The following is a 230,686-nucleotide window of genomic DNA, read 5'->3' as shown; positions in this document are numbered from 1 at the left end:
CGTATCCTGCAGATATTGGAACAGTTTCCCGAAGAGCTCCTGGACGGCCGGCTGATCCAGGCTGTCTGCCTTTCCGAGTCCGAGAGCGATCACTTTCCGGTATTCTGTCTGGATCATCATCCCCGTCGTCGTGATCTTACCGGCCTCTGGCGACAGGACTTTCTGCTCGACGATCTTCTCCGTCATGCCGTTCAGCAGTGTATCCACTTCCTCGAAGTTATCCATCTGCCTGAAATTATCCGGCAGGCCGATGATGAGCGGTGCCCTGGTGGCCCCGTAGCTTTCACGGTAGTCGAATTTCATGGTTATTCCCCCTTAGAACATCTGATATCCGGCCTTGCGGAGATAGCGTATCGTCATCCCTGCAAGTATCGTGCCGACAAGCCCGCCGGAGAGCATGAGTATGTCTGCAGTGTAAAGGTTTGCAAATTTTGAGAGCAGTGTATTGAATGCCTCTTTTGTATCCGTAAAATATTCCGCGGTCGAAATCCCGTCTACAATCAGAAGTACGATGAATGGATAGACCCCGACCATGAGCCATGTCACTTTCAGAATCATGTTCAATAAAAAGCTGATGCCGTAGAACAGGACAAAGAACAGAAGCATGGATATTACCAGTTGAACTATTGACATAAATATGTTGCCTCCATATTAAAAAGGCATGGGCATTGAATCAATACCCATGCCGCTCTTATCATTTGAATTACAGGAATTTACCTTTGGAGTAAGCAAGCATCGGTCCGCCGATCTTGAAGACCGCCCGCGTATCGATGACGCGTTTCATGAAGGCAGCCTTCTTGCCTTTGATCTCACGGCCCATGACGATGCCGATACCGTCTTTGGAACCAAGGGAGCATACAGTACCTTTATCATCGTACCTGAATGGTTCCTTCTTGTCTCCTTTGAGTGTAAGCTCGATGTTCTTCGCCACATGTTCGCCGGCCTGCATCGCAATCTGTGCAGTTGTCGGGTAAGGACGTGCATCATCACCTTCGCCGTTCATCACTGCTGAAACATCCCCGATTGCGTAGATGTCTTCATAGCCTTCGATCGTAAGGTCCGGTTTCACGATGATGCGTCCGCGTTTTACACCGTCGAATGACTCTTCCATCAGACTGCTGCCGCGCACGCCGGCAGTCCAGATTACACTGCTCGCCTCAAGCTGCTGTTCCTTATCATCGATCTTGACGACGAAGCCATCTTCGTTTGCAGCCACAATCGGTGTGCCGATCATGAATTTGGCGCCGCGGTCCTCAAGATACTTGACCGCATAGTCCGTCAGGTCTTCAGGGAACATCGGCAGCATGGACGGAGCTGCTTCCACACATGTAATCTTCACTTTGCTGTAATCGATGCCGTATTTCTCGCACAGCCCAGGAACACTCTCCACAAGTTCTCCGAGGAATTCGACACCGGTGAAGCCGGCGCCGCCTACAAGAATGGCAATATCCTTGTCAGCTCCCGAAGTTTTGTAGTTGGCAAAGTTCTTTTCGATTTCATGGCGCGCAGCAAGTGCAGTCTGCGGGCTGACGATGGAGTGTGCATGTTCAGCCATGCCGTCGATGCCGAACGTCTCACTTTCAAAGCCGAGCGCAGTGATGAGGATGTCATACTCAAAATCGCCCTGGTTCGTTTCCACACGTTTTTCATCTTTGTGGATCGCAGTCACTTCTGCGGGGATGAACTTGACTTTTGACGCATCCACGACTTTGCTGATCGGATATACGCCGTCTTCCCAATCGATTGTTCCGGCTGCTGTTTCATGGAGCCATGTCGCTTCGTAGTGGTATTCATTCTTGTTGATGAGTGTGATGTCCGCATCCTGATGGCCCAGTGATTTCTGCAGTTTGGAAACTGCCTGAAGACCTGCATATCCTGCACCAAGCACGAGGATTTTCTTTCGCTCAAAACTCATTATATGTCACCTTTTCTCTCCGATTAATAGTGGTTTAGTGATTTTTACGCCATACTTAAAAATCGCTAATATTAGTCACTACTAATATTAGCGATTTTCTTCACATATTTCAAGCCATTTAAGATGAATAATTAACAATCCCCAGGCTGTCCGGCAACCTCTTTCGTACGGAATGATGAACCACATCCGCATGAGAGCGATGCCTTCGGATTATCAATTGTAAAACCGCCGCCCATGAGGGACTGCTTGAAATCGATCACAGTACCGTCAATCACCGGCAGATCATATTTATCAACAAGGACCCTGACGCCGTGGAATTCGTATTCATCATCGCGTTCCTGTTTTTCTGTCTCAGCCGCCATGCCGTAAGTCAGGCCTGTGCATCCGCCGCCCTGGACTTTGAACCTGAGGAATCCATCCGGCATATCATTCTGTTTGAGCATGTCCTTGACTTCGTGTGCTGCACTTTCAGTCAATTCAATTGCCATAATATCAATCCTCCATTTAGTTCATTATATATCAACCCGGCCCCCTAACTCAAATCTTCGAACCAGGATTCCTGTTCAATCTTCAATTTATCTATTCTTTTGTATATCTTCTCAAGCAGTTTTTCAGGTGTCGTGGCACTGACGATCTTACCCTCCACCAGGACGAAGAATGCCTTGCTGCAAAGACCGCAGTGGCCCAGGCATCCGTAATCCAGAACATCGATTCCCGGATCCTCCTCGAGTGTCCGGTACACCTCTTCGGTCCCCTTCAGCATATTCGAAGAACAGAATTCTACAAGTGTAAGCATTGCGGTCACCTCCCGTACGCATTATTACAACTTCCATTGTAGTTTAAGGCTTTAACTATTATACTGTATATAAGAGAATTTCTAAACAAGGCGGTACTGATATGAAGAAAATAGTTTGCCTCGGCGGCGGCTACGGTAACATGCGCTTCATCCAGCGCATGCTTCCAAAATTGCCACCCAACTATAGCATCACCCTCGTCGATATGAATCCATATCACGGACTTAAAACCGAGTACTATGCGCTCGCTGCAGGTACTAAAAGCGAAAAGAAAGTCCGTGTTGACTTTCCTGATGATGACAGGGTCGAAGTCCTTTTCGATACGATCAGGGAGATTGACATCGAGGACGGCAGGGTCACTCTCGAACACGGTTCCCTGGATTACGACAAACTCATCATCGGCCTCGGCTGTGAAGACAAATACCACGGCGTACCCGGCGCAGCCGAGTATACTTTCAGCATCCAGACACTCAGGAAATCACGCGCCACATATGAACAGATCGGCCAGCTCAAGCCGAATGCCGCAGTCGGCATCGTCGGTGCCGGATTGAGCGGCATAGAAATCGCAAGTGAACTCCGCGAATCGCGGAGTGACCTCAGGATCAAACTCTTCGACCGCGGGGAACGCATACTGCCGATGTACCCCGCCCGCCTCAGCGCCTATGTCAAAAGATGGTTCGATGAGAATGACGTCGAAGTCATACCGAACTCGAACATCGTCAAGGTCGAAGCGGATAAAGTCTACAACAACAATGATTCCCATGATGTCGACATGTGCATCTGGACTGCAGGTGTGCAGCCCGTAGAAGTCGTGCGCAGCCTGCCGGCCGACTTCGGACCCGGCGGCCGGGTGGAGCTCAACCAGTATCATCAGATCCCCGGCCACCGTAATGTCTACGTCGTCGGTGACTGTGCGGCACTTGAGCATGCACCTTCCGCCCAGGTGGCGGAAGGCCAGGCCGAGCAGATTGCCGAAGTGATCGATGACATCTTAAAAGGCAGGGAGCTGCCGGGAGAGATGCCCGAGATCAAAATGCAGGGGATACTCGGCTCTCTCGGTTCAAAGGAAGGCTTCGCCTACCTCAAGGAACGCACGGTCACAGGGCGCATTGCCCGCATGCTGAAAAGCGGTGTACTCTGGATGTACAAACTCGGAAATAATTGAAGACACGTAAAGAAAAGAGCCCGGGCAGTTTCTGCCGAGGGCTCTTGTTATGTCAAAAATGATATTCTAGAAAACCTGTTCGACTTCGACGAAGCCCGGAACTTCTTCAAGCAGGGCACGCTCGATGCCTGCTTTGAGTGTGATTGTGGAACTCGGGCATGTACCGCATGCACCGAGAAGGCGGAGTTTCACGATGCCGTCCTCCACATCCACGAGTTCGCAGTCTCCACCGTCCCTAAGCAGAAACGGGCGCAATTTATCTAAAACGTCATCAACCTGTTCAAACATTGTATCCTGTCCAGTTGTCATTACAGTTCACTCCCTATCAATTCTTACGCAAAATCTTGTATCTATATTATAATGGATACAGAAGAAAAAATCCATCATCTGAAAGGAGTAGTTTCAAATGAAATATGTTGTCAATGTCTATGGCCGCGATGTCATCTGTGCAAGCTGCGTCAATGCGCCGGGTTCAAAAGATACGTATGACTGGCTCGAGGCAGTGCTCGGACGGAAGTATCCGGACCATGACCTGCACTTCAACTATATCGATATGGACCGTGATGAAAACCTGTCTGACTACGATGAGGAAATCATCGGGCGCATCAACGATGACGAGCTTTTCTACCCCCTCGTCGCCATCAATGATGAAATCGTGCAGGACGGCTACGTCCAGCTGAAACCGATACAGAAGTGGATGGACAGCAACACGGCATAGAAAGATCCTCCGGTGCAGTGCCCGGAGGATCTTTTTTCATATTGCCGGCCTGAGCCCCCGCCTGTGGAGCGTTTTGCCGAACATGGCCGTAAGCACGGTGATGATCGTATCCTTGATGACAAAAGGCACCACGGTCAGCATGAGTGCTTCCCGAAGGCCGACAGGCGTGCCGATCACCTGGTTCATGATGAATACGAAGTAAAGGAATCCGGATACATAGATGACGAAAAGCGACAGCATTCCGAAGGCTGCCGTCTTCCCGAGCCCCTTGTCATCCCCCGCACCGAAACCGGCGATGAATGCTGCCGGGATATACCCGATGACAAAGCCGAATGACGGCGACACGAGTGAACCGATGCCTCCGGATCCTGCAAATACCGGGACCCCGGCGAGCCCCACAAGCATGTATACGGTTGTGCTCAGCGCCGCGAGCTTCGGACCGAGCAGGAAACCCGCAAGCAGCACCATCGGCACCTGGAATGTGACAGGCACCGGGCCGATCGGAATCCTGATCTGCGCCCCTACTGCTATCAGTGCTGCAAACAACGCAGCATAAATCAGATGTTTCGTCTTCATATGATGAACCCCTTTTTATGTATGATATCCATATCATATCACGTCCACGGCCTATTGTTAACTATTTTATATTAAAGGTTGACAATTAATCTTTGAATAAAGCCCCCGCCACCGGGGGCCTCTTCATCCTACCGGTGTGATCGGCCTGCCGCCGTTCAGCACCTCCATGATATTGTTTACGCACAGGTTCATCATGTTGTTGCGGGTTGCAACCGACGCACTGCCGATATGGGGCAGCAGCGTCATGTTGTCCAGCCCGACGAACTGATGATCCGCGCCGATCGGTTCATTTTCAAACACATCAAGCGCTGCGCCGGCAATCACTCCGGAGCTGACGGCTTCCGCCAGATCGTCCTCGACCACATGGGCACCGCGGCCGATGTTGATGAAGTGCGCCGTATCCTTCATCTTGCCGAAGGCCTCCGCATCGAATTTGTGTTTCGTCTCTTCAGTCAGCGGTGCTGCACACAGTACGAAGTCCGACTGGCTGAGCAGCTCATCGAAGCTGACCAGTTTCGCGCCGAGGTCATTCGCCGCCTCTGATTCTGATCTGTTGTGGTACAGGATGTTCGACCTGAATCCGGCGAGACGTCTTGCAAAGGCGGCGCCGATGGAGCCCATGCCGAAGATTCCGACTGTCTTGCCGAAGACATCGGTACCGGCCATGTGGTACGGACTCCAGCCGGACCAGTTGCCTTCCATGAGCTCGTTGTTGGCCGCGAGCACTTTGCGTGCTGAAACAAGCATCAGCGTGAATGCGAGCTCGGCTGTCGTTTCGGTGAGCACGTCCGGTGTGTTGGTGATCACTACCTCATGCCGCCGGGCTGCGTCAAGGTCTATGTTGTCAAAGCCCACCGCAAGATTGGCAACAACCTTCAGCTCCGGCGCATTCGACAGGAATTCTTCGTCGACTTTATCGCTCAGCATCGTGAGCACCGCATGGGCATCTCTCGTCTCTTCAAGGAATTTTTCACGCGGCATCGGTTTCTGGTCCTCTTCCCAGACCGACACCTCGAAATCTTTACGCAGCTTGTCTACAATATCAGGGTTGATGTTTCTTGTTATGACTATCTTTTTCAACTATCCGACACTCCATTCCTTTAAGTTATCAATCATATATGTCGGCGGATGCGTCTTCCCTTCCACATCCTCTCTCGGGGTGACACCCGTATTGACATGTAAAGTATCCACTCCGCCGTTGATCCCTGTCAATATATCCGTATCGTAATTGTCGCCGATCATGAGGACGTCCTCTTTAGGCAGGCCCAGCTCAGAGACTGCGGATTCCAGTATGATGCCCTCCGGCTTGCCGATGATGACAGGCTCGATGCCTGTTGCAACAGTCAGTACGGACACAAGCGAACCGTTGCCCGGCACGAACCCTTTTTCAGTCGGGAACTTTTTGTCCGGGTTCGTGGCAATGAACCGGGCGCCGGCATTGATCATGAGCGTCCCTTTCGAAAGCTTTTCGTAGTTGATCTCAGGATCGAGACCCATCACTACATAGTCCGCATCACTGTCAGTGACCGTGAGACCTGATGCTTCAAGCGTCCCTTTCAGACCCTTTGTGCCGATGACATAGACCGACGCACCCGGGGCCGTCTCTCTGAGATAGGCTGCTGTCGCCATCGAGGACGTATAGAGCGTCTCGGGCTGGATGTCAAACCCCATATCCAGCAGTTTCTGCGCCGCTTCCACCTGCGTCTTGGTCGCATTGTTCGTCAGGAACACGTAGGGGATGCTCTCTTTATTAAGCCGGTCAATAAAATCCACAGCACCGTCAATGACGGCCGTTCCGTTGTACATCGTACCGTCAAGGTCGATGAGATAGCCCTTATACATCGTGCTGATCCCCCTTGAAGGCAGTGATCGCCTGGCCTTCATTCTCGAAGAAAGCATAGACATTCTTCCTGAAGTTGCGGTACGCCGAGAGATTTTCTTTGAAATCCCCCTTCATCCCGGCATGGTCAATGGAAGTATAATTGCGCGTCAGCTCCACGCGCCATCTGAACGTCGCCTTGAACCTTTCATTATCTTCTGCGGGGATGACACCTTCAGTCTCCATGATATCCATCACATCCTGGTAACTTCCCGGATCGCGGAGTATGAACCCGTCGATGATCATGTTCCCCACATCAACCACCGCTTCGATCAGCATCTGGGAGGCGCGCTCCAGCGCAAGGCCTTCGGTCCGGCCGTATTCTTCAGTCAGACCGTCGATATATCCGAGGCGCCCGAGGAGCACCTCTTTATCTACGAAATACATTGCTGCCACTCCTATTCCAGTGTTCTTTAGTATAGTATAATTATATGATAGCATAATTTAAACATACTTGAACTGGAGGCGAACTCTTTGATCGACTTTTATCTATATGATGATACAGAAGACACGCAGACACGATTCGTCGGATTCGTCGGCGAACACGGCCGCTACGACCTCGCAATAATAAAATCAGACCGCTACTTCGGCAAAAGCCTGGTGCTCAATACACAGAGCAGCAGATTCGGCATCATCGGCCCCGATGACCTGGAAGAGGAAGGCTACATCGCCCACATCCTCGGGCTCGGTGACGATGAAGCGGCGGAAGTCGAAGGTTTCCTGAACGAGATAATCGTCTAGGCCGGTCTGGAGTGTTCCTGACGCACACCCCGGCTTCCGCCATGCCCGGAAAGCACGACTATAAGAGAAGCGGCGCCATGCGAAATTGCATGGCGCCGCTTCTCTTAATCCGGTTTTTTGGGTGACTGATGTTCTGCCAGTGTTTTCCCCGAAGGCATCTGGCTGCTGTTTTGCTTTCCTTTCTGCTGTCCAGGCTTCTTTTTGCCGCGGGATGTTTTTTTGCGTCTGGGCTGCCTGTTCCCTCTGTCCTGGTCTTGCGGGACCTCCTTCCGCCCCCTGGATGCAGCACCTTCACCGCCGGCACCTTCGGGCCTGTCGGCATCCGTCACTTCCCCCCCGGATGCCTCACGGTCTGAAACAGGGGCCTCCCCCGCCACCGGTTCTGCACCTGTTTCCGGCTCTTCGAATCTGCCCTGTTCCTTCATCTCTTTGATTTCGGACTTCGGCACTTTTCTCAGCACGAAATAGGCGCATCCGAAGTTACAGTATTCATACAGGTAATCCTGGATGGCACTGAATTTCTTGTCACGGTCGGCTTTCGCCTTGTCATCCCTGAAAAAGCCGGCCAGCCTCAGCTTTTCGTAGCCGATGTCCCCGACGATATAATCATATTTGTTAAGAACTTCGCTGTATTTATCCCGGAACTGCTCCGGGTCGAATGCGTCCCTGTAGTTCTCAATGACCTCAAAATGCATATGATCTATCGTAATCATAGTGTTACTCACCTTTCAACAGTTCATCACCTTTAGCCTGCTTGGCCCGTGCTGCCGCATTGACTTGTTCGTCTGCATGGTAGCTTGAACGGACCATAGGACCTGCCTCACAGTGTTTGAAGCCTTTTTCCATGGCTGCTTTCCTCAATTTGCCGAACTCAAGCGGCGTGTAGTACTTCTGTACGTTCAGATGTTTCCTGGACGGCTGCAGATACTGTCCGATTGTCAGTATATCCACATTGTGCGCTCTCAGGTCATCCATCGTCTGATGGAGTTCCTCGACAGTTTCACCGAGGCCGACCATGATGCTTGATTTCGTCGGGATGTCGGGGTTGATCTCTTTGGCCCGTTTCAGGAACTCCATCGTTCTCCAGTATTTCGCCTTTGCCCTCACTTTCGGTGTCAGGCGTTCGACTGTTTCGATATTATGGTTCATGATATCCGGTTTTGCATCCATCAGGGTCTTCAGGTTATCGAATTCACCACCCATATCGGACGGCAGCACTTCAATGGTCGTATATGGATTCTCTTCTCTTACACGTTTGACAGTTTCAGCATACACTCTTGACCCTGCGTCTTTCAGGTCATCCCTTGCAACAGCTGTGATGACAACGTGCTTAAGGTTCATCAGTTTGACTGATTCAGCCACCCGGTTCGGTTCATCCCAATCCAGTTCGTTCGGCAGACCCGTCTTGACTGCACAAAATCTGCAGGCACGGGTGCAGACTGCACCCAGGATCATGAATGTCGCAGTACGCCTTTCAGCCCAGCATTCGTGGATGTTCGGACACTTCGCTTCTTCGCATACAGTATGTAAGCCCTTCTCTCTCATCATTTTCTTCAGGCCGGTGTAGTTCTTGTTCGTATTCAGTCTTATTTTAAGCCAATCCGGTTTTCTCAGAATTTCTTCATTTTTAGTAGCCATGCAGTTAAGCCCCCCATAAGAAAAGTTATCCCCATATTAGCATACTTGGCACTTTCATGAGACAAAGAATTTCAATATATGGCTATATCCCTCATTTTCAAGATGGATTTTAATTTTAAACCCCGCATGGCAGCTGCCATGCGGGGAATCATGAAATTATTAAACTTTTTTGACAATCGGTGAATAGACAAATTTTGATATGACCGTCACAACTGCGAGCAGTACGATAATCGTGCCAAGCGCAAGCCATACGCTTGTCGTGATTCCGAGTACGATGTACCCGGCCAGTGCAATCGTCGCTGACAGCAATGCATAGGGCAGCTGGGTCATGACATGTACAATATGGTTACAGCCCGCCCCCGTCGATGACAGGATAGTGGAATCCGAGATCGGTGAACAGTGGTCACCGAACACCGACCCCGCGAGAATCGCTGCAATCGCAGGCAGCAGAAGGTCAGTCTGACCGATTGAAATCATGATCTCTCCGGCAATCGGGATCAGTATGCCGAAGGATCCCCAGCTTGTCCCCGTCGCTACCGCCATAAGGCAGGCCACTGCAAATACGACAGCAGGCAGCAGACTCACCGGCAGGCTGGACTGCTGGACCATGTCGCCGAGCAGTTCACCGGTTCCGATGGCTGAAATCAGTTCACCAATCATCCATGCCAGTGTCAACACAAGCATTGCCGGAAACATTGCCAGGAATCCCGTTTTGACGCCGAGCCAAACTTCCGTTTTGCCGAATTCGTTGTTTCTGCGCGTATAGCTGAAGAAATAGAACAGACTGAGGACAAAACCGACCACGCCGCCGAGCAGGAGCGAATGGGTGACCAGTGTATTCTCAAACATGCTGAGAAGTGTCCACTCCCCGCCCTCGATACCACCGGTGATAAGCATTGCGATGACGACCGTTACTGCAAGTCCGAGTATCGGCACGATCAGCGCTTTGGGAGAACTCTCTTCATGTACGGGCAGTTCCTCATCCGTCGCCCCCGGCGCCTCCATCGCATTCTCAACGAGCACACCGTCTTCGATGGCCCGCCTTTCCTGCTTGCGCATCGGCCCGATGTCGAACCGTGTGGCGATGACGATGAACATCATCGCGAGCGCAGTCAGGACGTAGAGGTTCATCGGAATCATGTAGATGAAGGCCTGGAACGGTGTCACTGCGACCAGGCCGCCGGCTGCGAGAAGCGGTGCAACCAGGCCCATGATTCCCGCACCCCAGCTTGAAACCGGTGCGATCACCGACACAGGGGAAGCGGTCGTATCGATGAAATAGGCAAGTTTCGCCCGCGACACCTGATACTTGTCAGTCAGCGGCTTTGCGACCTGGCCGACGATCAGCGCACTGAAATAGTCATCGATGAAGACGACGATGCCGAGCAGGGCCGTCGCGAAGTTCGCCTGCCCCCTTTTCTTCACTTTAGTGAGCGCCCAGGCAGTAAATGCCTTTGCGCCGCCTGACATATTCATGAATGCAGTCATCATGCCGAGGAAAGTCAGAAAGATGAGGATGAATGCATTCCAGGTATTGATCGCACCGTCCACAACGAAAATCATCGCGAACGATTCCCACACAGTCCGGATCATCCCCCCGATGCCGCCCTCTGCAACAAGAAAAGCCGAAGTGATGATCCCGATGCCGAGACTGATTCCGACTTTACGGGTCGCCAGCACCAGCAGCAGTGTGAGCAGCGGTGGAACAAGCGATATGTATTCCCAGTTCAATATAGTATCCATCTATTTACCTCCGTTGAATATTTTCAATAATAAAAGACGCCACAGCAGCATTACAGAATCAGCCACTGTGACGTCCAGGATCACATTAATGTAGCGCATCACCGTAATGACAGTACCGGATCTGTTAAACCCGGTCCCAGATCAGCGTCCCGCCGGACGGTGATCTTCGGCAGCTTCCCCTTTTCCGCGGCTTCAGAGCATGCCTGCTCCACCGGGTACTCCTGAAAGGTGCAACCTCTACTTTCATTCTTCAATTGACATGGATATTATAGCAGTATTCCTCAAACTTCGCAACTAGATTTTGCCGTTGTACTTCTTATAGTGTGAAACACAAGTGATAATGTCCTAAGTAATCACAAATGAAAATGTCCCGCTGGTATACACTAAGATAGAAAGTACATACCAGGAGGCGACATCATGAAGGAGTATCTAACCATGAGAGAACAGGACAAGTATCGCATCATTAAAGCGGTCGTGAATGGACAGAAAACAAAGACGAGAGCGGAGATTGAATTGAATCTCACCCGGAGACAGATCAACCGATTGGTCCAGACCTATCATGAGAAAGGCAGGAAGGGATTCCGGCACGGGAACACCGGCCGAAAACCGGCCACAACCCTTGACCCGGATCTGAGACGGACCATCATCCGGCTGTACCGGACAAAATATGATGGGTATAACTTTAAGCATTTTCATGAAAAACTGAGAGAGACCGACGGCATCTCCATTTCCTATACCGCCCTGCGGACCCTCATGGACCGGACCAATACATTGTCTCCCAAATCAACGCGGCAGACAAAGCGGATGATGAAAGACCGGCTGAAACAGAAGGCCCGGTCCGCCAACCATATGACCCGGCGGGAAGAAGCATTACTGGTGGAAGTAAGCCTGGTCGATCCGGTCAAAGCCCATCCGACACGCCCCCGGGCCAAAGCATTTGGAGAGCTCCTCCAGATGGATGCCTCCATGCACAAGTGGTTTGGTGAACGGCATGACTATGCCCATCTGCACATCGCCATCGATGATTGTACCCGTCAGATCGTCGGCGCCTGGTTTGATCATCAGGAGACATTGAACGGCTACTATGCGATTACCGAACAGTGCTTAACCCAATACGGTCTCCCGTACCGCCTGTTGACGGATAACCGTACCGTTTTTAACTATGAAACGAAAAGAGGCTCCCGGGACAACACCCCGAGAGCCAACACCCAATATGGATATGCCTGTCAAACGCTGGGGATCGAGCTTTCGACGACTTCCATCCCCCAGGCCAAAGGCCGCGTAGAGCGGGCCTTCGGTACGTTACAAGACCGGCTAGTGAAAGCACTAGCTGAACATCATATTACCTCTATTCCGGCGGCAAATCAATTTTTGGAAACCTATGTCCCCCGGTTTAACAGACAGTTTGCCTTTAAGCCGGAATCCTATCCATCCGTGTTTGAAGCACTCCCCGCTGGCATTGATCTGGACCGGATTCTCGCCCGGTTCGAGTTCCGGACGATCGACAACGGCCATGCGATCCAGTATAAGAACAAGAAATACCGATTGATCACAGAGACCGGAAAGGTCATCTATTTAAACAGAAAGACCAAAGTTATGGTGATTGAAACCCGCACAGGTCAACTGTTTGTATCGCATCAGGAGCAGGTTTACGCTCTGGAGGAGATTCCGGCCGTCGATGCACACTCCGCTGCATTCGAGCCGGTGCCCCAGAAAACGCTCCGCAGTGTTTGGATTCCACCCCTGTCGCATCCATGGAAGCAACGCTCCTATGAACAGTACCTGCAGCGCCTGGAACGCAGACAAAACAAACGCCGGCATCCCCAGTGAGAGACACAGGGGATGCCGGCCAAATAGTAAACGCTAAATTTTAAATTCCCGGGACATTTTCATTTGTGGTTGACACTAGATTTTGCCGTTGTACTTCTTATAGATGTCCCGCAGGAATTCCGGCATCATGTATGTCTTCCTGGAGTACCTGAACTGCGGGAATATGCGGCCGAATGTATACATGTCGAGCGTCCCGAGAGTGTATGTTCCGCGGTCCTCGACAAGACGGCCGCCGACATAGTATTCACGTTCGGACTGGATATAGCTGATGCCATGGGGCACGAAGCATCCGAAGATATCCCCCCTGAATCCGAGCCCGCGGATGATCTCATCTTTGAATTCGTGTTTGGCCGCCTGGTTGAACACTTCCTTCAGCTCGCGCCCGGTCAGCTCTATCTGCACCGCATTTATGGCGTGCGGCAGTACTTTGTGGAGATCATAGTCCGTGAGATCCCCGCCCCGGAATGGTTTCACGACGAGCCCCGTGTGCACCAGCCCTGCATCGCTCTTTGTAAATTCCTGCACCATGGCGGCGAGACGTGTGACAAACTCACTTGCCGAATAAAGCCTGCGCGGAATCGGTTTTGCCTCCTCTTCGACCACTCCCCGGAGCTTCTCCCTGCCGATATCATAATAGTTGTCATCAACGCTTGAGAGCAGGTCGGTCTCGTACAGTTTTGCAGATTTCCGGGTCAGCACCGAGCCCTCGAAATTGAGTGTGACCTCCCCGGTGAAATCGCCGAAACGCCCGGCAGCCGCAAGCAGCGTATCGCCCACCCACTCGCCTTCAGGCAGATAGTGATGGGTATGTGAACTCAGGATGACGTCTATCTCAGGGAACATCATCGCAAGAGACTCGTCATCATATCGGCCGAGATGGCTCATCATCACAATGCAGTCGACTTCCGTATTGATTTCCCGGATGGCATCAAGAACCCAGTCGAAAGCTTCGGATACTTCCCAGCCGAGCGCCTTGTAGAAGGGTGTGAATTCCACTGTCGCAGCGATGAAGCCGAATTTGATGCCCCGGATCTTCTTTATGACATATGGTCTGAAGAACGGATCGGTGCTCCCCACTTCACGCAGGTTGGCACAGATGACGTCGAAATCCGCATCATCGTAGAGTGTCTGCAGGTCTTCCTTCTGCAGCGTGATGCCTTCGTTGTTGCCGATCGTAGCCACCTCGCATCCCGCCTCATTGAGGAGCTCTATATTCCCTTTGCCGAGTGTCGCTTCGGTATAGGGGTGGGAGCGGTCGACATGGTCGCCGAGGTCGACATAGACCATGTTATCTCCGTGCTGGCGCTTTTTATTCTTCAAAAAAGACATTATTTTTAAATAGTTGTACAGATGGCTGTGCACATCGTTGGTATGGAAAAGTTTTATCTCCATCTGATCACCTCTATAGGATTGTCTGTAAAATCATATATATTCCGAGCAGCATGAGCACTGTCCGCAGCACAACGACAAGGGAATCGGATTTGAACTTCTGGTTGATCCACACTCCGATTTTCGCACCCAGGAAAGCCGCCGGCAATATAAATGCTGCATACCAGTAGTCGACGTTGCCCTGCAGCACATGCCCGGAGGCTGCCGAGAGTCCCGAGAAGAACACCATCATCATGCTCGTGCCGATGGCAATCGAGGCCGGCATCCGGAATGCGATCAGCATGAGCGGTGTCATCAATGCCCCGCCGCCGATGCCGAAAAGGCCTGTGAAGAAACCGACGATGAATGTGGAGGTGACCGCAATCCACGGTGCAAAACCGTAATGGTGCACTTCCCCCATATGGTCCACGTGCGGTTTCACATAGCGTTCATCCTGGAATATTGTAATCGGCCGGATCCTGTTCCTCAGGATGAGGATCATGCTCAGGAATATCAGGAACAGTCCGAAATACAGATTGAAGCTGTCTGTTGTGAACAGCCGGCTTGCATAGGATCCCGCGAATGCACCGGGCATGATTCCTATAAGGAAGAGCATGCCGTTCTTCCTGTCCAGCTGATTACTGCGGCCATATGACATCATTGCCGACAGGCCGATGACAATCAGTACAAGGCTCGATGTCCCGACAGCCGTCTGCGGAGTGATGCGGTCCAGCACTCCCATATCAATGCCGAAGAAGATGAGGAGCGGGACGATGATCACTCCGCCGCCGATGCCGATCAGTGCACCCAGTGCCGCCGCCATCAGCCCGATTAAAATCAATATGAGATATTCCATAGGCTTTTCTCCTTTAAAGTCCTGCCTGGAGACAGGGCTCCGCTTGTACATCAGGAGGATGTCCCGATATCAAAACAATCTCAATTGCTTGGGCGAAAGTCCTTCATATCTGATATTCATCATCTTCAGAAAATCCTGTGCGTTTCCGGCGGCGTGGCCGCCGGAATTGTTGTTGAAGACGATGTATATGTCCTTTGTCTTGTGGGCCAGGATTTCAACCTGACGCTTCAGCCATTCCAGTTCAGTTCTGTTATAATCATAGAGATACCTCACATTGCGCCATTCCTCGCTCGTTCTGTCCTTTTGGGTCCAACCGTGGGTGTTGCGGCCGTGGAGCCTGATGAAGGCCGTCCTGTCGGTCACCCGTGCAACGAAGGGGATGCTGCCCACGCCGGCCTGCGGTTCATCACAGATACTGTGTATGGCACCGTTTGCGTGGAGGAAAGCGAGGGTCTCCTCACGATAATTTTCGGAAAACCATGTTTGGTTCCTGAACTCGACGGCTACCTTGTATGGTACGAGCTGCGTAATGGCATATTTTACATAGCGGATATTTTTGTTTGTACAATCGAACCACGGCGGAAACTGCAACAGTACAAAAGCGAGCTTCCCCGCCTTCTCCATCGGCAGAAGCATGTCGCGGTAGGCGGCAAATACTTCCTTTATGGAGTCGTAATGGTCACGGTAGTCACTGTGGCCCGTCATGTACTGATGGGCCTTGACTACGAACCTGAATTTCTCCGGCGTCTCACTGCACCATTTTTCGATGGTTGAAGTACGCTGGATGGCATAATAGGTCGCATCCAGCTCCACAATCGGAAAATTGGATGAATATGTAGCAAGTTTATCTTTTTTATTGGTAATATCTGTGTAGAGATCATGGTGATCTCCCCACCCAGTCAGTCCTGCATAAATCATTAAAATCACCTTACTTTATTGTAACACAATTTTAAAGGGGGGCATGTACTCATGAGCATCATAAAATTCAACAATGTCAGCCACGGCGGCATTCTCCATAATATTACGGGCGATTTCCGGGAAAGCCGCATCACCACATTCGTGGGGCCCAGCGGCGCCGGGAAGACGACCTGCCTGAAACACATAAACGGACTGCTCTCACCGGACGGGGGCGCCGTATACTACCGGGGTGAAAACCTTGCGGATATCGATATCATAGAACTCCGCAAAGAGGTCGGCATGGCATTCCAGAGCTCACCGATGATTGCAGGTACCGTGTTCGACAACCTCAATCTTCCCCGTGAAATATTCGGGGATACATTAAGCGGGGAACGTGCAAAATCCCTGCTTGAGATGGTGGATCTTGAAGAGATCCCGCTCACCCAGAATGTAAAATCCCTGTCCGGCGGTGAGCGGAGCCGTGTCTCGATTGCCCGGACTTTCGTCAACCGGCCGCGCGTCCTGCTGCTGGACGAGGTGACATCAAGCCTTGATTATACACTGGTAAAGGAGATGGAACGTCTTGTCGTCAGGCTCCAGCGCGAAGAGAATGTCACGGTGGTCTGGATCACCCACGACCTCGACCAGGCAAGGCGTGTGAGTGATGACATGTGGTTCTTACGCGCCGGCGAACTCCTCGAGTTCGGCGATGCCTCATTCATAGACGAAACTGGTAATGAAGAAATAAGACAGTTCGTAAGGGGTGAAGCCCTATGACATTTTCACAGCTCGCCCTGTCACTCATATTCGTCGCCATCCCTCTTTCACTCACACTGTGGCTGAAACTCAAGCTTGAAAAGGATATCATCATCGCAACGGCCCGGTCGATCATACAGCTCCTGATCATCGGTTACATACTGACATTCGTCTTCGAAGCCGACCATCCCGTGTATATCATCCTGATGATCATGCTCATGATCGGGGCCGCCACCCAGAACGTCATCAAAAAAGGGGAGGGGATTCCCGGGATCACCTGGATGGTATTCTTTACCCTTATTGCTGTAGAATCACTCTCAATGCTGATATTATTGGGCTTTGGAATCATCCCCCGTGAACCGGAGCAGATCATTCCGATCAGCGGCATGGTCATCGGCAACTGCATGGTGCTCTCCCTTCTTTTCCTGAATAAATTCAAGGACGAAGTCGAACGCAGTGATGAAACCATCGAGCTCATCCTGTCCATGGGCGGCAGGCCCGAGATGGCTATAAAGAGAACGCTCCGCTCCGCCATCCAGACGAGTATGATTCCAACAATCGAAGGGCAGAAGACCATGGGACTCGTGCAGCTTCCCGGCATGATGAGCGGCCTGATCATCGGTGGCGCAGATCCGCTCGAAGCCGTGATGTACCAGCTCCTGATACTCTTCCTTATACTGAACAACGCAGCGATGGCATCCGTCATGGTCGGCTACATGGCGTATCCGAAACTGTTCAATAAAAAATTGCAGTTCGTGGGGTTGAAATATGATTAATATAAGACATTTTATTTTATGCTCATTGCTTTTGTGCAGCGCGGCAGTCCTGTCAGCCTGCGATGATACCGGCAGCAGCATCGATTACGAAGTGATAGGCAAGACAGAGTCCGGAGATTCCGGCGCTTTCGCGAGTTCCATCCAGCAGATCACCGATAAGGAGATGCTTGGCATGGCCATAGAACAAACGGGGGCGGATATCGATCCGGATGCGGTCGATTTCGATTCAGAGCATCTCTTCCAGGTGTCCATGATCGAAAACGGCTGCGGGTACCTGCTGGAAGACCTCGTGAATGAAGACGGCACCCTGCGATTCATGTTCGAACTCACCCCTGTAGTAGAGAGCGGTGAAGATCCGGAGGACGTCACATGCGCTGAAGTTGCCGTACCGACGACATCCTTCATCAAGACAGAAGCCGTGGATTTCAATTCCCTTGAAGTCTACGGTTCCAAAGAGAAGATAGAAACCGAGTAGCTCTCCTAATGCCCGGGTAGTCCGTTTGCCGGCCATTGTGGAGCCACAACTTCCGATAACATCCATATAAGCGCTCAAACGCCCTGATGGGAGCAGTCTCCTCGCTCCCATCAGGGCGTTTCCTCAAATATTCGCTTCCAGTTTTTGTTTCATGCTCCGGTAGGCGGACTGCCACAGCTCCGCTTCGGTGGAGAACCTTGCGGTCAATGTCGAGACCTTTTTGATGAAGCTGTCTTTGTAGTCAGGATTTTCTTTATCCGGCAGACCTGACATGACAGCATCGACCTCCTTCTGCACGAATTCTGAGCGCGGCCCCCAGTGTGTGACTTCCTCCCCATTTTCATCGATGAAGATGACAATCGGGATGGAGCGGGATTTGCCATCGGTCAAATACTGGTCCATGAGCTCCAGGTTGTCATCCCTCATCAGCATGCGGACTTCCATATCACTCTTCTCCGCCAGATGCAGAAGCACCGGTGTATTCATCATCGCATCGCCGCACCAGTCTTCTGTGATCACGATGGCGCGCAGGTTTTTATCCTCAATCCTTCTGAAGAAATCCCCGTCATCGGGTATCGCAAAATTATTGAAGACGTTCTCCAGATTCTCCTTATGCTTTTCCATGCTGCTGATATAGGTCTCTGCGCTCATCGCCTTGTCAAACCAGTCATCCAGTTCTGTCATCACAATACCTCCAACTGTATATTCTTTCATCAGTTCAACCCTATCATATCAGCGGCTTCTTACGGCCGGTTTTGCTTTTGGCATAATTTCATGTTGTGTTTTTCACATTTATATCCTAACCTTGAATAAACACAGAAAAGGAGGGAGTCGCTTGCACGATAATTCCAGACATATACAGGGCCTGATCTTCGTCATCATAGGCGCGGCGCTGTGGGGTATCGGCGGCACTGCAGCGGATTACATATTCAGGCATACACCTGTAGCTGTCGACTGGTATGTCACTTTCCGTCTGACAGCGAGCGGCATCATACTGCTTTTTGCCTATGCCCTCTTCTCGAGGAAACAGCAGCCCGTCCGGATGGACCGGAAGACATTCGGCATGCTGTTCGTCTACAGCCTGCTCGGGATGACGATGGTCCAATATTCCTTCATGGCCGCAATCGGCCACGGCAACGCCGCCATCGCGACGGTACTGCAGTATACCGGGCCGATATACATCATCCTGTGGCTTATCATCCGCAAATACTCAAAATGGTCCCGTGCCGACGGATTGATCATCATCGGCATGATCACGGGCGTCGTACTGCTCGCAACAGGCGGCGATCTCAGCAGGATGGCCGTCTCCCCGGCCGCCCTCATCTGGGGCCTGATTTCAGGTATTGCGCTCGCCTACTACACACTGCATGCACAAAAACTCCTGTACCGCCTCCACCCGCTCCAGCTGGTCGGCGGTTCGATGCTGATCGGCGGCATCACCATGAACTTCATCCATCCGCTGTGGGATTTCGACCTGGATTTCGACTGGACATTCAGCCTCGCAGCCATACTGATACTCTCCGTCCTTCTTGGAACGACACTCGCCTTCCTGCTCTACATCAGCAGCCTGAAGCATCTGTCCTCCAGGGAAGCCGGAATACTCGGCATCATCGAGCCGGCCTCCGCCGTCCTAAGCTCTGTCATATGGCTTGATGTCAGTATGGGCATTTACCAGGTCACCGGGATCATCATCATACTCGGCATTGCCATATACATCTCAACCGGCCGCAAAGGTTAGAATCCATCCGGGAACCAGGCGGGTGGATTCGTGTCGGATCATATGAAGATCCCAAGTCCAACTGCCGTTGTCATCGCCAGGAGCAGCAGCTTCTTCTCGACAGCAGTCACCGCCTCCGGATCTGAAAGGTCCATCTTCACAATCATGTAGATGCCGGATGCAGCAAGGACGATCACCATGATACCTGCAACCGGTCGCGTCAACATCATCGGGAGTGCGAACAAGCCGATGAACGCGAGATACAATATCGCCGGATAGCGTGCCCCACGCAAGCCGAACATATCCGACGACCATACAACACTCGTCCTTTTGACCGGGGTGGCCTTTTGATCCGCTTCCATGTCCGGAATGTGATGCACCATCACCCAGCTCAAACACCACAGGGCGTTGATGAATGCGTTCTGCCATCCCCATGCCGGAATCGCCTCCAGCATCAGCCACGGAGCGGCAACGCCGAGCAGCAGCATCGAAGGGAACAGGCTCAGCCACTCTCCGGCCAGCGGTATGTAGGCAAATCTGAACGGCCGGAGTGAATACGATGCCGCGCCCCATATGCCGACCGTGATGAGTATCGCCAGTTCCGCCTGTCCCAGGATTGCGAGCAGAAGTGCAAGGCCCGCGAGGGAAACTGTAAGGGTCAGGGCGATCTTCCTGAGCTGTCCCACACTCATGACACCCGACTGGATCACCCTGCTGCCGCCGGACAAAAGCGCCGGGCTGTGCTGATCTGTGCCGGATTCAAAATCGGTGATGTCATTGAATACATGCGTCAGTGCCCCGTGTATCAAAAAGGCCCCGAGCATGAGCAGCGCGAGAAGAAACAGCAGCCTCCACATGGAAAACTCATAATGGATAAGAAGAGGCAGCCATGTTGAAATGACCGTCACCACACTCGATGCAGCCACCGCCACCACCCGCAGGAGCATCCCCACCCCTTTGAAACCTGAAGCATTCTCTCCGGTCATACCATGCAGCCCCTTCTAAACTGACTTATCATGCAGCACCACTTTTGTTAAGCCCGCCGCTTCATCAATCGCCTTCTTCCACTTTTTCCTGCCGTTGACTATATATTTCAGCACTTCCCCATCATTCAGTGTCACTCTGACCTCATTCGGCAACGGAATGAAGCCGTACGCCATCGTAGTACTGATTTCGACATTATCAATATCTTCAAGTTCCACTGTGCGCTCCGTCCTGTGGAATGCTGAAAAATTGGGTACATGATGCAGCGCCGTCCCGGTCAGATACAGTTTTCCCGGAATCGGCCGCAGTCCTTTCCACAGATTTCCGTTGCCGGCTTTCAAAGTTTTAGATTCCATATGATAAGTTCCTCCGAGTCAAAATTAACTTAAGCCAATTATACGCACAAAAAAGTCTCCGGCACAACTGCGGACGGAGCACTTCCGCCCTGCTCCGGTCATTCTGACTTGATACCTGCCCCGCAAAGCGGGATGACCAGTGTCTCATCTTCCGTTTTCCCGTATTTCAAATATCCGGCATAATTTGCCGCGCTGGTCACTTCGACATAGAATCCCTTTTCGCTCATTTCCCGGCGGGCCCCGGCAATCTCACTTTCCTCCACTGATATGAATTCACCGCCGGTTTCCCGCACTGCTTCAAGTATCTGCGGCGCGCGGGCAGGGGCAGCAATCGCGATACCTTCTGCAAGCGTACCGGAATTCTGCACAGGTGCCGCCACACTCTCACCGCATTCGAAAGCCTGTGCAAGCGGCGCACAATTTGCAGCCTGGACAGCCACTATTTTCGGCAGCCTTTCTATCACACCGCTGTCCATGAGCTCTTTGAACCCGTAATATGCACCGAGCAGCAAAGTGCCGTTGCCTACGGGGACAATCAGTGTGTCAGGTGCTCCCCTGAGCTCTTCGAAAATTTCAAATGCATATGTTTTCGTCCCTTCATAGAAGTATGGGTTGTATACATGGCTCGCATAGAAAACACCCTCGCCGGCCACCGCCTGCTGTGCAGCTGCAGCAATGTCCTCACGGGTGCCGTTTATCTGTCTGATCCCGGCTCCGTGTGCCTTCATCTGGGCCACTTTCTTCGGTGACGTGGCATCACTCAAATATATATCACAGGCGATGTTGCAGCGGGCGGCATATGCAGCTATGGCGGTACCGGCATTTCCGCTGCTGTCTGCAATGACCTTACATGCCCCGAGCGCATTCGCCTTTGCCATCAGTACCGCCGCACCACGATCCTTGAACGACAATGTCGGCATCATATAATCCACTTTTACATATGTGACCCCTGGCGTGTCATCCAGCACAATAAGCGGCGTCTGTCCCTCGCCCAATGTAACAGGGCTCCATTCCCCATGCTCAAGCGGCATGGTTTCTGCATACCTGAAGATGGAAGCCGGATATTCCGGCCATGCAGCCGGGTCTATATTCCCCCTGTCAAAGTCGAGGTCAAGCATGCCGCCGCAGCCGCACTTCCACCTGGATAACTTGATCTCATGCACAGTACCGCAGCTGGCGCAAATATATCGTGTCCTCATTTAACCTTCCCCCTGCAGTCGATTTCCAGTTCACGCACCACTTCTCCATCTTCTATAAGGAAGGCGCTCTCGTGCAGATTGGAGACCGGGCATATATGGTTTGGAATGATCCTTACCTTATCCCCGATTTCAACCTGCCTGCTGAACGATTCATCATAAATGATCGCATGTTCATCGAACACACTGTCGATGTACACTCCCTCGAACTCTCTGATCACCCCGAGCCCCTCCGTCGCCGTAATCCCCTTCGTACGCGTCTGCATCGTAATACCTTTCGCACCGACATCAGTGATTACACGCGCGTGAGTCGGTTTGCTGATGATGGTCGTAAGCACAGTCGCCGCACTGGAATCGAAATTACCGATGACATTCGACTGGCCCGCGTCCATGAGAATGTATGTCCCGGGCCGGATTTCAGTCACGCCGTCCGGAATATCGAACCCGAGTATAAAGGGTGGCGTAGAGCCGATACTGACTGTATCCACTTCAAATCCCGCCTCGGATGCCATGCTCGCAAAGCGGATTGTTCTCTGTGCGGCTTCTTCATAGAGATATCTCACTTCATCAGCTGTTTTTGCCTTGTATGTATGCCCGTCATGGGAGAATACTCCTCTGAATTCCACATTCCTGCTCTGTCTTACCGCCTCGAGCAACGCGCTGTAATACTTTTCCTCTATGACGCCGGAACGCTTCTCACCCACTTCGATCTCAATCAGCACCTGTGCCTTTTTGGGTGCCCCTTCAAAGACACGCTCAATTTCATCCACCTGAAAAATCGAATCGATGCCGAAAGATATATTAATGGATCCAGCAAGTGCGCGTATTTTTGACAGCTTCTGTTCACCGACGATTTCATTGGCGATGAATATGTCGGACAGACCAGCCGATGCCATCACTTCCGCTTCCCCCACTTTCGCGACAGTGATGCCTGCTGCACCGGCCGCCTCCTGCATTTTGGCGAGTGAAGACATCTTGTGCGTCTTCGTATGCGGCCGGATCCTGACTGCGTTCCTGTCCGCAAAACTCTGCATGCTGTCAATATTCTCCTCCATGATACTCTTGTCGATCAGGAGTGCCGGCGTATCCAGTTCAGTGTAATGCATGAAACCCCTCCAATTGTTAGAATATTCCCTCTTAATTATAATCGATTCAGGATGTTTTTGTTAAATGAGACTCAGCCACCGGCATAAAACACTTGACTCACTAATTAACATAATAAGTAAATCGAGTTTCATAAATATTCCCAATAATATTACATTTATTTTTCAGTCTGATTAACAGCATGTTAAGAATTGATCTGAAGGCTAAATTGAACTGAAAATATTTGTACAAAGTGTTAACGTTGGGCCGTACCATTTTTTATCAAAAACTATAAAGGAGAGACATTACGACCTATGAGGAACACAATCAAATCATTGTCTGCAGCACTTTTTACACTCGCAGTCGTGCCCTCAGTACTATTTTTGAGTGCCAATGCGAATACTGCCTCAGCGAACGGCTCACATAAAGATTCTCTGCCGGAAGATCTGCACCCGACCATCGAAGCAAACGCTGAAGCGCTGAAGCAGAAAGCTGCCAGGCAAGGAATCGTCATCCGCTTCACCGAAGGCTTCCGCTCTTTTGAGCAGCAGGATGCACTCTATGAACAGGGCAGAAGCGAGCCGGGAAATATCATTACTTATGCCAAAGGCGGAGAATCATACCATAACTACGGGCTTGCTGTGGATTATGCAGTAGAGAACGGCAACGGTGATGTCACATGGAACCTCGAATACGATGGAAATGGTAACAGTAAACCGGATTGGTTTGAAGTTGGAGATATGGCCAAGGAGTTCGGCTTTACATGGGGGGGAGACTGGGAAAACTTTAAAGACTACCCTCATCTTCAGATGGAATTCGGTCTGTCCCTCTCAGATCTCCAAAATGGATATCTGCCGGGATACAACCACTACTTCAATTCTTAAAAGCAACATTCAGGCTCCCTCAGTCAATTTGAGGGAGCCTTTTGATTACAGCATGGCTTGTCCTGTTTCATAATATTCCCGCCAGACCGATTCGGGCATCATCTCTCCTCCGGTGCTCCATGCAATATGAACGGTATGTCTGCTGCCGTTCCGGACGACAGCCGGGCCCATGAAGCCGGCAAGCGCAGACGGCTCCAGTTTGAACCCTTCTGTAATACGGGCCAGGGCAAGCATCCTGAACAGTTGGTCGTCACTTACTGTATATACTCCTGCGACCAGCCCTTCAAGCAGTCTGCCGACGAAACCGGAGGGCCTGCCGACCGCAAGGCCGTCTGCTGCCGTCTTGTTGTCGAGCCCGAAGTCAGCCACCGACAGACGGTCATGGTAACCGGTCATCATGCCGATCAGCATGCACGGGGAATGCGCCGGTTCGGCAAAATAGCAATGGACATCATCCCCGAAAATGACTTTCAGTCCGAAGGCGATGCCTCCGGGACCGCCGCCCACACCGCATGGCAGATAGACGTTGAGGGGATGGTTTACATCCACCGTAATATTCTGTTCAGCGAGCTGCTCTTCCAGTCTCGCCGCCGCAACAGCGTAGCCGAAGAACAATGTCTTCGAATTCTCATCATCCACGAAATAACTTTTTGGATCCCGTTCACTTTCAATCCTGCCCTGTTCCACAGCTTTGCTGTAGTCATCGCTGTGCTCGACTACATTGACACCTTTTGAACGGAGCATATCCTTTTTCCAGGCTCTGGCATCATCGGACATGTGGATTGTCACATTGAATCCGAGTTCCGCACTCATGATGCCGATGCTGAGGCCGAGATTCCCCGTGGAGCCGCAGACGATCGAGTACTGTGAAAAATACTCTTTGAACCTGTCTTCGGCGAATACGCTGTAGTCATCGTCCTCACTGATCATGCCGGCAGAAAGCGCCAGGTCTTCAGCCCTCTTCAGCACTTCATAAATACCGCCCCGTGCCTTGATTGAGCCTGATACCGCCAGCTTGTCATCCTCTTTTACAAAGAGCGCTCCTTCCAACGGTACCCTGGACATTTCTTCAAGTGCCTTCTGCATGTCCGGCGCCGCCGTCAGAGGAGATTCGATGATGCCGCCCCCACTTTCTGTTTCCGGGAAGACCCGGGCAATGTAAGGAGCAAAACGCCTGAGGCGCGCTTCTGCTGCCAGTATATCTTCCTTGCCGAATGGCAATGCCCTGATGACTTCATCTGCTCCGTAAGCCTTGCCGCTTTCCCATAGTACAGGTTCATACCCCCTTATCAGTTCAAGGTGGGGATACTCGGCCTGCCACTGTTCCAGCGTCTTTCCGTCGATCATGTATCATATCCCCTTTCAGTGATGTTACAGGCCAACTATATCAAAAAAACGCACCGGTTTATAAATAAAGACCGGTGCGGACCATTGTTCGATATATTTTAGATCAGGGTATCATATACCTCTTTGAGGATTTCATGATTCGGCTTTGAACCCAGGTTTTTGGCGATGGTACCCCTGACATATGATTCGCTCATATGGTTTTCGAGCTCGGCGACGGACTCCTTGCTGCCGACCAGGTAGGCACCTTTCAGTTTACGTCCTTTCAGCTCCTTGGAGAGCTCCTGTGCGAGATCCCTGTACCAGCGGTGCTGATTCTCATCAAAGCGCCTCTGGAATTCATCCTTGCCGTGGCCCCTCTCGCCCGGCTGCACAGCTTCCTGGTAATCCACCCAGCTCTGCCGTTCCAGATTCCAACTGAAATACTTTTCGTCCTGGATCGTGCCAAGTTCCGTCTCGAGGAAAGTGACATCAGCCTGCTGGACGACGATGATCGCCGTTTCAGGGAATTTCTGCTCCAGTTCCTCCACCTGCTGTGTATCCGCAGTGTGGTCCCACCTGATGGAAGTCATCACCGGCACCTGGAGTATGCGCTCACGCCAGAGTTCACCGTCCGCAGAAGCTATGAGAATGAGCCCCCGCTGCATCTCCTTCTGCTTCGCATAGATCTCCGTTTCAGCTTTATCCAGGAGATTCTTCAGCGCTTTCAGCTCTTCTTGGTCACCCTTGTTCTTCACCTGTTCCTTCAGTTCCTTCATCCCGTTCTTCAGGTGGATTTTCCACTCTCCATTGGCCTGGTTACGATCCGTGACGTCGGTATTCAGGTATAGCGACAGAATCCCCGTATCATCATTTTTTGCTTTGATCTTCTTAATGTTTTCGACTACAGACATATGCATGGTTCCTCCTCTTCGTATTCACGTGGGGCAGGAGCGGGGCAGTTTACATGAAAAAATCAAGTTTCATATAATCTACCCTCTGTGGGCCGGACAAAACATATACTCGAGTCCCTCAATCTTCATCCATCCGTTATTCCCTGGTTGTCCACGCGGCATCATTCACAAATTATCCATTCCAGCCCTATGCCCCAACTGTTATAATGAAAAACAGAGCTTTTTATAAAGAATCGAATGAGGGAATATTCTTGAAGAATGGACAGAAGATATCCGGACAGAGAACAAAAACGATTTCCGGATTTTTAATCAATATCAAATATCTGCTGAAAGGCAAGGTGCTGGTGGCGAATGTGCTGCCGGTCTTCACCGCCTACTGGCTTGCCCTTTACTTCAGCGGCGAAAGTTTCACAGAACATATCACACTGTTCCTGCTGACCATCATGGGGAGTACGATCGTCATATCCGGTGCGCTGATGCTCAACAATTGGTATGAGGCAGACCTCGATCTAAAGATGGACCGCACCAGGAACCGCCCGACTGTCACCGGTGCGTTTTCACTGAAATCAGTACTTTGGGCAGGAAGCATAACATCCGCCATCGGGATGGGCATGATGCTGCTCACGACTTTCGAAGCTTTCATCTACTCTTTTCTCGGCTGGTTTTTCTACGTCGTCCTCTACACATTCTGGTCAAAGCGCAAATACACCATAAATACGATCATCGGCAGCATCTCCGGTGCATTCACCCCGCTTATCGGCTGGGCGGTGATTGCACCCGCAACCCATATCATCCCGATTGCCCTTGCCTATCTGCTGTTCATCTGGCAGGTGCCGCATACACTGGCAATTGCTATAAAAAGGCTTGAAGATTACACGCGCGCCGGCGTGCCGATGCTCCCGGTGGTTTCCGGTACGAAGACGACCATCCGGCAGATGCTGATCTATACGGTCGCGCTGCTGCCCTTCCCTTTCCTGCTGCTCAACAGCATGGGCGGCATCTTCTTCACCGTTGTGCTCTTCATGACCATCGTCTGGATCATACTTGTCGCCGCAGGCCTGAGAACGACAAGGCTCGGGAACTGGGCACAGGTGAACCTGCGTTTTTCCATCATCTACCTCGTAACCATCTCTCTTACGATGATCATGCTGACCGCTCCGATTGTATACTGATATCGCCTGAGGACTTCTCCTGGAGAAGTCCTTTTTCAATGCCATAAAAAACTCCTGTCCCGGAACCGGGACAGGAGCTGAGAAATATATTAGCCGATGGAACCTTCCATTTCGAAGGAGATCAGACGGTTCATTTCGACCGCATATTCCATTGGCAGTTCTTTTGTGAATGGCTCGATGAAGCCCATGACAATCATTTCTGTCGCTTCTTCCTCACCAAGACCGCGGCTCATCAGATAGAAGAGCTGCTCTTCGGATACTTTGGAGACTTTCGCTTCGTGTTCTAGCGAGATGTTGTCGTTCAGAATCTCGTTGTACGGAATCGTGTCCGAAGTGGATTCATTATCCATGATCAGAGTGTCACACTCGATGTTTGACCGTGCGCCTTCAGCTTTTCGGCCGAAGTGGACAATGCCGCGGTAGGATACTTTACCACCATTTTTAGAGATGGATTTCGACACGATCGTAGATGAGGTATTCGGTGCAAGGTGCATCATTTTCGCACCTGCATCCTGGTGCTGACCTTTGCCTGCAAGCGCAATGGAAAGCGTCATTCCACGTGCACCTTCGCCTTTTAGGAATACGGACGGATACTTCATCGTCAGTTTCGAACCGATGTTGCCGTCAACCCATTCCATCGTACCGTTCTCTTCGACAAACGTACGTTTCGTAACAAGGTTATAAACGTTGTTTGCCCAGTTCTGGATTGTAGTATAGCGGCAGTATGCGTCTTTCTTGACAATGATCTCAACGATTGCAGAGTGCAGTGAATTCGTTGTATAGACCGGTGCTGTACAACCCTCTACATAGTGGACGCTTGACCCTTCATCACAGATGATGAGTGTACGTTCAAACTGTCCCATGTTTTCAGAGTTGATGCGGAAATACGCCTGCAGCGGTGTATCCAGTTTTACGCCCGGAGGGCAGTAGATGAATGATCCGCCGGACCATACTGCCGAGTTGAGTGCAGCGAATTTGTTGTCTGTAGGCGGAATCACTGTTGCCCAGTGCTCTTTGAACAGATCTTCATTTTCACGGAGCGCGGAATCCGTATCCTTGAAGATTACACCTTTCTCTTCGAGGTCCTGTTCCATGTTGTGGTATACAACCTCGGATTCATACTGTGCAGAAACACCTGCAAGGTATTTTTGCTCGGCTTCCGGGATACCCAGTTTATCAAATGTGCGTTTGATTTCGTCAGGCACCTCATCCCATGAACGTTCTGCCATTTCTGATGGTTTTACGTAGTACGTAATTTCATCAAAATCAAGCTCTGAAAGGTCGCCGCCCCACATTGGCATTGGCATTTTATAGAAATGCTTCAGGGATTTGAGACGGAAGTCAAGCATCCACTGCGGCTCTTCTTTCATATTGGAAATTTCGCGGACAATATCTTCTGTCAGACCGCGGTCAGAACGGAAAATCGATACGTCTTCATCATGGAAACCGTATTTGTAATCGCCGACTTCTGGTGCTTTCTTAGCCATATCAATCACTCCTTTTTTTATTCGCTGGCGGATTCCCTGACGCCTTTTTCAAGTGCTTTCCACGTCAGTGTTGCACACTTGATGCGCGCAGGGAACTGGTTCACGCCGGCCAGCGCCTCGATATCACCCATATCGTCGGTGATATCATAATCTTCGCCCAGCATCATATTGCTGAATTCATCGCCCATTGACAGGGCCTTTTCAAGCTTCTGACCAGTGATCGCTTCAGTCATCATCGAAGCGCTGGCCATAGAAATGGAGCAACCTTCCCCTTCGAATTTAACATCTTCGACAACATCATCCACTACATTCAAAGTAAGCCTGATCCTGTCTCCGCAAGTCGGGTTGTTCATATCTACAGTCAGAGTACCATCTTCAATGACCCCCTTGTTCCTCGGGTTCTTGTAGTGGTCCATGATTACTGAGCGGTAGAGCTGATCCAGATTGTTAAAATTCATAAGAGAAAAACTCCTTCGTACGTTTAAGGCTTTCTATGAAACCATCTATTTCCTCTTTGGTGTTATATACATAAAAGCTGGCTCTTGCTGTTGATGAAACATCAAGCCATTTCATCAGTGGCTGTGCGCAGTGATGGCCGGCACGGACGGCAATGCCCTCCGTATCGAGTGCTGTCGCAAGGTCGTGCGGGTGGACGTCCTCCATGTTGAAGGTGATGAGTCCGGCACGTTCTTTCGGACCGTAGATTTCGATGCCTTCAACTTCACTCATGCGCGCGTAAGCATAGTTCACCAGTTCCTGTTCATGGTCCAAAATCGCATCCGGACCAATCTCCGTGATGTAATCAATCGCTGCTGAGAGGCCGATCGCTTCTGCAATCATCGGCGTACCCGCTTCGAATTTCACAGGCAGGTCCGTCCATGTGGACTCCCTCAGATCAACGAAATCTATCATATCTCCACCGTATTCGATAGGCTCCATTTTATCAAGCAGGCCGCTTTTTCCATAGAGTACACCGATGCCCGTCGGACCCAGCATCTTATGTCCGCTGAATGCGTAGAAATCGACATCCAGATCCTGGACATCCACCGACATGTGCGGCACAGCCTGAGCCCCGTCGACAGAGATATATGCACCATTCCGGTGGGCTGTTTCAGCGATTGCCCTGATATCATTGATTGTGCCCAAAACATTGGACACGTGTGTAATCGCAACAATCTTAGTACGCTCCGAAATGACCGCTTCAACACTTTCAGGCTTGAGGGTGCCATCCGCCTCCATCGGGATGAAGACAAGCTCTGCACCGGTGCGCCTGGCAAGCTGCTGCCATGGGACGATGTTTGCATGGTGTTCCATTTCAGTCACCACAATCTCATCGCCCTCGCCGACAATCATGTCACCGAAGCTTCGTGCCACCAGGTTGATTGCTGCAGTGGTTCCCCGCGTGAATACTATTTCCTCATACCTCTTAGCATTGATGAAGTTCTTAACCTTCATACGCGCCTGTTCATAACCATCTGTCGCTTTAGTTCCAAGTGTGTGTACCCCGCGGTGTACATTTGAATTGTACTCACGGTAGTAATCATTCATCGCATCGATGACTTTTGCCGGAGTCTGGCTGGTTGCAGAAGTGTCAAAGTATATGAGGTCTTTCCCGTTTACCTTCTGGTCCAGGATTGGGAAATCCTTTCTGATATCGATTGCATTCATTCGGGAAAACCCCTTTAAAACTTATTTTGAAAGAACTTTCATCTCAATGACTTCCCTGAGCTGATTCTTGACGGATTCAATCGGAAGTGCGCTTACTACCGGATCGAGGAATCCGTGGATGACAAGCCTTTCCGCTTCTTTTTGTGAAATACCGCGGCTCATCAGGTAGAACAGCTGGATCGGATCCACACGTCCGACTGAAGCTGCGTGTCCTGCTGTCACATCATCCTCGTCGATGAGGAGAATCGGGTTCGCATCGCCGCGCGCCTTTTCGCTGAGCATCAGCACACGGGATTCCTGCTGAGCATCTGAGCGCGTCGCACCATGCTTGATCAGTCCGACACCGTTGAATATGCTTGAAGCCGCATCTTTCATGACGCCGTGCTTCAGGATATGTCCATTAGTGTCTTTACCGTAGTGGATGATCTGGGAAGTGAAGTTCATCTTCTGCTCCCCGCGTCCGACTACGACGATCTTAAGATCTGACTGGGAGTTGTCACCGATCAGGTAAGTCGTATTGTCGTAGATGACGTGGGAGTCGTTCATGAGACCAAGTGCCCAGTCGATGTCAGCATCCCTGCCGGTTACGCCGCGTCGGTTGATGTAGCCTGTGAAACCTTCCGCAAGGAAGTCCACTGCACCGTATTTCACTTTTGCGTTATCTTTCGCAATGACTTCGGATACGATGTTCACCTGTTCTTCTGATTTATCCACGCCGGACAGATAGTTCTCAACATAAGTCAGTTCGGAACCTTCATCTGCAACAATCAGCACGTGGTTGAACAGGGAAGCCTTCTCATCATCGTGGAGCACGACCATCTGCACAGGGTCTTCAATCTGAACGTTTTTAGGTACATAGACGAACAATCCGCCGTTCAGCATGGCAGTATGGAATGCAGCCAGTTTATGCTCATCCACTTTGACGCCATCTGTCATGAAGTATTTTTCAACGAGTTCAGGGTGATTCGCACTCGCTTCGATGATATTCTCTATGATTACGCCTTTATCCAGAAGGTCTTCGGATACCTGGAGATATGCAGGCGTATTGTTGTGCTGTACATAAATATTTTTCGTATGTTCGATATCAAGCAGGTTCCTGACCGCTTCCGGAAGTTCCTCGAGGCTGCCATAGACAGAGCTGTCCGTAACTGGCTGCGCTGCAGTGAAGAAGTCCCACCTGTTGAGCTTGGTCTTGTCAGGCTTGGGCATTTCAAGACTTTCAATCTTATCAAGTGCTTCCTGTTTTTTGCTGATCAGAAGTTCTGACTCACCGCGCTCTTTTGCCCTTGCGATAACTTCGTCAGCATTGATCACAAATTCATTTACATCAGTAGCCATTGTCATCCTCCTGTCTTATTAAGCGTCCGCGCCAATAGTTTCGTCTTCGATGCCGAGCTCTTCCTTGATCCAGTCGTAACCTTCGTTCTCAAGGCGTTCAGCAAGCTCTTTGCCGCCGGATTTAACAACGCGGCCCTGCATCATAACGTGAACATTATCAGGTGTGATGTAGTTCAAAAGACGCTGGTAGTGAGTGATGATAAGCGCGCCGAAGTCATCGCCGCGAAGTCCATTGATGCCTTTGGAGACAACTTTCAGCGCATCGATGTCAAGACCGGAGTCGATTTCGTCAAGAATACCGAATTTAGGCTCGAGCATCATGAGCTGCAAAATTTCGTTACGTTTCTTCTCGCCGCCGGAGAAGCCTTCGTTGAGGTAACGTGTGGACATGTCGAGGTCCATTTCAAGATAGTTCATGTTCTTATCCAATTTCTTGATGAACTGCATCAGGTTGATCTCATCGCCCTCTTCGCGCTGTGCATTGATTGCAGAACGAAGGAAGTCGGAGTTCGTCACTCCGGAAATCTCTGACGGATACTGCATGCCGAGGAACAGTCCGGCCTGCGCACGCTCGTCAACTTCCATATCAAGTACGCTTTCTCCATCAAGAAGTACTTCCCCGCCTGTCACTTCATATCTTGGATGACCCATGATTGCCTGTGCAAGCGTGGATTTACCTGTACCATTCGGCCCCATGACCGCATGGATTTCACCTTGTTTAAGAGTGAGGTCGACACCCTTTAAAATTTCTTTGCCGTCTATTTCGACATGTAGATCCTTGATTTCTAGAACAGAAGCCATTTATAACCCTCCAACAGAATTTTTTGGATAATATTTTACTATACCAGTTTATAATAATTCTAAATAATAGTCAAAGGCTGGCACAGCATTCCAATTACCACTATATTATACATTAAACGCAGAACACTTTAAACCTTTCGGACCGCTTTGTCAAAGTCTCTCCATAAAAAACAGCCCTGCGACTGATAACAGCGGCAGGGTAAATGAAAATCCCTTATTTGATGATGTCCAGCGTAAACGGCGGCTTGTACATCTCGCCGTTGTTCGCTTTGATTGCACCCAGGATCAGGAATACATAGAATGCAACCGTGATGATCGGACCGATTACCAGGCCGATCAGGATGAAAGAAGTCAGCCATGCAACGAACAGGTAGATCGTGTATGAAAGACCGAAGTTGACAACGTGCCTGAGCGCTTCCGCAGTTGCAGGATGCTCATCTTTCTTCAATACCCACAGAATCAGCGGACCGACAACTGCAGTGAATGCAGATACGATGTATGATACCATGACCATTGATTTATCGAAGCCCTGTGTACTTTGTTCATTCATTTGAAACACCTCCAATTATTAAATATTCTTCTATTATAATTCTACCCTATACCGGGCAGTGAATAACAGCAATAACTTGTAATAATCAATTTACTTCTGTATCAGAAATACGGTAGACCCCATTGTCATCATTGAAGGTGACCCTGTGGGTCTGTTTATTGGCGGAACCGTCTTCTTTGATGTTTACGTCCACTTCATAGGTGAGCTCCGAATTGTCTTCTTTGTGCTCGATAAGCTCAAGATTGCCGGCTTCGATTTCATACTCTGTTTCAGTCTCAAGTGCAGGTCTTACAAGTTCCAGTACATTATCCGGAACGGTTGTATCAGAAAAGCTGAACCTTAACGAACTTGTCTGCGTCATTTCAGAATCAGCATTGAAGGATTTCTCCAGTTCCTCATAGAATTTGGAGATTTCCTCTTCGGTTTTCTCTTTCGCATGCTCGCTGTCTTTTGCGGCCTGCTCTTCTTCTCTTGCTTCATCCTGTATTGCTTCTATTTCTTCGTGATCAAATTCAAGGTCCGCCCGCAACGTTCTTTCACTTTCCCCGCGCGGCCCGACTTCAACTGTATCAGTCTGTATAACCTGTCCCTCGATTTCTCCTTCAGCATGCACTTCAACAGGGTCTTTCGCACTGACCGGCCCGTATCCGCCACGCTCGAATTCGAGCCCGGTTACATCTGTGCCGTTTGCGTAAACCTTCAGATTATCCAGGCCCTGATCACTTGCTATGTTGGTGTAAAGAATTCCCATGTCATCTTTGACCGTCACAGTCTTTTGGGAAGACCCGTTGAAGTTAACGAGCAAAGTCATGTCGAACGTTTCACCATTCATCTCACCTTCACCCCTGATTTCATAAATGCCGGGGATGAAATTATCGAGCAGCGTCGTTTCTTCCTCCGGGGAACCGATTGTATATTCCTCACCATCGAAACTATATGTAAATGCTGCACGCTGCAGATCGGCGAAAACCTCATGCCTTTCAACTTCCATTGAAATTTCACCATCTTCCTTTTCAAGTGTTGAGATGGCACCTCCCTCTCCCAGGAGATCCGACTCCATGTCACCATCAGATTCTCCTGCTGATTCGGCCATATTTTCGAGTGCCCTTCTGAAAGATTCCTCTGAATACTCATCCTTGATGAGCCTGACATGCCCAGCCGCCTCATCTTCTGTGACCTGTATGTCCTCATCGCTGAGAATCTCCCGGAGCGCTCCGTAATCCTCATTTATCACTGCCTCTTCATACTCAGAGACAACACTCTCCGCTTCGTTTCCACATGCTGCTAAAACCACAAGGAGGATTCCCGGCGGAATCACCTTCAACCAATTCTTCATAATAACTGCCGTCCTAACTTTTACTATTAAAATAGCGCTTGATTTTTTCCCACGGTGTTTCGTTGATATTTTCCAATGCTGAAATCACTTCATCTATTGTTTGATAACGCTGACCCATAGTAGATTTAGTACATTTACAGATGAATTCTTTGAATCTGCCCGGTGTATATCCCCCGTCAAACAATGTACTCTCCGTATAGATATTGCCCCCATTCGACAGGAGATAATAAAGTGTTGCCCCAAGTGCAAAAATATCGGACCTTTTGTCCACTACCCCATTTTCAAATTGCTCAGGAGCTGCAAAACCGACGGTACCAAAAGCTTTGTTATGTATGATGCTGGTATCATCTGAAGATGTTCCAAAGTCAACGAGCTTGACTGTGAGCTTCTTATCTATGACCACATTCGACGGTTTGATGTCACGGATGACAATTTCAGGTTCCTGCCGATGGAAGTATTTGATGATACCGGCGAGCTGTTTGCCTATATACAATGTTTCCTGCCAATTATATCGATAATCTTTCACATCGATTACATGCTTAAGATTTCTCCCCTCCATGAGCGTCATAACTATTGCTTTATATTCATCCACACTCAGATAATCTATTAAGGTGGGGATGGCAGGATGATTCAATTTTTGCAGGAGAGATGCCTCATTATCCAGCTGTTTATTATTTATGAATACAGGGTCTTTGGCAACTTTGAGGATCGCCCTCGTGCTGTCCTTAAGCTCGATCAGAAAAATCTTGGAGGTTCCGCCGTTAGTAACATGCTTGATAATACTGTAATTCTCATGCTGCCAATTATCCAAGAGCATTCCTTCACCACCCAGATCATTTCATCAATAATATGCAAATATCATCACTGAAGTCCGATTTTTTAACTTCTTCATATACTAGATCTACAATGTCCTGTGCATTTTTCTTCGATGACCCCCGAATGATACTGCGGAGCTTTTCATCCTTGACGGCTTTATAGACACCGTCCGTACACAGGAAAATAATGTCTTCATCTCTGATGGTCCCGAAAGTGACAAAGGGCTGCACCTCCCCTTTCACCCCAAGACACTGCGTCAGTACACCCGCTATCCGGCGGGAGGAGCTAACCTCCTTTGAAATCGTGCCCTGACTGACTTTCCGGTTGACCAATGTATGGTCTTCCGTCAGTTGGACAAGACCCCTCAGTCCATCCAGTTCGGATGTTTCCTCCCTGCCATTATTGCTGAAACTGTATCTATACACCCTGGCATCCCCGACATGATGGATCATGTACATATTATCTATCACCAGCACCGTAGATAATGTTGTTCCCATCTTCACGTCATCCTTACTGCCCATATCAATCAATTCCTGATTCAGGCGACGGAACTCATCCATCTGCTCATTCTCGAACGCCTCGATGACCTCCTGGATACCCGAGGAAGCAGCGATGGTGTCATTCCACCATTTTTCCTGGCTTTCAACCGCATGATGACTTGCCGATTCAGCATTGCTGTGGCCGCCCATGCCATCAGCTATGACGAGGAAGTGGACATCATGGCCTCCGAACAACTGCCCGCCTGTACCAAAATGATAATCTTCATTTGCCTCTTTCCCACGGCCTTTGGCATTTATCACACCGATATCTTTCCTGGACATGCTCATACTTCTTTCACTCTGTATCTGAATGACAATCCGCCTAATGTGATTACATCGTCCGGCTTAAGTTCGTAAAGTTTATAGGGCACCAGGTCAGCCTCATTGATTTTAGAGCCGTTTACGGAACCAATATCCTTGAATGAGTAACAGTCATCGTTCTTGATGAGCATCGCATGCTTCCTTGAAACATTGGAGTCATCTACATGGTGATCAGATTCTTCCCTGCTTCTTCCTATCAGGAAATTTTCTCCAAGTATGGAGACTGCCTCACCAATATCATTCTTCCCGTCAAATGGAACCAGAAAATCCTTTGCTTTCCCCTGTTCCAGTCTGACATTCCTTTTCAGTTCTTCATCATCTTCATCTTCCAGGAGCGTCGTTTTATCAGTGAGCTCGAAAGATTCAACTTCGTCAGCAGTTTCCCGCCCTTCACCGTCGGTGCTTTCCTGTTTGGAGGACGTTTCTCCAGGGACAGCATACACATCCCCTTCAGTGAAGTCACTATCATCTTTTGTCTGGACGATTTGGTTTGCAGAAATGAACGCATCATAATCCATGGCTCTCAATGCATCGGACATTTTGGTTCTGTGGTCATTTTCAAGCTCTTCTGCTTCAACTGCACTTTTTTTGACCTTCTTCCTCACTTTCTTTTCCACAACAACCGGCTCCACACCCGGACGCCACTTTTTCCAGTAAACATACAGGGTACCCGCCACTCCGACGGTCAGCAGGAAGGCAGTCCCGAGCAATATGTTGCTGCCAAGCGGCATCTGACTCCAGATGACTGCAAGCAGCACAATGGCAATCAGTGAAGAATACAATTTCTCTTTCCTGTTTAAAGGAGGCATTGTGCGGATTCTTTCAACCTTGAATTTATCTGAGCTGCCATGTGGCACATCGCCCTGGAGAGAAATGCCTGAATCCTTTATATCAAGAAGATGGTTCTTGATGTTTTCAATGCTGAAATTGGGGTGTTTCAAATACTGGCACAAATTTATGTAGTCTTCCCTGTCCATATCTGAAATTCGTTTTGATACATTGAATATCAGACGTTTCAATTCATCCTCTGTCGATTCATCCTTTTCAAACCTTCGGAGCGGCATATACATCAATTTGATATCATAATAGCCTTCTCCAACAAATATTGATTCTTCACTGATGCAGTATTTCTCAATGTTCAGCAGGTTATTACCGGATCTTCTGAGCGTATTGCATATTTCAACGATCAGATGGTAAAAATCCTCGAACCTGAATTCATCATATTCCAGTCTCTCCCACAGGGAGGCATAATTTTCCGTATTGAAATGCAGTGTCTGATCATTGTCCTCTTTAACGAAATTCATGGGCAGTGTCCTGTCTATTTCGTTATGGAGGAACATCTTATATTCAGTTTCGTTCAAATCATCAATGGTCAGCCTTTTTCCATTTTCATCATATTTCAATGATCTTTGCTTTTTATTATCTTTCACTTCGATATCATATCCTGAAATATTCAAATATTTACCCTCCCAATACAACCATATAGTAGAAAGTGATCAAAACACCTGGTATTACTGCATAAATGAAAGGAAATCTGGTTGCCCGGTTTCTTTTAAACTCTTCCATAGGGGTCAAAGATTTTTTCTGTATGCTTTCCTTCATATGTATAATGCTTAAAGTGAGCTGGATTAAAAATGTCCGTGTAAACAATAAATATAGAAGGCCAATGATTCCTGCACATATAATCGCGTACATTATTGAATACAGGCCAAAAAGTATCCCTGTCATCGTACCAATTGCAAAAAACAGCTTCACATCACCGGCACCAATGGCTTTGAAAACATAAAGCACCAACAGTATTATGCCGCATACCAGACCCCCGCCAAAAGATTGGATGAAACCGTCCACACCTGCACTCAGGGAATGATAACCCACACCAACAACAGCTCCTGAGACATTCAGCCAATTTGGAATGATTTGTCTGATTGCATCATAATAGAAAACAATGCACAGGAATATCCCCAAAATGATAAAGTGTATTTCCATAATTAAGCTCCATTCCAAATATATTCAACAGATTTTTTCTTGATTGTTATCGTCCTGCTGAAAAAGGGCAGGTTGATCTCAAGAGGCACTTCGGCAACTACTTCAATAGTCTCCCGGTTCACAGCAGGTTCCACTTTAACGCCTTCTGCATTGAAAAATTTACCATCACCCACCCGGTCTGTATAAAGCTCCTTCACCAGACCTTCGGTTATGCTCGTTTGAGCAGAAACGCTCATATTGGAGATGAACTCCCCGATCTTGCCTTCAGCATGACTCCCTACTTTCTCAACAAGAAAATCGACAACATTGTTTTCAGTAACACTGCCGCCCTTTTCCTTGATGACATCCATCATGGCACCCGACTCATTCTCAAGAAGCCCCTCAGCCTCCTGAGCCAGGTAGCCATAATGTGCCATGGTCTGGGTACTCTCAGATACAGACTCCTGCAATGCCATTTCAGCAATGGCTATCTGAACAATGCACATGAGCATGAGTATAAAAGTAACCATGATAGGAATGACCAGCGCGGCTTCAATCGTAATCACTCCATCTTCATTTTCCCGTAAACGTTTGAACACGCCAGTCACTCCTTGATACTATTCTAAAGGCAATCTGTATGATTGTTCTGTTGGGGCATTATTTTCAAACTTCAATTCATAATAGTCACTATCTATTGCATCAGTCATGATATAAACCAGATCAAAAGTCGCTTCTTCATCAGCTTGAAGTTCTTGAGATAAATCCTCTTCTGACACATCAAAAATAAATTGTTCTCCTCCCATTTCTCCACCTTGGACAATATCAGGATGAACATATTCACCAATTACAATCGCTTCTTCACCTGTATTTTTAACTGTCAAATTAACAATACCTAAAAAATGAGATTCACCTGCATTCATAACAAATGTATCAATAGGCTCTCCATTGTACTCCTGTGATTGCTCAAAAGAATTAACTGTAACTTCATAAGGAAGTTCCCATTCGAAACTCTCCACTTCAACCGTATCGCCTATTTCATGGATTTCTCCATCTTCGGATTCTGAATCCTCAGATGCCTCCTCGTTAGTATCTTCTGCAGTTTCCTCGTCTGTGTTTTCTTCTGTAGTTTCTCCTTCGGACTCATTACTGTCCGAGCAGGCGCCCAATATCAGAATCAGGCTCAAAGTGCTTAATATTTCCAAGTATTTTTTCATTGCAAATCCTCTATCTTAGTATGAATATTTTATCTTTACCAAAAATATAAGTATTATCTTTTAATACTATTCCAAAGGTAATCTGAATGCTGTTTCATTAGGAGACATTTGTTCAAATGTCAGTTCAAAATGTTCATTGTCCCCATACTCGCTCAATATATACACTAGATCAATCGTAGCTTCTTCATCTGGCTGAAGTTCCTGTGAGACATCTTCTTCGGATAAATCATAAACGTACTGCTCTCCACCAGAACTGCCACCTTTAACCATATTTGGATAGACATATTCTCCTATCACTATAGGTTCATCAGCAATGTTTTTCACAGTCATATTCACAATACCTAAGAAATGTGAATCACCTGCATTAGATACCAGTGAATCCAAACTATTACCATCATATTCCTGGGCCTGATCAAAAGAGTTTACTGTCACTTGATACGGGACTTCCCATTCAAAACTTTCAATTTCAGCTGTGTCGCCTATTTCATACATACTTCCGTCTGATTCTTCTTCGGTGCTTTCTTCCTGATTATCCGTTGTCTCTTCTGTACTTTCCTCGGTCGTTTCACCTTCTGATTCATTGCTGCCAGAGCAGGCACCCAATATCAGAAACAGACTCAAAATGCTTAGTATTCCCAAGTATTTTTTCATTACAAATCCTCTATCTTAGTATGATTATTTTATCTTTACCGAAAATATAAATGTTACCCTTTGGTATTATTCTAAAGGTAATCTGTATGATTGTTCTGTTGGAAACATATTTTGAAACTTTAATTCGTAGTAACCACTATCTATATCAGTACTCATTGTATAAACCAAATCAAATGTTGCTTCTTCATCCGGCTGTAACTCTTGTGATAGATCTTCTTCAGACACATCAAAAATAAATTGCTCGCCACCGTCTGTTCCACCTTGCACAATGTCAGGGGCAACATATTCCCCAATTACAATTGGTTCATCAGCTAAATTTTTCACCGTCATATTTACCACACCTAAGAAATTCGTTTCATGTGCGTTCATTAAATATGACTCTAATGGTTCACCGTCGTATTCTTGTACTTGCTCAAAAGAATTCACAGTTACTTCGTAAGGGATTTCCCATTCAAAACTCTCTACTTCTACAGTATCGCCAATCTCATGTATTTCTCCATCTTCAGACTCTGAATCTTCCGTGGATTCTTCATCTGTGTCTTCCGATGTTTCTTCTTCTGTGTTTTCTTCAGTTGTTTCTCCTTCGGATTCATTACTGTCAGAGCAGGCGCCCAGTATAAATATCAACCCAAAAATGCTTATAATCCCTAAATATTTTTTCATTATAGACCCTCCATATTAATATGAATAATGTTTTTCCTTATTAAATATATAATTGTTACCTTCTACTTTTCCGGGGAAAAAAGTAGGTAAGAATAAAAGATTAACTTCGCCCCTAACATTACTATTCAAGTAGGTTTCGCCTGTTTGAGTGAAATCAACACTAGTAGCCTGGGACAATGCAGATTGTATTCTTATTCTTTTTTGTGCATTAAAAGTTTCATTCAAGGACCGCAAACTCAAGAATAATCTAGTCATAAGATCCGGCGTTACATTAACTCCAGATCTTTTCTTGCCTAAAATCTTTAATTCTATACCGCGATCTTTATTTAAAAAATCATTAAAATCCGTCACAGTTTGTGTAATTGCAACTACGAGAGCAATCGCAACTCCTATCCATCCCAATTTACTGAGAGGATTTTTCACTAAAGTATCAAATATATTAATAGCGAGGATAATACCTGCCATCTCAAGTAGAAACTGTCCATAATTTGCTCCTGATTGATGGTGACCATATATCATATACATTGCTTGTTTAGTATCATAATTGAAACTTTCCTGTTTGATTTCAAAAGGTTTGGAAACTCCAAAGTTGGCCATGATGTATTCATTCATATAGATTTCTGATCGGATAGCATAAGGGTTTGACATTAGTTCAAAAAGGTTTTTAAGTTTATCAAATGCTTTAGTTATGAATTCTTTCCTGTCTTCCTCGGCAATCAATTCGCCATCAGACCCGGCACCAGAGTATTTGCTGTTATACATTTCCAATGTATTGTAGATTTCCTGGTCAGCGGAATATGATTCGGCCATGCCCAATGTATCATTCAGCGTCTCTAAAAGTTTTCCGAAAGATTCATCCGCTTCTTCTTCTACTTCATCATAAGTCTGATCATATCTTTCATCTTTCTGAAGTATCTCTTCTGACTCCTCATACTTTTTCCAGCTTGTTGTTATAGAATCAATATTGGTGTCAGCATCGGAAATAAGCTCAGATGCTGCTGTCTCGACATAACCAGGCGCCTCTTTTGTTTCAGAGTTGACTGCCAATTTGAAAATTGACGCTTGTGAAAGCAGTCCATACCTTTGTAAATTCCCAAAGCTGGTCATGGTCCCCGGTGCGTCAGCCTTCCCCAGTACATAATCGTCCAGACTTTCAAAATCATTTTCTATCGAAGTAAAAAATTCATTGTCCAGAATCAACTTGTTGATTTCTTCCAATCCGTCTGTAGATCCGACCATTTCTTTAATTTCATTGTTGTAATCCATTGCTGAATTATTGCTGGGTGAACTTGAATTTCCGGAACCGAAAAGTGCTTTGAGAATATCCTCTTTATAACTGGCGTAATTGGTCTGAATCAGACCTTCTGTTGGTAATGTTTCTGTGTTGAATTTAGATCTGGCATCCTCAAAGTACCCGAGCTCATCTTCTTCATCGTCACGCTTCTTTTCTTTATCTTCTTTTTCTTCATCGCTTAATTCTTCTTCTGACTCTTCATCTTCGGAATCTTCTTCCTCATGCTTGTTTTTCAATTCAAGGTATCTTGGGTAATATTTTGAAAGATCCGCCATGTTCGACTTTATAGATTCAGGGATTTTCTCAGATGATGACTCTTTACCTACGATTTTGGAATTATATCTTGATGTAACATCTTCTTTTAGACTTTTAACTTCCTCGTCAGCTTTTTTCAGTTCAGCATTCCGTTTTTTGACAAGTTCCATAACTTCATCAAATTTCTCGAGGAATTCCTGTGTTTCTTCCATATCTTCTACTTCGCTCGGGTCTACAGTACCATCAGCTTTCTTCAGGAGGTCTGCAAAAACCCCGGCCATCTGAATGGGAGCCTGATACTTCATCGTTTCATTGATCTGATATTTGAATATATCCGGATTCAATATGTCCCTGTCAGTGTCAAAGGAAGCTGAACTCGAGCTAATGGATACTTGGGATAGATTGGAGTACCCTTCCAATTCTCCCGGGGTAAAGAGCTGCTCTTCGAGTGTCTTCTCAAAAATCGGAAGCGAATCATTGCCGGTAACAAAAATCCCGTAATCAGCGAGTGAACTGTCATATTGTGACATTGTCGACCTGACAGCTGATTCAACAGCGTTATCAAGCTGTCTTTCTGCCGACATTATCCGCACCATATCAATCAGAAGAGCATTGATGATAAAGATGGGCAGTATGATACATATGGCGAAGATGGAAACTGAACCGCCATTACCAAAGATCAGAGGTTTTATAAACTGTTTGATTTTTTTCATTGGTGTTCTAACCTCCAACCCATTGCTCTACTGCTTCTGTAATACTCCCTGCGTCTTCAAGTGGTGTGAAACTCATCAGGAATTTCGCAAAATTATAAGTCCTCACCATTTCAGTTGACTCGGTAATAATGCTTGTCGACTCACCAGTCACATTTGAAACTCCCAGCAGATTTTTGAACATGTCAGGCATATAGAGTCCTGACTCGGTAGTGACCCTGATTTTTTTATAAATTAATATATTTCCTCCGCCGTCGGCAATTTCTATGGAAATCGGTCCGGCGTAGTTATTGGTCACAACCGCCTTCTTGCTCTGGGATATTCCGCCGGAGCCGCCGCCGAAACCGCCGATGCCCAAACTGTCAAAGAGATCGCCTGCGCCTTCGCCAATCCTCCAGTAAAGCCCGTCACCGGCTTCATTTCCTGTATACTGGCTCGTATTTTTTATCTCTCCGGCATATGTTTTATTACTGTTGTCATAATTGTAGGCAACCAGATTTGATGACTGGTATGCCACGTAATTTGTCATGCCTGACTGAAAAACTATGATGCATAAAAAAACTGTCATGAGGACGAAAACCATAACAAAAGGGAAAACGAGGGTAGCTTCCATCGACATGCTGCCCCTTTCCCCCTTAAAGAACCGCCGCATTATATCACCCGCCGAATGTTCCAAGGTTTCCTTCTATAGCATCAAACAGATTGCCTGCCCAGGTTTCGATCCTGCCCTTGAACATGATCGCAATTCCGATCAGTACCGCCAAGATCAGAAGTACCTCAACTACTTCCAGGCCTTCCTCATCGTTCCAAAAATCCAGCCAAAACTGTGCCATGATATCTCTCCTTAATATTTTTCAAGTTTATATATAAAGCAAGAAACCTTGCGTTATACCAAAGTGGTAAGATCCCGCCTAAAAGTTGAACATCGTAATCGCGGGATAGATGATTACGAGCAATACTGCTGCAAAAACAAAGATCATAGGGAATATCAGTTTTGACGAAGCTTCTTCACCTTTGATCCTCGTCAGGGTTTTACGCTTGTCCCATAATGACTTCGACAGATCTTTCAGTGACTCAGCCAATTGCTTTCCGCCTCTGCGATAGTTCATCATTATCGTTGTTGTTAAAACTGAAACTTCCTGTATGCCACATCGCTGACTGAAGTCTTTCATAGTATCCTGAAATGATGAATTGGATTGAAGCTTGTTCATTGCTTCATTCAATTCATAATACAGCGGTGAATCATAGATCCTGTTCATGTTTTGCTGTACCGATTTATTAATTGCACCCTGAACCGTTTCCCCGGCATTCACCAGAAGTATTAGCTTGTTGGTGAATTCAGGAAGTTCAAGAAGTATTGATTCTTTCCTTTTCCTAACTTTCGTATCCAGCTCCTTCATCTGTGCATACACCAATATCACAGTCATCACCACACAAAATATCGGAAGCGTGTAGTCACCGGATTCCACTGACACAAATGCTGCAAATGTCACCAGAGCACAAATAGTGAAAACAGTGACTATTTTGGCCAGATGTATTCTCGTGAATGTCTGGCTCAGTCTGGATCCCCGTAGAATGATCATCTTCTGGTGAACAGGCGCTACTATCGAAGGGAACTTTCTATACAGGTCCAGTTTATCCACAAGGAATAGTGAGTAAGGGGCAAGGATAGGCAGGAGTATGCTCCCTTTATATGCCTCTATAAAAGCTTTGTAATTCTTCTTTTGAATTATCGTTGTGATCAGGATACATATCACAAGTATTAAAATGATCATTTCCATTCCTATTACCTACATTTCGATTTTCATCAATTTCTGACTTATTACCATGCTGAGAATCGTACACCCCAGCACAACTGTCATAACAATGGGGCCCGGGGTACCAAATTCATAGAGCGGCCTCACAAAATCTCCTGATGTATATTTCAAGAATGCAATCATGCCAAGAGGCATTACTGCAATGATCCTTGATTCGAATTTTTTTTGGGATACCAGCACTTTTATGTCCTGCTGGATTTCGATTTTTTCGTTGATGATGTCGACAGTTCTCTTGATGACGTCCACAAGGTTTCCGCCGCTGCGTTTGCAGGTTATGAAAACGTCCGAAAAGTTCTTTATGTCTTCTACATCCGAACGTTTGGCAAAGTCATCGAATGCTCTCTCGATACTTTCACCATTTTCGACACGTCTGTTGATTATCGAGAATTCTTTGATGATATATGTATCTTCATTCGGGTACAGGAGTTTCAAGTCTTTCAAGGCATCTCTGAATGCATTTTCGATTGACTGTCCTGCTGCCAGTGAAGAGGAAAGGGAGGCAGCCGCTTCCTTGAATTGCAGCGACAGGATGTTCTTCCGCTTCTCCTTCAATTGGTTCTTCCGTACTTTTGGTGCAAAGAGGGCAATGAGGCCGAGGAGGAGTGAAATGATCAGATTATCATAGAACAGCTCACCGACCAGCAGGATTATCAGGAATACGACCATTACTGCAGAGATGATCTCCCACAAATTCATCTTGTAGTCACCATAATCAACGAGCTGATTATCAGAGGTACTTCGGGAGTTTATAGCTGCAATGGAACGCCTTCTGCGCTCTTCCTCGCGCTTCAGGTGCTTTTTCTTCTTTTTTAGATCAGTGTTTGTAATCCTTTTATAGACTATGCCGAATATGGCCAGCACAATGATTACAAGCCCGAAGACCTGGAACAAATCCATTACATCACTCCCGTTTCCTCATCCTCCTGGCCATAGAGCTTCTCAATATCGTGCTTTCCTGATATTTCGAGCTTCATGGTGGAATGAAGTTTATTGCCTGTCGGGACAAGATCTCCCATGATCCTGCCTTCCTTGTCCTCTCTAGTTTCCTGGAAAACAAACAATGGATTCAACTGGATCTCTCCATTCTCAAAACCGGTAACTTCAGATATCTCCACAACCTTCCTCGAGTGATCCCTGAACCTTGATAAATGGATCATTATATCTATCGCTGATGTAATCTGCTTTCTGATGACATCAATCGGCAGTTCAGCTCCGCTGAGCACCATCGTCTCGATCCTGCTCAGCATGTCTTTTACAGAGTTGGCGTGACCTGTGGACAAAGAGCCATCATGCCCTGTGTTCATGGCCTGAAGCATATCAAGTGCTTCTGCACCCCTTACTTCTCCTACTATGACCCGTGACGGACGCATCCTCAACGAGGTACGGATCAGGTCTCTTATGGTGATTTCACCTTCACCCTGGGTATTCGCATTACGGGTTTCAAGACTTATGAGGTTTGGAATACTTTTCAGCTGAAGTTCAGCCGAGTCTTCTATCGTCACTATTCTTTCGCTTTTGGGTATGAAGTTCGACAATACATTGAGAAACGTGGTTTTACCGGAACCGGTGCCCCCGCCTATGAAAATATTGTATTTGGCCTCAACGAGGTGTTTAAGGAATTGTGATACTTCTTTGTTGAGGGCTTTGAATCTTATGAGGTCATCTATGGTCAGGGCATGTTCGGGGAATTTACGTATTGTCATTGCTGCACCTTTCAGTGCCACTGGCGGCAGTACCACATTTACCCTGGAACCATCCTCCAGTCTTGCATCCACTATCGGGGTCGATTCATTAACCACCCTGTTCACTTTGGAAACAATGGACTGTATTGTATCTTCCAGTTTTTGCTGGGACTCGAACCTGACATCCGACTTGAATACTTCGCCGTGCTTTTCAACGAATATCTCCAAGTAGTTGTTCACCATTATTTCTGTAATATCCTTATCATCCAGCAGAGGCTGCAGTACTCCCAGGCCACGGAATGAATTATACATCCGCTCGACAATTACACTCATCTGCCCGGAACTTATCTGATATTGCTTTGCGTAAGTGATGACAAATTCTTCGACATACTGCCTCAACTCATCGTTGGACACTGAATACATGAAGTCCAATACATCCCTCAGCTTGTTTGTCAGGTGATCGACTATTGCATCTTCACTATCCTGTTCCTCAAATTTATAATTGGCTATTTCTTCAATATTGCCGGTTTCTTTACTTTTCATTTGATACCTCCATCGACAGAGATATTTTACTCAGTGATTTCAGAAGCTCATGACCGATTTCACTATCCTCAAGCACCTTCTCCTTTTCATTGTAATTCAGCCATTCAGGATTGAATTTGATTTTGGATTCAATGTTGAAGTTATAGCCGGCATGGCCTGCGAATAGATTTTCACCGAATTTATTGACTATGTAATGCATTTTTTTATTGTCTATTTCAATTTGCAAAGCATTCCTCTCCATGATTGTCCCGGTTTTCATGAAGCTGGTTTCGTTCGATTCCAGCACCCAGAAAATGTCATTGCTCAGACGGAGGATTTCTGAATTGATTTCATTCAGCCTTGAATCCATATCGATGATCAGGAAATCATATTCATTCAAAGAAGTGATTGTTTTAACCAGATTCTCAACATCCAATGTGTTGAGGGAGTCCACTTCATCAAAATTCATATTTATAGGGAAAAAATCTATTCCCGTCTCTGCATCAGTATCTTTCAGCTTATGGAATTTAGACACCAGTCTGTATGGATCATCCTTGAGGAAATAGAAGAGTTCAGAACTTTTCGGCTTACTGGCTTCGAGGTAGCATGATGCTGACAGCAACTGTTCCATCGAAAGATAGAACACTTTCCGGGAATGTTTGGATAGCACTTTACCAAGCATAAGGGAGAGCAGTGTCTTCCCCGTTCCGCCATTCGCACTTGCAAATGCGACCGTGCTGGTGTTTCTTTCATTATTCGATTCCAGGAGACGGCCGTCATTGTCGTAATAATACATCAGTAAAGTTTCTACAATTCTATCAAAAGGCTGGTATTTGAAGATTTCCTCTTCAAAGTCCCGGCCCATTTCCGAAAGCAGAACAACCCTGTCAAATACCTTTTCCGCCATCTGCAATTCATCTTCCGTCGGATAGATTTCAGTGAGCAGGATATTGCGGCTGGAATTTTTCACTGATTCACTCATTATCGTGAAGTCAGTGAAAATTTCAACCTCCAGCTTATTATTGTACTCATTGTCCAATAAGTATGTCTCAAACAAATTTATGTATTCAGTGTCAGTGGATAGCAATACCACTTTGATTTTCTGCATAACTGTCCCGCCATTCGATAATATATATTCTGGATAAGATTAATAAATAATCAGACATTAAAAAAACGCTAAAGAGCAGGTGATAAAAGCAAGTTATTTTATGTAAGTGATTTTACTTTATGAAATTTAATTAATTGAAAATTATAAGCTTTAAGATACACATCAATTGTTTATTTGTCAAAATTACGTCAAATAATTTTCCCAAAAAACACGTCAATATTGATGAAAATTGAATATATCACTGTTAAAAAAAGTAATTCATTTCAATCCGTAAGAAATATAATGACATTATTCTATTTATATTAATTTCACATATAACATGGTTATTTACTTTAAAGATAGGATTCATTGTAAGATTCCCCTGATATAATCATGCAAAGTTTCAAACCACAAAAAATTCGTTTTCTTTGATTTTATACAGAAATTCTGATATCGGGGAATATCATCCAGCAGCTCAAACTTTTAGGGCAATTTTACACTTTTAATATGTATATGCATCCTTAATATAAAAAACGATGATTTCATATGAAAGAATCATGTGAAATCATCGTTTTATTAGTGGAAAAATCCCTGCGGTCGGAACCTATGATACTTTATTCCGCCGGGATGACGGCTCCGTCATAGTTCTCTTCTATGAACTGCCTGATTTGATCGCCCTGAAGCACTTCCATCAGTTTCTTGATGTCGTCGCGGTCCTCATCCCCTTCACGTACAGCGACCAGGTTGGCGTAAGGCGATTCACTGTCCTCCAGTGCAATTGAATCTTCCTGTGGATTCAGTCCGCCGTCGAGTGCGAAGTTGGAGTTGATGATGACTGCCGGTGCTTCATTGTTCTGATACATCTGGACGAGCATTTCCGGTGCGGTTTCATTGTTGAATTCGAAGTTCTTCGGATTTTCTGTAATATCGTCGAATGTCGCATCTTCTATATTGACGCCCTCCTCGATTTCAATCAGGCCGGCGTTGACGAAGAATGACAGGAAACGGCCCTCTTCTGCCGGATTGTTGGATACGAGGATGGTCGATCCGTCTGGAATATCCTCAAGTGAATCATAGTCCTGAGAGTAGACGGCCATCGGCTCTATATGGACATTGCCTGCACTGGCAAGTTCATAGCCGTGGGACTCCGATTCAGTGTTCAGATATGGTGTATGCTGGAAGAAGTTTGCGTCTACTTCTTCATCTGCAAGGAGGCGGTTCGGTGTCGTATAGTCATTGACGATTGAGATGTCGAGCTCGATGCCTTCCTCTTCAAGGATGGTTGCCGCTTCTTCTAGGATTTCAGCATGTGGTGACGGTGATGCTGCGATGGAGATGGTACCGTCGCCCTCTTCATTCTCGGCAGTTTCACCGCCCTCTTCACTTTCTGAGCCGCCGCCTCCGCAGGCGGCAAGTACAGCTGCAAATACTGACATGGTAAGTAGCAATAAGAACTTTTTCATAAGACAAAACCCTCTTCCTCAATTGTTTTTTTATATGGAGGTCAGCGTTTATCCACAGTTTTGGAGAAGAAATCCCCCGCAATCTGTATGATAAAGACGATAACCAGTATTACTATTGTTGCAACCAGTGTGACATCGCTCTGATTCCTTGTGAAGCCGACCATATATGCAAGGTTGCCGAGCCCGCCTGCTCCGATGACGCCGGCGATGGCGGTTGAACCGACGAGCATGATGGCCGTGACGGTTATTCCGGAGATGAGTGCCGGCATGGATTCCGGAAGGAGCACTTTCCAGATGATGGTCCATGTATCTGCCCCCATGGATTCCGCCGCCTCGATGACGCCCTTGTCGATTTCCTTGAGCCCGATTTCCACCAGTCTGGCGTAGAACGGCGCAGACCCGATGATAAGTGCCGGTATCGCACCGTTCGGCCCCATGATGGTCCCCATCATCACCTTCGTGAACGGGATCAGGAGGATGATCAGTATGATGAACGGGATCGCCCTGAACAGATTTACCAGGAAAGCGGTGATGCCGTATATCGGCTTGCTCGCTTTGATTTCACTTTTTGAAGCCAGGAACAGGATGATACCGAGCACGATACCGAATATGAACGTGAACGCTGTGGCGATGGCGGTCATATAGACCGTCTCATATGTCGCCTCCCAGACTGCATCCCACCTTACATTTTCAAAGGAGAACATGGTCGTGAATTCCTTGATCAGTTCATTCATTGGTCTTCCACCTCCACAGTAACGTCGTGGTCGGAAAGTTCTGCTTCCAGTTTTTGAAGTGTCTCGTCATTCACATCGATTGCGACAAACAGGTGGCCGTATGACTCGTTGTTCGTCCGTTTGATGTTGCCCGACAGTATGTTCAGATCCAGGTCGTATTTCTTGACGATCTGTGATACGATCGGTGCTTTCGACTGTGAACCGACAAAACCGAATTTCAGGATCTTCGATGTCGGGAACAGCTCCCGCACTTCATCGAAGGAAAGGGCGGTTTCCTCATCATTGATATCATCTTTGACGAAGCGTTTCGTCACACTGTGCTCCGGATTCTGGAACAGTTTCAATACGGGCCCCGTCTCGACGATCCGCCCGTTCTCCATCACTGCGGCACGGTCGCATATTTTGCGGATGACATGCATTTCATGGGTGATGAGCACTATCGTGAGGTTCATTTCATCACGGATCTTCACCAGCAGATCGAGCACTTCATCTGTCGTTTCCGGATCCAGGGCACTTGTCGCTTCATCGCAGAGAAGCACATTCGGCTCATTTGACAGGGCACGCGCGATGCCGACACGCTGTTTCTGACCGCCGGAAAGCTGGCTCGGATAGTTGTCCTCGCGCCCCGCAAGTCCGACCAAATCCACCAGTTCCTTCACCTTTTTCTGCCGCTCTTTTTTCGGCACACCAGCAATTTCCAGCGGGAAGCTGATATTTTCCGCAACAGTGCGGGACCAGAGCAGATTGAAGTGCTGGAATATCATGGAGACTTTCTGACGTTTTTTGCGCAGTGCGGGCTTCGACATGCTGCTGATGACGTCCGCACCGATGACAACATCACCTGATGACGGCATTTCAAGACCGTTGAAGAGCCTTATGAGTGTTGATTTTCCAGCCCCCGAATAGCCTATGACGCCGAAGATCTCACCCTGGGTGACATTCATGCTGACGTCATCCACAGCCCGGATATCAGTGCTTTTTGTTTTGAATATTTTCGTTACATTCCTTATATCAATCATCTGCGTATCATCCTGACTTCGTAAAAAATAAAGGCCCGCTCATTTAGGAGCAGGCCGGTTATTCGCTACAGGCCTCTCATCTGCGATCTTGTGACCAGTGAATTGGCACCTTGTCATCAAAGACGGTTGCCGTGGCTTCCAAGGGCACTATCCCTCCACCACTCTTGATAAGAGTATTACCTTATTAGATTGTCATCAATGGTATCATTTTAAAACCTATCGGTCAACCATAAATTCCTCCATCACTTCCGTGAGGTAGGTGACGGACCGGAAGGCGTAGACTTCCCGGACCAGTTTCCCATGGACGAAAAGCAGGAGGGCAGGGGCAGATCTGATTTCATACTCCTCGATCAGATCCTTGTGGAAATTCAGGTTGATGGACGTATATTCGAATCCCTTCATTTCCGAGACGATGCCGAGCATGCGCTCTGCAATTGTACAGTTCGCACAGATGGGTGCGTAGCAGTACAGTATGAATTTATCTTCAGACTGGATATGACTGGTAATATCCAGGGAGCTTATCTCTTCTTTCATCATTACCAAACTTACCTTTCATAATGAGGCCGGTATCCACGTAGAACTCGTGTCTCATCAGCAGATTTGCCAGATAGTCCCTCGGACAGCGGCCGACTTCGCCGAATTTCGGGTCGATATAGATGTGGGTGCTTTCACTGAGGTGTTTTTTGAACCATTTCCTGATTTTCCGCCCTTCCTTATCCGCGTCGGACAGGATATAGATGTCGGAACCATTGAGCTGGTCAAGGATCTCGTCCAATTTTGAGACTCCCATCGTACCATGGGTGCAGATGATCTGTACAGGTTCAATCAATACTTCCTCGATTCGTCGCTTATCAGTCTTGCCTTCAACTATGAGCACTTTATCGGAAAAATACATTTTTATCACCCTTGGTATCGTATTTTCAAAAAAACTCCAGACAGTGTCCAGAGTTCATCAGTTTATGCATCCACCATTTCATCGTATGCGTCTGCATCCATAAGGCTATCCAATTGTGATTCGTCCGACACTTCGATGACAACCATCCAGGCGCCTTCGTACGGAGATTCGTTGACAAGCTCAGGGCTGTCCTCAAGTTCCTCGTTCACTTCCACTACTGTACCGCTCAAAGGTGCATAAAGCTCAGAGACCGTCTTGACGGATTCCACGCTTCCGAATGACTCACCTTTAGTAATTTCATCCCCTTCGGCAGGCAGTTCGACGAAAACGATGTCGCCCAGTTCGGACTGTGCAAATTCAGTGATTCCAAGTCTGACTTTACCGTCTTCCTGTTTCACCCATTCATGATCTTCTGAGTACTTCAAATCTTTTGGTGTTGACACGATAATAACCTCCTTTGACTTTACAACTATATAATCTCACAGTTCACACCGTTTAAGCAAGGCAAATCTAACCGGTGAAAGCCTTTTGCCAGACGTCCTCCCTGAAGCCGAGAAGCACCTGTTCACCGTCATAGGCGAGGGGCCTTCTGATAAGCATGCCATCACTTGAGAGCATATCGACCTTTTCGTCATCCGACATGGACGGCAGGCGGTCCCTGAGTTCCAGCTCCTTGAACTTTTTCCCCCGCTTATTGAAGAAATCGTCGATATCATTGCCCGATTTTGAAATGATTTCTTTGAGCTTCTCCTTTGATGGCGGTGCCTGTACCATATCGTGTGCCTGGAAATCGACATCATTCTCCTCCAGAAACTTACGGCCTTTGCGGCACGTCGTACATTTAGGGTATTCGTAAAGTGTGATCATCAAATATCCTCCAGATTCAGTCTTACTTATAATATACCTTTATATGTACTTGTTATGCAAATACAGAAATACAAGCCGGTTATTTTATATAATGGAAGAAAGATGATAGAATATGTTTGATTATGAAATGAAAAAGGAGTTATCCGATATGGCAATGGAACCGATCAAAAAATATGAGGATTTTAAAGCAAAGACTGAGGGCGATGATAAAATCATCGTCAAATTCTTCGCCGGCTGGTGCCCGGACTGTACAGCGATGAACATGTTCATCGATCCGATCATGGAAGAATACAATCACATTGACTGGTATGAACTGAACCGTGACGATGTCCCTGAGGCAGCAGAGGAGAATGAAGTGATGGGCATTCCGAGCCTGCTCATTTTCCAGAACGGCGAAAAACTCGCGCATCTGCATTCAGCCAATGCCAAAACACCGGAGTCCGTCACGGAATTCCTCAAAGAGAACGCCTGATGAGGCCGGGACAAAACTATTCCCGTCATAAATAAGCCGGACGTTGGCTTTTCTGGGGCATCGCGTGAGCCTGTAGTCTCACGCAGATGCTATTCCCCAAGAAGTCCAACATCCGGCTTTTAAAGTGTAATCGATTATTTTTATATACCTTCAGGACTTAATGTCCCAGCCCCTCTTCCTCGAATATGTTGAGGTATTCTTTCAGTATCCCGGCGTTGATCTGGCCCGGGGCTGCCTGATTCACAAGATGACCGTATGTCAGACATGAACCGAATACCCCGCCGGCCACACGTGTGATCTTGCCGGCCTCACCCATGGCAATCCCGACAACCTGGCAGTTGAATTTCCTCCGCGCATCATGCACCGCACTCAGCACGCTCAATACATCACGTCCGTCCGCCGGCTGATATGCAAGCTTCAGTATGTCCCCGCCGCGTTCGTACATATTTTTATACGTCGCCATCATATCCTCAAAATGCGGGGTATCCCGGAAATCATGCTGGCTTAAGAGCACCGCGACCCCTTTCTCTTTCGCCCGGGCGACCAGCTGGTCGACGATCTCCTCATACATGAAAAATTCTATATCCACGATATCGATCTCTGAGTGATCGATTGCATGGGAGAGGAGGGACTGGTACTCCGCGGCGGATTTTGTACCATTCCCACCCTCACCGTTTGTACGGTAAGTATAGATGATCGGGTAATCCCCCATTTCCCGGGAAATATGATCGACAACGGCAAAATGGTCTTCATGGTTCATCGCATCAAAAGAGTCACTCCTGATTTCCACGATATCAAATTTATCACTGTTCGTCCTCGCTTCTGCGATTTCCGCCCGTATCTCTTCAGGGGTATGTCCTGTAAAGGAGACCACAACTTTTGGCTGTCCCTCACCGATTGTTACATCCTTAATATTCATACTCAGCGCCTCCGTTTTTTCCGTTTTATTTATATACACTATAGAATGCCGGCATAGATTTCAATAGAATCAGTATAGAGGTACACTGTTTCGACTGTTTGTTTATTTCATTATAGGGCATAAAGATGGAGAGGTGAATGATATGCTAAAAATAAAAAGAGTATATGATGAGGAGTCGCAGCAGGATGGAAAAAGATATCTGGTTGACGGGGTCTGGCCGCGGGGGATCAAAAAAGAGGATCTGAAGCACGACGAATGGTACAGGGAACTGTCCCCTTCATCGGATCTGCGCAAATGGTTCAATCATGACGCCGGCAGATGGGATGAATTCAGGAAGAAATATTTCAGGGAGCTCAGTGTGCATGAAGACCTGCTCAAGGATATAAAAGAGGAGAGTGACGGTCACAATGTGACACTGCTTTACAGCGCCAAGGATGAGAAATATAACCAGGCAATCGCCATAAAAGAATATATTGAAAAGATGTAGATATTGAAAAAGCAGATGCCCGGGCATCTGCTTTTTCAGTCCTCCTCATACGGTTCGGGATGGACATAGGAAGAATAGACTCCCTCGTCGGCGAGCGACCTTTCAACTTTGTCGCATATGTCATGCGCTTCATCCAGCGTGATGGTCCTGTCTACGAAGATTGTTACATCGAGGAATACGCTGTCCCCGTGATATCTTCCCTTGACCGAGGAGACCCCTTTCACACCGTCGATCTTCATGACATCGTTGATGTAGAACTCGAGGTCCTCCTCATGGAAGCCGTCACTCAGTGTGAAGATCGCATCTTTGCATATTTTGAAGCCGGTCCAGGCAATCAGTGCACCCAGTATGAGCGCAAGTATCGGATCGGCAATGGGATAGCCGATCTGTGTGAAGATCAGTCCAAGCCCTGTGCCGATGCTGACCATGCCGTCGGACAGGTTGTCGATCGCCGCAGACTTGAGGGAACTGCTCTTCGTCTTTTTGGCGAGATTGTTATTGTACAGATATACCATCAGCATGATGAACCCGCTGAGGAAGCTGATCCACAGTGTCAGGGAATCCGGCGTGGTGTACTCCCCTGCAGTCAGTTTGGGAAAGTTATCCATGATGACCTGGAGACCGACGAACATGATGATGAAGGACACGAGCAGCGTCGAGATGTTCTCCGACTTCATATGGCCGTACGGATGGTTCCTGTCCGCGGGTTTCAATGAAATCTTCAGCCCGATGAGGACCGCGACAGATACCAGTATGTCAGTCATGTTATTGAATGCATCCGCCTGCAGTGCGGCAGAATTGAACTGGACACCCGCTGTGAATTTTACAGCGGAAAGGATGATGTATGTAAACAGGCTCAGATATGCACCCTTTTGAGCACGTTTCAGGTTACTCTCCATGATCTTACCTCCGGCTTAATGCGATTTGAAAAAAGATATGTATCGATCTGCAGACCCTGAACCCTAGAAGACAGCAGAAAATAAAAATGCCTAACCGCTCGGGTTAAGCATCATCTGATGGAGACGGCGGGAGTCGAACCCGCGTCCAGAGACCTTGATACATTTCTTTCTACGTGCGTAGTCCATATTTTAATTTCGCATGGCTGACGGTAATGGACGAACCACATACCATGCTAGTCTGATTAATCTCTTCACCCAGTCTGCAGACGGAAGACCGGGTGCGTATCCTGCTAAGGTTGAATCATCCAGTCAGGTCGCACAGGAGACGACAGGGGATGATGCAGAGCGCTATTACGCAGCTACTGCGAAGTTGTTTTGTTTGCCAGTTATTATAAACTGAGTATCGTTTTTGCGGAGACGAAACCTCCGGCACGCTTAAAATGCCCAAACAGCCCCTGTCGAATCCGGAACGTCCCCGGATTTAAAAGGGTCGCCTCCTTATAAGGCGTGACAGCCATTATAACAGATTCAAGGAGAGAAATCAAACCTGCTCTACCGGCTGCGGTCCTTCATGGCACGGGCGATATCCCGCTTCATCTGTTTCTGCTTGAGATCTTCACGCTTGTCATACTTCTTCTTACCCTTTGCAACACCGAGCAGCACTTTGCAGAAGCCGTTCTTTATATACAGCTTCAGTGGGATGAGCGCATAGCCCGTTTCCTTGGAAATGCCGTAAAGCTTGTCAATCTGCTTTCTTTTCAGAAGGAGTTTCCTTGTTCTGAGCGGATCATGATTGTAGCGGTTACCCTCCTCGTAAGGGGCGATGTGCATGTTGTACACATACATCTCCCCTTTGTAGACACGGGCATAGGCATCCTTCAGATTGGCAGAACCGCGCCGGATCGACTTGATCTCCGTTCCCTTCAGTTCAATCCCTGCTTCAATCGTCTCTTCTATCGTATAATCGTGGCTTGCCTTCCTGTTCTGAGCAAGCGGTCTGTCATTTGTCTTTTTCATTGCCCATTACTTCTTTCCCTTGCGTTTTTTTGCCGCATGTTTTGCACCTTTGTAGAAAGGTTTTTTATTGGTATTCCCTTTATCAGAGCGTTTCTTTCCTTCCTTGTTCCCGTTTTTTCCCTTGCCTTCCGGTTTGGTTTTGGCCTTGATTTCAACAGGGCGGCTGCGTTTTTCCCTCGGTGCGCGCTCAGGCATGCCGACCACTTTGAAGTCGATGAGTTTTTCCGCAAGATTCACATCCATCACTTCGATTTCCACCGGGTCACCGATGCGGTAAACCTTCCCTGTGCGGTCCCCGATGAGTGCAAGGTGCCTCTCCTGATACTGGTAATGATCATCTGTCAGGTTCGACACATGGACCAGTCCTTCAATCGTATTCGGCAGTTCGACGAACATGCCGAAGTTCATTACGCCGGATATGACGCCTTCGAAAGTCTCACCGACATGCTCAAGCATATACTCCGCCTTCTTCAGATCATCCGTATCACGTTCCGCGTCCTGGGCTCGGCGTTCCCTGTCGGATGTGTGTTCTGCCGCATCCGGCAAGTATTCCGCTGTCCTGTCTATCGTCTTCCTGTCCGTCCTGCCTTCGATCAGATACTGTCTGATCAGCCGGTGTACGATCAGATCGGGATAACGTCTGATCGGTGATGTGAAGTGCGTATAAAACTCGGCGGACAGGCCGAAGTGGCCCAGGTTGTCCTCTGCATAGCGCGCCTGCTGCATGGAGCGGAGCATCAGCGTACTGATGACCATTTCCTCCGGACGTCCTTCCACCTCTTCCAAGATTTCCTGGAGCGCCCTCGGATGGATTTCATTTCCCTTGCCTTTTACGACGATGCCGAAATTCGTGATGAATTCGAAGAACTGTCTGAGTTTCTCCTCTTTCGGATCTTCGTGAACACGATACAGGAACGGCACTTCCATCCAGCGGAAGTGCTCCGCGACCGTCTCGTTGGCAGCGAGCATGAACTCCTCGATCATCTTCTCGCCGACCGAACGTGTCCTGAGGACGATATCACCCGTGGAGCCGTCCTCATTGACAAGCACCTGTGCCTCGTTGAAGTCGAAATCTATCGCGCCCCGGGCTTCCCTGCGGTTCCTCAGTATCTGTGCAAGTTCTTCGGCCTCCCGGAGCATCGGGTATACATCCTCGAACATGCTGATCACTGCCTGATCTTCGTCCACGAGCATTTTATTGACCGCATCATATGTCATCCTGCGGTCGGAGTGGATGACACTCTGGAAAATTTCATGATTCACCACTTTCCCGTTCCGGTCAATCTCCATACGGCAGCTCATCGTCAGACGGTCTTCATGCGGATTCAGCGAGCAGATGCCGTTCGACAGACGGTGGGGGATCATCGGTATGACCCGGTCCACCAGATAGACACTCGTCGCACGGTCATAGGCCTCCGTATCGAGTGCAGACCCCTCTTTGACATAATAGCTGACGTCAGCAATGCTGACTGTCAGCTCATGATTGCCGTTGCCAAGTTTCTTCACAGCCACGGCATCATCAAGGTCCTTCGCATCCGCACCGTCGATGGTGATGGTGAATTCATCGCGCAGATCCGTGCGTCCCCCGAGTTCTCCGGTTTCTATCGTCTCCGGCACCTCTTCAGCTTCCTTCAGCACCTCTTCCGGGAAGTCGATTTCGATGCCGTGCTGATAGATGATCGACAGTATATCCACACCGGGATCGTTCTTGTGGCCGAGGATCTGGATGACATGGCCTTCCGGATTATCCTCGCCTTCACGGTATTTCGTGATTTCCACAAGCACTTTGTGGCCGTCTACTGCGCCCAGATTCTGCTTTTTCGGGATGAAGATGTCATCGATGATCTTCTGGGAGTCAGGCACCACGAAGCCGAAATTCCTGCTCGGTTTGTACTCACCGACCACACGCGTGATGCCGCGCGTCAGTATGCTCGAAATTGTTCCTTCCTGCTTGTCGCTCTCGTCACCCGCGCGTGTTGATTTGTGCACTTCAACGAGCACCGTGTCGCCGTCGAGTGCACCGTTTATCGCGTTCGGGGGGATGAAAACATCCTCAAGTTCCCCATCTTCGGGACGGAGGAACCCGAATCCCCTCTTGTGCATCGAGAGCCTGCCTTTTACAAGATTCGTTTCACTTGTCTTCATATATTTATCTTTCTTCGTCCTGAATACTTCCCCGGATTCTTCAAGCGAAACCATGTCCTTCACCATTTCCTTGAAATCCTCCGATTCATATGCAGAAAGCTCTTTTTGGAAACCATCCATTGTCATCGGCTTGTAGTCATCCGCCCGTATGATTCCCATTATCTGTTCTCTGTAGTTACCCATGGATTCGCCTCCTGTTTCAATTCCAGTCCAACTGGTTCATAAAGTGATGCAGATCCTCGAATAACTCCTTCTTCTCTACATCTATCGTCAATACGTGGCCCGACTCGGGGTACCACTTCAATTCCTTCTCACTTTCGTCAGTCGATGTCCCATCATAGATGATATTCGCCGAATCCGGGTTGATCATTTCATCCTTTTCCGACTGGGCGATGAAAAGCGGATCGAACACATCATCCAATTTCCCGTCCACTAGGCTGATCATGTCACGTATTTCATCCAGCATGCCGGTCGGCTCGAAGCGGGACATTTCCTTGTCCACGACGTCCGCCGCCTTCCCTTCCATCTCTTTGAAGCCGCGCGCGTACTCGAGCACACCCTCATACATCGTCTCACGGTCCTTGAGATACATCGGGCTGCAGATGGTGGCTACACCCATCACTTCCCGCTCAGTCGCAAGACGCAGTGCAAACACACCGCCGATGGAGAGTCCCGCAACGAAAATGTTTTCATATCCCTTTTCCCTCAGGAAATCATACGCCTCGAGCACCTGGGACCACCACACATGGGGACTCGACTGGAGAAGGTTTTCAGGAGGTTCGGCGTGGCCTTCGTAATGCGGGGCATAGGAAGTGATACCCTGTTTCTGGAGGTACCGTCCGAGCTGCCTCACATCCGATGAATTCCCTGTGAATCCATGGAGCAAAAGCACAGCTTTCTCTCCCTCCTCAAAGAAAAACGGTTTTGGCAATTGTATCTTCATAGTTATACCCTACTTTCACTTCGTTAATTTCATTGTACGTCAAATTACCCACTTATAAAATAAAAACCCCCTATTGCTAGGGGGTGGATCCATCAGCCTAAATATGTCAGCAGCAGCATGATCATGAAGAACAAAAGTGACAGGATGACTGTCGCCCTGTGAAGCACAAGATCCATGCCACGCGCTTTTTGTTTACCGAATAATTGCTCTGCACCGCCACTGATTGCACCTGAGAGGCCGGCGCTTTTCCCTGACTGTAGCAATACCACTGCAATTAAAGATATACAAACGATGATCAGTAGCACAATGAGAACTGTTTGCATGTGGTAATCCCTCCATAAATATTAACACTAAGAATATTAACAGATTTAGAGTATTTTTGCAAACCTCCCCCAGACCTTCCCGCACAGTCGATACAGCGGTATTTCGATGACTGCCGCCGCTGCCTGCGATGTCCGGATAACGCAAAAGACACACCGGCCGCAGCCGGTGTGTCCAGAGTATCAGAACGGTTACTTCTCATCCAGGTTGTAGAAGGAGGAGATTCCGTCATATTTTGCTGTTTCGAAGAGTTCGTCTTCGATGCGGAGCAGCTGGTTGTATTTGGCAACACGGTCTGTACGGGATGGTGCACCTGTTTTGATCTGGCCGGCGTTGACTGCAACTGCAATATCTGCGATCGTCGTATCTTCAGTTTCACCTGAACGGTGTGAGATGACTGCAGTGTAGCCTGCGCGCTTGGCCATTTCGATCGCTTCGAAAGTTTCTGTAAGCGTACCGATCTGGTTCACTTTGATGAGGATGGAGTTGCCGACACCCTCTTCGATTGCACGTGCGAGTTTTTCCGTGTTTGTAACGAACAGGTCGTCACCAACGAGCTGCACTTTGGATCCAAGTTTCTCTGTAAGGAGCCTTGTTCCTTCCCAGTCGTTTTCATCCAGCCCGTCCTCGATGGAGATGATCGGATATTTGTCGATCATTTCCGCATACCAGTTGACCATTTCTTCCGAAGAATACGATTTGCCCTCACCTTTGAGTTCGTATTTGCCTGTATCTGCATCATAGAATTCACTTGATGCCGCATCCATTGCAAGACGGATCTCTTCGCCCGGCTTGTATCCCGCCTTCTCCACTGCCTCGATGATCGTGGAGAGAGCCTCTTCGTTGGAACCGAGGTTCGGAGCGAAGCCGCCTTCGTCGCCCACACCTGTGTTGTAGCCTTTTTCGTTCAACACTTTCTTGAGGCTGTGGAAGATCTCGGCACCCATGCGGAGGGCTTCCTTGAAGGATTCCGCCCCTACCGGCATAATCATGAACTCCTGAATATCCACGTTGTTGTCGGCGTGCTCTCCGCCGTTGATGATATTCATCATCGGTACAGGGAGCTGTACTGCGTTGAATCCGCCGAGATATTTATAGAGCGGCTGACCCATGAAGTCCGCCGCCGCCTTGGCAACAGCCATGGAGACGCCAAGGATGGCGTTCGCGCCGAGCTCGCCCTTGTTGTCCGTGCCGTCAAGCGCGATCATCATCTTGTCTATGGAAACCTGCTCGAGTACGCTGAAGTCACCGTCCACAAGCTCCGGTCCAATTTTTTCGTTGACGTTCTCAACAGCTTTCTCCACACCTTTTCCAAGGTAGCGCGTTTCATCTGCGTCGCGGAGTTCCACTGCTTCATATTCACCAGTAGAGGCGCCGGATGGTACCAGTGCGCGGCCGAAAGCACCACTTTCTGTAAGAACTTCCACCTCAACTGTCGGATTCCCGCGGGAGTCGAGTACTTCGCGTGCATAAACATCTGTAATTAATGGCATATCCAGATCTCCTTTTAATTGGTTTTATAGTTTTATTATCCGGGATTGATAAAGATATTACAAACTTTATATGATCAGGCTCTCGCCGTCCATCTCTCCGGGTTTTTCAAGGTCCATCAGGTCGAGAAGTGTCGGTGCAAGGTCGGCAAGTCTGCCGCCGCCCCTTAATTCAGCACCTTCCTTCGTGACAATGACAGGCACCGGATTTGTCGTATGCGCCGTCATCGGATTGCCGTCGGCAGACGTGACTTCATCCGAGTTGCCGTGGTCGGCTGTAATGATCACCGTGCCGCCCTGGCCGATGATTTCATCAACGATCGGCCCGAGGCACTCATCCACTGCTTCAATGGCCTTGACGGTCGGTTCGAGCTTGCCGCTGTGCCCCACCATATCGGGGTTGGCAAAGTTCAGAAGTATGAGATCAAGGTCCTTTTTGGCAAGTTCCTCCATGCATCTGTCTCTGACTTCATATGCGCTCATTTCCGGCTGCAGATCATATGTCGGCACTTTTGGTGAATCCACAAGCACCCTGCGCTCACCGTCGAATTCATCATAACGGCCGCCGCTCATGAAATAGGTCACGTGTGGATATTTTTCAGTTTCAGCGATGCGGAGCTGATTTTTGCCGGCTTTTGCGGCCACTTCACCGATGGTATTATTGATGTCCTCTTTCTCGAATACGACATCAGCACGCACATTGTCACTGTATTTTGTAAATGTGACGAACTTCAGATCGGAATATTTCCTGTCGATTTCAAAACCCATGAAGTCTTCGTTCGTATAGACTTCGGACAGCTGGGCTGCGCGATCCGGACGGAAATTATAGAAGATGACGGCATCATTACTCATCACGCCGTGGTCATAGTCCCCGCTGTGATCGAAGATGACGAACGGCTTGACGAATTCATCAGAGATGCCTTCATCGTAGCTCGCCTGGATACCTTCTGCAGCAGAGTCGAAACGCGGACCTTTACCATTGGAAATTGCCTGGTAGGCAACTTCCTCACGGTCCCATCTCTGGTCGCGGTCCATTGCATAGTAGCGGCCGCTGACTGTTGCGAACTCGCCGATACCGATTTCCCGGAATTGCTTTTCCGACTCTTCGACATATTCCAGTGCTGATTCCTGGTTCACATCACGTCCGTCGAGGAAGGCATGGACATAGACACGTTCAAGCCCCTTCTCCTTCGCCATTTTGAGGATCGCAAACATATGCTCATAATGGGAATGGACACCGCCGTCACTCAGAAGTCCCATCACGTGCAGCGAGCTGTCGTTGTCATTCACATGATCCATGGCATCGAGCAGGACTCTATTATCGAAGAAATCGCCATCTGCGATGGACTTGTTGATGCGTGTCAGACTTTGATAGACGATGCGCCCGGCCCCGATATTGAGGTGACCGACTTCCGAGTTGCCCATCTGACCCTCCGGAAGGCCGACGTCAAGGCCGCATGCAGACAATTCATTATGCGGGTATTTCTCAAAGAAGCGGTCGAAATTCGGCTTGTCGGCAGCCTTGACCGCATTCCCCTTCACTTCATCCCTGTTGGCGAAGCCGTCAAGGATGATCAGTCCAACCGGTCCGGTCATTGCCTGGCACCTGCAACGAGCGCCATGAAGGATTCAGGCTCGAGGGAGGCACCGCCGACAAGTGCACCGTCAATATGCTCCTGCGCCATGTATTCTTCAACGTTTGCGGGTTTCACGGAACCGCCGTACTGTATGCGGATCCGATCCGCTGTCTCCTGATCATAGAGGGAGGCAACAGTTGCGCGGACATGACCGCACATTTCATTCGCATCAGCACTTGTGGCCGATTTGCCAGTACCGATCGCCCAGATCGGCTCATATGCGATGACAGATGCTTTGACCTGTTCTGAGGACAGGCCCTCGAGCGCTTTGGCCACCTGGTCTTTCACGCGGGACTCGGCATTGCCGCCTTCCCGTTCCTCGTCCGTTTCACCACAGCAGATGATCGGTACAAGTCCTTTCGCATGCAGGGCATGCGCTTTCTTATTGACAGTTGCGTCCGTTTCAGCAAAATGTTCACGGCGTTCGGAGTGGCCGACGATGACATATTTCACACCCAGGTCTTCAAGCATTGCCGGGGATACTTCCCCTGTGAATGCACCGCTGTCCTCGAAATGGCTGTTCTCTGCACCGATGCCGAGCTCTGAACCCTCAGTTTTTGCCACGAGTGAAGGGAGGTGGATGAACGGTGCACAGATGGCACTTTCCACTTCGTCCTTCTTCGGCAGTGTGCCGAGTGCGTCAATGAATGCATCACCTTCTGAAACTGTTTTGTTCATCTTCCAGTTACCTGCTATAAATGGCGTTCTCATATACATCCTCCTAGTATCATTTGATTCCATTTGCTGCTATTTGTCATCTATGACCGTTAGTCCCGGCAGCTCCCTGCCTTCAAGATACTCCAGTGAAGCGCCGCCGCCGGTTGAAATATGGGAGAAATCATCCGCATATCCGAGTTCCATCGCCGCTGCTGCGGAATCACCGCCGCCGATGATCGTCGTCGCACTTTCGAGTTCGGCAATTGCCCTGCATACGCCGATTGTGCCTTTCGCAAATGCTTCCATTTCAAATACCCCCATCGGCCCGTTCCAGACGACTGTGCGGGCGCCGGCGAGCACTTTCCTGAATGCATTGATGCTGCCTTCACCGATGTCCAGACATTCTTTATCCGCAGGGATTTCATCGACGGAAACCGTTGCGTGTGCTGCATCCGGTGCAAAGTCGTCCGCTGCTACAACATCCAAAGGCAGGACAATCTTATCCCCCGCCTTCTCAAGCAGGGAGCCGGCGAGCTCGATCTTGTCTTCCTCAAGCAGTGACTTGCCGATCTCTTTCCCCTGTGTTTTGAGGAATGTGTAGGCCATCCCGCCGCCGATGACCACTTTGTCCGCCTTGGAGAGTACATTTTCGATGACCCCGATCTTGTCCGAAACTTTTGCGCCGCCGAGAATTGCCACGAACGGACGCTCAGGTGCATCAATGGCACCACCGATGAAATCAATTTCCTTCTGCATGAGATAGCCGGAAACAGTTTCGATGTTGGAGCCGACTCCGACGTTGGATGCATGGCTGCGGTGTGCTGTACCGAATGCATCGTTTACGAAAACATCCCCGAGGGAAGCCCAGTATTTTCCGAGCTCCGGATCATTGCCGCTTTCCTTCTTTCCGTCGAGGTCTTCAAAACGGGTGTTCTCAAAGAGCAGGATTTCCCCGTCACGGAGCGCACTGACTGCATTCTCAAGCTCTTCTCCCCGCGTGTGGGGGACGAACACCACCTCTTTGCCCAGCTTCTCGGAAAGTTTTTCGGCAACAGGCTGGAGCGTAAGCTCCTTTTTGTCCTCTTCCGCCTTCACTTTGCCGAGGTGGGAGAATAAAATGACCTGTCCACCCTGATCGAGCACGTATTCAATCGTCGGGAGTGCCTGAACAATGCGGTTGTCGTTCGTGATGTCTCCGTCTGACATAGGGACGTTGAGGTCTGCACGGAGCAATACCTTCCTGCCCTTCAGTTCTACATCTTCTACAGTTTTCTTCATCGTCTTGCCTCCAATACTTTTATTCTCTTCCATTATACCCATTGTACAAATCTAAATAAAATAAAAACGGGCGGTTCCCCGCCCGTTCTGGATTAAAGAATTATTTGTTCGTCACCAGGTGATGAAGTGTCCTTACAAGCTGGGAAGTGTAAGACATTTCGTTATCGTACCATGCAACGGCACGTACAAGTTGTTTTCCGTCCACATCCATTACGCGTGTCTGGGTCGCGTCAAACAGGGAACCTTCAGTGATTCCGATGATGTCAGCAGAAACAATCTGATCCTCAGTGTAGCCGAATGAAGGGTTTTTCGCCGCTGCCATCGCTTCGTTCACTTCATCCACTGTTACGTTTTTATCAAGGACAGCTGTCACTTCAGTGAGTGAGCCGGTTGCCACCGGTACACGCTGGGCACCGCCGTCAAGCTTCCCGTCGAGTTCAGGGATGACCTGTCCGATCGCTTTCGCCGCACCTGTTGAGTTTGGAACGATGTTCATCGCTGCAGCACGCGCACGGCGGTAGTCGCCTTTCGGATGCGGTGCATCCAATGTGTTCTGGTCGCCGGTGTATGCGTGGATTGTTGTCATGAGACCATGATTGAGTCCGAATTTGTCATTCAGGACTTTGACTACAGGTGCAAGGCAGTTTGTCGTACATGAAGCTGCTGAGACGATCTCTTCGGAACCATCAAGCACATCTTCATTCACGCCGAAGACGATTGTCTTCATGTTGCCTTTACCAGGTGCGGATACAAGCACTTTCTTGGCGCCTGCCTCGATGTGTTTCCTTGCACCTTCCTCATCTGTGAAGAAACCTGTACACTCAAGCACGATATCGATGTCCAGGTCACCCCATGGAAGCTGTGCAGGATCTTTCTGGTTGAATGATTTCACTTCCTGGCCGTTGATCTTGAATCCGCCCTCGATCTGTTCGAGCTCACCTTCGAAACGTCCCTGAGTTGTATCATATTTCATGAGATGTGCGAGGAAATCGTCATCAGTCAGATCATTGACCGCTACCACTTCGATGTCGTCGTAATTCTGAATCACCCTGGCTGCAAGTCTTCCGATACGTCCAAATCCATTAATTGCTACTCTTACCATAATATATGGCCTCCTTGATTATATATAAGCTGTTTAGCTATTTAACAAATACTCTGCGATTGTCTCATCGATGAACAGCAGTGTATTTTTCGGGGCAATCTTCATGTATGCCCGCACTGCCTCTTTCTTGCTGCTGCCACCTGCAACTGCGAGAACCGACTGCTTGCTTTCAAGATCTTCAAGTTGAAGGCCGATGGTCTTCACTTTGCGCAAAATGTCACCTTCAGCATTGAAATAATAGCCGAATGCCTCACCGACAGCCCTCTTTTCACGGAGCTGGTCAAGTACATCCTCTGAGACGTTGCGTCGCCTGGCCATCGTAAATGCCTCGCCGATGCCATGGAGCACAAAATCGGATGCCTGGTTCAGTTCCGTCACTTCCTTCACCGCCGGCTCGAGCTTAAGTGATTCCAGCACGTTCTCCCCGACATTATCCGGGGCGTACAGCACTTTGTGGCCGCCGCCTGTTGCGGTTGCCAGACGGCTTGCTATGGAGTTGGCCTGATTGCCCACTTCCTCTCCAAGTCCGCCTCTTGCCGGTACAAACAGCAGTTTTTCAACCGCCGGCATCAGGTAGTTTCCCACATTCGCCATCGTGGATCCGCCTGCGACGGATATGACTGCACCGTCGAAAAATATCTTCTGAAGTTCTTCGGCCATCATTTTGGACAATTCCTTTTGCAGTTCGGGACTCTGGTCCGCATCTCCGTTCACGATGAAAAAGTCCTTAAGCCCGAACTTTTCCCGAAGACCGCGTGCAAGATCGCTGCGGCGGTCAATCGTCGTGATGTAGGGGGACAGTTCGTCCATTACATCAATACCCGCCTGCGACACGGTTATGCCCCTTTTATCAATCAGGATCAGTCCGAGGGACTGGAGCGTGTCCACTTCCCTGCGCAGTATTCTCTCAGTCAGGTCCAACTTCCTGGCAAGCGTACGCCTGCCGATTGGCTGATTCGCTTCTATCCGCTTCAATAGCTCAAAACGTTTTAAAAGCTCATCTATGGCTTCGGGAGCGATGCGTCTTTGAATATCCAACAATCTCTGCCACATGGGCATCAACACCTCTCGCCACTGTGAGACTTATTTCGTCCCACCAGGGACAAAAAAATAACTACATGTTTAATATAGCACATATATTAAAAAATGCAATTATTTCTGCCCGGGCAACTTTGATTCACATTCACCTTTTACCCAAATATTCCTTTAAGTAATCATAGACCTGAACAAAGTCGATGAGACCTTCCTGCACGACTTCGCCCTCATGTTTGAGCACGGGTACACGCACCATATACTCCTCCTGGAGCTGGTCATTCTCATCTATGTCGAATGATGTCAGTTTCACTTTATTGTACCTGAGTTCCGACAATGCCAGTTTGATCTGTTCACGTCCATCATCGCAGAGCTGACAATTCTTCCTTGTATAATAAACGAGCTCTATCATGCCTAAGCCCCTTTCCTGCCGAATTTGTTTTTCACCGTGCGGAAGACCTGGTCGGCCATTTCCGTACTGATGATGCCAAGCGCTATCGCACCTGACACGAGTGCCGCCTGGAATGCGTACTCCTGTGCCTCTATATACCGGTTCATGACCACGTGCCGCATCGCTTCATATGCCGTACCGCCCGGCACAAGCGGAATGATGCCGCAGGTGATGAAGATGATGACGGGCATTTTCATCCTCCTGGAATTGAAAAGGGACACAGCCGTCAGGAAGAGGGCTCCCATATATGACGCAAGGACTGCATCCGTCCCACCCTCCTGGAAGAGATAGAATGCGATCCAGCCGACCGCCCCGGTGGCACCGCAGCTTATGAGTGCGCGCCTCGGCGCATTGAACAGTATCCCGAAGCCGGCTGAAGCGAAGAAACTGGCAATCAGCTGATAGATATAAATCATTCGTCCCCCTCCTATGACAGCATGAATACAAGGCCGACGCCGGCACCGATTGCAATCGCCGTAAGCGCCGCTTCCGCACCTTTGACGATGCCGGCAAGCAGATGTCCGCGGATCATCTCACGTATCGCATTTGTAATCAGCACACCCGGCACGAGCGGCATGACGCTGGCGATGACGATCGTATCCAGCATCTGCCCGGGCCCGGCTCCCACATAGAGGACGCTCACGATGCCGATGAACAATGCGGCAAAGAACTCGATGAAGAATTTGAGCTTTGTATACCGGAGTATGCCCTCCAATATCAGCACACCGCCGGCGCCTCCGAGGAAGGCCGCCGGCACATCGGCCAATACACCTTCAAACAGATAGAGGAACATGACACCGATGATGCCGCCCGAGAGTACGACAAGCCAGAACGGGAACATCCGCGCTTCATGGATCGTCTCCAGCTGCTCTATGGCCGCTTTGAGCGGCAGACCGTCTGATATACTGCGGGAAAGGTTGTTGATGCTGTCCACCTTCTCCAAATTGTTCGCACGCTCCTCTATGCGGACCGTCTGTGTCAGCGCATAATCGTTCATAGAAAAAATAATGACCGTGGGAGTGACGAACACCTGAGCATTTTCAATACCGTAGCTTGACGCGATGCGCAGCATCGTGTCTTCGATACGATAGGTCTCCGCTCCATTTTCCAGCAGTATTTTCCCACTGTTTATCGCAATGTAAAATACATCCCGTACAAAGTCTTCACTGTAGACTCTGTCTGGAGCTTCAATGATCTCAAGTTCGCCATTCACACGGCCCACCTCGATTCAATTACACCCCCGGAGAGAATCGAACTCCCATTTTAAGAACCGGAATCTTACGTGTTATCCATTACACCACGGGGGTACGTTTTTATAAGCAATGAAAACATATACAGTATAGCAATAATTCCACTTGAATGAAAGAGATAAATTTACCCTTTCTGCAATGTTCATTCCGAGCATTTTCTTTTGACCTTATTTGACTAATATGGTATAACATAATTAGCGCATTAGTGATATGAATATTTTCAGGAGGTAGAATAAATGAATTTAATTCCTACAGTCATTGAACAGACAAACCGCGGTGAACGCGCCTATGACATCTACTCGAGGCTGCTTAAAGACAGGATCATCATGATCGGTACAGGCATTGATGATAACGTTGCAAACTCAGTAGTCAGCCAGCTGCTCTTCCTGCAGGCCCAGGACTCGGAGAAGGATATTTACCTTTATATCAACTCGCCGGGCGGCAGTGTAACAGCAGGCATGGCAATCTATGACACCATCCAGCACATCAAGCCTGACGTACAGACAATCTGCCTCGGCATGGCGGCATCAATGGGATCATTCCTGCTCGCAGCCGGTGCAAAAGGCAAGCGCTTCGCACTGCCTAACGCAGAAGTCATGATCCACCAGCCGCTCGGCGGTGCACAGGGTCAGGCGACAGAAATCGAAATCGCCGCCAAGCACATCCTGAGAACACGCGAAAAACTCAACAAGATACTTGCAGAACGCACAGGTCAGCCACTCGATAAAATCGAAAGAGACACGGACCGTGACAACTTCATGACAGCCGAAGAAGCCGCAGAATACGGCCTCGTCGACGAAGTGATGGAACCGGAAGCACTCGACAGCAAATAAGCTTTTCATTTCCGGACAGAGCAGATCCCCTTTCGGGGGTCTGCTCTTTTTATGTATCTGTGCGGGCGCCGCCGGTTTCATCGCATATTGAAAACCTCCGCCCGGACAGCATACCGTCCTCTCCGTCAATTTTTTCATCATTTCCTGATTACCGGATTATCATCGGGGTTATACTGTATGTAAGAGGAGGCGTTATATTATGAATGTACTGATTACAGGCGGTACCGGCTTCATCGGCGGGAAGCTGATTGAAATTCTCAAGGAGGAACATGATCATGTATATATACTTTCCCGTGGGAATCACACTTCCGAACATCCCTACCTGCACTATATAAAGTATAATCCGGATGATGATACATGGATGGCGGACATGCCGAAGCATATCGACATCATCTATAATTTTGCGGGGGCATCTCTCCAGCACAGGTGGACGGACGCCCATAAGCAGGAAATCCTCGATTCGAGGATCGATGTGACCCGCATGCTCAACAGATGGGTCGAACAGGCTGAGACCACGCCAGATGTCCTCGTGAATGCGAGTGCAATCGGCTATTATCCGGTGAGTGAAAGTGCCCGTTTTGACGAAGAGGATGCCTTCGCCCCCCACGATTTCCTGTCTTCTGTCGTCACCGCATGGGAGAGGGAGGCGCAGAAGTGTTCCAAACACGGCGTGCGTGTGGTGCTGGCAAGGTTCGGCCTGATCCTCGACAGCGAACAGGGCGCCCTGCCGAAAATGGCTATGCCATACAGGTTGGGCGCCGGCGGCACGCTCGGCAGCGGAAACCAGTGGTACAGCTGGATCCATGTCGATGATCTGTTGAACGCGCTGCTCTTCGCCGGCGTCAATAAAGACATCGAAGGCCCTGTGAACATGACTGCACCGACGCCGCACAGGCAGAAGCAGTTCTCCGTATACCTGGCTGCAGCGCTGGGCAGACCCAGTTTCGTCAAAGTCCCCGGATTCCTCATCGAGAAAGTGCTGGGCGAGCAGTCCATGCTGATATTGAAAGGCCAGTATGTCAAGCCGGAAGTATTGATGGAACATGACTTCAAATTCATCTTTCCGACGCTTGAAATCGCCCTTGAAGACTTGTTCGAAGAGGGGGCGGCGGCCAAGGCGTAAAGCAGAACCACCCCGGGTATACATACGCCCGGGGTGGTTCTTCATGCCGGCATCAAAATGTGACAGCTTCACCTTTTTTCAGCTTTTCCGCAATCTTGTCAAGCTTTCTCAGCCTGTGGTTCACACCCGATTTTGAGATTGCACCGGTGGACATCATCTCACCGAGCTCCTTCAAAGAAACCTCCTGATGCTCCACGCGCAGCCTGGCTATCTCCCGCAGCCGGTCAGGGAGTTCCTCCAGTCCGATCTCCGAATCGATGAACTGGATGTTCTCCACCTGCCTCATCGCGGCACCGATGGTTTTGTTGAGGTTGGCGGTCTCGCAGTTGACCAGCCGGTTCACCGAGTTGCGCATATCGCGCACGATGCGGACGTCTTCGAATTTCAGAAGGGCCTGGTAGCCGCCGATCAGACTGAGGAATTCCGCAATCTTCTCCGCTTCCTTCAGATATGTTATGAACCCGCGCTTGCGTTCGATGCATTTAGCATTCAGCTCATAGCCGTTCATCAGCTCGGCGAGACTTTCCGCATGCTCCTCATACATCGAAAAGATCTCAAGATGGTACGCCGAGGTTTCCGGATTGTTTACGGAGCCGCCCGCAAGAAACGCACCGCGGAGGTAGCTTCTGATGCAGCATTCCTTCGACTTGATCTCTTTGCTGATTTCGTGGGAGAGTTTGCCTGCATGCATGATATCGAGATCCTCGAGCACCATCCGGCTGTCCTTTTTGATCCGGCATATATATACATTGTTTTTCTTCAGCTTCATCTTCCGGCGCACCAGCAGTTCTATTTCCACCCCGTACACATTTTTGATGAGACTGAATATCCTTCTAGCGATCGCCGCATTTTCAGTCTGGATGTTGATGATCCAGTCCCCGTCAAAATGACTGAGCGCGCCGTTCATCTTGATCAATGAGGAAAGCTCACTTTTCATGCAGCACGTATCCACTTCAATCCTTGTCAATTCGTTCTTCATGTCAGAAGCAAATGACATGCAATCACGCCCTTAAATATTATCTCATTTCCTGTACTGCAAAGTGCTTATCTCCTTCAAAGCGATGTCATAGATTTTCTCTGCAAGCACTTTGTTATTGTGTCTCACCGCACCCTGATCATCAATATGAACCAGCCGGTAATCGGTTATTATCTTGACGCCCATCTCTTCAAGGCGGCGGCTGTCGCTGTCCACAACAGTCATGCCGTTCCTGTCATAGTAGCCGGATATACGGCCTTTGATATTCTGATTGTTCAGTATGATGAAGTCCATTACACGCTCGCCCATATGGAAATTGATCGCTTCGAGATGATCAGCCGCGGTGTACTCCACGGTTTCTCCCACCTGGGTCATGATGTTCGATACATAGACCTTTATACCGCTTGAATTGATGATCGCCTCTTTCATTCCGGCGGGTATGAGGTTCGGCATGATGCTTGTGTAGAGGCTGCCGGGACCGAAGACGATGACATCGGATTCCCACACTGCCTCTATCGCTTCCGGGGTTGCGACAGTGTCGTTCGGAATCAGATAGACTTCCTCGATTTTCTGCTGGACTTCCGGGATGTAGCTCTCACCCACGATGATGGAGTTGTCCTTCATGCGGGCCGCAAGCTTCGGACTGATGTTCGTTGACGGGATGACGGTCCCCTTGACGTTCAGTATTTTGCTCAGTTCCTCAACAGCCACGGCGAAGTCGCCGGTCATGTCGTACATTGCAGCCAGCATCAGGTTACCGAGTGCATGGCCGCCGAGGGCATCCTTGTTGAACCGGTAGGTGAACAGATTCTCAAGCTTCGTCTCCACGTCACTGAGAGCGCTCATTACGTTCCTGATATCCCCCGGCGCCGGCATATCGATCTGATCGCGGATGATGCCCGTCGATCCGCCGTCATCCGCCACCGAAACGATTGCCGAAATGTCCACAGGGTACTGTCTGAGTCCTCTTGCCAGTACGCTGAGGCCGGTGCCGCCGCCGACCAGGGTGATTTTAATCTTCTTCATAAGGTTTGCTCTCAACCGGCGCATCCCTGTGCACCGCCTTCATTTTAAAGTCGAAAGGCTCAGAGAGGTCCTTTGCAAGCTGTTCAGCAAGAGTGACTGAACGGTGCTGTCCCCCTGTGCAGCCGATGGCAATGACCACCTGGGATTTACCCTCTTTCATGAACTGCGGCAGCATATATTTCAACAGATCGAGCAGTTTGGTGTAGAATGTCCGCGTTTCCTTCCACTTCATCACATAATCGGAAACCGGCTTGTCCAGCCCGGTCAGCGGCCTGAGCGCATCTACATAGTGGGGATTCGGCAGGAAGCGTACGTCGAATACAAGGTCCGCATCGATCGGGATGCCGTTCTTGAAGCCGAAACTCATGATATTGACGTTGAACGGAGACTGGTTTTCCCCACTGCCGTGCTCGAATATTTTATTCCTGAGTTCTTTTTCAGTCGTCTCAGACGTGTCGATGATTTTGTTCGCACGGCCTTTCAACTCGGAAAGGAGGCGGCGTTCGACATGGATGGCATCGAGTACATTCAATGTATTATCAATCGGATGGGCACGCCTTGTTTCCTTGTATCTCTTCACAAGCGTCTCATCCGAGGCATCGATGAAAATGATTTCGAGTGCAATCTCATTGTTGTCCCGGAGTTCTTCGATTTCTGAAATGAGACTTTCAAAAAACTCCTTGCCACGAAGATCGATGCCAAGTGCCACACGGGACATGTGGCCATCCGCAGTCTCCATGAGCTCCACTACTTTCGGCAGCAGGATCGGCGGCAGATTGTCGATACAGAAATACCCCATATCCTCCAGTGCCTCGATGCCGACGGATTTACCCGCACCGCTCATCCCGGTCAAAATTTTAAGTTCTTTCACTCATCCCACACCCTCCTGATATTCTTAAGGCTACTTTACACTAATTCCCGTCTTTTAAAAAGATTATGGCAATATATTATGATACTATCCGGAAGCTCCCTTTTCAATGGAGGGGCTCAGCTCCCCCGCCACGGAACAGACCCTCCGGATGCGCTCCGGAGGGTCTGCCGTCTGTTATCTGGATTCCTGCATATCTGCAAGTTTTTCAATATAATGCTGCGCATTCTGCGCCGCTATGCTTCCGTCGCCCGTCGCTGTGACAATCTGGCGGAGCGTCTTGTCACGGACATCGCCTGCTGCGAAGATTCCCGGTATAGGCGTCTCCATTTCGTCGTTTGCATTGACATACCCCAGGTCGTTCAGTATGCCCAGGGACTCGAACGGTGACGTCAGCGGCTTCATGCCGACATAGACGAATACTCCATCCGCATCGAAATCATAGATTGAACCGTCGTTCTTGTTGAGCAGTGTGACGCTCTCCACCCTGCTGTCGCCATTGATGGCTTGAATTTCCGTATCCCAGATGAAGTCGATCTTATCGTTCTTGAAGGCACGGTCCTGCAGGATCTTCTGCGCCCTCAGCTCGTCCCTTCTGTGGACGATCGTCACCTTGCTTGCGAATTTGGTGAGGAATACACCCTCCTCGACTGCGGAATCCCCGCCGCCGATGACAACCAGTTCCTTCTCTTTGAAGAACGCGCCGTCACACACTGCACAGTAGCTCACGCCGCGCCCGCCGAGTGTGTCTTCACCATCGACGCCGACCTTCTTGTATTCCGCGCCTGTCGCGATGATCACCGTTTTGGTCCTGATGTCTTCGGTACCCGTTCTCAGAATCTTGATATCCCCGTCGATCTCAACGGATTTTATATCACCGTATTTATATTCAGCCCCGAATTTCTGGGAGTGCTCGAACATCTTGGTGGAGAGTTCCGGCCCGGTGATGAAATCGAATCCCGGGAAGTTCTCGACCTCTTCGGTGTTCGCCATCTGTCCGCCCGGCATGCCGCGCTCGAGCATCACTGTTTTCAGGTTTGCACGCGATGCGTATACCGCAGCCGTCATTCCCGCCGGACCTGCACCTATGATGACGACATCATAAATAGTTTCTTCAGCCATGATCATTACTCCTTTGTCTCTTAATCATTCTTATATATTATAAATGCTCCTGTGCAATATTTCATCAAATGTGCCTGATTTTCTCAATCGCCTTGTTCAGCCGGTAGAGTGTGGTATCGAACGCCTCCACCAGCGCCTTCTTCGTCATCTTCCTGTCGCGCTTATGGAAGTGCAGCGTTGCAGCCGCAAGTGCATCAGTATCCTCGACATCCTCTTTTCTGTCATACAGGCCATGGAACGTCTCAATCCACGCCAGCTGGTCCTCCTCACCGGTGTAGCCTGCCACCCTCAGGGCCTCAAGGCCTTTGTGCATGCGTCCGAGCCGGACCAGGTTCAGCCCCTGGAACAGATGGGAAATGTACAGTTTTTCGTAATCTTCGAGAGATTCAATCGTATCCCATACTTCATGTCCCAGAATCGCATCGCGCGGTTTGACGTTATAGATCCTGTATATCCCGAGCAGCCGCATATATGCATCATCGCTTTTCAGATACTTCATTTCAAGATCCGTGATCTGCTGTGATGCCTCATCCTTCTTCCAAGGACTGTAGGCTTCATCCACCTTATGGAACAGCTGCATCCTGTCCCAGAACATCTCCGCTTCCGCCCGGCTGCCCATATGGTAGCTCGAATGGCTCAGCGCATGGAGCAGCTGGAAGCTGACGAACGCCTGCTTCCTGTACAGCGGATAGAGCAGCTCATATGAACGCTCGTATTTCTTCAGGAAATTGAGTACCAGCCCCACTTTGAAACGTGCATCGTCATCAAGGGGCTGGACGACTTCCATCTTCTTCAGGTAGTCACGGTATTTCTTTGTTTCCCCCGTGTGATAATAGAGCAGCGTCATATGGCTCAGAGCATGCATGTCCGTCCGGTCTTCCTTCAGCAGCTCTTCGAGCAGGGCATGCGCTTCCTCGTAGCGGTTCAGGAATAGAGCCCCCATCGCCTTCATGTTCCTGAACTCCCGCTCCTCCTGTATGTCCACCGGCAGTGTGGAAAGCAGCTCGAGCGCCTCTTCGATGCGGGCATTCATGAAGAGATGCTGGAACAGGTGCTGGCCTGTGAACCGGACCGCCTCCTTCTCCACTTCCTCCTCATCATCGATGCTCACTTCAAACATGTTTTCGAGCTCTTCATCATACCCGGAGTCCGGTTCATGCTTCACATACTGCACACCGAAGAGGAACGCCTTGTTGGGATCATTCATGATGATGTACAGCTGGCTCAGTATAAAATAAAATTCAGCATCGTACTGATGCTGAATGAACTCATTGATCAGAATATGTTCGGCTTCCGTCCCGCGGCCCACCTCAGCAAGAAGATAGGCATACTGGGACAGGTACGCAAGATTGTTCCCCTCGAGTTCAATCGCCTTCTGGAAACTCCTCAGAGCATCATGCTTATTGTTTTGTCCTGATTTTTTCATCCCCTGATTGAAATGGAACTCTCCACCCTGGTTGAAGGGGATTACTTTCCTATTGTCATTCATCATTCCTGCTCCTTATAACAAGCGGGTTCCCGTAGCAGGTTGAATGGTCGGGGACATCTTTTGAAACGACGGCCCCTGCACCGACAACCGCGTGATTTCCAATCACCACACCCGGCAGAATCGTCACGTTCGCACCCACCATCGTATCATGGCCGATCCTGACATCACCGATGCGGTATTCGTCGACCAGATATTCGTGGGTCAATATTACTGTATTATACCCGATTATACTATTTTTGCCAATATTGATGCGCTCGGGATACATGAGATCCGGCATGGCACGGAATGCGAGGGATACGTTGGCCCCGAGCTTCATGCCGAGCGCCTTCCTGTACAGTACATGCTTGATCTTTGTGGAAGGTGCGTAGCGTCCGAGCTCGATGAAAATGAAGTTTTTAATCACTTTGAACCTGGAGATGGTCCTGTACATATTCCACAGCGGATTGACTTTCCCTGCTTTTGTGATCTCGAGCCTTCTCATCGCTATCTCCTCTTTTTACGGTTTTTACCCTTTTTGTGACCCTGCTTTTTCTTGACGGTCTGACCGGCCTGCTTTCTTTTCCCCCGGGCGGCTTCAGCGCGCCCGGGGCCGTATATGCCCTGTACACTGCCGTATTTCGGCAGATCGTATTTCATCTCGCGATAGATCCACACTGCAGCTGCCAAAATGATGAGCAGGATCGAGATGACCTGTGCCGTGCGGAGGACGTCGCCGATCATCAGGCTGTCCGTGCGCATTCCTTCTATGAAGAACCTGCCTGCTGAATAAAAGATGAGATAGAGCAGGATCGTCTGCCCCACTTTAAGTTTCGGCCGCAGCATGAGGAGGATGACAAAACCCAGCAGATTCCACAGTGACTCGTACAGAAACGTCGGATGGTAGTAGGCGCCGTCGATGTACATCTGGTTGATGATGAACTCCGGAAGTCTGAGGGACTCGAGGAAGCCCCGTGTCACTTCACCGCCGTGCGCCTCCTGGTTCATGAAGTTTCCCCAGCGGCCGATGGCCTGCCCGAGGATCAGGCTGGGCGCGGCAATATCCGCTATCCTGAAAAAGCTGTAGCCCTTCACACGGCAAAATATGAAACCGGCGAGAGCCCCGCCGATCAGACCGCCGTGGATTGCCATGCCGCCTTCGTTGATCATGATGATGTCAATCGGGTTGCTGCTGTAGTATTCCCACTGGAATATGACATAGTACAGCCTCGCTCCGATGATGGAGAATATGATGATATAGAACATCAGGTCCATGAACATGCCTTCCGGGAGGCCGCGCCTGTTCGCCTCACGATCTGCAAGATAGAATCCGAGCAGCATGCCCGCGGCGATGATGATGCCGTACCAGTGGATTTCGAGCGGGCCCAGATCAAGTGCAACCGGACTGAGCGGAGTGGTACTGAATATCATTGCTGTCCCCCCTGACGGCCGTCTGCCATGATCTGTGCATTCAGCCGATCGTTGAATTCCTCTGCCGCATTATATCCCATGTACTGCATGCGGTGGTTCATTGCAGCTACTTCGATGATGCCGGCGAGACTCCGTCCCGGACGGATCGGAATCGTCTTCTGGTCGATTTCCGTATCCAGGATTTTTATCTTCTCCTGATTGAGACCGAGTCGTTCATACGTCTTGCCCGCCTCCCAGGGCTCAAGGTTGACGTTCAGCATGACCCGTTTTTCCTCGAGTATGCTCCCCGCTCCGAAGAGGGTCATCACATTGATGATGCCCAGGCCCCGGATCTCGAGCAGGTTCCGGATCAGTGAAGGGGCCGAGCCCATCAGCACGTTCTTGCTCACCTGCTTGATTTCCACGTTGTCATCCGCCACCAGCCTGTGGCCGTTTTTGACGAGTTCAAGGGCGGTCTCACTCTTGCCTACACCGCTCTCACCCGTGATCAGCACGCCGATACCGTATATGTCGACAAGCACGCCGTGCAGGTTTGTTTCCGGAGCCAGCGCCTTCTCCAGGAAATTGGAGACCCTGCCGATGAAGTTCGTCGTATTGTCCTCTGTGATGAGCAATGGGGTTTGCGTCTGATTGCACGCTTCGATCAGCTCAAGCGGCGCATACAGGCCGCGGGTGATGATGATGCAGGGCGTCTCCCTGCGGCAGAGCCGCTTGCAGCGGTCTTCGCGCTCCTCATCCGTCAGCATCCTTTCAAAGAATGAAGTCTCACTCATCCCGAGGACCTGAACACGGTCGGATGAATAGTGTGAAAAATATCCCGCCACTTCCAGGCCGGGACGTGAAACGTCTATGTTGACGATCTCTTTGCCGAGACCGTCTTTTCCGGCTTTGACCGTCAGGTCAAATGTATCTACCAATGCTTCTACTGTGAGCATATCGTCACCTCGGCTCTTTAATAATTCAACTATAAAGAAATGCATGTGTATTTTCAATCATCCGAAATGGAATGAAATGATAATTTAATGTATATGTCAGACCTGTGACGGTACAAATAACGGCCCGGCCGTAATTACGCCGGCCGGGCCAAGAGTCCGTTTATCCTGTTAATGGCGGTGGAGTGTCACACTGCCGAATTTGGTGCCGACTTCGAGGATCATCCCGCGCTCATCTGTATCATTGACAAGCATGAGCTCCTTCAGTCCGATATCCTGATGCTTCATGAACCTCACATTGATATCCGGCGGATAATTCAGCTGTCCCACCACGGTGCTTATCCTGCCTTCCAGCGCACGGTCCTTCGGCACGCTGATATTGATGCTGCCCATGTTCGTATTGATGGACGCCGATTCCGTCTCCTCTTTGAGCGACAGGTTGACAGAACCGTTGGATGATACCGTCAGGTCTTTCGCATTCAGCCTGTCCGTGTCCACCGTGCCGACCATGGAAACGAGTTCGAGCGCTCCGTATCCGCCGCCCCCGACTTTTACGTTGCCGCGGGACGTCCTTGCGAACGCACTCTTTGCAGAAACATTCTCCAGCGTGATGCTGCCGTTCAGTATGTCCACGGTCAGATCGCCGAACTCTTCGTTTTCCACCGTCACATTGCCGTTGGAGCTTGAGACGATGAGCCGGTTGACCAGCGCGGGATTGACCTGCAGTTCGACATTCACGCGTGCCGAGCGGATATCCGAGACGATCATCAGTTCGTTGTTCTTCACTTCGCAGATGATGTCCTGGAAATAGTTGCGCTTCTTATCCAGCTTGCGGTAGAAGGATGTCACTTCGAATTTCGCCGTCGTCACCCTGTCTGTCGGCACGATGGTGATGTTGCCGTTGGTGATGTCCACGGAAATGTTGGAGAAGTCTTCATCGACAGTCTCGATCAGGCGGTTCTTGCCGCCTGAGGAGAACATGGAGTCGATGTTTGAATTTTTGACGCTGTCAAAAGCTTTCTCAAGTGAACCGAACACCTGGGAGGCGTACTTCTGGTTTTCAAATTTATTTTTGACGCTGCTGTATGTTTCATTCGCCTTGTCTGGGTTGATATACTTCTGGAACTCCCCGACAAGCTGGTCCCATGCCTCCGATGCACTGGCAAAATTACCGGACGACTTTGTGCTGCGGCCGGTCTGGCCGCCTGAATGTCCGGTGCCCGGTTCATCTTTTTGTTCCTGCCTTCCGGCATCCTCTTTCTGATCCATCGCCTCCATCAGCCTGATGGCTTCTTCTGAACTGATCTTGCCTTCCTCGAGCATTTTCAGTATGCGGTCTTTATTGTCCATTTCAAACCTCCTGATGGTTTCGTTCCAACCATTTTTTTAGGTGATACCCCGTATAGCTCTGCGTCTCTGCCATCACATCGCCGACAGTGCCGGCTGCAACGATTGTGCCGCCGCCGTCTCCGCCTTCAGGACCGAGGTCGATGATGTGATCTGCCACCTTGATGACATCCAGGTTGTGCTCGATGACGATGACCGTATCCCCGTTATCCACGAGACGCTGGATGACATCGATGAGTTTCCTTATGTCCTCCGAGTGGAGGCCGGTTGTCGGTTCATCCAGTATATAGAGCGACCTGCCGTCTGAGCGCCTGTGCAGTTCGGATGCGAGCTTGACACGCTGTGCCTCACCGCCTGAGAGCGTCGTTGCCGGCTGTCCGAGCCTGACGTAGCCCAGGCCCACATCGAGCAGTGTCTTTATCCTCCGTTTGATCTTGGGCAGGTTTTCAAAGAAATAATAGGATTCCTCTACAGTCATCGCCAGGACATCCGCAATGCTTTTGTCCTTGTATTTCACTTCCAGTGTCTCCCTATTATAACGTTTTCCGTCGCACACTTCACATGGTACGAATACATCCGGCAGAAAATGCATTTCGATCTTTATGATGCCGTCGCCTTTGCAGGCTTCACAGCGCCCTCCTTTGACATTGAAGCTGAAGCGGCCTTTCTGATAGCCGCGGACTTTTGCTTCATTCGTCTGGGCGAACACATCGCGGATGCTGTCGAAGACGCCTGTATATGTCGCCGGATTGCTCCGCGGCGTACGTCCGATCGGTGACTGGTCGATGTCGATGATCTTCTCGATGTTTTCCGCACCCCTGATCTCCTTGTGTTCACCAGGGATCTGCTTGGATTTGTAGAGATTCGTATGCAGCCCCTTGTAGAGGATTTCATTGATCAGTGTACTCTTCCCGGAGCCTGAGACCCCTGTCACCACATTCAGCACGGACAGCGGCACTTTGACATTCACATTTTTGAGATTGTTCTCCCTGGCACCGCGTACTTCCAGTGCACGGGACATGTCCGGCTTCCTGTATTCTTCAGGAAGAGGGATTTCCCGCCTGCCGCTCAGATACTGGCCGGTGATGGAGTTCTCGTCCTTCATCACTTCCCCGGGTGTTCCCTGGGAAATGATCCGTCCGCCGTGCTCGCCGGCGCCGGGGCCGATATCGATGAGGTAGTCACTCGCAAGCATCGTATCCTCGTCGTGCTCGACGACAATCAGTGTATTGCCGATATCCCGCATGCTCTTGAGCGTCCCGATCAGGCGGTCGTTGTCGCGCTGATGGAGGCCGATCGACGGTTCATCCAGTATATAGAGCACACCGGAAAGGCGTGAGCCGATCTGGGTGGCCAGCCTGATCCGCTGCGCCTCCCCGCCGGAGAGCGTCCCGCTCCGGCGGTTCAGCGTCAGGTAATCCAGCCCCACGTTGAATAAAAACATCAGGCGCTCGTTGATTTCCTTCAATACCGGCGCAGCAATCTGCCTGTTCTGTTCGGAGAGTGACGGGGATTCGAAGAACTCCACAGCCTCTCTGACGGACTGATCGACAGCTTCGCCCACATGCCTGCCGTCGATTTTTACAGCCCTCGCCTCTTCGTTCAGCCTGTAGCCATCGCACGTCTTGCATGTGATTTCACGCATGTATCTGCTCATTAGATCCCTTGTGTATTCAGAGGGGCTCTCCTTGTACCTGCGTTCGATGTTGTTGATGATTCCTTCATAAGGCATCGTCCTGCGGCGGGTGACACCGTTGTCCTGTTCGAACACATAGTCGACGGTCTCGCCCTTTGAACCGTGCAGCACAAGTTTCCGGGAAGACGCCGGCAGCTCTTCGAACGGAACATCCATATCGATGTTGAAATGTGCGCATGTCTGACGCAGCAGTGTCGGATAGTAGTTGGAACTGATCGGCTGCCATGGCTGGAGCGCCCCTTCCTCGAGCGTCAGGCCGGGATCCGGCACGACGAGACGCTCGTCGACGGCCATCTTCATGCCGAGACCGTCACAATCGGGACAGGCGCCGTACGGCGCATTGAAGGAGAAGAGCCTCGGCTCCATCTCGGATATCGTGAAGCCGCATTCGGGACAGGAGAAGTTCTCGGAGAAGTGCATATCCTCGCCGTCGATCACGTTGACGACTACATTGCCGCCCCCCTTGTCAAGCGTCGTCTGAAGGGAGTCGCTGAGCCGTGCCTCGACACCTTCGCGCACTGCCAGGCGGTCGATGACGACATCTATGTTGTGCTTTTTGTTCTTGTTCAACTCCGGCACCGCTTCGATATCGTGCATCTCGCCGTCCACCACAATGCGGGCGTAGCCTTCTCTGCCCAGATCTTCGAGCAGCTTCTCATGCCGGCCCTTTTTACCGCGGATGACCGGTGCAAAAAGCTGCACTTTTGTCCGTTCCGGAAGCTTCATCACCCGGTCCGTCATTTCCTGGATTGTCTGGGATGTAATTTCAACACCATGTATCGGACAATACGGTGTACCTGCGCGGGCATAGAGCAGGCGCAGGTAATCATAGATTTCTGTAATTGTAGAGACGGTCGAACGCGGATTGTTGCTCGTCGTCTTCTGATCTATGGAAATGGCGGGCGACAGACCCTCGATCGAATCCACATCCGGCTTCTCCATGTTGCCGAGGAACTGTCTGGCATATGCACTGAGCGACTCCACATAGCGCCTCTGTCCTTCTGCGTAGATCGTGTCAAAGGCGAGCGAAGACTTGCCGGAGCCGGACAGGCCGGTCATGACGATCAGCTTGTCCCTCGGGATGTCCACATTTATGTCTTTCAAATTGTGCTGTTTTGCACCTCTGATGCTGATATGAGTATTTCTCACGATTGAATCACCCTTCTGCTTTCAGTTCGAATAATGCATCCCTCAGTTCCGAGGCCGTTTCGAAATCGAGGTCTTTTGCTGCCTGCTTCATGTCCTTCTCCAGCTGTTCGATGGTCTTTTCGCGTTCTTTCTTCGTCATCTTTTTGGACGGCTTGACGTCTTCCTTGTGTGCGTCCTCCTTGATCTCCACTTCGGCACTGATGGAATCGCGGATTTCCTTGGTGATGGTCGTCGGTGTGATACCGTGCGCCTCGTTGAATGCCATCTGCGTTTCGCGTCGGCGCGCCGTTTCATCCAGTGCATAGCGCATGGAATCCGTAATCTTGTCCGCATACATGATCACCTTGCCCTCGCTGTTACGCGCCGCGCGGCCGATGGTCTGGACGAGGGAGCGGCCCGAGCGCAGGAACCCTTCCTTGTCCGCATCCAGTATCGCCACCAGCGAGACTTCCGGAATGTCGAGCCCCTCCCTCAGGAGGTTGATCCCCACGAGCACATCGAATGTCCCCATGCGCAGATCCCGGATGATTTCAATGCGTTCAAGCGTCTTTATCTCAGAGTGAAGGTACTGTACTTTGACCCCAGCCTCCTTCAGATAATCCGTCAGATCCTCCGACATCTTCTTTGTCAATGTGGTGATCAGCACCCGTTCATTCCTTTCGGCCCGGGCAACGATCTCTTCAAGAAGGTCATCAATCTGATGCTCGCTCTGCCGGACATCGATTTCAGGGTCAAGAAGCCCCGTCGGACGGATGATCTGCTCGACCATCTTCTCTGTATGTTCAAGCTCATATGGCCCCGGTGTAGCCGACACATAGAGCAGCTGCTGCGCTTTGGATTCGAACTCCTCAAACTGCAGCGGCCGGTTATCCAGTGCACTCGGCAGCCTGAAACCATGGTCGACGAGCACCTGCTTACGCGCCTGGTCACCGTTGTACATGCCGCGGACCTGCGGCAGTGTGACGTGGGATTCATCGATCATGATGAGGAAATCATCGAAATAGTCAAGCAGGGTATAGGGTGTGGATCCCATCGGCCTCAGCGTAAGATGGACGGAATAGTTCTCGATTCCTGAACAGAATCCCATCTCCCGCATCATTTCAAGGTCATAGTTCGTGCGCTGTTCGAGCCTCTGGGCCTCGAGGAGTTTCTCGTCCGCACGCAGTTTCTCAAGCTGTTCTTCAAGTTCCTTTTCAATGCGTTCGATGGCCACCTTCATCTTCTCGTCACGCGTGACGAAGTGGGAGGCCGGGAAGATTGCAGTATGCTCGCGCTCGACGAGCACTTCACCCGTCAGGTAGTTGACCTCCCTGATGCGGTCGATCTCGTCCCCGAAGAACTCCACACGTATGCACTGTTCATCTTCTGATGCCGGGAACACTTCGACGATGTCGCCCCGCACGCGGAACGTCCCCCGCCTGAAATCGATGTCGTTCCGCGTGTACTGTATATCGACCAGCTGGCGCAGGAATTCATTGCGGTCCAACTGCATGCCGACACGCGCGCTCACGACCATTTCCCTGTACTCCTCCGGGTTACCGAGGCCGTAGATGCAGCTGACGGAGGAGATGATGATTACATCATCACGTTCAAAAAGCGCACTCGTTGCAGAGTGGCGCAGCTTGTCGATCTCCTCGTTGATCTGTGCGTCCTTCTCTATGAATGTGTCCGTCTGCGGGACGTATGCCTCCGGCTGATAGTAGTCGTAATAGCTGACAAAATACTCTACCCTGTTATTCGGAAAGAATTCCTTGAATTCACTGTACAGCTGTCCTGCCAGCGTTTTATTGTGTGCGATGATCAGGGTCGGTTTGCCGATTTCCCTGATCACCTGGCTCATCGTATATGTCTTCCCGGTGCCGGTCGCACCGAGCAGCGTCTGGTGGCGGCTGCCGGAACGTATCTGTTCGGTCAGTTCCCTGATCGCCTTGGGCTGATCGCCGGCGGGTTCGAATTTAGAGACGATCTCAAATTGTGCCATATTCTCTTCCCCCCATCTTATTCTGTACTTTATCATTCTATCAAAAAAAAAATAGAAATAACAAACATTTGTTCGGTCATTTCTACTCATCTTCCACTTTATCCAGATTATATAATTCTACAAGCATGTAGCCGATGACGATTGACATCGAGTCGATGAAAATCACCCACTCGGAAGGATAGAATCCCCGGTATATGGAAACGCCGAAAATGATGAACGTCAGTATTACCGCAACGTATTTGTTCCGCGTCATACGGGTGAAGAACACGACGGTCACAGCCGGTACGACCATGGCCATCATATACCAGTAAAGGTCCACAGGCCCTATATCTCCTTGTCCATTATCGATTCGGTGATTTCCATGAGTTCCGTACGGGGGATGAAGCGCTCCTTGAGCATATCCGACAGTATATTTCCAAGGAAATCCTGCACACATGCCAGATGCGAGAATTTCTTTATGGTCACAAGCGACATTTCATATATTTCGAAGAATAAAGGCTCCGGGTTCCGTTTCTGTATCTCACCGAACGATTCATACAGCAGGTCGATCTTATCCGCCACGGAGAGGATCTGACCTTCCAGCGTCTCATCCTTCCCCTCTTTCAGACGGCGCTTGTAGATCTCCTGGTACTGCTCCGGGAATTCCTCCTCGATGAAACGGGAGGTCATCGTCTCCTCCACTTCCATGAACAGCATATTGAGTTCGCCGGACGCATATTTCACCGGCGTCTTGATGTCCCCTGTAAAGATTTCAGGATAGTCATGGTTCAGTGCCTTTTCGTAAAGGTCCTTCCAGTTGACCTCATTGCCGTGGTATTCCTCGACAGTCCCCAGATACTGGGCGATCTTCGTCACCTTGAAGGAATGCGCGGCGACGTTATGTTCCTGGTACTTGAACTTACCCGGGCAGCGGACCAGCTTCTCAAGGTCGTTCAGGCTTTTAAAATACTGATGTACACCCATTATGACTCCTCCTTCACATAGTTGACATAGCTGTCTATCAAATCTGTGCCGACCTCGCCGATATAGGCGCGTACAATCGTGCCTTCACTGTCGACGAAAAATGTCGTCGGCATCAGATGGATCTTGTATGATTCGATTGCCGCAGGCTCATCCGAGAACTCGTAGACCGGATATGTAACCCCGAACTCCTCGAGGAACTTGTCCCGGTTGCCGTCGCTGTCGTCGATGTTGATGCCGACGACATCAAGTGACCCGCCGCCGCGGGATGCCTGATATTCTATCAGCTCCGGCGTCTCCCGGCGGCATGGGTCGCACCAGGAGGCGAAGAAATTGATCACCGTGACCTCGTTGGAGGTGATTGTCTCACGCAATGAGCCGTCGCCGTTCGCCACCCCGGTGAATTCCCTGTCAAGGATGTTCCGTCCCACGGCATGGTGGTTGTCCCGGCCCTCCGAACTCTTCAGCGTCTCCAGCGACTGCTGTTCGAGACGCTCATCCGAAACATTGAGTACCGCCCGGATACCTGCGCCGACCAGTATGACGAAAGCCGCCAGTGCAATTATTATGATGATATTTTTCTTTTTCATGGAAACAACATACCTAACTCTATTATTTCAACCATTTTAACATAAGTGCCATAAGTATCCACTTTTTTGCGCACAAAAAGGCATCCTGCACATTGTGCAGGATGCCGGACGTTCTGAATACCGGTTTATTAGTAAGTGAAGTAGCCGTCCACTGTGCCGCTTACGTAGCTTACAGCACGCTCTCCGACACCTTCAGAAGGGTTCAGTGCATCGATCATCTGGCCGTTGCCGATGTAGATGCCCACATGGGACCCATTATTGAAGAATACGAGGTCACCCGGCTGTGGATTTGAAGTCGGTGTACCTGCCGCTTTTTGCGCTGCAGCAGTCCTCGGGATATCCTTGCCGCTGAACTGTTTCATGAACTGCTGGGTCAGGGCTGAGCAGTCAACCGCTGTTGCGGAGTTTCCGCCGTATACGTAGGATTTGCCCGCCGCGACAGACTGGGCAACGGATACCGCATTACCGCCTGACACATTTGTGCTTTCAGCCGGAGCCGGTGCAGCCGGCTCATCATATTCCTCGACCGCAGGTGCCTGTGCCTCTTCCTCGACCGCAGGCGCCGGCGCTTCATAGGACTGTTCAGTTTCCACAGACTGGGAAGCTTCATTGCCGTATGAATAATCGTATCCATTTTCATCATAAGTATAAGAGTAGCTCTCATAATTCGATACTGAAGTTGAGTTTGACTGTCCGGAGTAATCCGCCGTGCTGTCATTTCCGCCGCCGTATGCCGCAGCGTCCACATTACCTGCCGCCACTCCCGTCAATGCCGTAACTGTCGCTATAGAAAATAATGTCTTCTTCATAATAAAAATATCCTCCTAATTTTCCTTGTCCCAAAACGCAACTCTTGTCTCTCTATGTATCTTGATTGGGTGAATCTCATTATTGATTATTTAATTGATATTCAGTTTCAAACAGTCATGAAAGGAATCTCCTTTCGACCACGATCAACACTATAGCACACATGGAACATGATTTGTCCCTTTGTAACCCACTTGTAACCTAAACGAAAAAACTGAAATGCGCTGTAAAAGATGAGACAATTCAGATGGAATGCTGGATCGTCCGGTGTGACGGGGGATATACAGCCATGCATATATTTTTTACGCCTTTCGCGGTGGCTCAAGATTACATATGAAATTATTATGTAAACCGCGTTTTTGCGGTTATTTGAGAATGATTATTCGTCTGATTGTCGATTTCATTTCGATGATAAGAGCGTATTACCGCTTAGTATCGTTTCTAGATCGAAGGCAGGAGAACACCTTGCCTTATTATCGATCCGGGTTCGAATACAGGAGAACGCCTTGCCTTATTATCGATCCGGGTTCGAAGGCAGGAGGACACCTTGCCTTATTATCGATCCGGGTTCGAAGGCAGGAGAACGCTCTGCCTTATTATCGATCCGGGTTCGAAGACAGGAGAACGCTCTGCCTTATTATCGATTCGGGATCGAAGGCAGGAGAACGCCTTGCCTTATTATCGATTCGGGATCGAAGGCAGGAGAACGCCTTGCCTTATTATCGATCCGGGTTCGAAGGCAGGAGAACGCTCTGCCTTATTATCGTTTCAAAATCGAGGACAAAAGAAAGCCGTCATCACTCACATCAGGGGATGATGACGGCCGGAACAGATTATTTTATGAAATCATATGATGCAGCGGCATCTGCACTTATTGTTCTCGTTGATTCTACACCAAATCCGCCGTTCCAGTTCATTTCTGAAACCTGGATGGAACCGTCGGCATTGACCGATTCAACGACTGCGACGTGTCCCATGCCGCCGGCGCCGCCCTGGCCTGGATCAAGCTGCATGATTGCTCCGGCTGATGGTGAATTGCTCACAGTCATACCGGAACCAAGGGCTGCACTATCCCAGTTGGATGCATTGCCCCAGCTGTTGTCGATGGATATTCCCATCTCATTCAGACGCTCATATACGTGCCATGTGCAGTCTCCTTCGGTATAATGGTTCGCAGCGGAAGCTGCTGTGTGGGAGGCAGGCGCCGGTGCTGACGGTTCTTCATATTCCGCAGCCTGTGGCGCAGGTGCGGCCGGAGCCTGGTATTCCTCGACTGCCGGTGCCTCTTCCTGCACAGCCGGTGCTTCATATGCCGCCTCTTCCTTTTCCCCGGAAGCCTGGTTTCCATAAGAATAAGTATATCCATTTTCATCATAGGTATATGAATAGTTTTCATATTCTGAAACTGCCGAAGCTGCCGCTTGTTCCGTATTGTTTACAGCGTTGTCATTTCCTTCACTGTATCCGCCCGCTTCTGCATTTCCTGTCGCCACTCCTGTAATCGCTGTGACTGTCGCCAATGAAAACAACGTTTTCTTCATAGTAAGTAAATCCTCCTGTTTTTCCCTGCACCCAAAGTTCAAGTCATTTCTCTATATCTCTGCATTGAGTAATTTTAATGATTCCACTTATGTGGTATTCACTTTTAAAGTCGATCAAAGTGCATGCCTCTTTGACCATGTCCAGAACTATAGCACACAGCACTTCTTTTTTGTGGGATGTAACTGACTTGTAAACGAAAGGAAATGACATTATGGCTTCCGTAATATTGAAGTTTAATTTTACACCCGTGCGATGCTTTCTGTGGCGGGGTTATGCTTTCCTGCGTGTCATTTTACATGGAATTTAATTCAAAATAGATTACAGGCTGTTTCTGCCGGATTGCCGGGGTGAACAGGAGGACAGAATCCCCATCGACGATTGCAAAACGACGGGGCCTCAACCTCTCACCCTGACGAAACACAGGCGATGAGCCTTATTCAAACAATAAAAAAACGCAAAATCCTGTTGGATTTTGCGTCCGTGACTTTCACTAACCTATTCAGATTTCTGTGATGCCAACCATGTCACAAGTGCATCGAGCTTTTCTTCGTCCGTCACCAGACCGGCCGGCATGCCGTCGCCGCCTTCTTCGATCTGGGTGCGGATTTCATCTTCGGAATACTCGCTTCCCACATTTGTGAGCGGTGGTCCGGAACCGCCTGACAGATCTTCACCGTGGCAGCCCATGCAGTTGTTCTGCTCGTATGTCTGCTCAGCCAGTGCGGTATCTGATGAGTCTGCATCATCGCCTTCATCCCCGTCCTCTTCAGTAGTGACACCTTCATCCGCCGGCTGGCCGGATTCGTCTTCGCCGCCCTCACCGTCTCCGCCGCAAGCGCCGAGTACGAGCACCAGGGCGAAACTCATAAGTAACCAGAACTTCTTCATAATTAACCCCCCGACTTGGTGTTATATAAGATACACATATACCATACCCCTAAACCCGTAACAGTCAAACAGCTTCAGGACATTTGTCACAAAATGAAGGACGCCTCAAAAGAGGCATCCTTCATCATATATTACATATTAAGCCTGAGATAGGCCTCTATGAACGGGGACAGTCCCCCGTCCATGACTTTGTCTGTGTTGCCGACCTCGTAGTTGGTCCTGTGATCCTTGACCATGGAATACGGGTGGAACACATAGGACCGGATCTGGCTGCCCCAGCCGATCTCTTTCTGCTCGCCCTTGATCGCCGCGATTTCCGCCTTCTGATCTTCGAGCTCTTTCTGGTAGAGCTTGGATTTCAGCATATTCATCGCCTGTTCACGGTTTTTGATCTGTGAACGTTCGTTCTGGCATGTGACGACGATACCTGTCGGATGGTGGGTAATCCTTACGGCGGAATCGGTGGTGTTGACGTGCTGCCCGCCGGCGCCGCTGGCACGGTACGTGTCGATCGTTATATCTTCATTCTTCACTTCAATCTGGATCTCCGTGTTGTCGAACTGCGGTGTCACTTCGCATGAGACAAATGAAGTGTGGCGCCTGCCGGATGAATCGAAAGGCGATATCCGCACGAGGCGGTGGACACCTTTTTCCGCCTTCAGCAGTCCGTATGCATTCACACCCCTGATGGAGAGTGTCACGCTTTTCACGCCGGCTTCATCTCCATCCTGGTAATCGAGCGTCTCAACTTTCCATCCCTGCCCTTCTGCATACCTCTGATACATGCGGAGCAGCATTTCTGCCCAATCCTGGGACTCTGTACCGCCTGCGCCGGGATGCAGCTCGAGTATGGCACTCAGATGATCATGTTCATCATCGAGAAGAATATTGAGTTCATAAGCATCGATCTTTTTCTGAGTCTCGCGGACGCTCTCCTCGATCATTTCCCTCATGTCTTCGTCATTCTCTTCCTTGAGCAGTTCGTGGGAAACTTCGATATCCTCAACATCTGCTTCTATCTCGCGGAAGCCCTCGACGATCTTTTTCAGATGATTGTTCTCGTCAATGACTTCCTGGGCTTTCCCCTGGTCATTCCAGAACTCAGGGTCCGCCATCCGTTCTTCATACTCCCTTATCTGGGTCTCTTTTTCCTCGAGGTCAAAGAGACCCCCTGAAATCGTCCAATTTACCGTGCATATCCTGGACGAAATTTTTCACTTCATGCAATTCCATAAAATTTCCTTCTTTCTTTATTGTCCGTGACAGTTTTTGTATTTCTTGCCCGATCCGCATGGACAGGGATCGTTGCGGCCGACCCTCACTTCTTTTTTGACCGGTCCCTTTTTGACTTTTTCCTTGCCGTCGCCCGTCTGCATCTCATTTTTCCTGACGACCTGCTCACGCTTGATCTCTTCGTCGGATTTCAGCTCGGTCTTCATGACGTATTTCGCAGTATCATCTTCAATGGACACGAGCATGTCCTCGAACATCTGAAGTCCTTCGTTCTGATATTCGCGGAGCGGATTGATCTGGCCGTATGAACGGAGATGTATGCCCGTCCTCAGCTGGTCCATGCTGTCTATGTGCTCCACCCATTTCTGGTCGATGGTGCGGAGCATCATCATCCGCTCGAACAGCCTCATCTTCTCACTGGTAAGCTTCTCTTCCTTCTGTTCAAGTTCATCCTTTATCTTTTCCAGGATGAGTGACGAGATTTCTTCATTTTCCCTGCCCCGTACATCCGGCACCGAAATGGATTCTTCTGACAGGTACATATCCTCGACCGTCTTGACGAACTGTTCGTAGTCGATCAGCTCGTCATCATCCAGGATGTAGTAGTTGACCGTGCGTTCCACCGATGCCTCGATCATGCCCATCAGCTGCTCACGCACATCATCCTGATCGATGATGTCATTGCGCTCCTGATAGATGATCTCACGCTGGCGCCTCAGTACATCATCATATTCCAGCAGTTTCTTACGCGAATCGAAGTTGTTGCCCTCGACACGTTTCTGGGAAGATTCGACCGCCCTCGAAATCATCTTGGATGTGATTTCCTCCTCCTGCATTCCAAGCCGCCCCATCATGCCCTGCATGCGTTCCGAACCGAAACGCTTCATGAGATCATCTTCCAGTGACAGGTAGAACGTACTGATGCCGACATCACCCTGACGGCCGGAACGGCCGCGGAGCTGGTCGTCGATACGTCTCGATTCATGCCGCTCCGTACCGATTACGGCGAGGCCGCCCGCTTCTTTGACACCTTCGCCGAGTTTGATATCCGTACCGCGCCCTGCCATGTTGGTTGCAATCGTCACGGCACCCTTCCTGCCTGCATTCATGATGATGTCCGCTTCCCTTTCATGGTTCTTCGCGTTCAGCACGTTGTGGCGGATGCCTTTCTTGCTGAGAAGATCCGCGATATATTCACTTGTTTCCACCGCCACCGTACCGATCAGCACCGGCTGTCCGCTGCGATGGCGTTCCACCACTTCATCCACGACGTTCTTGAACTTGATATCCTTTGTCGCATAGATCCTGTCCGTCCTGTCCTCCCGTGCAATCGGAAGGTTTGTCGGGATGACCGTCACCTTCATGTTGTATATGTTGATGAATTCCTCTTCCTCGGTTTTGGCGGTACCGGTCATGCCGGAGAGCTTATTGTACTGCCTGAAGAAGTTCTGGAAAGTGATCGATGCCATCGTGCGGGATTCGTTCTGGATCTCCACACCTTCCTTCGCCTCAATCGCCTGGTGAAGTCCATCCGAGAAACGGCGGCCTTTCATCTTACGGCCGGTAAACTGGTCAACGATGACGATCTTTTCTTCCTCGACGACATAGTCGATGTCACGCTGCATCGAGAAGTGCGCCTTCAGCGCCTGGTTGATGTGGTGGAGCAGGTTGACATGTTTCACATCATACAAATTATCCACCTTGAACCATTTCTCCGCCTTCTCCATGCCGTCATCATTGAGCTGGATATTCTTCGTTTTTATATCATAGGTGAAATCCTCGTCTTCCTTGAGCATCTTGACGAACTGGTTGGCCTGTATATACTGTGTATTCGTCTGGCTCGCTTTGCCCGAGATGATCAGCGGCGTACGCGCCTCGTCAATCAGTATGGAGTCGACTTCATCGATGATTGCATAGTTGAGCCCGCGCAGCACCCGGTCCTTCTTGTAGGTCACCATGTTATCCCTCAAGTAGTCGAAGCCGAGTTCATTGTTTGTCGTATACGTGATATCAGCCGCGTACGCTTCCCTTTTCTCCTCGCTGCTCTTGGCGTTCAGGTTCAGCCCGACAGTCAGCTTCAGGAAGTTGTAGAGCACCGACATTTCCTCCATCTGGGTGGCAGAAAGGTACTCATTGACCGTGATGACATGGACGCCTTTCCCCGTCAGGGCATTCAGATAGACCGGGAGTGTTGCCGTCAGCGTCTTACCTTCGCCGGTTTTCATTTCGGAAATGTCACCTTTATGAAGTGCGGCCCCGCCCATTATCTGTACTGGGTACGGCTCGAGGCCTAGCGTTCTTTTGGAGGCTTCCCGGACGACGGCAAAAGCTTCAGGCAGAATCTGATCCAGCAGCTTCTCTTCTGCCTTGTCATCTTCCGCGCCGGCAAGTTTTTCCTTGAACCCGTCGGTTTTGGCCTGCAGTGCCGCATCATCCAGACCGGCCATCGTTTCCTTGTAGCCCTCGACCTTTTCAGCGATTTTCCGGAGGGAGCGCAGCTCCCTTTTGTTACCGTCAAAGACTTTGTCCAAAATACCCATGGATTTCTCTCCCTCGTTATATCTCACTATGAATTCATCTCATTATAATACCACTAAACAACGCAAAATAAAATATGTAGGCATCACCGGGAACCTACAAATGATCCCCGGCTGCCTTCAGCCGGGGATCATATCCCACCCTGTGGGAACTTTATATGTCCTGATCCGTCTCGATGAGTCCGTACTTGCCGTCGTTGCGTTTATATACAATGCTTGTGCCCTCCGTCTCCCTGTCATTGAAAACGAAGAAATCATGGCCGAGCATGTTCATCTGCAATACTGCCTCTTCAGAATCCATCGGTTTCAGCTGGAACTTTTTGGAGCGGACGATATAGCTTCCGGTATCGGCTTTGTCGTCCTCTTCCTCCCGGAATTCATGACTCGCATCCATTTCCAGTTTGGCGAAGAAGTCCTGCTCAGGATTCTTTTCCCTGAACTTGCGGTTGATCTTCGTCTTATGCTTCCTGATCTGCCTCTCGAGCTTGTCCACGATCAGGTCGACCGCCGCATACAGATCCTCGTGCTTTTCTTCCGCCCTCAGGGTCAGGTTTTTCATCGGAATTGTAATTTCAACTTTGCCCTGCTTGTTACTGTAAGTCTTGATATTGACGTGTGCATGTGTGTTCGGAGCATTTGTAAAGTAACGTTCCAGCTTGCTGACCTTTTCCTCGATGTGGTTCCTGATTGCATCTGTTACCTCAATATTCTCTCCTCGAATTTCACATCTGATCATAGTGAAACCCCCTCCTTCAATGCGTTATACTTCCTGCCTTCATTATATCAGAGTATTCAGGCTTTTGAAAACGTTAACACATCCGCCGCGCAGGGCTTCAGGGTGTAAATTTTCTCAAGTGCCTGATGCACAGTGATACCGGTAGTATAGATATCATCCACGACCAGAACCCGTTTCCCCGCAAGGCTTGAAACGGCCCAGTCATCCTTGAGATGAAATGGGTTGGGGGCCGTGAGACGTGCGCGCCTGCTGTGTTCGGACTGCCGTTCTGCTTTGTCTGTGGCAAGGATATCCCGGTACGGGACCTTTGCCGCACGAAGCACCATGGAAGTCTGATTGTACCCCCGTTCCTCCATCCTTGCGGCAGATACAGGAATCGGTATGGACATATCATATTCCCCGAAGCGGCATTTCAAAAACATTGCAATGACTTCACTGAGTGCCGCATCTTTTGTAAATTTGTACCTGTGGAAAAGCATTTTCACTTCCCCCGTGTAATCCATCATGCACATGATCTTCCCCGGGCGCCTGTAATTTTCCGCGAGAAAGCGGCAGTCCGGACACTCATCCCTGTCCATGAGACGATGGCAGGAGGCGCACCGTTCCCCGGGGCGCCACAGGGAAAGCTTTTTCCTGCACGGCATGCAGAGCGGTTTTTGACGTTTGAACATCGTGATGAGATCGGCTTCCTCCCTGATACGCGAGTGGCAGTACAGACAGATCATAATGCCGCCCTGCCGGCATTGAATTTCTTGATGATTCTGATCGTCCGGCGGATATGTCCGGTATTGTATGCAGCCATGAACCAGATGTTCCCCACAGGATCATCCTTTTTACGCCCGGTCCGGCCGCATATCTGGACCAGGCTGTCTGAATTGAATGTCTCAGCTCCCACAACAATCACATCCAGATTTTTGAACGTCACACCCCGCTCCAGTATGGTAGTCGTAAGCAGTACCCGCGCCCGGCCGCTGCGCATGCTGTCCACTTTCCCATACCTCTGCTCATCTCCACTGTAGACCGAGTCGGCACCCGGGAATTTTTCGGCCACGAGCGGCTGCAGCTTCTCCATCAGGCTGATTTCCGGCACAAATACAAGGACCCTGCGCCCTTTTTCGAGTATGCCGGCTATCAGTCCTTCCAGCCCGGCAGGCAGCCTGCGCCTGTTGACATCTTTTGCAATGCCCTGCCACACGACCTTCGGTATGGCCAGGTCATGCCCGTGATATCTCCGTGTAAGAGTGACCACATTCTCCTCCCCCGCAAATTCGATCATGCTCCTGTTTGGTGTCGCTGTCATCAGTACAGTGGTGGACGATGCGGCTGCGGCCCGACGGACGGCATTCAACAGCTGCCTGTCCGAGGACATCGGAAATGCATCCGTCTCGTCCACGATGATCAGACCGAAATGGTCGATGTAATTATAAAGCTGCTGCACAGTGCAGACGGTAAATCTATGTTCGAATGTCTCCTTCACCCCGGTATAGAGCAGGTCGATGTCAGAATCCCTGAAGGCACCACTCAGCCGGAGATGCACTTCCTTGACCACATCGATGCGCGGCGAGACGAACGCGACATTCATCCCCTGCCGGCGGGCAAGTGATATCGCCTCGAAAACGATCTCTGTCTTGCCCGCACCCGTCACAGCATAGAGCAGCATGTCTGAATGTGCAAAAAGTGCTTTGACAATCCGGTCTGAGGCAGCCTGCTGCGCTTCGGTGAGCTCAAAGTCAAGATGATAGCGGCAAGCCTCAGGTTTCTTTGCCGTCTGGATCGCCCGCAGCGGCGTCACGCTGTCGGAGCGGCCGATGCTTACACACTTCAGGCAATAGACGATGTCCATGCCGTGATATGCGGAGTGATATTTATAGAAATACCGTTTCACATCATTGCTGCAGCGGTGACAAATATACTTATCCGGGTCCACTCCCCGCTCCATGTAGATTTCACCTTCCATATGTTTGATTATCATGTCTCCACCTCCTCATAAAAAAGACGCAGCCAAATAAGCTGCGTCATGAATATCCGGTTTTATCATACTTGTGTGTCCACTTCATATGTCGTATATCCGAGCCCGAGCGCACCCTCACCAAGATGCGTCCCGATGACGGGCCCGAAATAGCTCAGCCTGAAGGTTATTCCGGGATGCTTTTCGCGAAGCGCGGCGAGCCACTCTTTTGCCTCCGCTTCGGCATTGGAATGGATCACGACGGCTGTGACCGGCTTGCCTTTGTGGAGTTCCATCTCCGTTTCAAAAACGTCCTCCACTTTCTTCATCGCCTTTTTCTTTGTACGTATCTTCTCATACGGCACAATCTGTGCCTCCTGGAACTCAAGGATCGGTTTCACTTTCAGAAGACTGCCGATCATTGCCTGGGCATTCGTCAGGCGGCCGCCCTTTTGGAGATTCGTCAATGTATCCACGATGAAGTACGCATTCGTATTTTTCTTGCGTTTCATTTCATCGAGTTCCCTAAGCAGATGCTCAAGATCCATGTCGTCTTTGTGCTGTGCTGCATACAAAGCAAGGAAACCCTGGACATAGCATGCCACTTCGGAGTCCACGGCATGGACTTCTATCCCCTGGACACTCTGGCCGGCGGCAATCGCATTCTGGTAGGTGCCGCTGATCTTGCTCGAAAGATGGACGCCTATAACATCCGTGTATCCTTCACGCCGCAATGTTTCAAGCAGCAGTATATAATCTCCGATCGAAGGCTGGCTCGTCCGTGGCAGCTCCTCCATATTGCGTATCCTGCCATAAAATTCATCGGGCGTTATCTCTTCGTCCTCCTTGTACGATTCATCACCGATGACTACGCTGAGAGGAATTGTGCGGATATCGTATTTCTCCTTCAATCCATCAGGCAGATAGGATGTCGAATCCACCACGACTGCAATCTTCATATGGGTTCCTCCAATTCTTCATTCACACTTAAAAATATTCTACTACACACTACCTGTTTCCGTCCACGTCGGGCCATGTGTTAAAATACAATGGAGAGGTGAATCTAATGGAACAGCAGTATTTGAACAGACTCGATACAGATACGGAGACCATCATCAGCAAATCACGCTTCATTGCATACATCCGGCGCACACCGACAGAAGAGGAGGCGAAAGCGTTCATCGGCGACATAAAATCACTGCACAAAAATGCCAACCATAACTGCAGCGCCTACATAATCGGCGAAAGTGCCCTGATCCAGAAGGCGGACGATGACGGCGAACCCGGCGGGACTGCCGGCGTGCCGATACTTGAAGTGCTGAAGCAGGAGGGCATGTATGATACCACCATCGTCGTGACCCGGTACTTCGGGGGGATCAAACTCGGGGGCGGCGGACTGATCCGGGCATATTCCGGTGCCGCTTCAAGTGCCGTAAAAGCATCTGGTAAAGTGGTGAAAATACCGGTGGTCCCGATGGAAGTGACAATGGATTACACGAACACCAGCCGCTTCGAGCATTATCTCGGCGAGACTGATATTGAAATCAGGGACACCCGGTATACGGACAAAGTCACCTATCTCCTCCATGTGAAGGAAAATGACAGGAATGCCTTCACAGAGCGTCTTCAGGAAATCACAAAGAACACCCACGACCTTGATGAACACGATATCATCCAGGCCGAGGGTGCAGTCTGATTCTTATGAAAATATTTTATGCACGAACCGCCGCACAAAATTGAGCACAGGTTTCCGGTCCGATTCCGCAAGATCGATCGCCTCTACGACGATTTCTGTCGTAAAGACCAGCAGCAGCACGATGATCACCGAGCCCGGAATCGTCGACAGATACAATATGATACTGCCGCCCGCATACAGCAGAGCGATGAAATAGATCAGGATCACGCTCTCCATATGAGAATAGCCGAGGTTTCTGAGCCGGTGGTGTATATGGCTTTTATCCGCCTTGAAAAGGGACACTTTGCTGCGGTACCGCCGCAGGGCGGAAAATGCCATGTCGATGAATGGCACCGCCAGGATGATGATCGGAAAGAACAGGGATATGAGCGTGATGTTCTTGAACCCCATCAGTGAAACGACCGCCAGCACAAAGCCGAGCAGCATCGCACCGTTATCCCCGAGGAATATTTTTGCCGGATGGAAGTTGTAGACCAGGAACCCGAGACAGGACCCGATCAGTATGACACAGATCATCATGACGAACAGATTTCCCTGCAGTATCGTAATCAGCCCGATGCTTGACAGCGCGATGACAGATACGCCCGTCGCCAGGCCGTCGAGCCCGTCGATGATATTGATTGCGTTGATGATGGCAATCATCCAGATCAGCGTTATCGGTATCGTCATCATCCCGAAGTCGATTGACACGCCGAACGGGGTGATATTGTCGATTACGATGCCGTAATAGATCGGCACACTGCTTGCAAGCAGCTGTCCAATGAGTTTCAGAAGCGGCTTGAGGTCATATTTGTCATCGATAATACCTACGATGACAATGATGGTGCCGCCGATGATGATGGATTTATATTCCGCCTCTATCGGGCGCGCGATCATGATGCCGATCACCATGGAAATCAGAATTGCCACGCCCCCGAGATATGGTATCGGTTTGGCGTGGACCTTCCGGAAGTTCGGGTAGTCGACAAATCCAAATTTGCGGCTGCCCCATATGAATATCGGCATCAGAATCAGCGTTATTAAGAAAGACACCGTGAGTAAAAATAAAGTATACATATCATCACCATCTGTAAGATTTCCAATTTACTATATCACATTACTGTTTAAATATGGAATGTATATTGTATTTTGCACAATAATAATTTTCATGTCGTCCGTTTCGTTGTATAATTGTATCAATATGAAAAAGGAGATTCATAATGAAAAGAACTGACAAAAAACGAATGCATCCCGCACTCAAAGTGCTACTTGCGTTTTTGATTATTTCGGTACTGATTTTCGCAGGAATCATAGCTTACGTCTACATCAATCTTAAAGGTGCGGCCGACAAAATGTATGACGATGACTTCTCCGACTCCTCATCAGAGATGAGGGAGACCGAGGTCAACGTCAAGGACGGCGACCCGATCTCCGTCGTGCTGTTCGGTACGGACAGCGACGCAGAACGTGAATCACAATCCATGGGCCAGCGTTCGGACACAATCATGGTGGTCACCCTGAACCCGAATGCAGATGAAGGGAAAATAGTGAGCATCCCGAGGGATACACAGGCGGAAATCGCCGACCGGGGCTCTGTTGAAAAGATCAACCATGCCTATGCATACGGCGGACCGGAACTCGCCAAACGGACGGTCGAGAATTTCCTGGATACCCCTATGGATTATTTCGTTTCAATTGACATGGACGGATTTGAAAACATCGTCGATGCTGTCGGCGGGGTAACGATTACCAGTCAGGATACTTTCGAGCAGTCCGGCTATTCGTTCACGGAAGGACAGACATACGATATGGACGGTGAGGAAGCCCTTGCTTTCTCAAGAAGCAGGAAATCCGCAGGTGCAGGCGGCGACTCCGGCAGACAGATGCGACAGCAGCAGGTGGTCCAGGCGATTACCAGCGAAATGGTGAGCCTCCAGACCATTACCAACTTCAATTCGATACTGGATGTACTGAGCGACAACATACGGACAAACATCCCGTTCGGGGAAATGAATGCACTCCGCTCCAACTACCAGAATCCGGCACAGAATGTCGAACGCCTGACTCTTGAAGGAATCGACGACCGCGGTCAGGACGGCCTCTGGTACTTCTTCCCGGATGACCAGTCCTACAATGGTGTGAGAACAGAACTGCGTCAGAATCTGGAACTCGAAGAATAACAGCAGACAGGGAGGGATAGTATATGCTGATTGATTTTGTGCTCAACATATCGCTGACGATAAGCGGCATATATCTATTCCATCGCCTGCAGTATACGGAAGATAGACGGCTCATCGATTCCGGCATCTTCCAGGCACTGCTCATGACGACGCTTGCGGTGCTCCTTTTGATGGTGCCCATCCATGTATCCGGCATCACTTTCAGCCTTTACTTCATACCGCTGATCATACTGGTCAAGTACAGTGTACCCTACTATATGCTCGGCTCACTCGTTGTCGTATATCTGTTCCATCATCTGATATTCGGCTACGGCTGGCAGGTCTATGTAATCTTCTCTGTACTGTACATTGTCGTCATGGCAATACTGCCGTTTCTGAAGTTTGAGAAGCTCAGGACCCTGACCTCTGCGTGCATCGTCTTCTCGATCCTGTATGTACTCGGCATCAATCTGCTGATCAGTGACCTGACCCTGTGGCAGATGCTCATATTCATCGGCACAAGCACCACTGTCATGTTTTTTGCAATGATGATGTACGAAGACATCAATGCAATACTGAAGCTTCTGAAACGCTATGAGGAAGACGAATACAAGGATTACCTGACCCAGCTCGGCAACATCAAATCATTTGATGAGGAAGTCAACCTGCTGATAGACGAAAGTGAGACACTCAGCCTCCTGCTCATCGACATCGATAATTTCAAAGTCGTCAACGATACGCACAGCTATGTTTCAGGAGATGCCCTAATCAGGCAGATGGCAAACCTGCTTGATAACCATGTTCCGGGCGGCGGGTCTTTATTCCGCAACAGCGGGGAAGAATTTGCCATGGTCATACCGAACCTGTCATTCGATAAGACGGTGCGGCTTGGCGAGGCGATCCGCAACAGTGTGGAGCAGGCGCGCTTCCATATCAGTGAAGAGGAGACCATCAGCCTCACCGTGTCGATCGGCGTGGGCTACAAGGATGAAGCCGATGTTACGAAGGGGAGGATGTTCACAGATGCCGACGATATGCTCCATGCAGCAAAAAAACAGGGACAGAACAGAGTGATGTTCATCCCCTATCTAAGTTAAAAAGCCAATCCCGGGCGGGATTGGCTTTAATCTTCTACGGATGATAAAGTGCTCAGTGTGATTTTCTGATGGGAACCATTCCATTTCGGCTCCCCGTCCACAAAATAAAAGGCCTGCGGGGATTCATGCCTGATGCCGAAAGTTTCACTTATATAATCGGAAAGCTTCCGGTGATCCTGGACGACCAGATAGTAACCGTCCATGTCCCTTTCATAATGGAACTTCTGGAACTCTTCGAATGCAGCCGCCGAAATCGGACAGGTGCTGCTGTGCTTCATGAAAAAGAAGGTCTTCTTTCCATCCAACAGCTTTTGAAAAGAGTCAATCGTTGTCGTCTTGGTTAACATTTCATCACCTTCTCAGTAAACTTTTACTAATTTATCATTTATCCTGAAAATAAGCAAATCTGTCTTTTCCCATATGTTATAATGACAGGGATTGGAGGTATTACCCATGAATAACAAATCGCTCAAACGCTGGACTTTCCTCGATACGATAAATGCTGCACTGCTCATCGTGGTCATACTGTTCATGCTCGATTTCCAGAATAATGCGACTGTCTCCTGGATTCTGCTGGCAGTGTTTGCATTCTGGGCTGTGACGGTCATACTGAGAAACGTCTTCATCACGAAAGTCATGAACGACCCGAATCACCCCATGCATCCGGATCAGGCCGCACAAAAGGATAACACCAAAGAATGAGAGTGGACTATTCGAGTTCACTCTCAATTTCGTCTATGCGGCCGTAATAATTCTCATCCAGCTTCTGGTACGTCTCCTTCATGGGTATGATGCTCTGCAGCTGCAGGCCCTGGAGAGTATCATTGTAAGTCATGGTATTCTTTCGCTCCTGATAATACTTTTCAAACCCATAGTACATTTCAAGCGACAGGCTCCGGATGCGGATTGCGCTTTCCGTCTCCAAGTTCATCTGGTTGAGTGATTTGATATGCGCTTCAATGGCGGGCATCATCTCCTCATCGATATGCCTCTGTTTTTCATCGATGGATTCGTCCCCCTGGAGCAGCTGTGATTCGGATTCCAGCGATTCGCTGTTCTCATTGATCTGTTCTATGAGACCGTCGATTTCACGGACCGCTTCCCTCCCGTCGGTGTTTTCTATGATTTCGTCCCGCTCTTTCTGATTCTCCATAAAGGACTGGCTCAGCTCTATGAGTTCCTCATTTGATCTGACAGACATCAGATAAGCTTTTACATACTCATCCAGCTGGCGCGCAAAATCCCGTTTGATTTCCACACTTTCCCGAAACGAATCATGCATTTCGGCCAGTTCTTCGTTATTCACTTCAACGGCTTCGATTTCTTCCGACATCTGCTCAGTGACCGGCAGTATGTCCTCCTCCAGCTTCGTGCTGATCGACTCCAGACGTTCTGTGTCGACATCCACACTTCTCGAGGACAGCTCTTCAGGCAGATATTCGTAATCAAGTGAGTCGGCCGCTGATGTAAATTCTTCATCAAGCGCATGGACTTCTTCCATATCCGCCATGTATTTCTCCATATCTTCCGCGAGTGCATTCGAACACCCGGAGAGGACAGTCAGGCCGGCCACGATGACAAGTCCCGACATATTTTTCAAAGAATGATGCAAAAGGTGTCACACCCTTGTTCTAGTATCGTTGTGTTACACTGGCTGTCAGTGGCTAAACAAAATATAGCACACATCAGATTAGTGTACAATGCGCTTAATTTATCATCCCATTTCCAAAAATGGGCCACTTCCATTATAATATACATAGTCAATCCCACTCGAAAGGAATTACTACGGTGAATACTACGCAAACCGAAAAAGATCTGAAGGCACTCCTTCTGGATCCTGATATCAAAGTATATGAACCATTAAAAAACTACACCTATACAGAGACGGGCGGACCCGCCGACTACTACGTCACGGTCCATAATGTCGAAGATGCCTGCCGGGTGCTCCGCTACAGTGCGCAGAAACACATACCGGTCACATACCTCGGCAACGGCTCCAACATCATCATCCGCGACGGCGGCATCAGGGGCATCGTCCTCAATCTGCTCGAACTGGATCACCTTGAGGAAGAGGCGGGAATCATCACTGCAGGCAGCGGCAGGGCGATAATCGAAGTTTCCAATTTCGCATACGAGCGGGCGCTCGCCGGCCTGGAGTTCGCCTGCGGCATACCCGGAAGTGTCGGCGGAGCGGTCTATATGAATGCGGGCGCATACGGCGGGGAAGTGAAAGACTGCCTCCTCGAAGTCACTGCAATCGACAGGGAGGGGGAAATCATCACTCTCAAAAATGAGGAGCTCGGTCTCGGCTACCGCAAAAGCATAGTCCAGGAGAACGACTATGTCGTAGTGGAAGCAAAATTTGCACTGAAACCGGGCGATGCTGCGGACATAAAATCCATCATGGATGACCTCACATACCGCCGGGAATCAAAGCAGCCCCTGGAATTCCCATCATGCGGCAGCGTGTTCCAGCGCCCGCCAGGCAATTTCGCCGGGAAGCTGATCCAGGAGGCCGGGCTCCAGGGACACCGCATCGGCGGTGTTGAAGTCTCGACGAAACATGCCGGTTTCATGGTCAATGTCGACAGCGGTACAGCCGGTGACTATGAAGACCTGATCCGGCATGTCCAGCAAGTCATACTGGATGAGTTCGGTGTACAGCTGAACCGGGAAGTCCGTATCATCGGCGACCCTGTATACAAACGTGCAGACAGGCATAAGTGATATGCATAGAGCAAACCACCCCGTCCGGAGACCCGGACGGGGTGGTTCAATGTGTTCAGCTATTTCATTTCAGCCATGCCCGCTTCAATTTCTTCAAGCTGTGCCATACCGCTCAGGTAGCCGCCTGAGTTCAGATACCATGACTGCGGATTGAGTTCGATGATATTATCGTTCTCAACAGCATCAACGTCCTGTGTGACGTCATTTTTGACAACATCAACCGGTGTCGCCTCACCTTCCGAAACAGCGGCCCCCCGGTCCATCACAAGCATCACGCCCGGGTTGGTTTCAGCGATGAATTCAAAGCTGACCTGGTTGCCGTGGTCATCCGTCACTTCGCCTTCCTCCTGTTCACCTGCGGATTTGAAGCCGAGGTCTTCATACAGGAAGCCGTAACGGCCGCCCACACCATGGAATGAAAGATCCCCGCCGTTCGTCTGTATGAACAGCATTTCTTTGTCCGCTTCGGTCACTGTCTGGTTCACTTCATCGAGTTTCATCTGCATGTCAGAGACCAGTTCGTCGGCTTCATCCTCGACATCATACATTTCTCCGAGGAATTCTGTCATCTCCATGATGTCCTGGAAATAGTTGTTGCTGTCGGCAGCTACGAATACGATCTGCGCATCAGGCGCCGCAGCTTTCATCTCTTCGACAGTCTGGGTATTTGACTGTCGGCCGTGGATCATGATCACTTCCGGCTGCAGTTCCGCAAGTGTCTCGAATTCATCCGGTTTGAGACCCCCGAGATTGGCATACTCATCGGATTCGAACTCTTCATTCACCTCGGAAAGTGATGCATTGTTGTCGCCTTTCGGCAGACCGATGATGTTCTCTTCAATTCCCAGTGCCTTGAAAGTTGATGCCACACCGAGATCGTAGATGGCAACTTTATCGGAATTCTTTGGAAGCTCAACCGTTTCATTTACTTCTGTTGTATCGCCTTCTTCGCCGCGCGGAGGTCCACTTTCATAGCTGTTCTCATAAGTGATCGTCTCACCTGAACCTTCCTCCGAACCTGCTTCGTCAGTTTCAGCGCCTTCTCCTGATGATTCTCCGCCGCATGCTGCAAGTACAAGTACCATGGCCATGGCGGACATTAAGTAAAATTTCTTAAAATCCATTGTAATACCTCTCCCGTTAAGTATATTTTCAGCCCCCGCTAAAACTATAAATACATCCGATTAAAGCTGCCACCACCTCCTTTAAGGTCAGGCGTATCATGCTCTCAGCTGTTCATGAGCCACCGTCTGTGCATATTCCTGTGCGTCATCTTCTGTGACGTCACCTGCCTGGTCATCGAAATATATGCAGATATTATGACCGAATATACACTGTATATTGATTTCCATTTCGTATATTTCCTCGAGTATGCTTTTCTTGATCACTTCATGCTTCGTCCCGCTGACGGCAACCCTGCCGTTCTTCAGTGCTATGATATTGTCGGAATAGCAGGAGGCGAAATTGATATCATGGATGACGATGATGATCGTCTTGCCCTTTTCGCGCACGAGCCTCCTCAAAATCTGCATAATCTGCACAGAGTGCTTCATATCAAGGTTATTGAGCGGCTCGTCCAGGAAGATGTATTCAGTATCCTGGACAATTGTCATCGCAATGTACGCACGCTGCCTCTGTCCGCCGGATAGCTCATCGATATGGCGATCCTCAAGTTCCCCGAGTTCCATATATTCGATCGCTTCATCTATTATCCTGTGATCCTCGTCCTTCAGGCGGCCCTTGGAATATGGATAGCGGCCGAAGCTGACAAGTTCGCGCACCGTGATTTTCAGCTCGAGATGATTCGTCTGCTTAAGTATGGATATCCGTTTAGCCAACGCATTGTTCGGCTGGGTGAATATGTTGTCACCTTCGATCAGCACTTCGCCGCTGTCTTTATCGAGCAGCCTGGTGACCATTGAAATGACAGTACTTTTACCTGCGCCGTTCGGACCGATCAAAGAAGTGATCTTGCCTTTTTCGATTGACAGTGACACGTCGTCGACTACTTTCTTCTCACCATATGACTTAGCAATATCTCTTACTTTTATCATACTTTACTCCTCCTAAGCATTAGATAAATGAAGTATACACCACCAACCAGGTTGATGATGACACTCAGTTCGACACCGCCGTCGAACATGAACTGTATCGTCATCTGACCGAGCACAAGCGTGATGACACTGATCAGCACTGAACCGATGATCAGATAGAAGTGCCGGTATGTGCTGAACAGCTCGTGGGCGATGTTTACAACCAGAAGCCCCAGGAACATCATCGGACCGACAAGCGCTGTTGCCGCCGAAACAAGGATCGCAATGACGATGAGCAGCTGGGATACTTTCCTGTCGTAGTCCACACCAAGGTTCATGGCATGGTCCCGGCCGAGCGACATGACATCGAGTGAATTGAAATCTCTGAGCACAAACAGAACGCACAACAGGACGATGACGCCCGTGATCCCGAGCAGTGACTCATCAACTGCACTGAATGAGCCGAACAGGCTGTTCTGCAGGATCAGGAAGTCCTCGGGGCTGATCATCATCTGCATGAATGTGGCCAGGTTGCCGAACAGGGTACCGAGAATGATACCGATAAGCAGCAGCAGGAACACATTGTTCTTCGTGAATCTGAATAAATACCTGAAGACAAACAACGTGAAGATTACAAGCAGCAGCATGCTGACAAAATAATTCGCCTTGCTGTTCAGCACAATTGCTGAAGATGCGCCGCCGAAAAATATCATGGATGTCTGTATGAATACATAAACGGAGTCCAGCCCCATTATGGATGGCGTCAGGATCCTGTTTTTGACTATCGTCTGAAATATCACCGTCGATACCGCAATCGCAACACCCACGATGACAATCGCAACAACCCGCTTCGTCCGCGACGGCAGCTGATAGAAGTAGATTGCCGGATTCAGATCATAGAGCATGTACAGTGCCACAGCACCGATGGCGCCCGCGGTCAATATCAATAACAACTTATTATTCGTCATTCTAAGCATTTGCCCCGGCCCTCCTGAATATCAGGAATAGGAAAACAAAACCGCCGATGATCGCAATTGTCAGCCCCACTGAGATTTCATAAGGGTAGATGACGACACGGCCTATTACATCACATATCATGACGAACACCGCCCCTAGTACCGCTGTCAGGAAAATGGTGCTCCGGAGGTGGTCGCCCCTGAATACCGAGACGACATTCGGCACGATAAGCCCGAGGAACGGGAGCATACCGACTGATACGACGACCAGTGCTGTGATGACTGCTGTGATGAACAAGCCTATGTAAAGTACTCTCTGGTAATTGAGACCCAGATTCTTGGAGAAATCCTCTCCCATGCCGGCAACAGTGAACTGGTTTGCGTACAGCAGCGCCAGTATGAACAACGGGATGCTTATGTAGAGAATTTCATACTTGCCGGCAACCAGTGTGGAAAAACTGCCGTGCATCCAGCCGGAAATCGCCTGGAGCATATTCGTCCGGAGCGCGATGAATGTGCTTATGCTTGAAATCACACCGCCAAGCATCAGACCGATGAGCGGGACGAATATGATATCCTTGAACTTTATCCTGTTGATAATCTGCATGAAGAGCAGCGTGCCCACGACCGCCAGAATTGACGCGAATGCAAGTCTGCCCAGCATGCTCACTCCCGGAAAAAATACCAGGCCGATAAGGATGCCGAGCTGTGCCCAGTCCATCGTTCCTGCTGTCGTCGGAGAGACGAATTTGTTGCGTGTCAGCTGCTGCATGATCAGTCCGCAGACTGCAAGCGATGCCCCGGCAATGATAATCGATACAGTACGGGGCAGCCGGCTGTTCAGAAGTATGCTCTGCTGATCTTCACTCAGGCTGAATATATCTCTCGGATGCAGTTCAACAACGCCTACAAACATAGACAGGACCGATAAAAGAAAAAGTAATACTATAAGTACGTCTAATCTGAATAATTTTCCTATCATAGAAAGCCACCTTAACTGATAATGATTATCAATGATAACCATGGTTCCAATTATACAGTGAAATATTTGATTTTCAACTGAAGTTTGAATATTTACATATAAAAAAACCGGCCGTCATCACAGACGGCCGGTTTTGTTCACAAAACATTAACAATTGTCTAGTTGATGATGATCGTTTCCCCCGTCGGTGCACTCCCCCCGCCGGACAGGATGGACATCACTGTGCGGAGCGCCTCCGGATTGGAACGCTCCGGCGACTCCCCTTCTCTGATCGAGGGACGGTAGCTGAGTGCATAAACATCCACATCCTCTTTCCTGAGTTCAATAGCCGTGGAATGCGTGAGTGCTTCGATTGCGCCCGTCACTGTATAGTACAGATTCCTTTCGAACACATCTTCAAACGAAGGTTCTATGACATTGATGATCTTGGCATCGCGTTCATCCTTCAGCATCGGACGGAGCGTGCGGATGCCGAGATATGTCCCCCAGACATGTTCATACATCACCTGGTTGAACTCGTCGAAAGAAACATCATACACCGAACGGTTCTCAGTGAAAATCGTATGTACAAGTATGATGCCGTTCAGTGTACTGTACTCTTCCTGTATTTCCTCCATGATGGCCATCCAGTCTATCTCCTTCGACTGCTCAAGCATGACCACCTTATGGTTCCCTTCCGAACTTTCCTGAAGTTCTTCCAGGAGGTTGTCCAGCTCAATATGGTCGACGCCGGCCAAAATCACGTTCGCACCCTGTTCCGCCAAATCCATCGACAGCTCTCTGCCCAGTGATTTCGCGGCGTTTGACACAACATACGTCTTATCCTGCAACTCCATGGCTACCTCCTGAATTTCTACAATGAATTATATATACATTGTAAACCTTAACGATCCACAATACAATTATGACCCGCTGTTTAAACACACTCAGGCCGGAGGATTTTATTCGACGGTGATCTGTTTTTCAGGCATTGTGTGAAGCTGGTAGGCATCCACATGGGAAATTACGGAATACTCCCCGCCCTCTTCGAAAGTATAGCCTATGGTGTAGAGGCCATTTTCAGAATGCTCCGCTTCAATCATGTCCAGGGAGTTGCCGTCAGCATCAAGCATCTCGAACCTGACCTTGTCCGCATCAGTCACATCCTCTTCATTCGAAGTGACATGTGCAGTGAAACTTTCTTTCTCACCCGCTTTTGCTGTCCCGGGAACTTCAAGATCCACTTCCAGGGACCTCACTTCTTCGTCCGCCTCTTCGTGTGAGCCATGGTCCCTGCTCTCTGAATCGGCATCATTCCCGCATGCTCCCAGCAGAATCACACCTGCGAGCATAGCCGTCATCCATAATCTTGATTTCATAATCCAATCTCCTCCCGCTATTCTGTCCCGGTTACATTCCAAAGACCTGATATCCATTTTAGCATGTATGATATACCAGAATTTGACCGATATATGAAAGTTGGTTGAAATAATTTTGACAGATGTGTGCAGAACGGCTTTTTTCAGGAGTGGCTCTTATTGTCGATCGAGAACCGATGATAAGCCCCCATGCCGCTCCTGTCTTCGATTCCATTTCGATGATAAGACAACCCGTTCTCTTATGGTCGATCCACTTTCGATGATAAGAGCCGGCCTCCTCTTATTAACGACTTCACTTCGAAAATAAGACAACCGGTTCTCTTATTTTCGATCGAGAACCGATGATAAGCGCCCATGCCGCTCCTGCCTTCGATTCCATTTCGATGATAAGGCAGGCCGTTCTCTTATGGCCGATACACTTTCGATGATAAGAGCCGGGCTCACCAAAAAGCCGGGAAGCTGTCTCCTGCAGCCTCCCGGTCACTTACTTCCTGATATGTGCCATCAGGTTTGCCATTTCGATGGCGCCGGCTGCGGCATCGGCGCCTTTGTTGCCTGCTTTTGTACCGGCGCGCTCGATGGCCTGCTCGATGTTCTCTGTCGTGATGACCCCGAACATGACCGGCACCCCTGTTTTCATGCCTGCCTGGGAAATGCCTTTTGCCGCTTCGTTGCAGACGTAGTCATAATGGGTTGTGCTGCCGCGGATGACACAGCCGAGTCCGATGACTGCATCGTACTTGCCGCTTTCGGCAAGTGTTTGTGCCGCGAGCGGGATTTCAAATGCTCCCGGAACGTACACAAGGTCTATATCCTCGGATTTCACATCATGACTGACGAGCATGCCTTCCGCACCGTCCACCAGCTGCGAGGTGATGAAATCGTTGAACCTTCCTGCGACTATCGCAATTTTCAAGTCTGTACCGATTATTTTCGTTTCTATCCTATTCATTTGAGGCTGCCTCCTAGAGTAGATGTCCAAGTTTATCTTTTTTCGTTTTCAGATAATCCTTATTTACGACGTTGGCTTTAACGATATGGCTGCGGCGGTTGACAGTGAGCCCTTCGGCTTCGAGGCCTCTGATCTTCCGCGGATTGTTGCTAAGCAGTGTGACGGTGCGGATGCCGAGCTGTTTCAGCATCTCAGCCGCAACGTCATACTCCCTGAGATCGGCATCGAAGCCGAGATGTTGGTTGGCACTGACGGTGTCGTATCCCTGCTCTATCAGTTCGTAGGCCTTCAGTTTGTTGATAAGCCCGATGCCGCGGCCTTCCTGTCTCATATAGAGGATGACACCACCTTCACTGCTCATGATCTTCATTGCGCGCTTGAGCTGGTCCCCGCAGTCGCATCTTTGACTGTGGAAGACGTCACCCGTCAGGCATTCCGAATGGATCCGGACGTTCATTTCCGGGGATAAAGTGCCGTGCACAAGAGCCAGATGCTCCTTGCCGGTGGTGTTGTCCACGAAGCCGTACATTTTGAAATCCCCGAAATCCGTCGGCAGTTTGACCGTGCTCTCAAGCGTCACACCGGAGTGTTTCTTCATATATTTCTGCAGATCTTCAATCGTGATCATTTTCAGGCCATGCCTCTCTTTATACACTTCGAGGTCATCGACCCGCGCCATCGTGCCGTCATCATTCATGATTTCACAGATGACACCGACCGGTGAACCGCCGGCAAGTTTTGCCAGATCCACAGCCGCTTCCGTGTGCCCCATGCGCTCGATGACGCCGCCGTCTTTCGCAACGAGCGGGAAGACGTGACCGGGCGTATTGAAATCCGTCTGTTTCATATCCGTGTCCGCCAGGGCACGGATCGTGTCGAACCGCTCATGGGCGCTTATGCCCGTCGTCCCCGACACATGATCCACCGATACGGTGAAAGCTGTGCTGTAGGGATCGCTGTTTTGTGCGGCCATCGGTGTGAGCCCGGCCCGGCGGGCGATTTCAGACGTCACGGGCGTGCAGATCAGCCCACGCGCATATGTCGCCATGAAATTCACTTCATCCGCTGTAATAAAATCCGCAATGCCGATGAGATCCCCCTCATTTTCACGGGTTTCATCATCCACTACAATCACCAGTCTGCCCTGTTTCAGCTCGCGGACTGCATCTTCTATGGAATCAAACATGCCCAGCACCCGCCCCAAGCAGATGCTCAACATGCTTCATCAGCATATCCGCTTCAATATTTACAATGTCGCCCCGCCCTTTATTGGCAAGCGTCGTCCGTCCGCGCGTCCCCGGGATCAGATTCAATATGATTTCAGATGAGTCCGCCGCAGTGTCGAACAGTGTCAGGCTGATGCCGTCCACCGCCACCGACCCCTTTTCCGGCATGTACTTCATCAGGCGGTCCGGCACTCTGATCCGCATGACCATCGCCTCCCCGTCATGGCTGATATCCGTCACTTCACCGGTGCCGTCAACATGCCCGGACACCATGTGGCCGCCGAGACGTGTCGACAGGGTCAGGGCACGCTCCAGGTTCACTTCGTCGCCGTCGGTAACAGAGCCGAGGCTCGTGATGCGTTTCGTCGCGTTCACCATTTCCACTGTGAATAACCCCTCTTTTATCTCCGTTACCGTCAGGCACGTGCCGTTCACGCTGATGGAATCCCCGAGTGCGATGTCACCGAAGATTCCTGTTTCAATCTCAAATGCCGTAAGCTCACCTGTATCCGTCGTCCTCTCAACTCTGCCAACCTGTTCGATTATTCCTGTAAACATATTGCTCAAGCCTTTCTGTAGGTTATTTTCAAATCCGGCCCGAGCTTCTCAACATCAACCAGTTCCAGCTGCACCGCCCTGTCCATGGAAGGTATGCCCTCCTTGAACAGACTGTGCTTCGATTCTCCAAATATTTTCGGGGCAACGTATAAAAATATCTGGTCATACAACCCTTCTTTTATGAACGATGTGAGGACAGAAGCACCACCCTCGACAAAAAGTGATGTCAACTTCATTTCATAAAGGTCACGGAGCACACCTTCAAGGCTCCAGTCACCGATTTTCACATCACACCGGTCTCCATATTTCAAATTTTCCTCATTCGTCGTGTAGATGACAGGCCGCCTGGGGTGATGGAAAATTCCAAGGTCCTCCCTGAGCGCCCCGCTGCCGAGCAGGACGACCGGCCTGGGCGACCGGCCGCCACCCTCGAGCCGTGTGGTCAGCAGCGGATCATCACGGAGCAGTGTATGCGCCCCAACAAGTATCGCGTCGTGCACATTGCGCTCGTAATGGACATCCGTCCGCGCCGCCTCCCCTGTGATCCACCTGCTTGTGCCGTCCCCCAGTGCCAGCCTGCCGTCCGCGCTCACCGCGCATTTCAGCGTGATGTTCGGCCGGCCCCGCTCCAGGTGATTGAAGAATTCCCTGTAGAGCGCCCGGGCTCCATCCGACGGCGTATGTTCCACATGGAGCCCTGCACGGGCCAATACCTCATGCCCGCTCACTTTGGGATTAAGGTCTCGTTCAGCATAGAAAACATTCCTGATCCCCGCCCCGATGATCGCATCGGTGCACGGCGGCGTCTTCCCGTGATGGGAACACGGCTCCAGCGTCACGTAGATGTCGGCGCCCGCAGGGTCCACGCTGCATGATGCGAGCGCCTGCCTTTCGGCATGCGGCTGGCCGTAGCCGAAATGCGCCCCCATGCCTATGATACTGCCGTCTTTGACGACGACTGCACCTACCGGCGGGTTCTTTCCTGTCTGGCCCTGGGTCATTCCGGCAAGGTCAAGTGCCATCTTCATATATCGATTCAAGTTTTTCCCTCCTGAATATGAAAACGCCGGAGGATATCATCATATCCTCCGGCGTCGATTAATGTATGCAGAAATAAGCATTGCAAAAAAGCAATACCAAACATAACGTACCATTTCCGGGTAACGCAAATAAGCGCCTCCCGATATACGCTGCATGTCTTCTCTCTCCCATCCAGACTCTGACTGTCGGCTTCAGACTTGCACTGAATCAGCCGTACCGTAGAAACAGTACGGGTCGCGGGCTCGCTTCAAAGCTTACCGCCGGTTGGGAATTCCACCCTGCCCCGAAAGAATCATAGTATTCAGTTGAAAAACTCTACCTTAATCATATGACATATATATGAAAAGTCAACCCAATTGCTCCGGCCGCTGGCCGGGCGGCAGAAAAGCCCCTGCATGCCGGCGGCATACAGGGGCCTGTGAATCTTTTTATTTTACTTCATCAAAGACGAAATCCTCATCCTGGATCGGCTCGACATTGAGCGCGAGCACATAGCCGTCACCTTTGACGCTGAAGAAATCGTGGTTCTTCGTCGTCGTATCCAGTGCGTTTTCAATGATCGGGTTGAATGACTTCTCTTCGAAGTATGCATCATAACCCAGATTCGCGAGCGCTTTATTCGCGTTGTACTGGACATAATTCAGCACATCTTCTGTCAGGCCGAGTTTGTCGTACAGATCCTTCGTGTACTTCTCTTCATTGGCGTACAGTTCTTTGAGCAGTTCGTACATCTCTTTATCCGCACGCTCCTGCTCCTCGTCCGTCAGTTCCGCTTTCATCATCTGCGCATCAAGGCCGGTGAATACTCCGTGGATGGATTCATCCAGCAGGATCTTCCTGATAATTTCACCGCTTGTTGTCATCCTGCCCTGTCCGGCCAGGTACAGCGGGTAATAGAATCCTGAGTAGAAGAGGAAAGATTCCAGAAATACGCTTGCAACACGCGCCATGTACTGGTCATACAGGGACGGGTTCCTGCCGTACAGCTCATGGTAGCGGCTCACGATCTTGTCCGCCTTGAATTTGAGCTCTTCGTTTTCAAGAACCCAGTTATCCAGCAGATCATCGGTCTCTTTGGACGGCAGCAGCGTCGTAAAGATATGGGAGTATGATTTGGCGTGGACCTGCTCCATCATTCCCATGAATGAATACACCGCTTTTTTCCTGAGATCTTCGGTATGCAGCATGATGAGCGGCATGCCGTCGTCCGCCTGGTGGGTGTCGAGGCCGGTCAGACCGGCCAGGACTTTCTTGAATGTATCTTTTTCATCATCCGACATGCCTTCCCATGATGCAAGGTCCTTTGAGACTTTGAATTCCGTCTCCACCCACATCTGTGAAATGTTCTGACGCCAGAATACGTTGGTCATGTCATCTTCTTTGTTCCAGTTTACTGCAATCATTTTAATGACTCCTTTGCCATAGATCGTTTAGATTATACGGAGCAGCTTGTGCACTCTTCCACGCTGAGCAGTTTGTTCCTTGTGTAGTACAGGGATTTCAGCCCTTTGTGGTGTGCGTAGATATAGAGTCTCGCAAGTTCCCTTGTGGAGATTTCAGAGTTCACATACAGGATTGTACTGATGCCCTGGTCCACATGCTGCTGGATTGTTGCGATCATGTCGATGAGTCTCATCTGATCCGTGTTGAATGCACTCTTGTAGTACCACATTGTCTCCGGGCACAGGAACGGCATCGGATAGAATGTTTCGGAGTTGCCGTAAGTCCTGCGTTCGATCATATCGACGATCGGCATGACGGAACTTGTCGCATTCTGTACATAGGATATGCTCTGTGTCGGCGCGATTGCCAGACGGTATGCATGGAACAGACCGTGTGCCTTCACCTCTTCTGAGAGCGCCTTCCAGTCTTCCGTCGTCGGGATGTGGATATCCGAGAACAGGGCAGCCACTTTATCCGATTCCGGTTCCACAGCCCGGGCTGTATACTTTTCAAAATATTCACCTGTTGCATAGTCTGACCGTTCGAAATCCTTGAATGTACGGCCGCGTTCTTTGGCGATCATCATGGATTTCTCAAGCGAGTAGTAGTTGAGCAGCATGAAGAATACGTTGGCGAAGTCGCGTGCCTCACGGGATTCATAGTTGATCTTGTTCTTGGCCAGGTAGCCGTGCAGGTTCATCGCCCCGAGACCGACCGAGTGCAGCTCATCATTCGCCTTTTTGACGCCCGGCGCATTCGCAATTGCCGTATCATCGCTGACCACCGTCAGCGCTTCTATGCCTTCATGGACGGATTCACGGACTTTGCCAGACTCCATTACGTTCGCAATGTTGAGCGATCCCAGGTTGCAGGAAATGTCACGGCGGATTTCATCGTCCGTGCCGTAGTCATTGATCGTGGATGTTTCCTGCAGCTGGAAAATTTCAGTGCACAGGTTGCTTATTTTGATCTGGCCGACTTCCTTCAGAGGGTGCACCTTGTTGGCATTGTCCTTGAACATGATATAAGGATAGCCGGACTGGAGCTGTGTCTGCGCAATCGTGTTCAGCATTTCCCTCGCCTCGAACTTGCGCTTTTTCACTTTGTCGTTGGCCACGAGCTCGTCATACATCTCATCCAGGTTCATGTCATCGAGCGTCTGGCCGTATTCACGTTCCACAGTGTGCGGTGCGAACAGATAGAATGGTTCATCGTTTTTCGCCAGGTCGAAGAACTTGGACGGGACGACAAGGCCCGTGGAAATCGTTGCCAGGCGGATGTCTTCGTCCGCATTCACTTTTTTAGTGTCCAGGAATTCCGGCAGATCGTAATGGAAGATGTTCAGGTAGACAGCACCCGCACCCGGCCTCTGGCCGAGCTGGTCGGCATAGCCGAAGCCGCCCTCAAGCGCCTTGGCAACAGGCAGCACACCTTTGGCCACACCTTCGATGCCCTTGATCGCTTCACCGCGGGCGCGCAGTTTTGACAGGTTGATCGCGACGCCGCCTCCGATCTTGGACAGCTGTTTTGCAGTGGAGTCAATGTAGTTGATGGAGTTCAGGCTGTCATCCACTTCAAGCAGGAAGCATGAAACCATCTCTCCGCGGCGTGCACGCCCTGCGTTCAGGAATGTCGGTGTCGCCGGCTGATAGCGCTGTTCAAGCATTGAGAGGACGAGTCGTTTCGCCTGTTCCACATCCCCTTTTGAAAGATACAGGCTCACGATGACAACATGCTGCTTGTAGTCTTCAAGGTACTGCTTTTTGTCGTTCGTCTTAAGCGTATAGTCCTTGAAAAATTTGCTCGCAGCCATATAGCTTTTGAATTCGAAGGGGATGGACTCGGCGTATTCAACGATTTCCATCACAGCGTCCTCGGAATACTCTTCGAACAGGTCATAGTAGAAGTCATTGTCCACGAGGTAATGGAGACGCTCAAGCTCGCTTCCGAAATGGATCGTCTTGTCCCCCACTTCCTCTTTGAATACCTGAAGTGCCTCCTGGTCCTTGTCCAATTGGTAGAATCCCGTTTCGTCGCGCTTTGTGACTTCGTTATTCAGCTCAATGTGATTGTATTTCTTCTCGTCTAATACTTTCATGTATAGCCCCTGCCTTTTCAATGAATTCTTCTCTTTGTCCGGGAGTACCATGCAGCTCGAATTTCATCAGGAGCGGCACACTGTACTCATTGCTAATATGCTCTCCGGCCATTGCATAATTGGCACCCCAGTTGCGGTTCCCGCTTGATGCCACCGCCACCATCCTCCGGTGGTTGACACGGAGGAAGGATTTGACTTGCGACGGCACGCCCCCGTAACCGTAGGTGCTCGTCACCAGGATGAACGGTTCGTCTACCGGCTCATCTTTGTTCGCGGCACGGATTTCGTATGTTCCGAAGTGTTCGCCGGCCTTTGAATTTTTGATGAACCGCCGCACGTTCCCTGTCATGGAATAGAATGCGATTATCATGCCATCCCCCCTTCCATCATGCTGGCCAAAATAAAATAAACGAACTGACGTTCGATTAGATCTTTTGCCTTCATTTTATAAATACACACATAGTCGAGGAACTAAACACTATATCTTGTGTTCAGTTGTAAAGTTAAACACCATATGTACTGTTTTCCATCTACTATGATGCCATACATAATCTGTTTAGGCAAAGGAAAGATTTGTAATTTCATGAGGCCGTATTCACATAAAACGTTCCGAAGTCCCTCCACTCATATGTTAGACTGTATCCATGATTCATAAAAATATTTTTAGTAAAATTCTTTATATGATAAAGTATGAAACTTTATATTTTCAATTGGAGGCCACTTTTAATGAACAGCACAGTCAAGGGAATCATAGCCCTGGTCATTTCCTCCCTCGGTTTCAGCCTGATGGCGGTTTTCGTCAAATACAGCGGTGATCTGCCCACCGTCCAGAAGGTGTTTTTCAGGAACATCGTGTCCATGCTGATGGCACTCGGTTTTGTCATCTACTACAGGGAGAAGTTTTTCGGACACAGGGAGAACCAGCTCCTTCTCATCACCCGTTCGGCTTTCGGCGTCATCGGTGTCGTGCTCAACTTCTTCGTCATCGACAGGATGGTCCTCAGCGATGCTGACATACTTAACAAACTCAGCCCCTTTTTCACAATCATCCTCTGTGCGATATTTCTGAAGGAATATGTGCGCAAATACCAGATAATCTCCATCGTCATCGCCTTTGCCGGCGCCATCTTCATCATCAAGCCGTCGATGTCGAGCGATACGGTGTACGGACTGATCGGTGTTCTGGGCGCGCTGTTTGCAGCCGGGGCATACACGGTGCTCCGCGTCCTGGGCAGCCGGGAGAAGTTCTATACGACAGTGTTCTATTTCTCGTTCTTCTCATGCGCCGTCCTGCTGCCGTTTTTCATCTGGCAGTACGAACCCATGACCACAATCCAGTTCTGGGCGCTGATCCTCTCCGGCGTATTCGCGGCCATCGGCCAGTTCGGACTCACAATCGCCTACAGTTTCGCACCCGCCAGGGAGATATCCATATTCTTCTATTCGACAATACTGTTCACAGCCGTTTTCAGCATCGCCGTCTTCGGAGATGTTCCGGACACATTGTCAGTCATCGGATACATCATCATTTTTGCCGCGAGCTACTATATGTACATGAAAAACAAACCGGGCAGAACATGATACCGCAAACAGGCAAGCCGGCCCAAAGGATTCGTTGGACCGGCTTATTTTTTACGGCTTCATTCTGTCACAAAGACCCCTTCCCTGTGCGCTTCAATCGTTTCAAGGAAGTGAGGACAGTAATGCTTCAGCTTATAGTTGCCGACACCCTGGATGTTCACCATATCCTGTTTGCTCCGGGGCATCTTTTTGGCAAATTCCCTGAGGGTTGCATCCGTAAAGATATCCTCCTGGCCCACCCCGTATTTATCCGCCAGCCGCTCCCTTGTATCTGCAAGCTTGCCAAACAGCAGTTCATTCGGGGAGGAGGCTGTGCTGATATCCACTTTCTCATTGAAATGCTTTCTGAACGGCACTGTCATGATTACGGCATCTCCATCGAGCACCACTTCGCTTTTTTGGACAGTATGGAGGTGTTCCTCCTCTATATGGAGATACCCCCGCAATATCAGCTCATCAAGCACATGGCTGATTTCCCCTGTCAGATAGCTCTCCATATTGCCGAAGGATTCCAGTTCCTCAAGGCTGTGGGAAGTGACATTCTCACTCATCTCACCCCTCAGGACCTGAATCGTCTGCTCACGGGTCAGCGGCAGCGTACACTCTTTGATGAGCTTAATCACTTCAGCTGCTTCGGGCGTCATATCATAATCACGACCTTCATCCGTGCAGTTGGAGCAGGTGAGGCATTCCTCCACATATTCGTCCGGATCAAAATATTTCGTGATGAAGCTGCTCAGGCATTTCGATGTCCGGTTGTACTGGATCATCCTGTCCAGTTTTGCCCGCATATGATCCTTGTACTGGTCGGATGAACTGGAACGGTCGATGAAAAACTGGTGGAGGTTGACATCACGCGGACTGGACAGGAGGATGCATTCGCTCACTCTCCCGTCCCGTCCGGCACGGCCGATTTCCTGATAATAACTTTCGACATCACCCGGCAGGTTATGGTGGATGATGAACCGGATATCCGGCTTGTCTATCCCCATGCCGAAAGCGTTGGTTGCAACGACAATCCTTCTGCCGCCCGATACGAACTCGCGCTGGTTGGCGTTGCGTTCCTCTTTGCCAAGCCCTCCGTGATATATGACGTTATCCACACCATTGTCGGCAAGGAACAAAGAAATCTTCTCCACTTCCGCCCGTGTGGCCGCATAGATGATTCCGGCTCCGCCTGGATGGTCCTCTATATATGACAGGATGAACTGTTCCCTCTGATACGTCCTGTTCACACTGAGGTGCAGGTTCTCCCGCGCCACACTGGTGGTGAAGACATTGTCCGTGTCGATTCCGAGAAGTTCCTGGATGTTTTCCTGTACCTCAAGTGTGGCGGTGGCGGTCAAGCCAATGGTCACTGCCTCCGGGAGGAGCTTTTTCAGTACCGGTATGATGCTCTGATAGCTCGGCCTGAAATCATGCCCCCATTTGGAAATACAATGCGCTTCATCAAATGCCACGAGCGGCACATCAAGACGCAGGATCAGATTCCTGAATGCTTCGCTGTTGAAGCGTTCAGGGGCAACGTAGAGGAACTGGTAGTCTCCGCGTTCCAGGTTCACCATCAGTGAATCTATTTCCCTCTTTTTCAGTGTGGAATTCAGGTAGGCAGCAGGAATGCCCTGGCTGTTCAATGATTCCACCTGGTCCCGCATCAGTGAAATCAGCGGAGAGATGACCAGTGTGAGTCCGGAGTGTTTCAGACCCGGCACCTGGAAACAGATTGATTTCCCCGACCCAGTCGGCAGTATGCCCAGTGTATTGTTGCCGGCCAGCACCGAGCCGATGATCTCCTCCTGTCTTGGCCTGAATGTATCGAATCCAAAATACTGTTTTAGAATATTTCTCATGTCAAAACCATTCCCACCATATACCGGCCGATGCCGGCGTTCGTTTTTACTGATATATAATTATACATTATTTCCGGAGTATTTTGTTGTTTCCACAATCATTTTCCAGTATGAAATTTTTGTTGCACCAATGAAAAAAAGCCCGGAACATGCCTGTTCCGGACGAAGTTTCATTTTACATCTTTTCTTTGACAAGCTCTTTTGACAGTTTGTAGTCTATCGCTTTGAAGAGGCTCTTCATCCACAGGTGATGGGCGTACAGGTTCGCATGTGCATCTGCTGCATCGATGGCTTTGAACTGGATTTTAGAACCTGTGCTCTTTTGTGAGAGCTTGTGCAGATGGTAGGAAGGAATCGTGCCGACCTGCGGTGCCGTCGTCACTTTGTTGAAATCATTCAGCGCCAGCACCGGCTGGCTGTCCGCAATATGCACACCACCCTTGACCCCGGCGTGTTCAATGCCGGTATCCTGAAGCGCGATTTCAGGGCCATCCACATAAAGTGCCACCCTGTTCTTTTCATTCCTCACCGTATACTCTCCGCTTTCAAGCTTCTCATATATTTCATCCGGAACATCGGGACGCCTGACGATATGGTAGACATCCGAAAGATAGACTTCGACAAGCGCGTAAGTATCGACACCCCAGTTCACCTCGCTCCGCCGTTTCATCATGTTGAACAGCTCATCATGGTGTGCCGTATAGTCACGGCACATGATGATTTCGTCACCGGATTTCATGACGTTCGAGCCTTCGGTTTTCAATCCGCCCGCTACAGCAAGATAGATGCGGTTGCCCTTTTTCTGCGGGATGAATTCCAGTTCATCCCCGCGGTCGAAAAGATAGATGCGGTTGAGGAATATTTCCCGGCCGCCGGACTTCGCCTTGAACCCGGCACCGCTGAAGGCGATCACTGTCGGTTCCGTAAATTTAATGATTGAATGCTGGTGTGTCATTTCCACAGTCGGCGCCGCCTTGTCGTTGCCGACCAGCTGGTTTGCCAGCTGGTGCGCCAGCCGGTCGCACGCGCCGTTATATTCATTGCCTTTGGCGGACGGTTCCGGATCCAGGGTCTGCAGGATCGTGAGCAGCCCGCTGTCCTGTACTATGATGCTCATGCCGCCACCTCCATTCTGCCAAGGAATGCCCTGACTTCCTCTATCACCAGGTCACACGGCTCTATTGTATTGTGCGCCTCCATCACTTTGACTGGCGAATAAAGGAATGTGAGCGTGTGTTCGGTCGTCTGCAGTTCTTTCAAGTATTCATGTGTTCCCTTTAGAAATCCATCAGCGATCCTCGCCCTTTCGGAATCGCTGATGGGCTTTTCCTGCTGGTACGTGATGTGGCAGTCTCCATTTGCAAAAATCATCTTTCTTCCTCCTATTTACGCCTAGTTATCCCTGTAGAATATCGCGAGTTCCCCTGAAACGAACTCCGCCATGCCGCTGATTATGAACTCCATGACGACAATCGCGGCGATGACACCGACAAAAGCGAACAGTACGCCCACGATCTTGATGTCGTTCTCAATGAGATATGTCACGACAAAATGCGTGAACAGCACGATGGCGATGACGAGCAATATTAATAGTATAGTTATCATGGTTTCACCCCGAAACATCCAAACTGATTTTAACCCATTCCCTCAGACTGTTGATCATATATATCTGTACAGCCCCGGCTGCATATTTGGTGACAAGCTCTTCCTTTGTATAGCTGCGTTCCGAAATCACCCCTGCACGCATCAGGGAGCGGCGCATCACACCGCCGAGCAGTCCCTCGGACAGCGGCGGAGTATGGAAAGTCCCCGCTTCCTCCACGACCAGGCTGCCGATATTAAATTCTGTGATACGATGATTCTCATTATAATACAAAACGATGGGGAATTCATCGTCCACACTGTCATAGTGATGACGCACCGTCGTCTTGTGGCGGAGGAATTCCGCCGGTGCAATGATTGGCGCGGCCGCAAGTTTCGCGTGAGCCGCCTCCATTTCTTCAAGCGTCGCATGGCTGAGAGACACCCTGCCGGAGCTGTCGGCTTCGGCACGCAGTTTGAAATCCCCGGCTGCAAGTCCATTATCTTCCAGATAGGAAAGGACAGCCTTTTTGAACTCGGGCGCCTGCCACGAGAACGCAGCAGCAGAATCCCTGATGCGCGATTCATGGAGATCAAAACGCCTGATTATGCCATTCCGCAGGCTCATGGTTTCGATTAGGCGGTACACGCCGGAAGCGAGAAATCTTGTTTTCGCGACCATCTCTTCATACTCCGCAGCAGGATCGGAATCATATGTGATGCCTCCGCCGGCGCCGTATGTGAAGCGTCCGTCTTCCATATAGAGCGTCCGGATCGGCACGTTGAACACCGATGCACCTCCCGGGAACATGATTCCGAGCGTGCCGCAGTAGAACCCTCTCGGTGTGCTTTCCAGATCTTCGATGATGTCCATGGTGATCATCTTGGGCGCACCGGTGATGGAGCCGCAGGGGAACAAGGCTTTCATGATTTCAGGCAGCCCCGCTTCATCCGCAAGCTTCGCTTCAACCGTTGAAGTCATCTGATAGACCGTCTCATACTTTTCGATTGTGAACAGGTGCGGCACCGAAACCGTCCCCCTTTTGGCGACTTTGGACAGGTCATTCCGCAGAAGGTCCACAATCATCACATTCTCCGCCCGGTCCTTTCCGGACTCTTTCAGAAACCGGAAGCTTTCCCCGTCAGACACCGGATCACTGTGACGCTTAGAAGTGCCCTTCATCGGCCGCGTCCTTATGTGCCGGTCTTCATCCACTTCAAAGAACAGTTCCGGGGAACAGCTGACAATTGCCTTCCCTTCCCACGTGATGAACATTGCATAGTCTCCGTTGTCACCCGCGGTGAGCTGCTGGAACAACCCGTGCGGGTCCCCTTCAAAATCACCGCCGAGACGTGTCGTATAGTTCACCTGATATGTGTGGCCTTCCTTTATATATTCGCGGATCTTCCCGACACTCTCCATGAAAGACTCGCGGCTCTCAAGGAATCCGGCTTCCCCCATCCGGTAGAAGCCCGTGCCCGCATACTGCTCCAGAAACCTGCCCCTGTCCACAGGTTTGTCAAAGACCCCGATGATGAAGTCACCGGACTCCGCTTCATAGGACAGTGCCAAAATCACATATCTGCCTTCCGCTGAATACTCCGCAGCCCGGCGGAGCGCCGCATCGTATGTATGCCGCTCAGGTGTCATCACTTCCAATGGATTGATGAAATAAAAGTCTTCTACCCTGTCATTTCTTTTGAATTTCGTGTGTACGTACATGATGTCCACCTTCCATTACCGTCCTGATGAATGACTCCAGCTGCTTTTTGCCATGCTCGGACAGGATCGCTTCCGGATGGTACTGGAGCCCGGCAATATCATATTCCTTATGGCGGATGGCCATCACCACACCGTCCCCGGTCCAGGCGGAAACCTCAAAGCCCGGCGGGACTTCCCCCTCCGCCACCAGTGAATGGTAGCGCGTCACATTGAACGGCGAGGGAATATCCCCGAACATCCACCCGCCGTCATGGATAGCGGCCGAGATATGCCCGTGGACGGGACGCGCACCGCGTCCGACAGTCCCGCCCGCCATGTGCCAGATCATCTGATGGCCGAGGCATATTCCCAGGATCGGCACAGTACCCCATGCATCCTTTATGAAATCAATCACTTCCGGCCTGTCCGCCGGATGGGAGGGCCCCGGCGAAATGACGATCCCTGAAATATCCAGTTCCTCCATCATCCCCCCATGGAGCGCCTCCGGTTTTGTGACGATCACTTCAATATCCCAGGCGCTATCCTCCATATAGTGGACCAGATTGTATGTAAACGAGTCATGGTTGTCTATCATGAGAATATTCATTGCTTCACAGGTTTCCTTTGCTTTTATTTTCTACATTTTACCACAGAATGGCATCATGCAAAAATATGTCCCCTATCAGTCCTATGATGGATGAAAAAATATTTACAGTATTGTACAATGGATAGCAGCACCTTTTCGGAAATCGAAATAAAATGTTCCGGAATATATAAAATCTTAAGAAGAAGGTTGAAATTTAATGTCAGAAACAAAACAGAAAATATGGACAAAGGACTTCACCCTCATCGTCATCGCCAATTTCTTCATCTTTGCCGCGTTTCAGATGACGCTTCCGACCCTGCCTTTGTTCGTCCAGGAAATCGGTGCAAGCGACCGCTGGATCGGCATCGTCGTCGGCATATTCACATTCTCTGCGCTCCTCATCCGACCGACGGCGGGCAAGATGCTCGATACGAAAGGACGGGCGCCCGTCTTCCTGACCGGCCTCGTCATCTTCGTCATCTCCATGTTCTCGCTGGCGGCCAGTTACACGATTGCCATCCTGCTGCTGGTCCGTATCATGCAGGGCGCCGGCTGGGGGCTTTCCAGCACATCCTCCGGTACGATCGCAACGGACCTGGTGCCGAAAGAACGTCGCGGAGAGGGGCTGGGATACTACGGTTTGAGCGGTAATATCGCGCTCGCCTTCGGTCCGGCCCTCGGACTCTTTTTGACAGACCATATATCATTCACGATGCTTTTTTCAATCTGCGGCATACTCGGTTTCACCGCACTCATGCTCGCACTTAACATCAGATACAAAAAAGGGGAGAAACCGGAACAGGATCCGAAGACCAAAGACACATATGTCCCGCATTTCGACATTGTTGAAAAACGGGCACTGCCGGCGGCATCCCTCCTGTTCTTCATCACCGTCACATTCGGGGGCATCGCCACATTCCTCCCCGTGTACACGTTCCAAAAAGGATTCGATTCACAGTACATCCAGTTCTACTTCGTAATCTACGCAGCATTCCTGATGCTCTCAAGGCTCTTTGCCGGCAGGCTCTATGACAGGCGCGGCATCGCCGTCGTCTTCGTACCGGGGTCACTGTCCATCATCGCCGCCATGATCATGCTCGGTTTCCTGCCGAACCCTGCATACCTGTTCATCGCAGCCGCACTCTACGGATTCGGCTTCGGGTGCGTACAGCCCGCACTGCAGGCATGGGCCGTCAACCGTTCAGAGAACAACAGGCGCGGCATGGCAAACGCCACATACTTCTCAGCCTTCGACCTCGGCGTCGGGTTCGGGGCGATGATGTACGGATTCATCGCAGAAGCATTCGGCTACAGCACCATCTATTTCACCAGCGCGTTCAGCGTCACACTGTCCCTCATCCTGTTCATCATCATGATGAACAGATTAAACAAAGAACAATCCAATGCACCCGGCATATAAATCCGCCCTTTTTAGTTTATCCCTCTTGATAAGGGGGAACTTATTTACTAGAACAGGAGTTTATGAGTATCCATTCTTTATTAACCAGGGAGGAATTGATAATGGGTTGGATTATAACGTTGATCGTAGGCGGTATCATCGGTTGGCTCGCAGGTCTTATTCTAGGTAAAGATGTACCGTTCGGCATCATCGGCAACATTATCGCAGGACTCGTCGGCGCATCCATTGCAAACGCCCTCGGTCTCAGCTTCGGACCGACACTCGGCGGCATAAGCATCATCGGCGGACTGATTGGTGCAATCATCCTGATTCTGATTGTGTCATTCATCATGAAAGCGATGGGCGGAAGCAAAGCATAGTACGAACGAAGAATTCCCTCCGGGACAAAAGTCCCGGAGGGAATTTCTTTGTTGTTCAGAAACGTTCCTCTTTGCGGGTTTCTTCAATCAGCCAACGATCCTTTTTGGAATCTGAAAGTGCACGCTCTTCCCGTTCCTTTTTCAGCTTATCCAGTTCTATCTGCATCTGTTTGTTCTCCAGGATATAATTCTCCTGTTTCAATCGCTCTAATTCTTTCTTCTCCTCAAGCTCCTTCAGTTCAAGCTTCTTGTCCTTCTGGTTAAATGTACGGCTGATTGCATACAACGGTATGGAAAACACCATCACGACCGGAATTGTAGCGACCAGAAATTCCAATATGCCCACATCTCCCACCTCTTATCCTGTTAGTAATATTTTACCATATTCATCCATCCCGATGCCTAGATTTCCATGAATATGTAGCCGGATCTTTAAATTGATATCCCCTTTACTTATAATTGATATAACCATCATTTAGAAAGTGGGCGTTTAGATGCAAGTGAATCCGGACAATCTTTTGAATGCGTATGAAAGAGGGTTTTTGGACAGGAACACCAACAAGGTGTCACATCACCCTCCCAAGCTGATCATCAACTCCAATGAAGAAAATATCCTTTCCCCGATCCTCGATGAAATGGAAATATGTGATTCCTTCATCATCTCTGTCGCTTTCATCACTGAAGGCGGGCTTGCCACTTTGAAGTCAACACTGTACGAACTTGGCAGGAGGAATGTCAGGGGACGGATAGTGACTTCCACCTATTTAAACTTCAACAAGCCCAAAGTCTTCCGGGAACTCATTAAACTGAAGAATGTCGATGTGAAAGTGACAGACCAGGAAGGTTTCCATGCGAAAGGTTACATATTCAACAACAGAAAATACAGTGCGATGTTCATCGGCAGCTCCAACCTGACTGACACTGCCCTGAAGAAAAATTATGAGTATAATCTGAAACTCACCAGCCTGGAAAACGGGGAAGTCATCAATCATTTCAATGAGAATTTCGAAGCACTTTGGGACGATGCCTCCCCTGTGGATGAGTCATGGATTGAAAAGTACGAGGCGGACTACGAAGAAGAACCGGAGCGCCGGAAGATCATCCAGATTATTGAAGACCAGTCCAAATATGAATATAAATCCATCATCAAAGACAGGATCGAGCCGAACCTGATGCAAAAGGAAGCCCTGACGCAGCTCAGGAACCTGCGGGAGGCAAATGAAAACAAGGGGCTTGTCATCTCAGCGACAGGGACAGGAAAGACCTACCTTTCAGCTTTCGATGTAAAACAGTACAAGCCGAAAAGGATGCTGTTCCTCGCCCACCGAGAGCAGATACTGGATAAATCCAGGAAGGATTTCTCTTCCCTGATCGACGAACCATCTTCCGCTTTTGGCATCTATAGTGGGAATCAGAAGGACACCGATGCCAAATATCTTTTCGCAACGGTACAGACGCTTTCAAAGGAACATAATCTGAAACAGTTCAATCCGAGTGATTTTGACTACATCATCATCGATGAAGCACATCGCTCCGGTGCTGCTACATACAAGGATATCATCGATTACCTGCGCCCCGGTTTCCTCCTGGGAATGACCGCCACTCCCGAGAGGACTGATGATATGGATATATTCTCTTTATTCGACTATAACATCGCCTATGAAATCAGGCTGCAGCAGGCACTCGAAGAGGAGATACTCTCACCATTCCACTACTTCGGTGTCACAGACTTTGAACAGGACGGAATCACAATCGATGAAACTGCATCACTTTCCCAACTGGTAAATGGCGAACGCATCGATCACATCACAGAAAAAATCGAATACTACGGCCAATCCGGAGAAGAGCGCCGTGGGCTCATGTTCGTCTCCAACAGGCAGGAAGCTGCTGAAATGAGCCATATGCTGAATGCACGTGGCTACAGGACCATCCCCCTTACCGGAAAGAATTCGCAAGAGGAACGACGCAAAGCTGTCCGAAGACTCGAGTCCAATCAGCTGGATTATATCATCACGGTGGATATATTCAACGAAGGGGTTGATATCCCTTCGATCAACCAAGTTGTCATGCTGAGACAGACACAGTCCAGCATCATATTCGTCCAACAGCTAGGACGCGGACTCAGGAAGCATGAACATAAAGATTATCTGACTGTCATAGATTTCATCGGCAACTATAAGAACAACTACATGATACCGATCGCACTCACAGGTGATAAATCCTACGACAAAGACCGGCTCAGAAAAGCGATCAATGCACGTAATCCGATATCCGGGGTTTCAACAATCAACTTCGAAAAGATTGCCAAAGAGAAGATCTATAGATCGATCAACACCTCCACCTTGAATTCCCAGAAGTTCATGCGCGAGATGTATGTCTATTTGAAAAATAAGATCGGCCACCGTCCAAACCTGACAGACTTCAAAAGGGACAAAGATACGATGGACCCGCTCATCATCTTCAGCAAATTCAATCACTACATCGAATTCCTCCAGAAGATGAAAGAGGTCGACGTTACCATACCCGACAGCCATCATCGTATACTGACATTCATTTCCCAGGAAATATCCGAAGGTAAACGGGTCCAGGAAACACTGTTGATATTTGAAGCGATGCAAGGTCCGGTCAATGTACGGGAATTCCAACTGAAGATGGCCAAGGCAGGCTACCACATGACAGACTTGACAATGAAATCAATCATAGGTGTCCTGACCCATCGATTCTTCAAAAAGCAGGAGCAGGACAAATACGGCTATCCACTTGTGGATGTGGATGATGGGACGCTTTACCTCACCCCTGAATTTTCTGAAATGTTGGAAGAGGACATCATGAAGAAACAGGTTGAAGATGTGCTCCAGCTGGCGCTGCTCAACTCGGAGGACTATGATCAGTCAGAGGAACTCTCATTGAACAGTAAATATGGCCGGAAGGATGCCTGCCGTCTACTGAACTGGGACAAGGATGAAGCGTCCACCATGTACGGTTATAAGTATAAGCATGGGACTTGCCCCATCTTCATCACCTACCATAAAGACGATGAAATCGAAGAGACGATAAAATATGAGGATCAGTTCCTCGACCAGCATACGCTGAGATGGTTTACACGGAGCAATCGAAGGTTGGATTCCAAAGAGATCAGGGATATTTTGGATGACCATCGGGAACATGGGCTCCCGATCTATATCTTCGTCAAAAAGGATGATGACGACGGAAAAGATTTCTACTATCTTGGAAAAGCGGAGATCGACTATGAAACCGTTGAAGAGACAACGATGAACGGCCTCAAGCCCGTGGTCACCATGAACATGATGATGGAGCATGCTCTGGATTATGATATCTACAGATACCTCGAGGCACATACCCACTAAAAAACGAGTTGCGGAAAATGATCCGCAACTCGTTTTTCATCTTATTCTCCGTTCTCGTCTTCATCGTCCGGGTTATCCCGGTTATGGTCTTTCAGCAATGCGACCTGCTTGATGAGGTGGTTTTCCATATCAAGCACGATCCACTTGTCGTTTTCTGTGTTTACATAGTCGTCGACTTCGATGTCTGTGTTGATGCTCTGTATCCAGCCGCCGATCGTATCGATGTCCTCGCTCTTGTCGAATGTGATGTCGAATTTTTCTTCCAGGTCATCGAGCAGCACGCGGCCGTTGATGTGGTAGATGTTATCTTCGACTTTGACCAATTCGGGTTCTTCGTCTTCATCGAACTCATCCCGGATTTCGCCGACGATCTCCTCGAGGATGTCCTCCATCGTTATCATGCCTGCCGTGCCGCCGTATTCATCTATGATGAGTGCGATATGGACGCGCTCTCTCTGCATTTTGACGAGTGCATCGCTGATGCGTGACACTTCTGTTATGAGTGGCAGTTCGTGCATGTATTCTTCCGGTGTGACGTCTTCATCGGATACGTGGTTGGTAAGGAACTCTCTTACGTTGATGAATCCGAGAATCTGGTCTTTGTCGCCGGTTGAATCTGCAACGGGGTACCTTGTGAAGTTATGCTCCTTGACGGTTTCCAGGACGTCATCGATATTCACCGGATCTGTCAGGGTGATCATCTGTGTTCTAGGCACCATGATGTCTTTGGCAAGCCTTTCGTCGAATGAGAAGATGTTCTGCATGTATGCCAGTTCCGTCTGGTTGATTTCCCCGCTCTGATAGCTCTGGGTCATGATGATCTTGAGTTCATCTTCCGAGTGGGCCTGTTCTGTCGGTACGTCTTTGAAGCCGATGATCCTGAGCAGCAGTCTGGATGTACCGTTCATGGACCAGATGAGCGGCTTCATGATGACACCGAAGAAATACAGCGGCCCTGAAAATGCCATGGCCATCTTTTCTGCATACTGTATGGCGACGGTCTTCGGCGCAAGTTCACCGACGACGACGTGTATGAATGTCACGATGAAAAATGCAGCCGCTACAGTGAACACTGTATTGAGTTCCTGGGGCAGGCCGAAGAACGAAAACAGGGGATGCAGAATGACTTCGAATGTCGATTCACCGATCCACCCGAGTCCAAGGGCTGTCACTGTGATTCCGAGCTGGCAGGCGGACAGGTAGTAGTCCAGCTTTGCGGTCATACCCTGCACACGCTTTGCCGGCCTGCTCCCTTCCTCCACAAGGTGGTCTATGCGTGACTTCCTTGACTTTACCAATGAAAACTCAGAGCCTACAAAGAGCATTGTAAGCAGTATGAGCAATGTAAATAATACTAAATTTATTAAAGTGGATATGTCCAATTAGTTCCCTTTATATAAAGGGATTCACCTCCGGTAATTTTGACTACAATTTTCCATAAAAGCGCTTTCTACTCTGACTTCTTTCCTGCTGTCAATATTGCGCATCAACACTTGATTCTGCATATCAGCTTTCAAATTCGCCTTCCCAATTGTAGTCACCTCCACTTTTGCCATAATAATTAAGGGTATTCTATCATAATTTCATGCACTTTTACCACCTATATACATAACATTCATAAATATTTCATGGATGAAAAAGATCCGGTCGCCACCGGATCTTTGAGTCAGTATCCTTTTATGAATCCAAACCCGACTGTACCATGTCCGGTATGCACACCAGCAACCGGGACAAGCGGTTCTACGATGAGTTCCAGGTTTTCAAGACGGGATTCGATGCGCTCTTTCCAGTCATGGATCAGCGATTCATTGCCCGCATGGACAATGGCGAGCGTACGCACCGCATCTTCTTTCACATGCTCTTCCAGGCTGTTCATCACGGCGTTGATGAGTTTCTTTTTCGTACGGACCTTTTCACCGACGATGACTTTGCCGTCTTCGAACATCAGTTTCAGATGGATATTAAGGAGCGACGCCAGCATGGACTGTGACGCGGATACACGCCCGCTCTTCCTCAGCTGGCCGAAACTCTGGGGAAGCAGATACAGTTGTGCCTGTTGCGCCATATCCTTCACTCTCTGTACCACACCAGGCAGAGATTCGCCGGAACTGCGCGCTTCAACCACGGTATCTATCATTTTTCCGAGCGGGTAGCTTCCGATGCGTGAATCTATAACGTGCAATGTCTTTTGGACCTCGGCCGAAGCGCTGAGCGAACTCTGGTATGTGCCGGTAAGTTCGCTTGAAGCATGGATCGCCACGATGGAGTCGTACGCCTCATCCTTATCGAGTGATTCATATACTTCCATGAACTCACCGAACAGGGGCTGTGATGTCTTCGCCCCTTCCCCGCTGTCTTTCAGCATGTCATAGATCTCACCGGTCGTTGCATCAGCACCTTCCCTGTAGGCTTTCCCGTCAATGATCACTGACATCGGCAGCACCCTGATATCATGCCGGTCGATATATTCCTTTGACAGACCTGCGGCAGAGTCTGTAACAATTGCGATTCTATTCATTAAATCACTCTTTCCGAAATCATTCTGATTTACTCCAAGTTTAGCATTTAAGGCTCCCGTTTACTATAATTTATCGGCATACCGCATGACAGCCTCATATACGGCACCCCCGCGGACCATCAGACTGCTGTAGTTCCCGGATTCGATGATGCGGCCCTCTTCCATATAATGGATCTGGTCGAATTCATCCAGTCTGCTGAGGTCATGGGTACTGACGATGACAGTATCCTGTGCCATGACCCGGTCCCAAATCTTCTGTTTCAGCCTGTCGTCAAGGCGCGCGGTCGGTTCATCCATGATCCACCATTTCCGGTTTTCCACCATCATGCGGATGAAATGAAGGCGCTTCTCCTCACCGCCCGAGAGCCTGCCTGTATGGGTGATCATCGTCTCCGGTGCATAATATGCCATCTCCAGTGTTTCGAGATGATGCCGTATGGTTTCAGGGGAGACATCCATATGTCCGAACATCGTGATGTTGTCTTCTACAGTGGCATTGTAGAAATCGAGGTGCTGGGGCATGATCGACGCATCCTGCCGGATTGTGCCTGCTGTTTCGCCGTCCCCTCCGTAAAGATGGACGCTGCCACCACCCTCTATGATGCTGTTAAGGAGCGTCGTCTTGCCCGATCCGCTGCTGCCGATGAGCGCGTGTTTCTGCCCTGCGTCAAAGACCGCAGTGACATCCTTCAATACATCAGCAGCCGTGCCCCGGTACTTATAACGGAGACCTTTTATATATATCCTTCCGATGCCTTCAGATGCCTCCGTTGCAGGATCCCGGGTGGTATCTTCGGCATCCAGTTCCCCGACTGCATCTTTCACCGACCGATATCTGCTCGCCGGCTGCATGACAGGAATCACCTGGTCGAAGTAGCTCAGTGCGAGCAGCATGACCATAGGAACGAGCATTGGTATTTCCCGGTACATGGTGAAGATGATCAGGGTCAGTACGGCAATTTGGATGATATTCGCAGCAAGGACCATCAGGCTGTCAAATAGGTCCTGACGGTCTTCACTATGCCTGATCCGGGACAGATAGCCGTCCAGCTTCACTTTATGGCTTTTTGCCCTTTTTGTCACGAAAAGGTCGGTATAGTCATGGATATAGTGATAGAGTTTCATATAGAATGTGCTGTCCGTCTCCTCCCTCCGTCCGGCTTCCTCATGGTTCAGCCTTTCAAAAAGCTTCGGAACCGCAAAAAGGAGGAGGAGCGATGCCCCCGTCATCAGGAGAACGCTCTCAATATTGATATAGCCGGCGAGCATGATGAGGATGAGCGTGAGCAGCGCTGCTGTGATATACGGGTAGATGATCCTGATGTAGTAGTCCTCCACGCGGTCGAAATGCTGGTTCAGCCGCTGGATGAATCTGGCGCTGTGCGTGTCTTCATCGAGTGCAAGAGACTTCCTGAAATAGTTCAGCCGGAGCCTGCCGATCATCTGGAATGTTGCTTCGTGTGACAGGAGCCGTTCGATATACCTGAAGGCCCCCTTCATCATGCCGAACAGCTTGATGACCGCAATGATCAGTATTATGACGAAAAACGGCGGCTCGAAGAAACTCAGACTGATCATATAGCCGCTGAGGCCGAACAGCGCCACACCGACGAGTCCGCCGGCAAGGCCGAGCAGGATGCTGTAGAAGACCTGTTTCCTTTCTCCTGTAAGATATCCCATCAGTGCCCTCCTTCCTGCGGTACGATCCGCCCGTCGCTCAAGGTGTAATGCCGGTCTGCTATCTTCAGCAGTTGCCTGCGGTGGACGACGGCGATGATTGCAGCGTCTTGTTTGAGTTTTTCGAGGTGGTCCATGACGAGTTGCTCAGTTCTGGCGTCCAGGAACTCGGTGGGTTCATCCATCAGGATGATCCCCGGCCGCCGTATCAGCACCCGTGCCATTTTGAGCCGGACGATTTCACCGCCGGACAGGGGGATGCTGTGGTTCACAATCCGCGTATGGATGCCTTCATCCAGGTTATTGATGCTTTTTGTCATGCCAAGTTCATCGAGTATGGCCGAAACCTCCGCCTCTTCGTAATTACCTTCCGACACATAATCATATATGGTGGTATCCGAGAAATACACCTGGTCGGATATATAGCCGATATCATCACTTCTGACCCACACTTCGCCCTCTTCAGGACGGTGCAGTCCCAGAATGGTTCTGAGCAGTGTCGTCTTGCCTATCCCCGAAGGTCCCGTAATCGCTGTAAACCCGGCGGACGGCACTTTCAGGTCCGTCTGAGCAAGGAGAGTGGTGGTGTTGTGCCCGATGCTGATGTTCTTCAGTTCCACAGCATTTCCATCTGTACCGATCAGTCGGTAATCCGTCTCCCCGCCCTCTTTTTCGAGCCATTCCTCAATCACTTCCAGATGCCCCTGTGCGAGCTTGCCGTTGTGGAATTCTATGCCGAGCACTTTCAGTGCGTTATAAAATTCAGGGGCAAGAAGCAGCGTAAAGAAGGCTGCGTAGAAAGTGATGCTTTCGAAGATGATGATCTCGAGCCCCACTTCAAGCGCAATCAGCCCGATGCCGAGTATTGTGATGAACTCAAGCATCAGGGTGGACTGGAACGCATACTTCAAAATGGCCATCGTGTCTTTGACATATCTTTCATTGAACGCCCTGAGGCGCTCCGCCACAGTCTGTCCCGACTGCGTGTCCCTCACCGTGTTCTTCCCGCGGATCAGGTTGAGGAATAAAGTGCCGAGCGCATCGAACTGGGTGGCACGGTCCTTTGATTCGTCTGCCGTCCTGAGCCCGACAAGCACGTAGTACAGTGGCACAAAGGGGGCGGTGAACAGCATGATGAAAGCCGCAGCCCTGTGGATGAAGAACATGGCGATTATTATGGTACAAAGCCGCACCAGGGTCTGGATGATCGTCGGGATGAACACTTTCTCGAACGGACGATATTTTTCAAGGTGCACAAAGACGGCATTCATCATGGATTCCGAATATTTCACGGTCCTGTCGTCAATTTTTCCGAGCACCTTCTGCCCGAGCCTTTCAATGCGCGCATTCGCCGTCCGCCGGCTCACGACCCTGTACAGAAACGTAAGCAGGGCAGACAGCGCAAAGAATCCGGCCATCCACATGACATCGGCCGCCCCGGGGGGATTGCCCCCGATCACGATATCCGACAGCACCTTTGAAATATTATGCCCGAATAATATGAATGCACCGACTGCACCGAGGCATAGCAGCACATACAGTACCAGTTGTCTTACGGGTATATTGATTTTCATAACATTCCTTTCCAGTTACAAAAAACGTGAAGTTGCCTCCACGTTTATCCCCCGATATAACTCATATTGATTTTTTTGCGTTGTCTGCGGCGTTCGGCGGTAATCTCCGTCCGCAGATCCGAATAACGGTCATCCCTTCTGTTCCATACACCCGTCAGCGTCTCTTTGAGCCGGCGATCCGATATCCCTTCTCTGAGCAGCGTCCGTATATCGAAACCGTCGGTTGCAAACAGGCAGCCGTAGAACTTGCCGTCGGATGACAGCCGTGCCCGTGTGCAGGTTGAACAGAAGCTTTCCGAAACACTTGTGATGAAGCCCAGGTGGGACTCTGCATCCCTGTGGCGGTACACTTTCGCCACTTCGCCGTAATACGCCGGCTCAAGCGGTTCCAGGTCGAATTCGTCCTGCAGTGTTTCAAGTATCTCTTTTTTTGTCACCACTTTATCGAAGTTCCAGCCGTTGTCATTTCCGACATCCATGAATTCTATGAAGCGGAGCGTTACCGGCAGCGTTTTGAAGAACCGCGCCATCGGCAGTATTTCATGTTCGTTCAGCCCCTTTTGCACGACCATGTTGATCTTTATCTTAAAGCCGATGGATATCGCATATTCTATCTGTTCTATGATGCGTGATGTTCCGATGCCCCGGTCGTTGATTGCACCGAACAGCTCGTCATCCATCGCATCCAGGCTGATGTTCAGGCGCCTCAGCCCGGCATCATACAGTTTCTGTCCGTGCTTTTTCAACAGCATGCCGTTGGTCGTCATGCCGATATCTTCAATTCCCGGAATATCGGCAAGTTTTGCAATCAGTTCGTGGAGGTCTTTTCTGAGCAGCGGTTCACCACCTGTGATCCTCAGTTTTTTCACACCCAGTTCCGCATATATACGGGCGATACGTTCCAGTTCTTCGAATGACAGGAGTTCCTCTCTTTTCATGAACTCAAAATCATCACCGAAAATCTCTTTCGGCATGCAGTATCTGCACCTGAAATTGCACCGGTCAGTGACCGATATGCGCAGATCCCTGATCGGTCTGCCGAATTTATCTGTAATTGATTCGACCATAGTTCCCCCTCCCTAGAGGATGTCCATCCTCCGGTTTATATTTACCAGTGCGTCCCCATGCACTCCATGCGCCGTTGCGTCCAGTGTTGCCGTTTGCCTGTTTTCAAGAAATGCACGCATGCTCAGCCTGTGCGTTTCAAGCTGTGTTCTCAGTGCCCCGGCGAGACCCTCCCCCTGATAGATTCCGATCAGAGGATGGATCTGCCCTGCTTCCTCAGTAAGTATGAGCGTCTCCTCATAAGCCTGTGCCACCCCGTGCAGTTTCAGAAGCCATCCGGCCGGCACATAGGGCGTATCGCACGAAACTACCATGAGCCTGCAGCCGGGGCGGTGTTTTGCAGCCGCATATATTCCGCCGAGCGGCCCTTTATCCAGGAACCCGGGCAAGTCCGTCACTGTCTCGTAGCTGAATGAGCCGGCGAGCCTCCTGTTGGTGCTCACCATGATCTCCTTGACTGTGCCCGATTCCTTCATCGCCTCTGCAATATGTTCATACATCGGTTTCCCCCGAAGTTCATAAAGTGCCTTATCTTCACCGAATCTGGTGGAGTTCCCTCCCGCCAGGATCACTCCGACGGTTTTCATCATCCGCCGCTCACAGGCGGGATCAGTGCCACTTCGTCAGCCGGTGAAATAATATGGGCATCTTTGACAAATGATTCATTGCAGGCAATCTGGAACACATCTCCTGTTATCTGCGGAAATTCTTCATACATGAGTTTTCTCAGGTTCCCTGCCGTAATCGTTTCCTCAACAGGCAGTGTGATGCGGCTGTTTCCGATCTTTTCCTTCAGGCCGGCAAAAAGCAGTACATTCATCACTTATCCTCCTCCAGACTGGAATGATACCGGCGCGAATCCCCGATCCATTCTTCGCCGTCTTCCCATATTTCCTTTTTCCATATCGGTACGGTTTCCTTGATGCGCTCGATGGCATATTCATTGGCGCGGTAGCTGTCCTCGCGGTGCGGAGCGCTCGTGACGATCACCACCGCGATGTCGGATATTTCAAGCTTGCCTGTGCGGTGGGCGATCGTCGTGATCACACCCGGCCATCTTTCACTGATCTCCTCACCGATCTCGGCAAGTTTCTTCTCCGCCATCGGCTTGTAGGCTTCATAATCCAGGTGCACGGTGCGCGTACCTTTCGTCCATTCCCTGACATGGCCAGTGAACATGCAGACCGCCCCCTGGCTCCCGTTGATTGCATATGAATGATATTTACTGATATCGAGCGGCTCTTCTGTAATTTCATATTGTTTCATATGTCAGAACTCCATTCCCTGAACCAATCCATTATTCTCTCTTCATCATACCTTATATCAAAGGTCTTTAATACATTCTGAAGGCCGATATTATCAACATTTGTATGACCGTGCCGGAATGAATGGCTCAGAAAGATCTTGGGACAGCCAAGTGCTTTGTAGCCTTCGATCAGTACGCAATCGACGCCCTCACCCTCGAGATGCGCGAGCTGCCATTTCAGCTCGGGCACCTCCCTTTTCACCTGCATCGACATCCCGGGGGTGTTCAGTATGCTGTAGTCGGCACCCGAACGGGTGAAGGATTCACTGTCGGTCCTGCTTGCCATGACCACATCGTCATCATGATGACTTTTGATGACCGCGACTCTGTGCCCCTCTGCCTTGAGGCTTTCAACCATGCGGTTGACCACGGCTGTCTTTCCGGAGTCCTTGTATCCTGTAATCTGGAGGATCTTCATATGTCAAAACGGTCCGTTCCCGTCGTCATATCAGTCATCATCACCCTGACGGCATCCCCTTTTTCAAAGCCGCGTGTACCGCCCGGCAGCACGATGATACCGTTGCTTTTGGCGATTGAGGTCACGGCATTGGATTTGTTGAAGCCGGATGGACGCGCCATGACCCGGCCGTCACGGTATTCGATCTCCGCCCGGATGAAGCGGGTGAACGGATTCGCTTTGCTGAAGCCCTCATCCAGGACACCCTCCACCACCGGCGCATAGATTTTGTCATGCCCCATCATCTTAAGAAGCGCCGGACGCACGAACAGCTCAAACCCCGAATAGCAGGCCGAAGGGTTGCCGCTCAAACCGAACAGAGGCTTATCGCCAAGGACACTGACCGTCGTCACGCTTCCGGGACGCATGCCGACCTTGTTGAACAGCTCGACCGCCCCGAGATTTTTGTACAATGCCGGCAGATGATCGTAATCCCCGACGGACACGCCGCCGGTCGTAATGACCGCATCGACTTCCGAAAGCATCTCACGGACGCGCGCCGTCAGCGTATCCAGGTCATCCGCCTCAAGTTTATACAGCCGGCCGTCGATATTCATGCGCTTCAGCTGACTCTGGATCATCGGCCCGTTCGAATTGCGGATCTTCCCGCGCTCAGGCGGGTCATCGACATCAAGCAGTTCACTGCCCGTCGACATGATGCCGACCACCGGCCGGCGGTATACTTCCACGCTGCTGTAGCCGAAAGTGGCGAGTGTGGCGACGGTCCCCGGATTGACGAATGTCCCCTCCGGTACGATTACATCACCGGTTTTGCACTCCTCACCCTGCAGCGCAATATTTTCATCCGGGCTGAACGTTTTCCTGACAGTGAACCCGCCCTCTGTCTCTTTCGCCTGTTCGAACATGACGACCGCATCCGCGCTCCTGGGCACTTCCGCCCCGGTCATGATCCTGAACGCCTCATTCGGTGCGAGCACGTAGTCGCTGCTTGCGCCTGCCGGGATTTCCTCCACCACTTTGAAGGCGATCCGGCACTCGCCGGATGCCCCGGTACTGTCTTCCGAACGGATGGCGAACCCGTCCATCGCGGACTTGGTGAACAGCGGCACATCGTCTGTCGCTGTAAGACCGGCCGCCAGTATGCGCCCGTAGCTCTCAGTATAGGGAACCCTCTCTTGCGGCAGCCGCCCGATATTGTCAATTACTCGGCCGAGGGCTTCCCGGACGCTGATTGGTGTACGGTTGATCGTCATTCTATCCCTACTTTCATCACAATTATTTTGTTATACTCATTATAATGGAAAGGGTGTTATAAATGTCAGAATTCAGTCATTTCAACCAGGAAGGCAGGGCCCGCATGGTCGATGTCTCGGATAAGGATATAACCGCTCGGACTGCCGTCGCCAAAAGCATACTTGAAGTCACTCCGGAAATTTACCGGGGAATTACAGAAGGCACTGTCAAAAAGGGGGATGTGCTTGCGGTTGCACAGGTGTCTGCAGTCATGGCTGCGAAAAACACTGCCCAGATCATCCCGATGTGCCATCCGCTGCCCCTGTCGGGCATTGATGTCTCATTCACATGGGAAACAGGCGGTTCATATTTGCTGCACATTACGGCAGCAGTGAAGACCACAGGCCAAACCGGCGTCGAAATGGAAGCACTGACAGCCGCTTCGGCTGCCGCACTCACCATCTACGATATGTGCAAGGCCCTGGACAAGGGCATGGTCATCAGGGAAACACAGCTGATGGAGAAAACCGGCGGAAAGTCGGGTCATTACAGACGGGACTGAATCATTTATGCAGCTCGTGCACACAATGGTTCAGCTCAGGGGCGACGAGCCGTTCCATTGCGAGAGTCACGGCCCCGGATGAACCCGGCAGTGTGAAGACCACAGTGCTTCCGATGGTGCCGGCCACCGCCCTTGATAATATACTCCTTGAACCGATGTCTTCAGTGAAACTGAGCATGCGGAATATTTCACCGAATCCTTCAATCTCCTTGTCGAATAAAGGCCGCACCGCCTCTATCGTCACATCACGCGCCGCAATGCCGGTGCCTCCCGTCGTGATGATGGCGTCGATGCCCCTTGCGGCAAGAGCCTCTACAGCCCGGCTGATTTCCTCCATGTCATCCGTGACGATGATATAGTCCGCCGGAGCCACTTCCGCGTTCATTTCCCGCAAATATTCAAGCACTTTCCGGCCGCCTTTGTCCGTCTCCTTCGTCCGCGTATCGCTGACGGTAATGACGGCCGTCTTGATGGTGCCTTCAACCCTGTCTATGATGCTCATGATCATCCCTCCCTGTATGTCTAGCCGAACAGCTGATCGACCAGCGTTCGTGCCCGGTCGATACCGCCGGTATCATGAATCAATATCCGGCCGTTGTTGAAGCAGACCAGCCGTGCATCATCATAGTAGAACTCACTGAAGTACGGCGTCCGGTTGACTTTAATACCCATCTTATCCACTGTTTCATCCACTGACGCTTTGGTGATGCGCGCATCCATCACCTGAACCGTGTCACGGCCGCAAAGTTTCAAAGTCTGGCCGGAAGGTTCGCTGAGTGCAGGATAAGAAGGATACCCGCCGCATGTCTGACACGTTTCCTCCTTCATCCGGTCGATGCAAAATCGGCTGTGCTCATTTTCCCATATATCGCCGATCCGCATGTAATGCGGCGCATGATACTGACCGGTCAGTATTTTGAGCGCCGTCGTCACCTGTTCCGATACCGCCATCTGGACCGCCGGAGCAATGATGCCTGCTGTATCGCACGTCAGGGTGGAAGACGGCAGGACCGGCACCAGGCAGCGGTAGCAGGGCGTTACTTCCGGCACGAAGCCGCAGCTGCTGTATGAAGCCTCGACACATGCCGCAAACACCCACGGGAGCCCAAGCTTCCAGGCCACATCATTGATGAGGAGACGGGTATCGAAGTTATCCGTCCCATCCAGGATGATGTCCGCCCCTTCTGCAAGGGACTCGAGAAGCGGGCCGTCACAATGCCCGATATGGACATCGAGTTCGAGGTCCGGACGTATCTCGAGGAGCCGCTCCTTCGCCCCCACCGCTTTCGGTGTCTTTTCCCGGGCATGGCGGCGGGAGAACAGCGTCTGCCGCTGCAGGTTCGATACCTCGACATAGTCCCTGTCCACCAGGATGATCTTTTTCACCCCGGCACGTGCCAGCATTTCCGATGATACCGAACCAAGGGCCCCGGCACCTATGATCAGTACCGTCGCCTCCATGACCCGCCTCTGCCCTTCAGCGCCTATATTTCTGTATAGAATCTGCCTTGAATACTGTTTCACTTCATCACACTCATTTGTGTAAATTTATTGATGCCTTCAAACTCCATTATAAACCATTATAAATGGAATCAAAAAAGTTTGATATTCGTCACCTGCCGGAGTCCTGAACGCCCGCTTTTAAGAGTATGTTACAGTACTGTAAAGATTTCGTATACTTCCGTTAAGCTATGATAAACTGAAACAGGTGAAGTACATAATAAAATGATTCCCCAATATGAAAGGAGCCACTGGCATGCGAAAGATACTGGTAGTTGATGATGAACCATCAATCGTAACGCTTTTGAAGTTCAATTTGGAGCAGTCCGGCTATTCGGTGCTGACTGCAGAGGACGGCAACACAGGCCTTGATCTTGCACTTGATGAAAAGCCGGACCTCATCGTTCTCGATCTGATGCTTCCCGGTATGGACGGCATGGACGTCTGCAAAACCCTGAGGCAGGAGAAGATGAATACCCCCATCCTCATGCTTACGGCAAAAGATGAGGAGTTCGATAAGATTCTGGGTCTCGAACTCGGCGCCGATGACTACATGACAAAACCTTTCAGTCCGCGGGAAGTCGTTGCCCGCGTCAAAGCGATACTGAGAAGGAGCCAGGTGGAGGTGCTTGCCGAGAAAGCGGAGGAGAAAGTAATCACCATCGGCGACCTGGAAATCCACCTGGATAAGTATTATGTCTATCATAAAGGCGAGCTGCTCGTCCTCACACCGAAAGAATTCGAACTCCTGCTCTACCTGGCGAATCACAAGGGCAGGGTCCTGAGCCGTGACCAGCTTCTGAACGGTGTCTGGGACTTCCATTATGACGGGGATACGCGCATCGTGGATGTACATATCAGCCATCTCAGGGAAAAGATCGAAGAGGACTCGAAACGGCCCGAATACATCCGTACAATACGGGGCTTCGGATACAAACTCGAAGGACCGGCGGAATGAAAAGTCTCTGGCTGAAAATCTCCCTGGCGTTTTTCGGGCTCATACTCGCGCTCACCCTGGTGCTCTGGTTCCTTCTGGCATCAATAATGCAGAATGCCTATACGGAAACCACAAGGGAACATCTGATTGAAAATGCGGAGATGGTGTCACAGATCATCATTGCTACAGAGGCAATCGAAGACGGGGAGCGGCTGCAGGATTGGGTGAGCAATTTTGATGCGCCCATCGAAATGCGGTTTACGGTCATTGACGAACGGGGTGAAGTTATTGCTGATTCGGAGAATGACCCCGCCACGATGGACAACCACCGGAACCGCCCGGAATTCGAAGCTGTGCTTGAATCCGGAGATGAATACGGAGAGACCATCCGCTACAGCGAGACACAGGATTTGAACATGATGTATATTGCAACTCCTGTAGCGAGGGGCGGGGAGACCGTCGGGGCAATCCGCACTTCCCTCTCCCTGCAGATCATCGACCAGACCATGAACAGGCTCTGGCTGTCGCTCACTCTCGTCCTCGGCATCATGCTCGTGCTGACGACCATAGCCGGCATCCTCATCGCACGTGGCATTACGAAACCGATTGACAGGGTCATGGATGTCACCAGACGCCTCAGTGAAAAAGACTACAGCAGCCGCGTGAACACGAAAGTCAGCGGTGAAATCGGCGAACTCTCGACGGCTGTGAACACGCTCGCCTCCAGTCTGCAGCGCCAGATGACGGAAATCCAGGAAAACGAACAGCAGCTCACCAGCATCATGTCCAACATGGTCAGCGGTGTCATGCTCGTCAATCAGAACGGCAGGGTCGAGCTGGTCAACTCAGCGATGGAAAGGTTCTTCTCACAGCATTCGGAAAACATCATCGGGCAGCAGTTCGACAAAGTCGGAGAGGGCATCGGCATCGGCGAACTGATTCGCCAGGTGTTCGAAAGCAACAGGAAAGTGCATGACGAAGTCCATTCGTACTATCCGGAGGAACGCATCATGGATGCCCACCTGGCCCCGTATTACGGTCAGGGCTGGCAGAAAAAGGGTGTCATCATCGTACTGCATGATATAACGGATATACGGCGTCTTGAAAAAATGCGCAGTGATTTTGTCGCCAATGTATCTCACGAGCTCAAGACACCGGTGACCAGTGTCAAGGGATTTTCAGAGACGCTCCTATCCGGCGAGGTCAAAGATGAAGCGACAAAAAGACAGTTCCTGAAGATTATCCATGATGAAAGCCAGCGGCTTGACCGTCTGATCAGGGACCTTCTCAACCTCTCCAAAATAGAGAGGAAGGAAATCCCGCTGAACATCGACCGGGTGGATATTGCAGAACTGATCCATGAAACAGCAGTCACCCTCGAAGGGGCGGCAGAACAGAAACAGACACAGCTCGTGCTGCCCGGGGAAGACCGTCCGGTCATGCTCGAAGCGGACCGCGACCGGCTGCGCCAGATCATACTGAACCTTATCGCCAACGGCATCAACTATACGCCGGAAAGCGGCACTGTCCACGTGAGTCTCCGGGAGAACCTCTACGAAGTCAGGATGATCGTGGCTGACAACGGCATCGGCATCCCCGAGGAGAGCCTCGACCGTATTTTCGAACGCTTCTACAGAGTGGATAAAGCACGCACGCGCCATTCAGGAGGCACCGGCCTCGGACTTGCAATCGTAAAGCACCTCATCGAATCACATAAGGGGCGCATCGAAATCGAGAGCACCGAGGGAGAAGGCACAACCATCACCGTCATCCTGCCGAAAACACAGGACCAGGACAAGTAGATTCACAACGAGGCCGGGACATAAGCCCTGAAGATATATATAATCGATTATACTTCAAAAGACGGACGTTGGACTTCTCTGGGAATAGCATCTGCGTGAGACTACAGGCTCACGCGATGCCCCGGAAAAGCTAACGTCCGTCTTATTTATTTATGACGGGAATAGTTTTGTCCCAGCCCCGTTCATTTTTGGATACCATTCTGGAGAAATTACAGGCGGACAAGGCATTAAGTGGATGAAGTCATGAAAAAGTCCCGGGGCCCAGCCTTATACGTCATCCCTGAACTTTTGATTTCACCCTCCGGAACAGTATATTGTTCTCGAGATGGATGTGATCGAGCGTGTCCCTCTCGAGCCTCTCCAGTCTGTCATAAACCAGCCTCAGCACCCCGGTGGCTTTCGTATATGGAGTGAAGTCATTCGTGATTTCACGCAGTCTGTGGAAGAAGTCGGTGATGTCCCTATGCTCATTCCTGATTTTCTCCACGCGTGGTTTGAGTGCTTCGCGCTTACTTTCCGACGGATTGCCGATATAGGATTCGAGCAGCGGGAAGACGTTGACATCCTCTTCCCCGCAGTGCTCCTCCATCGATTTTCTCAGGCTTTTGAATATTTCCCCCACTTCTGAAAGTGATTTGTTCTGATCCGCCACCTTCTCCACATATGGGGCAAGCACCGGCAGTTCATCCTTAAGGTCTTCATGGTAGCGCCTCTGTATATATTTGATGATGCTCAGCTCATCCATATATTTTATGTCGATGCCGTCGGTATTCTCTGTATCGAGCCCGTTCACTTCATAGAGGATGTTCTCCAGCGGGACACCCTGTTCAAATGCGGCATCGGAAAGCTTCCGGTCTCCGCCGTTGACAAAATCTATATGCATTTCCCTCAGTATAGCCCCTGCCTTTGGCACTTCGGTCACCGTTTCCCCCAGCGTCATATTTCCAGTTATCGTTTTCACTATGCATTCCTCCTCATTTATTATTCCTAATACCTTAATCACAGGAAAATTAAACAGGGCACCATGTGGCTCCACACAGTTTAATGCAACATTTGCATGGGTATATTATAATCATGATATAAGTAACGTTGGAGGTAGAAGTGATGAATGATAAAGTGAGAATGGCGGTAACACTGTTACCTGTCATACTTGTCCCCCTTTTCAATGAGCGGAACCGGATAAAAGAACATCCGGATATACAGAAAATCGGGTCCGCATCTGCAGATGCATACCACACAGCCAAAGACAGTGGCACGACTGCTGCCCGGGCTGTCAAAAATGCAGGCACGAACACATACAATACAGGAAAATCCGCAATTTCCACAGTTGGCGGGGCAATTTCCGACAGACGCCGCATGACGGCCTACAAAAAAGAGATGAAATCCTACAGCAAAAGTGTAAAGGAAGAGGATTCCCTTCTCAGGAAGTTTGAAAAAGAAAAAGAGAAGCACCGCAGGAAACGGCTGTCTGACAGCGCGGAGATCAAAGTGCCGAAAATCATGCAGTCCCACAGCCAACCGGACAATGATGAGAAATCGGATCTGATGACGGTGGACAGTGAACATGTTAAAGCCTTTTCACCCGACCCCGGGGTCTATGCAGAGAAAAAATCGCTTCCCGACAACTACGGCATAGCCAGATCCTATGAGGCAGCTCATCCAGAAAGCCGTTCCAGTCTCAGCAAACATGATGAGGAACGCCTTGGTCTTGACAACAGCGAGTATTCAGAAGAGAATTATATCGAAGAAAATAACACTGAAAAAGGAATGGGCAGTATGACGGACAGTATCAATCCATATATCGAAGAAAAAGTGAAAGGTCATCCGGAGGAAAGCTATGAAAGCGGCGCGCTCCACAGGGAGCATAAGCAGGCACTTGATCCGCGCGGCACTTCATATAATAAGGTGCAGCAGACTGAAGCTGAAAATTCCCTGTTCAACAGGCATCGTGCGATGCAGGAGCAGAAGGTGACTGAACATGGCCGTAAAACGGGGCTCGACAGTGCAATGTCCAGGTCGAAGTATCAGCAGAAACTAGACAGGAAAATAGACAGGCATCTGGATAAACATCATTCCTGAGCGGATGGCACCTTTAATAATGACAGGAGTTTGCTGAATGGAGATTAAGAACATCACTGTATTCTGCGGCGCACGTACGGGGAATGATCCCATCTACATCAAATCGGCCTATGAACTTGGAGCGTATCTTGCGAAAAGCGGCATCGGTGTCGTATACGGCGGCGGTGCCGTCGGTCTCATGGGCGCTGTCGCCGATGGTGCCCTTGACAACGGGGGAAAAGTGACCGGTGTCATCCCCCAGTTTCTCGTGGACCGGGAGATGGCACATGAGAAAGTCCAGCACATGGAAGTAGTACAGACAATGCATAAGCGTAAAGAACTGATGGAGGCGCTCGGGGATGCGGTCATTTCGCTTCCCGGCGGTGCCGGCACACTTGAAGAGTTTTTTGAGGTATTTACCTGGGGACAGATCGGCCTTCATGAAAAGCCAATCGGCCTTCTGAATGCAGGTGGCTTCTATGATGAGCTGCTTCGATTGTTCGGGAAATTGATTGATGAAGGATTTCTCCACGAAAAATACATGGGTCAGCTTTTCGCAGGACAAAGCGGCAGCGAGCTGCTCCTTAAATTCAAAGGTTTTACGCCTGTGGAAGTCAGGACCTATGACGATATAAAACGCCGATGATCACAAGGGGAATCGTCGGCGTTTTTCCAATTCTATATGATAGATTACATGTTTTTTCAAAGAATGGCCGTCAACGATCAGCGGATGATCGAATTCATCCATCTTTTCCATTCCAATCTTCTTCATGATGTTTATGGACGGCAGATTGCGCTCTGCTGCAAGTGCATATATTTCCTTTATGTCGGTATGGCGTTCGGCAAACTTCAGGACGCCGCGGGCAGCTTCTGTGGCAAACCCACGGTTCCAATGCTTCTTCGAAAACCGCCAGCCGATCTCGATTCCCGGCAGCATTTCCAGGCGGAATGGCCCATCCTCCTCCAGTACCTGCAGACCCGTGAAGCCTATGAACTCACCGGTATCACGGCGTTCCACAGCAAACAGTCCGAAGCCCCTGTCCTCGATATCCTTTTGTATTTCCACGGCCAGCTTCTCCGAAACTCCGGCTGACAGGACATTCGGAAAATATCTTCTGACATCCCGATCCATGTTCATCCTGACGAATTCCGGGATGTCACTCTTCTTCCAATCTCTCATTATCAGCCTTTTTGTCTTGATATATTTCATGACGCTCTCAGCCACTCTCTACTGTATATTATTGATTCCTCCGCCAGCTTCAAACTAAAAATGAAAGAGAAAGAAGAATTCACTCTCCTACTCTTCCACCTTGCTGCTTTCGTTCTCTTTTGGCGCGTCCATCCTTTTGTACGACATAAGCTGAACTTTGACCCTGTCCTTTTTGAAGTCGTAATCCTCGATACGGCTTTTCTTGTCCGCAGTAAAGACTACATCCACGAAATCGTCTGATTCTTCAAAATCGAATCTGATATTGAATGTTTCAAACTCCTGATCAGTGCCCGGTTTCTGGGCGACCACCCTGGACTCCATGCCTTCAAACCGCTTCACCCGCATGCCGGTAATCTCTCCGATTTCATGTCCCAGCTCTTCAAGTGACATGACCCCGCCTTCCACGATGTTGAATTTGTTCTCATGCATTCAAATCTCCTCACTCTCATGGTTTCCTATATACTGCATTCCCTCTCAGACAGTAGTGTAATCGTTTAAGGTTCCGGGTCCTCTTCCTCGCTGGATTCATCTTCGGAAGTGTCGCTGCCGCCTGTTTGACCGCTTCGTTCCGTTTCCTGCAGCTTCTGCAGTTCTTCTTCCTTTATCTGAATGTTCTTTTCCAGCTGATCGTTCTCGCTCTTGAGATTCTTGATCTTATTCTCGAGGTCCCCGATCTGATTATTGATCTTATCCAGATCCTTCTCAGCCTGGTTCTCCTCCCCGCCGCATCCTGCAAGTACGAGTGTCAGCACCAGCGCTGCACCTGCCAATCTTTTCATCCAATCACCCTTCACGCATCTTCCCTAACATTATAGCACTTCATTGGATACTTGAGAAACTTCAGACAATAAAAATAGGGCTCTCCGCAAGTGCGGAAAGCCCTGAATTTATCATTCACTCATAGTCACTTCATCCAGCTGATAGATACCCAGTGCATCCACTTCAAAGTTCTGAACCGAATTGTGCACGCCTGTCAGGTAGTTCTGATGGTGGATATACGCCATCGGAGCAATGTCCACCAGCATTTCCTGTGCTTCTCTGTATATTTCAAGTCTTTCATCAGGATCTGTGGACATACGTCCTTCCTCAAGCAGTGCATCGAGCTCTTCATTCTCGAGGAATGAACGGTTACCCGGATCCCCGACCATCTCTGAATGGAACAGTGGATACATGCCGTAGTCAGCATCACCCGTTACAGTGGACCAGCCAAGGATGAACATATCATGGTCGCCCTGCGCAGTCCTTTCAAGGTACGCACCCCACTCAAGCTGTTCAACATTCACGTCGATGTTGATTTCTTTGAGCGCCTCCTGGAGGTATACCGCAGTATCTATACGCTGCTGCTCGTCATTTGTCCATAGATCGATGGAGAAGCCATCTTCATAACCGGCCTCCGCCATGAGTTCTTTTGCACGGTCAAGGTCATATTCAATGCCCTCAACATCTTCATCATAACCGAAGACATCAGGTGCGAGCGGCCCTTTCGCAGGAGTGCCTACACCTTCATAGACACCATCGATGATGGCCTCGCGGTCAATCGCATGAGAAATAGCCTGACGCACTTTTTCGTCATTCAGCGGCTCTTTCTCAACGTTGAAGCCGATATATGAAAGGGACAATGATTCAGTATTATCGAGCGTTGTATCCGGGTTGGATTCCACACGCTCCATATTGCTTGAGCCGACCTGCCCTGCAATATGACTTGCACCTGTTTCGATTTCGGCAATACGTGCTGCCGTCTCAGGTATTACTTTGAAAGTTACAGTATCAAGTGCAACCGGATCTTCATGGTATTCGTCATTTCTTTCAAGCACTACATTTTCACCCGGAGCGCGGGACTGGACTTTAAACGGCCCCGTACCTATCGCATTATCAGAGACATGCTGCCCCATATTATCAGAGATTGCATTCGCAACTTCTTCGTGTTCTTCCCCGCCTTCGCTGCGGAGTTCATAGTATTCCTCTACTGTCATGTCTTCATCCGCGAGCGCCTGTTCATAGTCTGCATCGATGACTTCCTCACTCAGCATACCGCCGGCGTCATGCGCCAGGTGCGCAAGCAGCGGCCCGAAAGGATATTCCGTCGTAATTTCGACAGTATAATCGTCAACGGCCTCCACATTCGTGATCATTTCATACAGGAACATACGTGGTGACGCCATTGCAGGATCCAGAATACGGTTGAAGTTGGCTGCCACATCGGAAGCGGTGAAATCACTTCCGTCATGGAAAGTGACACCTTCCTTGAGGGTGAACCTCCATGTAGTATCGTCAACCTCTTCCCATTCCGTCGCAAGTCCCGGCTGGACTTCCATATTCTCATCAAGTACTGTCAGCGTATCATAGATGTTGGAACGCACGTTACTTGACGGTACGTCATTGTTTCCGTGTGGATCCAGGCTGACGATATCGCTCGTCTCGGAAATGACCAGATCTCCGCCTTCTCCACCTTCGCCTCCGTCAGCCGCTTCTTCCCCGTTACCCTCACCGGATTCGGCTGAATCGCCTTCAGGCTCGACTTCGCTGTCGTCCGTACAGGCTGCAAGAGCAAATGACAAAATTAAAACCATGCTCAGCATAAGAAGCAGTTTTAAATTTTTCATTTTCTTTCCTCCTAATAATTTTTAATTAAATATTATGTATTTAATTACCCCCATAATACCTGAAGCAGGAAAGCGCTTCAAGGTGAATTTTCTAACTTTTTACAATAATGCAAACCATAACAAAAAAAAGACTATTCCCCTATGCCTTCTGGCACAAGGGGTCCAGCCTTTTTTTAACTTTCATTTTTTTCTCAGATAAATTGAAATTATTCCACCGATGCGTCTCTGAGGTCAAAGATGTTGTAGCTGTCGATACCGAGATCTTCCACAGAATTCTGATAGGCATTCAGGTTTTCAGAGTGTCTGACGAAGATGGCGGGCGCTTCTTCTACAAGTAGTTCCTGGGCATCTTTGTAGATTTCCTCTCTCGCATCCTGGTCCGATTCGCGCTTCCCTTCATCGAGCAGGGCATCCAGTTCATCATTCTCAAAGAATGAACGGTTGCCCGGGGCACCGACCATATCGGAATGGAACAACGGCGAGATGCCATTGTCCGGATCGCCTGTGGAGTTCGACCAGCCAAGGATGAACATGTCATGTTCTCCACTGCCCGTCATTTCAAGATATGCGCCCCACTCAACCTGCTCGATTGTGACGTTGATGTCCAGTTCTGCGAGTGACTCCTGCAGCCAGACAGCCATGTCGACCCGCTCAGGGTTGTCATCGTTCACCATCAGGTTCACATCAAACCCGTCCTCATATCCTGCTTCTGCAAGCAGTTCCCTGGCTTTATCCATATCATATTCAGGGCCTTCCAGGTTTTCATCATAACCCAGCACCCCCGGGGCAAGCGGTGCAGCAGCCGGGGTGCCTGAATCATTGTATACTCCTGAAAGCACTGCCTCCTTGTCGAATGCATGGGTGATTGCCTGTCTGATGCGTTTATCATCAAACGGCTCTTTCTGGGTATTGAATCCGATGTAGTCGATGGAAACTGAATCCGTACGTTCCAGTGTTACATCTTCATTCTCTTCCACCCTCTGGATATTGCTGGACTCAACCTGTGCGATGAAGTCGGATGAACCAGTTTCAAGCTCGGCGAGTCTTGAACCGGTTTCGGATACCACTTTGAACGTTGCCGAATCGATATTCGGTGCACCGCCCCAATAGTCTTCATTGGCAACAAGGCTTGTGCTTTCGCCTGGTGTCCTGCTCTCAAACTTCATATATCCGGTCCCCACCGGATTCTGCTCAACGGCTGTACCTATGTGCTGCCCCATTGCATCAGCCGCTTCTTCGTGTTCCGATCCCCCGTCGGCACGGAGCTCGTAATATTCCTCCGGTGTCATATCTAGACCGGCTTCATCAATCGCATTCTGATAGTCCTCATCAATGAGTTCCTTGCTGATCATTTTGCCCGCACCATGGGAAAGATGGCCCGGGAGAGGTGCGAACGGATATTCCGTAACAATTTCCACTGTATGTTCATCAATCACATTCACTTCAGAAACCATTTCAAGCAGGAATGCCCGGGCCGAAGCCGTCGCCGGATCCAGCAGACGGTCGATGTTCGCCTTGACCGCTTCTGCATTAAAATCAGAACCATCATGGAATTTGACACCTTCCTGCAATGTAAACTCCCATGTCGTATCATCTTTCTGCTCCCACTCACTCGCAAGCGCCGGTACGATCTCAAGGTTTTCATCCTGTGTCACCAGCGGTTCATAGATGGTATCACGGACCTGTTCCGACGGCACATCGTTGCTGCCGTGCGGATCCATCGATACAGCATCACTCGGGAATGCCAGGGTCATATCCCCGCCGTCTGCAGTCTCACCGCCTTCACCACCTTCAGGTTCGACCTCGCTGTCATCCGTACATGCTGCCAGCGCCAGTACGAAAATGCCCATCAACAATATCTTCCAGAAATGCTTCATGATTTTCCCCCTTCTGAACTATGAATCCATTTGATCCCATCGACTGAATTGTAAAATAAACCCTGCATGGATAATGCTATATTATATCAGACCGAGTATTCCCGCAATACCAAATATTCAGAAATATTAAAAAGTATTTCCCCGCCATCTCTGGCCGTGTTTCTACCATATAAAATAGTTTAATATTTAACTTTACAATACCTTATACATAGAGCTAATAAAAACTTATTACACTAAATTTAAGTTTTTGCATAATTAGTAATGTTGACCCATTCAGAATTTACTGAAACTGTATTGCTATCTCCCCCCTGTAACGTTATTATTACTAAAGGACATTTTAGAATTTTTCTTAAATTCATTCAGAATTATTAGGGGGTCAACAAATGGCAGTCGTTTCCAAAGAAACCGCCCTGGAGACCAAACCGGTCAATCCCAGGGTGAAAAGCATGAAAGATTTCTATAAGCGCCTTAAAAAGAATAAGTCTGCCCTCGTAGGTTTCTACGTGCTATTATTCTTCTTTTTCGTCTCAATATTCGGCGCAATAGATGCAAATTATGGTATAACCGGCGTCAGTTCAAACGCTACGAACCTGACAGCCAAACTTCAGGGGCCGTCAGCCGAGTACTGGTTCGGAACCGATCATCTCGGACGTGACATATTCATACGTGTACTCCACGGCATGTACATAACATTGGGTGTCGGCTTTGCAGCCACTTTCCTCGCCGGTCTCGTGGGTGTCCCTCTGGGCATCATCTCTGGCTACTTCGGCGGCTGGGTGGATACGGTCATCATGAGGATTATGGATATCCTGCTCGCATTCCCGGGCATCCTGCTCGCACTTGCAATTGTCAGTGTACTCGGCGGCAGCACTATAAATGTGACAATCGCCATCGCAATCGGGGCTGTTCCCCAGTTTGCCAGAATTGTACGCGGTTCCACACTGACGACGAAAAAACTCGAGTATGTGGATGCGATCCGCGCACTCGGGGCGAAAAACGGAAAGATCATCTTCCAGCATATCCTTCCGAACATCATGTCACCGATCATTGTAAATACGACGCTGTTCATCGCTACGGCAATATTGTCTGCTGCCGGACTTTCATTCCTCGGTCTTGGCGTACAGCCTCCAACTCCTGAATGGGGTGCCATGCTCAACGACGGTAGAAACTATATGTACCAGGCAAGCCATATCACATTCTTCCCTGGTATGATGATCGTTATTGTCGTACTCGCATTCAACTTATTCGGGGATGGTCTGAGAGACGCTCTCGATCCGAAAATGAAGAAATAGGAGGCATTACATGACTACTTTTATAATCCGAAGACTTTTACAGCTCATTCCTGTACTTCTTGGTGTGACGATACTCGTATTCAGTCTGATGCACCTGACTCCGGGCAATCCGGCTGTAATCATGGCCGGCGAAAGTGCGCCGGAAGCAACAGTAAGGGCCATCGAAGCGCGTCTCGGACTGAATGATCCGCTTCATATACAATACTTCAATTTCCTGGGCAGTGCCCTGCAGCTCGATTTCGGGGTGTCCATCCGTGACAACATTCCGGTATTCGACCATATAAGACCACGGTTCTTCATCACAATGGAACTTGCCATCTACGGAACAATTTTCGCAGTCGTGGTCGGACTTCTGGCAGGCATTGTTTCCGCCGCACGCCAGTACTCCTTCTCCGATGTTGCACTGATGGTCGTTGCACTGTTCGGCCTCTCCATGCCAAACTTCTGGCTCGGACTCATGCTCATCCAATGGTTCGCCATAGAACTGCGCTGGTTTGCACCGACAGGCTGGGGGGACCCGAATCAGATTGCCCTTCCGGTCATCGCCCTGGGAACAGCCGGTGCCGCAATCATTGCCCGTATGACACGGAGCAGCATGCTGGATGTACTGTCCCAGGACTATATAAGGACCGCCCGTGCCAAAGGTGTCAAAGAACGCATCGTCATTTTCCGCCATGCGCTCAAAAACGCCATGATTCCGGTCGTAACAGTAATCGGGCTCCAGTTCGGCTATTTCCTCGGCGGTTCCATACTGACCGAAAGTGTATTCGCGATCAACGGCCTGGGCCGTCTGATCATCGATTCCATACTGCAGAGGGACTTCCCTGTCGTGCAGGGCGCAATACTTGTCATCTCTGTCAGTTTCGTAGTAGTGAACCTGGTCGTGGACATTTCCTACAGGTTCCTCAACAAACGCGTAGATTTAAACTAAGTTGGGAGTGACATACGTGTCAGAAAATATACTCGATATAAATGATCTCAGGACTTCCTTCTTCGTGGAAGGCAATGAAATCAAAGCGGTGGACGGAGTAACTTTCCAAGTGCCAAAAGGCAAAACGCTCGGCATTGTCGGTGAGTCCGGATCGGGGAAAAGCATCTCCGCACTGTCCATCCTTCAACTCATTGACGATCCGGGTAAGATCGTCGGGGGCAGCATCCGCTTCAAAGACGAAGAGCTTACAACAGCAAAAGGCTCAAGGATGAGAAACATAAGAGGGAATGAAATCTCGATGATCTTCCAGGAGCCGATGACTTCACTTAACCCTGTATATACCATCGGCCAGCAACTCAGGGAGGCATATAAGATCCACCAGGGACTCGGCAAAAGGGAAGGGACGAAACGCGCCATTGAAATGCTTGAGCTTGTCGGCATCCCTTCCCCTGAAAAACGGGTGGACCAATACCCGTATGAACTTTCAGGCGGGATGAGACAGCGTGTCATGATAGCGATGGCACTCGCCTGCAAGCCTGAACTGCTTATCGCGGATGAACCGACTACAGCGCTTGATGTCACAATCCAGGCGCAGATACTTGAACTCATCAAGAACCTTCAGGAAGAAATCGGAATGAGTGTGGTCATGATTACACACGACCTTGGTGTTGTTGCAGAGACATGCGACTACGTTGCGGTCATGTACTGCGGCAAAGTTGTTGAATTTGCGGACATCGAAACTTTATTCGAAAATCCCAGACACCCATATACTGTCGGGCTGCTCAACTCACTTCCCCGCCATGATATCGACCAGGATGAACTCGTGCCTATCAAAGGGAGTGTGCCGGCTCCGGACGAAATGCCTTCCGGCTGCCGTTTCGCACCGCGCTGTCCACATGCATCGGACATATGCAGAGAACTGCCCGAACTGGAAACCCAGGAAGACGGCAATGACGTAAGATGCTGGATCTATACTGAACAGTGGGATGGAGAGAAGGGAGTAAAAGTCTATGACAACGAAACAACTTCTTAAGGTGGAGAACCTTAAACAATACTTCCCGATCAAAGGCGGCTTCCTCGGTCGTACTGTCAACCATGTCAAAGCTGTGGATGATATTTCATTCACCCTCAACAAAGGGGAGACCTTATCGGTCGTCGGAGAGTCGGGCTGCGGCAAATCAACCACCGGCCGCGCCATCCTGCGGCTGGACGAACCGACAGAAGGAACCGTCGAATTTGATGGACAGGATGTGCTCGGACTGAGCAAAGCCGAAATGCGCAAAATGAGGTCGGATATGCAAATCATCTTCCAGGACCCTTACGCATCCCTCAACCCGCGTAAAACGGTGAGACAGACACTGAATGAAGCTATGGAGATCCAGAGCGTCGTACCGAAAAGAGAACGTAACGACAAGATCATCGAACTGATGGAGACGGTAGGGCTCCAAAAGCACCAGATCGACCGCTTCCCCCATGAGTTCTCAGGCGGTCAGCGTCAGAGAATCGGTATCGCAAGGGCGCTGTCCGTAAATCCAAAGCTCATCATCTGTGACGAAGCGGTCAGTGCACTGGACGTATCCATTCAGGCGCAGGTGCTGAACCTGCTGAAAAGGCTGCAGAGTGAAATGGATCTGACCTTCCTGTTCATCGCACACGACCTCGGTGTCGTACGGCACATTTCCGACAGGATCATCGTCATGTACCTCGGTAAGATCGTTGAGATGGGTGAAACGAAAAGCATCTTCGAAAACCCTCAGCATCCGTATACGAAGGCACTGCTGTCGGCGATACCGGTACCGAACCCGAAAAAGAAATCAGAACGCATTTTCCTGCGCGGGGATGTACCGTCACCGATCGACCCGCCGTCTGGCTGCAGATTCCATACAAGGTGCCCATTCGCCACGGACAAATGCCGTGAAGAAACGCCTGTACTGGAAGCAAAGGATGAAATCTATGAGGGCAAACATACAGTGGCATGCCACTATGCCCTTGATATCCAGGCCGGTAAACATGAAGCGAAATACGAAATGACGAACGTCCGCAAAGCTCTTAATGAATAGGACATGGGCAATGATAGTATGGTGAAGGAACAAGAAGATTCCAAAAACTGAAAAATACCGCCTGTACACATCGGCTGTGCAGGCGGTATTTTCATTATCAGAAGACCAGTACATCCAGCAGGAACCAGATCGTCATGAACAGATAGATCAGTGCGTTGAATATCGTACTGGACAAAAAGGCAAGCAGTGAGCCGAGGGAGGCTTTGAACGCCTGGTCCATATCCCTGGAGCCGATCAGCTCGACAATCAGCACGAAGACAAACGGCACGAAGATGACACCGAACGGCGGGTATACGAACATCCCGATGATGACACCGGCGACCGCCGCATATTCTCCGCGTTTTGTACCGCCGTAGCGTTTGACAAAGTAGCTGTTTGCTATGAAGTCACTGAACAGGACGAGCAGCGTCAGAATAAACACAATGATCCAGAACATCCATGACAGCCCCTCCGGGTCCACGGCGAAGTGGAACACCAGAAAACCGACCCAGAACATGAGTATTGAAGGCAGGACGGGGAACACCAGTCCCGCAAAACCAAGAATGATAGAAGCAGCAATAATAATCCACCAAAGTATGTCCATCAAACTTCTCCTTTTCTAATTTCTGTTTTAGTGAAGAAAAACAATATGAATGCCACGCATAAAAATGCGCCGGAGATGAAGAACGAGTTCTCCACCCCAACCATGTCACCCGCGACCCCGCCGAGCAGGTTGCCGAGCAGCTGTCCGATGATCATGGCATTCGCAAACAGTGTCGATGCATAGCCCGGGAACTGCGGCAGCAGATCCTGGAAGTAGCTGATCCCGAGGCCGAGGAGCACCGCAAGGAACAGAGCCAGCGGCACCTGCCCGATCACCATCATGGTGAAGTCGTTGAAAATGCCGATGGAGAGAAAGTACATGCTTCCTAAAAATCCGGCGGCAATCAACAGCGATTTCGTGCTTATCTTACCGGCTGTATAACCGATGAATATCATGAAAGGCACTTCAAGCCCTGCGCAAAGGCTTGCGAGTATACCCACCGCACTTTCCGGTTCGCCCAGATAGTTCGTCACGTAGAGCGGCATATTGAGCAGATACATCCATTGTCCCACATGAAGCATGGTAAATGCTGCAAACGGAATCAGAAGCATCATGTTCTTCATCAGATTCGGCGCTTTTGGCTCTTCATAATTCATGACCTCAAGCGTCGTTTCCGGCACTTCTCTCCCGGCGGCCGGCCGGATGAGGAATGACAGGCCCAGTACGATGATGAACATGAGCACCGTACCGGAAAACAGCCCCTTGAATCCGTATATGCCAAGCAGCACCGAACCTATCAGCGGTCCGAACAGGAAGCCGAACGAAAACATCGAACGGAGCACTGTATTGGCCATCACAGCAAGGCTCGAGCGGTAGGCATTTATGGATTCCCGCGCTGAGGCGTACAGCTGGGGCATGGCGGGGGCCCCGAGTGCAGCGAACAGTATGTACGCCGGAGCGAGCAGCCAGACATTACCGATGAAGAGGAAGGTCGAGAAAGCGATGACCATCATCACAAGCGCTGCGAGTATCAGGTATTTACGATCGAAGTTCAGGGTGTCACTCTTCCTCCCTATGATCGTATTCATGCAGAAGCTGCCGATGGCAACAAACGCCATGAAAATACCGTACGTGGAAGTGGGCATGCCGTGTGTCTCTGTCATGAATATGACCAGGAACGGTGCGGTCAGGGAGACGGCCATGCCAAGGAGTGTCATGTTGAACAGGAACAGTTTATAGTTCTGTATTTGAAAAAGGTCTCTGATCATTTATACCATTCTTTCATTAAGTTTTGCTCAGGAAGCGTTGACAAAAGTCCGGACGAGCGTCAGGAATGCTTTGACCTGCGGCAGTTCGAGCACACTGTTATCAAATGCGATATAGGTGTCCCTTGTAATCGGCCGGCCGTCAAAGAGCACTTCATCGAGATTGAACTTGTCCTCATCAAAATCGTCCAACACAATTTCGGGAAGTACTGTCACACCGATGCCTTCAAGCAGCAGGGCCCTGCATGTTGCAATCTGATCGACTTTGATCTGCGGATCATATTTCCGATTGAAACGCTGCTCGAAAAACTGTTCTATTTCACTCAGATAGATGGGGTCCGCCTGGAACTCGATGATCGGGAGGGCTCTGTCCCCTTCATTCGATTTCGGCGTCACGAGGTAATGCTTGTCGATGAACAGCAGTTCATTCTGCTTGTTCATCATGCGGTTCCCGCGCACAATCGCGATATGGAAGTCATTCTGCTCTTCAATGATCTGCTGCGAAGAGCCCACTTTGATCTTGATGTTGACGTTCGGATAGAGATTCAGATACTGCGCAACAATCTCCGGCAATATGGTATGTCCGATAAGGGAGGAAACGCCGATGGACAGATTACCCTGTATAGAGTTCTGATTTATCCTTATATATTCTTTTACGAGCGATTCCTTCTCCACCACACTTCTTGCGTGTTCAATGATCTTTTCCCCTTCGCCCGTGACATAAAGTTCCTTTTTTGTCCTGACAAAAATTTTCACTCCCCATTCATCCTCGATCGATTTCAATCTCTGACTGACCGCCGGCTGGGAAATGAACAGCTTTTCAGCAGCACGCCTCAATGTTTTCGTTTCATCCAGTGTTACCAGCAATTTATAATCATCGACTTTCATGGCCAACATCCTTTCATACATAAGGAAATCTTATCATAAATTCCACCACATTCAATATTCAGACTGTAATTTGTGTGGCTTAAGTACTGTCTGGGTATATACCATACACATACAATAAAACGGGAGTTGATATTAAAGATGGCCGAGAAGAACAAATTTGAGAAAATAGACGAGCAGATTGACGGCTACACGCTGGACCGGCAACCGGGCGTTGAACGGGAAATGGATCCTAAGCCCCTATACCATGCGGAGTACTACAAAGGCAGCGGGAAACTGCAGGATAAGACAGCCATAATCACCGGGGGAGACTCCGGTATCGGCCGTGCTGTGGCACTGCTCTATGCAAAGGAAGGGGCGGATGTCGTCATCGGCTACCTTGACGAGCACAAAGATGCTGAAGATACGAAGAAAATGGTCGAAGCCCACGGTGCCAGATGTGCCATCTATCCATTTGATGTGAAGAAGAAAGAGGAATGCGGTGCACTTGTAGATTTCACTCTCCAGAAGTTCGGGAAGCTGAACATCCTTGTCAACCATGCAGGCGTCCAGTATCCGACGACGGATTTCCTGGATATTTCGGAGGAACAGGTAAGGGAGACATTCGAAACCAACATCTACGGCATTATCTTCCTGACACAGGCTGCCCTCCCGCACCTCGGAAAAGGCGACAGCATCATCAATACGACGAGCATTACAGCATACAACGGCTCGCCTGACCTCATGGATTATGCAGCAACCAACGGGGCCATCACTTCGCTTACACGTTCACTCGCCGGTAATCTTGCAGAAAAAGGCATCCGCGTAAACGCAGTTGCCCCCGGTCCCATCTATACACCGCTGATTCCGGCAAGTTTCAGCGCCGAAAAAGTGGAACATCATGGTGGCACTTCGCCGATGGGACGCCGCGGCCAGCCGTCGGAACTCGGGCCAGCCTATGTCTTCCTCGCCTCCCCGGACGCAAACTATATGACCGGCCAGGTCATGCACATAAACGGTGGAGACTATATGACCAGCTAAATATCCGTACATCACTAAACGCCAGTCAGTCGACTGGCGTTTATTTTTTCATATCCAATTGTTTTAAGCAGTGTGACGCCATTCTCTCGAATTGATTGAAATCCTTCTCCAATCCCCCCATGACCTCATCGGCGACCCGATAAGCGAAATCAAACTGTTTTTTTGATACTTCCCCTCGCTTTTTTGCCCGTCTGATATCAAATTCATCCACCAGCTCATAGCGGCCGTCAGGCAGTGCAAGCACATCCAGGTATACATCAACCCTTCTCGCCTTTCCGGGTTCCAGAAAATGTTTGATATTGATGTCGAAATAATACTGGACTGCCTGTCCGTGTTCATCATACATCACTGTAAGACTGTAGTTCCGGTTTTGAGGCAGTATCTGCAGCCACCGGAACCCGTCATCACACACAAGCACCGTCTGATTAAGTATCGGCACCGTTAGCGGTGATCTGACTTTTCTTATTTCTATAATGCCGGTCAGTATTTTTTCACCTTCATATTGAATGATCTTTTCATGGTAATCGGATTGGAGGAGACGTCTCCACCCTCTTTTATCGAGATACTTGGTCTTCATCACACTCATCTCCTTCCCCTGATTATACAGAAATTCCGGGGAAAATGTGAAGGAATATGGACCGGATGGAACCCGTTAGTCAATACCGAGTATGATATGTGTCTCTGAAGCCTTTGTATCGTAAGTCCCTTCTTCATTTTCAGGGTTATGCGCCCCTGTATTCGCTGCTCTGTATAACAGTATTTCACCCCCGTCTGCATCCAGATTCCCTGCATTAATAGATTCAGAAAGAGAGGCCCGGCCTTCCGGCTCAACAACCTGCAGATCATATTCACTTTCCAGCTGATCAAATGTCAAAAGGTTGTAATCATCCAGAAATTCCTCTTTTTCTTCAGGAGAGAGAGACACAGTATACAGCTCCCCTACATCCGATATCCCCAGGAATTCCGCAAGGCTGCTCGTGTCCATGATGCGCTCCTGCAGTGCTTCATTATAGATGGAGGCATCGCCGTAGTAATTCGTCTCCGGGAAACGCACATTCGTCCAGGCAAGGGAGGCATTCCGGACGTCTCTCATCGTCGCCGATTCGGGCATCTGATGGGCCGCTGTCTGGTAATCTTTGATGAAAGCTTCTACTTCCTCTTTTTCATTGAACTGTAAAAATCCATTCAGTCCGTTTATTTCTATAGAAGAGACTGCCTCCGGCTTCTCGATATTAAACAGGATATCGTAGGCGTTGGCAAACCGTCTGCCGTCAAGCATATCCGCCATGACTGCACGCATGTCCTCCTCCATTTCGAGCCTGCTGAACTGTCGCTCGATATAGCTGCCGTCTTTCATCTTATAGCTGATTTCCAGCACATCTCTTTGTGCATCCTGGTTCGAAGTCTTCTCGCCGTCTACCGCAGCCCGGTGGAATGCGACCGTGCGCTCAATCAACTCCCTGTCGTCAATATAGAGGAAATCGTCACTCACCGCATCCGCCGCTCCGCGGTACGTACCGTAATCACTGCCTGTATAATCGCTGCTAATATTGACACTCTCCACCTCTTCAGCGTCAGGCACATGGGAGACATACTGGTTCCATCCCGTAAGGAAGACGATCCAGAACACAGCCATCAATATCAGTGTTGTGATGATGGATCTGGTATTCAAACTGATTCTGGCTGCGCCCTGGAAAAACATCTCCGTGACGATGTACGAGAATATCAGGCCGATGCCTAATGCAAGCATCGTGACGACAATTGAAACGGGCAGGGCAAATGAAATCACCAGCCCGACCATCAGCATGCCCGTGATTGAAAGGAGGGCGACCAGCAGGTTCCTCACCCATTTATGATTGAAATTATAATGGACATTTTCATTTTTACTTCTGTTGTACAGGACGTAGGACAAAATGATGAACACCATGCCTGTGGCAAACCATATGATCATCTTCCATAATTCAAAGCCCATCGAAATCTGCTGCACTGCAAATATCGGGAAAGTATTGTCTATGACAACACTCGTCACTCCGCCATCTCCAGGGACTGCGGAAGACGGTCCGTTTGCAATGCCGTCGAATAAAATGCCGGCCGTGGAAACGTTGAGATTCCAAAAAATCACCGGCAGGAAAAACATGATGATAACCACCTGCAGATGGTTGAAAATACTGTTTACAAGCAATCCTGCAAACAGCGAAATCGCAAAAATCACATAAAGTACAAACAGTGAATAAACCAGCCACAGGAGCAGGTCCTGCAGTGCGATGTCAAAACTCAGAATGTATCTTTCAAAGAACAGGATGACCGCTGTGATTAGGAGCGGTACAGTAATGTGGATCAGACCGGCCACAATCAGATGGCTCATCATCCTGTGTCTTTTTACAGGCAGGCTGTGCATGAAGTCGACCGAATCTTCCCTGTTGCGGTAGTTGAATAAGAAGAGCACCAGCAGTACGGCATAGATCATGCCGCCGGCAAGTTGGAATTCCGCAGTTAATTCGAGCGGGTTATCCGGAATATCCCCTCCGTCCCCCTGAACCGTATTATTCATATTGACGGATTGGACCCACAATACGAACGGCTGTACCAGGATATTTCCGATCAGGTAGAGGACAGTAAGCCAGAAGACGCGTCCCATGAAATGGATGAGTAATGTTCTATTCAACAATGATGTTGCTGATTTCATACCCTTTTTCCCCCATTTCGTAAGTAAATAGTTCTTCAAGTGTCAGCGGCAGGATATCATACATTAGCGGGTTATATTGCGTCACTTTCTTCTCTATGTTCTCTAGATCACCTTTGACGATGCATGTGACTATCCTTCCTTTCGCTTCATGATGGACGACTCCCAGGTGTTCATAGAATGCCTGATCGGGCAAGGTGTTGAAGGCAATCTGGATTTTGCAGTGCGTCCCTTTGATTTCTATGAGGTCCCTATGGAACAGTAACTCACCTTTGTGCATTATGGAGACGGAATCACATAGGTCTTCCATTTCCCGTAAATTGTGGCTTGAAGCAATGACCGTCATCCCGTGATTGGCAATATCCTGCACCATGATGTTTTTTACCTGATGCCTTACGATTGGATCCAGTCCGTCAAATGGTTCATCGAGCAGCATCACCTTCGGACAGGCGGAGAAAGCAAGTACGAAAGAGGCCTGCCGCTTCATTCCTTTAGATAGTTGTGAAAGAGCTTTTTTGGAATCCAGTTTAAAATGCGCGGTCAGTTGGGCAAACCGTTTATCGGACCAGTTTGAGTACATCCCCTTATAGAATGCCGCCATATCATTCAAACTGACTCCGCTGAAGAAATAAGGCACGTCATGGATAAACAGTACATCATCTTTAATATCAGGGTTTTCAAATATTTCTTGCCCATCATATAAAACGTCTCCCGCATCCGGTTTGTAGACACCCGCCAGCAGCTTCATAAACGTTGTTTTGCCCGCTCCGTTGGATCCGAGCAGTCCATGAATCGTCCCTGGTTCAATCGAAAGAGCTGCATTGCTGATCGCCTTTTGGCTGCCAAATGATTTATCGAGCGCTTTAGTTTCCATTCTCATTGATATCCTCCTTTCCCTGGTCCGCATGTTCTACAAGATTTTTTAAATATTCTTTGGGGACATTCATTTTAAGCAGTTTCTGGATGATTTTTTCCAATTCATCTGACAGCATTTTAATTTGTTTTTGATTGATTTCTGTTCTCATTTCGTTTACAAAACTCCCCTTACCGGGCAACGAATAGATATATCCTTCTCTTTCCAGTTCCCGATACGCTTTTTGAATCGTATTCGGATTGATTGTCAATTCCTGTGCCAGGCTTCTTACAGAAGGAAGCTTTTCTCCAGACCTCAAAACGTCCTGTATGATCAGCTGCCTTATCCTCTGTACCAGTTGCTCATATATTGGAATCCTGCTCTTAAAATCCAGTTTAAACACATGCACACCCCCCTACACTAACTGTATCGTTTTATATAATACAGTTAGTACAGTTTTTTGACAATAGGTTTTTGACAAAAAATTCCCCAGAATGCAGATTAAATCAGGCATCTTGCATTCCGGGGAATTCAATCAAAATATTTTTTCTAGAGCGCATGGCCAGAACCGCCGTCGACATTGACGGCAACTCCGCTGACGTATGATGCAAGGTCGGAACACAGGAACGTAATGACATTGGCCGCTTCCTCTGTATCACCAATGCGGCCGAGCGGGATGTTGTGTTCATCCAGCCGTGCGTATTCTTCCCAGCTTAAATCCGGCGCATCCGATTTCCACTTCTTCATAATCTGGTCGCTCTTTATCAGACCGATACATACAGCATTCACCCGAATGTTGTATTGACCCAGGTCTTTGCTCATCGCTTTTGTCATTGCCATACCAGCTGCACGGGAAACTGTGGTCGGCAGAGAGGAAGGAGGCGGGGTTTTTCCAAGTACAGCCGTCATGTTCAATATCGCTCCGCCGTTCTCTTTCAGATGCGGCAAAGCTGCTTTTGATACTCTGACCGCCGCCATCAGCTTGAGGTCGATGTCCTGTTCCCAGTCGGATATTTCCACATCTTCAAACGCTTTGGCGAATGATCCGCCGGCGTTATTGATGAGTATATCGACCCTGCCGAACCTGCTGACGGTGGCATCGATGATTTTATCTGCTGCATCTTCCTCAGTCACATCCATTTGGACATAGTCCACTTCGCCATGTCGGGAAATCTCATCTTTCGCCTTGATGAGGTCTTCCTCGCCCCTGGCCACAAGCATCACTTTTGCACCGAGTTTTACCATCTGTTCGGCTGTTTTGCGCCCGATCCCTTTACTCGATCCTGTAATGACGACTGCCTTTCCTTCATATCCAAAATCCATGAATTCTCCCCCCTCTTATACTTTAAGCACCCAGGTTAACGTTGTGATGAATATTAGATACATCTTCAAGATCATCCAGTGCTTCGATCAGCTTTTCAAACTGCTCCAATGCTTCATCGTCCAAGTTCACTTCGTTCTGGGCAATCATTGTATGTTCCGCAACCTCATATTCATCGACACCCATTTCATCGAGCGCCCGTTTCACTTCATGAAAACTCTGGGCATTTGCATATACAACTGTATACCCGTTCTCTTCAGTGACATCCTCTACGTCCACATCGTTCTCCATCAGATACATCATCGTCTCTTCTGAATCAAACCCTTCAAAGACGAATACCGCCCTAGATTCGAACATATAGCTGACTGCTCCGCTGACACCCATGTTGCCGCCGTTTTTTCCGAAGGCAGCCCGTACATCAGAGGCTGTCCGGTTGACGTTATTCGTCAGTGCATCCACTATCAGCATGGAGCCCTCAGGACCGAAACCTTCGTAGCGCAGTTCATCGAATGACTCATCATCACTGCCTTTTGCCTTGTCAATCGCCTTGTCGATTATGTGCTTGGGCACAGAATAGGTCTTCGCGCGGTCCAGCACCGCTTTGAGTGCCTGGTTGCTCTCAGGATCCGGCTCGCCCTTTTTGGCCGCCACGTATATCTCACGGCCGAATTTTGCATTCACCCGGCTTGTGCTCTGATCTTTCTGAGCTTTTTTCTCTTTAATGTTATTCCACTTTCTTCCCATGTTCTCATCTTCCTTCAAATCAGTTTTCTTTTATATAATATATCATCTCAACGGTTTTTATTCATGTAGCGGTACAGTCTCAGCATGCGTTTGATGATGATGAGCAGATTGATGAACAGATTGAATCCCATTTCCCTTTCGGAAAATTTCCTGTTCTTCATCCTGTTGAAGTCATACATCGTGAACAGCACGTACAGGATGAGACCCACAACCGTTATGCCCAGATGGAGATACGGCAGATCGATGAAAAAGCTCATCAGTGATGCAAAGATCAGTACCAGCAGCGCAACGAATAAATACCTTCCCCAGTGTGTGATATCCCGCAGGAAAAAATAGCCGATGACCCCAAAGAACAGGAAGACAAGTATCCCGAGCAGTACGATGCGGTAGAATACCCCGGGGCCGAAATCCCTGATGAACGATTCGAACAGGCCATAGGAGACCACCCCGATCAGGATTGCATAAATATGGCTGATGACCGGGCCGCTGCGGTTGAATCCGCGTACGAACAGCGAAATCATCAGGATGCCGAATACCACCATGGACGCCGTCGGCCGCCATGCATCGGGCAGATACTGGCCGAAATAGGTGCCGATGCCGAAAATCACCCAGTAATAGGCAAAATACAGCCATACGAGCTTAAGGTTTTTTGAGTTGGCCATCCAATGCCTCCATTCATATATATTTAACTACCCTGAAATTTCCTCTGTTAACGTTTCAGCGCAGCATTTATATTGCTGTAATTTTCAGATTATATACCAAATATTTTATTTATATTACAATTGCATTACAAAACACCATTATCTTCCTCTATCTGCTATCATATTCAAAGTGAACTACAGACATCTGAAAGTTTTTGAACATAAACATAATGGACTACATATAATCTTATTAGAATTCAGGGAGGATAACAAATCAAATGAAAAAAGTCATCACAGCACTCACAGCAACAGCTGCTTTTGCTGCCTACGGCATGGCGGACGACGCTGAAGCATCATCTACATATAAAGTACAAGGCGGGGACACGCTCTGGAAAATCTCCCAGGAAAACGGTGTATCCGTTTCACAGCTTAAATCATGGAATAACCTGTCCTCAGATCTGATCCTGGTGAACCAGACGCTGACAGTGAGCAAAAGCGGCTCCGCAGATTCATCTTCGTCATCCAGCAGCTCAGAGAGCTCCGGCAGTTCCTCATCAGATTCCAGCAGCTCTGACAGTCAGACAGGCGGTACATACACTGTAAAAGCCGGCGACACACTCAGCAGCATTGCAAGGGCCCACGGCATGAATTACAGGACTCTGATGAACAGCAACAATATTTCATCACACCTGATCTACCCGGGTCAGAAGCTTACTGTGAACGGCAGTTCTTCATCAAGTTCCAGCAGTTCCCAGTCTTCTTCAGACAGCTCTTCTGCATCTGAGAAGAAAGAAGAGCCGAAGAGCCCGTCAGTATCTGCTCCATCACCGTCCAATGTATCCTACGGTAAGAACTACTACTACTGGGGAGACTGCACATGGTACGTCTTTGAACGCCGACAGCAGCTCGGCAAACCGGTCGGCAACAACTGGGGCAATGCATCCAACTGGGATAACGCGGCAAGAAGCCAGGGCTATTCAGTCAGCAGCAGACCTTCAGTGGGCGCAATCCTGCAGGCGAATGCATGGACAAACTCCGCATGGGGCATGGGCCATGTTGCGATCGTTGAGAGAATCAATTCCGACGGCTCCATCCTTGTTTCTGAGATGAACTTTGGCAGCGGCCAGGGTGTCAAGACTTTCAGGACAATCAGCTCCTCCCAGGTGTCCGGGCACAACTTCATCCATTAATGACAAATCCCCCTCAGGATCAGTCTGAGGGGGATTCTTTAGTGTCCCGGTCCGTTTTTGCGCTGTTTTGATCCGCTCCTCGGCGCTTCGGTGTTGATGATCATTTCCACCTGGTATATACGGTTGACGAGACTGTGTATAGGCGCCTGTGTCATCATGTAGACTGCCCACGGCAGTTTGGGCTCAAAATCGTGCAGTGCTATGATGAATTCGTTTCTTCCTGTAAGTGCACGGAACTCGAGTCTCGGTGTTTTGTTCGGTTCCCTTTTCGACAGTCCGCCGCCTTTTATGCGGTATATTTCCACGCCGTTGTAGCTTGCCTCCCCATCATACTCGATGATCAGGACGGGACGGCTGATTTTGGCAAAATTCACTTTTATGAGCCTGCCGGAAAATTCCACATTGATCATGCCGTACAGTATCTCATCCAGCCATTCGAAATAGTACCGCCCGACATCCTTCACCGTCCAGCCCGGCGGCAGCGGCGCCCGCTGCACACTCCTCACATTGTTGTAATCCGAAGTCTTGTAGGACAGGTTCTTCCCATATCTTTTCACCGGTGTGGAAGTGACATTTACATCCGCGCCGTATGCACCCAGTACCTCCTTCATGTAATCCGGGCTGACTTCATCCTCCACAAATATGATCTGATGGACTTCATTCATCTCACACGCCCGTGCGATATTATCCGCGATCAGCACATACAGATCTTCGAAGCGCCCCTGTGTCAGACGGTTCAGACGCATGATCGGGTCTTCGAAAAAGACGACGGCATCTATATCCGAAAGTGCCTTTTCCACTTCCGGGAGGATGAACAGATCGTTTTTCAACAGCGTGATGTCAAGATTGCTGTCATCCTGATTGGGGCTGGAAAAGGCGAACAGGTTATAAGTGTCTTTCAGTTCATGGTACAGATGCCGGCCGATTCTGCCATGTATCCCCATCAAAAGCAGGTTTTCCATATTCTCACTTCCTTACTTAGTACTGATTACCCGCATGTGCAGCATATAAAAACACCATTACAGTGCTTCAACATTCCCCATCGATTTCCTGTGGGCGATGAAGATGAGGCTGAGCAGCAGGATAATTGTGACGCCGATGAACAGGAAGGGCGTTTCGAAATAAGTGGCAAAAATCCCTGACAGGAACGATCCTGCCACGGAACCGATCGAAAAGTAGGAATAGAATATTCCGTTCGCTTTGCCACGCTCGTGCATCTCCGTATTCTGTCCGATGATCTTATTCATTGATGGGAAGATCAGGCTGAACCCTGCGCCATATATCACCATGGTCATATACACCAGTGCTGCCGAAGGGATGAAATGCAGCAGTATCATCGATATGCCAACAATGAAAATGCCCGTGCTTACGAGGACGACCGGACTGTATCTGCTGTAGATCCGGTTGAACGGCGTGGCAAATACGATGATGGCCGTGATGCCGAAGACGCTCAGCATCACCCCCGTGGACTGGTCGGACAGACCGAGGGCCGCGGTCTTCAGCGGCAGGCCGAAAGCCAGGGAACCATTGGAGATCATCAGCGTGAACGCTGAGACATATGCCACGATGAGTGACGGCCTTTTGATGATTTCCCAGTAATTTGTGGAATAGTGGATTTCTCTCGTCTCCTCTGTCGTACTTTCCTTCACCGTCAGCAGCAGAAGGAGCAGCCCAAAGATAAATATGCAGGCGAGGACAAGATAGACCATCTGGTAGCCGGCCTGGCTCGAGATGATTCCGCCAAGGGCGGGGCCTGCTACCGCTGCTGTGCCGATCGAGACACCGGTCAGCGCCATGGAACGGCCGATTGTCGCCTTTTTGGATATGTCCGCCACCAGGCTGAATGCAGCCGGTGTCAAAAGACCGCTTGAAAACCCGTGGACCACCCGTATGAGGAGCAGCAGGCTCACTGACGGCACAATCGTGTACGTCAGGATGATCAGCACCTGAAGCGCCATGCCGGACACCAGCATATTCTTCCGGCCGATCTTATCTGAAAAATACCCGCCGAAAACGTTTCCCGCCATGTTGAACAGTGAATATACAGCAACAATGATACCGGCTGTATATTCACTCGCTCCGAGGGAAATCGCGAACGGTGTGATGATCGGAAGCTGGATGAACAGATCCAGGAAGCATATTACAATAATGATATATAAAAATTTGTGCATTTGAATTTTCCTTTAACTGATTTTTACTGCCACTCTGTATTATAACAATTTTTCAACGCAGGAGGGACTGGATGGCTCAGGCGATGACACTCATTTTGTAAAGGTGTGAAAATAAACCAGCCGCCGGGTAACTGTATGTCACCCGGCGGCTGTGTCATTCACGCCTTCTTATTCAATTTTTGTTCATATGCATCGATGATTGCGCTGACAGCGCCGTCGCCTGTAATGTTTGCAGCTGTGCCGAAGCTGTCCTGCGCCATGTAGAGCGCAATCATGAATGCAACCGCCGCCTCACTGAATCCGAGGTTCGACATCAGTATGCCGCTCGCAGCCATGATTGCGCCGCCCGGCACCCCCGGTGCAGCAATCATTACGACACCGAGCAGCATGATCGTGCCGAACATGGCTCCGAATCCTGGCAGCTCATATTCCGGAAGCACCGACATCACTGCGATTGAGCAGCTGACGATCGTGATCGTACTTCCCGAGAGATGGATGTTTGCACAGAGCGGAACAACAAAGTCCGCAATCCTGTTGCGGATGCCGTTCTGTTTGGTCTGTTTGAGCGTTACCGGAATTGTTGCAGCACTGCTCATCGTGCCCAGGGCTGTGAAATAGGCCGGAATCATGTTCCTGATCATTCTGAGCGGGTTCTTGCCCAGTGCGGCACCCGCAATCGAGTACTGGACAATGATCCATACCCAGTGCAGGAGTACAGCTACAAGCAGGACGACACCGAAGACTGCAAGTGTGGTAAAGATTGTCCCTTCTGAAGCCATTCCCGCGAACACTCCCGCGATGTAGAACGGCAGGATTGGGATGACCACTTTCTCGATGAGGAACTCGGTGATGTTCTTCCCTTCTTCGAACCATTTTGCCATCAGCTGTGACTTCGTAAGTGTGATGACGATGCCGAACGCAAATGCCAGCACAAGCGCTGTCAGAATATCCATCAGCGGCGCGATTTCAAATTCAAAAAATGGTTCAAGTCCGCCGGACTCTTCCGGCACACTGCCGCCGTCCGTGATTTTTGGCATTACGAACATCGCCACGAGATAGGCCAATGTACCGGCTCCCAAAGTTGACAGGTACGCCGTACCCAGCGTCGCACCGACAACTTTGCCCGATCCTTCCCCGATTTTTGAAATACCGTTCGTGATGAAGAACAGGATGATCAGTGGAATCATGAAGAATATGAATCCGCCGAGCAGTGATTCTATCGTTACGAACAACCTTGCAAGCAGCGTAAGGAATGTTTCCAGCCCCCCTGTTGCATCCACCCCATAATACAGTGAACCGACCGTGATACCGACGATGATACCAGCAATCAGCTTAAGTAATAACTTCACCTAAAATTCCCCCTACTTATGTAATGATTCCATATTACCTCATTGGCATGGATAACAGAAGGTTTAAATTGTACACTATTTGTCCATTTTGAAAACCTTTTCATACGCAACGTACCAATCGTCTTCATTTTCATCCAGATGAAGCCGGCCTCTGAATTCAAAGCCCCGCTTTTCAAACTGGTGCTGCATTTTTTCATTTTCCAACGATGTATCGGTGTGAATACCAGCATACCCTGCATCCACCAACATGGATTCTACACTTTTCACCATATGTCCTGCAAATCCTTTCCCCTGGCTTTGCGGGTCCACCGCCATCCTGTGCATCGCTGCGCTTTTCGACTGCGGAACCTCCCATCCAATCTTGCCATAGGCTTCCGGATGTTCATCATCAACCACGACGAAACCCATTATCCCCCCTTTCTCTTCGTATACATGGAGGGAGCCGTTATTACAGTCCTGCTCAAAACGCGGCAGCCCGGGGTATGCATCACTCCACTGCGTATTGCCCGCAGCCTGCATCAATGGCACGACCGCCCTTGTTATTTCCATCACGCGCGCCAGATCGTTTCTTTCCGCTTTCCTCAAAGTCATATTGACCTCTCCTTCAATTTTCTCACAAATCTCTATTTTCACTATTTTACTGTTCATATGTGCATATCAATAGTGTATAATGTGATTGAGAATTAATACAGAGGGGTTTTGTAAAATGTTCAAATTCGATAAGTATACGAGGGCCTACCACATCTCAAACATGATTTTCTACCTGTTCACACTGGTTGTGATCGGTCTGATCTACGTATACGGCTTCTATCCGCCCATTGCCGAAGTGACATCAGGAGACTTTTTCGCAACGTTCGGACTGCGTGAATTCGGGGGATCACTGTTCTTCCTGGTGCTCATAATCGTGCCGCTCATGGTACTGTTCGGGGCAGCCTATCACCTGTATAAAGCCGCTGCATTCGGTAAGCATCCGGAAACTGCGGAAAACTGATATAAATGAAGGAAGAGCCGGCGCATCTTGGCGCCGGCTCTTCTTTGTTGACCGATAATTCACATCTGGACCCGGGTTTCATAACCCGCATCTCCCTGTTCCCTGACACGTGCCATCCTGACAAGCAGATAGACTATCGGTGTATCAAAAAGTACAATGACCATCTTGGCGGCGTACTGCGCCGCAATCATCCCGACCATCGCTTCAAAAGGCACTGTGCCAAAGAAGGCGATGGTGATGAATATGACCGTATCCACGAGTTGCGTGACAACCGCCGACACATTGTTCCTGAGCCACAGCCTGCGCTTGCCGTGGCGGGCTTTCAGCCTGTGGAATATCGATACGTCGAGATGCTGGCTAACCATGTACGAAACGAGGCTGGCGGCGATGACCTGGAAGCTCCCGCCAAGTATCATTTCATATTCCGCCTGCATGGTGAAGGCGGGGGCCGGCGGCAGCTCTATCGCCAGGTAGATGAACAATAGAACGACGAGCTGCGTAAGGAACCCCGCCTGTACCATCCGCCTTGCGTTTCTTTTGCCGTATACCTCCCCGACGACATCGGTGATCAGAAACGTTGCCATGTAGACGATGACTGCAGCAGGAAGCATGAACTCCCCCACCGCGAAAAGCTTGACTCCCAGGATGTTGGAGACGACCAGCAGTCCTGAGAAAAGTGCGGTCAAATAAAATAACATATATCATTTCCTCCTCATATCTTCAGGAAGAAATCCTTATCAGCCCTCTAAAAACTCAGCGGTTGTCCACGTGCTCTGGGTACATGTCATGATTCATCATGCGGTGTTCGGCCATGCGCTCATATTTCGTCCCGGCGCGCCCGTAGTTGCAGAAGGGGTCGATCGAGATACCGCCCCGCGGCGTGAATTTGCCCCATATCTCGATATATTTCGGGTCCATCAGTTCTATCAGATCATCCATGATCATGTTCACACTGTTTTCATGGAAGCCGCCGTGATTCCTGAAGCTGAAAAGATACAGCTTCAGAGCTTTGCTCTCCACCATTCTGATGTCCGGTATGTAGCTGATGTACAGCGTTGCGAAATCGGGCTGGTTCGTTATCGGGCACAGCGTCGTAAATTCCGGACAGTTGAATTTTACGAAGTAGTCCCGGTCCTGATGCTTATTCTCGAAAGTTTCCAGCACATCCGGGTTATAGTCAAAATCATATTTGACCTCCTGGCTGCCGAGCAGGCTCAAATCTTTTGTATAATCTTCACTCATCACGATTCTCCTTTTCAGATATATGCATTTTGCAACAAAAAAACGCCATGCACCCCGTCTAAGGCACATGGCATCAATGATCGATCCGCGTCTTAGTTTTTTATAGAGGGTTTGGGCTAAGAACCTCTTCACTATTCATTTGCACCTGACTTATTATACTATATCCCCACATCAATTGGAAGAACGCTTTGCCTACTCCTCGTAGGCCTTGGTCAGCGCTTCTTTGAATGCCTGGGGCGGCTGTGCGCCAGAAATGCCGTACTTCCTGTTGATGACAAAGAGCGGCACACCCTGTGCACCGAGTTTGTTCGCCACATTCTGATCTTCGATCACCTGCTCCTTATACAAATCGCTATCAAGCATTTCACGGATTTTTTCCTCCTCAAGTCCGAGACCGGTGCCGATCTCGACCAGCTCTTCTGTATCAGCGACATTGACGCCGTCTGTGAAATACGCTTTGTAGAGACGGTCCATCGCTTCGGCATCCAGCCCTTCCTCCCGGGCAAATTTGACAAGGCGGTGGGCATCCCTCGAGTTTGACGGCACCACTTTCTCCATATTGAACTCAAGTCCGGCAGCTTTTGCTGTATCAGCGACCTGACTGTTCATGATTTCCGCTTCCTTGACACTCTTGTTGTATTTTTTGGCGAGCAGCTCCGCCATGGTCTCATCCGGTTCCTTCTCTGCGGTCGGGTCGAGCTGGAAACTGCGGTAGACAACCTCCAGGTCATCCTTCCCGGCAAACTCCTCTACTCCCGCTTCAAAATTCCTCTTGCCGATATAGCAGAACGGGCAGCCGATATCCGACCAGATCTCCACTTTCATATACATGCCTCCCTGCCGGTTTGTAAAAACCGGTTATTTATGTATATTGTAACAGGCCGGGCGGCCTTTATCCTGTTGTCTGCCTCGCTCAGACCCCCTGCTTGTTGCTCCACAGCAGCGTATGGAGCTGAGGCAGCACCCGCGCGTCATTCATGCGCGCATCACCCATCGTCATCTCCACCAGTTCACCATAGCGTCCGAGAAGCTTTTCCGTATGGTTCACAACATTTTCCCCGAGATACGGGTTACCCGTCTGGAGGTAGAACGGAACCGACGGATATTTCATGTGGACATATGCCGCGTATTCAAAATCCCTTTTGTCGAAGACCACCACTTTGAGGTTGTAAGATCCGCAACCCGCCTCAAGTCCTGCAAGGACGCGGCCAAGCCGGCCAAAATCCGTTTCCATACCCGAGCTCGGCGGCTTGGGACTGACGGTGACGTCATCCACCCGGCCCATCCATTCCTGGAATACTGTTCCCTGGGTCTCCATGGCGAGTGCAATCCCCCTGTCTTTCGCAGCCGTCACAAACGGCTCCAGATTTTTAAGGAGAGCCGGGTTGCCGCCTGAAATCGTGACGTGATTATAGTTCCCTGCCGCCAATCCATCCAGTGAGCGGAAAATATCTTCGGACGTCATCATCCGGATGTTCTCCTTCTGGGATCCGTCCCATGTAAAAGCCGAATCGCACCAGCTGCAGCTGTAGTCGCAGCCGGCAGTCCGCACAAACATCGTCTTCTGCCCGATGACTGCACCCTCTCCCTGGAATGTAGGTCCGAATATTTCAAGTACCGGCACTTTCATCATTTCCTGAACTCCTTTGGACGATAGATTACATAGCTCGAGGGGGTCTCCCTCAGAAAAACCTGAAGGCATACAGGTCGGTTATCCAGCGTCGCCAAATATTCACTGACCATTTCATGGATCGTCTTCGCCAGAGTTTCCGAAGTCGGCGGTATATCCAGAAATCGCGGGTGGTCGTTCAGCAATGTATGATCGAAAGCTTCATCGATCAGTTTCTTGACATCCGAAAAGTTCACCAGGAACCCGAGGTCATCCAGCATGTCACCTGCTATGGTCATATTCACGAAATAGGTATGCCCGTGTATATTGGCACACTTCCCTGCCCGGCGATTGGGAATATGGTGTGCAGCCGAAAAGTTGAGATCTTTATTGAGCTCGTATTCAAAGTCATGCACAGGTGTCTGGTACATCATGAATCCCCCTCCCTTTCCTCAATATATGCGCTCAGCCCGTCACTCCGCAGCCTGCACGCCGGGCACTCGCCGCATCCGTCACCGATTACACCCTCGTAGCATGTCAGAGTCCTCTCCCTTATGTAATCTAGCTTCCCGTAGCGGTCGGCAAGCGCCCAGGTCTCTTTCTTGTCCAGCCACATCAAAGGCGTGTCAATGACGAAATCCTTATCCATGGCGAGGTTGGCCGTAACATTCATGGATTTGACGAAAATATCCCGGCAGTCCGGATAGCCGCTGAAGTCAGTTTCACACACGCCTGTAATGATTGTTTTCGCCCCTGTCTGGTAGGCCAGTGCAAAAGCGAACGACAGGAAAAGCATGTTCCGTGCCGGCACGAATGTGTTCGGCATCTCCGTATCTTCCCCGCTGATCTCCATATCATGACGGGTCAGAGCATTCGGGCTCAGCTGACCGAGCAGCGACATGTCCAGCACATGATGCCTGAGACCGTGTTCAGCTGCAATCTGTTTTGCCACACTAATTTCAAGGCTGTGCCTCTGCCCATATTCAAATGTCACAAGCTCCACTTCATCGTAATGCGCCATCGCGTGGAACATGCATGTCGTGCTGTCCTGGCCGCCTGAAAATACTACCAGTGCTTTTTTCTCTCTCATCTTATAGTGTCCCCCAGCAATTCAATGGTAATTATATGAGTTTAACAATTTTCCCCGTCCATTTCCACCGCACAGTCCGGCCGGCGCATAAAATATATGAGTCCGTCCAATAGGTTGACAGGAAGGTGATTAAGAGATGACCAGCCTTCAATACAGAGAAAGAGTGATACAGATACCGGGTCTTGAAAACATATTCAAATCTCAGAAAAAATATAGGATGGACAATGAAAACAAAGGGTGCCGGCCGTGACCTCATGGTCACCAGTGCCATTGCACAACCCTCAGCGCCGGGGGATGCAATGTCGAAAGATGTAAAAACTCTTTAAATGTTCCCTTGAACTTGATATAATATAATATTGCATGAAAGATGTTTCATGCGTTCTATCAGGTATATCCTGCAAATATAAATGATAGGTGGAAACCGAATATGGAATATCAAGTATTACTCTACTACTACTACACAGACATTGAAGACCCTGAGGAGTTTTCCCGTGAGCATCTTGAACTCTGCAAGGACATGAACCTCAAAGGGAGGATTCTTGTCGCTGGGGAAGGTATCAACGGTACCGTTTCGGGTACTGTCGAAAATACTGAAAAGTACAGGGAATATATGGAGAACCATCCGCTGTTCGAAGGCATCACTTTCAAGATCGATCCGGCGGACGGCCATGCTTTCAAGAAGATGCATGTGCGTCCGCGACCGGAACTTGTCAACCTGAGCCTGGAAAATGACATCGATCCGCGGGAACTGACCGGAGAATATCTTGAACCTGCTGAATTTCTGCGCCAGATGCAGGATCACGATACGATTGTCCTTGATGCCAGAAACACTTATGAATATGACGTAGGCCATTTCAGGGGCGCCATCCGTCCGGATGTGGAAACGTTCCGCGACCTGCCGGAATGGGTTGAGGAGAACCGTGAAATGCTTGAGGGCAAACGCATACTGACATACTGCACCGGCGGCATCCGCTGTGAGAAATTCTCAGGATGGCTGAAACGCGAAGGATTCGATGATGTCGGACAGCTCCACGGCGGCATTGCCACATACGGCAAGGATCCTGTCGCAAAAGGCCAGAACTGGGACGGCATGATGTATGTCTTCGATGAAAGGCTGACAGTACCGGTCAACCAGGTCGAGCACACAGTGGTCGGCAAAGACCATTTCGACGGTACTCCGTGTGAACGCTACATCAACTGTGCCGATCCGGATTGCAATGCACAGATCCTCGCTTCAAAGGAAAACGAAGACAGGCATCTTGGCGGCTGCAGCATCGAGTGCACAAAGAGCCCGAGAAACAGATATGTCATTGACAACAAACTGTCCTCTGAATTCGTTCAGGAACGAATTCGGGAACTTGAAGAGGAATATTACGCCAGATAAGACTGAACGCACCAATCCGGACCGGATTGGTGCGTTTTTTACATCTTGACTATGATTCTGCCGCGTATTTTCCCTTTCAGAATATCGTTCAGGGTCCCAGGCAGATCATCAAGGCCGATCTGATGTGAAATATCAGTCTCAAGGGCCGATGGTTTCATATCACCTGCGAGCCTGTCCCACACTTTGAGCCGATGCTCCATCGGATGCTTCACCGAATCGATGCCGAGCCAGTTTATGTTGCGTGAAATGAACGGCAGTACAGTTGTCTGGACTTCGATGCCGCCTGCCAGTCCGCATGTCGCCACTGAGCCCCCGTAATCCAGGCTGCTCAGTATATACTGCAGTGTCTTGCCGCCGACCGGATCGATTGCAGCCGCCCACTGCCTTGTACGGGTCGCCCGGCCCCTGAAATCCGTCACCTGGTCGCGGTGGATGACTTTCGATGCCCCAAGGGATTTCAGGTATTCCGCCTCTTCTGTCCTGCCTGTGCTCGCAACGACTTCGTATCCACGGTCATGCAGCATGTTCACAGCGATGCTTCCGACACCACCGCTCGCACCGTCGACCAGCACCCTGCCCTTCTCAGGTGTGAGACCGTTATCCTCCAGCCGCTGGATGCTCAGGGCAGCGGTAAACCCCGCCGTTCCAAGCTTCATCGACTCCTCCATCGTAAGGCCCTCCGGGAGCGGGACAACCCATTCCGCCGGAATCCGGGCCACTTCGCTGAATCCCCCCGTATGGCGTGTGCCGATGAAATAGCTTGTGGCAATGACTTCATCCCCCTCTTTGAACCGGTCGTCCCCGGAAGTGATGACAGTACCCGCCAGATCTATGCCGGGCACAAGCGGCAGTATTTCTGCCAGGTCTCCCTTGACCGCGACCATACCATCCTTATAGTTGACACTCGAGTATGCAACTCTTATCGTCACTTCCCCTTCCGAAAGGTCATCAAGTCCAATCTCCTTCACTTCCATCTCCATCTTCTCATCCACTTTATCCACTACCAGCGCTTTAAAACGATCCATGCATATATCCGCCCTTTCCATTAATATATTATCCCCATTATAATACATATGCATTAGGCTGTATCGGCAGACGGGCTGCCGGTACATGCCCGCTTTACTGCCGGACGCTTCTGCTGTTATGATTGGGGGGAATAAAAATTGCATACCCGAAGACACTGGGGGCGCCAAAATGGCTGAGACGGGAGACCGGACCCCTATCACCCGATCTGGATAACACCAGCGTGGGGAAGTGCAGTACACGCTGTGATCCGCTTCGCTATAGATGGCTGCACCCTCCCGGGCTGCAGTTTTTTTATTCCAAAAATTACTGGAGGGATTCATATGACAACAGGGGCAGGACAGGCAGGCGCACAGTTCACGCTGTTTCCCATGTCAGGTAACTTTGTGGACATCATACTCGGCGCACTGGATGCGACCGACACACGCAATGTGGAAATCGAGACCGACAGCGTCAGCACAGAAATCAGGGGATCCATCGACAGCATCTTCGATGTGATTCAGTCGATATTCCTGCATGCGGCAGGCACCGGTGAGCACGTTGCTCTGAGCGGAACTGCGGCCATCGGATGCCCGGGTGGTTCCTTGGCAGAAACAGATGCCCGGCAGGGTGGGAAGCTGAACCGGGAGATGCCTGCACAAGTCGGTCAGAAGGCAGGAGCCAAATTCTCAATCTACCCGCTCGGTGATACGGATTATATGAAGAAAATCGAATCACAGATCGATCTGTCGGCTGAACCGGCCATCGATGTCAAACCCGCCCTGGGTGCGACACGCCTCGACGGGGAGGCGGGAGATATATTCAGGATAATTGAAAAATCCTTCAGCAATGTTTCAGAGAACGTCGGTCATACAGCCATGGCGTTCACCATCTCCGCCAACAGCCCGTCTGATGGAGGATAGCGGGGTCCGGACCCATTCGACAGGAAGATGTCCATATACCCTAAAAAAGCGGGCGGAGAATCGATCTCCGTCCGCTTCCTCTTTATATCTAATCCAATACTGCCATTATGAATCCGTCATGTCCTTTGGCACCTACTGTCTGTAATGCAGTTGCATCGATGCGTGGTTCGTCTTTTAAGATTTTCAGGAACCGCTGCATCTCAGGCCTGTTTGCCTCCTCTTCGAACCTGTCTTCGATCTTGCGCTCTGTTATGATGACAGATCCGCATTTTGCCATATCGATTGCCGCTTCCAGATAGTCCGGGTAGAGTGCCTGGTTTGCATCTATATAGATGAAATCAAAGCGCGGATATCCTTTTTCAAGCAACCTCGGCAGTGTGTCCTCTGCAGGTGCATGAATCACTTCAACTTTGTCTTCAAGTCCGGCTGCTGTGATATTCCTTTCAGCAATTTCTGCATATTCCGCGTTGGATTCGAGCGACGCCATCTTTCCTTCTTCAGGAAGTGATTTACCGAGCCACAAAGTACTGTAGCCTCCCAAAGATCCGATTTCAAGGATCGATTTTGCCTCTTTGATCTTGGCAAGCAGATGAAGGTGTTTACTCTGGCCGGCGAATTCCTCCTCTCCGTGCTCATTCTGTGCGGGAATGCCGGTCATCACTTCGTCATCGGCATTCAATTCTGCGTTGAAATAATCGTCCACAGCGCTCCAAAGTTTGGACATGTAAATAAATCTCCTCCATAATTTATGGTACTTTTATTTATAACATTTTATCAGATATCAAATTCTGAATATTTGATAAAATGTTATGTCCGTTATCATAACGCATAGCATGATTAAATGCAAATTGCATCCGTAAGCCGGCGGGCCCGCCATTGCCCGGACACTCTTTCATCACAGGAGCACCTGAACAGGGTATCTGCTTAACCCCCACCCATGGCAGTTCCGCAAAAATTGTTGATGGAATCAAAAAACCGGCGCCAAAGCGCCGGTCCGTCATTGCCCATTACTGCCCTGCAACATCCCGCTTTGTGAAGAAGAGCCAGGATGCGACCATGAATACAATCCAGTAGACGGCAAGTACACCTATTGAAAAACCCATCGTCATCTCTTCTTGGACAGGCCCCATCTGGGAATCATAGACTGTCAGATCCGTGTTCGCGAACAGTATATATTTCGACCATTCCCTATCTGCGAAGAACTGGACAATTGAAGTACCCGCCATCATCAGGAAAACAGCAGTACCGATTGCCAGTGCGCTGTTCCTGAAAATACTTGAAATCATGAATGCGAATGTCGCCATCATGAACAGGTTGACCAGTTTGAATCCATATCCGCTCGCCACTTCAGCGATCGCGGATACACTTACGATGCCTTCATAGTTTCTGACCACCAGTTCAGGGTTGCTTCCTGCCACACCAAAAACAAGTGCACCCGTCAGCCATGAAAGGACGAGCAGGAGGACGAGAGTGATCAGGGCGAATATCAGCACAGCGATATATTTGGATAGAAGGATCATACTCCTTGGGATTGGACGGATGAGAAGCTGCTTGACTGTCCCCCATCTGAATTCATTCGCAACAATACCGCCGGCCACGATGATTGTCAGCAGGCTGATCACCGACGCAAGCATGGCGTTGTCGATGACGAACTGCCACGCATCATATGTCACGGGCTTGATATCATTGTCGATGTGATACTGGTTCATCTCAATCTCCTGTGTGTTCACTTCAGTCAGAAATTCCTCTTCCTGCATCTCTTCTGTCAGTTGTTCGTTTTCGGCTCTGAGTTCCTCCTTCCAGTCCGCACCGTACTCCTTGCCCGACATATCAGTTGTTGTCGTGATGACGGCAACAGCAATCACAAGCAGTGCGAGGAAGATATACATGATCCACGTTGACTTCTGTATGAATATTTTCGAAACTTCATTCCAAACCAGGCTGAATATTTTACCCAATGACATTCTCTCCAATCAGATCGAAGAATTTATCTTCGAGTGATGCGCTTGATACTTCGACCCTGTACACCAGTACATCGGCTGAGACCAGGCTGGCCACGATGCTGGGCATCAGTGATTTCTTCGCACTGAATGTGATGAACCCCTCATCACCCGCAGCTTCAATGCCATGATGTGCTTTCAGCACCCGGAGCGCTGAGTCCGCCGGGTCGGCCTCCACCCGGACTTCACGCACGGGATCCTCCTCTGTCTGCTGTTCATGTACAGACTGGATGCCGATCAGCTCCCCGTTTTTTATGACGCCGATCCTGTCGCACATCAATTCGATCTCAGACAGCAGGTGGCTGGATATGATCACCGCAACATTATCCTCGTCGGCAAGCTTTCTGATATACTTCCTTATCTCACGTATGCCGGCAGGATCGAGGCCGTTGGTCGGCTCATCAAGTATCAGCACCGATGGATTGTGGAGCAGCGCCTGTGCAATTCCCAGTCGCTGGCGCATGCCGAGGGAATATCTCCCGACTTTCGTTTTAATTGCATTTTCAAGCCCGACGAGCTTGATCACCTGGCTGATGCGTTCTTTTGTCACTCCCGGACTCATCCGCGCAAAATGCTTCAGGTTCTGCATACCGGTCATGAACGGGTACATTTCGGGATTCTCCACAATCGCACCCACTTCCCGGATAGCATCCTTGAAATCCGATTTGACACTCTTGCCGAGAATCCGCACATCACCACCCGTAATACCCATCAATCCGACCATCATTCTGATCGTCGTAGTCTTCCCCGCCCCATTCGGGCCGAGAAAACCGAACACTTCTCCCTTATGTATTTCAAAATCCAGTTCTTTGATGATCTTTTTGGAACCGATCTTCTTCGTAAGTCCCGTGAGTTCCATCGCTGTTTCAGCCAAGTTGACCCCTCCTTATTTTCTTGTCATATACAAGAGTAACAAAAATTTAATTTACTAAAAACTGATATCCTTATATAAAATGACCCGCTTAAGACAACCGGCCAAGTCACTTTCTTCTTACAGATCTGATTATCATATCTTCACCGAAAAACCTCCGCACCATTTTTCTCGCATCCACCTGTGAACGTGCCGCCACTTCCTTTACAGTCCGTCCATCACCCCGCTCAATTGTAACGATGAAGCATTTTGTCCCGCATCTCATATCAGACATTCCTTTTCCTGAATATATAATTATTCCGGCCGTCAACATCAACCGTTTCCAGCCCTTCACTCCTGTCCATATATTCATTGTACATAAGCTTTGCCCAATTTAGAACAGGGCCGACCCGCCATGAAGCTCAGAAAAAGTATTTTTCATTCTCAGCGTTATTCTGTGTCAACCACAAATGAAAATGTCCCGGGAATTTAAAATTTAGCGTTTACTATTTGGCCGGCATCCCCTGTGTCTCTCACTGGGGATGCCGGCGTTTGTTTTGTCTGCGTTCCAGGCGCTGCAGGTACTGTTCATAGGAGCGTTGCTTCCATGGATGCGACAGGGGTGGAATCCAAACACTGCGGAGCGTTTTCTGGGGCACCGGCTCGAATGCAGCGGAGTGTGCATCGACGGCCGGAATCTCCTCCAGAGCGTAAACCTGCTCCTGATGCGATACAAACAGTTGACCTGTGCGGGTTTCAATCACCATAACTTTGGTCTTTCTGTTTAAATAGATGACCTTTCCGGTCTCTGTGATCAATCGGTATTTCTTGTTCTTATACTGGATCGCATGGCCGTTGTCGATCGTCCGGAACTCGAACCGGGCGAGAATCCGGTCCAGATCAATGCCAGCGGGGAGTGCTTCAAACACGGATGGATAGGATTCCGGCTTAAAGGCAAACTGTCTGTTAAACCGGGGGACATAGGTTTCCAAAAATTGATTTGCCGCCGGAATAGAGGTAATATGATGTTCAGCTAGTGCTTTCACTAGCCGGTCTTGTAACGTACCGAAGGCCCGCTCTACGCGGCCTTTGGCCTGGGGGATGGAAGTCGTCGAAAGCTCGATCCCCAGCGTTTGACAGGCATATCCATATTGGGTGTTGGCTCTCGGGGTGTTGTCCCGGGAGCCTCTTTTCGTTTCATAGTTAAAAACGGTACGGTTATCCGTCAACAGGCGGTACGGGAGACCGTATTGGGTTAAGCACTGTTCGGTAATCGCATAGTAGCCGTTCAATGTCTCCTGATGATCAAACCAGGCGCCGACGATCTGACGGGTACAATCATCGATGGCGATGTGCAGATGGGCATAGTCATGCCGTTCACCAAACCACTTGTGCATGGAGGCATCCATCTGGAGGAGCTCTCCAAATGCTTTGGCCCGGGGGCGTGTCGGATGGGCTTTGACCGGATCGACCAGGCTTACTTCCACCAGTAATGCTTCTTCCCGCCGGGTCATATGGTTGGCGGACCGGGCCTTCTGTTTCAGCCGGTCTTTCATCATCCGCTTTGTCTGCCGCGTTGATTTGGGAGACAATGTATTGGTCCGGTCCATGAGGGTCCGCAGGGCGGTATAGGAAATGGAGATGCCGTCGGTCTCTCTCAGTTTTTCATGAAAATGCTTAAAGTTATACCCATCATATTTTGTCCGGTACAGCCGGATGATGGTCCGTCTCAGATCCGGGTCAAGGGTTGTGGCCGGTTTTCGGCCGGTGTTCCCGTGCCGGAATCCCTTCCTGCCTTTCTCATGATAGGTCTGGACCAATCGGTTGATCTGTCTCCGGGTGAGATTCAATTCAATCTCCGCTCTCGTCTTTGTTTTCTGTCCATTCACGACCGCTTTAATGATGCGATACTTGTCCTGTTCTCTCATGGTTAGATACTCCTTCATGATGTCGCCTCCTGGTATGTACTTTCTATCTTAGTGTATACCAGCGGGACATTTTCATTTGTGATTACTTAGGACATTATCACTTGTGTTTCACAGTATTTTTCATTCTCAGCGTTATTCTGTTGTTTTTATTTTATGCGCATATTATAATCTAATGTCGGCTGATTTAAGCCGCCGTCCTTTACAGCCGATAATCATTGAATCGAGGTAACATATATGGATAATACCACCAAATACGAATACTTATCCGAAAACTCGAACGTAAAAACACTCCCTATCATGCTGTCGCTGATCATCGGTACATTTTTCGCCATTCTGAATGAAACGCTGTTGAATATTGCACTGACAACTCTGATGCATGAATTTGATATCACACTGCCGACGGTACAGTGGATGGCGACGGGCTTCATGCTTGTCATGGGCATCGTCATCCCTGTCTCGGCCCTGCTGCTCCAGTGGTTTACGACCAGACAGCTGTTTTTGGGAACGATGATCATATTCACAGTCGGTACGGCCATCTGTGCAATGGCACCGACGTTCCCTGTACTCCTGTCCGGCCGTCTGATACAGGCAATCGGTACCGGAATGCTGATGCCGATCATGTTCAACGTATTCCTGCTGCTCTACCCGCCGGAGAAGCGCGGTAAGATCATGGGCCTCGTCGGTCTGGTCATCATGTTCGCACCGGCAATCGGCCCTACACTATCAGGAGTAATCGTCGAATATCTCGGATGGAGATTTTTGTTCATCACGGTCATCCCGTTCTCACTTTTCTCGATCATATTCGCCTTCATCTTCCTGGTGAATGTATCTGAAGTGACGAAACCGAAGATTGATATTCCGTCCATCATCTTCTCCACAATCGGATTCGGCGGCACGATCTACGGATTCAGTTCCGTCGGTAAAAGTGACGCCGGATTCATGAACCCTGAAGTGATGGTTGCAATCACAGCAGGGGGGATCGGCATCGCCCTGTTCGCCTTCAGACAGCTCAGACTGGATGAGCCGATCATGGACCTGCGCGTGTTCAAGTACCCGATGTATGCCCATGCAGTAATCCTGTTCCTGATAATCATCATGACGATGTTCGCATCAGAGATCATCCTGCCGATCTACATGCAGGGGCCACTTGCGCTGAGCGCGGCCGCTGCCGGCATACTGCTTTTGCCCGGCAGTCTTCTGAACGGGGCACTCTCCCCTTTCATGGGGGCGCTGTTCGATAAGCTCGGCCCCCGCCCGCTCATGATACCCGCAACGCTCATACTGAGCGGCACGATGTTCCTAATGAGCCGCCTGGATACAGACAGCCAGCCGTGGGTCATCCTCGTCGGGTTCATGCTGCTGATGATCTCAGTCTCTGCAACAATGATGCCTGCACAGACGAACGGACTCAATCAGCTGCCGAAAAGGCTCTACCCGCATGGCACCGCCGTCGTTTCAACTCTGCAGCCTGTGGCAGGCGCCATCGGTGTGTCCGTCTTCATCAGCATCATGAATGCCAGACAGATGAACTTCCTGGGGAATGCATCGAATCCAGATGATCCTGCCACAATAGACCAGGCAATGGTGGCAGGCGTCGAACTCGTATATTTCATCGCCTTCACCATTTCCATCGTTGCTGTAATCATGTCGCTTTTCGTCTACCGTGCCAAACCTACTGACAGCATGAAGATGCAACAGCCAGATATACAGCCATGATAAAAAGCTTCCCGAAAAATTTCCGGGAAGTTTTTTTATGTCTAATCCATGATTTCCTTCACTCTGCCGACAGTACCATCCTCAAGCTTCACTTTGATGCCGTGATGATGCTGCGGTGAATTCGTCAGTATCCTTACCACAACACCTTCGGTCAGTTTCCCCGTCCGCTGATCCTGTTTCTGGACAACTTTTACCATCTGTCCCGGTTTTATGTCTGCTCTTCTCGTTCCCTGCATATTCATTCTCCTTTGATTTCCGTCATATATTTTCCACCGTCCATTTTGTCAGTACCCGTCCTTTCCCCCCACACAACACTTCTGTAATTGACGGGATCCGTATCGCCTTCTGTACTGATGGTCAGCACGCTTGAACCTGCATCCAGGCCAAGCTCTTCTTTCAGGTTTCCATATTCTTCATTCGTCATCACTTCATACAGAAAGCCGAGAGGGAGCGCACCGGATTCGCCAGAGATCACTTTACTGTCCTCCCCTGCCGGGTTTCCAAGTATGCGCATGCCTGTTGCACTTATGGAATCGGCACACGAAGCGAAGCCGTCAGCGACGGACTTCAATATTTCCCAGTCGGCCGGGTTGGGGGCTCCGCATGACAAACCCGCCATCATCGAATCCAGACTGCCGTGTACACGGACCGGTCTGCCGTCTTCACTCTTCGCTGACCGATGCAGGCAATCCGCTCTTTGGGGTTCAACCACAATGATGTGGGGCGGGCGACCGTCTGTCAGATTGTATACGGCAGCAGCCATTGCTCCGGCGAATGAGCCAACGCCCGCCTGGAGGATGATGTGGGACACTCCAGAAAGCCTTCGCCCCTGCAGCTGCCCTTCTATTTCAGCAATGATGGTCATATATCCCTGCATTATGTACATCGGCAGCTCTGTGTAACCCTCCCAGGAGGTATCCTGAATATGGACCCAGCCGTTTTTGCGGGAAATCTCCCGTACGTATTCAACCGTGTCTTCATAGTTCATCTCAGTGACCGCCCCTCCAGCACCGTATTCCAGGACGGCATCGAGCCGGGAATCTGCTGTACCTTCCGGCATGTATACTCTGCTTTTCTGCTTGAACAGTTCTGACGCCCAGGCCACACCTTTACCATGATTGCCATCCGTGGCCGTCGAAAAAATGACCGGAGGGTGACCCGGTATCCTCCCGAGCAGCTCATCGAAAGTGAAATCAGCCAGTTCAATGTCAAGCCTCCCTGCAAAATACTTTGCCATGGCGTAGGAAGCCCCGAGACCTTTGAAAGCGTTCAGACCAAAACGTTCAGATTCGTCTTTTACATAAATGCTGCCGAGTCCGAGTACATCGGATAGATTTTTCAGTTCGGCCAGCGGTGTCCTGTCATATCCCGGCATTGACTTGTGGAAACTCTCCGCCTTTTTCATTTCATCGGTATCATGATCAGCGGAAGCCGCTCTGACCCCCACCTCATTTTTGAACCTGTTCACTTCCCAGATGATACTGCTCATACGGCCCCTCCAGAATAAAATATGTGATATATTAAATTTAATATGATCTGATTTTGAGGTGGATACAGGATCCGGAAGAATGGACTGCTAATGCAGACTTTTCTTCAATACAATCATATGTCTCAGCTGCTTCCCCGCTTCGAATATCGGTTCTTTGTAATTGTGGGTGAAGAAATTATCGATCTGATGCGACTTCTCAAATCCGCACGCTTCATAAAACGGGAGGGTCAGCGGGCTGTCGCCCGTGCCGACGTACATGACATCACCCCTGCCCTTATATAAATGCAGTATATGATGGAGCAGTTTCTTGCCGTATCCTTTCCCCTGTTCGCCGGGAGCCACGGCAATATTCTTTATTTCAAATGCGCCGCCGTCTTCATGCGTCACGACACAGACCCCCTTCACCCCGCCGGCTTCCATGATGAACATATCCCCCCGGTCGAGGTAGCGGTCGATCATCTCCTCCTCTTCATCTGCAAGCAGCAGCAGATGAAGATACTGTTTTTTGTTTTCAGTCACTCGTTTTATATCAATATTACACATCTCCTGTAATTGGCAGGCATGCCATGATATCATATACAGACTGGAGGAGGAGACACCATGACAGGTAAAACACATATCATCGGAGGCATCGCCTCAAGCCTTGCGTCCGCACAATTAACGGGACTGGATCCCGTCATCATGGTCGGTGCCGGCATCATTGGCGCCCTGGTCCCCGACATCTGCCATGGCGGCAGCAGGATGGGCAGGGCACTGCCCATGATATCAAAATTGATAAACCTGATATTCGGTCACCGTTCATTCACACACAGCCTGCTTTTTTTGGTGATCATCTCATTCCTTATGGACAGGATCCTGCCATACGAGGCGCTTAAAAACGGACTGATGGTCGGTATGATCAGCCATCTCTTACTTGATATGGCGACCAGGAGCGGAATCCAGCTGTTCTTTCCGATCAGCTTCAAAGTCAGGTTCCCGGTGACGATACGCACTGGAAGCCTGGCTGAAAACCTCATATTCAGCGCCCTGGCACTCGTTTCATTCTATTTCGGGTGGCAGGTTCTGGGCTACTACATATAAAAAACCCCTTTGGGCAATCATACCCAAAGGAGCTCTTGGTTTCTACCTGAACGGACCTTCTTTTTTAAAGTACTGGTCGATTGTTTCAAGCACACCGCCCATGTTATTATGCGGGGCAGTGTATTTTGCCGCATATTTCACATCATCCGGTGCGTTTTCCATGGCGAAACTGTACTCCACGTGAGCCAGCATCTCCAGATCATTGCCCCCGTCACCGAATGCCATTGTCTCGCTGTCTTTGATGTTCCACCGCTCCTGCAGCGCTTTTATACCGCTTGCCTTGTGATGCCCCGGCACAATCAGATCGATGCTGCCGTGGCCGCTGGATGCAGGCGTCACATAATCTCCCAGTATGTCCCCAAGAAAATCCTTCAGCCCGTCAGTATCCTCCGCCGGACATGAGAGGGCAAATTTCAATATCTGATCATCTATGTCGTCAAAACTTGCCACCCGCCTGAGACGCCGGTAGAACTTCCGGATCATTTCGAAATATTCATCCGTCACATAATCCAGTACATAGGCACTTTCTTTGCCGCAGACTATTGTTTCGAGTTTGTCGTGTTTGGCAATTTCACCGGTCACCACTTCAACATGTGCCTTCGGTATGCTTACAGAGGACACTTCCTCGCCCCTGTCCACGACAAATGCACCATTTTCAGCGACATAGCTGATCTCGTCCTGGATATCCCCGTAATATGATTTCAGCTGATAATATTGGTTGCCGCTTGCCACGACGAATTTAATCCCTGCAGCCTTCATCTTTCCATAAAGTTCTGCGAACCTTTCCCGGTCATATTCCTTCGTATCATCGAGGAATGTCCCGTCCATGTCCACAGCAATCAATTTTACTGTCAATGTAATCCTCCTCGACTAGCGCATCTGTGCTCCATTATACCTGGATTCCCTCTATTTTACAGCTTGGAAAAACTGCGGCAGATACTCTTTATGGACTGGCATCATTTCATCGACGATGGCTTTCGCAATCTTATCGGACGGTGTCACATGTACATCAGGGACCCCTGTTCCCCTTTCATTCGAATTTGAGGAATAACAGTATGACGATTGCACTCTCCGTACCCGGTGAAAATGATTCCACGGTCAGGCACCTCAACCAGCGTAAACAGGAGGGCATTACCATCATCAGCATAAAGATTCATAAACATTCGACCATCGCCAAAATATCAGATGTGAATATTTCGTATTACATTACTGAAGAGTGGCTTGAAAATGCCAACATCACCACACAGATTCCCGTCATGCATGCGCTTGAAGCCGTAGCCCGCGAAATACATGATCTGAACGGATAAAGCTCCGGGCATCCTGTGTGCCCGAAGCTTTGTCCACTGTCTATTCACTTCCCTGGTTTACCGACACCGTTATTTCCTCTATGCGCCTCTCCCCTGCCTCCTCTACTTTAAAGTGGAGGCCTTTATATGTGAGTTCCGGCTGCTCGCCGGGTTCCGGGAAGTATCCCAGAAGTCCGATAATGAAACCGTTCAGCGTTTCATATTCACCGACCGGCAGCTCTTTTTCGAAGAAATCCCCCACATCAAGCAGATGGATGGTTGCCTTCATACGGTATTTACCAGGGGAAATTTTTCTGATCGGTTCCTCTTTCACGACATCATTGTGTTCCGACAGGATCTCTCCCACGACTTCTTCGATGACATCCTCGATCGTGACGAGACCTTCGGTGCCGCCGAATTCATCCAGGATGATGGCGATATGGGCATTGCTTTTTTGCATATCGCGAAGAAGGCGATCGATGCTCCGGCTTGATGACGTAAAGAACGGCTCATGGCATAATTCCGGCAGATTGAACGTCTTCTCTGTTCCATCCTCCATGAGTTCCAGCAGATCTTTTGCCCGCAGTATACCGATGATATTGTCTATATCCCCATCATAGACCGGAAACCTCGTATACTTCTTACTGTTCACGGTGGAAACGACTTCACCGAAATCCGCATCGAGCGGGATGGCGGCCATTTCAGTCCTGTGTGTACTGATGCCGGTCACCTTCGTATCATCCAGTTCAAAGATGTTATTGATCATCATGCTTTCGGTCTGCCTTATACTCCCTTTCTCTCCGCCGAGCTCGACCATCATCCTTATGTCCTCTTCCGACGCTTCATCGTTCCTTGCATTGGGGTCCAGTCCGAAAAGGCGTACGATCGTGTTTGTCGAAAACGTCAGAAACTTGACGATGGGCAAGGTGATCTTGAACAATATCGTGAGCGGGCCGGCCGCAACATTTGAAATGCCTTCCGCCTTCTGCAGCGCAAGCTGCTTCGGCACGAGTTCACCAAATACGAGAGTAAAGTAGGACAGCACAAGTGTGATTACAACCACTGAGACCGTCTGGAGCAGTGATTCAGAAAGCGGCACTCCGATACCTGTAAGAAAAGATGCCAGCGGCCGGGCGAAAAAATCCGCAGCAAACGCACTTGCCAGAAATCCGGCCAGCGTAATGCCGATCTGTATGGTGCTCAGAAACCGCCCCGGTTCGGTAATGAGGTTGTTCAGCTGAATGGCTTTTTTATCGCCTTCATTCGCCTGCTTTTTCACTTTGTTATCATTCAGTCCGATCAGAGCGATCTCCGATGCTGCGAAAAAGGCATTGATCAGAATGAGGATGACCAGTGTTATGACTGCTAATACCATTTATATTCCTCCGTTTTATCATAAGTGATCATTTTCCTGTACCTTACTTTACCCGCCGGATGGTATATTAACAGCATTAGCGCATCCTTTTGTGTTGCCGATGGCCTTGCACCGGGGAGTGCCGACAGAAGGGCTGCGGATGAGTGTTCCCACGAGCCGTGCCTTTGCTGATTGCTTTACAGACTGAACCTGAAATGCCCCTCTACATGGAGGTAGAGGGGCATTCATGTAATTCCGTCATTGGTCATTGGTCATTTGGTCATATCATTTGAGCATACCGTGCGGATCGATGACGAATTTCTTCGCCACACCACTGTCGAAGTCCTTATAGCCGTCCGGTGCTTCATCCAGACCGATGACTGTGGCATTCACCGCCTTGGCGATCTGCGCATTGCCGGAAAGGATGGATTTCATGAGGTCCCTGTTATACTTCATGGCAGGTGTCTGGCCCGTTGTGAAGTGATGCGCTTTTGCCCAGCCCTGGCCGAAACGCACTTTCAGCGAACCGGTCTGTGCATCCTTGTCCGTTGCCCCCGGATCCTCCGTTACATACAGACCCGGAATACCGAGGCTGCCGCCTGCCCGTGTCACATCCATGATGGTATTCAGCACGGCTGCCGGCTTTTCTCCACCGTCCTTGCCGTGGCCCGATGCTTCGAAGCCGACCGCATCGATGGAACTGTCCACTTCCGGCACGCCGAGAAGCTGTTCAATCTGCTCTCCGAGCCTGTCATGTTTGGTCAGATCCACTGTATCACAGCCGAAACTCTCAGCCTGTTTCAGCCTCTCAGCCTTCATGTCGCCTACAATCACCCGCGAAGCTCCGAGAAGCTGGGCTGAATGTGCTGCTGCAAGTCCGACCGGTCCTGCGCCTGCCACATAGACTGTGGACCCGGTTCTGACCCCGGCCGTCAGCGCCCCGTGATAGCCTGTCGGGAAAATATCCGACAGCATGGTCAGATCGAGTATCTTTTCCATGGCCCGTTCCTTATCCGGGAACACAAGAAGCTGGAAATCCGCATAAGGCACCATTACATACTCCGACTGGCCGCCGACCCAGCCGCCCATGTCCACATAACCATATGCCGCACCCGGCCTATCAGGGTTTACGTTCGTACAGATATGCGTCTTCTGTTCACGGCACATTTCACAGCGTCCACAGGCAATGTTGAACGGGACGGATGCGATATCCCCTTTTTTGACAAACTCGACATCGCGTCCTACTTCAATCACTTCCCCTGTAATTTCATGGCCGAGCACCAGACCTTCCGGCGCAGTGGTGCGGCCGCGCACCATGTGCTGGTCACTGCCGCAAATGTTTGTCGTAATTACTTTAAGTATTACGCCATGTTCACATTTGCGCCCAACGTTCGCTTTTGGCACACCCGGACCATCCTTCAATACCAGATCCGGGAATTCGATATCCTGGACTTCAACACTGCCGCCTCCTGTATAGACTACACCACGGTTTCCTTCCATCTGTACCCCTCCTCACAGTGTAAAACCACTGCTTATTTTAAGATGTCCCGTTAAAAGCCTTTGCACCCGCTTCTGCAACTTTCACATCATTTTCAACGCTGCTTCCACTTACACCGACTGCACCAACGACCTTACCATCAACTTCCAGCGGCAAGCCACCGCCAAAGACGACGATGCGCCCCTGGTTTGTGGTGTTCAATCCATACAGTTCGGCATTCGGCACTGTAGCCTCTTCAAGATTCGACGTCGGCATCTTCAGTGCTACTGAAGTCCATGCCTTGTTCTGCGCTATATCAATGCTTGCCAGCCATGCATCATCCATACGGTGTGTGGCGATAAGATTCCCCCCTTCATCCAATACAGAAATCACCATCTGGACCCCGATATTCGAAGCCTCCTCTTCAGCACCTGCGATAATCTGCTTTGCTACTTCCAAATTCACTTTGCTCATAAAGAATTCTCCTTTTTGATAAAGTGATGATATTAGAAGCCTCACCCGGGCTAAATGTCATTTCTGCCTCTGTATTTGGCGAATCATTGAAACTATGTCTGTACTTTGTTTTTGCACCGCTTCATATCCATCATATTCCAGTCGGAATTTTCAGTCAAATGAAGTGTTCTGTATTTCGCAAAAAAAATCAGGCCTTGGAAAAAGCCTGATCATTGTTTAGATTTTCCGGTATCTGCGGAGGACGAGGATGTTCAGTATGACGAATATTGCGGAGAAGCCGAGAAGGACCAGGAGATTGTCATATATGTCCCTCCACCCGTAGCCGCGGACCATTACATCCCTCAGGGACTCTGCTGCATAATACAGCGGCGTGAGCGGCCCTATCCAGCTCAGCAGATCTGATATGGTCTCCAGATTGAAGAGTCCCGAGAAGAAAATCTGCGGGATGACGACGATTGGGATGAACTGGATCATCTGGAACTCGCTGTTTGCAAATGATGATACCAGGATGCCGAGCGTCAGTGCCGTCAGTGCCAAAAGGAGTGTAATGGCAAGCACTGCTGTGAAACTGCCGGCCATCATCATATCGAGGATGTATATGCTGTACCATGCTATGATGGCCGACTGCAGTACGGTCACAAGGGCAAAGCCCAGCAGATACCCCATTACAATCTCCCATTTCCTGATTGGAGTCGACAGAAGCCGTTCCAATGTACCGGTCGTTCGCTCCCTGATGAAAGAGACGCCGGAGACCAGAAAGACGAACAGGAAGACAAAAAAGCCAAGAAGCACCGGACCGTAGTAATCGAAGATTCCTATATTCTCCGAACCGTGCAGATACTCAATCTCAAGGTTTGCGGCGTGGCTGTTTTCCTGGAGTGCAGACAGGGTCGACTGAATCCACCGGATGGCTTCGCTGTTCACCGAAGGATCGCTGCCTTCCAGAAAGACAAGCGGGCTGCCGTCTTCGAACTGGACATATGCATCAAGGCTGCCGGAGACAACACCGTGGTACGCCTCGACCTGATTAGCATATACCGTCACTTCGGCATCGGAGTCCTCCATCTGCTCGGCCACCTGTTCCGGCACATTCACCAGCCCAATCTCAGGAACGTACTCCTCCCCGTCAAAAACAAGGTAAAGCATCGTCAACACGAGGATAGGTGCAAATATGATCAGGGCCAATGTCCGTTTATCGCGGATCAGCTGCTGCAGAATCCTTTTCGACAGGGCGAATACCCTCATCTCAATCCCCCCCATACACGAGGAATGCCTCTTCCAGCGTTCCCGCCCCCGTGTCTTCTTTCAGCTGGCCGGGCGTACCGGCAGCGACTATTTCCCCTCTCTGCATCATGGCAAGCCTTGAGCACTTTGCCGCCTCGTCCATCACGTGGGTCGTGATTATTATCGTCGTGCCCCCCCTGTTCAGTTCATAGAAGAAATTCCATATGCTCCTCCGAAGCACCGGATCGATGCCGACAGTCGGTTCATCGAGGAGCAGCATATCAGGGGCATGAAGCAGTGCGATGACCAGCGACAACCGGCGTTTCATACCACCGGAAAATTTGGCTGCCTTCACATTCAGGTGGTCAGAAAGATCCATCAGCGCCATCAGTTCATGTATGCGCTCCTTCCGGCGCGTTCCTCCGATCCCGTACAGGCTGGCAAAAAACTCCAGGTTCTCAAGGGCGGACAGCTCTTCATACAATGCATCCGCCTGGGCCATATAACCAATTCTCTTCATCAGCTTCAGGTCGGGCATCTTCTCCCCGAACACACGTGTCTCACCGTCTGTGGGCGTGTCGAGCCCCGCAAGTGCCCTGACCAGCGTGGTTTTTCCGGCGCCGGATGGTCCCAGAAGACCGAAAATCTCCCCCTTTTCGATTTCCATATCGATATTTTTCAACACTTCATTACGGCCGAAACGTTTCGAAACGTTTCGGACCGACACACTCGGTTCCGATGTTGCCATATAACCACCTCATCCCCATTGTAGAAATATATGCTGGTTCTTCACACAAAACCAGCCGAATCTTCAGTCCTCATTCATTCCAGCCATCCCTTGTTCCGGGCTTTTGTTATCGCTTCGATCCTGTTGTCCACTTCAAGTTTATCCAAAATGATGGAAACATAATTCCTGACGGTACCGTCCGACAGGTGCAGCTCCCTCGCAACAGCCTTCGTCCTTCCTCCTTCTGCAAGCAGCTGCATGATTTCCATCTCCCGGGCGGTGAGGGGGTTCCGGGATTCGAAGACGACATCTATGAGTTCCGGTGAGTAGATACGTTTTCCTTCCATGATCTGGCGTATTGAATTCGCGAGGGCTTCACTCGGACTGTCTTTCAACAAATACCCCCTCACATCAGCCTTCTTGGCCCTTTCGAAATAACCCGGACGCGCAAATGTGGTGAGTATTATTACTTTGCAGTCTTTACCCTTGAGCACTTCAGCTGCGTCAAGTCCCGTCATCACCGGCATCTCTATATCCATCAGGCAGATATCCGGTGAAATATCACGGACCAGATCGAGTGCTTCCCTGCCGTTTGATGCCTTGCCGCAAACTTCAATGTCCTCTTCCATGTCGAGGAGTGTCCCGAGTGCCCCGAGCAGCATATTCTGGTCTTCGGCGATTACAATCCTGATCACATCTATCCCTCCTCAATCTGCCTCAAAACTTTGGGTACTGTTATATTGACTTCAAATCCATTTTCAGAGCTGAATACCTGGCACTCCCCATTTACAAATGTCAGGCGTTCCCTCATACCCTGAAGTCCATTGCCGAAATCGACTTCGGGGGCAGCATTCCCGTCATCTGTGATTTTCAGGAATATATCCCTGTCCGATTCGGTCAGGGTGATGAGGCAGCGGCGGGCATTACTGTGTTTCACTACATTGGTCACCGCTTCTTTCAGGCTCATGCTGAGTACACTCTCCGTCAGCATGGGGAGTTCCGACGAGTCCGCCCCATTATGGATCTCATAACTGATGCCTGCTGCATCGAGCAGCATTCTGACATGGGAGAGTTCATCCGTCAGACTTGCATTTTTCATGTCACTGATCATCTCGCGCACTTCTTTAAGCGCATGTCTCGCAGTATTCTGTATATCCTGAAGTTCCACTTTGGCTTTGTCCGGTTCCCTGTCGATGAGTTTTTGGGACAGCTCCGCCTTCAGTCCGACCATCGACAGTTTCTGCCCCAGCGTATCATGGAGATCCCGCGCAATCCTGTGACGTTCTTCCACGATGGCAAGTTCAGCTATCCTCTGGTTCGCATCCTCCAGCTTCACTTCCAGCTCTTCCTGCTTGAGCCTGTTGTATTTATTCAGAGGAATCAGTATGACACCCAGGATCGTCATGACCAGAAACGGGAGGTGGCTCAGGAAGAGTACATAATTTATGAAAAACGCAAATATGATTGCGGCCGCCGTCAGCACCAGATGGATGACATACATGGAGATGAACCCGGCCCTGCTTCTTAAATTACCCACATAAAAGGCGATGAACAGTGCAAAATATACATATCCGAACAGGACCGTCATCAAAATATTGATAATGAACTGGAGACTGATCCCGATATATATCAATGCACCCCTGGAATTGAATGTCAGCCAGTAGACTGCAAAAAAGAGTATCGTTATGACGACGCCCACACCGATTTCCCAGGGGGAGATGGAACGGAATATAAAATAGAATGGAAGCACGCAGAAGATGATCCATATGTACAGGCTCAGCCCTGTGTTCTTCGGAAAAATATGATACCAGTCACGCATCCGCCCTCCCCCTTCCGGCTCTTTTGCTTCATTGTATCAGTTTCAAATACACCAGAGTATCAATAGGCAAAAATATCCCCCTGATCTTCAGGGGGATACTGCCATCATTAATGTGTTGTCGCCCGGTGGGCGATATTGTTCTTTAGACGCTTTCTCATGTCCCTGAAGCTGACGAAGGTCTTGTTTTCTTCATCATACAGTCGGAATTTTATGGATTCGAGGCTCGTCTTCAAAGTGATCGTCGTCGCCTTATGAAGCGGCGGTGTGTTTTCATGCGCCTTTTCCAGATGATAGTTCGGCACGCGCGGTGCAAGATGGTGCACATGATGATAACCGATATTACCCGTCATCCACTCCAGCCATTTGGGCAGTTTGTAGTAGGAGCTTCCGTCAACTGCAGCTTTTACGAAATCCCATTCCGACTCGTTTTCAAAATAGGAATCTTCAAACTGGTGCTGCACGTAGAAGAGCCATATTCCGAGTGCCCCTGCGATATAGATGACCGGCAGCTGGACCAGCAATATGACATGCCAGCCGAGTGTGAACCCGATGAGACAGTATGCTGAAACAAGTACCGCATTGATGAGATACGTGTTCAGACGCTCTTTTCGTTTCGGGCCCTTCCGGTTGAAGCGGTTGGAATACAGGAACAGAAGGAAGGGGCCCAGCCCGAACATGACAAGCGGATTGCGATAGAGGCGGTACTTCAGCCGCTCCCATTTATCCGCCTGCTCATATTCCTTCACCGTCATCACCCATATGTCGCCGATGCCGCGCTTATCGAGATTGCCGCTTGTTGCATGATGGATCGAATGCTCGCGCTTCCATTTCTCGTAGGCGAAATGTGTAATTACGCCTGTGAATGTGCCGAAAAAGTCATTGAGCTTTTTATTCCTGAAAAATGAACCGTGTGTGCAGTCATGGAATATGATGAACGAACGGATCATGAAACCGGCCGTGATTACGCTGAAAGGCAGGCTCAGCCAGAACGAGATGCTCAATGTCTGATATGCCAAAAACCAGAATACAAAGAACGGAAGTATCGTATTCAACAGCTGTATGATGCTCGCCCGCGTCTCGGCGTTCGCATAGGGCATCACAGATTTCCTGAGTTGCGCCTGTTTTTCTCTGGTCATAATGCTACCCTCTTCCCGTTATTTTATCAATATATATTATGACGGCTGAGGGCGCGGCATAACAGATGAATCTGTCAGCATTATGACATGACATTTGTCATATCCGGGACTTCATTTATCCTATTAGTGTAAAAATCAGCTGCCGATCTTCACATTCTTGTAGATGCGCTCGAGCGTACCGCATACACTCAGTGCAGCAAGATAGCTTGTCTTCGGATTGTCCGGCATCGGATTGTTCCTGAAAGTGAATTCAGCCTCACCGAAATCACCCGTCACTTTCACATTATGGACGTTCCTGTCGATTTCCGGATCGGCGATGATGACGACTTCCGTATTTTTCATGCCGACGCCTGCAAAGGCAAGAATGATGGAGATATTCATGCTTTTCGGATATTTATCGATCGCTTCCGCCGCAGTTCCTTCAAACATCATTTTTTCCCGGTCGAGACTTTCCTCAGTCAGGGAAGCGGCCGGTTTACGTGTTTCAAGGGAGACGCTGTCAAGTTTCCCGAATGTCTGTGCATTCTGCAGCAGATCCAGTCCGCCGATTGCACCTGAAGGCAGATGCAATGCATGATCATATTCATTCGCGTTCCGGGTGACATCTGCCACCAGATCCTCATCTGCGAGTGCACCGGTGCTGATCAGCAGAACATCTTTTTCTTTGATGACCCCGGGCAGCAGCTCTTTGGCCGCCTCCACCGTTGCCGCTTCAACCACAATATCGATATCGGATGACAGGAATTCGCCGGCCCGGGTAAAAAGCTCCACACCGTAGTCAGATGCCAGTGACGCATACTTCTCCCTGTTCCTGACCAGCACACTCGTGACCCTCAGGCTTTCGTGGGCACTTTCATTGATCTCCTCCAGCAGAAATTTTCCGATTGCACCTGCACCGATCAAACCAATATTCATATAACAGTCTCCTTCCTTAATTTCCAAACCATAATAGTACCCTGTACCCTGGCTGGCTACCTGTATACACATCGGATGAAAAAAGTGTTCAGTCACAGCTTTTTCAGTGCTCAACATAATACGGTTATCCACCCGGCTTTTCATCATCGGCGGACTCTTGTAAAAGAAGCATCTGCCGCGGCAGATGCTTCTTTTACACTCTGAGGGCGCCCCGGAACCTTCGTGCACCATAATAGGATTCCGCGCCGTTATGGTAGATGAATACCGTATTGTAGCGGAAATCACCAAAAATGGCGCCGCCGCGCTCCCTGATCCCATCCGGTGTACTGAGCCACGATGATGTCCTGGTATCGAAATCACCGAGTTCCTGCAGGAAGCGGTACTGATTTTCATCAAGCATCGTGATGCCCATTTTTTCTGCAAGTTCCATTGCACTGGTTTCAGGCTTATTCTTCTTACGTGCCTCCCATGCTGCACGGTCGTAGCATACGCTCTTCCTCCCCGTAGGACTTTCTTTCGAACAGTCGAAGAAGATGAATTCCCCGTCTTCTTCCCCGACAACATCAGGTTCCCCTTCTGTACGCTCCATTTCTGAAAGCGACCATAGTTTTTCCGGATTGGATTCCAACTTCTCTTCGACCCGTTTCCATTCGATTCCTGCATGCCTGGTCATATTGGCTTGAAATCGCTCCCTGGATACCTCCAGCTGCCTTTTCATTTCATCCGTGTTCAGTTTTTTTGCTCGCATAACTGATCATCCCCCTGTCTAATATCCGATGAATGTCTCTTTTCTAATGTTCTTTTTCGGCACCCCGGTGCCGATCAGATGCTTGCTTACCGATTCGACCATGGAATAAGGTCCGGCGATAAGGTATTTTTCCACGTCTGCCCCTTCAAGCAGCTCAAGCTCCTTGTGCAGCCCTTCGCTCGACTCTATGAAACGCACTGCTGCAGTCCCTCTGTCACTGATTTCCGAAAGTTCCCCTCTGTACGTAAATTTCCCCTCCCCATCAACATACAGCAGTACGGGCGGCGCTTCCACTCTGATATCCTCATCAGCCAGTTCGCTGAGCATCGCATGGAAAGGTGTGATGCCGATCCCACCGGCAATGAATACCACCCGCTCCCCGTCATCCGCATGAAAAGAGCCGGCAGGGCCGCTCATAGTCACCTTCATGCCAGGCTCAAGTTCAAGGAGCGCCTGTTTATAATCACTGGGCCTATCGTCTATCCTGGTCGTTACTTCAATCACGTCTTCCCGCGGGGATGAGGAGATTGTAAATGGTTTCGTAGGCGGTTTGACTTTCCGGTGGGTGATTGTGAAAAGCCCATGCTGCCCCGCCTGCCAGCTCAGACCCTCCGGCCTTTCAAAACTGAAAGTATATATATCCACTGAAATCTGACGCCTTTCTTTGAAAATCAGTTCTTTCTTTTTAAAAACAGCTGCTGCATCTTTTAAAAGACCCATCTTTTTATTCTCCTTTTTACGCCTGGCATTAGAAGACACCCTTCTGCATTTCTTTGCTTTATGGTTTAATATAGTTAATGAATACCCGGAAAGGGGCTTGTGCAAATGACATTTGATGAATATGTGGATAAAATTGATGAAAAATGGCGGGAGAGTTTCATAAGAACATGGGATGTGATCAATGAACATCTCCCGGAGGGATTCGAGGCAGGCATCCAGCATGGTATGCCGGTGTTTGCCGTACCGAAGGACAGATACCCTGAAGGTTACCATGTGGATAACGAACCGCTTCCTTTCATAAGCGTCGCTTCACAGAAAAGGCACCTCGCAGTCTATCACTTGGGGATGTACCGGGACCGGGATCTCTATGACTGGTTCACCCGCGAATACCCCAATCATATGACGACAAAGCTGAACATGGGCAAAAGCTGCATCCGGTTTACCAATCCTGATAAAATTCCGTACAAACTGCTCGGTGAACTGGCCGAAAAGATGACAGTCGACGAGTGGATCGAAATGTATGAATCGGCAAGATAGGGGCAGGAGGTCTGAAGGAATATTTTTCTCTTTACCCATCCCCCTGCACATCTTTCAAATTTAAATTCCCGGATGGCATCCACATGCCTCGACATGGTCGTTGACCATCCCGATGGCCTGCATGAATGAATAGATGATGACCGGACCCGTAAATTTGAAACCACGCTTTTTAAGATCTTTGCTCAGCCTCTCCGACAGTTCGGTGGATGCGGGAATATCATCATCCGTCTTATGCCTGTTCACAATCGGTGCATGATCAACATAGCCCCACAGGTAACCCGCAAAGGTTCCGAACTCCTTCCGGATTTCAAGCACCGCCCCGGCATTCGTCCGCACCGACTCCAGCTTTCCCATGTGTCTGATGACACCGTGATTCATTTTGATACCGCTGAGCTCCTCGTCCGTAAGATTCGCACAGCGGACGATATCAAAATCGTGGAAGGCTGTCCTGTAGGCTGTCCTCTTATGCAGGACCTGTTTCCACGAAAGACCCGCCTGCGCCCCTTCCAGCGACAGCATTTCAAAAATGTACCGGTCATCGCGGGATGGCACACACCACTCTCTGTCATGATATTGCTGCATGAGCGGATCCTCTCCCGCCCACTGGCATCTCTTCATCAAAATCCTCCTCGCAGCTTTTCTCTACATGGTATCATGGTCATTATGTAACCTGTCCCCCAGAAAGGATGATACCATGTCCGCTTTTATATTCTTCTTATGCATAGCGCTCATCGCTTCCATACTGCAGACAAGTACAGGGTTCGGCTTCTCCATAATGGCCACCCCGCTGTTTCTGGTGCTGTTTCATCCACAGGAAGCGATCCAGATAAATATCATCCTGTCCCTCGTCATTTCAATATCAATCATCCGTTCCATCATGCCCTCGGTCGACTTCACCCTCCTGAAGCGGCTGATAGCAGCAAGTCTGGCCGGCATCCCTTTCGGCATAGCAATCCATATGACGATCAACATAGAGGCTTTCAAGCTTTCTGTTGGCGTTCTGCTGCTCATGCTTACTTTATTGCTCATTTTGAATTTCAGGATCAATCAGACACCGGCCCGGGATAATCTGACCGGCGGGCTGTCCGGACTGTTCACCACAAGCATCGGTATGCCCGGCCCACCGATACTGGTCTATTTCACCGGCACCAGCATGGACAAGGACAGGGTGCGTGCTACGACACTTGCATTCTACCTGTTCATCTATTCCGTCAGCCTCGTCACACAGATCATTTTTACCGGGACCAGCGTACTGATTTGGAAATACAGCCTTTATGCGGTACCCGCTGTGCTCTCAGGCCTTGTAATCGGCCGGTATATCTACAAGTGGATCAATCAGGATGCATTCAGGATTTTCACCTATGTTCTCCTAAGCGGCACAGGCTTATATCTTCTCATACAGAGTATGCTGTCACCCTGAATACCTTGTTTTGACTTCCTCCATCACATGGAGGATCAGCGCAATGACAATGACACTGGCCACTGTATCCGAAAGGTAGTGGGCACCAAGGTAGATACGGGAAATCATCATTGAAATGACAAGGAAGACCAGGACTGCCCTGATATAGATGTTCCGGCTGAGCCGGAACATCAGAGTGACAAGGACCATGAACGACAGCACATGCATACTCGGAAAACTGTAACCATCGAATGCCGCATGTTCAACATCCGGCCGCGCCCTCTGGAAGGTATATTTCATTGCGGTCCCGATTGCGAGGCTTGCTCCGGCGCCGATCGTATACAGCCAGAAATGAGGATCCTTTTTGAAATAATATATCACAGTCACAATGATGAATATGATTGTCGCATGGAAGGGCTTGAAGATACGGGAGAGGGATGACAGGTATCCTTCCAGCCACCCGGCATCTGCAAATTTCCTCAGAAACAGATACGCCAATCTGTCAGCACCATCCGTGAAACCCAGTCTGATACTGATGGCCAGTATGGCAAACAGTGCGGCATACAGAGGGATGAAATATATATTACTCTTCTTCAATGCTATCCTTCCTCACAATCATGGTATGCATCACAGTATACCATCTCTCATACAATTGCTTTGACATTGCAGGATTATATCTTAGGTCAACCTGTACACTGAGGCTATAAAAGGCGCCGGAGAACGGTTTCCTCCGGCGCCTTTAAACCGGCTGCCCATCAGGCAGCCTTTCTGCTTTTGACGAGTTTCCTGTAGGTATCTATGACATAGTAGCCATAAATGAGTGCGGCCGCCACCCCCCCAACACCCGCAATTGCGTAGACCGTATAAATCGATGCGTCCGGCTGGAATGCAAAATAGGCAGCGATACAGCTCGATATCAAAGGCAGTGGCGCGATGTAGTAATCGAATCTCCGGTTCATGATCGGTGCCTGCAGAAGGAAGTGTATACCCATGACCAGCGTGATGAACGGGACGATGAACATGGCTACTTCAAGTGCGAACATAAGTATGACAACAATAAGAATTGTAGCGTAAGTGACACCGACGAGAAAGCCGATCGACCGTTCTATACGTACGACATCAGAGGTCCTGTCATTGCCGGCGGATTTTGAAAGCTCCCGGTTCCTGAGACTGCCGACCAATATATAGGCAGCGCCGACCATCACCGCTGCAAACAGTATCCACCCGGCTATGCCCCAGGCAAAGCCGAACCAGATTGAAAATGCCACTGTGAATCCCACCATGATGAGAGCATGGGGGGCACTTGCCCTTGCAGCTTCAAAGTCCCAATCCAGTGCGCTGTTTTCCATCATATTTCTCCCCTTCGCGGAATCTTTTCCGTCAATTATATTACTGAATATTCTCTGTATTCGACAGTAACTATTCTAACTATAGTATTCACATCCATCAATTATTTAAACGGGATCCGTTAAAATATTTTTTCAATGTTTTCATACCTGTTCCTACATAAAAATCCATGCCGGCGTAAACTGCCGGATGGATCTTTTGTCTGCTTTGGTCCATACATCTTAAAAAATCAGTCACCATTATCCGGGCTGCCATCACTGTCCTGGTAGTTCGTATCATTGATCGTCTGCTGCTGATCGAATTCCGATTCGTCATTGTTGTTCATGCCGCATGCGGATAAGACCAGGACCATGACCAGCACAAATATACTCCTCTTTTTCATCAAATACCTCTTTCTTTCGTGCATTAACCTCCGGATTCATTATCTCATTTAATATTACATGATGTCATAAATTTGAGCTCAATGTCAAAATGGAGAAGACCGTCCATCTGGCGGCCTTCTCCGGAATATGCCTATTCACCCACTACACCGCATGCGATACGGTCGCCCGCATCACCTGACGGCTGAGACTCATAGTCATCCGCTTCAGAATGGATCATGAGTGCCGTTCCCTCTTCAGTAAAGAGCGTGTTATCCTGCCCTTCCTCAAGTGTAACCATATCTGCTGTGACTTCAGTATCCACTGTACCGTCCTCACTCACTTCTATATTTTCCATATCACCTGCATGGGGGCCATCAGGGTCGTTCATGCCGTGATTTGCATCTGTCGGATTATAATGGCCGCCCGCCGACTCGAAGTCGGGGAGTTCACAAGAGCCGGTCTCATGGAAATGGAATCCGTGTTCGCCCGGCGGGAGATTTTCACCTTCAAGGACGATGTTGACTCCGGATTCCCCTTCAGTCAGCGTCGCTGTGGCCACCTGTTCTTCATTGGTGTCCATCAGATCGACAATCACTTCGGAATCGCCCGTTTCACCAAATGACTCTGTTTCTTCTTCGTCCCCCTGGTACTCTTCGTTATTTCCACTGCAGGCTGCAAGAACTCCGATCAGCGCAACAGTCAGCATCAGGAACATCCAGCGTTTCATCGAATACCCCTTTCAATCGTAGTTAATGTTTTGATTCCCTTTAAATTTAAAAGTAAACTTTATTTAACCAGCTGAATGAGGGTAAAAAAAATAATCCACTTCTGACATAGAAAATATTTTTCTCTGTATTTGAATGCTTTATCTCTGTTGCGCCTTTTTTCATATGACTTTGCCTGGCGGTCAAACTTCCGGCTCATTGACTGCTTTGTCATATATTCCACTCCAATAATTCATTTTCATTTATCAAAGCATGCTTCAGATGGTACAGTGTCATTAAGGAGTAATTTTACTCCCCGTTGGATTGACTGTATATTCGGGGGAGTGTTTTTTATTCCCGTCTAATGAAATCGCTTACAAATAAATTATAACATATCGGGAGTGATGATTATGAACAAGAGGACGGAGCTCTCTACAGAGACTGTGTGGGCGGGTGAAAAGGATTACCGGGCGCATGGTGCGAGCCAGGTGCCTGTAGTGAACAGTGTTGCTTATGAATATAGGGATCTGGACCACTGGTATGATGTTGCCAAAGGCCGGGCATACGGGCACATATACGGCAGGAATACCAATCCGACCCTCGCATCTTTTGAAGACAAGATCTGCCGCCTGGAGGGCGCAGAAGCTGCCACAAGCTTTTCCACGGGCATGGCGGCAATCAGCAACACCATGTACACATTTTTACGTCCCGGTGACCGGATTGTGAGCATCAAGGACACATATGGCGGGACAAACAGGATTTTCAGTGACTTCCTGCCGCATATGAACATCAAAGTGACTCTCTGTGAAACAGGGGATCATGAGGCTCTGGAGGAAGAAATCAGGAAAGGCTGTAAAGTCGTACACCTGGAGACACCGACGAACCCCACCCTGAAGATCACCGACCTCGAACGGATTGCGAAAGTTTCAAAAGAATCGGATGCGCTGCTCGTTGTGGACAACACTTTCGCCACGCCGATACTGCAGAATCCGCTTGAATCAGGGGCCGACCTTGTCATCCACAGTGCAACGAAATTCCTCGGCGGACATGCGGATGCACTCGGCGGAACGCTGTGCGGTGCCAAACACCTGGTGGACCAGGTGTTCCACTACCGTGAAATCAATGGGGCAACAATGGATCCGAACGGGGCCTATCTTATGATCAGGGGGATGAAGACACTCGATTTGAGGGTTCAAAAGCAGTGTGATAATGCTGAGAAGGTTGCTGAATACCTTTCTTCACATCCGGCAGTTTCCAAAGTTTTCTATCCGGGTCTTGCCGATCACCCGAACCATGATATTGCCAGGAGACAGATGAAGCGTTATGGCGGAGTACTCAGTTTCGCACTCGCCGGCGGCATGGAGGCTGTCAAAAAAGTACTCCCCCGCCTTGAATTCGCCAACCGTGCAGCCAACCTCGGCGCTGTAGAGACGACGGTTGGACCGGCAAACACCACGAGTCACGTGGAGTCGACGCCAGAGGAGCTCGAGGCCCTCGGCATCCCCGAGAGTCTCGTAAGATATTCAGCAGGGATCGAATCTTTCGAAGACCTTAAAAATGATCTGGAAAATGCCCTGGCAATTCTGGAAGAGTCATAGGCATTCTTCATTCAAACATACAGGGAAAGGGGAGATATGATGTTCTCCAGACAGGAATACGAAACAAGGATGAACAGGACAAAACAGAAGATGCTGGAATATGGCGTGGAAGTGCTGATACTCTCCAACCCCTCCAATATCTGTTACCTCACCGGCTATGATGCATGGAGCTTCTATGTCCATCAGGCGGTCATCGTCTTCATCGATGAAAAGGAGCCGCTGTGGATCGGCCGTGGTATGGACGCCAGAGGGGCCGAGTTGACCACATGGATGAGCACATCGAATATCATCTACTATCCCGATGATTATGTACAGTCCACCATCAAACATCCGATGGATTTCATCGCCGCGGAACTCCTGTGCCGGGGCAAGGGCGACAGGAAAACAGGCGTTGAAATGGATGCATTCTATTATACCGCCATGTGCCACGAACGCCTCACAGTCGGACTTCCTGATTCGGAGCTCAAAGATGCGAGCGGGCTGGTGAACTGGGTAAGGGTGTATAAAAGTGAAGCGGAGATAGACTGTATGCGTAATGCAGCAGAGATCGTCGGCAATGCAATGCAGGCAGCATACGACACGGTCGGTGCCGGCGTGCGTGAAAATGAGGTCGCTGCCGCCATCACGCATGCACAGATATACGGCAGCGACACATTCGGCGGGGATTATACATCCATCGTCCCCATGATACCGACCGGAAAATACACCGCCAGCCCCCATCTGAATTGGAGTGACAAAAGGTACACCGAGGGCGACTCACTGACGATAGAGATTGCCGGATGCTACCACAGGTATCATGTGCCCATGGCAAGAACCGTATCCATCGGCCGGATACCAGACTACATCAGGGAAGCCGGGAAAGTCATCATCGACGGCATCCATGAAACCATGGCAATCATGAAACCCGGCATCACAGCAGCAGAAGTCAACAGCACGTGGAGCCGGGCCATCGCCAGACACGGCTATGAAAAGAATTCACGCATCGGCTACTCAATCGGCATGAGCTATCCGCCCGACTGGGGTGAGCACACCATCAGCTTCCGGGAAGGCGACCACACGATACTCGAACCCGATATGACCTTCCATCTCATGCCGGGGCTGTGGTTCGATGGATTCGGGGTCGCAATAACAGAATCCATCCTGGTCACAGAAAACGGCATCGAGCAGTTCACTTCATTCAATCAGGAAATCCATGAAAAACCTGTTCATTGACTTTTCGAAACGCAAAAAAGATGAATCGGCCCCGATTCATCTTTTCTTATTTATGCATCATACGCATTGAGTGCATTGACGCTGTGGGCGACGGCAGAGCCTGCCTTCAATGCTGTGCCGACCAGGATGGCTTCCGCCATCTCTTCTTTGGTAACATCCAGGTCTTTGGCGTTGTTTGTATGGATTTCTATGCAGTACGGGCATCCTGTAACATGCGCCACTGCAACGGCGATCAGTTCCTTGTCTTTTTGTGAAATCTCTCCCGGCTGCATTGCTTCCCTGTCCAGCTGTGTGAAGGCTTTGAATGCTTCGGGGGCAAGTTTTGAAAATTCCTTCAGTCTGCTGATGTTGGATTTCTTGTAAAGATCCCCCTCATTGCTGCCATCATATGCTTCGAGGGCATTCACACCATGGGCCATCGCAGACCCCGCTTTAAGTGCAGTGGCCACAAGGATGGCTTCCCCCATTTCCTCTCTGGAAACTTCCAGGCCTTTTGCATTGTTCACATGGATATCGATGCAGTACGGGCATCCTGTAACATGTGCCACTGCAATTGCTATGAGCTCTTTCGTCTTCTGCGGAATCACTCCGTCAGCCAGTGCCGCTTTATCGAATTGACCGAAACCCTTAAAGGCTTCAGGGGCAAGCTTTGATAATTCAGGCAGTCTTTCAAGGTTCGATTTCTGGTACAGGCTTTCTTCTGACATGATATTACCTCCGATAGTTTTCCGAATATAAAAAATACTTCTCCGGAAATCATATCCGAAGAAGCACCGCCTTTCAACATATCGGCTTCATCTGCCGATGTCAAAATACAGATGATGGTGGAGACGGCAGTTCTGGTTGAATTCCGAATCACAGTTTTTGCATCTGCCTGTATCCATATACTCTGCAATTGTATGCTCAGTATCGCACACTCCGCATAATATCGCTTTCTCATCGAATTCATGGACCTTCCATGTTCCAGTTTCATGCCTTTCGCACTCATCGTGGCATTTGTAGCATGGATAGTATCTACCGCAACACCTGAATTTTATAGCAATGATATCCCGTGTGCCGCGATAGTGGATGCATCGTGTCTCCCTGTCGACCGTATGACCGAAAATCATCATTCCCTTCACCCCTTAATATGCTAATATGATTATTATATCATCGCCACCGGGAGGTATCGACGTGAAGAAGAAAATGCAGAAGACAAATGCGATGAGGATTCTCGAGAACAATAAGGTTGATTATAAGATTCATGAGTACCCATGGGATGAAGACCACCTGGACGCGAAAAGTACTGCGGATGAAGTGGAGATGCCGCTTGAGACGATATATAAGACACTTGTCGCCACAGGCGGCACTACAGGGGAAGTTGTCGTCTGCATCCCGGCCGGACAGTCACTCGATCTGAAACGTCTCGCCAAGCAAAGCGGCAACAAAAAAGTGGAAATGCTGCATATGAAAGACCTGGAAAAGACGACAGGTTATATACGCGGCGGCTGTTCTCCTGTAGGTATGAAAAGACAGTTCCCCACATATGTTTCTTCAGAAGCTGCCTCCATGGAATCCATCGTGGTCTCCGCCGGAAAAAGAGGCATGCAGATGGAACTTTCTCCGGCTGAACTGCTCAGAATCACCGGCGGACAATATGCCGATATTACTGTCTGAATTAAAGAAGGCTCTGAATCCTTTGAGGATCCAGAGCCTTTTTTGTTCATGTTTATGCTTTTACCACCTGTATCTCTTCATCCTGTACTTCGACTTTGACGTTTTCCAGAGTTTCTTCTTCGAGGATCAGATCTGTAAGCTGATCTTCGATCTTATCCTGGATTACCCTGCGGAGCGGTCTTGCACCGAAGCGTTTGTCATAGCCGAGTTTTACCAGTATCTGTTTTGCTTCATCCGTGATTGTGATGCTGAGTTCATTTTCTTCCACTGTTTCCTGAAGTTCTGCAAGCATCAGATCCACAATTTGCAGCAGATCCTCTTCTGACAGTTCATTGAAGTTGATGATGGAGTCGAAACGGTTCAGGAATTCCGGTTTGAAGTAGTCACTCAGGTTATCCAGCGTGGATACTGAATCATGTTTTTCCGGGCCAAAGCCGACACTTGCAGTATTCACACCTGTACCGGCATTACTTGTCATGATGATGACTGTTTCTTTGAAACTTACCGTACGGCCATGTGAATCCGTGAGGTGGCCATCTTCCATGATCTGCAGGAACATGTTCTGTACATCCGGATGTGCTTTCTCTATTTCATCGAGCAGTATGATGTTATAAGGGTTGTGACGGACTTTTTCCGTCAGCTGCCCTGCTTCCTCATGGCCGACATAGCCTGGAGGTGAACCGATGATCTTGGAAACAGCATGTTTTTCCATGTACTCACTCATGTCAAGACGGATAAGTGATTCACGTGAACCGAACATTTCCTCGGCAAGTGCTTTTGTCAGCTCTGTCTTGCCGACACCGGTCGGTCCGACGAACAGGAATGAACCGATTGGGCGGTATTTGGATTTAAGGCCCGCGCGGCTGCGTCGGATGGCTTTTGCCACTTTGCCCACGGCTTCTCCCTGACCTATGACTTTCGCGCCCAGCTGACCCTGGAGATCGCGCATTTTCTCCTGCTCATCCGCCTGGAGCTTCGTCACAGGAATACCTGTTTTTTCTTCCACTATCAACTGGATATCGGAAACGTCCACATCAATGATCTGCGCTGTGTCCTCAGCTTTTTCGAGCTGTTTTTCAAGCTGAAGTTCCTGATATTTCAAGTTTGCCGCCTTTTCATAATCTTCCTGTTCAGCAGCTTCATCTTTTTCCTTCGCTATCTTTTCAAGCTTCTGCCTGATTGAGCCGGAGTCGTTCTCTGCGTTGGACAGGTTCAGACGGGAACCGACTTCATCCATAAGGTCAATTGCCTTATCCGGCAGGAAACGATCCTGTATATATCTGTTTGACAGGCCGACGAATGCACGGATTGCCTCATCGGAGTAGCGTACTTCATGGAATGCTTCGTAACGGTCTTTAATACCCTGCAGTATCAGTTCCGCTTCCTCCAATGACGGTTCTTTCACAATGATCGGCTGCAGACGGCGTTCAAGTGCTGCGTCTTTTTCAATCTGGCGGTATTCCTTCAGGGTCGTAGCACCGATGATCTGCAGCTCGCCGCGTGCCAATGCAGGTTTCAGTATGTTACCTGCATCCATCTGGGAGCTCTCTGCCGTACCCGCACCTACGATCTGGTGGATTTCATCAATGAACAGGATGACGTCTTTACGTTCCTGCAGTTCACTGATCAGCTGTTTCATGCGCTCTTCAAACTGACCGCGCATACTTGTATTTGCCACAAGGGAAGCCACGTCAAGGATATATATTTCCTTATCCATCAGCTTGGACGGGACAGTCCCTTCGACGATTTTAAGAGCCAGCCCTTCTGCAATGGCAGTTTTACCGACACCAGGCTCACCGATCAGTACCGGGTTGTTCTTGTTCCTTCTGTTCAGAGTCTCAACGACACGCTTGACCTCCATATCACGGCCGATGACCGGGTCAACGTTGCCGGACCTGGCTTCATCAGATATATTTTTACCTAACTGATCAAGCAGGCCGTTCCCGCCGTTTTGTTTCTCTTTTACTTTCGTTCCCGTAGCGCTTCCTCCGTTTCCCTGGAAATATTTATTGTTGGAGTTTGTATTTTCAAAAGGTGATCCAGAAAAGAAATCGTTGGAATTCATCATTTGACCTTGTATTTCACGGAAACATTCATCACATAAATGTACTTGCATTTTCTGGTTGTTAACATTCATCGCAAGATTGACATTTGCTTCATTAACACCACAGTTTTGACATTTCATGCGTAGATTCCTCCTATTCGTGATGATAGCCCAATTTGACCTTGACTATCTTTGACTATAAATACAGTATAAAGGTCTCCATTCAGATTTTCAATCATGATGCTCACATACCTTGTTGCCATTTGACTAAGTTTGACCTTTAACTATATTATACATTGACCTTATTTGACTTTCAAGTGTTTTTTGTTACTTTTTTAATATGATTACGAAAAAAAGAGGCATCCTCAGATGCCCCCCCCCTCCCTCTGTTATACGAGCGTCATCCAGTTTACTCCCTTATCCTTGAGATGGCCCGGCCATTCAACATTCACTTTGTTCCATGTTTCCCCTGAATCTCTGGAAATATAGAAACCGGTGTTGTTCAAAGCATAGAACACTCCTGCCGCCACTCTGTCTGAGGCGAGAGAGAAAATTGCAGAGCCGTCGGGGTCCGGCAGACCTTCATGGACCCGTTCCCATCTTCCTCCATTTTCACGACGCATCAGAATCGTTTCCGCATTTGATGGTTTATATGCCGTCATCGGACTTTTTGCCGCCGACACAATGGTGATGTCTGCATTCCCGCTGTCCGCAGCGATGCCGACCAGATAGCTGTACGGGTCAAGGCCATCGTTGAATGTCTCCCATGTAGAGCCCGAATCGAAGCTTTCCGCATATCCCCCGCCTGCCGCTTCATACACACGTCCCGTAACTTCCGGATGGGTCGCCAGCGTATGGCTGTCATGCTGCGACCCCGGTTTACGGTCTTCGAAGCTCCGTCCCTTATCCTCGCTTCTCATGACACCGCCGAGTTCTATTCCCGCGAAAATACGTTCTGCATCATGAATATCCGGCTCGATGAAACGCACATGATGTGTCTCAGGCCGGGGCGGGAAACTCCATGTTGACTTTGATGGCAGATCCAAGAGCGCCGGGCAATCCGTCCACGTCCGCCCGCCGTCCTCCGATCGGAAGAGGCCGCTCGGTTCCGTACCGGCCCACACGACTCTGTAGCCGTGTATATTCTCAGTGGGACTGACAGCTAGGCTCATCACCCGGTTATGTGTAATGCCGGCCCCGGCAGGCTCCCATGTCCCGCCGCCGTCATCGCTGATAAAGAGCCCGTCATCAAATGTGCCCCCGTACAGCCGGCCCGGATTATCCGGATCGGCCGCAAGACACAGCAGGACATTCGGTGCAGGCTTTTCTGTCATCACCCATCCGCCTTTTTCTTCTTTTATTTCGTAGAGTGAATTGCCGGCAGAGAAATACAAAGTCTTCATCCTATCCAGCTCCTTCAGCGTGTTTTTAATACTCTTCCAAACAGATTCCCTTTATCAGGATGTAAAAAACTCCTCATTGCATGAACTTGGCATGATAAAAATCTCCGCAGATGCAGCAAAGTAAAAACCCATTGAAAGTATTCCTTTCAACAGGCCTGGATAATTTCATCCCATCATTTCCGCAGAATCTTCTCCATCGCTTTGCCTCTGGCCAGCTCATCTATCAGTTTATCCATATAACGGATCTCCTGCATAAGCGGCTCTTCGATTTCTTCGACACGCACTCCGCATATCACGCCTGTGATCATATCTCTCGACGGGTTCATATCCGGTGCTCCGGCAAAGAAATTTTCAAAATCAGTATCCTTCTCCAGATGTTCTTCAAGCTGACTCTGATTGTAGCCCGTCAGCCAGAGGACGATTTCATCCACTTCCTCCTTCGTTCGTCCCTTCCTTTCAGCCTTGGTGACATAGTGGGGATAGACGTTTGAAAATGCCATGGTGTATATTTTATGCCCGGCCATATTACCGCTCCTTTCATTTCAATGATCTTCAACATTTTGCATACTTCCAGCATACAACAAACCTGCTTATAAAAATCGCCGTTTTGGACATACATCCAAAACGGCGATCACCCCATCCATTCAATTACAGATTTATTGTTACATCCGATTTTTCTTTCAGATCTTCGGCAAGTGTCTGTGTAGCTTCACTCTCTTTCTGCATTACAACCTGCTCTTTAAGCTGCGGTTTCATCTCGTCGAAGGATGGCATCTCCGAGCCGCCTTCTTCACCCTGCATCTGTGACATCTGTTCTTTCTGCTGGTCATAGATCTCTTTCAGCTCATCATCGGATGGTTCGATATCACCGGTCTCTTCAGCGATAAGCTGATCCATCCTGACCCGCGTTTCAATCTGGGACATCACTTCATCCTTTTTCATGCCTTGCTCTTCCATTGTAGTGAAGAACTCATCCTGGGATTCCATCTGATTTTGTTTGACAATATCGTCCAGTGTTTTGTTGACCTCGTCCTCAGGTGCTTCGATTCCGCGGTTTTCAGTTTCCTGTATCAGAAGTTCCTGTGAAACCATGCCATCGGCAACCTGCTTTTTCAGTTCATCCTGATTCACTTCCTGACCGGACATCTGCTGCTGCATGGCGGCCTGCTGGAACTGGCTCTCGTAAGCCTGCTGGAATTCATCTTTCGTAACTTCTTCCCCGTTCACTTCAGCGACGACATCAGGCACACCCTCCATGTCGGGTTCAGGCATTTCCTGCTGCTGGCCTTCACCGCCTCCTTCGGCAGACTGGCCTCCTTCTTCACCGCTGCCAGAAGCCGTCTGTCCCTGGGACTCCTGCTGATTTTCCGCGTTTCCTGTATCTTCACCCGAATCATCCCCGCCGCCGCAGGCACCGAGTACCAGCATCGAAGAGGCGATTGATAATCCTGTTAACCATTTTTTCATAATTGATTCTCCTTACAATGCGTTATTGTCCGTCATTCTAACACATCATATTCCAATGTCCACTCATCGTGTGCCGGGATGGAAAATCCATATGAAAAAATTGAACATTCCATGACAGGATATCAGTCCTCATGAGGAACTTCCCGGTATCAAAAGTCCATCCTGAAGATGCAGGACAGACGGGGATGTGAATCAGCTTTCCCCGCCCAGGGAGAATCTCTCCTCCCATTTGTCATTATATAAAGCATTCCTTGAAGAGCGGTATGCCCAGGCACCTGTACGGAAACCTGTCATTTCGGCTTCGAACACGATTTCAGACTGTTCATCATGTGTGACCTCCACGAATGAACTTCTCTCTCCTCCATCCGTGTGGCCAAAATCAAGCAGTACATTGCCGCTGGCTTCACGGTATCTTGCACTGCTAATGATATTTGTAAAGTAATCCTCGCCGAGCTCTTCCCCATAAGTCCATATTATTTCTGCATCCAATGTTTCCTCGTTGATGCGGTAGTGTGTTCCGGCACTGTATTGTTCCGAAACCTTTTCGTTCCCGCGGGTGACCACTGTATTGTTATCAAGCAGTAATACATCGACCGTTTCCGGGTCATCGTCGAAATCAGGAAGGATGGTGGCGTCATGCTGGGCTGCCGGATATTTGAAATCCCCGCCGTCCCCATCCACGACATATTCTTCCATCTCTTCATTCCATCCCTCGGGATGAGCCAGGATCCACTTTATCTCGCCTGTCCCATAATCGATTTTCATCACTGTATCCTGATGCCTTCCCGAAATGATGATGCTGTCATCACTCTCATCATACACGACGGAGTTCTGATGGAACCAGTCTATAAGGCCGTTGTCTTCCCTCGGCTCATACTTTTCATAGACTTCCTTCGGGAAAAGATCTTTCAGGTCCAGTACTTTTACGACTTCCCCTGTCTCCCTGTCCATCTCTATCATGGTATCCTCCATGTAAACATCACTTCCGTCATTGACAGTGAGGAGCAGATTCCCCGAGGGGAGTTCCGCCACGTCATGATGGATCAGTGTCGATTCAAACCCCTCAACTTCACTTTCCGCAGCCCCTTCACTTATCCTGAAGGCATTGTGGATTTTACCTATATAGGTTGTTTCAAGCAGACGGTTATAAGCACTTCCACTGTTATCATCCTTACCCAGATAGAGCAGGTTCCCATTATCCAGCTCCTGCAGAACATGGCTGTTGAACCCCGAACCATACCAGCGGACATCGCCATTTACATCAAATGCAAACGCATATCTCGTACTCGGAATATAGAAAGTCAGTTCACTTTCTCCGAGTTTCATTTTTTCAGGCTGGGCTTCTTTGATTTCAATCTCCGGCATTTCTTCCGGCAGGTCTTCCGTAGTCACTGTAAAGGTATGTTTCAACACTTCCCCGGATTCAGTTTCTGCGGAAATCTCTATCGTGTTCGTATACCCTGGATACAACCCCAGGACAGGCAGTTCATGGTGGCTCCTGTATTCCTTTACGGTTTCCGAAATGTCCGCCCTGTCATCCTTTCCCTTTACTGTGAAAGTGACCTTTGCCCGTTCTTCCGTATCGAAAATCACAAGGGCGGACAGGGGGCTCCGATTATATGGGTCAACATTCACATACGGATTGTCGAGGGTACTCCCCTCACTTTCGGCAAGCATCTCAGACTCCAGTTCCTCCTGTTCTGCAAGCACCTGCTCCGCCTTTTCCGGCGGGTAGTCATAATCCGCTTCTGCGGCTTCCTCCTCTGCAACCTCAGTATCCGGCTGTTCCCCAGTCTCATCTGATTCCTCCGGCTCTGCTCCGCCGTCATTACCATAAAAAGCGGTGGCTGTTAACAGGATAACTGCAAATCCGATGATTGCAACGATTACAATATTCTTTTTTTTCATGTACATACTCCTTACCGCTGTTGCTTTTGATATGTATGGTTACTGTCCAGAAATCTGAACAACCCTAATATCACCTTATCACTCCCGCATCATAATATAAATACTTTTTCCATAATATGTATCGAGACTCAACCTGACCGTGCGCATAAAAAAGATGGCCCGCCTTTTTCGGCGGACCATCCTGCTGTTGCATGTATTCACATTGGGCCCTACTCCAGCTCTTCAGGCAGTACAAACCCCCTGTTTCGCTCCAATGTTTCTTCAATTCCATCCAGTACAGCCTTGACATCTCGCGGGTTGAAAATATCCATCTTGTCAATATCTATGACATAGACAGGGGATATATTCTTATCCAGGTAATTCTTCTTGAAGTCCCTGTCATACATTTCATATATATCCTGGTAATACTTGTACAGTTCCGGATTACCATCGATCTGCTCATATGACCTTCCGCGCTTTTTGATCCTCCTCATGATCTCTTCGAAAGAACCATGCACCATCACCATAAGATCCGGTGATTTTTTGAATAAAACCTGCTGCTTATATAGATCCGCCAGCTCCTGCATCATGTTTTCATGCAGCTCAAGGTATGTAGCATACTCCGCTTCATCCATTGAGCCATTCTCATACTGGAGCCTTGCAAATATCATCGCATCTTCGTAAATGGAGCGATCGAGCACTGAATTCGGGTGTGCCATGGCTTCCTTTATGGCACTGAACCTGTGGTTCAGGAAGAATATCTGCAGATGGAAGCTGTACCTCTGCGGATCTTCATAATATTTCGCAAGAAACGGATTACCTTCCACTTTTTCCTCCAGCAATTCAACACCAAAATGTTTGGCGATCACTTTACCCCATTCCGTTTTTCCTACGCCGATTGTTCCTGCCAATGTAATCAATTTTCCTTCACCTTTTCCATAGTTCATAATATTCACCGTATTATATTCTGATTTATTCCTTCACACAGTAAAAGCCCCGTTCATCATTCCGATGAAACGGAGCACCCTGCTGCAAATTTCAATATTCCATTGTGCTTTTATTCTACTGTTACCGACTTCGCAAGGTTCCTTGGCTTGTCCACATCGTTTCCGCGGTGCAGTGCTGCATAGTATGCGATGAACTGGTACACGACTACGGATACGAGCGGTGTAAGCATTTCATGCACATGCGGTATCACATACGTATCTCCGTCCTGCTCGAGCCCCTCCATGGTGATCATGCACACTTTGGCTCCGCGTGCTTCGACTTCCTGCGCATTCCCACGGATGTTCAGGTTGATCTTATCCTGGGTTGCCAGTGCGAATACCGGCGTATTCTCTTCTATCAGGGCGATGGTACCGTGCTTGAGTTCCCCGCCGGCGAATCCTTCCGCCTGGATATAGGAAATCTCTTTCAGCTTCAGCGCACCTTCCAGGCCGACGTAGTAATCCATCGTCCTGCCGATGAAGAAGGCATTTCTGGTCGTTTCGAGGTACTCGTTCACAATCTGCTCGATGGCGGGCGCATCATCGATGATTGCCGTGATCGCTGTTGTAACTTTCGCAAGCTCTGTCATCAGGTTGATGCCCGTATCTTTTCCAAGCTCGCGGGCTGCGACCTGTGCCAGGATGGAAAGGACCGCAATCTGTGCTGTATATGCTTTCGTCGAGGCAACGGCAATCTCAGGTCCTGCATGCAGGATGAGCGTCTGATCCGCTTCGCGTGAAAGTGTTGATCCGGGTACATTCGTCACTGTCAGAGACTGGTGTCCGAGTTTCTTGATTTCAACAAGTACGGCGCGGCTGTCCGCTGTTTCTCCGGACTGTGAGATGAAGATGAACAGTGGCTTCTCGGACAGCATCGGTGTATTGTATACGAATTCTGAAGCCACGTGGACTTCTGTCGGCACGCCTGCCCATTTCTCGAAATACTCCTTGCCGATGAGACCCGCATGATAGCTCGTTCCTGCAGCAATGACATAGAGTCTGTCGGCATCCCTCAGCTGTTTGATGATCGATGGATCGATCTTAAGATTCCCATCTTCATCCTGGTATTCCTGGATAATCTTCCTCATTGCCGCCGGCTGGTCATTGATCTCTTTCAGCATGTAGTGGTCATACGTACCTTTTTCTATATCTCCTGCATCGATTTCCGCAATGTAGGAATCCCTTTCCACTGCATTCCCCTCTTTATCCTTGATGACGATATCATCTTTTTTGAGGAGTACGACTTCGCCGTCCATCAGTTCCACGAATTCATTCGTGATCTGCAGCATTGCCATCGCATCTGAAGTGATGACATTGAAATCCTCCCCTTTACCGAGAAGCAACGGGGATTTATTCTTGGCCACATAGATTACATCAGGATCCTCTTCATCCAGTAATCCGAGCGCGTAGGAACCATGCATTTCACCAAGTGCCCTGTTGAAAGCCTCTTCTGTTGTCATACCCTCATCTGCCAGCTTCGCAATCACTTCGACGATGATTTCAGTATCCGTGCTGGAAACCAGTTCAACGTCTCCAAGGTAATCATTCTTAAGCTGTTCATAGTTCTCGATGACACCGTTATGGACCAGTGTAAAACGGCCGTTAGTACTCTGGTGCGGGTGGGCATTGACCACGTTCGGCACACCGTGTGTCGCCCATCTTGTGTGTCCGATACCCACTGTCGCATCGAAGTCCGTCTCCACTTTTTCCCTGAGGTCCCTGATGCGCCCCTTCTCTTTGAACACCTTCACCTCTTCATCATTCCTGACCCCGATTCCTGCAGAGTCATAGCCTCGGTACTCCATTTTCTCAAGACCTTTGAGCAGTATCTCCAAGACATTGTCATTGCCGATATAACCAACTATTCCGCACATATACTGACTTCCTTTCCATTTAAGGTATAAGTTCCGATGCTCTGTGCTGACAATCACTTGTCAGTTTTAACATCCGGTCTCACGAATACTTCAGTATCCGGGACAGCATCCGCCGAAATTCGATGGCTGTCCTCCTCGTCAGCAGATGGCTCCCATCTGCTCAGGCGCTATTCCGATTGTTTTTGATATCCTGCCCTCCTTTTAGTCAACATTCACATTGTAAGGGAAATATGTATATACTGCAACAGAAAAATTTCGTATTAAACTGACTCAAACCGACATTTTTGGAGGTATGGTCATAAAAAACTGCCGGCCCGGGATATCCGGACCGGCAGGATTGCTCTTCCATTATTTGTCGAGACCCATTTCAGCCTTGACGACCTCAGCAATATCATTGCTGTACTGCTCGGCTAATTCTTCAGTTTCAGCTTCCACCATGACACGGACCAGAGGTTCTGTACCGGAGGCACGGACGAGGATTCGTCCATTACCGTCCATATCCGCCTCTACCTCATCAATTTTCGCAGAAACCTTATCGTTGTTCACTACGTTGTATTTATCTGTCACACGTACGTTTACGAGCTCCTGTGGGAATGTTTCCACCTGCGCTGCCAGTTCACTGAGCTTTTTGCCGGATTCCTTGACGATTGCAGCAAGATGGACGCCTGTCAGCAGGCCGTCACCTGTAGTATTGTAGTCCATCATGATGATATGTCCGGACTGCTCGCCGCCGAGTGAGTATCCACCTGAGCGCATCTCCTCCACTACATAGCGGTCGCCGACTTTGGTCTTGTCACTGTTCAGGCCATGGGCTTCCAGAGCTTTATAGAATCCCAGATTGCTCATCACTGTGGAGACGACCATGTCATCCTTCAGCATATCTATGGACTTCAGGTGCTGGGCAAGGATGAACATGATCTTATCGCCGTCGACGATCTCTCCATTCTCATCCACTGCAATGATGCGGTCCCCATCACCGTCGAAGGCAAGCCCGAAATCCGCTTCCTGTTCTTTCACGAGTTCAACCAGTTTGCCCGGATGTGTAGAACCGACGCCATCATTGATGTTGGTGCCGTCCGGGTTACACCCGACCGTCACTGTATCCGCCTCGAGATCACCAAAGAGATAAGGAGCAAGCGAGTATGTGGAACCATGGGCACCGTCCAGCGCAATCTTCAAACCTTCCAGGTCCGTATCAATTGTGGACTTGAGATAGCTCACATATTTCTGGCTGCCTTCAAAGTAGTCGGATTTATGGCCAAGCGCGGTACCACTCGGTCTTGGCAGCGTATCTTCCTCTGCATCGAGGAGTTTTTCAATTTCCTCTTCCTGCGCATCAGAGAGTTTGAAACCGTCTGAACCAAAGAATTTGATGCCGTTATCCGCCACCGGATTGTGGGATGCGGATATCATTACACCCGCATCTGCCTCCATCTCTTTCGTAAGGTATGCTACACCCGGGGTGGAGATGATTCCGAGGCGCATCACTTCCGCTCCCATGGAAAGCAGCCCGGCAACGAGCGCTGATTCCAGCATCTCACCGGAAATGCGTGTGTCGCGTCCGACCAGCACGGTCGGTTTATCCTCCTCTTTTTGCCCGGATAGTACATATCCGCCAAGCCTTCCCAGTTTAAAAGCCAGTTCCGGAGTCAGCTCCGTATTTGCAACGCCTCTTACTCCATCAGTACCAAAATATTTACCCATGTCTTTCTCCTTTTTCATTGTGTAGTCTTATGTCAGTCAACTTTCGGTTATTTCTATTTCTGCCTGCAGCACTGCCGGCTCTGTTTTACTGACATCTTCAGGCAGTTCCATTTCTATGTCTTTCGTTTCTGAATTTTCCATGCCGTCCACATTCACTTCAACATTGACAGAATCGATATTTGCGAGCACTTCTTCGCTGCCGAATACCGTCACATTTTCATAGTTGAGCTGAACATCTTCCAGCGTATGGCCCTCAGCAACTTCACCGTTCACTTCAAATTCCACCGGGACTTCCTTGCTGCGCTCGTCCACCGAGATTTCGACCCTTACGTCGGTTGGATCGATCCGCACATCAAGCTTGTTGAATTGTGAGTCGAATACACTTACTTCCGCCTCTTCGACGCGGTCCTCTGTGATCCTTGAGCTGTCATTCAGTGTGGCACGCACATATTGTATACGATTCATTTCACTTTCGCCACCCATCACAGTGACCGTGGACGGTATGACGTTGACCTCGGAGAGCTGGTGGTTCGGTCCCACCCGGCTTTCACTCACCTCAGCCTGCACCTCGAATGTTCTTGTAACAAGATCCTGTATGTTGATGTTTGCAGTCTGAGGAACAACTTCAGCCGTGACATTCTCAGGCAGTCCCTCCACTGTGAAGTGCTCCTCATATTCTCCCACATCCCGGTTCCGGAGGTCGAGGGAAACATTGAAATCCCTTGTTGTCTGGAGCCTTTTCACATTGGAATTGTTTCCAAACAGCTGGACATTGACCTCTGACGGAGCACCGGAGACATAGTAGTTCTCCTTGTCATACTGCAACTCCACCGGCACACCCTCAATCATCTGTGATTCGGGATTTTCACCGTCATCATTGAACAGATTTTCAAAAACGTCATTTACAGAAAGGAACATGAACAATGCAAGAACCAGGGCCACAAATCTGAGTCCCCATTTACTTTCTAGCAAAGAGTCCACCTCCTTCCTTCAATTCAGGGAGCAGACTCCAATGTGTTTTCAGCATGGAATCAAGCTCTTCAAGTGATATTTCGCGCGTAAGCTTACTGTCATAAGTCACTGAGATGTTGCCTGTTTCTTCGGAGACCACTATAGTGAATGCATCGGTCACTTCCGATACACCGACAGCCGCCCTGTGCCTTGTTCCAAGATTTTTGGCAATCTTGCTGCTGTCGGACAGTGGCAGGTAACTGGCAGCTGTGGCAATCCTATCCCCCTGTATAATCATGGCCCCGTCATGCAGCGGAGTGTTCGGGATAAATATATTGATCAGAAGCTCTGATGATATGTTTCCGTTTATGGGTATTCCCGTTTCGATGTAATCCTTCAGCCCCGTCTCCTTTTCAAAGACGATCAGCGCCCCGATGCGGCGTTTTGCCATGTATCTGATGGATTTCACCATGGCTTCCCGCATCTTATCATGTTCCGAACTTGCTGCTGTACTGCTGGTACGGAAGAGGCTCCCGCGGCCGAGCTGTTCAAGCGCCCGTCTGAGTTCCGGCTGGAATATCACAATAATCGCCAAAAAACCCCACTCCAAAACTGTATCGAACATCTGTGTCGTCGTCGCAAGATCGAAAAAATTACTGATCGCCCGGCCGATCAGGATGAAGAATATCCCTTTGATCAGCTGGATGGCTTTCGTACCTTTCATTACGGTAATCAGAAGATAAAGTACGTACCAGACAATCAGCAAATCGACAATGCTCGAAATTATGGCTGCCGTTGTGACGTTCTCAAAAAAATTATCTGTCTGCATATTGCCGTCCCTCTCTCAATATTTCAAATAAAATCCAAACGCTTATCCAGCATGTCATATATGCCGGTTAAAACCACATCTCCTCTGAACATGCTTTTCTCAATCCCCATGCTTTTGAACCTGCTCTTGCATTCTTTGATATTGCCATTATTGAAACTTGCATAGCAGTTCAGAAGCACCATTGACGGCGAATCTTCATGTTCGGTCATTTTTTCCAATTTTTCGAAAGACTCCAGCATTGCCATGTTTTTTGCCTCGAGAAGATTGAATGTGTCCCTTTTGTAGTCTATATGAAGGATTTCCGACTGTTTTTTCAGTCTCAGAAGAATCCGCTCAGACGTAAAATACTCCTTCTTGATATGATAACATGAAGCGATTTCAAACATGACCCTGATGGTTCCGAGATCAAGTTCAGTAAGCCTTAAAATGATATACAGCGTGTCCTCCAGAAGGTCCAGCGCCTCTTCCACTTCATCCTGGGAAACCAGTATGTGTGTTTTTAAAATTATTGCATCTATGTAGGACTGGTTGACCGAAACCGTGGAAAGCAGCCTGAGCGCCTGATCCACATGATGCTTCTCTTTTACCGGCTCGCCTGTTTTATTATAATACTTGGCATAGATCAGATGGATCCGCCCGCTGTCCTGCGGTGGGACCTGCTCGACCATTTCATATTCTTTTTCTATGAAAGAGATTACAGATGGGAAATCATCGCTTTCAATTTTCTGTTCATAATAGGCAATCTCCCTCAGTATCTCAACATCATTATACCTGAAATGGGACACTTCCTGCATAAAATCGTTGACAGAGCAGTTCAGTCGTTCGCTCAGTTTTATGAGGACGTTGGTCGAAGGATGCACGCTGCCCTTCTCTATCAAACTGAGATAGGTCCTGGAAATGATGCCGTCCGCCAATTCTTCCTGTGTCAGATTGTTATTGTTGCGTATTTCCTTGATTCTCTGCCCGATCATAATGTTGCCCCTTTCACTGTAGTACAGTTACATCATACCAAATTCGCAATTATGCAACAAATGATTAAAAGGCGTTCAACTTTTGTAAATAGATGTTTATTTGATTGACAAGCTATTTACAGTTAATCATACTATAAATATATCTCATAAGGGGTGTTTCTTCATGAAAAAATTACTGGTTATTGATAATCTGGCCCAACTGAAAAGTGTCAGTGACCCATTCCGGATCGAACTCCTCACCATGCTTGGTGAAAAACCTAAAACGGGCCAGAACCTTGCGGATGAATTGGATATTCCCCGTGCAAAGATCCACTATCATCTCAATGAACTGCTGAAAAATGAAATCATCCATGTGGTAAAGACCGAGGAGAAGAACAGTATCATCCAGAAATTTTATGCCCCCGTGGCAAAAAAAGTGGTGCCGAATCTCGACCTTTTGAAGTATATCCCCGATGAAAAGAAGAAAGACAGCATGTCCTATAACCTGAACATTGAAGAGGAAGACCTGAAACAGTTCAAAAAAGATCTCAAGAATTTTGTGAAGAAGCACTCAGAAAAGAAAAACACCAAAGGAACTGATGAATACAAGGTTCAGCTCATGCCTTTGGGAGATGATAGCAATGATAATGAAGTTTAAATGCAATATTTTAAGGGATAGCATCCATTACAGATGATATCCCTTTTTATATGGACAATTATATTTACAGCTGTTTTTTCCCAAACAGGAATGAAGCAATCTCCACTGCCTTCTCTGCAGTAATATTCTTCTCGTCAAGCAATGGATTCACCTCTACAAGATCCATCGAAGTCACCAGGTCTGATTCATTCAGCATGCGCATCGCAAGCTGTGTTTCAGAAAGCGACATACCACCGTCAACAGGCGTACCTGTCCCCGGCGTTTCCATCGGGTCGAGCCCATCGACATCAAGGGAGAGATGCAAACCATCAACTTTGCCTCTCAGGTAGGCAATCGCCTCATCCATGACATCGGCCATGCCTTTTTCCCTGACGTCAGTTGCAGTGAAAGTAAGAATATCATTTTCTTTGATGTACTCCCTCTCACCCACATCAAGATCTCTCATGCCTATTAAAACAACATTTTCCGGTTTCACCTTCACCCCGGGCTGGTGAAGATTCACCAAACTCTCATGTCCAACGCCGCATGCCACAGCAAGCGGCATGCCATGTATATTGCCTGATGGCGAAGTCTCACTGTCGTTGAGATCCCCGTGGGCATCATACCATATGACGCCAAGGTTTTCGTAATTCGGACTGATTCCAGCTATGGAACCAATCGAAAGCGAATGATCCCCTCCGAGTATCAGCGGAAAGCGCCCAAGTTTTACCGAACTTTCGACCTCTTCCGCCAGTTCAGTACTGAAATCTTTCACCTGTTCGAAATTGAGAAGCCCCATCTCCTCTTTTGCGGAATGGAGTGTTGGGTCCACTTTATACTGGCCCGTGATGTTCCCTTTATCTTCAACATTCATCCCCTGTATTTCCAATGCTTTGACAAGGCCGGCGTAACGTATCGCATCCGGTCCAAAATCCACTCCAAGTTTCGGCTGGCCGAAGCATGTGGAAGCGCCGATAATATCTACCTTATGATTCATAAAAATATCCCCTTTTCAAATCAAGTATAACTTCATATTATACAACATTGGATTTTTATGCAACGATTTATAAAAATGTAAAAACAACCGTTTATATGCATAAAAATTAAAAAAAGACACCTTCCGAAGAAGATGTCCATAAGTGAGCCATAGAGGATTCGAACCTCTGACCCTCTGATTAAAAGTCAGATGCTCTACCGACTGAGCTAATGGCTCATGATGGCTGGGCTAGAAGGATTCGAACCTTCGCATGACGAGACCAAAACCCGTTGCCTTACCGCTTGGCTATAGCCCAATGATATAAAAATGGTGGAGGGGGGCAGATTCGAACTGCCGAACCCGAAGGAGCGGATTTACAGTCCGCCGCGTTTAGCCACTTCGCTACCCCTCCATGGTGGAGAATGACGGGTTCGAACCGCCGACCCTCTGCTTGTAAGGCAGATGCTCTCCCAGCTGAGCTAATTCTCCAAAATATGACCCGTACGGGACTCGAACCCGTGTTACCGCCGTGAAAGGGCGGTGTCTTAACCGCTTGACCAACGGGCCAGTATAAAATATATGCCTAAAACAAAAAATGGCTCCACAGGTAGGATTCGAACCTACGACCGATCGGTTAACAGCCGATAGCTCTACCACTGAGCTACTGTGGAAAACTAATAAATTTAAAACAAAAACACACTGCCCGGCAGCGTCCTACTCTTGCGGGACGTCAGTCCAACTACCATCGGCGCTGGAGAGCTTAACTGCTGTGTTCGGCATGGGAACAGGTGTGGCCTCTCCGCCATCGCCGCCGGACAATGTCATATGCGAATGTGTCAGATCCAGTGTCACTGCATAAACATCTGCAGTGCCCCGTTTCATGTCACATTCAAAACCGGATAGAAGCAATAGATTGCGCATAAACCGAAACACGGTTTCTTCATCATTCTTGAATAAGTCATCGATCGATTAGTATTCGTCCGCTGAATGTGTTGCCACACGTACACGCCGAACCTATCCACCTCATCATCTCTGAGGGATCTGATGGGGAAATCTCATCTTGAGGGGGGCTTCATGCTTAGATGCTTTCAGCACTTATCCCGTCCATACATAGCTACCCAGCAATGCCGTTGGCACGACAACTGGTACACCAGGGGTATGTCCATCCCGGTCCTCTCGTACTAAGGACAGCGCCTCTCAAATTTCCTGCGCCCACGACGGATAGGGACCGAACTGTCTCACGACGTTCTGAACCCAGCTCGCGTACCGCTTTAATGGGCGAACAGCCCAACCCTTGGGACCGACTACAGCCCCAGGATGCGATGAGCCGACATCGAGGTGCCAAACCTCCCCGTCGATGTGAACTCTTGGGGGAGATAAGCCTGTTATCCCCGGGGTAGCTTTTATCCGTTGAGCGATGGCCCTTCCATGCGGAACCACCGGATCACTAAGTCCGTCTTTCGACCCTGCTCGACCTGTATGTCTCGCAGTCAAGCTCCCTTATACCTTTACACTCTGGGAATGATTTCCAACCATTCTGAGGGAACCTTTGAGCGCCTCCGTTACTCTTTGGGAGGCGACCGCCCCAGTCAAACTGTCCACCTGACACTGTCTCCCGCCCGGATCACGGGCGCGGGTTAGAATCCCAACCACACCAGGGTGGTATCCCACCACTGCCTCCGTGTAGACTGGCGTCCACACTTCCTCGGCTCCCACCTATCCTGTACAGGTGAGGTCAAGATTCAATATCAGGTTACAGTAAAGCTCCACGGGGTCTTTCCGTCCTGTCGCGGGTAACCTGCATCTTCACAGGTACTATGATTTCACCGAGCCTCTCGTTGAGACAGTGCCCAAATCGTTGCGCCTTTCGTGCGGGTCAGAACTTACCTGACAAGGAATTTCGCTACCTTAGGACCGTTATAGTTACGGCCGCCGTTTACTGGGGCTTCGATTCGCACCTTCGCTTACGCTGAGCGCTCCTCTTAACCTTCCAGCACCGGGCAGGCGTCAGCCCCTATACGTCACCTTTCGGTTTGGCAGAGACCTGTGTTTTTGGTAAACAGTCGCTTGGGCCTATTCACTGCGGCTCATATCTCTATGAGCACCCCTTCTCCCGAAGTTACGGGGTCATTTTGCCGAGTTCCTTAACGAGAGTTCGCTCGCTCACCTTAGAATTCTCTTCCCAACTACCTGTGTCGGTTTACGGTACGGGCGGTGGCTGTCCTTGCCAGCGGCTTTTCTCGGCAGTGTGAAATCAATGGCTTCGCCTACTCTTTTCGGCTCCCCGTCACAGCCCATGGTTACACAGGGCGGATTTGCCTGCCCTGACCACTCACTGCTTGGACGTGCCCTTCCGGTCGCACGCTCCATCTATCCTACTGCGTCACCACATCACTCAAACGGACATCACCGGTACAGGAATTTCGACCTGTTGCCCATCGCCTACGCATCTCTGCCTCGGCTTAGGTCCCGACTAACCCAGAGCGGACGAGCCTTCCTCTGGAAACCTTAGTCATTCGGTGGACGGGATTCCCACCCGTCTTTCGCTACTCACACCGGCATTCTCACTTCCAATCGCTCCACATGTCCTCACGGTCATGCTTCCCCGCCATTGGAACGCTCTCCTACCATTAATACTTCGTATTAATCCACAGTTTCGGTAATATGTTTAGCCCCGGTACATTTTCGGCGCAGCGTCACTTGACTAGTGAGCTATTACGCACTCTTTAAATGATGGCTGCTTCTAAGCCAACATACTAGTTGTCTGTGCAACGCCACATCCTTTTCCACTCAACATATATTTGGGGACCTTAACTGGTGGTCTGGGCTGTTTCCCTCTCGACAATGGACCTTATCACCCACTGTCTGACTCCCATGAAGCACATCGATGGCATTCGGAGTTTGTCTGAATTCGGTAACCCGGGATGGGCCCCTCGTCCAAACAGTGCTCTACCTCCACGATGCTCTCATGAGGCTATACCTAAATATATTTCGGAGAGAACCAGCTATCTCCAGGTTCGATTGGAATTTCTCCGCTACCCACACCTCATCCGGTCACTTTTCAACGTAAGTCGGTTCGGCCCTCCATCCAGTGTTACCTGGACTTCAGCCTGGACATGGGTAGATCACCTGGTTTCGGGTCTGCAACCCCATACTCTGTCGCCCGCTTCAGACTCGCTTTCGCTGCGGCTCCGCATTCGCTGCTTAACCTTGCATGAGATCACAACTCGCCGGTTCATTCTACAAAAGGCACGCCATCACCCATTAACGGGCTCTGACTACTTGTAGGCACACGGTTTCAGGTTCTCTTTCACTCCCCTTCCGGGGTGCTTTTCACCTTTCCCTCACGGTACTGGTTCGCTATCGGTCACTAAGGAGTATTTAGCCTTGGGAGATGGGCCTCCCGGATTCCGACGGAATTCCTCGTGTTCCGCCGTACTCAGGATCCACCGTGCCAGACAATGCCCTTCGCCTACGGGACTGTTACCCCCTACGGCCGGCCTTTCCAGGCCGTTCGGCTCCGCATTGTCTCGCGTCTCGGTGTCCTACAACCCCAGCCGAAGCTGGTTTGGGCTCTTCCCGTTTCGCTCGCCGCTACTCAGGGAATCGATTTTTCTTTCTCTTCCTCCGGGTACTGAGATGTTTCAGTTCCCCGGGTCTACCGCCGCGCCAGCTATTGATTCACTGGCCGGCAACACATAATCATGTGCTGGGTTCCCCCATTCGGAAATCTCCGGTTCAACGCTTACTTACAGCTCCCCGAAGCATATCGGTGTTGGTTCCGTCCTTCATCGGCTCTTAGTGCCAAGGCATCCACCGTGCGCCCTTCATTACTTAATCGCAATGAATTTGTGAGTGTGCCGCCCGAAAGCGGCACAACGCGTGTTTGTGTGAACTCTTTTTAATTTCAGTTCTCGGTTTTCTACGCTTTGATTTTCGGTTAAAAATCATTTATTGCTTCTCTATCCGGTTTTCAATGTACATGATACTGAATACAATATGTCAACCATTCCGTTCCGTAATTATCCTTAGAAAGGAGGTGATCCAGCCGCACCTTCCGATACGGCTACCTTGTTACGACTTCACCCCAATCATCGGTCCCACCTTCGACGGCTGCCTCCCGTAAGGGTTGGCCCACCGGCTTCAGGTGTTACTGACTTTCGTGGTGTGACGGGCGGTGTGTACAAGACCCGGGAACGTATTCACCGTGGCATTCTGATCCACGATTACTAGCGATTCCAGCTTCATGGAGTCGAGTTGCAGACTCCAATCCGAACTGAGAACAGTTTTATGGGATTCGCTCAACCTCGCGGTCTCGCTGCCCTTTGTTCCTGTCCATTGTAGCACGTGTGTAGCCCAAATCATAAGGGGCATGATGATTTGACGTCATCCCCACCTTCCTCCGGTTTGTCACCGGCAGTCTCACTAGAGTGCCCAACTCAATGCTGGCAACTAGTCATAAGGGTTGCGCTCGTTGCGGGACTTAACCCAACATCTCACGACACGAGCTGACGACAACCATGCACCACCTGTCACTCTGCCCCGAAGGGAAGCCCTGTCTCCAGGGCGGTCAGAGGATGTCAAGATTTGGTAAGGTTCTTCGCGTTGCTTCGAATTAAACCACATGCTCCACCGCTTGTGCGGGTCCCCGTCAATTCCTTTGAGTTTCAGCCTTGCGGCCGTACTCCCCAGGCGGAGTGCTTAATGCGTTTGCTGCAGCACTAAGGGGCGGAAACCCCCTAACACTTAGCACTCATCGTTTACGGCGTGGACTACCAGGGTATCTAATCCTGTTTGATCCCCACGCTTTCGCACATCAGCGTCAGTTACAGACCAGAGAGCCGCCTTCGCCACTGGTGTTCCTCCATATCTCTGCGCATTTCACCGCTACACATGGAATTCCACTCTCCTCTTCTGCACTCAAGTCTCCCAGTTTCCAATGACCCTCCCCGGTTGAGCCGGGGGCTTTCACATCAGACTTAACAGACCGCCTACGCGCGCTTTACGCCCAATAATTCCGGATAACGCTTGCCACCTACGTATTACCGCGGCTGCTGGCACGTAGTTAGCCGTGGCTTTCTGGTTGAGTACCGTCACACAGGTAGCAGTTACTCTACCTGTCGTTCTTCCTCAACAACAGAGTTTTACGAGCCGAAACCCTTCTTCACTCACGCGGCGTTGCTCCGTCAGACTTGCGTCCATTGCGGAAGATTCCCTACTGCTGCCTCCCGTAGGAGTCTGGGCCGTGTCTCAGTCCCAGTGTGGCCGATCACCCTCTCAGGTCGGCTACGCATCGTCGCCTTGGTGGGCCGTTACCCCACCAACCAGCTAATGCGCCGCAGGCCCATCCATCAGCGACAGCCGAAACCGTCTTTCAACTCTCCACCCCGCGGTGGAAAGGATTATCCGGTATTAGCCACGGTTTCCCGCAGTTATCCCCGGCTGATGGGCAGGTTGCCTACGTGTTACTCACCCGTCCGCCACTCGATCCGAGGGAGCAAGCTCCCTCTTCTCGCGTTCGACTTGCATGTATTAGGCACGCCGCCAGCGTTCATCCTGAGCCAGGATCAAACTCTCCATAATTGGAAAGCCCATCTCGAGCTCCTGCCGTGCCGTCTCCGGCACCGCACTGCGTTTATATTGTCCGCCTCAATCTGTGACACACTGTGTGTGTCGCTTTCTCGGAATTAACGTTGACATATTGTCATTCAGTTTTCAATGTTCTCTTTTTGCGTTGCCTTATTATATTACCATTCCAGCAACTTGATTGCAAGCACTTTTTGAAATTTGTTTTTCATGATGTGTGCTGTGCTTTTGTTTTTTCGGACGCCGTGTTTCAGCGACAAGATATATCTTACCAAGCGTGTGGTTTAGTGTCAACGATTTGATTGATAAATATATTGGAGTTTTACACCGGATAAAGAAAAAGCAGCGCAAAAGCGCTGCATGTCAGGGTTTCACCCCAATTTATTTCTTCTTCTTTTTGCGATTTTCCGCCATGCGGGTCTCATTTTTATACTTCATGTTCTTTCTTTTCTTTGTCTGGGACTCTTCCTTTTTCTTCTGCGCTGCTTCCTGGTGTTTTAATTCAGCTCTCTTTTGTTCATTGATATCACTTTTTGTCACTCTGCCCCGCTCTTCCTTCTCTTTTTCAGAGGCCTCTATATAAGACGGCAATGTCAGAAGCTGGGCTGCATTACATATGATGAGTGTGAATAC

Annotated in this window: 238 protein-coding genes, 7 tRNA genes, 3 rRNA genes, 1 other RNA gene and 5 riboswitches (2 of these 254 cut by a window edge); of the genes, 46 read left to right on the top strand and 203 right to left on the bottom strand. The window is 49.6% G+C overall.

From position 1 onward, the window contains the following. The 5 genes from C792_RS0103085 to C792_RS0103065 form a co-directional block, all read right to left on the bottom strand. Window positions 1-303: the 5' portion of a leucyl aminopeptidase family protein gene (locus C792_RS0103085; protein ID WP_017547978.1), read on the bottom strand. The gene continues 1,185 nt to the left of window position 1, outside the view; only the first 303 of its 1,488 coding nucleotides appear in the window; it begins with the start codon at window positions 301-303; its stop codon lies off the left edge, out of view. A gap of 12 nt (window positions 304-315) precedes the next feature. Further along, window positions 316-633, bottom strand: a complete 318-nt coding sequence (locus tag C792_RS0103080) for a YuiB family protein (protein ID WP_017547977.1) — start codon at window positions 631-633, stop codon at window positions 316-318. A 70-nt stretch (window positions 634-703) separates the two neighbouring features. Beyond that, on the bottom strand, window positions 704-1,915 hold the full coding sequence (locus C792_RS0103075; RefSeq protein WP_017547976.1) for an NAD(P)/FAD-dependent oxidoreductase: 1,212 nt from the start codon (window positions 1,913-1,915) through the stop codon (window positions 704-706). 131 nt (window positions 1,916-2,046) lie between these two features. After that, complete coding sequence (locus C792_RS0103070; protein ID WP_017547975.1) at window positions 2,047-2,403, bottom strand: HesB/IscA family protein; 357 nt, start codon at window positions 2,401-2,403, stop codon at window positions 2,047-2,049. A gap of 44 nt (window positions 2,404-2,447) precedes the next feature. Then, entirely contained in the window at window positions 2,448-2,711 is a 264-nt protein-coding gene (locus C792_RS0103065) for a YuzB family protein (RefSeq protein WP_017547974.1), read from the bottom strand. Window positions 2,712-2,812: 101 nt separating this feature from the next. On the opposite strand from C792_RS0103065, the gene C792_RS0103060 reads away from it, so the two are divergent. Beyond that, complete coding sequence (locus C792_RS0103060) at window positions 2,813-3,874, top strand: NAD(P)/FAD-dependent oxidoreductase (RefSeq protein WP_017547973.1); 1,062 nt, start codon at window positions 2,813-2,815, stop codon at window positions 3,872-3,874. Window positions 3,875-3,940: 66 nt separating this feature from the next. Here C792_RS0103060 and C792_RS0103055 read toward each other — a convergent pair whose 3' ends face one another. Further along, window positions 3,941-4,183 carry a NifU family protein gene (locus tag C792_RS0103055; protein WP_017547972.1) on the bottom strand — a complete coding sequence of 81 codons (243 nt, stop codon included), beginning with the start codon at window positions 4,181-4,183 and terminating at the stop codon, window positions 3,941-3,943. Window positions 4,184-4,280: 97 nt separating this feature from the next. Between C792_RS0103055 and C792_RS0103050 the strand changes: the two genes are divergently transcribed. After that, window positions 4,281-4,592 carry a YuzD family protein gene (locus C792_RS0103050; protein ID WP_017547971.1) on the top strand — a complete coding sequence of 104 codons (312 nt, stop codon included), beginning with the start codon at window positions 4,281-4,283 and terminating at the stop codon, window positions 4,590-4,592. A gap of 36 nt (window positions 4,593-4,628) precedes the next feature. Here the strand turns inward: C792_RS0103050 and C792_RS0103045 are convergent, their stop codons facing one another. From C792_RS0103045 to C792_RS0103030, 4 genes are all read right to left on the bottom strand, one after another. Beyond that, window positions 4,629-5,168, bottom strand: coding sequence for a biotin transporter BioY (locus C792_RS0103045; RefSeq protein ID WP_017547970.1), 540 nt, complete (start codon window positions 5,166-5,168; stop codon window positions 4,629-4,631). A gap of 123 nt (window positions 5,169-5,291) precedes the next feature. Then, window positions 5,292-6,248 carry a 2-hydroxyacid dehydrogenase gene (locus C792_RS0103040; RefSeq protein ID WP_017547969.1) on the bottom strand — a complete coding sequence of 319 codons (957 nt, stop codon included), beginning with the start codon at window positions 6,246-6,248 and terminating at the stop codon, window positions 5,292-5,294. Next, window positions 6,249-7,067 (bottom strand): TIGR01457 family HAD-type hydrolase, encoded by an 819-nt coding sequence (locus tag C792_RS0103035; RefSeq protein WP_245537504.1) that lies wholly within the window; start codon window positions 7,065-7,067, stop codon window positions 6,249-6,251. After that, on the bottom strand, window positions 7,003-7,434 hold the full coding sequence (locus C792_RS0103030; protein WP_017547967.1) for a DUF86 domain-containing protein: 432 nt from the start codon (window positions 7,432-7,434) through the stop codon (window positions 7,003-7,005). The genes C792_RS0103035 and C792_RS0103030 overlap by 65 nt, the downstream gene beginning before the upstream one ends. A gap of 87 nt (window positions 7,435-7,521) precedes the next feature. Here C792_RS0103030 and C792_RS0103025 point away from each other — a divergent pair, with 87 nt between their 5' ends. After that, a complete protein-coding gene (locus C792_RS0103025; RefSeq protein WP_017547966.1) occupies window positions 7,522-7,788 on the top strand; it encodes a DUF3055 domain-containing protein in 267 nt (88 codons plus the stop codon). Window positions 7,789-7,892: 104 nt separating this feature from the next. On the opposite strand, the gene C792_RS15045 is transcribed toward C792_RS0103025, so the two are convergent. From C792_RS15045 to C792_RS0103010, 3 genes are all read right to left on the bottom strand, one after another. Continuing rightward, a complete protein-coding gene (locus tag C792_RS15045) occupies window positions 7,893-8,501 on the bottom strand; it encodes a YutD family protein (RefSeq protein WP_017547965.1) in 609 nt (202 codons plus the stop codon). 4 nt (window positions 8,502-8,505) lie between these two features. Continuing rightward, window positions 8,506-9,426 (bottom strand): lipoyl synthase, encoded by a 921-nt coding sequence (gene lipA, locus C792_RS0103015; RefSeq protein WP_017547964.1) that lies wholly within the window; start codon window positions 9,424-9,426, stop codon window positions 8,506-8,508. A 159-nt stretch (window positions 9,427-9,585) separates the two neighbouring features. Beyond that, entirely contained in the window at window positions 9,586-11,169 is a 1,584-nt protein-coding gene (locus C792_RS0103010; protein ID WP_017547963.1) for a Na+/H+ antiporter NhaC family protein, read from the bottom strand. 83 nt (window positions 11,170-11,252) lie between these two features. Beyond that, window positions 11,253-11,417: riboswitch (Lysine riboswitch) on the bottom strand. A gap of 169 nt (window positions 11,418-11,586) precedes the next feature. Here C792_RS0103010 and C792_RS0103000 point away from each other — a divergent pair. Further along, window positions 11,587-12,999: an ISNCY family transposase gene (locus C792_RS0103000; protein ID WP_017547782.1), complete on the top strand. Its 1,413-nt coding sequence runs from the start codon at window positions 11,587-11,589 to the stop codon at window positions 12,997-12,999. A 75-nt stretch (window positions 13,000-13,074) separates the two neighbouring features. Here C792_RS0103000 and C792_RS0102995 read toward each other — a convergent pair whose 3' ends face one another. The 3 genes from C792_RS0102995 to C792_RS0102985 form a co-directional block, all read right to left on the bottom strand. After that, a complete protein-coding gene (locus C792_RS0102995) occupies window positions 13,075-14,391 on the bottom strand; it encodes a bifunctional metallophosphatase/5'-nucleotidase (protein WP_017547961.1) in 1,317 nt (438 codons plus the stop codon). Window positions 14,392-14,401: 10 nt separating this feature from the next. Beyond that, window positions 14,402-15,223, bottom strand: a complete 822-nt coding sequence (locus tag C792_RS0102990) for a sulfite exporter TauE/SafE family protein (protein ID WP_017547960.1) — start codon at window positions 15,221-15,223, stop codon at window positions 14,402-14,404. 69 nt (window positions 15,224-15,292) lie between these two features. Continuing rightward, complete coding sequence (locus C792_RS0102985) at window positions 15,293-16,141, bottom strand: DUF72 domain-containing protein (RefSeq protein WP_017547959.1); 849 nt, start codon at window positions 16,139-16,141, stop codon at window positions 15,293-15,295. A 51-nt stretch (window positions 16,142-16,192) separates the two neighbouring features. Between C792_RS0102985 and C792_RS0102980 the strand changes: the two genes are divergently transcribed. The 3 genes from C792_RS0102980 to C792_RS0102970 are packed head-to-tail and all read left to right on the top strand — an operon-like array spanning window position 16,193 to window position 18,127. Next, window positions 16,193-16,897: an ABC transporter ATP-binding protein gene (locus C792_RS0102980; protein ID WP_017547958.1), complete on the top strand. Its 705-nt coding sequence runs from the start codon at window positions 16,193-16,195 to the stop codon at window positions 16,895-16,897. Further along, window positions 16,894-17,652, top strand: coding sequence for an ABC transporter permease (locus C792_RS0102975; protein ID WP_017547957.1), 759 nt, complete (start codon window positions 16,894-16,896; stop codon window positions 17,650-17,652). The genes C792_RS0102980 and C792_RS0102975 overlap by 4 nt, the downstream gene beginning before the upstream one ends. Beyond that, window positions 17,645-18,127 carry a hypothetical protein gene (locus tag C792_RS0102970; RefSeq protein ID WP_017547956.1) on the top strand — a complete coding sequence of 161 codons (483 nt, stop codon included), beginning with the start codon at window positions 17,645-17,647 and terminating at the stop codon, window positions 18,125-18,127. Before C792_RS0102975 ends, C792_RS0102970 begins: the two co-directional genes overlap by 8 nt. A gap of 123 nt (window positions 18,128-18,250) precedes the next feature. Here C792_RS0102970 and C792_RS0102965 read toward each other — a convergent pair whose 3' ends face one another. Next, window positions 18,251-18,811 carry a thioredoxin family protein gene (locus C792_RS0102965; protein ID WP_017547955.1) on the bottom strand — a complete coding sequence of 187 codons (561 nt, stop codon included), beginning with the start codon at window positions 18,809-18,811 and terminating at the stop codon, window positions 18,251-18,253. A 151-nt stretch (window positions 18,812-18,962) separates the two neighbouring features. Between C792_RS0102965 and C792_RS0102960 the strand changes: the two genes are divergently transcribed. Next, window positions 18,963-19,865: an EamA family transporter gene (locus C792_RS0102960; RefSeq protein WP_017547954.1), complete on the top strand. Its 903-nt coding sequence runs from the start codon at window positions 18,963-18,965 to the stop codon at window positions 19,863-19,865. Between the two features lie 38 nt (window positions 19,866-19,903). Here the strand turns inward: C792_RS0102960 and C792_RS0102955 are convergent, their stop codons facing one another. The 4 genes from C792_RS0102955 to C792_RS0102940 form a co-directional block, all read right to left on the bottom strand. Continuing rightward, window positions 19,904-20,830, bottom strand: a complete 927-nt coding sequence (locus C792_RS0102955) for a prenyltransferase (RefSeq protein ID WP_017547953.1) — start codon at window positions 20,828-20,830, stop codon at window positions 19,904-19,906. 15 nt (window positions 20,831-20,845) lie between these two features. Then, the gene (locus C792_RS0102950) at window positions 20,846-21,184 is read right to left on the bottom strand and encodes a PH domain-containing protein (RefSeq protein ID WP_017547952.1); all 339 of its coding nucleotides are present in this window, start codon (window positions 21,182-21,184) and stop codon (window positions 20,846-20,848) included. A gap of 98 nt (window positions 21,185-21,282) precedes the next feature. Further along, entirely contained in the window at window positions 21,283-22,383 is a 1,101-nt protein-coding gene (locus C792_RS0102945) for a pyridoxal-phosphate dependent enzyme (protein WP_017547951.1), read from the bottom strand. Continuing rightward, the gene (locus tag C792_RS0102940; protein ID WP_017547950.1) at window positions 22,380-23,486 is read right to left on the bottom strand and encodes an alanine racemase; all 1,107 of its coding nucleotides are present in this window, start codon (window positions 23,484-23,486) and stop codon (window positions 22,380-22,382) included. The genes C792_RS0102945 and C792_RS0102940 overlap by 4 nt, the downstream gene beginning before the upstream one ends. 291 nt (window positions 23,487-23,777) lie before the next feature. Here C792_RS0102940 and C792_RS0102935 point away from each other — a divergent pair, with 291 nt between their 5' ends. Continuing rightward, a complete protein-coding gene (locus tag C792_RS0102935) occupies window positions 23,778-24,347 on the top strand; it encodes a M15 family metallopeptidase (RefSeq protein ID WP_017547949.1) in 570 nt (189 codons plus the stop codon). 45 nt (window positions 24,348-24,392) lie between these two features. Here the strand turns inward: C792_RS0102935 and C792_RS0102930 are convergent, their stop codons facing one another. Further along, window positions 24,393-25,694 (bottom strand): D-serine ammonia-lyase, encoded by a 1,302-nt coding sequence (locus C792_RS0102930; protein ID WP_017547948.1) that lies wholly within the window; start codon window positions 25,692-25,694, stop codon window positions 24,393-24,395. 98 nt (window positions 25,695-25,792) lie between these two features. Beyond that, window positions 25,793-26,584 (bottom strand): VLRF1 family aeRF1-type release factor, encoded by a 792-nt coding sequence (locus C792_RS0102925; protein WP_017547947.1) that lies wholly within the window; start codon window positions 26,582-26,584, stop codon window positions 25,793-25,795. 251 nt (window positions 26,585-26,835) lie between these two features. Between C792_RS0102925 and cyoE the strand changes: the two genes are divergently transcribed. After that, the gene (cyoE, locus tag C792_RS0102920; RefSeq protein WP_017547946.1) at window positions 26,836-27,756 is read left to right on the top strand and encodes a heme o synthase; all 921 of its coding nucleotides are present in this window, start codon (window positions 26,836-26,838) and stop codon (window positions 27,754-27,756) included. An 89-nt stretch (window positions 27,757-27,845) separates the two neighbouring features. Here cyoE and sufB read toward each other — a convergent pair whose 3' ends face one another. From sufB to C792_RS0102775, 29 genes are all read right to left on the bottom strand, one after another. Further along, window positions 27,846-29,243, bottom strand: coding sequence for a Fe-S cluster assembly protein SufB (sufB, locus tag C792_RS0102915; RefSeq protein WP_017547945.1), 1,398 nt, complete (start codon window positions 29,241-29,243; stop codon window positions 27,846-27,848). 17 nt (window positions 29,244-29,260) lie between these two features. Continuing rightward, window positions 29,261-29,701, bottom strand: coding sequence for a Fe-S cluster assembly sulfur transfer protein SufU (gene sufU / locus C792_RS0102910; protein ID WP_017547944.1), 441 nt, complete (start codon window positions 29,699-29,701; stop codon window positions 29,261-29,263). Beyond that, window positions 29,691-30,911, bottom strand: coding sequence for a cysteine desulfurase (locus C792_RS0102905; RefSeq protein WP_017547943.1), 1,221 nt, complete (start codon window positions 30,909-30,911; stop codon window positions 29,691-29,693). Before C792_RS0102905 ends, sufU begins: the two co-directional genes overlap by 11 nt. 21 nt (window positions 30,912-30,932) lie before the next feature. Beyond that, a complete protein-coding gene (gene sufD, locus C792_RS0102900) occupies window positions 30,933-32,249 on the bottom strand; it encodes a Fe-S cluster assembly protein SufD (RefSeq protein WP_017547942.1) in 1,317 nt (438 codons plus the stop codon). 18 nt (window positions 32,250-32,267) lie between these two features. Beyond that, entirely contained in the window at window positions 32,268-33,050 is a 783-nt protein-coding gene (gene sufC / locus C792_RS0102895) for a Fe-S cluster assembly ATPase SufC (protein WP_017547941.1), read from the bottom strand. A 214-nt stretch (window positions 33,051-33,264) separates the two neighbouring features. After that, window positions 33,265-33,600 carry a DUF4870 domain-containing protein gene (locus C792_RS0102890; protein ID WP_017547940.1) on the bottom strand — a complete coding sequence of 112 codons (336 nt, stop codon included), beginning with the start codon at window positions 33,598-33,600 and terminating at the stop codon, window positions 33,265-33,267. A gap of 85 nt (window positions 33,601-33,685) precedes the next feature. Beyond that, window positions 33,686-34,936, bottom strand: a complete 1,251-nt coding sequence (locus tag C792_RS0102885; protein ID WP_017547939.1) for a TcaA 3rd/4th domain-containing protein — start codon at window positions 34,934-34,936, stop codon at window positions 33,686-33,688. A gap of 13 nt (window positions 34,937-34,949) precedes the next feature. After that, window positions 34,950-35,753, bottom strand: a complete 804-nt coding sequence (locus C792_RS0102880; RefSeq protein WP_017547938.1) for a serine/threonine-protein kinase — start codon at window positions 35,751-35,753, stop codon at window positions 34,950-34,952. A 16-nt stretch (window positions 35,754-35,769) separates the two neighbouring features. Beyond that, on the bottom strand, window positions 35,770-36,573 hold the full coding sequence (locus C792_RS0102875) for a PP2C family protein-serine/threonine phosphatase (RefSeq protein ID WP_017547937.1): 804 nt from the start codon (window positions 36,571-36,573) through the stop codon (window positions 35,770-35,772). 2 nt (window positions 36,574-36,575) lie between these two features. Continuing rightward, on the bottom strand, window positions 36,576-38,069 hold the full coding sequence (locus C792_RS0102870; protein WP_017547936.1) for a DUF6382 and FHA domain-containing protein: 1,494 nt from the start codon (window positions 38,067-38,069) through the stop codon (window positions 36,576-36,578). A gap of 4 nt (window positions 38,070-38,073) precedes the next feature. Beyond that, entirely contained in the window at window positions 38,074-38,598 is a 525-nt protein-coding gene (locus C792_RS0102865) for an A24 family peptidase (RefSeq protein WP_017547935.1), read from the bottom strand. Window positions 38,599-38,600: 2 nt separating this feature from the next. After that, window positions 38,601-39,176 carry a TadE/TadG family type IV pilus assembly protein gene (locus C792_RS0102860; RefSeq protein ID WP_017547934.1) on the bottom strand — a complete coding sequence of 192 codons (576 nt, stop codon included), beginning with the start codon at window positions 39,174-39,176 and terminating at the stop codon, window positions 38,601-38,603. An 18-nt stretch (window positions 39,177-39,194) separates the two neighbouring features. Further along, complete coding sequence (locus C792_RS0102855; protein ID WP_017547933.1) at window positions 39,195-39,791, bottom strand: hypothetical protein; 597 nt, start codon at window positions 39,789-39,791, stop codon at window positions 39,195-39,197. Between the two features lie 66 nt (window positions 39,792-39,857). Further along, window positions 39,858-40,442, bottom strand: coding sequence for a DUF4352 domain-containing protein (locus tag C792_RS0102850; protein WP_017547932.1), 585 nt, complete (start codon window positions 40,440-40,442; stop codon window positions 39,858-39,860). Between the two features lie 66 nt (window positions 40,443-40,508). Further along, window positions 40,509-41,105 (bottom strand): DUF4352 domain-containing protein, encoded by a 597-nt coding sequence (locus C792_RS0102845; RefSeq protein WP_017547931.1) that lies wholly within the window; start codon window positions 41,103-41,105, stop codon window positions 40,509-40,511. 15 nt (window positions 41,106-41,120) lie between these two features. Beyond that, window positions 41,121-43,367 (bottom strand): pilus assembly protein TadG-related protein, encoded by a 2,247-nt coding sequence (locus C792_RS0102840; protein ID WP_017547930.1) that lies wholly within the window; start codon window positions 43,365-43,367, stop codon window positions 41,121-41,123. A 7-nt stretch (window positions 43,368-43,374) separates the two neighbouring features. Continuing rightward, window positions 43,375-43,983 carry a hypothetical protein gene (locus tag C792_RS0102835; protein ID WP_017547929.1) on the bottom strand — a complete coding sequence of 203 codons (609 nt, stop codon included), beginning with the start codon at window positions 43,981-43,983 and terminating at the stop codon, window positions 43,375-43,377. A 37-nt stretch (window positions 43,984-44,020) separates the two neighbouring features. Beyond that, window positions 44,021-44,197, bottom strand: a complete 177-nt coding sequence (locus tag C792_RS14730) for a Flp1 family type IVb pilin (protein ID WP_017547928.1) — start codon at window positions 44,195-44,197, stop codon at window positions 44,021-44,023. A 78-nt stretch (window positions 44,198-44,275) separates the two neighbouring features. Then, complete coding sequence (locus C792_RS14600; protein WP_017547927.1) at window positions 44,276-45,145, bottom strand: type II secretion system F family protein; 870 nt, start codon at window positions 45,143-45,145, stop codon at window positions 44,276-44,278. Window positions 45,146-45,154: 9 nt separating this feature from the next. Continuing rightward, window positions 45,155-46,078 carry a type II secretion system F family protein gene (locus C792_RS0102820; protein ID WP_017547926.1) on the bottom strand — a complete coding sequence of 308 codons (924 nt, stop codon included), beginning with the start codon at window positions 46,076-46,078 and terminating at the stop codon, window positions 45,155-45,157. Further along, window positions 46,078-47,406 carry a TadA family conjugal transfer-associated ATPase gene (locus tag C792_RS0102815; protein ID WP_017547925.1) on the bottom strand — a complete coding sequence of 443 codons (1,329 nt, stop codon included), beginning with the start codon at window positions 47,404-47,406 and terminating at the stop codon, window positions 46,078-46,080. Before C792_RS0102815 ends, C792_RS0102820 begins: the two co-directional genes overlap by 1 nt. Then, window positions 47,396-48,493, bottom strand: a complete 1,098-nt coding sequence (locus C792_RS0102810) for an AAA family ATPase (protein WP_017547924.1) — start codon at window positions 48,491-48,493, stop codon at window positions 47,396-47,398. Before C792_RS0102810 ends, C792_RS0102815 begins: the two co-directional genes overlap by 11 nt. A gap of 593 nt (window positions 48,494-49,086) precedes the next feature. Further along, complete coding sequence (locus tag C792_RS0102805) at window positions 49,087-49,935, bottom strand: MetQ/NlpA family ABC transporter substrate-binding protein (protein WP_017547923.1); 849 nt, start codon at window positions 49,933-49,935, stop codon at window positions 49,087-49,089. Between the two features lie 41 nt (window positions 49,936-49,976). Then, on the bottom strand, window positions 49,977-50,669 hold the full coding sequence (locus C792_RS0102800) for a methionine ABC transporter permease (RefSeq protein ID WP_017547922.1): 693 nt from the start codon (window positions 50,667-50,669) through the stop codon (window positions 49,977-49,979). Beyond that, window positions 50,666-51,688 (bottom strand): methionine ABC transporter ATP-binding protein, encoded by a 1,023-nt coding sequence (locus C792_RS0102795; RefSeq protein WP_017547921.1) that lies wholly within the window; start codon window positions 51,686-51,688, stop codon window positions 50,666-50,668. The genes C792_RS0102800 and C792_RS0102795 overlap by 4 nt, the downstream gene beginning before the upstream one ends. A 73-nt stretch (window positions 51,689-51,761) precedes the next feature. Next, window positions 51,762-51,862: riboswitch (SAM riboswitch) on the bottom strand. A 42-nt stretch (window positions 51,863-51,904) separates the two neighbouring features. Beyond that, complete coding sequence (locus tag C792_RS0102790; protein WP_017547920.1) at window positions 51,905-52,225, bottom strand: thioredoxin family protein; 321 nt, start codon at window positions 52,223-52,225, stop codon at window positions 51,905-51,907. After that, entirely contained in the window at window positions 52,173-52,583 is a 411-nt protein-coding gene (locus tag C792_RS0102785) for a toprim domain-containing protein (RefSeq protein WP_017547919.1), read from the bottom strand. The genes C792_RS0102790 and C792_RS0102785 overlap by 53 nt, the downstream gene beginning before the upstream one ends. 62 nt (window positions 52,584-52,645) lie before the next feature. After that, a complete protein-coding gene (gene gcvH / locus C792_RS0102780) occupies window positions 52,646-53,026 on the bottom strand; it encodes a glycine cleavage system protein GcvH (RefSeq protein ID WP_017547918.1) in 381 nt (126 codons plus the stop codon). A gap of 67 nt (window positions 53,027-53,093) precedes the next feature. Then, the gene (locus C792_RS0102775) at window positions 53,094-53,450 is read right to left on the bottom strand and encodes an arsenate reductase family protein (RefSeq protein WP_017547917.1); all 357 of its coding nucleotides are present in this window, start codon (window positions 53,448-53,450) and stop codon (window positions 53,094-53,096) included. A gap of 154 nt (window positions 53,451-53,604) precedes the next feature. On the opposite strand from C792_RS0102775, the gene C792_RS0102770 reads away from it, so the two are divergent. Beyond that, complete coding sequence (locus C792_RS0102770) at window positions 53,605-53,922, top strand: thioredoxin family protein (protein ID WP_026090196.1); 318 nt, start codon at window positions 53,605-53,607, stop codon at window positions 53,920-53,922. A gap of 157 nt (window positions 53,923-54,079) precedes the next feature. On the opposite strand, the gene aroD is transcribed toward C792_RS0102770, so the two are convergent. Then, a complete protein-coding gene (aroD, locus tag C792_RS0102765; RefSeq protein ID WP_017547915.1) occupies window positions 54,080-54,841 on the bottom strand; it encodes a type I 3-dehydroquinate dehydratase in 762 nt (253 codons plus the stop codon). 142 nt (window positions 54,842-54,983) lie between these two features. Here aroD and C792_RS0102760 point away from each other — a divergent pair, with 142 nt between their 5' ends. Beyond that, window positions 54,984-55,328, top strand: coding sequence for a DUF488 domain-containing protein (locus C792_RS0102760; protein ID WP_017547914.1), 345 nt, complete (start codon window positions 54,984-54,986; stop codon window positions 55,326-55,328). 35 nt (window positions 55,329-55,363) lie between these two features. Here C792_RS0102760 and C792_RS0102755 read toward each other — a convergent pair whose 3' ends face one another. From C792_RS0102755 to C792_RS0102685, 16 genes are all read right to left on the bottom strand, one after another. Beyond that, window positions 55,364-56,227: a cation diffusion facilitator family transporter gene (locus C792_RS0102755; RefSeq protein WP_017547913.1), complete on the bottom strand. Its 864-nt coding sequence runs from the start codon at window positions 56,225-56,227 to the stop codon at window positions 55,364-55,366. A 115-nt stretch (window positions 56,228-56,342) separates the two neighbouring features. After that, window positions 56,343-56,704, bottom strand: a transfer-messenger RNA (tmRNA) gene (gene ssrA, locus C792_RS14725). A 75-nt stretch (window positions 56,705-56,779) separates the two neighbouring features. Continuing rightward, the gene (gene smpB, locus C792_RS0102750; protein WP_017547912.1) at window positions 56,780-57,244 is read right to left on the bottom strand and encodes an SsrA-binding protein SmpB; all 465 of its coding nucleotides are present in this window, start codon (window positions 57,242-57,244) and stop codon (window positions 56,780-56,782) included. A 6-nt stretch (window positions 57,245-57,250) separates the two neighbouring features. Beyond that, window positions 57,251-59,572 (bottom strand): ribonuclease R, encoded by a 2,322-nt coding sequence (gene rnr, locus C792_RS0102745; RefSeq protein ID WP_017547911.1) that lies wholly within the window; start codon window positions 59,570-59,572, stop codon window positions 57,251-57,253. Between the two features lie 16 nt (window positions 59,573-59,588). After that, window positions 59,589-60,332 carry an alpha/beta hydrolase gene (locus C792_RS0102740; RefSeq protein ID WP_026090195.1) on the bottom strand — a complete coding sequence of 248 codons (744 nt, stop codon included), beginning with the start codon at window positions 60,330-60,332 and terminating at the stop codon, window positions 59,589-59,591. A gap of 92 nt (window positions 60,333-60,424) precedes the next feature. Then, a complete protein-coding gene (secG, locus tag C792_RS0102735; RefSeq protein ID WP_017547909.1) occupies window positions 60,425-60,655 on the bottom strand; it encodes a preprotein translocase subunit SecG in 231 nt (76 codons plus the stop codon). A gap of 189 nt (window positions 60,656-60,844) precedes the next feature. Continuing rightward, window positions 60,845-62,146: a phosphopyruvate hydratase gene (eno, locus tag C792_RS0102730; protein WP_017547908.1), complete on the bottom strand. Its 1,302-nt coding sequence runs from the start codon at window positions 62,144-62,146 to the stop codon at window positions 60,845-60,847. 66 nt (window positions 62,147-62,212) lie between these two features. Then, complete coding sequence (gene gpmI, locus C792_RS0102725; RefSeq protein ID WP_017547907.1) at window positions 62,213-63,739, bottom strand: 2,3-bisphosphoglycerate-independent phosphoglycerate mutase; 1,527 nt, start codon at window positions 63,737-63,739, stop codon at window positions 62,213-62,215. Then, on the bottom strand, window positions 63,736-64,491 hold the full coding sequence (tpiA, locus tag C792_RS0102720; RefSeq protein ID WP_017547906.1) for a triose-phosphate isomerase: 756 nt from the start codon (window positions 64,489-64,491) through the stop codon (window positions 63,736-63,738). The genes gpmI and tpiA overlap by 4 nt, the downstream gene beginning before the upstream one ends. A gap of 36 nt (window positions 64,492-64,527) precedes the next feature. Beyond that, entirely contained in the window at window positions 64,528-65,715 is a 1,188-nt protein-coding gene (locus tag C792_RS0102715; protein WP_017547905.1) for a phosphoglycerate kinase, read from the bottom strand. 100 nt (window positions 65,716-65,815) lie between these two features. After that, window positions 65,816-66,820 carry a type I glyceraldehyde-3-phosphate dehydrogenase gene (gene gap, locus C792_RS0102710; protein ID WP_026090194.1) on the bottom strand — a complete coding sequence of 335 codons (1,005 nt, stop codon included), beginning with the start codon at window positions 66,818-66,820 and terminating at the stop codon, window positions 65,816-65,818. 30 nt (window positions 66,821-66,850) lie between these two features. Next, window positions 66,851-67,870, bottom strand: a complete 1,020-nt coding sequence (locus tag C792_RS0102705; RefSeq protein ID WP_017547903.1) for a sugar-binding transcriptional regulator — start codon at window positions 67,868-67,870, stop codon at window positions 66,851-66,853. 130 nt (window positions 67,871-68,000) lie between these two features. Next, window positions 68,001-68,261 carry a glutaredoxin family protein gene (locus C792_RS0102700; RefSeq protein WP_017547902.1) on the bottom strand — a complete coding sequence of 87 codons (261 nt, stop codon included), beginning with the start codon at window positions 68,259-68,261 and terminating at the stop codon, window positions 68,001-68,003. A gap of 2 nt (window positions 68,262-68,263) precedes the next feature. After that, the gene (locus C792_RS0102695) at window positions 68,264-68,716 is read right to left on the bottom strand and encodes a threonine/serine exporter family protein (protein WP_017547901.1); all 453 of its coding nucleotides are present in this window, start codon (window positions 68,714-68,716) and stop codon (window positions 68,264-68,266) included. An 11-nt stretch (window positions 68,717-68,727) separates the two neighbouring features. Further along, window positions 68,728-69,513, bottom strand: coding sequence for a threonine/serine exporter family protein (locus C792_RS0102690; protein WP_017547900.1), 786 nt, complete (start codon window positions 69,511-69,513; stop codon window positions 68,728-68,730). Window positions 69,514-69,535: 22 nt separating this feature from the next. Further along, window positions 69,536-69,607 (bottom strand) — tRNA-Arg (locus C792_RS0102685). 179 nt (window positions 69,608-69,786) lie between these two features. On the opposite strand from C792_RS0102685, the gene clpP reads away from it, so the two are divergent. Further along, complete coding sequence (clpP, locus tag C792_RS0102680; protein WP_017547899.1) at window positions 69,787-70,383, top strand: ATP-dependent Clp endopeptidase proteolytic subunit ClpP; 597 nt, start codon at window positions 69,787-69,789, stop codon at window positions 70,381-70,383. Between the two features lie 199 nt (window positions 70,384-70,582). After that, complete coding sequence (locus C792_RS0102675; RefSeq protein ID WP_017547898.1) at window positions 70,583-71,506, top strand: TIGR01777 family oxidoreductase; 924 nt, start codon at window positions 70,583-70,585, stop codon at window positions 71,504-71,506. A gap of 52 nt (window positions 71,507-71,558) precedes the next feature. On the opposite strand, the gene whiA is transcribed toward C792_RS0102675, so the two are convergent. The 23 genes from whiA to C792_RS0102560 all read right to left on the bottom strand — a co-directional run bounded on the left by whiA (window position 71,559) and on the right by C792_RS0102560 (window position 97,699). Beyond that, a complete protein-coding gene (gene whiA, locus C792_RS0102670) occupies window positions 71,559-72,503 on the bottom strand; it encodes a DNA-binding protein WhiA (protein ID WP_017547897.1) in 945 nt (314 codons plus the stop codon). A gap of 24 nt (window positions 72,504-72,527) precedes the next feature. Continuing rightward, window positions 72,528-73,508: a gluconeogenesis factor YvcK family protein gene (locus C792_RS0102665; protein WP_017547896.1), complete on the bottom strand. Its 981-nt coding sequence runs from the start codon at window positions 73,506-73,508 to the stop codon at window positions 72,528-72,530. After that, window positions 73,495-74,379, bottom strand: coding sequence for an RNase adapter RapZ (gene rapZ / locus C792_RS0102660; RefSeq protein WP_017547895.1), 885 nt, complete (start codon window positions 74,377-74,379; stop codon window positions 73,495-73,497). The genes C792_RS0102665 and rapZ overlap by 14 nt, the downstream gene beginning before the upstream one ends. A 174-nt stretch (window positions 74,380-74,553) precedes the next feature. Continuing rightward, a complete protein-coding gene (gene trxB / locus C792_RS0102655; RefSeq protein ID WP_017547894.1) occupies window positions 74,554-75,498 on the bottom strand; it encodes a thioredoxin-disulfide reductase in 945 nt (314 codons plus the stop codon). Window positions 75,499-75,562: 64 nt separating this feature from the next. Then, window positions 75,563-76,987 carry a tetratricopeptide repeat protein gene (locus tag C792_RS14145; protein ID WP_017547893.1) on the bottom strand — a complete coding sequence of 475 codons (1,425 nt, stop codon included), beginning with the start codon at window positions 76,985-76,987 and terminating at the stop codon, window positions 75,563-75,565. Then, complete coding sequence (locus C792_RS0102645) at window positions 76,980-77,468, bottom strand: acyltransferase (protein ID WP_017547892.1); 489 nt, start codon at window positions 77,466-77,468, stop codon at window positions 76,980-76,982. Before C792_RS0102645 ends, C792_RS14145 begins: the two co-directional genes overlap by 8 nt. A gap of 2 nt (window positions 77,469-77,470) precedes the next feature. Continuing rightward, a complete protein-coding gene (gene lgt / locus C792_RS0102640) occupies window positions 77,471-78,394 on the bottom strand; it encodes a prolipoprotein diacylglyceryl transferase (protein WP_017547891.1) in 924 nt (307 codons plus the stop codon). Next, window positions 78,391-79,329: an HPr(Ser) kinase/phosphatase gene (gene hprK / locus C792_RS0102635; protein WP_017547890.1), complete on the bottom strand. Its 939-nt coding sequence runs from the start codon at window positions 79,327-79,329 to the stop codon at window positions 78,391-78,393. The genes lgt and hprK overlap by 4 nt, the downstream gene beginning before the upstream one ends. A 168-nt stretch (window positions 79,330-79,497) precedes the next feature. Further along, entirely contained in the window at window positions 79,498-80,676 is a 1,179-nt protein-coding gene (locus C792_RS0102630) for a DUF4097 family beta strand repeat-containing protein (RefSeq protein WP_017547889.1), read from the bottom strand. A 1-nt stretch (window position 80,677) separates the two neighbouring features. Beyond that, window positions 80,678-83,518: an excinuclease ABC subunit UvrA gene (gene uvrA, locus C792_RS0102625; RefSeq protein ID WP_017547888.1), complete on the bottom strand. Its 2,841-nt coding sequence runs from the start codon at window positions 83,516-83,518 to the stop codon at window positions 80,678-80,680. A 7-nt stretch (window positions 83,519-83,525) separates the two neighbouring features. Next, a complete protein-coding gene (uvrB, locus tag C792_RS0102620) occupies window positions 83,526-85,499 on the bottom strand; it encodes an excinuclease ABC subunit UvrB (protein WP_017547887.1) in 1,974 nt (657 codons plus the stop codon). An 82-nt stretch (window positions 85,500-85,581) separates the two neighbouring features. Beyond that, window positions 85,582-85,818: a CsbA family protein gene (locus tag C792_RS0102615; RefSeq protein WP_017547886.1), complete on the bottom strand. Its 237-nt coding sequence runs from the start codon at window positions 85,816-85,818 to the stop codon at window positions 85,582-85,584. A 5-nt stretch (window positions 85,819-85,823) separates the two neighbouring features. Then, on the bottom strand, window positions 85,824-86,462 hold the full coding sequence (locus tag C792_RS0102610) for a YfbR-like 5'-deoxynucleotidase (protein WP_017547885.1): 639 nt from the start codon (window positions 86,460-86,462) through the stop codon (window positions 85,824-85,826). Next, the gene (locus C792_RS0102605) at window positions 86,462-87,049 is read right to left on the bottom strand and encodes a TlpA family protein disulfide reductase (protein ID WP_017547884.1); all 588 of its coding nucleotides are present in this window, start codon (window positions 87,047-87,049) and stop codon (window positions 86,462-86,464) included. The genes C792_RS0102610 and C792_RS0102605 overlap by 1 nt, the downstream gene beginning before the upstream one ends. A 128-nt stretch (window positions 87,050-87,177) precedes the next feature. Next, window positions 87,178-87,858: a C40 family peptidase gene (locus C792_RS0102600; RefSeq protein ID WP_017547883.1), complete on the bottom strand. Its 681-nt coding sequence runs from the start codon at window positions 87,856-87,858 to the stop codon at window positions 87,178-87,180. Window positions 87,859-88,689: 831 nt separating this feature from the next. Continuing rightward, on the bottom strand, window positions 88,690-89,397 hold the full coding sequence (locus C792_RS14595; protein ID WP_017547882.1) for a CHAP domain-containing protein: 708 nt from the start codon (window positions 89,395-89,397) through the stop codon (window positions 88,690-88,692). Between the two features lie 496 nt (window positions 89,398-89,893). Further along, complete coding sequence (locus C792_RS0102590; protein ID WP_017547881.1) at window positions 89,894-90,286, bottom strand: c-type cytochrome; 393 nt, start codon at window positions 90,284-90,286, stop codon at window positions 89,894-89,896. Window positions 90,287-90,417: 131 nt separating this feature from the next. Then, window positions 90,418-91,519, bottom strand: a protein-coding gene (gene prfB, locus C792_RS0102585; protein WP_156811616.1) for a peptide chain release factor 2 whose coding sequence is annotated in 2 segments (ribosomal slippage) — window positions 90,418-91,446 and window positions 91,448-91,519 — 1,101 coding nt in all. Because the reading frame shifts where the segments join, the coding sequence is not laid out codon by codon here. A 17-nt stretch (window positions 91,520-91,536) separates the two neighbouring features. Continuing rightward, on the bottom strand, window positions 91,537-94,059 hold the full coding sequence (gene secA, locus C792_RS0102580) for a preprotein translocase subunit SecA (protein WP_017547879.1): 2,523 nt from the start codon (window positions 94,057-94,059) through the stop codon (window positions 91,537-91,539). Between the two features lie 151 nt (window positions 94,060-94,210). Continuing rightward, complete coding sequence (hpf, locus tag C792_RS0102575; protein WP_017547878.1) at window positions 94,211-94,792, bottom strand: ribosome hibernation-promoting factor, HPF/YfiA family; 582 nt, start codon at window positions 94,790-94,792, stop codon at window positions 94,211-94,213. Window positions 94,793-94,848: 56 nt separating this feature from the next. Further along, complete coding sequence (locus tag C792_RS14135; protein WP_017547877.1) at window positions 94,849-95,517, bottom strand: ComF family protein; 669 nt, start codon at window positions 95,515-95,517, stop codon at window positions 94,849-94,851. Beyond that, the gene (locus C792_RS0102565) at window positions 95,514-96,764 is read right to left on the bottom strand and encodes a DEAD/DEAH box helicase family protein (protein WP_017547876.1); all 1,251 of its coding nucleotides are present in this window, start codon (window positions 96,762-96,764) and stop codon (window positions 95,514-95,516) included. The genes C792_RS14135 and C792_RS0102565 overlap by 4 nt, the downstream gene beginning before the upstream one ends. Before the next feature lie 62 nt (window positions 96,765-96,826). Continuing rightward, window positions 96,827-97,699, bottom strand: coding sequence for a DegV family protein (locus C792_RS0102560; protein WP_017547875.1), 873 nt, complete (start codon window positions 97,697-97,699; stop codon window positions 96,827-96,829). A 107-nt stretch (window positions 97,700-97,806) separates the two neighbouring features. Between C792_RS0102560 and C792_RS0102555 the strand changes: the two genes are divergently transcribed. Beyond that, window positions 97,807-98,436 carry a YigZ family protein gene (locus tag C792_RS0102555; protein WP_017547874.1) on the top strand — a complete coding sequence of 210 codons (630 nt, stop codon included), beginning with the start codon at window positions 97,807-97,809 and terminating at the stop codon, window positions 98,434-98,436. A gap of 3 nt (window positions 98,437-98,439) precedes the next feature. Here C792_RS0102555 and C792_RS0102550 read toward each other — a convergent pair whose 3' ends face one another. Then, complete coding sequence (locus tag C792_RS0102550) at window positions 98,440-99,492, bottom strand: glycosyltransferase family 4 protein (RefSeq protein ID WP_017547873.1); 1,053 nt, start codon at window positions 99,490-99,492, stop codon at window positions 98,440-98,442. Between the two features lie 143 nt (window positions 99,493-99,635). Between C792_RS0102550 and C792_RS0102545 the strand changes: the two genes are divergently transcribed. After that, window positions 99,636-100,595 (top strand): LCP family glycopolymer transferase, encoded by a 960-nt coding sequence (locus tag C792_RS0102545; RefSeq protein ID WP_017547872.1) that lies wholly within the window; start codon window positions 99,636-99,638, stop codon window positions 100,593-100,595. A 23-nt stretch (window positions 100,596-100,618) separates the two neighbouring features. Continuing rightward, on the top strand, window positions 100,619-101,671 hold the full coding sequence (gene gdpS, locus C792_RS0102540; RefSeq protein ID WP_017547871.1) for a GGDEF domain-containing protein GdpS: 1,053 nt from the start codon (window positions 100,619-100,621) through the stop codon (window positions 101,669-101,671). Window positions 101,672-101,697: 26 nt separating this feature from the next. Here gdpS and ytxJ read toward each other — a convergent pair whose 3' ends face one another. Continuing rightward, on the bottom strand, window positions 101,698-102,018 hold the full coding sequence (gene ytxJ / locus C792_RS0102535) for a bacillithiol system redox-active protein YtxJ (protein ID WP_017547870.1): 321 nt from the start codon (window positions 102,016-102,018) through the stop codon (window positions 101,698-101,700). A 106-nt stretch (window positions 102,019-102,124) separates the two neighbouring features. On the opposite strand from ytxJ, the gene C792_RS0102530 reads away from it, so the two are divergent. After that, window positions 102,125-102,373 carry a hypothetical protein gene (locus tag C792_RS0102530; RefSeq protein WP_017547869.1) on the top strand — a complete coding sequence of 83 codons (249 nt, stop codon included), beginning with the start codon at window positions 102,125-102,127 and terminating at the stop codon, window positions 102,371-102,373. Window positions 102,374-102,380: 7 nt separating this feature from the next. On the opposite strand, the gene C792_RS0102525 is transcribed toward C792_RS0102530, so the two are convergent. Further along, complete coding sequence (locus tag C792_RS0102525; protein ID WP_017547868.1) at window positions 102,381-103,283, bottom strand: EMYY motif lipoprotein; 903 nt, start codon at window positions 103,281-103,283, stop codon at window positions 102,381-102,383. A gap of 167 nt (window positions 103,284-103,450) precedes the next feature. Between C792_RS0102525 and murB the strand changes: the two genes are divergently transcribed. Continuing rightward, window positions 103,451-104,398, top strand: coding sequence for a UDP-N-acetylmuramate dehydrogenase (gene murB, locus C792_RS0102520; protein ID WP_425413713.1), 948 nt, complete (start codon window positions 103,451-103,453; stop codon window positions 104,396-104,398). A 59-nt stretch (window positions 104,399-104,457) separates the two neighbouring features. Here murB and C792_RS0102515 read toward each other — a convergent pair whose 3' ends face one another. The 13 genes from C792_RS0102515 to nrdI form a co-directional block, all read right to left on the bottom strand. Next, window positions 104,458-105,522 (bottom strand): siderophore ABC transporter substrate-binding protein, encoded by a 1,065-nt coding sequence (locus C792_RS0102515; RefSeq protein WP_017547866.1) that lies wholly within the window; start codon window positions 105,520-105,522, stop codon window positions 104,458-104,460. Between the two features lie 96 nt (window positions 105,523-105,618). Then, window positions 105,619-106,452, bottom strand: coding sequence for an iron ABC transporter ATP-binding protein (locus C792_RS0102510; protein WP_017547865.1), 834 nt, complete (start codon window positions 106,450-106,452; stop codon window positions 105,619-105,621). Beyond that, entirely contained in the window at window positions 106,449-107,399 is a 951-nt protein-coding gene (locus C792_RS0102505) for an iron chelate uptake ABC transporter family permease subunit (RefSeq protein WP_026090192.1), read from the bottom strand. The genes C792_RS0102510 and C792_RS0102505 overlap by 4 nt, the downstream gene beginning before the upstream one ends. A 1-nt stretch (window position 107,400) precedes the next feature. Further along, entirely contained in the window at window positions 107,401-108,369 is a 969-nt protein-coding gene (locus tag C792_RS0102500) for an ABC transporter permease (protein ID WP_017547863.1), read from the bottom strand. A 158-nt stretch (window positions 108,370-108,527) separates the two neighbouring features. Continuing rightward, window positions 108,528-109,205 (bottom strand): SDR family oxidoreductase, encoded by a 678-nt coding sequence (locus C792_RS0102495; protein WP_017547862.1) that lies wholly within the window; start codon window positions 109,203-109,205, stop codon window positions 108,528-108,530. A gap of 105 nt (window positions 109,206-109,310) precedes the next feature. Continuing rightward, window positions 109,311-109,727, bottom strand: coding sequence for a FixH family protein (locus tag C792_RS0102490; protein WP_017547861.1), 417 nt, complete (start codon window positions 109,725-109,727; stop codon window positions 109,311-109,313). 484 nt (window positions 109,728-110,211) lie between these two features. Beyond that, window positions 110,212-110,679, bottom strand: coding sequence for a 6,7-dimethyl-8-ribityllumazine synthase (gene ribH / locus C792_RS0102485; RefSeq protein WP_017547860.1), 468 nt, complete (start codon window positions 110,677-110,679; stop codon window positions 110,212-110,214). A 13-nt stretch (window positions 110,680-110,692) separates the two neighbouring features. Then, the gene (locus tag C792_RS0102480; protein WP_017547859.1) at window positions 110,693-111,865 is read right to left on the bottom strand and encodes a bifunctional 3,4-dihydroxy-2-butanone-4-phosphate synthase/GTP cyclohydrolase II; all 1,173 of its coding nucleotides are present in this window, start codon (window positions 111,863-111,865) and stop codon (window positions 110,693-110,695) included. Then, complete coding sequence (locus C792_RS0102475) at window positions 111,858-112,463, bottom strand: riboflavin synthase (RefSeq protein ID WP_017547858.1); 606 nt, start codon at window positions 112,461-112,463, stop codon at window positions 111,858-111,860. The genes C792_RS0102480 and C792_RS0102475 overlap by 8 nt, the downstream gene beginning before the upstream one ends. 5 nt (window positions 112,464-112,468) lie before the next feature. Beyond that, entirely contained in the window at window positions 112,469-113,503 is a 1,035-nt protein-coding gene (gene ribD / locus C792_RS0102470) for a bifunctional diaminohydroxyphosphoribosylaminopyrimidine deaminase/5-amino-6-(5-phosphoribosylamino)uracil reductase RibD (protein ID WP_156811615.1), read from the bottom strand. Window positions 113,504-113,659: 156 nt separating this feature from the next. Continuing rightward, a riboswitch (FMN riboswitch) is annotated at window positions 113,660-113,799 on the bottom strand. A gap of 133 nt (window positions 113,800-113,932) precedes the next feature. Beyond that, window positions 113,933-114,907 carry a class 1b ribonucleoside-diphosphate reductase subunit beta gene (nrdF, locus tag C792_RS0102465; RefSeq protein WP_017547856.1) on the bottom strand — a complete coding sequence of 325 codons (975 nt, stop codon included), beginning with the start codon at window positions 114,905-114,907 and terminating at the stop codon, window positions 113,933-113,935. A 32-nt stretch (window positions 114,908-114,939) separates the two neighbouring features. Then, window positions 114,940-117,045: a class 1b ribonucleoside-diphosphate reductase subunit alpha gene (gene nrdE / locus C792_RS0102460; RefSeq protein ID WP_017547855.1), complete on the bottom strand. Its 2,106-nt coding sequence runs from the start codon at window positions 117,043-117,045 to the stop codon at window positions 114,940-114,942. Beyond that, window positions 117,008-117,415, bottom strand: coding sequence for a class Ib ribonucleoside-diphosphate reductase assembly flavoprotein NrdI (nrdI, locus tag C792_RS0102455; protein ID WP_017547854.1), 408 nt, complete (start codon window positions 117,413-117,415; stop codon window positions 117,008-117,010). Before nrdI ends, nrdE begins: the two co-directional genes overlap by 38 nt. Before the next feature lie 356 nt (window positions 117,416-117,771). Here nrdI and C792_RS0102450 point away from each other — a divergent pair, with 356 nt between their 5' ends. After that, on the top strand, window positions 117,772-118,626 hold the full coding sequence (locus C792_RS0102450; RefSeq protein WP_017547853.1) for a DMT family transporter: 855 nt from the start codon (window positions 117,772-117,774) through the stop codon (window positions 118,624-118,626). 59 nt (window positions 118,627-118,685) lie between these two features. Here C792_RS0102450 and recQ read toward each other — a convergent pair whose 3' ends face one another. The 6 genes from recQ to C792_RS14125 all read right to left on the bottom strand — a co-directional run bounded on the left by recQ (window position 118,686) and on the right by C792_RS14125 (window position 124,366). Continuing rightward, a complete protein-coding gene (recQ, locus tag C792_RS0102445; RefSeq protein WP_017547852.1) occupies window positions 118,686-120,476 on the bottom strand; it encodes a DNA helicase RecQ in 1,791 nt (596 codons plus the stop codon). Between the two features lie 175 nt (window positions 120,477-120,651). After that, window positions 120,652-121,593, bottom strand: a complete 942-nt coding sequence (locus C792_RS0102435) for a 5-oxoprolinase subunit C family protein (protein ID WP_017547850.1) — start codon at window positions 121,591-121,593, stop codon at window positions 120,652-120,654. Continuing rightward, window positions 121,590-121,847: a hypothetical protein gene (locus tag C792_RS0102430; RefSeq protein ID WP_017547849.1), complete on the bottom strand. Its 258-nt coding sequence runs from the start codon at window positions 121,845-121,847 to the stop codon at window positions 121,590-121,592. The genes C792_RS0102435 and C792_RS0102430 overlap by 4 nt, the downstream gene beginning before the upstream one ends. Window positions 121,848-121,868: 21 nt before the next feature. Further along, a complete protein-coding gene (locus C792_RS0102425; RefSeq protein ID WP_017547848.1) occupies window positions 121,869-122,081 on the bottom strand; it encodes a hypothetical protein in 213 nt (70 codons plus the stop codon). A 4-nt stretch (window positions 122,082-122,085) separates the two neighbouring features. Next, entirely contained in the window at window positions 122,086-123,780 is a 1,695-nt protein-coding gene (pabB, locus tag C792_RS14130) for an aminodeoxychorismate synthase component I (RefSeq protein WP_017547847.1), read from the bottom strand. After that, window positions 123,749-124,366 carry an anthranilate synthase component II gene (locus C792_RS14125; protein WP_017547846.1) on the bottom strand — a complete coding sequence of 206 codons (618 nt, stop codon included), beginning with the start codon at window positions 124,364-124,366 and terminating at the stop codon, window positions 123,749-123,751. The genes pabB and C792_RS14125 overlap by 32 nt, the downstream gene beginning before the upstream one ends. A 196-nt stretch (window positions 124,367-124,562) precedes the next feature. On the opposite strand from C792_RS14125, the gene C792_RS0102410 reads away from it, so the two are divergent. Both C792_RS0102410 and C792_RS0102405 read left to right on the top strand, forming a co-directional pair. After that, window positions 124,563-125,765, top strand: coding sequence for an MFS transporter (locus C792_RS0102410; protein ID WP_017547845.1), 1,203 nt, complete (start codon window positions 124,563-124,565; stop codon window positions 125,763-125,765). Window positions 125,766-125,866: 101 nt separating this feature from the next. Then, the gene (locus tag C792_RS0102405) at window positions 125,867-126,124 is read left to right on the top strand and encodes a GlsB/YeaQ/YmgE family stress response membrane protein (protein WP_017547844.1); all 258 of its coding nucleotides are present in this window, start codon (window positions 125,867-125,869) and stop codon (window positions 126,122-126,124) included. Window positions 126,125-126,179: 55 nt separating this feature from the next. Here the strand turns inward: C792_RS0102405 and C792_RS0102400 are convergent, their stop codons facing one another. Next, window positions 126,180-126,470: a hypothetical protein gene (locus C792_RS0102400; protein WP_017547843.1), complete on the bottom strand. Its 291-nt coding sequence runs from the start codon at window positions 126,468-126,470 to the stop codon at window positions 126,180-126,182. A gap of 148 nt (window positions 126,471-126,618) precedes the next feature. Here C792_RS0102400 and C792_RS0102395 point away from each other — a divergent pair, with 148 nt between their 5' ends. Beyond that, complete coding sequence (locus tag C792_RS0102395; protein ID WP_017547842.1) at window positions 126,619-129,492, top strand: DEAD/DEAH box helicase; 2,874 nt, start codon at window positions 126,619-126,621, stop codon at window positions 129,490-129,492. A gap of 41 nt (window positions 129,493-129,533) precedes the next feature. Here C792_RS0102395 and C792_RS0102390 read toward each other — a convergent pair whose 3' ends face one another. The 10 genes from C792_RS0102390 to C792_RS0102345 all read right to left on the bottom strand — a co-directional run bounded on the left by C792_RS0102390 (window position 129,534) and on the right by C792_RS0102345 (window position 139,303). Continuing rightward, the gene (locus C792_RS0102390; protein WP_026090191.1) at window positions 129,534-130,874 is read right to left on the bottom strand and encodes a hemolysin family protein; all 1,341 of its coding nucleotides are present in this window, start codon (window positions 130,872-130,874) and stop codon (window positions 129,534-129,536) included. Window positions 130,875-131,158: 284 nt separating this feature from the next. Further along, entirely contained in the window at window positions 131,159-132,010 is an 852-nt protein-coding gene (locus C792_RS0102385; RefSeq protein WP_017547840.1) for a DegV family protein, read from the bottom strand. Window positions 132,011-132,073: 63 nt separating this feature from the next. Beyond that, window positions 132,074-133,690 carry an ATP-binding cassette domain-containing protein gene (locus C792_RS0102380; protein ID WP_017547839.1) on the bottom strand — a complete coding sequence of 539 codons (1,617 nt, stop codon included), beginning with the start codon at window positions 133,688-133,690 and terminating at the stop codon, window positions 132,074-132,076. After that, on the bottom strand, window positions 133,690-135,261 hold the full coding sequence (locus C792_RS0102375) for an ATP-binding cassette domain-containing protein (RefSeq protein ID WP_017547838.1): 1,572 nt from the start codon (window positions 135,259-135,261) through the stop codon (window positions 133,690-133,692). Before C792_RS0102375 ends, C792_RS0102380 begins: the two co-directional genes overlap by 1 nt. A 44-nt stretch (window positions 135,262-135,305) precedes the next feature. Beyond that, window positions 135,306-136,328, bottom strand: coding sequence for a GTP 3',8-cyclase MoaA (gene moaA / locus C792_RS0102370; RefSeq protein ID WP_017547837.1), 1,023 nt, complete (start codon window positions 136,326-136,328; stop codon window positions 135,306-135,308). A gap of 12 nt (window positions 136,329-136,340) precedes the next feature. Next, a complete protein-coding gene (mobA, locus tag C792_RS0102365) occupies window positions 136,341-136,916 on the bottom strand; it encodes a molybdenum cofactor guanylyltransferase (RefSeq protein WP_017547836.1) in 576 nt (191 codons plus the stop codon). After that, the gene (moaD, locus tag C792_RS0102360) at window positions 136,913-137,146 is read right to left on the bottom strand and encodes a molybdopterin converting factor subunit 1 (RefSeq protein ID WP_017547835.1); all 234 of its coding nucleotides are present in this window, start codon (window positions 137,144-137,146) and stop codon (window positions 136,913-136,915) included. The genes mobA and moaD overlap by 4 nt, the downstream gene beginning before the upstream one ends. Continuing rightward, window positions 137,146-137,592, bottom strand: coding sequence for a molybdenum cofactor biosynthesis protein MoaE (locus C792_RS0102355; RefSeq protein ID WP_017547834.1), 447 nt, complete (start codon window positions 137,590-137,592; stop codon window positions 137,146-137,148). The genes moaD and C792_RS0102355 overlap by 1 nt, the downstream gene beginning before the upstream one ends. Next, window positions 137,589-138,050: a molybdopterin-guanine dinucleotide biosynthesis protein B gene (mobB, locus tag C792_RS0102350; RefSeq protein ID WP_017547833.1), complete on the bottom strand. Its 462-nt coding sequence runs from the start codon at window positions 138,048-138,050 to the stop codon at window positions 137,589-137,591. The genes C792_RS0102355 and mobB overlap by 4 nt, the downstream gene beginning before the upstream one ends. Continuing rightward, window positions 138,047-139,303 (bottom strand): molybdopterin molybdotransferase MoeA, encoded by a 1,257-nt coding sequence (locus tag C792_RS0102345; RefSeq protein ID WP_017547832.1) that lies wholly within the window; start codon window positions 139,301-139,303, stop codon window positions 138,047-138,049. Before C792_RS0102345 ends, mobB begins: the two co-directional genes overlap by 4 nt. Before the next feature lie 62 nt (window positions 139,304-139,365). Here C792_RS0102345 and moaC point away from each other — a divergent pair, with 62 nt between their 5' ends. Beyond that, window positions 139,366-139,845: a cyclic pyranopterin monophosphate synthase MoaC gene (moaC, locus tag C792_RS0102340; protein WP_017547831.1), complete on the top strand. Its 480-nt coding sequence runs from the start codon at window positions 139,366-139,368 to the stop codon at window positions 139,843-139,845. 1 nt (window position 139,846) lies between these two features. Here moaC and C792_RS0102335 read toward each other — a convergent pair whose 3' ends face one another. Further along, window positions 139,847-140,347, bottom strand: coding sequence for a MogA/MoaB family molybdenum cofactor biosynthesis protein (locus C792_RS0102335; protein WP_017547830.1), 501 nt, complete (start codon window positions 140,345-140,347; stop codon window positions 139,847-139,849). A gap of 20 nt (window positions 140,348-140,367) precedes the next feature. Next, complete coding sequence (locus C792_RS0102330; protein WP_026090190.1) at window positions 140,368-141,369, bottom strand: ThiF family adenylyltransferase; 1,002 nt, start codon at window positions 141,367-141,369, stop codon at window positions 140,368-140,370. Window positions 141,370-141,601: 232 nt separating this feature from the next. Here C792_RS0102330 and C792_RS0102325 point away from each other — a divergent pair, with 232 nt between their 5' ends. Both C792_RS0102325 and pnpS read left to right on the top strand, forming a co-directional pair. Beyond that, window positions 141,602-142,303 carry a response regulator transcription factor gene (locus tag C792_RS0102325; protein ID WP_017547828.1) on the top strand — a complete coding sequence of 234 codons (702 nt, stop codon included), beginning with the start codon at window positions 141,602-141,604 and terminating at the stop codon, window positions 142,301-142,303. Beyond that, window positions 142,300-144,084 (top strand): two-component system histidine kinase PnpS, encoded by a 1,785-nt coding sequence (pnpS, locus tag C792_RS0102320; protein WP_017547827.1) that lies wholly within the window; start codon window positions 142,300-142,302, stop codon window positions 144,082-144,084. The genes C792_RS0102325 and pnpS overlap by 4 nt, the downstream gene beginning before the upstream one ends. A gap of 274 nt (window positions 144,085-144,358) precedes the next feature. Here the strand turns inward: pnpS and C792_RS0102315 are convergent, their stop codons facing one another. Next, window positions 144,359-145,045, bottom strand: coding sequence for a DUF542 domain-containing protein (locus C792_RS0102315; protein WP_017547826.1), 687 nt, complete (start codon window positions 145,043-145,045; stop codon window positions 144,359-144,361). Window positions 145,046-145,188: 143 nt separating this feature from the next. Here C792_RS0102315 and C792_RS0102310 point away from each other — a divergent pair, with 143 nt between their 5' ends. Further along, complete coding sequence (locus tag C792_RS0102310; RefSeq protein ID WP_017547825.1) at window positions 145,189-146,163, top strand: hypothetical protein; 975 nt, start codon at window positions 145,189-145,191, stop codon at window positions 146,161-146,163. A gap of 37 nt (window positions 146,164-146,200) precedes the next feature. After that, complete coding sequence (locus tag C792_RS0102305; RefSeq protein WP_017547824.1) at window positions 146,201-146,788, top strand: LOG family protein; 588 nt, start codon at window positions 146,201-146,203, stop codon at window positions 146,786-146,788. Here C792_RS0102305 and C792_RS0102300 read toward each other — a convergent pair whose 3' ends face one another. The 5 genes from C792_RS0102300 to C792_RS0102280 form a co-directional block, all read right to left on the bottom strand. Further along, window positions 146,789-147,322 carry a GNAT family N-acetyltransferase gene (locus tag C792_RS0102300; RefSeq protein WP_245537503.1) on the bottom strand — a complete coding sequence of 178 codons (534 nt, stop codon included), beginning with the start codon at window positions 147,320-147,322 and terminating at the stop codon, window positions 146,789-146,791. 117 nt (window positions 147,323-147,439) lie between these two features. Continuing rightward, window positions 147,440-147,781 (bottom strand): hypothetical protein, encoded by a 342-nt coding sequence (locus C792_RS0102295; RefSeq protein ID WP_017547822.1) that lies wholly within the window; start codon window positions 147,779-147,781, stop codon window positions 147,440-147,442. A 65-nt stretch (window positions 147,782-147,846) separates the two neighbouring features. Beyond that, window positions 147,847-148,131 carry a hypothetical protein gene (locus C792_RS0102290; RefSeq protein WP_017547821.1) on the bottom strand — a complete coding sequence of 95 codons (285 nt, stop codon included), beginning with the start codon at window positions 148,129-148,131 and terminating at the stop codon, window positions 147,847-147,849. A gap of 111 nt (window positions 148,132-148,242) precedes the next feature. After that, window positions 148,243-149,955 (bottom strand): glutathione ABC transporter substrate-binding protein, encoded by a 1,713-nt coding sequence (locus tag C792_RS0102285; protein ID WP_017547820.1) that lies wholly within the window; start codon window positions 149,953-149,955, stop codon window positions 148,243-148,245. A gap of 206 nt (window positions 149,956-150,161) precedes the next feature. Continuing rightward, window positions 150,162-151,832, bottom strand: a complete 1,671-nt coding sequence (locus C792_RS0102280; protein ID WP_017547819.1) for a glutathione ABC transporter substrate-binding protein — start codon at window positions 151,830-151,832, stop codon at window positions 150,162-150,164. 383 nt (window positions 151,833-152,215) lie between these two features. Between C792_RS0102280 and C792_RS0102275 the strand changes: the two genes are divergently transcribed. From C792_RS0102275 to C792_RS0102260, 4 genes are read left to right on the top strand one after another with little or no spacing between them, the layout of a single operon-like run. Continuing rightward, the gene (locus C792_RS0102275; protein WP_017547818.1) at window positions 152,216-153,124 is read left to right on the top strand and encodes an ABC transporter permease; all 909 of its coding nucleotides are present in this window, start codon (window positions 152,216-152,218) and stop codon (window positions 153,122-153,124) included. 10 nt (window positions 153,125-153,134) lie between these two features. Continuing rightward, complete coding sequence (locus tag C792_RS0102270) at window positions 153,135-154,055, top strand: ABC transporter permease (RefSeq protein WP_017547817.1); 921 nt, start codon at window positions 153,135-153,137, stop codon at window positions 154,053-154,055. A gap of 16 nt (window positions 154,056-154,071) precedes the next feature. Next, window positions 154,072-155,088 (top strand): ABC transporter ATP-binding protein, encoded by a 1,017-nt coding sequence (locus C792_RS0102265; protein ID WP_017547816.1) that lies wholly within the window; start codon window positions 154,072-154,074, stop codon window positions 155,086-155,088. After that, window positions 155,066-156,115, top strand: coding sequence for an ABC transporter ATP-binding protein (locus C792_RS0102260; protein ID WP_017547815.1), 1,050 nt, complete (start codon window positions 155,066-155,068; stop codon window positions 156,113-156,115). Before C792_RS0102265 ends, C792_RS0102260 begins: the two co-directional genes overlap by 23 nt. Window positions 156,116-156,212: 97 nt before the next feature. On the opposite strand, the gene C792_RS0102255 is transcribed toward C792_RS0102260, so the two are convergent. Genes C792_RS0102255 through C792_RS0102245 form a run of 3 tightly spaced genes read right to left on the bottom strand, consistent with a single transcriptional unit; the run spans window position 156,213 to window position 158,791 of the window. Further along, entirely contained in the window at window positions 156,213-156,698 is a 486-nt protein-coding gene (locus C792_RS0102255) for a DUF456 domain-containing protein (RefSeq protein ID WP_017547814.1), read from the bottom strand. Next, window positions 156,698-157,906: an MFS transporter gene (locus C792_RS0102250; protein ID WP_017547813.1), complete on the bottom strand. Its 1,209-nt coding sequence runs from the start codon at window positions 157,904-157,906 to the stop codon at window positions 156,698-156,700. The genes C792_RS0102255 and C792_RS0102250 overlap by 1 nt, the downstream gene beginning before the upstream one ends. A 27-nt stretch (window positions 157,907-157,933) precedes the next feature. Further along, window positions 157,934-158,791, bottom strand: coding sequence for a LysR family transcriptional regulator (locus C792_RS0102245; protein ID WP_017547812.1), 858 nt, complete (start codon window positions 158,789-158,791; stop codon window positions 157,934-157,936). Between the two features lie 138 nt (window positions 158,792-158,929). On the opposite strand from C792_RS0102245, the gene C792_RS0102240 reads away from it, so the two are divergent. Next, window positions 158,930-159,808 (top strand): SDR family oxidoreductase, encoded by an 879-nt coding sequence (locus C792_RS0102240; RefSeq protein WP_017547811.1) that lies wholly within the window; start codon window positions 158,930-158,932, stop codon window positions 159,806-159,808. A 40-nt stretch (window positions 159,809-159,848) separates the two neighbouring features. On the opposite strand, the gene C792_RS0102235 is transcribed toward C792_RS0102240, so the two are convergent. The 7 genes from C792_RS0102235 to C792_RS0102205 form a co-directional block, all read right to left on the bottom strand. After that, a complete protein-coding gene (locus C792_RS0102235; protein ID WP_017547810.1) occupies window positions 159,849-160,385 on the bottom strand; it encodes a ribonuclease FAU-1 family protein in 537 nt (178 codons plus the stop codon). A 75-nt stretch (window positions 160,386-160,460) separates the two neighbouring features. Beyond that, window positions 160,461-162,494, bottom strand: a complete 2,034-nt coding sequence (locus C792_RS0102230) for a DUF502 domain-containing protein (protein WP_017547809.1) — start codon at window positions 162,492-162,494, stop codon at window positions 160,461-160,463. Next, entirely contained in the window at window positions 162,466-163,371 is a 906-nt protein-coding gene (locus C792_RS0102225; protein ID WP_017547808.1) for an ABC transporter ATP-binding protein, read from the bottom strand. The genes C792_RS0102230 and C792_RS0102225 overlap by 29 nt, the downstream gene beginning before the upstream one ends. Beyond that, a complete protein-coding gene (locus C792_RS0102220; protein ID WP_017547807.1) occupies window positions 163,355-163,747 on the bottom strand; it encodes a GntR family transcriptional regulator in 393 nt (130 codons plus the stop codon). The genes C792_RS0102225 and C792_RS0102220 overlap by 17 nt, the downstream gene beginning before the upstream one ends. A 146-nt stretch (window positions 163,748-163,893) precedes the next feature. Further along, on the bottom strand, window positions 163,894-164,667 hold the full coding sequence (locus C792_RS0102215) for an SDR family NAD(P)-dependent oxidoreductase (RefSeq protein ID WP_017547806.1): 774 nt from the start codon (window positions 164,665-164,667) through the stop codon (window positions 163,894-163,896). Between the two features lie 22 nt (window positions 164,668-164,689). Next, window positions 164,690-165,409: a YebC/PmpR family DNA-binding transcriptional regulator gene (locus tag C792_RS0102210; protein WP_017547805.1), complete on the bottom strand. Its 720-nt coding sequence runs from the start codon at window positions 165,407-165,409 to the stop codon at window positions 164,690-164,692. A gap of 47 nt (window positions 165,410-165,456) precedes the next feature. Further along, window positions 165,457-166,071 carry a Bax inhibitor-1/YccA family protein gene (locus C792_RS0102205; protein WP_017547804.1) on the bottom strand — a complete coding sequence of 205 codons (615 nt, stop codon included), beginning with the start codon at window positions 166,069-166,071 and terminating at the stop codon, window positions 165,457-165,459. A gap of 257 nt (window positions 166,072-166,328) precedes the next feature. Here C792_RS0102205 and C792_RS0102200 point away from each other — a divergent pair, with 257 nt between their 5' ends. Next, complete coding sequence (locus C792_RS0102200; protein WP_017547803.1) at window positions 166,329-167,240, top strand: LysM peptidoglycan-binding domain-containing protein; 912 nt, start codon at window positions 166,329-166,331, stop codon at window positions 167,238-167,240. A gap of 38 nt (window positions 167,241-167,278) precedes the next feature. Here C792_RS0102200 and C792_RS0102195 read toward each other — a convergent pair whose 3' ends face one another. The 4 genes from C792_RS0102195 to C792_RS0102180 all read right to left on the bottom strand — a co-directional run bounded on the left by C792_RS0102195 (window position 167,279) and on the right by C792_RS0102180 (window position 171,351). Continuing rightward, window positions 167,279-168,202 (bottom strand): Rossmann-fold NAD(P)-binding domain-containing protein, encoded by a 924-nt coding sequence (locus C792_RS0102195; protein WP_017547802.1) that lies wholly within the window; start codon window positions 168,200-168,202, stop codon window positions 167,279-167,281. A 57-nt stretch (window positions 168,203-168,259) separates the two neighbouring features. Continuing rightward, on the bottom strand, window positions 168,260-169,411 hold the full coding sequence (locus C792_RS0102190; protein ID WP_017547801.1) for an MFS transporter: 1,152 nt from the start codon (window positions 169,409-169,411) through the stop codon (window positions 168,260-168,262). A 158-nt stretch (window positions 169,412-169,569) separates the two neighbouring features. Next, window positions 169,570-170,760: a dicarboxylate/amino acid:cation symporter gene (locus C792_RS0102185; RefSeq protein ID WP_017547800.1), complete on the bottom strand. Its 1,191-nt coding sequence runs from the start codon at window positions 170,758-170,760 to the stop codon at window positions 169,570-169,572. Window positions 170,761-170,835: 75 nt separating this feature from the next. Continuing rightward, window positions 170,836-171,351, bottom strand: coding sequence for a GNAT family N-acetyltransferase (locus tag C792_RS0102180; RefSeq protein WP_017547799.1), 516 nt, complete (start codon window positions 171,349-171,351; stop codon window positions 170,836-170,838). 115 nt (window positions 171,352-171,466) lie between these two features. Here C792_RS0102180 and C792_RS0102175 point away from each other — a divergent pair, with 115 nt between their 5' ends. Continuing rightward, the gene (locus C792_RS0102175) at window positions 171,467-171,751 is read left to right on the top strand and encodes a hypothetical protein (RefSeq protein WP_017547798.1); all 285 of its coding nucleotides are present in this window, start codon (window positions 171,467-171,469) and stop codon (window positions 171,749-171,751) included. 59 nt (window positions 171,752-171,810) lie between these two features. Here the strand turns inward: C792_RS0102175 and C792_RS0102170 are convergent, their stop codons facing one another. The 6 genes from C792_RS0102170 to queC all read right to left on the bottom strand — a co-directional run bounded on the left by C792_RS0102170 (window position 171,811) and on the right by queC (window position 175,692). Then, window positions 171,811-172,449, bottom strand: a complete 639-nt coding sequence (locus tag C792_RS0102170; protein WP_017547797.1) for a queuosine precursor transporter — start codon at window positions 172,447-172,449, stop codon at window positions 171,811-171,813. 55 nt (window positions 172,450-172,504) lie between these two features. Then, entirely contained in the window at window positions 172,505-172,993 is a 489-nt protein-coding gene (gene queF, locus C792_RS0102165; RefSeq protein WP_017547796.1) for a preQ(1) synthase, read from the bottom strand. A gap of 86 nt (window positions 172,994-173,079) precedes the next feature. After that, a riboswitch (PreQ1 riboswitch) is annotated at window positions 173,080-173,126 on the bottom strand. A 59-nt stretch (window positions 173,127-173,185) separates the two neighbouring features. Next, window positions 173,186-173,818 carry a DsbA family oxidoreductase gene (locus C792_RS0102160; protein ID WP_017547795.1) on the bottom strand — a complete coding sequence of 211 codons (633 nt, stop codon included), beginning with the start codon at window positions 173,816-173,818 and terminating at the stop codon, window positions 173,186-173,188. Between the two features lie 88 nt (window positions 173,819-173,906). After that, the gene (queE, locus tag C792_RS0102155; RefSeq protein WP_026090187.1) at window positions 173,907-174,626 is read right to left on the bottom strand and encodes a 7-carboxy-7-deazaguanine synthase QueE; all 720 of its coding nucleotides are present in this window, start codon (window positions 174,624-174,626) and stop codon (window positions 173,907-173,909) included. Then, the gene (queD, locus tag C792_RS0102150) at window positions 174,623-175,033 is read right to left on the bottom strand and encodes a 6-carboxytetrahydropterin synthase QueD (RefSeq protein WP_017547793.1); all 411 of its coding nucleotides are present in this window, start codon (window positions 175,031-175,033) and stop codon (window positions 174,623-174,625) included. Before queD ends, queE begins: the two co-directional genes overlap by 4 nt. Then, window positions 175,033-175,692, bottom strand: a complete 660-nt coding sequence (gene queC, locus C792_RS0102145; protein ID WP_017547792.1) for a 7-cyano-7-deazaguanine synthase QueC — start codon at window positions 175,690-175,692, stop codon at window positions 175,033-175,035. Before queC ends, queD begins: the two co-directional genes overlap by 1 nt. 427 nt (window positions 175,693-176,119) lie before the next feature. On the opposite strand from queC, the gene trhO reads away from it, so the two are divergent. Next, the gene (gene trhO, locus C792_RS0102135) at window positions 176,120-177,076 is read left to right on the top strand and encodes an oxygen-dependent tRNA uridine(34) hydroxylase TrhO (RefSeq protein ID WP_017547790.1); all 957 of its coding nucleotides are present in this window, start codon (window positions 176,120-176,122) and stop codon (window positions 177,074-177,076) included. A 38-nt stretch (window positions 177,077-177,114) separates the two neighbouring features. Here the strand turns inward: trhO and C792_RS0102130 are convergent, their stop codons facing one another. Then, a complete protein-coding gene (locus C792_RS0102130) occupies window positions 177,115-178,101 on the bottom strand; it encodes an acrylyl-CoA reductase family protein (protein WP_026090185.1) in 987 nt (328 codons plus the stop codon). Window positions 178,102-178,248: 147 nt separating this feature from the next. Further along, window positions 178,249-178,346: riboswitch (TPP riboswitch) on the top strand. A 76-nt stretch (window positions 178,347-178,422) separates the two neighbouring features. On the opposite strand from C792_RS0102130, the gene C792_RS0102125 reads away from it, so the two are divergent. Continuing rightward, on the top strand, window positions 178,423-179,001 hold the full coding sequence (locus C792_RS0102125) for a YkoF family thiamine/hydroxymethylpyrimidine-binding protein (RefSeq protein ID WP_017547788.1): 579 nt from the start codon (window positions 178,423-178,425) through the stop codon (window positions 178,999-179,001). 88 nt (window positions 179,002-179,089) lie between these two features. On the opposite strand, the gene C792_RS0102120 is transcribed toward C792_RS0102125, so the two are convergent. From C792_RS0102120 to C792_RS0102095, 5 genes are all read right to left on the bottom strand, one after another. Then, complete coding sequence (locus C792_RS0102120) at window positions 179,090-179,725, bottom strand: O-methyltransferase (RefSeq protein ID WP_017547787.1); 636 nt, start codon at window positions 179,723-179,725, stop codon at window positions 179,090-179,092. A 283-nt stretch (window positions 179,726-180,008) separates the two neighbouring features. Further along, window positions 180,009-180,959 carry an ABC transporter permease gene (locus C792_RS0102115; RefSeq protein ID WP_017547786.1) on the bottom strand — a complete coding sequence of 317 codons (951 nt, stop codon included), beginning with the start codon at window positions 180,957-180,959 and terminating at the stop codon, window positions 180,009-180,011. Beyond that, entirely contained in the window at window positions 180,952-181,875 is a 924-nt protein-coding gene (locus tag C792_RS0102110) for an ABC transporter ATP-binding protein (protein WP_017547785.1), read from the bottom strand. Before C792_RS0102110 ends, C792_RS0102115 begins: the two co-directional genes overlap by 8 nt. A gap of 106 nt (window positions 181,876-181,981) precedes the next feature. Next, window positions 181,982-182,137: a hypothetical protein gene (locus tag C792_RS14950; RefSeq protein ID WP_017547784.1), complete on the bottom strand. Its 156-nt coding sequence runs from the start codon at window positions 182,135-182,137 to the stop codon at window positions 181,982-181,984. 247 nt (window positions 182,138-182,384) lie between these two features. Continuing rightward, the gene (locus C792_RS0102095; protein WP_017547782.1) at window positions 182,385-183,797 is read right to left on the bottom strand and encodes an ISNCY family transposase; all 1,413 of its coding nucleotides are present in this window, start codon (window positions 183,795-183,797) and stop codon (window positions 182,385-182,387) included. A 216-nt stretch (window positions 183,798-184,013) separates the two neighbouring features. Between C792_RS0102095 and C792_RS0102090 the strand changes: the two genes are divergently transcribed. Further along, window positions 184,014-185,495 (top strand): MDR family MFS transporter, encoded by a 1,482-nt coding sequence (locus C792_RS0102090; protein WP_017547781.1) that lies wholly within the window; start codon window positions 184,014-184,016, stop codon window positions 185,493-185,495. A 41-nt stretch (window positions 185,496-185,536) separates the two neighbouring features. Here C792_RS0102090 and C792_RS0102085 read toward each other — a convergent pair whose 3' ends face one another. From C792_RS0102085 to C792_RS0102075, 3 genes are all read right to left on the bottom strand, one after another. Further along, on the bottom strand, window positions 185,537-185,731 hold the full coding sequence (locus C792_RS0102085; protein WP_017547780.1) for a YwbE family protein: 195 nt from the start codon (window positions 185,729-185,731) through the stop codon (window positions 185,537-185,539). A gap of 2 nt (window positions 185,732-185,733) precedes the next feature. Then, the gene (locus C792_RS0102080; protein ID WP_017547779.1) at window positions 185,734-186,984 is read right to left on the bottom strand and encodes a diaminopropionate ammonia-lyase; all 1,251 of its coding nucleotides are present in this window, start codon (window positions 186,982-186,984) and stop codon (window positions 185,734-185,736) included. Window positions 186,985-187,071: 87 nt separating this feature from the next. After that, complete coding sequence (locus tag C792_RS0102075) at window positions 187,072-187,503, bottom strand: GNAT family N-acetyltransferase (RefSeq protein WP_017547778.1); 432 nt, start codon at window positions 187,501-187,503, stop codon at window positions 187,072-187,074. An 81-nt stretch (window positions 187,504-187,584) separates the two neighbouring features. On the opposite strand from C792_RS0102075, the gene C792_RS0102070 reads away from it, so the two are divergent. Beyond that, entirely contained in the window at window positions 187,585-188,064 is a 480-nt protein-coding gene (locus tag C792_RS0102070; protein WP_017547777.1) for a metal-dependent hydrolase, read from the top strand. A 42-nt stretch (window positions 188,065-188,106) separates the two neighbouring features. On the opposite strand, the gene C792_RS0102065 is transcribed toward C792_RS0102070, so the two are convergent. Further along, entirely contained in the window at window positions 188,107-188,919 is an 813-nt protein-coding gene (locus C792_RS0102065; protein ID WP_017547776.1) for a Cof-type HAD-IIB family hydrolase, read from the bottom strand. 140 nt (window positions 188,920-189,059) lie between these two features. Between C792_RS0102065 and C792_RS14720 the strand changes: the two genes are divergently transcribed. Further along, window positions 189,060-189,371: an SIS domain-containing protein gene (locus tag C792_RS14720; RefSeq protein WP_245537502.1), complete on the top strand. Its 312-nt coding sequence runs from the start codon at window positions 189,060-189,062 to the stop codon at window positions 189,369-189,371. A 40-nt stretch (window positions 189,372-189,411) separates the two neighbouring features. Here the strand turns inward: C792_RS14720 and C792_RS0102050 are convergent, their stop codons facing one another. From C792_RS0102050 to C792_RS0101995, 11 genes are all read right to left on the bottom strand, one after another. Then, window positions 189,412-190,725, bottom strand: coding sequence for a hemolysin family protein (locus tag C792_RS0102050; RefSeq protein WP_017547773.1), 1,314 nt, complete (start codon window positions 190,723-190,725; stop codon window positions 189,412-189,414). Between the two features lie 264 nt (window positions 190,726-190,989). Continuing rightward, on the bottom strand, window positions 190,990-192,204 hold the full coding sequence (fdhA, locus tag C792_RS0102040; protein ID WP_017547772.1) for a formaldehyde dehydrogenase, glutathione-independent: 1,215 nt from the start codon (window positions 192,202-192,204) through the stop codon (window positions 190,990-190,992). A gap of 37 nt (window positions 192,205-192,241) precedes the next feature. Next, complete coding sequence (locus tag C792_RS0102035; RefSeq protein ID WP_017547771.1) at window positions 192,242-192,655, bottom strand: GlcG/HbpS family heme-binding protein; 414 nt, start codon at window positions 192,653-192,655, stop codon at window positions 192,242-192,244. Between the two features lie 216 nt (window positions 192,656-192,871). After that, window positions 192,872-193,900, bottom strand: coding sequence for an ABC transporter permease (locus C792_RS0102030; protein WP_017547770.1), 1,029 nt, complete (start codon window positions 193,898-193,900; stop codon window positions 192,872-192,874). A gap of 1 nt (window position 193,901) precedes the next feature. After that, the gene (locus C792_RS0102025) at window positions 193,902-194,627 is read right to left on the bottom strand and encodes an ABC transporter ATP-binding protein (RefSeq protein ID WP_017547769.1); all 726 of its coding nucleotides are present in this window, start codon (window positions 194,625-194,627) and stop codon (window positions 193,902-193,904) included. 74 nt (window positions 194,628-194,701) lie between these two features. Next, window positions 194,702-195,301, bottom strand: a complete 600-nt coding sequence (locus C792_RS0102020; protein WP_017547768.1) for a response regulator transcription factor — start codon at window positions 195,299-195,301, stop codon at window positions 194,702-194,704. A 2-nt stretch (window positions 195,302-195,303) separates the two neighbouring features. Continuing rightward, the gene (locus C792_RS0102015; RefSeq protein ID WP_017547767.1) at window positions 195,304-196,425 is read right to left on the bottom strand and encodes a sensor histidine kinase; all 1,122 of its coding nucleotides are present in this window, start codon (window positions 196,423-196,425) and stop codon (window positions 195,304-195,306) included. 107 nt (window positions 196,426-196,532) lie between these two features. Continuing rightward, a complete protein-coding gene (gene desA / locus C792_RS0102010) occupies window positions 196,533-197,561 on the bottom strand; it encodes a Delta(5) desaturase DesA (protein WP_017547766.1) in 1,029 nt (342 codons plus the stop codon). A 135-nt stretch (window positions 197,562-197,696) separates the two neighbouring features. Continuing rightward, window positions 197,697-198,476, bottom strand: a complete 780-nt coding sequence (locus tag C792_RS0102005) for an aspartate dehydrogenase (protein ID WP_017547765.1) — start codon at window positions 198,474-198,476, stop codon at window positions 197,697-197,699. A gap of 193 nt (window positions 198,477-198,669) precedes the next feature. Continuing rightward, entirely contained in the window at window positions 198,670-199,224 is a 555-nt protein-coding gene (locus C792_RS0102000; protein WP_017547764.1) for a DUF4256 domain-containing protein, read from the bottom strand. 18 nt (window positions 199,225-199,242) lie between these two features. Then, a complete protein-coding gene (locus C792_RS0101995; RefSeq protein ID WP_017547763.1) occupies window positions 199,243-199,944 on the bottom strand; it encodes an FAD-dependent oxidoreductase in 702 nt (233 codons plus the stop codon). 105 nt (window positions 199,945-200,049) lie between these two features. Here C792_RS0101995 and C792_RS0101990 point away from each other — a divergent pair, with 105 nt between their 5' ends. Then, complete coding sequence (locus tag C792_RS0101990; protein ID WP_017547762.1) at window positions 200,050-200,481, top strand: DUF1801 domain-containing protein; 432 nt, start codon at window positions 200,050-200,052, stop codon at window positions 200,479-200,481. A gap of 60 nt (window positions 200,482-200,541) precedes the next feature. On the opposite strand, the gene C792_RS0101985 is transcribed toward C792_RS0101990, so the two are convergent. Continuing rightward, window positions 200,542-201,099: a DNA-3-methyladenine glycosylase I gene (locus C792_RS0101985; RefSeq protein ID WP_017547761.1), complete on the bottom strand. Its 558-nt coding sequence runs from the start codon at window positions 201,097-201,099 to the stop codon at window positions 200,542-200,544. Between the two features lie 76 nt (window positions 201,100-201,175). On the opposite strand from C792_RS0101985, the gene C792_RS0101980 reads away from it, so the two are divergent. Next, window positions 201,176-201,901 carry a sulfite exporter TauE/SafE family protein gene (locus C792_RS0101980; protein ID WP_017547760.1) on the top strand — a complete coding sequence of 242 codons (726 nt, stop codon included), beginning with the start codon at window positions 201,176-201,178 and terminating at the stop codon, window positions 201,899-201,901. Here the strand turns inward: C792_RS0101980 and C792_RS14115 are convergent. The 4 genes from C792_RS14115 to C792_RS0101960 form a co-directional block, all read right to left on the bottom strand. Continuing rightward, the gene (locus tag C792_RS14115; protein ID WP_017547759.1) at window positions 201,893-202,477 is read right to left on the bottom strand and encodes a phosphatase PAP2 family protein; all 585 of its coding nucleotides are present in this window, start codon (window positions 202,475-202,477) and stop codon (window positions 201,893-201,895) included. The two genes, C792_RS0101980 and C792_RS14115, sit on opposite strands and share 9 nt — an antisense overlap. Before the next feature lie 158 nt (window positions 202,478-202,635). Further along, window positions 202,636-203,232: a hypothetical protein gene (locus C792_RS0101970; protein WP_156811613.1), complete on the bottom strand. Its 597-nt coding sequence runs from the start codon at window positions 203,230-203,232 to the stop codon at window positions 202,636-202,638. Window positions 203,233-203,456: 224 nt separating this feature from the next. Continuing rightward, a complete protein-coding gene (locus C792_RS14845) occupies window positions 203,457-203,609 on the bottom strand; it encodes a putative periplasmic lipoprotein (protein WP_017547757.1) in 153 nt (50 codons plus the stop codon). Between the two features lie 131 nt (window positions 203,610-203,740). Next, window positions 203,741-204,316, bottom strand: coding sequence for a superoxide dismutase family protein (locus C792_RS0101960; RefSeq protein ID WP_017547756.1), 576 nt, complete (start codon window positions 204,314-204,316; stop codon window positions 203,741-203,743). A 387-nt stretch (window positions 204,317-204,703) separates the two neighbouring features. Here C792_RS0101960 and C792_RS0101950 point away from each other — a divergent pair, with 387 nt between their 5' ends. Both C792_RS0101950 and C792_RS0101945 read left to right on the top strand, forming a co-directional pair. After that, window positions 204,704-205,891 carry a cystathionine gamma-synthase family protein gene (locus C792_RS0101950; RefSeq protein WP_017547754.1) on the top strand — a complete coding sequence of 396 codons (1,188 nt, stop codon included), beginning with the start codon at window positions 204,704-204,706 and terminating at the stop codon, window positions 205,889-205,891. Window positions 205,892-205,930: 39 nt separating this feature from the next. After that, window positions 205,931-207,103 carry a M24 family metallopeptidase gene (locus C792_RS0101945; protein WP_017547753.1) on the top strand — a complete coding sequence of 391 codons (1,173 nt, stop codon included), beginning with the start codon at window positions 205,931-205,933 and terminating at the stop codon, window positions 207,101-207,103. A 50-nt stretch (window positions 207,104-207,153) separates the two neighbouring features. Here C792_RS0101945 and C792_RS0101940 read toward each other — a convergent pair whose 3' ends face one another. Beyond that, window positions 207,154-207,810 carry a carboxymuconolactone decarboxylase family protein gene (locus tag C792_RS0101940; protein WP_017547752.1) on the bottom strand — a complete coding sequence of 219 codons (657 nt, stop codon included), beginning with the start codon at window positions 207,808-207,810 and terminating at the stop codon, window positions 207,154-207,156. An 87-nt stretch (window positions 207,811-207,897) separates the two neighbouring features. Continuing rightward, window positions 207,898-208,215, bottom strand: a complete 318-nt coding sequence (locus C792_RS0101935; protein ID WP_017547751.1) for a CHY zinc finger protein — start codon at window positions 208,213-208,215, stop codon at window positions 207,898-207,900. Window positions 208,216-208,288: 73 nt separating this feature from the next. Here C792_RS0101935 and ybaK point away from each other — a divergent pair, with 73 nt between their 5' ends. Then, window positions 208,289-208,759 carry a Cys-tRNA(Pro) deacylase gene (gene ybaK, locus C792_RS0101930; RefSeq protein ID WP_040608668.1) on the top strand — a complete coding sequence of 157 codons (471 nt, stop codon included), beginning with the start codon at window positions 208,289-208,291 and terminating at the stop codon, window positions 208,757-208,759. Between the two features lie 52 nt (window positions 208,760-208,811). On the opposite strand, the gene C792_RS0101925 is transcribed toward ybaK, so the two are convergent. From C792_RS0101925 to C792_RS0101875, 11 genes are all read right to left on the bottom strand, one after another. Then, complete coding sequence (locus tag C792_RS0101925; protein WP_017547749.1) at window positions 208,812-210,944, bottom strand: ATP-dependent Clp protease ATP-binding subunit; 2,133 nt, start codon at window positions 210,942-210,944, stop codon at window positions 208,812-208,814. Window positions 210,945-211,192: 248 nt separating this feature from the next. Next, entirely contained in the window at window positions 211,193-212,206 is a 1,014-nt protein-coding gene (locus C792_RS0101920) for a WD40/YVTN/BNR-like repeat-containing protein (RefSeq protein WP_017547748.1), read from the bottom strand. A gap of 173 nt (window positions 212,207-212,379) precedes the next feature. Further along, on the bottom strand, window positions 212,380-212,730 hold the full coding sequence (locus C792_RS0101915; RefSeq protein ID WP_017547747.1) for a DUF2200 domain-containing protein: 351 nt from the start codon (window positions 212,728-212,730) through the stop codon (window positions 212,380-212,382). 124 nt (window positions 212,731-212,854) lie between these two features. Then, on the bottom strand, window positions 212,855-213,673 hold the full coding sequence (locus C792_RS0101910) for a SurA N-terminal domain-containing protein (RefSeq protein WP_017547746.1): 819 nt from the start codon (window positions 213,671-213,673) through the stop codon (window positions 212,855-212,857). A 192-nt stretch (window positions 213,674-213,865) separates the two neighbouring features. Beyond that, window positions 213,866-215,581 carry an aryl-sulfate sulfotransferase gene (locus C792_RS0101905; RefSeq protein ID WP_017547745.1) on the bottom strand — a complete coding sequence of 572 codons (1,716 nt, stop codon included), beginning with the start codon at window positions 215,579-215,581 and terminating at the stop codon, window positions 213,866-213,868. Between the two features lie 209 nt (window positions 215,582-215,790). Next, the gene (locus C792_RS0101900; protein ID WP_017547744.1) at window positions 215,791-216,507 is read right to left on the bottom strand and encodes a deoxynucleoside kinase; all 717 of its coding nucleotides are present in this window, start codon (window positions 216,505-216,507) and stop codon (window positions 215,791-215,793) included. Between the two features lie 110 nt (window positions 216,508-216,617). Further along, on the bottom strand, window positions 216,618-218,420 hold the full coding sequence (glmS, locus tag C792_RS0101895) for a glutamine--fructose-6-phosphate transaminase (isomerizing) (RefSeq protein ID WP_017547743.1): 1,803 nt from the start codon (window positions 218,418-218,420) through the stop codon (window positions 216,618-216,620). Window positions 218,421-218,768: 348 nt separating this feature from the next. Then, window positions 218,769-220,124 carry a phosphoglucosamine mutase gene (gene glmM, locus C792_RS0101890; RefSeq protein ID WP_017547742.1) on the bottom strand — a complete coding sequence of 452 codons (1,356 nt, stop codon included), beginning with the start codon at window positions 220,122-220,124 and terminating at the stop codon, window positions 218,769-218,771. 36 nt (window positions 220,125-220,160) lie between these two features. Then, complete coding sequence (locus tag C792_RS0101885) at window positions 220,161-221,105, bottom strand: CdaR family protein (protein ID WP_425413711.1); 945 nt, start codon at window positions 221,103-221,105, stop codon at window positions 220,161-220,163. Continuing rightward, the gene (gene cdaA / locus C792_RS0101880) at window positions 221,083-221,904 is read right to left on the bottom strand and encodes a diadenylate cyclase CdaA (RefSeq protein WP_017547740.1); all 822 of its coding nucleotides are present in this window, start codon (window positions 221,902-221,904) and stop codon (window positions 221,083-221,085) included. The genes C792_RS0101885 and cdaA overlap by 23 nt, the downstream gene beginning before the upstream one ends. Before the next feature lie 23 nt (window positions 221,905-221,927). Continuing rightward, window positions 221,928-222,875, bottom strand: coding sequence for a helix-turn-helix domain-containing protein (locus tag C792_RS0101875; protein WP_017547739.1), 948 nt, complete (start codon window positions 222,873-222,875; stop codon window positions 221,928-221,930). Window positions 222,876-223,038: 163 nt separating this feature from the next. On the opposite strand from C792_RS0101875, the gene C792_RS0101870 reads away from it, so the two are divergent. Next, on the top strand, window positions 223,039-223,512 hold the full coding sequence (locus tag C792_RS0101870; RefSeq protein ID WP_017547738.1) for an ArsR/SmtB family transcription factor: 474 nt from the start codon (window positions 223,039-223,041) through the stop codon (window positions 223,510-223,512). A gap of 64 nt (window positions 223,513-223,576) precedes the next feature. On the opposite strand, the gene rocF is transcribed toward C792_RS0101870, so the two are convergent. From rocF to C792_RS0101815, 11 genes are all read right to left on the bottom strand, one after another. Next, window positions 223,577-224,488, bottom strand: coding sequence for an arginase (gene rocF / locus C792_RS0101865; protein ID WP_017547737.1), 912 nt, complete (start codon window positions 224,486-224,488; stop codon window positions 223,577-223,579). Window positions 224,489-224,631: 143 nt separating this feature from the next. Then, window positions 224,632-224,704 (bottom strand) — tRNA-Lys (locus C792_RS0101860). A gap of 4 nt (window positions 224,705-224,708) precedes the next feature. Next, window positions 224,709-224,783, bottom strand: a tRNA-Gln gene (locus C792_RS0101855). Between the two features lie 12 nt (window positions 224,784-224,795). After that, window positions 224,796-224,879, bottom strand: a tRNA-Tyr gene (locus C792_RS0101850). 1 nt (window position 224,880) lies between these two features. Continuing rightward, window positions 224,881-224,956 (bottom strand) — tRNA-Val (locus tag C792_RS0101845). A gap of 6 nt (window positions 224,957-224,962) precedes the next feature. Further along, a tRNA-Glu gene (locus tag C792_RS0101840) sits at window positions 224,963-225,034 on the bottom strand. A gap of 29 nt (window positions 225,035-225,063) precedes the next feature. Continuing rightward, a tRNA-Asn gene (locus tag C792_RS0101835) sits at window positions 225,064-225,138 on the bottom strand. Window positions 225,139-225,168: 30 nt separating this feature from the next. Further along, window positions 225,169-225,283, bottom strand: a 5S ribosomal RNA gene (rrf, locus tag C792_RS0101830). 133 nt (window positions 225,284-225,416) lie between these two features. Next, window positions 225,417-228,307, bottom strand: a 23S ribosomal RNA gene (locus C792_RS0101825). Window positions 228,308-228,499: 192 nt separating this feature from the next. Then, window positions 228,500-230,050, bottom strand: a 16S ribosomal RNA gene (locus C792_RS0101820). Together the 16S, 23S and 5S rRNA genes with 6 tRNA genes alongside form the textbook arrangement of a ribosomal RNA operon. A 384-nt stretch (window positions 230,051-230,434) precedes the next feature. Continuing rightward, window positions 230,435-230,686, bottom strand: the 3' end of a protein-coding gene (locus C792_RS0101815; RefSeq protein WP_017547736.1) for a KinB-signaling pathway activation protein. The gene runs 528 nt beyond the window's last position; 252 of the gene's 780 nt are visible here — the last part of the coding sequence; its start codon lies beyond the right edge, outside the window — the gene reads right to left on this strand; its stop codon occupies window positions 230,435-230,437.

This window comes from Salinicoccus carnicancri Crm (assembly GCF_000330705.1).
In the GTDB taxonomy this organism is placed as follows: domain Bacteria; phylum Bacillota; class Bacilli; order Staphylococcales; family Salinicoccaceae; genus Salinicoccus; species Salinicoccus carnicancri.
This window is presented reverse-complemented; position numbering and strand designations above follow the sequence as displayed.

Coding starts and splice junctions, on each gene's coding strand:
- C792_RS0103080 (WP_017547977.1), bottom strand. CDS start 633: ATGTCAATAGTTCAACTGGTAATATCCATGCTTCTGTTCTTTGTCCTG.
- C792_RS0103075 (WP_017547976.1), bottom strand. CDS start 1,915: ATGAGTTTTGAGCGAAAGAAAATCCTCGTGCTTGGTGCAGGATATGCA.
- C792_RS0103070 (WP_017547975.1), bottom strand. CDS start 2,403: ATGGCAATTGAATTGACTGAAAGTGCAGCACACGAAGTCAAGGACATG.
- C792_RS0103065 (WP_017547974.1), bottom strand. CDS start 2,711: ATGCTTACACTTGTAGAATTCTGTTCTTCGAATATGCTGAAGGGGACC.
- C792_RS0103060 (WP_017547973.1), top strand. CDS start 2,813: ATGAAGAAAATAGTTTGCCTCGGCGGCGGCTACGGTAACATGCGCTTC.
- C792_RS0103055 (WP_017547972.1), bottom strand. CDS start 4,183: ATGACAACTGGACAGGATACAATGTTTGAACAGGTTGATGACGTTTTA.
- C792_RS0103050 (WP_017547971.1), top strand. CDS start 4,281: ATGAAATATGTTGTCAATGTCTATGGCCGCGATGTCATCTGTGCAAGC.
- C792_RS0103045 (WP_017547970.1), bottom strand. CDS start 5,168: ATGAAGACGAAACATCTGATTTATGCTGCGTTGTTTGCAGCACTGATA.
- C792_RS0103035 (WP_245537504.1), bottom strand. CDS start 7,067: ATGCTTTCTTCGAGAATGAAGGCCAGGCGATCACTGCCTTCAAGGGGG.
- C792_RS0103030 (WP_017547967.1), bottom strand. CDS start 7,434: ATGTATTTCGTAGATAAAGAGGTGCTCCTCGGGCGCCTCGGATATATC.
- C792_RS15045 (WP_017547965.1), bottom strand. CDS start 8,501: ATGATTACGATAGATCATATGCATTTTGAGGTCATTGAGAACTACAGG.
- lipA (WP_017547964.1), bottom strand. CDS start 9,426: ATGGCTACTAAAAATGAAGAAATTCTGAGAAAACCGGATTGGCTTAAA.
- C792_RS0103010 (WP_017547963.1), bottom strand. CDS start 11,169: ATGGATACTATATTGAACTGGGAATACATATCGCTTGTTCCACCGCTG.
- C792_RS0103000 (WP_017547782.1), top strand. CDS start 11,587: ATGAAGGAGTATCTAACCATGAGAGAACAGGACAAGTATCGCATCATT.
- C792_RS0102995 (WP_017547961.1), bottom strand. CDS start 14,391: ATGGAGATAAAACTTTTCCATACCAACGATGTGCACAGCCATCTGTAC.
- C792_RS0102990 (WP_017547960.1), bottom strand. CDS start 15,223: ATGGAATATCTCATATTGATTTTAATCGGGCTGATGGCGGCGGCACTG.
- C792_RS0102985 (WP_017547959.1), bottom strand. CDS start 16,141: ATGATTTATGCAGGACTGACTGGGTGGGGAGATCACCATGATCTCTAC.
- C792_RS0102980 (WP_017547958.1), top strand. CDS start 16,193: ATGAGCATCATAAAATTCAACAATGTCAGCCACGGCGGCATTCTCCAT.
- C792_RS0102975 (WP_017547957.1), top strand. CDS start 16,894: ATGACATTTTCACAGCTCGCCCTGTCACTCATATTCGTCGCCATCCCT.
- C792_RS0102970 (WP_017547956.1), top strand. CDS start 17,645: ATGATTAATATAAGACATTTTATTTTATGCTCATTGCTTTTGTGCAGC.
- C792_RS0102965 (WP_017547955.1), bottom strand. CDS start 18,811: ATGACAGAACTGGATGACTGGTTTGACAAGGCGATGAGCGCAGAGACC.
- C792_RS0102955 (WP_017547953.1), bottom strand. CDS start 20,830: ATGACCGGAGAGAATGCTTCAGGTTTCAAAGGGGTGGGGATGCTCCTG.
- C792_RS0102950 (WP_017547952.1), bottom strand. CDS start 21,184: ATGGAATCTAAAACTTTGAAAGCCGGCAACGGAAATCTGTGGAAAGGA.
- C792_RS0102945 (WP_017547951.1), bottom strand. CDS start 22,383: ATGAGGACACGATATATTTGCGCCAGCTGCGGTACTGTGCATGAGATC.
- C792_RS0102940 (WP_017547950.1), bottom strand. CDS start 23,486: ATGCATTACACTGAACTGGATACGCCGGCACTCCTGATCGACAAGAGT.
- C792_RS0102935 (WP_017547949.1), top strand. CDS start 23,778: ATGAGGAACACAATCAAATCATTGTCTGCAGCACTTTTTACACTCGCA.
- C792_RS0102930 (WP_017547948.1), bottom strand. CDS start 25,694: ATGATCGACGGAAAGACGCTGGAACAGTGGCAGGCCGAGTATCCCCAC.
- C792_RS0102925 (WP_017547947.1), bottom strand. CDS start 26,584: ATGTCTGTAGTCGAAAACATTAAGAAGATCAAAGCAAAAAATGATGAT.
- sufB (WP_017547945.1), bottom strand. CDS start 29,243: ATGGCTAAGAAAGCACCAGAAGTCGGCGATTACAAATACGGTTTCCAT.
- sufU (WP_017547944.1), bottom strand. CDS start 29,701: ATGAATTTTAACAATCTGGATCAGCTCTACCGCTCAGTAATCATGGAC.
- C792_RS0102905 (WP_017547943.1), bottom strand. CDS start 30,911: ATGAATGCAATCGATATCAGAAAGGATTTCCCAATCCTGGACCAGAAG.
- sufD (WP_017547942.1), bottom strand. CDS start 32,249: ATGGCTACTGATGTAAATGAATTTGTGATCAATGCTGACGAAGTTATC.
- sufC (WP_017547941.1), bottom strand. CDS start 33,050: ATGGCTTCTGTTCTAGAAATCAAGGATCTACATGTCGAAATAGACGGC.
- C792_RS0102890 (WP_017547940.1), bottom strand. CDS start 33,600: ATGAATGAACAAAGTACACAGGGCTTCGATAAATCAATGGTCATGGTA.
- C792_RS0102885 (WP_017547939.1), bottom strand. CDS start 34,936: ATGAAGAATTGGTTGAAGGTGATTCCGCCGGGAATCCTCCTTGTGGTT.
- C792_RS0102880 (WP_017547938.1), bottom strand. CDS start 35,753: ATGCTCTTGGATAATTGGCAGCATGAGAATTACAGTATTATCAAGCAT.
- C792_RS0102875 (WP_017547937.1), bottom strand. CDS start 36,573: ATGTCCAGGAAAGATATCGGTGTGATAAATGCCAAAGGCCGTGGGAAA.
- C792_RS0102865 (WP_017547935.1), bottom strand. CDS start 38,598: ATGGAAATACACTTTATCATTTTGGGGATATTCCTGTGCATTGTTTTC.
- C792_RS0102855 (WP_017547933.1), bottom strand. CDS start 39,791: ATGAAAAAATACTTGGAAATATTAAGCACTTTGAGCCTGATTCTGATA.
- C792_RS0102850 (WP_017547932.1), bottom strand. CDS start 40,442: ATGAAAAAATACTTGGGAATACTAAGCATTTTGAGTCTGTTTCTGATA.
- C792_RS0102845 (WP_017547931.1), bottom strand. CDS start 41,105: ATGAAAAAATATTTAGGGATTATAAGCATTTTTGGGTTGATATTTATA.
- C792_RS0102840 (WP_017547930.1), bottom strand. CDS start 43,367: ATGAAAAAAATCAAACAGTTTATAAAACCTCTGATCTTTGGTAATGGC.
- C792_RS0102835 (WP_017547929.1), bottom strand. CDS start 43,983: ATGTCGATGGAAGCTACCCTCGTTTTCCCTTTTGTTATGGTTTTCGTC.
- C792_RS14730 (WP_017547928.1), bottom strand. CDS start 44,197: ATGGCACAGTTTTGGCTGGATTTTTGGAACGATGAGGAAGGCCTGGAA.
- C792_RS14600 (WP_017547927.1), bottom strand. CDS start 45,145: ATGGAAATGATCATTTTAATACTTGTGATATGTATCCTGATCACAACG.
- C792_RS0102820 (WP_017547926.1), bottom strand. CDS start 46,078: ATGGATTTGTTCCAGGTCTTCGGGCTTGTAATCATTGTGCTGGCCATA.
- C792_RS0102815 (WP_017547925.1), bottom strand. CDS start 47,406: ATGAAAAGTAAAGAAACCGGCAATATTGAAGAAATAGCCAATTATAAA.
- C792_RS0102810 (WP_017547924.1), bottom strand. CDS start 48,493: ATGCAGAAAATCAAAGTGGTATTGCTATCCACTGACACTGAATACATA.
- C792_RS0102805 (WP_017547923.1), bottom strand. CDS start 49,935: ATGAAAAAGTTCTTATTGCTACTTACCATGTCAGTATTTGCAGCTGTA.
- C792_RS0102800 (WP_017547922.1), bottom strand. CDS start 50,669: ATGAATGAACTGATCAAGGAATTCACGACCATGTTCTCCTTTGAAAAT.
- C792_RS0102795 (WP_017547921.1), bottom strand. CDS start 51,688: ATGATTGATATAAGGAATGTAACGAAAATATTCAAAACAAAAAGCACT.
- C792_RS0102790 (WP_017547920.1), bottom strand. CDS start 52,225: ATGATGAAAGAAGAGATAAGCTCCCTGGATATTACCAGTCATATCCAG.
- C792_RS0102785 (WP_017547919.1), bottom strand. CDS start 52,583: ATGTATTTTTCCGATAAAGTGCTCATAGTTGAAGGCAAGACTGATAAG.
- C792_RS0102775 (WP_017547917.1), bottom strand. CDS start 53,450: ATGATCACACTTTACGAATACCCTAAATGTACGACGTGCCGCAAAGGC.
- C792_RS0102770 (WP_026090196.1), top strand. CDS start 53,605: ATGGAACCGATCAAAAAATATGAGGATTTTAAAGCAAAGACTGAGGGC.
- aroD (WP_017547915.1), bottom strand. CDS start 54,841: ATGAATATTAAGGATGTAACAATCGGTGAGGGACAGCCAAAAGTTGTG.
- C792_RS0102760 (WP_017547914.1), top strand. CDS start 54,984: ATGCTAAAAATAAAAAGAGTATATGATGAGGAGTCGCAGCAGGATGGA.
- C792_RS0102755 (WP_017547913.1), bottom strand. CDS start 56,227: ATGGAGAGTAACCTGAAACGTGCTCAAAAGGGTGCATATCTGAGCCTG.
- smpB (WP_017547912.1), bottom strand. CDS start 57,244: ATGAAAAAGACAAATGACAGACCGCTTGCTCAGAACAGGAAGGCAAGC.
- rnr (WP_017547911.1), bottom strand. CDS start 59,572: ATGGGTAACTACAGAGAACAGATAATGGGAATCATACGGGCGGATGAC.
- C792_RS0102740 (WP_026090195.1), bottom strand. CDS start 60,332: ATGAAGATACAATTGCCAAAACCGTTTTTCTTTGAGGAGGGAGAGAAA.
- secG (WP_017547909.1), bottom strand. CDS start 60,655: ATGCAAACAGTTCTCATTGTGCTACTGATCATCGTTTGTATATCTTTA.
- eno (WP_017547908.1), bottom strand. CDS start 62,146: ATGCCATTAATTACAGATGTTTATGCACGCGAAGTACTCGACTCCCGC.
- gpmI (WP_017547907.1), bottom strand. CDS start 63,739: ATGACCGGACCGGTTGGACTGATCATCCTTGACGGCTTCGCCAACAGG.
- tpiA (WP_017547906.1), bottom strand. CDS start 64,491: ATGAGAACGCCATTTATAGCAGGTAACTGGAAGATGAACAAAACAGTT.
- C792_RS0102715 (WP_017547905.1), bottom strand. CDS start 65,715: ATGAAGAAAACTGTAGAAGATGTAGAACTGAAGGGCAGGAAGGTATTG.
- C792_RS0102705 (WP_017547903.1), bottom strand. CDS start 67,870: ATGTGGCAGAGATTGTTGGATATTCAAAGACGCATCGCTCCCGAAGCC.
- C792_RS0102700 (WP_017547902.1), bottom strand. CDS start 68,261: ATGATAGAGCTCGTTTATTATACAAGGAAGAATTGTCAGCTCTGCGAT.
- C792_RS0102695 (WP_017547901.1), bottom strand. CDS start 68,716: ATGATTTATATCTATCAGCTGATTGCCAGTTTCTTCGCTTCAGCCGGC.
- clpP (WP_017547899.1), top strand. CDS start 69,787: ATGAATTTAATTCCTACAGTCATTGAACAGACAAACCGCGGTGAACGC.
- C792_RS0102675 (WP_017547898.1), top strand. CDS start 70,583: ATGAATGTACTGATTACAGGCGGTACCGGCTTCATCGGCGGGAAGCTG.
- whiA (WP_017547897.1), bottom strand. CDS start 72,503: ATGTCATTTGCTTCTGACATGAAGAACGAATTGACAAGGATTGAAGTG.
- C792_RS0102665 (WP_017547896.1), bottom strand. CDS start 73,508: ATGAAGAAGATTAAAATCACCCTGGTCGGCGGCGGCACCGGCCTCAGC.
- trxB (WP_017547894.1), bottom strand. CDS start 75,498: ATGGCTGAAGAAACTATTTATGATGTCGTCATCATAGGTGCAGGTCCG.
- C792_RS14145 (WP_017547893.1), bottom strand. CDS start 76,987: ATGAATGACAATAGGAAAGTAATCCCCTTCAACCAGGGTGGAGAGTTC.
- C792_RS0102645 (WP_017547892.1), bottom strand. CDS start 77,468: ATGAGAAGGCTCGAGATCACAAAAGCAGGGAAAGTCAATCCGCTGTGG.
- lgt (WP_017547891.1), bottom strand. CDS start 78,394: ATGATATTCAGTACCACTCCGCTCAGTCCGGTTGCACTTGATCTGGGC.
- hprK (WP_017547890.1), bottom strand. CDS start 79,329: ATGCTCACAGTAGAAGCATTGGTAGATACATTTGACCTGACGGTCAAA.
- C792_RS0102630 (WP_017547889.1), bottom strand. CDS start 80,676: ATGGACAATAAAGACCGCATACTGAAAATGCTCGAGGAAGGCAAGATC.
- uvrB (WP_017547887.1), bottom strand. CDS start 85,499: ATGGCACAATTTGAGATCGTCTCTAAATTCGAACCCGCCGGCGATCAG.
- C792_RS0102610 (WP_017547885.1), bottom strand. CDS start 86,462: ATGGGTGTACATCAGTATTTTAAAAGCCTGAACGACCTTGAGAAGCTG.
- C792_RS0102605 (WP_017547884.1), bottom strand. CDS start 87,049: ATGAAAAAGAAAAATATCATCATAATAATTGCACTGGCGGCTTTCGTC.
- C792_RS0102600 (WP_017547883.1), bottom strand. CDS start 87,858: ATGAAGAAGACATTATTTTCTATAGCGACAGTTACGGCATTGACGGGA.
- C792_RS14595 (WP_017547882.1), bottom strand. CDS start 89,397: ATGAAGAAAACGTTGTTTTCATTGGCGACAGTCACAGCGATTACAGGA.
- C792_RS0102590 (WP_017547881.1), bottom strand. CDS start 90,286: ATGAAGAAGTTCTGGTTACTTATGAGTTTCGCCCTGGTGCTCGTACTC.
- secA (WP_017547879.1), bottom strand. CDS start 94,059: ATGGGTATTTTGGACAAAGTCTTTGACGGTAACAAAAGGGAGCTGCGC.
- hpf (WP_017547878.1), bottom strand. CDS start 94,792: ATGATCAGATGTGAAATTCGAGGAGAGAATATTGAGGTAACAGATGCA.
- C792_RS14135 (WP_017547877.1), bottom strand. CDS start 95,517: ATGATCTGTCTGTACTGCCACTCGCGTATCAGGGAGGAAGCCGATCTC.
- C792_RS0102565 (WP_017547876.1), bottom strand. CDS start 96,764: ATGATAATCAAACATATGGAAGGTGAAATCTACATGGAGCGGGGAGTG.
- C792_RS0102560 (WP_017547875.1), bottom strand. CDS start 97,699: ATGAAGATTGCAGTCGTGGTGGATTCGACATCCTATCTGCCTGATGGA.
- C792_RS0102555 (WP_017547874.1), top strand. CDS start 97,807: ATGGAACAGCAGTATTTGAACAGACTCGATACAGATACGGAGACCATC.
- C792_RS0102550 (WP_017547873.1), bottom strand. CDS start 99,492: ATGTATACTTTATTTTTACTCACGGTGTCTTTCTTAATAACGCTGATT.
- C792_RS0102545 (WP_017547872.1), top strand. CDS start 99,636: ATGAAAAGAACTGACAAAAAACGAATGCATCCCGCACTCAAAGTGCTA.
- gdpS (WP_017547871.1), top strand. CDS start 100,619: ATGCTGATTGATTTTGTGCTCAACATATCGCTGACGATAAGCGGCATA.
- ytxJ (WP_017547870.1), bottom strand. CDS start 102,018: ATGTTAACCAAGACGACAACGATTGACTCTTTTCAAAAGCTGTTGGAT.
- C792_RS0102530 (WP_017547869.1), top strand. CDS start 102,125: ATGAATAACAAATCGCTCAAACGCTGGACTTTCCTCGATACGATAAAT.
- C792_RS0102515 (WP_017547866.1), bottom strand. CDS start 105,522: ATGGATTTTAAGAAATTTTACTTAATGTCCGCCATGGCCATGGTACTT.
- C792_RS0102510 (WP_017547865.1), bottom strand. CDS start 106,452: ATGATAAAAGTAAGAGATATTGCTAAGTCATATGGTGAGAAGAAAGTA.
- C792_RS0102505 (WP_026090192.1), bottom strand. CDS start 107,399: ATGACGAATAATAAGTTGTTATTGATATTGACCGCGGGCGCCATCGGT.
- C792_RS0102500 (WP_017547863.1), bottom strand. CDS start 108,369: ATGATAGGAAAATTATTCAGATTAGACGTACTTATAGTATTACTTTTT.
- C792_RS0102495 (WP_017547862.1), bottom strand. CDS start 109,205: ATGGAGTTGCAGGATAAGACGTATGTTGTGTCAAACGCCGCGAAATCA.
- C792_RS0102490 (WP_017547861.1), bottom strand. CDS start 109,727: ATGAAATCAAGATTATGGATGACGGCTATGCTCGCAGGTGTGATTCTG.
- ribH (WP_017547860.1), bottom strand. CDS start 110,679: ATGAATAGGATAGAAACGAAAATAATCGGTACAGACTTGAAAATTGCG.
- C792_RS0102480 (WP_017547859.1), bottom strand. CDS start 111,865: ATGTTTGATTCCATAGAAGATGCAGTCCGCGAGCTGAAACAGGGCAGA.
- C792_RS0102475 (WP_017547858.1), bottom strand. CDS start 112,463: ATGTTTACAGGAATAATCGAACAGGTTGGCAGAGTTGAGAGGACGACG.
- nrdF (WP_017547856.1), bottom strand. CDS start 114,907: ATGATTGCAGTAAACTGGAACAAAGAAGATGACATGACCAACGTATTC.
- nrdE (WP_017547855.1), bottom strand. CDS start 117,045: ATGAAAGTATTAGACGAGAAGAAATACAATCACATTGAGCTGAATAAC.
- nrdI (WP_017547854.1), bottom strand. CDS start 117,415: ATGATAATCGCATTCTATTCCATGACAGGGAACGTGCGGCGGTTCATC.
- C792_RS0102450 (WP_017547853.1), top strand. CDS start 117,772: ATGAACAGCACAGTCAAGGGAATCATAGCCCTGGTCATTTCCTCCCTC.
- recQ (WP_017547852.1), bottom strand. CDS start 120,476: ATGAGAAATATTCTAAAACAGTATTTTGGATTCGATACATTCAGGCCA.
- C792_RS0102435 (WP_017547850.1), bottom strand. CDS start 121,593: ATGAGCATCATAGTACAGGACAGCGGGCTGCTCACGATCCTGCAGACC.
- C792_RS0102430 (WP_017547849.1), bottom strand. CDS start 121,847: ATGATTTTTGCAAATGGAGACTGCCACATCACGTACCAGCAGGAAAAG.
- C792_RS0102425 (WP_017547848.1), bottom strand. CDS start 122,081: ATGATAACTATACTATTAATATTGCTCGTCATCGCCATCGTGCTGTTC.
- pabB (WP_017547847.1), bottom strand. CDS start 123,780: ATGTACGTACACACGAAATTCAAAAGAAATGACAGGGTAGAAGACTTT.
- C792_RS14125 (WP_017547846.1), bottom strand. CDS start 124,366: ATGAATATTCTCATGATAGACAACCATGACTCGTTTACATACAATCTG.
- C792_RS0102410 (WP_017547845.1), top strand. CDS start 124,563: ATGTCAGAAACAAAACAGAAAATATGGACAAAGGACTTCACCCTCATC.
- C792_RS0102405 (WP_017547844.1), top strand. CDS start 125,867: ATGGGTTGGATTATAACGTTGATCGTAGGCGGTATCATCGGTTGGCTC.
- C792_RS0102395 (WP_017547842.1), top strand. CDS start 126,619: ATGCAAGTGAATCCGGACAATCTTTTGAATGCGTATGAAAGAGGGTTT.
- C792_RS0102385 (WP_017547840.1), bottom strand. CDS start 132,010: ATGAATAGAATCGCAATTGTTACAGACTCTGCCGCAGGTCTGTCAAAG.
- C792_RS0102380 (WP_017547839.1), bottom strand. CDS start 133,690: ATGGGATATCTTACAGGAGAAAGGAAACAGGTCTTCTACAGCATCCTG.
- C792_RS0102375 (WP_017547838.1), bottom strand. CDS start 135,261: ATGAAAATCAATATACCCGTAAGACAACTGGTACTGTATGTGCTGCTA.
- moaA (WP_017547837.1), bottom strand. CDS start 136,328: ATGGTCGAATCAATTACAGATAAATTCGGCAGACCGATCAGGGATCTG.
- mobA (WP_017547836.1), bottom strand. CDS start 136,916: ATGATGAAAACCGTCGGAGTGATCCTGGCGGGAGGGAACTCCACCAGA.
- moaD (WP_017547835.1), bottom strand. CDS start 137,146: ATGAATGTACTGCTTTTTGCCGGCCTGAAGGAAAAGATCGGAAACAGC.
- C792_RS0102355 (WP_017547834.1), bottom strand. CDS start 137,592: ATGAAACAATATGAAATTACAGAAGAGCCGCTCGATATCAGTAAATAT.
- mobB (WP_017547833.1), bottom strand. CDS start 138,050: ATGAAGATCCTCCAGATTACAGGATACAAGGACTCCGGAAAGACAGCC.
- C792_RS0102345 (WP_017547832.1), bottom strand. CDS start 139,303: ATGACGATCAACCGTACACCAATCAGCGTCCGGGAAGCCCTCGGCCGA.
- moaC (WP_017547831.1), top strand. CDS start 139,366: ATGTCAGAATTCAGTCATTTCAACCAGGAAGGCAGGGCCCGCATGGTC.
- C792_RS0102335 (WP_017547830.1), bottom strand. CDS start 140,347: ATGAGCATCATAGACAGGGTTGAAGGCACCATCAAGACGGCCGTCATT.
- C792_RS0102325 (WP_017547828.1), top strand. CDS start 141,602: ATGCGAAAGATACTGGTAGTTGATGATGAACCATCAATCGTAACGCTT.
- pnpS (WP_017547827.1), top strand. CDS start 142,300: ATGAAAAGTCTCTGGCTGAAAATCTCCCTGGCGTTTTTCGGGCTCATA.
- C792_RS0102310 (WP_017547825.1), top strand. CDS start 145,189: ATGAATGATAAAGTGAGAATGGCGGTAACACTGTTACCTGTCATACTT.
- C792_RS0102305 (WP_017547824.1), top strand. CDS start 146,201: ATGGAGATTAAGAACATCACTGTATTCTGCGGCGCACGTACGGGGAAT.
- C792_RS0102300 (WP_245537503.1), bottom strand. CDS start 147,322: ATGAGAGATTGGAAGAAGAGTGACATCCCGGAATTCGTCAGGATGAAC.
- C792_RS0102295 (WP_017547822.1), bottom strand. CDS start 147,781: ATGCATGAGAACAAATTCAACATCGTGGAAGGCGGGGTCATGTCACTT.
- C792_RS0102290 (WP_017547821.1), bottom strand. CDS start 148,131: ATGAAAAGATTGGCAGGTGCAGCGCTGGTGCTGACACTCGTACTTGCA.
- C792_RS0102285 (WP_017547820.1), bottom strand. CDS start 149,955: ATGAAAAATTTAAAACTGCTTCTTATGCTGAGCATGGTTTTAATTTTG.
- C792_RS0102280 (WP_017547819.1), bottom strand. CDS start 151,832: ATGAAGCATTTCTGGAAGATATTGTTGATGGGCATTTTCGTACTGGCG.
- C792_RS0102275 (WP_017547818.1), top strand. CDS start 152,216: ATGGCAGTCGTTTCCAAAGAAACCGCCCTGGAGACCAAACCGGTCAAT.
- C792_RS0102270 (WP_017547817.1), top strand. CDS start 153,135: ATGACTACTTTTATAATCCGAAGACTTTTACAGCTCATTCCTGTACTT.
- C792_RS0102260 (WP_017547815.1), top strand. CDS start 155,066: ATGACAACGAAACAACTTCTTAAGGTGGAGAACCTTAAACAATACTTC.
- C792_RS0102255 (WP_017547814.1), bottom strand. CDS start 156,698: ATGGACATACTTTGGTGGATTATTATTGCTGCTTCTATCATTCTTGGT.
- C792_RS0102250 (WP_017547813.1), bottom strand. CDS start 157,906: ATGATCAGAGACCTTTTTCAAATACAGAACTATAAACTGTTCCTGTTC.
- C792_RS0102245 (WP_017547812.1), bottom strand. CDS start 158,791: ATGAAAGTCGATGATTATAAATTGCTGGTAACACTGGATGAAACGAAA.
- C792_RS0102240 (WP_017547811.1), top strand. CDS start 158,930: ATGGCCGAGAAGAACAAATTTGAGAAAATAGACGAGCAGATTGACGGC.
- C792_RS0102235 (WP_017547810.1), bottom strand. CDS start 160,385: ATGAAGACCAAGTATCTCGATAAAAGAGGGTGGAGACGTCTCCTCCAA.
- C792_RS0102230 (WP_017547809.1), bottom strand. CDS start 162,494: ATGAAATCAGCAACATCATTGTTGAATAGAACATTACTCATCCATTTC.
- C792_RS0102225 (WP_017547808.1), bottom strand. CDS start 163,371: ATGAGAATGGAAACTAAAGCGCTCGATAAATCATTTGGCAGCCAAAAG.
- C792_RS0102215 (WP_017547806.1), bottom strand. CDS start 164,667: ATGGATTTTGGATATGAAGGAAAGGCAGTCGTCATTACAGGATCGAGT.
- C792_RS0102210 (WP_017547805.1), bottom strand. CDS start 165,409: ATGGGAAGAAAGTGGAATAACATTAAAGAGAAAAAAGCTCAGAAAGAT.
- C792_RS0102205 (WP_017547804.1), bottom strand. CDS start 166,071: ATGGCCAACTCAAAAAACCTTAAGCTCGTATGGCTGTATTTTGCCTAT.
- C792_RS0102200 (WP_017547803.1), top strand. CDS start 166,329: ATGAAAAAAGTCATCACAGCACTCACAGCAACAGCTGCTTTTGCTGCC.
- C792_RS0102195 (WP_017547802.1), bottom strand. CDS start 168,202: ATGGAAAACCTGCTTTTGATGGGGATACATGGCAGAATCGGCCGGCAT.
- C792_RS0102190 (WP_017547801.1), bottom strand. CDS start 169,411: ATGCACAAATTTTTATATATCATTATTGTAATATGCTTCCTGGATCTG.
- C792_RS0102180 (WP_017547799.1), bottom strand. CDS start 171,351: ATGACTTTGAGGAAAGCGGAAAGAAACGATCTGGCGCGCGTGATGGAA.
- C792_RS0102175 (WP_017547798.1), top strand. CDS start 171,467: ATGTTCAAATTCGATAAGTATACGAGGGCCTACCACATCTCAAACATG.
- C792_RS0102170 (WP_017547797.1), bottom strand. CDS start 172,449: ATGTTATTTTATTTGACCGCACTTTTCTCAGGACTGCTGGTCGTCTCC.
- queF (WP_017547796.1), bottom strand. CDS start 172,993: ATGAGTGAAGATTATACAAAAGATTTGAGCCTGCTCGGCAGCCAGGAG.
- C792_RS0102160 (WP_017547795.1), bottom strand. CDS start 173,818: ATGAAAGTGGAGATCTGGTCGGATATCGGCTGCCCGTTCTGCTATATC.
- queE (WP_026090187.1), bottom strand. CDS start 174,626: ATGATGAAAGTGCCGGTACTTGAAATATTCGGACCTACATTCCAGGGA.
- queD (WP_017547793.1), bottom strand. CDS start 175,033: ATGTACCAGACACCTGTGCATGACTTTGAATACGAGCTCAATAAAGAT.
- queC (WP_017547792.1), bottom strand. CDS start 175,692: ATGAGAGAGAAAAAAGCACTGGTAGTATTTTCAGGCGGCCAGGACAGC.
- trhO (WP_017547790.1), top strand. CDS start 176,120: ATGGAATATCAAGTATTACTCTACTACTACTACACAGACATTGAAGAC.
- C792_RS0102130 (WP_026090185.1), bottom strand. CDS start 178,101: ATGGATCGTTTTAAAGCGCTGGTAGTGGATAAAGTGGATGAGAAGATG.
- C792_RS0102125 (WP_017547788.1), top strand. CDS start 178,423: ATGACAACAGGGGCAGGACAGGCAGGCGCACAGTTCACGCTGTTTCCC.
- C792_RS0102120 (WP_017547787.1), bottom strand. CDS start 179,725: ATGTCCAAACTTTGGAGCGCTGTGGACGATTATTTCAACGCAGAATTG.
- C792_RS14950 (WP_017547784.1), bottom strand. CDS start 182,137: ATGAGATGCGGGACAAAATGCTTCATCGTTACAATTGAGCGGGGTGAT.
- C792_RS0102095 (WP_017547782.1), bottom strand. CDS start 183,797: ATGAAGGAGTATCTAACCATGAGAGAACAGGACAAGTATCGCATCATT.
- C792_RS0102090 (WP_017547781.1), top strand. CDS start 184,014: ATGGATAATACCACCAAATACGAATACTTATCCGAAAACTCGAACGTA.
- C792_RS0102085 (WP_017547780.1), bottom strand. CDS start 185,731: ATGCAGGGAACGAGAAGAGCAGACATAAAACCGGGACAGATGGTAAAA.
- C792_RS0102080 (WP_017547779.1), bottom strand. CDS start 186,984: ATGAGCAGTATCATCTGGGAAGTGAACAGGTTCAAAAATGAGGTGGGG.
- C792_RS0102070 (WP_017547777.1), top strand. CDS start 187,585: ATGACAGGTAAAACACATATCATCGGAGGCATCGCCTCAAGCCTTGCG.
- C792_RS0102050 (WP_017547773.1), bottom strand. CDS start 190,725: ATGGTATTAGCAGTCATAACACTGGTCATCCTCATTCTGATCAATGCC.
- fdhA (WP_017547772.1), bottom strand. CDS start 192,204: ATGGAAGGAAACCGTGGTGTAGTCTATACAGGAGGCGGCAGTGTTGAA.
- C792_RS0102035 (WP_017547771.1), bottom strand. CDS start 192,655: ATGAGCAAAGTGAATTTGGAAGTAGCAAAGCAGATTATCGCAGGTGCT.
- C792_RS0102030 (WP_017547770.1), bottom strand. CDS start 193,900: ATGAGGGTATTCGCCCTGTCGAAAAGGATTCTGCAGCAGCTGATCCGC.
- C792_RS0102025 (WP_017547769.1), bottom strand. CDS start 194,627: ATGGCAACATCGGAACCGAGTGTGTCGGTCCGAAACGTTTCGAAACGT.
- C792_RS0102015 (WP_017547767.1), bottom strand. CDS start 196,425: ATGCGTGACTGGTATCATATTTTTCCGAAGAACACAGGGCTGAGCCTG.
- desA (WP_017547766.1), bottom strand. CDS start 197,561: ATGACCAGAGAAAAACAGGCGCAACTCAGGAAATCTGTGATGCCCTAT.
- C792_RS0102005 (WP_017547765.1), bottom strand. CDS start 198,476: ATGAATATTGGTTTGATCGGTGCAGGTGCAATCGGAAAATTTCTGCTG.
- C792_RS0102000 (WP_017547764.1), bottom strand. CDS start 199,224: ATGCGAGCAAAAAAACTGAACACGGATGAAATGAAAAGGCAGCTGGAG.
- C792_RS0101995 (WP_017547763.1), bottom strand. CDS start 199,944: ATGGGTCTTTTAAAAGATGCAGCAGCTGTTTTTAAAAAGAAAGAACTG.
- C792_RS0101990 (WP_017547762.1), top strand. CDS start 200,050: ATGACATTTGATGAATATGTGGATAAAATTGATGAAAAATGGCGGGAG.
- C792_RS0101985 (WP_017547761.1), bottom strand. CDS start 201,099: ATGAAGAGATGCCAGTGGGCGGGAGAGGATCCGCTCATGCAGCAATAT.
- C792_RS0101980 (WP_017547760.1), top strand. CDS start 201,176: ATGTCCGCTTTTATATTCTTCTTATGCATAGCGCTCATCGCTTCCATA.
- C792_RS0101970 (WP_156811613.1), bottom strand. CDS start 203,232: ATGATGGAAAACAGCGCACTGGATTGGGACTTTGAAGCTGCAAGGGCA.
- C792_RS14845 (WP_017547757.1), bottom strand. CDS start 203,609: ATGAAAAAGAGGAGTATATTTGTGCTGGTCATGGTCCTGGTCTTATCC.
- C792_RS0101960 (WP_017547756.1), bottom strand. CDS start 204,316: ATGAAACGCTGGATGTTCCTGATGCTGACTGTTGCGCTGATCGGAGTT.
- C792_RS0101950 (WP_017547754.1), top strand. CDS start 204,704: ATGAACAAGAGGACGGAGCTCTCTACAGAGACTGTGTGGGCGGGTGAA.
- C792_RS0101945 (WP_017547753.1), top strand. CDS start 205,931: ATGTTCTCCAGACAGGAATACGAAACAAGGATGAACAGGACAAAACAG.
- C792_RS0101940 (WP_017547752.1), bottom strand. CDS start 207,810: ATGTCAGAAGAAAGCCTGTACCAGAAATCGAACCTTGAAAGACTGCCT.
- C792_RS0101935 (WP_017547751.1), bottom strand. CDS start 208,215: ATGATGATTTTCGGTCATACGGTCGACAGGGAGACACGATGCATCCAC.
- ybaK (WP_040608668.1), top strand. CDS start 208,289: ATGCAGAAGACAAATGCGATGAGGATTCTCGAGAACAATAAGGTTGAT.
- C792_RS0101925 (WP_017547749.1), bottom strand. CDS start 210,944: ATGAAATGTCAAAACTGTGGTGTTAATGAAGCAAATGTCAATCTTGCG.
- C792_RS0101920 (WP_017547748.1), bottom strand. CDS start 212,206: ATGAAGACTTTGTATTTCTCTGCCGGCAATTCACTCTACGAAATAAAA.
- C792_RS0101915 (WP_017547747.1), bottom strand. CDS start 212,730: ATGGCCGGGCATAAAATATACACCATGGCATTTTCAAACGTCTATCCC.
- C792_RS0101910 (WP_017547746.1), bottom strand. CDS start 213,673: ATGAAAAAATGGTTAACAGGATTATCAATCGCCTCTTCGATGCTGGTA.
- C792_RS0101905 (WP_017547745.1), bottom strand. CDS start 215,581: ATGAAAAAAAAGAATATTGTAATCGTTGCAATCATCGGATTTGCAGTT.
- C792_RS0101900 (WP_017547744.1), bottom strand. CDS start 216,507: ATGAACTATGGAAAAGGTGAAGGAAAATTGATTACATTGGCAGGAACA.
- glmS (WP_017547743.1), bottom strand. CDS start 218,420: ATGTGCGGAATAGTTGGTTATATCGGCAATGACAATGTCTTGGAGATA.
- glmM (WP_017547742.1), bottom strand. CDS start 220,124: ATGGGTAAATATTTTGGTACTGATGGAGTAAGAGGCGTTGCAAATACG.
- cdaA (WP_017547740.1), bottom strand. CDS start 221,904: ATGCAGACAGATAATTTTTTTGAGAACGTCACAACGGCAGCCATAATT.
- C792_RS0101875 (WP_017547739.1), bottom strand. CDS start 222,875: ATGATCGGGCAGAGAATCAAGGAAATACGCAACAATAACAATCTGACA.
- C792_RS0101870 (WP_017547738.1), top strand. CDS start 223,039: ATGAAAAAATTACTGGTTATTGATAATCTGGCCCAACTGAAAAGTGTC.
- rocF (WP_017547737.1), bottom strand. CDS start 224,488: ATGAATCATAAGGTAGATATTATCGGCGCTTCCACATGCTTCGGCCAG.